The sequence below is a fragment of the Clostridium sediminicola genome, from assembly GCF_050402865.1.
Lineage (GTDB): Bacteria > Bacillota > Clostridia > Clostridiales > Clostridiaceae > Clostridium_AF > Clostridium_AF sediminicola.
The window spans coordinates 1-230,686 of the sequence record NZ_BAABMF010000003.1 but is presented as its reverse complement, the minus strand read 5'-3'; the positions used below and the strand labels follow the sequence as shown (position 1 = coordinate 230,686).

General features: G+C 29.6%; 237 protein-coding genes, 2 pseudogenes and 1 riboswitch (1 of these 240 cut by a window edge). Of the genes and pseudogenes, 190 read left to right on the top strand and 49 right to left on the bottom strand.

Annotated features, from left to right (window positions below; translation table 11 throughout):
• Both ACQ3F0_RS07885 and ACQ3F0_RS07880 read right to left on the bottom strand, forming a co-directional pair.
• A protein-coding gene (locus ACQ3F0_RS07885) for an NADH-ubiquinone oxidoreductase-F iron-sulfur binding region domain-containing protein (protein ID WP_428864628.1) crosses the window boundary here: on the bottom strand, positions 1-1,858 show its 5' portion. The gene continues 32 nt to the left of window position 1, outside the view; 1,858 of the gene's 1,890 nt are visible here — the first part of the coding sequence; it begins with the start codon at positions 1,856-1,858; its stop codon lies off the left edge, out of view.
• Positions 1,859-1,878: 20 nt separating this feature from the next.
• Positions 1,879-2,388 (bottom strand): NADH-quinone oxidoreductase subunit NuoE family protein, encoded by a 510-nt coding sequence (locus tag ACQ3F0_RS07880; protein WP_428864626.1) that lies wholly within the window; start codon positions 2,386-2,388, stop codon positions 1,879-1,881.
• Positions 2,389-3,256: 868 nt separating this feature from the next.
• On the opposite strand from ACQ3F0_RS07880, the gene ACQ3F0_RS07875 reads away from it, so the two are divergent.
• From ACQ3F0_RS07875 to ACQ3F0_RS07865, 3 genes are all read left to right on the top strand, one after another.
• Positions 3,257-6,187: an insulinase family protein gene (locus ACQ3F0_RS07875; RefSeq protein WP_428864625.1), complete on the top strand. Its 2,931-nt coding sequence runs from the start codon at positions 3,257-3,259 to the stop codon at positions 6,185-6,187.
• A 506-nt stretch (positions 6,188-6,693) separates the two neighbouring features.
• Complete coding sequence (gene argR, locus ACQ3F0_RS07870; protein WP_428864624.1) at positions 6,694-7,149, top strand: arginine repressor; 456 nt, start codon at positions 6,694-6,696, stop codon at positions 7,147-7,149.
• Between the two features lie 141 nt (positions 7,150-7,290).
• Positions 7,291-7,941, top strand: a complete 651-nt coding sequence (locus ACQ3F0_RS07865) for a lysoplasmalogenase (protein ID WP_428864623.1) — start codon at positions 7,291-7,293, stop codon at positions 7,939-7,941.
• 131 nt (positions 7,942-8,072) lie between these two features.
• Here ACQ3F0_RS07865 and ACQ3F0_RS07860 read toward each other — a convergent pair whose 3' ends face one another.
• Positions 8,073-9,056 carry an alpha/beta fold hydrolase gene (locus ACQ3F0_RS07860; RefSeq protein WP_428864622.1) on the bottom strand — a complete coding sequence of 328 codons (984 nt, stop codon included), beginning with the start codon at positions 9,054-9,056 and terminating at the stop codon, positions 8,073-8,075.
• 64 nt (positions 9,057-9,120) lie between these two features.
• A complete protein-coding gene (locus ACQ3F0_RS07855; RefSeq protein ID WP_428864621.1) occupies positions 9,121-9,588 on the bottom strand; it encodes a DUF4883 family protein in 468 nt (155 codons plus the stop codon).
• A 144-nt stretch (positions 9,589-9,732) separates the two neighbouring features.
• Between ACQ3F0_RS07855 and ACQ3F0_RS07850 the strand changes: the two genes are divergently transcribed.
• The 14 genes from ACQ3F0_RS07850 (at position 9,733) to ACQ3F0_RS07785 (ending at position 22,478) form a co-directional block, all read left to right on the top strand.
• Complete coding sequence (locus ACQ3F0_RS07850) at positions 9,733-10,527, top strand: N-acetylmuramoyl-L-alanine amidase (protein ID WP_428864620.1); 795 nt, start codon at positions 9,733-9,735, stop codon at positions 10,525-10,527.
• A gap of 138 nt (positions 10,528-10,665) precedes the next feature.
• Entirely contained in the window at positions 10,666-11,931 is a 1,266-nt protein-coding gene (locus tag ACQ3F0_RS07845; RefSeq protein ID WP_428864618.1) for a DNA polymerase Y family protein, read from the top strand.
• A 14-nt stretch (positions 11,932-11,945) separates the two neighbouring features.
• Positions 11,946-12,209, top strand: a complete 264-nt coding sequence (locus tag ACQ3F0_RS07840) for a hypothetical protein (protein WP_428864617.1) — start codon at positions 11,946-11,948, stop codon at positions 12,207-12,209.
• A 104-nt stretch (positions 12,210-12,313) separates the two neighbouring features.
• The gene (locus ACQ3F0_RS07835) at positions 12,314-13,090 is read left to right on the top strand and encodes a glycerophosphodiester phosphodiesterase (protein WP_428864616.1); all 777 of its coding nucleotides are present in this window, start codon (positions 12,314-12,316) and stop codon (positions 13,088-13,090) included.
• Positions 13,091-13,249: 159 nt separating this feature from the next.
• The gene (locus ACQ3F0_RS07830; RefSeq protein ID WP_428864615.1) at positions 13,250-13,570 is read left to right on the top strand and encodes a nucleoside triphosphate pyrophosphohydrolase family protein; all 321 of its coding nucleotides are present in this window, start codon (positions 13,250-13,252) and stop codon (positions 13,568-13,570) included.
• 118 nt (positions 13,571-13,688) lie between these two features.
• Positions 13,689-13,835, top strand: coding sequence for a hypothetical protein (locus ACQ3F0_RS07825; protein WP_428864613.1), 147 nt, complete (start codon positions 13,689-13,691; stop codon positions 13,833-13,835).
• Positions 13,836-14,055: 220 nt separating this feature from the next.
• Positions 14,056-15,543: a sulfatase-like hydrolase/transferase gene (locus tag ACQ3F0_RS07820; protein WP_428864612.1), complete on the top strand. Its 1,488-nt coding sequence runs from the start codon at positions 14,056-14,058 to the stop codon at positions 15,541-15,543.
• Between the two features lie 58 nt (positions 15,544-15,601).
• Positions 15,602-16,417, top strand: coding sequence for a purine-nucleoside phosphorylase (locus tag ACQ3F0_RS07815; protein ID WP_428864879.1), 816 nt, complete (start codon positions 15,602-15,604; stop codon positions 16,415-16,417).
• Positions 16,418-16,458: 41 nt separating this feature from the next.
• On the top strand, positions 16,459-18,030 hold the full coding sequence (locus ACQ3F0_RS07810; protein ID WP_428864611.1) for a sulfatase family protein: 1,572 nt from the start codon (positions 16,459-16,461) through the stop codon (positions 18,028-18,030).
• Between the two features lie 145 nt (positions 18,031-18,175).
• A complete protein-coding gene (locus tag ACQ3F0_RS07805) occupies positions 18,176-19,189 on the top strand; it encodes a tripartite tricarboxylate transporter substrate-binding protein (RefSeq protein ID WP_428864609.1) in 1,014 nt (337 codons plus the stop codon).
• 23 nt (positions 19,190-19,212) lie between these two features.
• Positions 19,213-19,647, top strand: coding sequence for a tripartite tricarboxylate transporter TctB family protein (locus ACQ3F0_RS07800; protein WP_428864607.1), 435 nt, complete (start codon positions 19,213-19,215; stop codon positions 19,645-19,647).
• A 39-nt stretch (positions 19,648-19,686) separates the two neighbouring features.
• The gene (locus ACQ3F0_RS07795; protein WP_428864606.1) at positions 19,687-21,192 is read left to right on the top strand and encodes a tripartite tricarboxylate transporter permease; all 1,506 of its coding nucleotides are present in this window, start codon (positions 19,687-19,689) and stop codon (positions 21,190-21,192) included.
• A gap of 174 nt (positions 21,193-21,366) precedes the next feature.
• Entirely contained in the window at positions 21,367-22,044 is a 678-nt protein-coding gene (locus ACQ3F0_RS07790; protein ID WP_428864605.1) for a Crp/Fnr family transcriptional regulator, read from the top strand.
• Between the two features lie 254 nt (positions 22,045-22,298).
• Positions 22,299-22,478, top strand: a complete 180-nt coding sequence (locus tag ACQ3F0_RS07785; protein ID WP_428864604.1) for a hypothetical protein — start codon at positions 22,299-22,301, stop codon at positions 22,476-22,478.
• Positions 22,479-22,572: 94 nt separating this feature from the next.
• Here ACQ3F0_RS07785 and ACQ3F0_RS07780 read toward each other — a convergent pair whose 3' ends face one another.
• The gene (locus ACQ3F0_RS07780; RefSeq protein ID WP_428864603.1) at positions 22,573-24,372 is read right to left on the bottom strand and encodes an LTA synthase family protein; all 1,800 of its coding nucleotides are present in this window, start codon (positions 24,370-24,372) and stop codon (positions 22,573-22,575) included.
• 231 nt (positions 24,373-24,603) lie between these two features.
• Between ACQ3F0_RS07780 and ACQ3F0_RS07775 the strand changes: the two genes are divergently transcribed.
• The 3 genes from ACQ3F0_RS07775 (at position 24,604) to ACQ3F0_RS07765 (ending at position 26,991) form a co-directional block, all read left to right on the top strand.
• Positions 24,604-25,257, top strand: a complete 654-nt coding sequence (locus tag ACQ3F0_RS07775) for a deoxynucleoside kinase (protein WP_428864602.1) — start codon at positions 24,604-24,606, stop codon at positions 25,255-25,257.
• Positions 25,258-25,378: 121 nt separating this feature from the next.
• The gene (locus ACQ3F0_RS07770) at positions 25,379-25,966 is read left to right on the top strand and encodes a hypothetical protein (protein WP_428864601.1); all 588 of its coding nucleotides are present in this window, start codon (positions 25,379-25,381) and stop codon (positions 25,964-25,966) included.
• Between the two features lie 113 nt (positions 25,967-26,079).
• Positions 26,080-26,991, top strand: coding sequence for a ribonuclease Z (locus ACQ3F0_RS07765; RefSeq protein WP_428864600.1), 912 nt, complete (start codon positions 26,080-26,082; stop codon positions 26,989-26,991).
• Between the two features lie 12 nt (positions 26,992-27,003).
• On the opposite strand, the gene ACQ3F0_RS07760 is transcribed toward ACQ3F0_RS07765, so the two are convergent.
• The gene (locus ACQ3F0_RS07760) at positions 27,004-27,309 is read right to left on the bottom strand and encodes an ArsR/SmtB family transcription factor (RefSeq protein ID WP_428864599.1); all 306 of its coding nucleotides are present in this window, start codon (positions 27,307-27,309) and stop codon (positions 27,004-27,006) included.
• 141 nt (positions 27,310-27,450) lie between these two features.
• On the bottom strand, positions 27,451-28,131 hold the full coding sequence (locus ACQ3F0_RS07755; protein WP_428864598.1) for a Crp/Fnr family transcriptional regulator: 681 nt from the start codon (positions 28,129-28,131) through the stop codon (positions 27,451-27,453).
• Between the two features lie 100 nt (positions 28,132-28,231).
• On the opposite strand from ACQ3F0_RS07755, the gene ACQ3F0_RS07750 reads away from it, so the two are divergent.
• From ACQ3F0_RS07750 to ACQ3F0_RS07740, 3 genes are all read left to right on the top strand, one after another.
• Positions 28,232-28,651, top strand: coding sequence for a DMT family transporter (locus tag ACQ3F0_RS07750; protein WP_428864597.1), 420 nt, complete (start codon positions 28,232-28,234; stop codon positions 28,649-28,651).
• Between the two features lie 10 nt (positions 28,652-28,661).
• Entirely contained in the window at positions 28,662-29,102 is a 441-nt protein-coding gene (locus tag ACQ3F0_RS07745; RefSeq protein WP_428864596.1) for a DMT family transporter, read from the top strand.
• Positions 29,103-29,205: 103 nt separating this feature from the next.
• Entirely contained in the window at positions 29,206-29,334 is a 129-nt protein-coding gene (locus tag ACQ3F0_RS07740) for a hypothetical protein (protein WP_428864595.1), read from the top strand.
• A gap of 387 nt (positions 29,335-29,721) precedes the next feature.
• Here ACQ3F0_RS07740 and ACQ3F0_RS26985 read toward each other — a convergent pair whose 3' ends face one another.
• On the bottom strand, positions 29,722-29,919 hold the full coding sequence (locus ACQ3F0_RS26985) for a DUF134 domain-containing protein (RefSeq protein ID WP_487250439.1): 198 nt from the start codon (positions 29,917-29,919) through the stop codon (positions 29,722-29,724).
• A 248-nt stretch (positions 29,920-30,167) separates the two neighbouring features.
• On the opposite strand from ACQ3F0_RS26985, the gene ACQ3F0_RS07730 reads away from it, so the two are divergent.
• The 25 genes and pseudogenes from ACQ3F0_RS07730 to ACQ3F0_RS07615 all read left to right on the top strand — a co-directional run bounded on the left by ACQ3F0_RS07730 (position 30,168) and on the right by ACQ3F0_RS07615 (position 51,305).
• Positions 30,168-30,632 carry a group II intron maturase-specific domain-containing protein gene (locus tag ACQ3F0_RS07730; RefSeq protein ID WP_428864594.1) on the top strand — a complete coding sequence of 155 codons (465 nt, stop codon included), beginning with the start codon at positions 30,168-30,170 and terminating at the stop codon, positions 30,630-30,632.
• Between the two features lie 150 nt (positions 30,633-30,782).
• On the top strand, positions 30,783-31,358 hold the full coding sequence (locus ACQ3F0_RS07725) for a hypothetical protein (protein ID WP_428864592.1): 576 nt from the start codon (positions 30,783-30,785) through the stop codon (positions 31,356-31,358).
• 2 nt (positions 31,359-31,360) lie between these two features.
• Positions 31,361-31,897 (top strand): hypothetical protein, encoded by a 537-nt coding sequence (locus ACQ3F0_RS07720; RefSeq protein WP_428864591.1) that lies wholly within the window; start codon positions 31,361-31,363, stop codon positions 31,895-31,897.
• 764 nt (positions 31,898-32,661) lie between these two features.
• Positions 32,662-32,838 (top strand): hypothetical protein, encoded by a 177-nt coding sequence (locus tag ACQ3F0_RS07715; RefSeq protein WP_428864590.1) that lies wholly within the window; start codon positions 32,662-32,664, stop codon positions 32,836-32,838.
• The gene (locus ACQ3F0_RS07710) at positions 32,831-35,302 is read left to right on the top strand and encodes an RHS repeat-associated core domain-containing protein (RefSeq protein ID WP_428864589.1); all 2,472 of its coding nucleotides are present in this window, start codon (positions 32,831-32,833) and stop codon (positions 35,300-35,302) included. Before ACQ3F0_RS07715 ends, ACQ3F0_RS07710 begins: the two co-directional genes overlap by 8 nt.
• On the top strand, positions 35,299-35,808 hold the full coding sequence (locus ACQ3F0_RS07705) for a hypothetical protein (protein ID WP_428864587.1): 510 nt from the start codon (positions 35,299-35,301) through the stop codon (positions 35,806-35,808). The genes ACQ3F0_RS07710 and ACQ3F0_RS07705 overlap by 4 nt, the downstream gene beginning before the upstream one ends.
• A gap of 1,083 nt (positions 35,809-36,891) precedes the next feature.
• Positions 36,892-37,806: a group II intron reverse transcriptase/maturase gene (ltrA, locus tag ACQ3F0_RS07700; RefSeq protein ID WP_428864586.1), complete on the top strand. Its 915-nt coding sequence runs from the start codon at positions 36,892-36,894 to the stop codon at positions 37,804-37,806.
• Between the two features lie 123 nt (positions 37,807-37,929).
• Positions 37,930-38,223: pseudogene (locus ACQ3F0_RS07695) on the top strand (group II intron maturase-specific domain-containing protein); the annotation flags it as partial.
• A 297-nt stretch (positions 38,224-38,520) separates the two neighbouring features.
• A complete protein-coding gene (locus ACQ3F0_RS07690) occupies positions 38,521-38,841 on the top strand; it encodes a hypothetical protein (RefSeq protein WP_428864584.1) in 321 nt (106 codons plus the stop codon).
• A gap of 157 nt (positions 38,842-38,998) precedes the next feature.
• A complete protein-coding gene (locus ACQ3F0_RS07685; protein ID WP_428864878.1) occupies positions 38,999-39,796 on the top strand; it encodes an RHS repeat-associated core domain-containing protein in 798 nt (265 codons plus the stop codon).
• A 72-nt stretch (positions 39,797-39,868) separates the two neighbouring features.
• The gene (locus tag ACQ3F0_RS07680) at positions 39,869-40,396 is read left to right on the top strand and encodes a polymorphic toxin-type HINT domain-containing protein (protein WP_428864877.1); all 528 of its coding nucleotides are present in this window, start codon (positions 39,869-39,871) and stop codon (positions 40,394-40,396) included.
• Between the two features lie 18 nt (positions 40,397-40,414).
• On the top strand, positions 40,415-41,113 hold the full coding sequence (locus ACQ3F0_RS07675; RefSeq protein ID WP_428864583.1) for a hypothetical protein: 699 nt from the start codon (positions 40,415-40,417) through the stop codon (positions 41,111-41,113).
• A gap of 249 nt (positions 41,114-41,362) precedes the next feature.
• Positions 41,363-42,058: pseudogene (locus tag ACQ3F0_RS07670) on the top strand (hypothetical protein); the annotation flags it as partial.
• Between the two features lie 19 nt (positions 42,059-42,077).
• Positions 42,078-42,524: an SUKH-3 domain-containing protein gene (locus ACQ3F0_RS07665; protein WP_428864582.1), complete on the top strand. Its 447-nt coding sequence runs from the start codon at positions 42,078-42,080 to the stop codon at positions 42,522-42,524.
• A 596-nt stretch (positions 42,525-43,120) separates the two neighbouring features.
• Positions 43,121-43,297: a hypothetical protein gene (locus ACQ3F0_RS07660; protein ID WP_428864581.1), complete on the top strand. Its 177-nt coding sequence runs from the start codon at positions 43,121-43,123 to the stop codon at positions 43,295-43,297.
• Between the two features lie 96 nt (positions 43,298-43,393).
• Complete coding sequence (locus ACQ3F0_RS07655; protein ID WP_428864580.1) at positions 43,394-44,089, top strand: RHS repeat-associated core domain-containing protein; 696 nt, start codon at positions 43,394-43,396, stop codon at positions 44,087-44,089.
• 66 nt (positions 44,090-44,155) lie between these two features.
• Positions 44,156-44,893 (top strand): Imm32 family immunity protein, encoded by a 738-nt coding sequence (locus ACQ3F0_RS07650; RefSeq protein ID WP_428864579.1) that lies wholly within the window; start codon positions 44,156-44,158, stop codon positions 44,891-44,893.
• Positions 44,894-44,937: 44 nt separating this feature from the next.
• Entirely contained in the window at positions 44,938-45,243 is a 306-nt protein-coding gene (locus tag ACQ3F0_RS26980; protein ID WP_487250440.1) for a hypothetical protein, read from the top strand.
• A 359-nt stretch (positions 45,244-45,602) separates the two neighbouring features.
• A complete protein-coding gene (locus ACQ3F0_RS07645; protein ID WP_428864578.1) occupies positions 45,603-46,868 on the top strand; it encodes a hypothetical protein in 1,266 nt (421 codons plus the stop codon).
• Positions 46,869-47,276: 408 nt separating this feature from the next.
• On the top strand, positions 47,277-47,900 hold the full coding sequence (locus tag ACQ3F0_RS07640) for a hypothetical protein (RefSeq protein WP_428864577.1): 624 nt from the start codon (positions 47,277-47,279) through the stop codon (positions 47,898-47,900).
• A 332-nt stretch (positions 47,901-48,232) separates the two neighbouring features.
• A complete protein-coding gene (locus tag ACQ3F0_RS07635; protein WP_428864576.1) occupies positions 48,233-48,484 on the top strand; it encodes a hypothetical protein in 252 nt (83 codons plus the stop codon).
• A 171-nt stretch (positions 48,485-48,655) separates the two neighbouring features.
• Positions 48,656-49,045 carry a hypothetical protein gene (locus ACQ3F0_RS07630; protein WP_428864574.1) on the top strand — a complete coding sequence of 130 codons (390 nt, stop codon included), beginning with the start codon at positions 48,656-48,658 and terminating at the stop codon, positions 49,043-49,045.
• Between the two features lie 495 nt (positions 49,046-49,540).
• Positions 49,541-50,287: a Fic family protein gene (locus ACQ3F0_RS07625; RefSeq protein WP_428864573.1), complete on the top strand. Its 747-nt coding sequence runs from the start codon at positions 49,541-49,543 to the stop codon at positions 50,285-50,287.
• 186 nt (positions 50,288-50,473) lie between these two features.
• Positions 50,474-51,073 carry a hypothetical protein gene (locus ACQ3F0_RS07620; RefSeq protein ID WP_428864572.1) on the top strand — a complete coding sequence of 200 codons (600 nt, stop codon included), beginning with the start codon at positions 50,474-50,476 and terminating at the stop codon, positions 51,071-51,073.
• Between the two features lie 70 nt (positions 51,074-51,143).
• A complete protein-coding gene (locus ACQ3F0_RS07615; RefSeq protein ID WP_428864570.1) occupies positions 51,144-51,305 on the top strand; it encodes a YvrJ family protein in 162 nt (53 codons plus the stop codon).
• Positions 51,306-51,328: 23 nt separating this feature from the next.
• On the opposite strand, the gene ACQ3F0_RS07610 is transcribed toward ACQ3F0_RS07615, so the two are convergent.
• Positions 51,329-51,721, bottom strand: coding sequence for a DUF134 domain-containing protein (locus ACQ3F0_RS07610; protein WP_428864569.1), 393 nt, complete (start codon positions 51,719-51,721; stop codon positions 51,329-51,331).
• Positions 51,722-51,800: 79 nt separating this feature from the next.
• Complete coding sequence (locus tag ACQ3F0_RS07605) at positions 51,801-52,133, bottom strand: DUF5320 domain-containing protein (protein WP_428864568.1); 333 nt, start codon at positions 52,131-52,133, stop codon at positions 51,801-51,803.
• 381 nt (positions 52,134-52,514) lie between these two features.
• Here ACQ3F0_RS07605 and ACQ3F0_RS07600 point away from each other — a divergent pair, with 381 nt between their 5' ends.
• The 3 genes from ACQ3F0_RS07600 (at position 52,515) to ACQ3F0_RS07590 (ending at position 53,816) form a co-directional block, all read left to right on the top strand.
• On the top strand, positions 52,515-52,742 hold the full coding sequence (locus tag ACQ3F0_RS07600) for a DUF1659 domain-containing protein (protein WP_428864567.1): 228 nt from the start codon (positions 52,515-52,517) through the stop codon (positions 52,740-52,742).
• Between the two features lie 261 nt (positions 52,743-53,003).
• A complete protein-coding gene (locus tag ACQ3F0_RS07595; protein WP_428863358.1) occupies positions 53,004-53,228 on the top strand; it encodes a DUF2922 domain-containing protein in 225 nt (74 codons plus the stop codon).
• Between the two features lie 282 nt (positions 53,229-53,510).
• Positions 53,511-53,816 carry a peptidoglycan-binding domain-containing protein gene (locus ACQ3F0_RS07590; protein ID WP_428864566.1) on the top strand — a complete coding sequence of 102 codons (306 nt, stop codon included), beginning with the start codon at positions 53,511-53,513 and terminating at the stop codon, positions 53,814-53,816.
• A gap of 88 nt (positions 53,817-53,904) precedes the next feature.
• On the opposite strand, the gene ACQ3F0_RS07585 is transcribed toward ACQ3F0_RS07590, so the two are convergent.
• Positions 53,905-54,477, bottom strand: coding sequence for a GNAT family N-acetyltransferase (locus tag ACQ3F0_RS07585; protein ID WP_428864565.1), 573 nt, complete (start codon positions 54,475-54,477; stop codon positions 53,905-53,907).
• Between the two features lie 671 nt (positions 54,478-55,148).
• On the opposite strand from ACQ3F0_RS07585, the gene ACQ3F0_RS07580 reads away from it, so the two are divergent.
• From ACQ3F0_RS07580 to ACQ3F0_RS07555, 6 genes are all read left to right on the top strand, one after another.
• The gene (locus ACQ3F0_RS07580; RefSeq protein ID WP_428864563.1) at positions 55,149-55,988 is read left to right on the top strand and encodes an ATP-binding cassette domain-containing protein; all 840 of its coding nucleotides are present in this window, start codon (positions 55,149-55,151) and stop codon (positions 55,986-55,988) included.
• Positions 55,975-56,703 carry a hypothetical protein gene (locus tag ACQ3F0_RS07575; RefSeq protein WP_428864562.1) on the top strand — a complete coding sequence of 243 codons (729 nt, stop codon included), beginning with the start codon at positions 55,975-55,977 and terminating at the stop codon, positions 56,701-56,703. Before ACQ3F0_RS07580 ends, ACQ3F0_RS07575 begins: the two co-directional genes overlap by 14 nt.
• A 570-nt stretch (positions 56,704-57,273) precedes the next feature.
• The gene (locus ACQ3F0_RS07570) at positions 57,274-57,498 is read left to right on the top strand and encodes a hypothetical protein (protein WP_428864561.1); all 225 of its coding nucleotides are present in this window, start codon (positions 57,274-57,276) and stop codon (positions 57,496-57,498) included.
• A gap of 178 nt (positions 57,499-57,676) precedes the next feature.
• Positions 57,677-58,399, top strand: coding sequence for a hypothetical protein (locus ACQ3F0_RS07565; protein WP_428864560.1), 723 nt, complete (start codon positions 57,677-57,679; stop codon positions 58,397-58,399).
• Between the two features lie 332 nt (positions 58,400-58,731).
• Entirely contained in the window at positions 58,732-59,268 is a 537-nt protein-coding gene (locus ACQ3F0_RS07560; protein WP_428864559.1) for a hypothetical protein, read from the top strand.
• 176 nt (positions 59,269-59,444) lie between these two features.
• A complete protein-coding gene (locus ACQ3F0_RS07555; RefSeq protein ID WP_428864558.1) occupies positions 59,445-60,158 on the top strand; it encodes a hypothetical protein in 714 nt (237 codons plus the stop codon).
• 340 nt (positions 60,159-60,498) lie between these two features.
• Here ACQ3F0_RS07555 and ACQ3F0_RS07550 read toward each other — a convergent pair whose 3' ends face one another.
• A complete protein-coding gene (locus ACQ3F0_RS07550; RefSeq protein ID WP_428864557.1) occupies positions 60,499-60,846 on the bottom strand; it encodes a TIGR04076 family protein in 348 nt (115 codons plus the stop codon).
• 587 nt (positions 60,847-61,433) lie between these two features.
• Between ACQ3F0_RS07550 and ACQ3F0_RS07545 the strand changes: the two genes are divergently transcribed.
• Positions 61,434-62,252: a CPBP family intramembrane glutamic endopeptidase gene (locus tag ACQ3F0_RS07545; protein WP_428864556.1), complete on the top strand. Its 819-nt coding sequence runs from the start codon at positions 61,434-61,436 to the stop codon at positions 62,250-62,252.
• Positions 62,253-62,367: 115 nt separating this feature from the next.
• Here the strand turns inward: ACQ3F0_RS07545 and ACQ3F0_RS07540 are convergent, their stop codons facing one another.
• Entirely contained in the window at positions 62,368-62,721 is a 354-nt protein-coding gene (locus ACQ3F0_RS07540; RefSeq protein ID WP_428864554.1) for a nuclear transport factor 2 family protein, read from the bottom strand.
• A gap of 194 nt (positions 62,722-62,915) precedes the next feature.
• On the opposite strand from ACQ3F0_RS07540, the gene ACQ3F0_RS07535 reads away from it, so the two are divergent.
• From ACQ3F0_RS07535 to ACQ3F0_RS07500, 8 genes are all read left to right on the top strand, one after another.
• The gene (locus ACQ3F0_RS07535; protein WP_428864552.1) at positions 62,916-64,748 is read left to right on the top strand and encodes a PocR ligand-binding domain-containing protein; all 1,833 of its coding nucleotides are present in this window, start codon (positions 62,916-62,918) and stop codon (positions 64,746-64,748) included.
• Positions 64,749-64,897: 149 nt separating this feature from the next.
• A complete protein-coding gene (locus ACQ3F0_RS07530; protein ID WP_428864550.1) occupies positions 64,898-66,085 on the top strand; it encodes a WG repeat-containing protein in 1,188 nt (395 codons plus the stop codon).
• A gap of 2 nt (positions 66,086-66,087) precedes the next feature.
• Positions 66,088-66,951, top strand: coding sequence for a hypothetical protein (locus tag ACQ3F0_RS07525; protein ID WP_428864548.1), 864 nt, complete (start codon positions 66,088-66,090; stop codon positions 66,949-66,951).
• The gene (locus tag ACQ3F0_RS07520) at positions 66,948-67,598 is read left to right on the top strand and encodes a hypothetical protein (RefSeq protein ID WP_428864547.1); all 651 of its coding nucleotides are present in this window, start codon (positions 66,948-66,950) and stop codon (positions 67,596-67,598) included. Before ACQ3F0_RS07525 ends, ACQ3F0_RS07520 begins: the two co-directional genes overlap by 4 nt.
• Before the next feature lie 99 nt (positions 67,599-67,697).
• A complete protein-coding gene (locus tag ACQ3F0_RS07515; protein WP_428864546.1) occupies positions 67,698-68,078 on the top strand; it encodes a GNAT family N-acetyltransferase in 381 nt (126 codons plus the stop codon).
• Positions 68,079-68,123: 45 nt separating this feature from the next.
• On the top strand, positions 68,124-68,969 hold the full coding sequence (locus tag ACQ3F0_RS07510) for a MerR family transcriptional regulator (protein ID WP_428864545.1): 846 nt from the start codon (positions 68,124-68,126) through the stop codon (positions 68,967-68,969).
• Positions 68,970-69,037: 68 nt separating this feature from the next.
• Positions 69,038-69,583 (top strand): GyrI-like domain-containing protein, encoded by a 546-nt coding sequence (locus ACQ3F0_RS07505; RefSeq protein ID WP_428864544.1) that lies wholly within the window; start codon positions 69,038-69,040, stop codon positions 69,581-69,583.
• 72 nt (positions 69,584-69,655) lie between these two features.
• Entirely contained in the window at positions 69,656-70,447 is a 792-nt protein-coding gene (locus ACQ3F0_RS07500) for an SDR family NAD(P)-dependent oxidoreductase (RefSeq protein ID WP_428864543.1), read from the top strand.
• A gap of 62 nt (positions 70,448-70,509) precedes the next feature.
• Here ACQ3F0_RS07500 and ACQ3F0_RS07495 read toward each other — a convergent pair whose 3' ends face one another.
• Complete coding sequence (locus ACQ3F0_RS07495; protein ID WP_428864542.1) at positions 70,510-71,706, bottom strand: hypothetical protein; 1,197 nt, start codon at positions 71,704-71,706, stop codon at positions 70,510-70,512.
• 131 nt (positions 71,707-71,837) lie between these two features.
• On the opposite strand from ACQ3F0_RS07495, the gene ACQ3F0_RS07490 reads away from it, so the two are divergent.
• Complete coding sequence (locus tag ACQ3F0_RS07490; RefSeq protein WP_428864541.1) at positions 71,838-71,981, top strand: hypothetical protein; 144 nt, start codon at positions 71,838-71,840, stop codon at positions 71,979-71,981.
• Between the two features lie 2 nt (positions 71,982-71,983).
• On the opposite strand, the gene rarD is transcribed toward ACQ3F0_RS07490, so the two are convergent.
• From rarD to ACQ3F0_RS07470, 4 genes are all read right to left on the bottom strand, one after another.
• On the bottom strand, positions 71,984-72,889 hold the full coding sequence (gene rarD, locus ACQ3F0_RS07485; RefSeq protein WP_428864540.1) for an EamA family transporter RarD: 906 nt from the start codon (positions 72,887-72,889) through the stop codon (positions 71,984-71,986).
• Between the two features lie 166 nt (positions 72,890-73,055).
• Positions 73,056-73,796 carry an amino acid ABC transporter ATP-binding protein gene (locus ACQ3F0_RS07480; protein WP_428864539.1) on the bottom strand — a complete coding sequence of 247 codons (741 nt, stop codon included), beginning with the start codon at positions 73,794-73,796 and terminating at the stop codon, positions 73,056-73,058.
• A gap of 17 nt (positions 73,797-73,813) precedes the next feature.
• The gene (locus tag ACQ3F0_RS07475; protein WP_428864537.1) at positions 73,814-74,596 is read right to left on the bottom strand and encodes an amino acid ABC transporter permease; all 783 of its coding nucleotides are present in this window, start codon (positions 74,594-74,596) and stop codon (positions 73,814-73,816) included.
• Between the two features lie 167 nt (positions 74,597-74,763).
• On the bottom strand, positions 74,764-75,609 hold the full coding sequence (locus tag ACQ3F0_RS07470) for a transporter substrate-binding domain-containing protein (protein WP_428864536.1): 846 nt from the start codon (positions 75,607-75,609) through the stop codon (positions 74,764-74,766).
• 109 nt (positions 75,610-75,718) lie between these two features.
• A riboswitch (Lysine riboswitch) is annotated at positions 75,719-75,900 on the bottom strand.
• Positions 75,901-76,148: 248 nt separating this feature from the next.
• On the opposite strand from ACQ3F0_RS07470, the gene ACQ3F0_RS07465 reads away from it, so the two are divergent.
• The 14 genes from ACQ3F0_RS07465 to ACQ3F0_RS07400 all read left to right on the top strand — a co-directional run bounded on the left by ACQ3F0_RS07465 (position 76,149) and on the right by ACQ3F0_RS07400 (position 95,401).
• Entirely contained in the window at positions 76,149-76,532 is a 384-nt protein-coding gene (locus ACQ3F0_RS07465) for a DUF2304 domain-containing protein (protein WP_428864534.1), read from the top strand.
• Positions 76,519-78,735, top strand: a complete 2,217-nt coding sequence (locus ACQ3F0_RS07460) for an NAD-dependent epimerase/dehydratase family protein (protein ID WP_428864533.1) — start codon at positions 76,519-76,521, stop codon at positions 78,733-78,735. Before ACQ3F0_RS07465 ends, ACQ3F0_RS07460 begins: the two co-directional genes overlap by 14 nt.
• Positions 78,710-79,636 carry a hypothetical protein gene (locus tag ACQ3F0_RS07455; RefSeq protein ID WP_428864531.1) on the top strand — a complete coding sequence of 309 codons (927 nt, stop codon included), beginning with the start codon at positions 78,710-78,712 and terminating at the stop codon, positions 79,634-79,636. Before ACQ3F0_RS07460 ends, ACQ3F0_RS07455 begins: the two co-directional genes overlap by 26 nt.
• A gap of 15 nt (positions 79,637-79,651) precedes the next feature.
• A complete protein-coding gene (locus ACQ3F0_RS07450; RefSeq protein ID WP_428864530.1) occupies positions 79,652-81,826 on the top strand; it encodes a hypothetical protein in 2,175 nt (724 codons plus the stop codon).
• 15 nt (positions 81,827-81,841) lie between these two features.
• Positions 81,842-82,618: a glycosyltransferase family 2 protein gene (locus ACQ3F0_RS07445; RefSeq protein WP_428864529.1), complete on the top strand. Its 777-nt coding sequence runs from the start codon at positions 81,842-81,844 to the stop codon at positions 82,616-82,618.
• Positions 82,615-84,345, top strand: coding sequence for a DUF2194 domain-containing protein (locus ACQ3F0_RS07440; protein WP_428864528.1), 1,731 nt, complete (start codon positions 82,615-82,617; stop codon positions 84,343-84,345). The genes ACQ3F0_RS07445 and ACQ3F0_RS07440 overlap by 4 nt, the downstream gene beginning before the upstream one ends.
• A gap of 9 nt (positions 84,346-84,354) precedes the next feature.
• The gene (pelF, locus tag ACQ3F0_RS07435) at positions 84,355-85,773 is read left to right on the top strand and encodes a GT4 family glycosyltransferase PelF (protein WP_428864527.1); all 1,419 of its coding nucleotides are present in this window, start codon (positions 84,355-84,357) and stop codon (positions 85,771-85,773) included.
• Between the two features lie 16 nt (positions 85,774-85,789).
• Positions 85,790-87,250 (top strand): exopolysaccharide Pel transporter PelG, encoded by a 1,461-nt coding sequence (gene pelG, locus ACQ3F0_RS07430; RefSeq protein ID WP_428864525.1) that lies wholly within the window; start codon positions 85,790-85,792, stop codon positions 87,248-87,250.
• Between the two features lie 68 nt (positions 87,251-87,318).
• Positions 87,319-88,380: a glycosyltransferase family 2 protein gene (locus ACQ3F0_RS07425; protein WP_428864524.1), complete on the top strand. Its 1,062-nt coding sequence runs from the start codon at positions 87,319-87,321 to the stop codon at positions 88,378-88,380.
• A gap of 42 nt (positions 88,381-88,422) precedes the next feature.
• Positions 88,423-89,961, top strand: coding sequence for a lipopolysaccharide biosynthesis protein (locus tag ACQ3F0_RS07420; protein WP_428864523.1), 1,539 nt, complete (start codon positions 88,423-88,425; stop codon positions 89,959-89,961).
• A 48-nt stretch (positions 89,962-90,009) separates the two neighbouring features.
• Complete coding sequence (locus ACQ3F0_RS07415) at positions 90,010-91,059, top strand: polysaccharide deacetylase family protein (protein ID WP_428864522.1); 1,050 nt, start codon at positions 90,010-90,012, stop codon at positions 91,057-91,059.
• A 47-nt stretch (positions 91,060-91,106) separates the two neighbouring features.
• On the top strand, positions 91,107-92,099 hold the full coding sequence (locus ACQ3F0_RS07410) for a glycosyltransferase family 2 protein (RefSeq protein ID WP_428864521.1): 993 nt from the start codon (positions 91,107-91,109) through the stop codon (positions 92,097-92,099).
• Position 92,100: 1 nt separating this feature from the next.
• The gene (locus ACQ3F0_RS07405; RefSeq protein WP_428864520.1) at positions 92,101-93,444 is read left to right on the top strand and encodes a DUF4874 domain-containing protein; all 1,344 of its coding nucleotides are present in this window, start codon (positions 92,101-92,103) and stop codon (positions 93,442-93,444) included.
• Between the two features lie 376 nt (positions 93,445-93,820).
• A complete protein-coding gene (locus tag ACQ3F0_RS07400) occupies positions 93,821-95,401 on the top strand; it encodes a methyl-accepting chemotaxis protein (RefSeq protein WP_428864519.1) in 1,581 nt (526 codons plus the stop codon).
• Positions 95,402-95,542: 141 nt separating this feature from the next.
• Here ACQ3F0_RS07400 and ACQ3F0_RS07395 read toward each other — a convergent pair whose 3' ends face one another.
• Together ACQ3F0_RS07395 and ACQ3F0_RS07390 are read right to left on the bottom strand one after the other, a co-directional pair.
• Entirely contained in the window at positions 95,543-96,169 is a 627-nt protein-coding gene (locus tag ACQ3F0_RS07395; protein ID WP_428864518.1) for an MBL fold metallo-hydrolase, read from the bottom strand.
• Positions 96,170-96,296: 127 nt separating this feature from the next.
• Entirely contained in the window at positions 96,297-96,971 is a 675-nt protein-coding gene (locus ACQ3F0_RS07390; RefSeq protein WP_428864516.1) for a DUF1638 domain-containing protein, read from the bottom strand.
• A 274-nt stretch (positions 96,972-97,245) separates the two neighbouring features.
• Here ACQ3F0_RS07390 and ACQ3F0_RS07385 point away from each other — a divergent pair, with 274 nt between their 5' ends.
• Both ACQ3F0_RS07385 and ACQ3F0_RS07380 read left to right on the top strand, forming a co-directional pair.
• Positions 97,246-97,656 (top strand): flavodoxin family protein, encoded by a 411-nt coding sequence (locus ACQ3F0_RS07385; RefSeq protein ID WP_428864515.1) that lies wholly within the window; start codon positions 97,246-97,248, stop codon positions 97,654-97,656.
• A 46-nt stretch (positions 97,657-97,702) separates the two neighbouring features.
• Complete coding sequence (locus ACQ3F0_RS07380; RefSeq protein WP_428864514.1) at positions 97,703-98,098, top strand: pyridoxamine 5'-phosphate oxidase family protein; 396 nt, start codon at positions 97,703-97,705, stop codon at positions 98,096-98,098.
• A gap of 107 nt (positions 98,099-98,205) precedes the next feature.
• Here the strand turns inward: ACQ3F0_RS07380 and ACQ3F0_RS07375 are convergent, their stop codons facing one another.
• Positions 98,206-98,574, bottom strand: coding sequence for a winged helix-turn-helix transcriptional regulator (locus ACQ3F0_RS07375; RefSeq protein WP_428864512.1), 369 nt, complete (start codon positions 98,572-98,574; stop codon positions 98,206-98,208).
• Between the two features lie 277 nt (positions 98,575-98,851).
• On the opposite strand from ACQ3F0_RS07375, the gene ACQ3F0_RS07370 reads away from it, so the two are divergent.
• The 13 genes from ACQ3F0_RS07370 (at position 98,852) to ACQ3F0_RS07310 (ending at position 114,747) form a co-directional block, all read left to right on the top strand.
• Positions 98,852-99,220, top strand: coding sequence for an exonuclease/endonuclease/phosphatase family protein (locus ACQ3F0_RS07370; RefSeq protein WP_428864511.1), 369 nt, complete (start codon positions 98,852-98,854; stop codon positions 99,218-99,220).
• A gap of 216 nt (positions 99,221-99,436) precedes the next feature.
• Positions 99,437-99,745 carry a DUF6897 domain-containing protein gene (locus ACQ3F0_RS07365; RefSeq protein WP_428864510.1) on the top strand — a complete coding sequence of 103 codons (309 nt, stop codon included), beginning with the start codon at positions 99,437-99,439 and terminating at the stop codon, positions 99,743-99,745.
• Positions 99,746-99,957: 212 nt separating this feature from the next.
• Positions 99,958-101,136, top strand: coding sequence for a CdaR family transcriptional regulator (locus tag ACQ3F0_RS07360; protein ID WP_428864509.1), 1,179 nt, complete (start codon positions 99,958-99,960; stop codon positions 101,134-101,136).
• Positions 101,137-101,336: 200 nt separating this feature from the next.
• Positions 101,337-102,377 (top strand): zinc-dependent alcohol dehydrogenase, encoded by a 1,041-nt coding sequence (locus ACQ3F0_RS07355; protein ID WP_428864508.1) that lies wholly within the window; start codon positions 101,337-101,339, stop codon positions 102,375-102,377.
• A 137-nt stretch (positions 102,378-102,514) separates the two neighbouring features.
• Positions 102,515-104,038 (top strand): BCCT family transporter, encoded by a 1,524-nt coding sequence (locus ACQ3F0_RS07350; RefSeq protein ID WP_428864507.1) that lies wholly within the window; start codon positions 102,515-102,517, stop codon positions 104,036-104,038.
• Between the two features lie 38 nt (positions 104,039-104,076).
• Positions 104,077-105,213, top strand: coding sequence for a glycerate kinase (locus tag ACQ3F0_RS07345; RefSeq protein ID WP_428864506.1), 1,137 nt, complete (start codon positions 104,077-104,079; stop codon positions 105,211-105,213).
• A 352-nt stretch (positions 105,214-105,565) separates the two neighbouring features.
• Positions 105,566-106,624 (top strand): threonine aldolase family protein, encoded by a 1,059-nt coding sequence (locus ACQ3F0_RS07340; protein ID WP_428864505.1) that lies wholly within the window; start codon positions 105,566-105,568, stop codon positions 106,622-106,624.
• A gap of 82 nt (positions 106,625-106,706) precedes the next feature.
• Positions 106,707-107,129 carry a hypothetical protein gene (locus tag ACQ3F0_RS07335; RefSeq protein WP_428864504.1) on the top strand — a complete coding sequence of 141 codons (423 nt, stop codon included), beginning with the start codon at positions 106,707-106,709 and terminating at the stop codon, positions 107,127-107,129.
• 43 nt (positions 107,130-107,172) lie between these two features.
• Positions 107,173-108,912, top strand: coding sequence for a sigma-54 interaction domain-containing protein (locus ACQ3F0_RS07330; protein ID WP_428864503.1), 1,740 nt, complete (start codon positions 107,173-107,175; stop codon positions 108,910-108,912).
• Between the two features lie 331 nt (positions 108,913-109,243).
• Positions 109,244-110,416, top strand: a complete 1,173-nt coding sequence (locus ACQ3F0_RS07325; protein WP_428864502.1) for a YgeY family selenium metabolism-linked hydrolase — start codon at positions 109,244-109,246, stop codon at positions 110,414-110,416.
• Positions 110,417-110,538: 122 nt separating this feature from the next.
• The gene (locus ACQ3F0_RS07320; RefSeq protein WP_428864501.1) at positions 110,539-112,056 is read left to right on the top strand and encodes a sodium-dependent transporter; all 1,518 of its coding nucleotides are present in this window, start codon (positions 110,539-110,541) and stop codon (positions 112,054-112,056) included.
• Between the two features lie 189 nt (positions 112,057-112,245).
• Positions 112,246-113,508, top strand: a complete 1,263-nt coding sequence (locus ACQ3F0_RS07315) for a M24 family metallopeptidase (protein ID WP_428864500.1) — start codon at positions 112,246-112,248, stop codon at positions 113,506-113,508.
• Positions 113,509-113,532: 24 nt separating this feature from the next.
• Complete coding sequence (locus ACQ3F0_RS07310; RefSeq protein WP_428864499.1) at positions 113,533-114,747, top strand: diaminopropionate ammonia-lyase; 1,215 nt, start codon at positions 113,533-113,535, stop codon at positions 114,745-114,747.
• A gap of 106 nt (positions 114,748-114,853) precedes the next feature.
• Here the strand turns inward: ACQ3F0_RS07310 and ACQ3F0_RS07305 are convergent, their stop codons facing one another.
• Both ACQ3F0_RS07305 and pdxR read right to left on the bottom strand, forming a co-directional pair.
• On the bottom strand, positions 114,854-116,329 hold the full coding sequence (locus tag ACQ3F0_RS07305) for a protein adenylyltransferase SelO (protein ID WP_428864497.1): 1,476 nt from the start codon (positions 116,327-116,329) through the stop codon (positions 114,854-114,856).
• Positions 116,330-116,864: 535 nt separating this feature from the next.
• Positions 116,865-118,253: a MocR-like pyridoxine biosynthesis transcription factor PdxR gene (pdxR, locus tag ACQ3F0_RS07300; RefSeq protein WP_428864496.1), complete on the bottom strand. Its 1,389-nt coding sequence runs from the start codon at positions 118,251-118,253 to the stop codon at positions 116,865-116,867.
• A 120-nt stretch (positions 118,254-118,373) separates the two neighbouring features.
• On the opposite strand from pdxR, the gene ACQ3F0_RS07295 reads away from it, so the two are divergent.
• The 10 genes from ACQ3F0_RS07295 to ACQ3F0_RS07250 all read left to right on the top strand — a co-directional run bounded on the left by ACQ3F0_RS07295 (position 118,374) and on the right by ACQ3F0_RS07250 (position 124,782).
• Positions 118,374-119,273 carry a DMT family transporter gene (locus tag ACQ3F0_RS07295; RefSeq protein ID WP_428864495.1) on the top strand — a complete coding sequence of 300 codons (900 nt, stop codon included), beginning with the start codon at positions 118,374-118,376 and terminating at the stop codon, positions 119,271-119,273.
• Positions 119,266-119,448: a DUF4867 family protein gene (locus ACQ3F0_RS07290; protein WP_428864876.1), complete on the top strand. Its 183-nt coding sequence runs from the start codon at positions 119,266-119,268 to the stop codon at positions 119,446-119,448. The genes ACQ3F0_RS07295 and ACQ3F0_RS07290 overlap by 8 nt, the downstream gene beginning before the upstream one ends.
• 140 nt (positions 119,449-119,588) lie before the next feature.
• Positions 119,589-119,756 carry a hypothetical protein gene (locus ACQ3F0_RS07285; protein ID WP_428864494.1) on the top strand — a complete coding sequence of 56 codons (168 nt, stop codon included), beginning with the start codon at positions 119,589-119,591 and terminating at the stop codon, positions 119,754-119,756.
• Positions 119,757-119,813: 57 nt separating this feature from the next.
• Positions 119,814-120,377 carry an ROK family protein gene (locus ACQ3F0_RS07280; protein ID WP_428864493.1) on the top strand — a complete coding sequence of 188 codons (564 nt, stop codon included), beginning with the start codon at positions 119,814-119,816 and terminating at the stop codon, positions 120,375-120,377.
• A 141-nt stretch (positions 120,378-120,518) separates the two neighbouring features.
• Positions 120,519-121,160 carry a helix-turn-helix transcriptional regulator gene (locus tag ACQ3F0_RS07275; protein ID WP_428864492.1) on the top strand — a complete coding sequence of 214 codons (642 nt, stop codon included), beginning with the start codon at positions 120,519-120,521 and terminating at the stop codon, positions 121,158-121,160.
• 195 nt (positions 121,161-121,355) lie between these two features.
• Positions 121,356-121,550, top strand: a complete 195-nt coding sequence (thiS, locus tag ACQ3F0_RS07270; RefSeq protein ID WP_428864491.1) for a sulfur carrier protein ThiS — start codon at positions 121,356-121,358, stop codon at positions 121,548-121,550.
• A 3-nt stretch (positions 121,551-121,553) separates the two neighbouring features.
• Complete coding sequence (gene thiF, locus ACQ3F0_RS07265; RefSeq protein ID WP_428864490.1) at positions 121,554-122,225, top strand: sulfur carrier protein ThiS adenylyltransferase ThiF; 672 nt, start codon at positions 121,554-121,556, stop codon at positions 122,223-122,225.
• A 41-nt stretch (positions 122,226-122,266) separates the two neighbouring features.
• Positions 122,267-123,034 (top strand): thiazole synthase, encoded by a 768-nt coding sequence (locus tag ACQ3F0_RS07260; protein WP_428864489.1) that lies wholly within the window; start codon positions 122,267-122,269, stop codon positions 123,032-123,034.
• Between the two features lie 2 nt (positions 123,035-123,036).
• Positions 123,037-124,191, top strand: a complete 1,155-nt coding sequence (gene thiH, locus ACQ3F0_RS07255) for a 2-iminoacetate synthase ThiH (RefSeq protein ID WP_428864488.1) — start codon at positions 123,037-123,039, stop codon at positions 124,189-124,191.
• A 9-nt stretch (positions 124,192-124,200) separates the two neighbouring features.
• The gene (locus ACQ3F0_RS07250) at positions 124,201-124,782 is read left to right on the top strand and encodes a thiamine phosphate synthase (RefSeq protein ID WP_428864487.1); all 582 of its coding nucleotides are present in this window, start codon (positions 124,201-124,203) and stop codon (positions 124,780-124,782) included.
• A 67-nt stretch (positions 124,783-124,849) separates the two neighbouring features.
• Here ACQ3F0_RS07250 and ACQ3F0_RS07245 read toward each other — a convergent pair whose 3' ends face one another.
• Genes ACQ3F0_RS07245 through ACQ3F0_RS07225 form a run of 5 tightly spaced genes read right to left on the bottom strand, consistent with a single transcriptional unit; the run spans position 124,850 to position 131,180 of the window.
• Positions 124,850-126,100 (bottom strand): MFS transporter, encoded by a 1,251-nt coding sequence (locus ACQ3F0_RS07245; RefSeq protein ID WP_428864486.1) that lies wholly within the window; start codon positions 126,098-126,100, stop codon positions 124,850-124,852.
• 18 nt (positions 126,101-126,118) lie between these two features.
• Positions 126,119-127,375 carry a sensor histidine kinase gene (locus ACQ3F0_RS07240; protein WP_428864485.1) on the bottom strand — a complete coding sequence of 419 codons (1,257 nt, stop codon included), beginning with the start codon at positions 127,373-127,375 and terminating at the stop codon, positions 126,119-126,121.
• Entirely contained in the window at positions 127,372-128,055 is a 684-nt protein-coding gene (locus ACQ3F0_RS07235; protein WP_428864484.1) for a response regulator transcription factor, read from the bottom strand. The genes ACQ3F0_RS07240 and ACQ3F0_RS07235 overlap by 4 nt, the downstream gene beginning before the upstream one ends.
• Positions 128,056-128,069: 14 nt before the next feature.
• Positions 128,070-128,834: an ABC transporter ATP-binding protein gene (locus tag ACQ3F0_RS07230; protein ID WP_428864483.1), complete on the bottom strand. Its 765-nt coding sequence runs from the start codon at positions 128,832-128,834 to the stop codon at positions 128,070-128,072.
• A gap of 12 nt (positions 128,835-128,846) precedes the next feature.
• Positions 128,847-131,180, bottom strand: coding sequence for an ABC transporter permease (locus ACQ3F0_RS07225; protein ID WP_428864482.1), 2,334 nt, complete (start codon positions 131,178-131,180; stop codon positions 128,847-128,849).
• Between the two features lie 709 nt (positions 131,181-131,889).
• On the opposite strand from ACQ3F0_RS07225, the gene ACQ3F0_RS07220 reads away from it, so the two are divergent.
• The 17 genes from ACQ3F0_RS07220 (at position 131,890) to ACQ3F0_RS07140 (ending at position 150,285) form a co-directional block, all read left to right on the top strand.
• Positions 131,890-132,327, top strand: a complete 438-nt coding sequence (locus tag ACQ3F0_RS07220; protein ID WP_428864481.1) for an NUDIX domain-containing protein — start codon at positions 131,890-131,892, stop codon at positions 132,325-132,327.
• 225 nt (positions 132,328-132,552) lie between these two features.
• The gene (locus ACQ3F0_RS07215; protein ID WP_428864480.1) at positions 132,553-133,722 is read left to right on the top strand and encodes a trans-sulfuration enzyme family protein; all 1,170 of its coding nucleotides are present in this window, start codon (positions 132,553-132,555) and stop codon (positions 133,720-133,722) included.
• A gap of 58 nt (positions 133,723-133,780) precedes the next feature.
• Positions 133,781-135,082 carry an ABC transporter substrate-binding protein gene (locus tag ACQ3F0_RS07210; RefSeq protein ID WP_428864479.1) on the top strand — a complete coding sequence of 434 codons (1,302 nt, stop codon included), beginning with the start codon at positions 133,781-133,783 and terminating at the stop codon, positions 135,080-135,082.
• Between the two features lie 91 nt (positions 135,083-135,173).
• Positions 135,174-136,070: a carbohydrate ABC transporter permease gene (locus ACQ3F0_RS07205; RefSeq protein ID WP_428864478.1), complete on the top strand. Its 897-nt coding sequence runs from the start codon at positions 135,174-135,176 to the stop codon at positions 136,068-136,070.
• A complete protein-coding gene (locus tag ACQ3F0_RS07200) occupies positions 136,070-136,900 on the top strand; it encodes a carbohydrate ABC transporter permease (RefSeq protein WP_428864477.1) in 831 nt (276 codons plus the stop codon). Before ACQ3F0_RS07205 ends, ACQ3F0_RS07200 begins: the two co-directional genes overlap by 1 nt.
• An 83-nt stretch (positions 136,901-136,983) precedes the next feature.
• Positions 136,984-137,661, top strand: coding sequence for a FadR/GntR family transcriptional regulator (locus ACQ3F0_RS07195; protein WP_428864476.1), 678 nt, complete (start codon positions 136,984-136,986; stop codon positions 137,659-137,661).
• 397 nt (positions 137,662-138,058) lie between these two features.
• Positions 138,059-140,392: a YcdB/YcdC domain-containing protein gene (locus tag ACQ3F0_RS07190; protein ID WP_428864475.1), complete on the top strand. Its 2,334-nt coding sequence runs from the start codon at positions 138,059-138,061 to the stop codon at positions 140,390-140,392.
• A gap of 132 nt (positions 140,393-140,524) precedes the next feature.
• The gene (locus tag ACQ3F0_RS07185) at positions 140,525-140,689 is read left to right on the top strand and encodes a hypothetical protein (RefSeq protein WP_428864474.1); all 165 of its coding nucleotides are present in this window, start codon (positions 140,525-140,527) and stop codon (positions 140,687-140,689) included.
• A 105-nt stretch (positions 140,690-140,794) separates the two neighbouring features.
• A complete protein-coding gene (locus ACQ3F0_RS07180; RefSeq protein ID WP_428864473.1) occupies positions 140,795-141,955 on the top strand; it encodes an ROK family transcriptional regulator in 1,161 nt (386 codons plus the stop codon).
• A gap of 262 nt (positions 141,956-142,217) precedes the next feature.
• Positions 142,218-143,189 (top strand): sugar ABC transporter substrate-binding protein, encoded by a 972-nt coding sequence (locus ACQ3F0_RS07175; RefSeq protein ID WP_428864472.1) that lies wholly within the window; start codon positions 142,218-142,220, stop codon positions 143,187-143,189.
• Between the two features lie 106 nt (positions 143,190-143,295).
• Positions 143,296-144,783, top strand: coding sequence for a sugar ABC transporter ATP-binding protein (locus ACQ3F0_RS07170; RefSeq protein ID WP_428864471.1), 1,488 nt, complete (start codon positions 143,296-143,298; stop codon positions 144,781-144,783).
• 18 nt (positions 144,784-144,801) lie between these two features.
• The gene (locus ACQ3F0_RS07165; protein WP_428864470.1) at positions 144,802-145,755 is read left to right on the top strand and encodes an ABC transporter permease; all 954 of its coding nucleotides are present in this window, start codon (positions 144,802-144,804) and stop codon (positions 145,753-145,755) included.
• 63 nt (positions 145,756-145,818) lie between these two features.
• Positions 145,819-146,865: an NAD(P)-dependent alcohol dehydrogenase gene (locus tag ACQ3F0_RS07160; protein WP_428864469.1), complete on the top strand. Its 1,047-nt coding sequence runs from the start codon at positions 145,819-145,821 to the stop codon at positions 146,863-146,865.
• A 36-nt stretch (positions 146,866-146,901) separates the two neighbouring features.
• Positions 146,902-147,900: a carbohydrate kinase family protein gene (locus ACQ3F0_RS07155; RefSeq protein WP_487250438.1), complete on the top strand. Its 999-nt coding sequence runs from the start codon at positions 146,902-146,904 to the stop codon at positions 147,898-147,900.
• 206 nt (positions 147,901-148,106) lie between these two features.
• Entirely contained in the window at positions 148,107-148,841 is a 735-nt protein-coding gene (locus tag ACQ3F0_RS07150; RefSeq protein ID WP_428864468.1) for a TatD family hydrolase, read from the top strand.
• Between the two features lie 35 nt (positions 148,842-148,876).
• The gene (locus ACQ3F0_RS07145; protein WP_428864467.1) at positions 148,877-149,404 is read left to right on the top strand and encodes a GNAT family N-acetyltransferase; all 528 of its coding nucleotides are present in this window, start codon (positions 148,877-148,879) and stop codon (positions 149,402-149,404) included.
• Between the two features lie 140 nt (positions 149,405-149,544).
• Positions 149,545-150,285 (top strand): MEDS domain-containing protein, encoded by a 741-nt coding sequence (locus ACQ3F0_RS07140; protein WP_428864466.1) that lies wholly within the window; start codon positions 149,545-149,547, stop codon positions 150,283-150,285.
• A 22-nt stretch (positions 150,286-150,307) separates the two neighbouring features.
• Here ACQ3F0_RS07140 and ACQ3F0_RS07135 read toward each other — a convergent pair whose 3' ends face one another.
• Positions 150,308-150,982 carry a PspA/IM30 family protein gene (locus ACQ3F0_RS07135; RefSeq protein ID WP_428864465.1) on the bottom strand — a complete coding sequence of 225 codons (675 nt, stop codon included), beginning with the start codon at positions 150,980-150,982 and terminating at the stop codon, positions 150,308-150,310.
• Positions 150,983-151,014: 32 nt separating this feature from the next.
• Complete coding sequence (locus ACQ3F0_RS07130) at positions 151,015-151,398, bottom strand: type III secretion system chaperone family protein (protein WP_428864464.1); 384 nt, start codon at positions 151,396-151,398, stop codon at positions 151,015-151,017.
• 178 nt (positions 151,399-151,576) lie between these two features.
• Between ACQ3F0_RS07130 and ACQ3F0_RS07125 the strand changes: the two genes are divergently transcribed.
• The 6 genes from ACQ3F0_RS07125 to ACQ3F0_RS07100 all read left to right on the top strand — a co-directional run bounded on the left by ACQ3F0_RS07125 (position 151,577) and on the right by ACQ3F0_RS07100 (position 156,167).
• Entirely contained in the window at positions 151,577-152,101 is a 525-nt protein-coding gene (locus ACQ3F0_RS07125) for a DUF4178 domain-containing protein (protein ID WP_428864463.1), read from the top strand.
• A gap of 35 nt (positions 152,102-152,136) precedes the next feature.
• Positions 152,137-152,964 (top strand): hypothetical protein, encoded by an 828-nt coding sequence (locus ACQ3F0_RS07120; protein WP_428864462.1) that lies wholly within the window; start codon positions 152,137-152,139, stop codon positions 152,962-152,964.
• Positions 152,965-153,003: 39 nt separating this feature from the next.
• Positions 153,004-153,210 carry a DUF350 domain-containing protein gene (locus ACQ3F0_RS07115; protein WP_428864461.1) on the top strand — a complete coding sequence of 69 codons (207 nt, stop codon included), beginning with the start codon at positions 153,004-153,006 and terminating at the stop codon, positions 153,208-153,210.
• A 143-nt stretch (positions 153,211-153,353) separates the two neighbouring features.
• Positions 153,354-153,548 carry a DUF350 domain-containing protein gene (locus ACQ3F0_RS07110; RefSeq protein ID WP_428864460.1) on the top strand — a complete coding sequence of 65 codons (195 nt, stop codon included), beginning with the start codon at positions 153,354-153,356 and terminating at the stop codon, positions 153,546-153,548.
• A 22-nt stretch (positions 153,549-153,570) separates the two neighbouring features.
• The gene (locus ACQ3F0_RS07105; RefSeq protein WP_428864459.1) at positions 153,571-155,118 is read left to right on the top strand and encodes a polyamine aminopropyltransferase; all 1,548 of its coding nucleotides are present in this window, start codon (positions 153,571-153,573) and stop codon (positions 155,116-155,118) included.
• Between the two features lie 20 nt (positions 155,119-155,138).
• Entirely contained in the window at positions 155,139-156,167 is a 1,029-nt protein-coding gene (locus ACQ3F0_RS07100; RefSeq protein WP_428864458.1) for a potassium channel family protein, read from the top strand.
• Positions 156,168-156,325: 158 nt separating this feature from the next.
• Here the strand turns inward: ACQ3F0_RS07100 and ACQ3F0_RS07095 are convergent, their stop codons facing one another.
• Entirely contained in the window at positions 156,326-157,249 is a 924-nt protein-coding gene (locus tag ACQ3F0_RS07095; RefSeq protein WP_428864457.1) for a hypothetical protein, read from the bottom strand.
• A 319-nt stretch (positions 157,250-157,568) separates the two neighbouring features.
• Between ACQ3F0_RS07095 and ACQ3F0_RS07090 the strand changes: the two genes are divergently transcribed.
• The 5 genes from ACQ3F0_RS07090 to ACQ3F0_RS07070 all read left to right on the top strand — a co-directional run bounded on the left by ACQ3F0_RS07090 (position 157,569) and on the right by ACQ3F0_RS07070 (position 163,382).
• Entirely contained in the window at positions 157,569-158,660 is a 1,092-nt protein-coding gene (locus ACQ3F0_RS07090) for an ABC transporter substrate-binding protein (RefSeq protein ID WP_428864456.1), read from the top strand.
• A gap of 60 nt (positions 158,661-158,720) precedes the next feature.
• Complete coding sequence (locus ACQ3F0_RS07085) at positions 158,721-160,406, top strand: ABC transporter permease (RefSeq protein WP_428864455.1); 1,686 nt, start codon at positions 158,721-158,723, stop codon at positions 160,404-160,406.
• Positions 160,390-161,439, top strand: a complete 1,050-nt coding sequence (locus ACQ3F0_RS07080) for an ABC transporter ATP-binding protein (RefSeq protein ID WP_428864454.1) — start codon at positions 160,390-160,392, stop codon at positions 161,437-161,439. Before ACQ3F0_RS07085 ends, ACQ3F0_RS07080 begins: the two co-directional genes overlap by 17 nt.
• A 26-nt stretch (positions 161,440-161,465) precedes the next feature.
• Positions 161,466-162,086 (top strand): PHP-associated domain-containing protein, encoded by a 621-nt coding sequence (locus ACQ3F0_RS07075; RefSeq protein ID WP_428864453.1) that lies wholly within the window; start codon positions 161,466-161,468, stop codon positions 162,084-162,086.
• A gap of 84 nt (positions 162,087-162,170) precedes the next feature.
• Positions 162,171-163,382 carry a glycosyltransferase family 4 protein gene (locus ACQ3F0_RS07070; RefSeq protein ID WP_428864452.1) on the top strand — a complete coding sequence of 404 codons (1,212 nt, stop codon included), beginning with the start codon at positions 162,171-162,173 and terminating at the stop codon, positions 163,380-163,382.
• Between the two features lie 156 nt (positions 163,383-163,538).
• Here ACQ3F0_RS07070 and ACQ3F0_RS07065 read toward each other — a convergent pair whose 3' ends face one another.
• From ACQ3F0_RS07065 to ACQ3F0_RS07055, 3 genes are all read right to left on the bottom strand, one after another.
• Positions 163,539-164,339, bottom strand: a complete 801-nt coding sequence (locus tag ACQ3F0_RS07065) for an ABC transporter permease subunit (protein ID WP_428864451.1) — start codon at positions 164,337-164,339, stop codon at positions 163,539-163,541.
• Positions 164,332-165,222: an ABC transporter ATP-binding protein gene (locus ACQ3F0_RS07060; RefSeq protein ID WP_428864450.1), complete on the bottom strand. Its 891-nt coding sequence runs from the start codon at positions 165,220-165,222 to the stop codon at positions 164,332-164,334. Before ACQ3F0_RS07060 ends, ACQ3F0_RS07065 begins: the two co-directional genes overlap by 8 nt.
• Positions 165,223-165,380: 158 nt before the next feature.
• Complete coding sequence (locus ACQ3F0_RS07055; protein WP_428864449.1) at positions 165,381-165,611, bottom strand: hypothetical protein; 231 nt, start codon at positions 165,609-165,611, stop codon at positions 165,381-165,383.
• A 189-nt stretch (positions 165,612-165,800) separates the two neighbouring features.
• On the opposite strand from ACQ3F0_RS07055, the gene ACQ3F0_RS07050 reads away from it, so the two are divergent.
• The 4 genes from ACQ3F0_RS07050 to ACQ3F0_RS07035 all read left to right on the top strand — a co-directional run bounded on the left by ACQ3F0_RS07050 (position 165,801) and on the right by ACQ3F0_RS07035 (position 169,784).
• On the top strand, positions 165,801-166,883 hold the full coding sequence (locus ACQ3F0_RS07050) for a Fe(3+) ABC transporter substrate-binding protein (RefSeq protein WP_428864448.1): 1,083 nt from the start codon (positions 165,801-165,803) through the stop codon (positions 166,881-166,883).
• 63 nt (positions 166,884-166,946) lie between these two features.
• Positions 166,947-168,590, top strand: a complete 1,644-nt coding sequence (locus ACQ3F0_RS07045) for an ABC transporter permease (RefSeq protein ID WP_428864447.1) — start codon at positions 166,947-166,949, stop codon at positions 168,588-168,590.
• A complete protein-coding gene (locus ACQ3F0_RS07040; protein WP_428864446.1) occupies positions 168,590-169,270 on the top strand; it encodes an ABC transporter ATP-binding protein in 681 nt (226 codons plus the stop codon). The genes ACQ3F0_RS07045 and ACQ3F0_RS07040 overlap by 1 nt, the downstream gene beginning before the upstream one ends.
• Positions 169,271-169,286: 16 nt before the next feature.
• Entirely contained in the window at positions 169,287-169,784 is a 498-nt protein-coding gene (locus tag ACQ3F0_RS07035; RefSeq protein WP_428864445.1) for an FMN-binding protein, read from the top strand.
• Positions 169,785-169,842: 58 nt separating this feature from the next.
• On the opposite strand, the gene ACQ3F0_RS07030 is transcribed toward ACQ3F0_RS07035, so the two are convergent.
• Positions 169,843-170,466: a 4Fe-4S binding protein gene (locus ACQ3F0_RS07030; RefSeq protein ID WP_428864444.1), complete on the bottom strand. Its 624-nt coding sequence runs from the start codon at positions 170,464-170,466 to the stop codon at positions 169,843-169,845.
• Positions 170,467-170,645: 179 nt separating this feature from the next.
• On the opposite strand from ACQ3F0_RS07030, the gene ACQ3F0_RS07025 reads away from it, so the two are divergent.
• Positions 170,646-171,209 (top strand): hypothetical protein, encoded by a 564-nt coding sequence (locus ACQ3F0_RS07025; RefSeq protein WP_428864443.1) that lies wholly within the window; start codon positions 170,646-170,648, stop codon positions 171,207-171,209.
• A 424-nt stretch (positions 171,210-171,633) separates the two neighbouring features.
• On the opposite strand, the gene ACQ3F0_RS07020 is transcribed toward ACQ3F0_RS07025, so the two are convergent.
• Positions 171,634-171,858 (bottom strand): four-helix bundle copper-binding protein, encoded by a 225-nt coding sequence (locus ACQ3F0_RS07020; RefSeq protein WP_428864442.1) that lies wholly within the window; start codon positions 171,856-171,858, stop codon positions 171,634-171,636.
• Positions 171,858-171,977 carry a four-helix bundle copper-binding protein gene (locus ACQ3F0_RS07015; RefSeq protein WP_428864441.1) on the bottom strand — a complete coding sequence of 40 codons (120 nt, stop codon included), beginning with the start codon at positions 171,975-171,977 and terminating at the stop codon, positions 171,858-171,860. The genes ACQ3F0_RS07020 and ACQ3F0_RS07015 overlap by 1 nt, the downstream gene beginning before the upstream one ends.
• 349 nt (positions 171,978-172,326) lie before the next feature.
• Here ACQ3F0_RS07015 and ACQ3F0_RS07010 point away from each other — a divergent pair, with 349 nt between their 5' ends.
• The 13 genes from ACQ3F0_RS07010 to ACQ3F0_RS06950 all read left to right on the top strand — a co-directional run bounded on the left by ACQ3F0_RS07010 (position 172,327) and on the right by ACQ3F0_RS06950 (position 182,001).
• Positions 172,327-173,454 (top strand): C40 family peptidase, encoded by a 1,128-nt coding sequence (locus tag ACQ3F0_RS07010; RefSeq protein WP_428864440.1) that lies wholly within the window; start codon positions 172,327-172,329, stop codon positions 173,452-173,454.
• 83 nt (positions 173,455-173,537) lie between these two features.
• Positions 173,538-173,999: a spore coat protein gene (locus ACQ3F0_RS07005; protein ID WP_428864439.1), complete on the top strand. Its 462-nt coding sequence runs from the start codon at positions 173,538-173,540 to the stop codon at positions 173,997-173,999.
• 73 nt (positions 174,000-174,072) lie between these two features.
• Positions 174,073-174,768, top strand: a complete 696-nt coding sequence (locus ACQ3F0_RS07000) for a DUF421 domain-containing protein (RefSeq protein ID WP_428864438.1) — start codon at positions 174,073-174,075, stop codon at positions 174,766-174,768.
• A 14-nt stretch (positions 174,769-174,782) separates the two neighbouring features.
• A complete protein-coding gene (locus ACQ3F0_RS06995; RefSeq protein WP_428864437.1) occupies positions 174,783-175,490 on the top strand; it encodes a YetF domain-containing protein in 708 nt (235 codons plus the stop codon).
• A gap of 322 nt (positions 175,491-175,812) precedes the next feature.
• A complete protein-coding gene (locus ACQ3F0_RS06990; RefSeq protein WP_428864436.1) occupies positions 175,813-176,820 on the top strand; it encodes a peptidoglycan-binding domain-containing protein in 1,008 nt (335 codons plus the stop codon).
• A 124-nt stretch (positions 176,821-176,944) separates the two neighbouring features.
• Positions 176,945-177,097: a hypothetical protein gene (locus ACQ3F0_RS06985; RefSeq protein WP_428864435.1), complete on the top strand. Its 153-nt coding sequence runs from the start codon at positions 176,945-176,947 to the stop codon at positions 177,095-177,097.
• A 277-nt stretch (positions 177,098-177,374) separates the two neighbouring features.
• Positions 177,375-177,620 carry a hypothetical protein gene (locus ACQ3F0_RS06980; RefSeq protein WP_428864434.1) on the top strand — a complete coding sequence of 82 codons (246 nt, stop codon included), beginning with the start codon at positions 177,375-177,377 and terminating at the stop codon, positions 177,618-177,620.
• Between the two features lie 192 nt (positions 177,621-177,812).
• On the top strand, positions 177,813-179,627 hold the full coding sequence (locus tag ACQ3F0_RS06975; protein WP_428864433.1) for a heavy metal translocating P-type ATPase: 1,815 nt from the start codon (positions 177,813-177,815) through the stop codon (positions 179,625-179,627).
• A gap of 53 nt (positions 179,628-179,680) precedes the next feature.
• Positions 179,681-179,872 carry a hypothetical protein gene (locus ACQ3F0_RS06970; RefSeq protein WP_428864432.1) on the top strand — a complete coding sequence of 64 codons (192 nt, stop codon included), beginning with the start codon at positions 179,681-179,683 and terminating at the stop codon, positions 179,870-179,872.
• A gap of 121 nt (positions 179,873-179,993) precedes the next feature.
• Positions 179,994-180,770, top strand: coding sequence for a PspA/IM30 family protein (locus tag ACQ3F0_RS06965; protein ID WP_428864874.1), 777 nt, complete (start codon positions 179,994-179,996; stop codon positions 180,768-180,770).
• A 2-nt stretch (positions 180,771-180,772) separates the two neighbouring features.
• On the top strand, positions 180,773-181,012 hold the full coding sequence (locus tag ACQ3F0_RS06960) for a hypothetical protein (protein ID WP_428864431.1): 240 nt from the start codon (positions 180,773-180,775) through the stop codon (positions 181,010-181,012).
• 165 nt (positions 181,013-181,177) lie between these two features.
• Positions 181,178-181,426: a hypothetical protein gene (locus ACQ3F0_RS06955; RefSeq protein ID WP_428864430.1), complete on the top strand. Its 249-nt coding sequence runs from the start codon at positions 181,178-181,180 to the stop codon at positions 181,424-181,426.
• Between the two features lie 20 nt (positions 181,427-181,446).
• Complete coding sequence (locus ACQ3F0_RS06950; protein WP_428864429.1) at positions 181,447-182,001, top strand: hypothetical protein; 555 nt, start codon at positions 181,447-181,449, stop codon at positions 181,999-182,001.
• Between the two features lie 221 nt (positions 182,002-182,222).
• On the opposite strand, the gene ACQ3F0_RS06945 is transcribed toward ACQ3F0_RS06950, so the two are convergent.
• Positions 182,223-182,672, bottom strand: coding sequence for a hypothetical protein (locus ACQ3F0_RS06945; protein ID WP_428864428.1), 450 nt, complete (start codon positions 182,670-182,672; stop codon positions 182,223-182,225).
• A 575-nt stretch (positions 182,673-183,247) separates the two neighbouring features.
• Between ACQ3F0_RS06945 and ACQ3F0_RS06940 the strand changes: the two genes are divergently transcribed.
• From ACQ3F0_RS06940 to ACQ3F0_RS06885, 12 genes are all read left to right on the top strand, one after another.
• The gene (locus ACQ3F0_RS06940) at positions 183,248-183,379 is read left to right on the top strand and encodes a hypothetical protein (RefSeq protein ID WP_428864427.1); all 132 of its coding nucleotides are present in this window, start codon (positions 183,248-183,250) and stop codon (positions 183,377-183,379) included.
• Between the two features lie 41 nt (positions 183,380-183,420).
• Entirely contained in the window at positions 183,421-183,939 is a 519-nt protein-coding gene (locus ACQ3F0_RS06935; RefSeq protein WP_428864426.1) for a Fe-S-containing protein, read from the top strand.
• 2 nt (positions 183,940-183,941) lie between these two features.
• Positions 183,942-185,222: an urease accessory protein UreH domain-containing protein gene (locus tag ACQ3F0_RS06930; RefSeq protein WP_428864425.1), complete on the top strand. Its 1,281-nt coding sequence runs from the start codon at positions 183,942-183,944 to the stop codon at positions 185,220-185,222.
• A gap of 626 nt (positions 185,223-185,848) precedes the next feature.
• Positions 185,849-187,270 (top strand): ATP-binding protein, encoded by a 1,422-nt coding sequence (locus ACQ3F0_RS06925; RefSeq protein ID WP_428864424.1) that lies wholly within the window; start codon positions 185,849-185,851, stop codon positions 187,268-187,270.
• Complete coding sequence (locus tag ACQ3F0_RS06920) at positions 187,263-188,612, top strand: sigma-54-dependent transcriptional regulator (RefSeq protein ID WP_428864423.1); 1,350 nt, start codon at positions 187,263-187,265, stop codon at positions 188,610-188,612. The genes ACQ3F0_RS06925 and ACQ3F0_RS06920 overlap by 8 nt, the downstream gene beginning before the upstream one ends.
• Positions 188,613-188,733: 121 nt before the next feature.
• Positions 188,734-188,916: an SHOCT domain-containing protein gene (locus ACQ3F0_RS06915; protein WP_428864422.1), complete on the top strand. Its 183-nt coding sequence runs from the start codon at positions 188,734-188,736 to the stop codon at positions 188,914-188,916.
• Between the two features lie 13 nt (positions 188,917-188,929).
• Entirely contained in the window at positions 188,930-189,175 is a 246-nt protein-coding gene (locus tag ACQ3F0_RS06910) for an SHOCT domain-containing protein (RefSeq protein WP_428864421.1), read from the top strand.
• An 8-nt stretch (positions 189,176-189,183) separates the two neighbouring features.
• Complete coding sequence (locus ACQ3F0_RS06905) at positions 189,184-189,960, top strand: hypothetical protein (protein ID WP_428864420.1); 777 nt, start codon at positions 189,184-189,186, stop codon at positions 189,958-189,960.
• Between the two features lie 40 nt (positions 189,961-190,000).
• Complete coding sequence (locus ACQ3F0_RS06900) at positions 190,001-190,687, top strand: response regulator transcription factor (protein ID WP_428864419.1); 687 nt, start codon at positions 190,001-190,003, stop codon at positions 190,685-190,687.
• Complete coding sequence (locus ACQ3F0_RS06895) at positions 190,684-192,045, top strand: sensor histidine kinase (RefSeq protein ID WP_428864418.1); 1,362 nt, start codon at positions 190,684-190,686, stop codon at positions 192,043-192,045. The genes ACQ3F0_RS06900 and ACQ3F0_RS06895 overlap by 4 nt, the downstream gene beginning before the upstream one ends.
• A gap of 97 nt (positions 192,046-192,142) precedes the next feature.
• Complete coding sequence (locus tag ACQ3F0_RS06890; protein ID WP_428864417.1) at positions 192,143-192,790, top strand: DUF6557 family protein; 648 nt, start codon at positions 192,143-192,145, stop codon at positions 192,788-192,790.
• Positions 192,791-193,315 carry a 2'-5' RNA ligase family protein gene (locus ACQ3F0_RS06885; RefSeq protein WP_428864416.1) on the top strand — a complete coding sequence of 175 codons (525 nt, stop codon included), beginning with the start codon at positions 192,791-192,793 and terminating at the stop codon, positions 193,313-193,315. It abuts the gene before it with no gap.
• A gap of 199 nt (positions 193,316-193,514) precedes the next feature.
• Here ACQ3F0_RS06885 and ACQ3F0_RS06880 read toward each other — a convergent pair whose 3' ends face one another.
• Together ACQ3F0_RS06880 and ACQ3F0_RS06875 are read right to left on the bottom strand one after the other, a co-directional pair.
• Positions 193,515-194,369, bottom strand: coding sequence for a pyridoxamine kinase (locus tag ACQ3F0_RS06880; RefSeq protein WP_428864415.1), 855 nt, complete (start codon positions 194,367-194,369; stop codon positions 193,515-193,517).
• Positions 194,356-194,928, bottom strand: coding sequence for an ECF transporter S component (locus ACQ3F0_RS06875; RefSeq protein ID WP_428864414.1), 573 nt, complete (start codon positions 194,926-194,928; stop codon positions 194,356-194,358). Before ACQ3F0_RS06875 ends, ACQ3F0_RS06880 begins: the two co-directional genes overlap by 14 nt.
• A gap of 450 nt (positions 194,929-195,378) precedes the next feature.
• Between ACQ3F0_RS06875 and ACQ3F0_RS06870 the strand changes: the two genes are divergently transcribed.
• The 15 genes from ACQ3F0_RS06870 (at position 195,379) to ACQ3F0_RS06800 (ending at position 208,607) form a co-directional block, all read left to right on the top strand.
• Complete coding sequence (locus tag ACQ3F0_RS06870) at positions 195,379-195,699, top strand: hypothetical protein (protein WP_428864413.1); 321 nt, start codon at positions 195,379-195,381, stop codon at positions 195,697-195,699.
• Positions 195,700-195,823: 124 nt separating this feature from the next.
• Positions 195,824-196,621 carry a YhfC family intramembrane metalloprotease gene (locus ACQ3F0_RS06865; protein WP_428864412.1) on the top strand — a complete coding sequence of 266 codons (798 nt, stop codon included), beginning with the start codon at positions 195,824-195,826 and terminating at the stop codon, positions 196,619-196,621.
• A 212-nt stretch (positions 196,622-196,833) separates the two neighbouring features.
• The gene (locus ACQ3F0_RS06860) at positions 196,834-198,837 is read left to right on the top strand and encodes a sigma-54-dependent Fis family transcriptional regulator (RefSeq protein WP_428864411.1); all 2,004 of its coding nucleotides are present in this window, start codon (positions 196,834-196,836) and stop codon (positions 198,835-198,837) included.
• Between the two features lie 306 nt (positions 198,838-199,143).
• Positions 199,144-199,620, top strand: a complete 477-nt coding sequence (locus ACQ3F0_RS06855) for a Na+/H+ antiporter subunit E (protein WP_428864410.1) — start codon at positions 199,144-199,146, stop codon at positions 199,618-199,620.
• Positions 199,617-199,883, top strand: coding sequence for an MrpF/PhaF family protein (locus tag ACQ3F0_RS06850; RefSeq protein WP_428864409.1), 267 nt, complete (start codon positions 199,617-199,619; stop codon positions 199,881-199,883). The genes ACQ3F0_RS06855 and ACQ3F0_RS06850 overlap by 4 nt, the downstream gene beginning before the upstream one ends.
• Positions 199,883-200,200 (top strand): monovalent cation/H(+) antiporter subunit G, encoded by a 318-nt coding sequence (gene mnhG / locus ACQ3F0_RS06845; RefSeq protein ID WP_428864408.1) that lies wholly within the window; start codon positions 199,883-199,885, stop codon positions 200,198-200,200. The genes ACQ3F0_RS06850 and mnhG overlap by 1 nt, the downstream gene beginning before the upstream one ends.
• The gene (locus ACQ3F0_RS06840; RefSeq protein ID WP_428864407.1) at positions 200,187-200,426 is read left to right on the top strand and encodes a hydrogenase subunit MbhD domain-containing protein; all 240 of its coding nucleotides are present in this window, start codon (positions 200,187-200,189) and stop codon (positions 200,424-200,426) included. The genes mnhG and ACQ3F0_RS06840 overlap by 14 nt, the downstream gene beginning before the upstream one ends.
• A complete protein-coding gene (gene mbhE, locus ACQ3F0_RS06835) occupies positions 200,423-200,704 on the top strand; it encodes a hydrogen gas-evolving membrane-bound hydrogenase subunit E (RefSeq protein WP_428864406.1) in 282 nt (93 codons plus the stop codon). The genes ACQ3F0_RS06840 and mbhE overlap by 4 nt, the downstream gene beginning before the upstream one ends.
• A gap of 1 nt (position 200,705) precedes the next feature.
• A complete protein-coding gene (locus tag ACQ3F0_RS06830) occupies positions 200,706-201,125 on the top strand; it encodes an MnhB domain-containing protein (RefSeq protein WP_428864405.1) in 420 nt (139 codons plus the stop codon).
• Between the two features lies 1 nt (position 201,126).
• The gene (locus ACQ3F0_RS06825) at positions 201,127-201,486 is read left to right on the top strand and encodes a sodium:proton antiporter (protein ID WP_428864404.1); all 360 of its coding nucleotides are present in this window, start codon (positions 201,127-201,129) and stop codon (positions 201,484-201,486) included.
• A gap of 5 nt (positions 201,487-201,491) precedes the next feature.
• Complete coding sequence (locus ACQ3F0_RS06820; protein WP_428864403.1) at positions 201,492-202,958, top strand: complex I subunit 5 family protein; 1,467 nt, start codon at positions 201,492-201,494, stop codon at positions 202,956-202,958.
• A gap of 12 nt (positions 202,959-202,970) precedes the next feature.
• Positions 202,971-204,419, top strand: coding sequence for a monovalent cation/H+ antiporter subunit D family protein (locus ACQ3F0_RS06815; protein WP_428864402.1), 1,449 nt, complete (start codon positions 202,971-202,973; stop codon positions 204,417-204,419).
• Between the two features lie 18 nt (positions 204,420-204,437).
• The gene (locus ACQ3F0_RS06810; RefSeq protein ID WP_428864401.1) at positions 204,438-206,492 is read left to right on the top strand and encodes a complex I subunit 5 family protein; all 2,055 of its coding nucleotides are present in this window, start codon (positions 204,438-204,440) and stop codon (positions 206,490-206,492) included.
• A gap of 154 nt (positions 206,493-206,646) precedes the next feature.
• On the top strand, positions 206,647-206,997 hold the full coding sequence (locus ACQ3F0_RS06805) for a Na-translocating system protein MpsC family protein (RefSeq protein ID WP_428864400.1): 351 nt from the start codon (positions 206,647-206,649) through the stop codon (positions 206,995-206,997).
• Between the two features lie 443 nt (positions 206,998-207,440).
• Positions 207,441-208,607: an OFA family MFS transporter gene (locus tag ACQ3F0_RS06800; RefSeq protein WP_428864399.1), complete on the top strand. Its 1,167-nt coding sequence runs from the start codon at positions 207,441-207,443 to the stop codon at positions 208,605-208,607.
• A 157-nt stretch (positions 208,608-208,764) separates the two neighbouring features.
• Here ACQ3F0_RS06800 and ACQ3F0_RS06795 read toward each other — a convergent pair whose 3' ends face one another.
• Positions 208,765-209,316 (bottom strand): GNAT family N-acetyltransferase, encoded by a 552-nt coding sequence (locus tag ACQ3F0_RS06795; protein WP_428864398.1) that lies wholly within the window; start codon positions 209,314-209,316, stop codon positions 208,765-208,767.
• 544 nt (positions 209,317-209,860) lie between these two features.
• Here ACQ3F0_RS06795 and hutP point away from each other — a divergent pair.
• The 6 genes from hutP (at position 209,861) to hutU (ending at position 216,945) form a co-directional block, all read left to right on the top strand.
• Positions 209,861-210,304, top strand: a complete 444-nt coding sequence (gene hutP / locus ACQ3F0_RS06790) for a histidine utilization transcription antiterminator HutP (protein WP_428864397.1) — start codon at positions 209,861-209,863, stop codon at positions 210,302-210,304.
• Positions 210,305-210,576: 272 nt separating this feature from the next.
• Entirely contained in the window at positions 210,577-212,100 is a 1,524-nt protein-coding gene (gene hutH / locus ACQ3F0_RS06785) for a histidine ammonia-lyase (protein ID WP_428864396.1), read from the top strand.
• 18 nt (positions 212,101-212,118) lie between these two features.
• Complete coding sequence (gene ftcD / locus ACQ3F0_RS06780; protein ID WP_428864395.1) at positions 212,119-213,009, top strand: glutamate formimidoyltransferase; 891 nt, start codon at positions 212,119-212,121, stop codon at positions 213,007-213,009.
• A 3-nt stretch (positions 213,010-213,012) separates the two neighbouring features.
• Entirely contained in the window at positions 213,013-214,275 is a 1,263-nt protein-coding gene (gene hutI / locus ACQ3F0_RS06775; protein ID WP_428864394.1) for an imidazolonepropionase, read from the top strand.
• Positions 214,268-214,915, top strand: a complete 648-nt coding sequence (locus ACQ3F0_RS06770; RefSeq protein ID WP_428864393.1) for a cyclodeaminase/cyclohydrolase family protein — start codon at positions 214,268-214,270, stop codon at positions 214,913-214,915. The genes hutI and ACQ3F0_RS06770 overlap by 8 nt, the downstream gene beginning before the upstream one ends.
• Positions 214,912-216,945, top strand: a complete 2,034-nt coding sequence (gene hutU, locus ACQ3F0_RS06765) for a urocanate hydratase (RefSeq protein ID WP_428864392.1) — start codon at positions 214,912-214,914, stop codon at positions 216,943-216,945. Before ACQ3F0_RS06770 ends, hutU begins: the two co-directional genes overlap by 4 nt.
• Before the next feature lie 82 nt (positions 216,946-217,027).
• On the opposite strand, the gene ACQ3F0_RS06760 is transcribed toward hutU, so the two are convergent.
• From ACQ3F0_RS06760 to ACQ3F0_RS06750, 3 genes are all read right to left on the bottom strand, one after another.
• A complete protein-coding gene (locus ACQ3F0_RS06760) occupies positions 217,028-218,395 on the bottom strand; it encodes a sodium-dependent transporter (protein WP_428864391.1) in 1,368 nt (455 codons plus the stop codon).
• A 202-nt stretch (positions 218,396-218,597) separates the two neighbouring features.
• A complete protein-coding gene (locus ACQ3F0_RS06755) occupies positions 218,598-219,482 on the bottom strand; it encodes a hypothetical protein (protein ID WP_428864390.1) in 885 nt (294 codons plus the stop codon).
• A gap of 261 nt (positions 219,483-219,743) precedes the next feature.
• Positions 219,744-220,901: an MFS transporter gene (locus ACQ3F0_RS06750; protein ID WP_428864389.1), complete on the bottom strand. Its 1,158-nt coding sequence runs from the start codon at positions 220,899-220,901 to the stop codon at positions 219,744-219,746.
• A 118-nt stretch (positions 220,902-221,019) separates the two neighbouring features.
• On the opposite strand from ACQ3F0_RS06750, the gene ACQ3F0_RS06745 reads away from it, so the two are divergent.
• From ACQ3F0_RS06745 to ACQ3F0_RS06730, 4 genes are read left to right on the top strand one after another with little or no spacing between them, the layout of a single operon-like run.
• The gene (locus ACQ3F0_RS06745; RefSeq protein WP_428864388.1) at positions 221,020-222,024 is read left to right on the top strand and encodes an ABC transporter ATP-binding protein; all 1,005 of its coding nucleotides are present in this window, start codon (positions 221,020-221,022) and stop codon (positions 222,022-222,024) included.
• A 16-nt stretch (positions 222,025-222,040) separates the two neighbouring features.
• On the top strand, positions 222,041-222,664 hold the full coding sequence (locus ACQ3F0_RS06740) for an ABC transporter permease (RefSeq protein ID WP_428864387.1): 624 nt from the start codon (positions 222,041-222,043) through the stop codon (positions 222,662-222,664).
• A 26-nt stretch (positions 222,665-222,690) separates the two neighbouring features.
• Positions 222,691-223,302, top strand: a complete 612-nt coding sequence (locus ACQ3F0_RS06735) for an ABC transporter permease (protein WP_428864386.1) — start codon at positions 222,691-222,693, stop codon at positions 223,300-223,302.
• On the top strand, positions 223,299-224,207 hold the full coding sequence (locus tag ACQ3F0_RS06730; protein ID WP_428864385.1) for an ABC transporter substrate-binding protein: 909 nt from the start codon (positions 223,299-223,301) through the stop codon (positions 224,205-224,207). The genes ACQ3F0_RS06735 and ACQ3F0_RS06730 overlap by 4 nt, the downstream gene beginning before the upstream one ends.
• Positions 224,208-224,258: 51 nt before the next feature.
• Here the strand turns inward: ACQ3F0_RS06730 and ACQ3F0_RS06725 are convergent, their stop codons facing one another.
• From ACQ3F0_RS06725 to ACQ3F0_RS06705, 5 genes are all read right to left on the bottom strand, one after another.
• Positions 224,259-225,089 carry a carbohydrate ABC transporter permease gene (locus ACQ3F0_RS06725; protein WP_428864384.1) on the bottom strand — a complete coding sequence of 277 codons (831 nt, stop codon included), beginning with the start codon at positions 225,087-225,089 and terminating at the stop codon, positions 224,259-224,261.
• The gene (locus ACQ3F0_RS06720) at positions 225,089-225,952 is read right to left on the bottom strand and encodes a carbohydrate ABC transporter permease (RefSeq protein WP_428864383.1); all 864 of its coding nucleotides are present in this window, start codon (positions 225,950-225,952) and stop codon (positions 225,089-225,091) included. Before ACQ3F0_RS06720 ends, ACQ3F0_RS06725 begins: the two co-directional genes overlap by 1 nt.
• Positions 225,953-226,055: 103 nt before the next feature.
• A complete protein-coding gene (locus tag ACQ3F0_RS06715) occupies positions 226,056-227,360 on the bottom strand; it encodes an ABC transporter substrate-binding protein (RefSeq protein ID WP_428864382.1) in 1,305 nt (434 codons plus the stop codon).
• Positions 227,361-227,641: 281 nt separating this feature from the next.
• The gene (locus ACQ3F0_RS06710; protein ID WP_428864381.1) at positions 227,642-227,842 is read right to left on the bottom strand and encodes a DUF1858 domain-containing protein; all 201 of its coding nucleotides are present in this window, start codon (positions 227,840-227,842) and stop codon (positions 227,642-227,644) included.
• Positions 227,843-228,246: 404 nt separating this feature from the next.
• Positions 228,247-229,650, bottom strand: coding sequence for a sigma 54-interacting transcriptional regulator (locus ACQ3F0_RS06705; protein WP_428864380.1), 1,404 nt, complete (start codon positions 229,648-229,650; stop codon positions 228,247-228,249).
• A 363-nt stretch (positions 229,651-230,013) separates the two neighbouring features.
• On the opposite strand from ACQ3F0_RS06705, the gene ACQ3F0_RS06700 reads away from it, so the two are divergent.
• Positions 230,014-230,586: a 2-oxoacid:acceptor oxidoreductase subunit gamma family protein gene (locus ACQ3F0_RS06700; protein WP_428864379.1), complete on the top strand. Its 573-nt coding sequence runs from the start codon at positions 230,014-230,016 to the stop codon at positions 230,584-230,586.
• The last annotated feature ends 100 nt before the right edge of the window (positions 230,587-230,686 follow it).

The following is a 230,686-nucleotide window of genomic DNA, read 5'->3' as shown; positions in this document are numbered from 1 at the left end:
TTTCAGCGCATGCACCACAACTTATACAGGTTTCTTTATCAATTATATGAGTTTTCTTTACTTCTCCTGAAATAGCATCTACTGGACAAACTTTAACACATGCTGTACAACCAACACATTTTTCGGGTAGTATGTAGTATTTTGCTAATTTTTCACATACTCCTGAAGGACAGGTTTTATCTTTTACATGTGCTACATATTCATCCCAAAAGAAGTTCATTGTACTTAAAATTGGGTTAGGGGAAGTTTGACCGAGCCCACATAGAGAAGTATCTTTAATTATTTCACCAAGTTCTTTTAAACTTTGGAGGTGTGCCATAGTTCCTTTTCCCTCAGTAATTTTTGTTAAAATCTCATATAGTCTTTTATTTCCAATTCTACAAGGGGTGCATCTACCACAGGATTCATCTACACTGAATTCAAGATAAAATTTAGCTATATTCACCATACAATTATCTTCATCCATAACTATCATACCTCCAGAACCCATCATAGAGCCTATAGCAGTTAGGCTTTCATAATCAATTGGAGTATCAAGGTATTCTTCAGGTATACAACCACCAGAAGGACCACCAGTTTGAACAGCTTTGAATTTTTTGTTGTTTTTAATTCCACCGCCTAGTTCAAATATAATTTCTCGTAATGTAATTCCCATAGGTACTTCTACCAAGCCTACGTTGTTTATTTTTCCAGCCAAAGCAAAAACTTTTGTACCTTTACTTTTTTCAGTTCCAATGGAACTAAACCAATCAGATCCTCTTAATAAAATGGGGCTAATATTAGCAAAGGTTTCAACGTTATTAATGTTTGTTGGTTTTTTCCATAGTCCTACTTTAGATGGAAATGGAGGTTTAACAGTTGGCTCACCTCTGCCTCCTTCTATTGAATTTATAAGAGCTGTTTCTTCACCACATATGAAGGCACCAGCTCCGTATTTTAAGTCTATATCAAAGGAAAAATCAGTACCTAAAATATTTTCACCAAGGAACCCAGCGTCATAAGCTTCTTTCATGGCGATTCTTAGTCTTTCTATAGCAAGAGGGTATTCAGCCCTTATATATATATATCCTTTTTGAGCGCCTATACAGTAACCAGTAATAGCCATAGCTTCTAATATAGAGTGTGGATCACCTTCTAGTATGCTTCTGTCCATAAATGCTCCAGGATCACCTTCGTCTGCATTACAGATAACATATTTAATATCAGATTTTTCTTTTTTAGTCATTTCCCATTTAACACCTGTAGGAAAACCACCGCCACCACGACCTCTTAAGCCACTTTGTTTTATTTCGTTAATAACATCATCAGCAGTCATTTCAGTTAATGCTTTACCCAAGGCCTTATATCCATCTACAGCTATATATTCTCTTATGTCTTCAGGATTAATTAGTCCACAATTTCTAAGAGAAATTCTCATTTGCTTTTTATAAAAAGGCAAGTCATTTTGTTTATGTAATGTTTCACCTGTATCAGGTTGTTTAAATAAGCAGTCTTCTACTATTTTTTTATTAATAATATGTTCTTTTACTATTCTCTTTGCTTTCTCAGCATTTATTTCAATATAAAATATATTATCAGGCATAATTTTTACAATTGGGCCTTTTTCGCAAAATCCAAAGCAACCTGTAGATATAACATTTACTCTGTCTTGGAGTCCTGCTTTTTGAAGCTCTTTTTCAAATATGTCTATTACCTCAATGCCTCCTGAAGCATGACATCCAGTACCTCCACATACAAGAATATCAATTTTATCACTAGTTTTTTTATTTTTTAAATCTTCTGTAGTACGGATTTCAATTAAATTTTTATATTTTTCTTTTAAAGATTTTAATTCCTCTAAGGAGTTTACTTTATCCATATTAATTCCTCCAATTAACCTTATTGAACTATCTTCTCAGGGGTATATTCTGCTATAATTCCTTTAACATCTTCAACTTTAACCCTTCCATACACTTTTCCATCTACTATTACAACAGGAGCAAGACCGCAAGCACCTACGCATCTTAATGAATCGATAGTAAATAAACCATCTTCTGTTGTACTAGAATCTTTAAGATTTAGTTGAGTTTTAAATTCATTTAGTATTTTATCTGCACCTTTTACAAAGCATGCGGTACCCATGCAAACACTTATAACATGCTTGCCTTGAGGTTCCATAGTGAAAAATGAATAGAAGGTAGCTACTCCATATACTTTTGCAGCAGTGATGTCAAGTTTCCTGGATATAAAAAGTTGTAGTTCGTGTGGGAGATATCCAAATAAATCCTGTGCTTCATGTAATACATTAATAAGACAGCCTTCTTTTTCTTTTAAATTATCAATATGCTCCTCAAGTTTTTTCAATTTGTCTTTGTCTAATTTACTCTCATCTATGTTTATTTTTGACATATATAGTTTCTCACCATCCTTTTATTAGTTAACAGTTTACAGTGAACAGTGGACAGTAAAGGGAACCTTTCAGTGGAACAAAAGCTTTTTTATTTAAATTAAAGACAAAAAACTTATTAAATAAGCGAAAGGGGGTCATTAACTGTGGACTGTACACTAACTTGCTTTGCAATTTATAATTGTTGCGTCTAACCATTAAAATCTCATTAACTTAAAACTTATAACTACTTTAGGATAGTTCTCATATATGAAAACTACCCTAAAATAGTATGCACATTAATTGGTAAAATTATTTACAAAAGGAAAGAGAGTTATAATTTTTTTGTTATATCTTTAAATAATCTTTTCCAGTTTCCAGTTTACAATGAACAGTTTACAGTAAAGGATACCTTTCACTAATAAAGTGAAAGCTTTTAATTAAAATTTCTTTCCTTTTGCGTTAGTAAAGCGAACAAAGTTTAGTTAAAGATTTTCTGAAAGAAAATCATCCTATACTGTCAACTGTACACCGTCAACTGTAAACTAAATATAACTTGCTGCTCAATTTATCTTTTTTCTGTATAATTGTGATGTTTTGAATAAAAATAAGTATAATATTAAAAATTTCGAGGTTATGTATATTATTATGGGTAAATTTTGGTACAATATAGTATATATATTATATATGGATAAACTTCTTCAAAAGTTTATCTATATTCAATACACAATTCACAATTAAGGGAACCTTTCGCAAGCCAAAGCTTTTAATTGAAGTAAAAAGATAAAATGATTCCTTTTGCTATAGCGAAAGTACATTCTTAATTGTGCACTGTGCATTGTGAATTATAAATTATATAGACATATTATTTAATAATCCGGGAGGGAATATATGAATTTTCAAATAGGCAATGTATATCATGGTTTTAAATTAATAGAAACAAAAGAAGTAAAGGAGATAAATTCGCTTTACAGACTTTTTGAGCATGAAAAGTCAGGTGCAAAACTTTTGAATTTTGAGAATGATGATGATAATAAAGTTTTTGCTATAGGTTTTAGAACACCTCCAAATGATGATACAGGGGTAGCACACATAATGGAACATTCAGTGTTATGTGGTTCTAGAAAATTTCCTATAAAAGATCCATTCGTAGAACTTGCTAAAGGATCATTAAATACTTTTTTAAATGCAATGACATATCCAGATAAAACTGTTTATCCAGTTGCTAGTAAAAATGAACAAGATTTCTTTAACTTGATGGATGTTTATCTTGATGCAGTTTTTTATCCGAACATATATAAATATCCAGAGATATTAATGCAAGAAGGATGGCATTATGAATTAAATTCTAAAGATGAAGAAATAACATATAAAGGTGTAGTTTATAATGAAATGAAAGGTGCATTTTCATCACCAGAGGACGTACTTTATAGAAATATTGAAAAATCTCTTTTTCCTGATACAGCATATGGATATGAGTCTGGTGGAGATCCAAAATATATTCCAGAGTTAACAAATGAAGATTTCTTGGATTTCCATAAAAAGTACTATCATCCTTCTAATAGTTATATTTATTTGTATGGTAATGGAGAACTTGAAAGTCAACTTCAATTTATAAATGAAGAATATTTGGATAATTTCAACAAAATAAATGTAGATTCAAATATAAAGTTCCAACAGCCTTTTAATGGTATGGAAGAAGTTGTGTCTGAGTATCCAATTTCAGATAAAGATGATTGTGTAGATAAAACATATTTGAATTTAAACTTTGTAGTAGGGGAAAACACTGAGCCAGAGAAATATCTTGCTTTTAATATTCTTGAGTACTTGCTATTAGAAACACCTGCAGCACCTCTTAAGAAAGCTCTAATTGATGCTAATTTAGGTAAAGATGTATTTGGATTTTATGATAGTGGAATAAGACAGCCAGTTTTCAGTATTGTTGTTAAAAATTCCAATGAAGAAGAAAAAGAAAGATTTAAAAATGTTGTATTTGATACTCTTAGGGATTTGGTTAAAAATGGTATAGATAAGAAACTTATTGAAGGTGGACTTAATGCTAAAGAATTCGTATTAAGAGAAGGGGATACACGAACATATCCTAAAGGGCTTGTATATTTCTCAAAAGTTATGAATAGTTGGTTATATGATACTCATCCATTAATTCATATAGAATACGAAAATACATTAAAGATTGTAAAAAAAGCACTTGATACAAATTATTTTGAAGAATTGATAGAAAAATACATTTTAAATAATAATCATTGTTCATTGATAATGTTAACTCCTAAAAAGGGTTTGTCAGAAAAGAAGACTCTGGAAATAAATAAAAAACTCAGCGAATATAAAAATTCCTTAAGTGATGAGGAAATAAATAAACTTATTATTCAAACTGAAGATTTAGTGAAGAGACAGCAAAGTGGAGAATCAGAAGAAAATCTTAAAAAGGTGCCTATGCTAGATCTTGAAGATATAAATCCAAAAGCAGAACTTATTGAAATAGAGGAGAAGGATGAAGAAGGAGTAAAGGTCATTTATAGAGAGGATTTCACAAATAAAATAGTATATTTAAGTATGCTTTTCAATACAAGAGCTGTTGAAAAAGAACTTATACCTTATGTGGGCCTTTTATCTAGTGTAATTGGTAGTATGGATACAGAAAGCTTTAATTATATGGATTTAGCAAATGAAGTAAATATATCTACTGGAGGAATTGGATTCGCACCAGTAACATATATAAAAAGTGGGGATGCAGATACGTATTATCCTAGGTTTAAAGTCAAAGCAAAAGTTTTATCAAGTAAAATTGAAAAACTTAAAGAACTTTTAGATGAAATAATAAATAAAACAAAGTTTGAAGATAAGAAAAGATTAAGGGAAATAATTCATCAAATGAAATCTAGATTAGAAATGGCAATTTTTGATTCTGGTCATCTTGTAGCAGCTAATAGAAATTTTGCTTATTTCTCAGAGGGAAGTAAGTATGATGATATTTTATCAGGACTAGAGTTTTATAAGTTTATAATTGATATAGATAAAAGCTTTGAGGAAAAATGGGAAGATATATGTAGAAAATTAACAGAAGTATCAAGCAAAATATTTAATAAAGAAAATTTACTACTTGCGGTTACTTGTGATGAAGAAGATTATGAAGAAGTCAGAAAAACTTTACCCCAACTTATTGGAAGTTTTAAAAATGAGAAGGTAAACTATAATGATTATGAAATAAAACTTTCTAAAGATAATGAGGGTCTTCTAACTCAGTCAGATGTACAATATGTTACTAAAGGATTTAATTTTGTGAAATTAGGATATAAATATAGTGGGAATTTACTAGTATTAAAGTCAATTGCTAGTCTTGATTATTTGTGGAATAAGGTAAGAGTTCTTGGAGGAGCTTATGGTGCTTTTGCTTCATTAGGAAGAAGTGGAAATATGGTTTTTGCATCATATAGAGATCCTAATTTGAAAGAAACTCTAAATGTATATGATAATGTACATGAGTATTTCAAAAATTTTGATGTTGATGATAGGGAAATGACTAAATATATAATTGGAACAATAAGTAATTTAGATACACCACTAACACCTTCGATTAAATTAGATAAAGGAGTATCTCTTTACATGAGTGGAGTTACAAATGATGAGATTCAAAAAGAACGAGATGAAGTATTATCTACTACTCCTGAAAAAATAAGAGAATTTTCAAAAATGTTAGAGGATCTAATGAATCAAAATTCAATTTGTGTATTAGGAAATGAGTCAAAATTAAAGGAAAATAAAGAACTATTTAAGGATTTAGTAGATATATTTAATTTTTAACTCTTAACTTTCTTATGATAGTTTCTTCTTAAATGTGAATATTTATAGAGTTTTTAATATGAAGAATTTTTATACAAGTACAAAACATTTGCTATAATGAGTTTGGTGCTTGTATAATTTTTTTGCTCAATACGTATATTTATAAGCAAAATTATTCTATTTAACGATTTATAGTAGTAAAGTGTTTTGTTATTTTGTTAAATATATTAGAAAAAAATTAGTATTTTTAAAATGAACATGAAATAAAATTAGTAAATGATTATGCAAAATTAGTGTATAATTATAGTATAACAATAGAAATAAAAAGCGAACTAAAACAGTGACAAGTGATAAGTTACAAGTGACAAGTTAAGGTTGATTTTCTTGCAGAAAATCTTAAACTAAGCCTTTATCATCTTCGATGATGGGATAATGTACTTTTGCTAACGCAAAAGGTATCTACAACTTGTCACTATAAATTGCAAACTTGTTCGCAATTTATAATTACATCGAAAGAGGAGCTATTGATGAAGAAAACAAGACATTCTAAGATATTCGAGATTATTGATTCAAAGGAAATACAAACTCAAGAAGAATTGATAGAAGAATTGCAGAAAGATGGAATAGAAGTTACCCAAGCTACAATATCAAGAGATATAAAAGAATTAAAACTTTACAAGGTTTTAGCATCCAATGGAAACTATATATATGCACATAATTTACCAAGAGGTGAAAAATCTACATATGATACATTGATTTACGTTTTTCAGAAATCTGTTTTAGATATTAAAGCAATAAATGAAATGGTTGTTATAAGAACTATGAGCGGATCTGCAGCTATTGCAGGTGAAATGGTTGATAAGCTATATGGAACAGAGGTTGTTGGTACAATTGCAGGAGATAATACCGTTTTCGTGTTATGTATTTGTAAACAAAAAGCTATAGAAGTTTATAAAAAATTAGAAACCCATCTAAAGAGTTAAAATGCGCACTTTCATGCGCATTTTTTTTATATAGAAATACTACTTCGGAGCTATATGTATATATGTTGTTATATAAGCATATATAGAATTAAGGTTATGCTTTATTGCAAAGCGTATCCAAAATAAAGGAGGGGGATTGACATGATGTGTAAAGTGTTGGTTTCTTTATTTATACTTTTTGCTGTGTTGTATGTTTATAGTGGATACAAAAGTATAAAAAAGATGGAGTATTTTTCTAAACCTTTTTTATTACCATTACTTGCTGTTGTTTATGGAATAGCTGTTACTGATATAAATATTTATATAATTATGGCTATTTTATTTGGATTTTTAGGAGATTTTCTTTTAATGTTTGAAGGCGATAAATTTTTTATAGGTGGATTACTATCATTTCTTTTAGGTCATATTTTTTATGCAATCGTTTTTATTACAGGGATTTATCATATTCAATCACTATCCTTAATTAACTACTTATTTATAATTCCATATATAATTTACGGTATTTTTATTTTTTCAATTTTAAAAAAGTATTTATTCAATATGAAAAAATTTGTTGTTGTATACATTTTTGCACTTATTATTATGAGCTTTTCAAGTTTACTATACGCTTTGGTAAGTAAAAGTTTGATTTGTTGGGTACCTTTCATGGGATCTTTATTTTTTATTTTATCAGATAGTATTTTATCTATAAAAGTTTTTAGAAAAGAAATAAACAAAGGAGATTTTTGGGTAGGGATAACTTATGTTATAGCACAAGCTTTAATAGTTATTGGATTCATTTATATCAGTTAAGAGTTAAGGAAACATTTAACCTTTTTTATTCAGGCTCTGTTAGACTAAAATGTTGATATGATATACTAAATAAGGTAGTCCATATATGAACTACCTTATTTTACGCAATTTAAGAAGAGTGTGTATTAATTTTAATTATCATTATGCTCATTTATATTTATAATATCTTTTATAAATTGCTTACTTTCGTCTGCAATTCTCTTATATTCAATACCGTGAATATAATGTCCACAGTCAAGTTTTATAAATTTATTTGAACCTGTAGTTTCTATATAGTGTGTTTGAAAGCCTATCCATTCATCTTTATTCCAACCAGTTCCATTGCCATTAGAAATGAAAAATAACATGGGAACATCAGGTACACCATTTTTCTTTACTTTTTCTGCACTTGTTTTAATCTCATTTACTTCTGAAATCATTGGTTTAGTTAGTGTCCTTCTATAAAAAATAGCCCTATAAAGATCTTTTTCTTCATCTGTTAACGTACCATATTTGATTGATGAAGAACTATTAACAACTGCTGGAAAAAATCTTGTGATACCAATCTTAGAAGTAAATGAACCAATATTTAACATAAAATGGTTGATTGAATAATTTTCATATGTTTGTGGTAAAGCCATGTCAAGCCCTACAATTCCTTTAATCTCCTTAGGATATTGTTGTGCCCAATATAATGCTTCTATTCCAGACATTGAATGAGGAAATAATATATATGGTGCTTGTAATCCTGATTTAGATAGTGCTATTCTGGTTTCCTCTAATATGGTATCAATGTCTCTATTAATATCAGAGATTTCACTAAAACCATACCCTGCTTTTTCTACGACAACAATTTTATATTTATCACTTAATAAAGAATATAGACTTTTAAAATCTAAAACTGGAGAACAAGTACCTCCTCCTGACATAAATACTAATGTATCCATACCATGTCCCTCGGTATATATATGAATTTTATGTCCATTTACTTCAACCAATTTACCATTAGGAACAAATATTCTATTTTCTTTAGACAGGTGTATTTTATGGTTAATAAAACTAATTGCAATAATAATTATTAATAATCCAACTATTACTCCTACAATAATCGCCATTTTTTTTATTCCTTTTTTCATACTTACCCCCTGGAAAGTTTTTGGAATTAGCATATTTTTAGCCTGATTTTAGTTTAAAGCTGATTTATCTAGATTCAAATATGTACTTGCATAAATTATAAATATTATATCTTGTAGGTACATTAGACATATTTGCATAGTCCATGGATAAATCTCCATCCCAAGGGAAAACGGATATATATTTTGAACTATAAACATTAATCACATATTTTTCTCCGTTATCAAAAGTAAAAAATAGCTTATAAACAGGAGATTCAGGTAAATCTACAGGTTTTTTAGAAAAACTATTCTGTGATATTTTTTTCATAAAATCTTTTATAGTATCTATATCATCTTCGCTTAGTTCTTTTGTTTTATAAAAATTAATATTTAATGCTTTTATATCAGCATCTTCATAAAAAGTAAGATTTTTTGCTAATAAATTTGTGTAGTAAAAATCATAAGTTTTTTTCTTGTGTAATTCTTTATTAACTAGAAAAAATATAAAAAATATGGAAATTGATATTAAAATTATTAAACTTCCTTTTTTCACAGTAAAAGCACCTCTAATCAAAAGTAATTGTCATATTAAAAATATGAGAGTAATAAAAATTTTATTACAAAATCTTATTCCCTAGCATATATTGAAATAGAGTAATGTTTTATATGTATTTTTACAAACCTAGGAGGGAAAAGGATGAAAATTTTTATAGATCCAGGTCATGGTGGATCAGATCCAGGTGCTGTAGGATATGGTCTACGTGAAAAAGATTTAACTCTTGATCTTTCATTAAGAGAGAAAGTCCTTTTCGAAAAATTAGGACATCAAGTTAAAATGTCTAGATATTCAGACAGAACTATAAGTTTAGGCACAAGAACAAGAGAAGCCAATAAATGGGGGGCTGATGTTTTTATTTCTAATCATATAAATGCTGGTGGAGGTACAGGTGAAGAAGTCTGGTGTTCTATATATGGTGGAAAAGGAAAAGAATATGCTTCTAGAGTTGAAAAATATTTAAGTCAAATATTTAAGTCTAGAGGAGTTAAAAGTAAAAAAGGTAAGTATGGAGATTATTTCTATGTAATTAGAGGCACTAATATGCCAGCTATTTTAGTTGAATTTGCATTTATTGATAGTGCAAGTGATACAAATAAATTAAAAAATAGCTATATAGTTCAAAAATGTGCAGAATCTGTTGTCTACGGGGTATTAAATCTACCATTAGATTATAATTCCAAGGAAGATGAAACAAAGCCAGTAGATACAACACCTGTGTTTAAGAAGTATTTAAGATATAAAAAACCTTATATTAGAGGTAATGATGTTAAAGCTGTTCAATCTAAATTAAAAGAATTAGGATTTGATGCAGGGGCAATTGATGGTATATTCGGAAGAAATACAGCCCGCGCAGTTAAATCATTCCAAAGTTCCAGAAGAATTACTGTGGATGGTATAGTAGGAAAGCAGACTTGGAAATATTTGTTTTCCTAAAATAATAAGCCAAGGTTTCTCAAATTTTTGAGAAACCTTAAATTTTACTTGATTAACAAACGTTTGTTCGGGTATAATAGATATGTAAATAAATTGCGAAGAAGCATAAGCAATATAAATTTCAAGGAGATGATAATAATGGAAAATAATTTAGAAAAAATTATTTTTCATGTAGATGTAAACTCAGCATATTTATCATGGGAAGCTGTAAATAGATTGCAGCATGGTACATTAGAAGATTTGAGAACAATACCTTCTGCCGTAGGTGGTGATCCTAAAAGCAGGCATGGAATTATACTTGCAAAATCTATTCCAGCTAAGAAATTTGGAATAAAAACAGGAGAAACTTTATATGCAGCATTAAAAAAATGTCCTAGTTTAAGAATTGTTCCGCCACATTACGATTTATATATAAAATGTAGTACTGCCATGGTAAACATATTAAAAGAGTATTCACCTATGGTGCAGAGATATTCTATAGACGAATGTTTTTTAGATTTTACTAATTTAGAAAAAGTATTTAGAAAACCTGTTTTAGATGTAGCCTATGAAATAAAAAATCGAATAAAAAAAGAATTAGGGTTTACGGTGAATATAGGAATATCATCAAATAAATTATTAGCAAAAATGGCATCTGATTTTAAAAAACCTGATAATGTGCATACATTATTTAAAAATGAGATACCAGATAAGATGTGGCCTCTTCCTGTAGAAGAACTTTTTATGGTTGGAAGAGCCACAGGCCCCAAACTTAGAAAATATAATATTAATACTATTGGAGATCTTGCAAATTATGATGTTGATCTTTTAAAAAATAAATTTAAAAGCTTTGGATTGCTTTTATGGAAATATGCTAATGGGATTGATGATTCATTTGTTAGAAAAAGTAATTATATAGAAATGAAAGGACTTGGTAATTCTACTACAATTGCATTTGATGTAACTGATTGTAGAACTGCCCATATGGTTATTTTATCTCTTACAGAGACGTTGGGCATGCGACTTAGAGATTCTAAGAATTTATGTTCATTGGTTTCTATTAGCATTAGAAATAGTGAATTTCAACATTATTCCCATCAAAAAAAACTGAGCTATTATACCAATTCAACAAAGAGAATCTATTCTGTGGCAAAAGAATTGTTTGATAATGTATGGAGAGGAGAGCCTATTAGACATATTGGTATTAGGGTTTCTAGTCTAAATACTGAACAACAAGTTCAAGTTTCTTTTTTTGATGAAGTAGATGTGAAAAAGAACATTGCTTTAGATAAAGCTATAGATAATATAAGACTTAAATATGGTAAAAAAGCTGTTGTACGTTCTAGTTTTCTTCATTCAGGAATAAAACCTATTAATGGAGGAGTTCAAGAAGAAGATTATCCTATAATGTCAAGTATTTTGTAAGGAAGGAATAGTAAATGAAAATAATTGCAAAACCTATTGAAATGGTAGTTTGGTATGATGAAGTGGGTATTCCACATCCAGTAAGATTTAGAATAAAAGCTGAAGATGATAGCAATGTAGTTGTAAAAATTGAAAAAGTAATAGAGCGAGAAGTAGAAAAATTAGCAGGAAACAAAATGATTGTGTTTATATGTCAGAGCACGATAAATGGTGTCCTGAAACTATATGAGATAAAATATGAGCTTAGCACTTGTAAGTGGACTTTGTTTAAGATCTAACTATTAACTTTTAACTCTTCACTCTTAACTGCTGTATAAATGTGTAGCAAAATCACAATCCTCTTTCATAAAATAAAGCATAATCAATTAATAAGGGTGAGAGTTTGTATAAATTTAGGAATATAGCTCATAGAGGTGCTAGTTATGCTGCACCAGAAAATACAATTGCAGCTATCAGAACAGCACAAGAGATGGGGGCTGATGCTATTGAGATTGATGTACATCTCTCTAAAGATGGTCATGTTGTAGTAATACATGATTTGGTTTTAGATAGAACAACTAATGGTAGTGGTCTTGTAGCTAACTATACTTTAGAAGAATTAAAAGAGCTTGATGCAGGTATAAAATTTTCAAAAGAATTCAAAGGTGAAAAAATTCCATTATTAAGTGAAGTTTTTGATTTTATAAAAAACTCTAATATGGGAATTTTAATAGAGTTAAAAGGATGGGCAAATCATTATGAGGGTATGGAAGATAAAGTTGTAGAGCTAATAAATAAATATAATTTTAAAGATAGGGCTATCGTAACTTCGTTTCAGAAAGATAAAATTTTGGAGATAAAAAAAATAGACCCCTCTATAAAAACAGGAATTAATTTCTTCTTTCTTGGTGCAAAGCCTGAACTTTATGTAAAAAAGGTAAAAGCTGACGCTGTATATATACCTAATTTTTGTTTCAATAAAGAAAAAACAAAAGGAAAAATAAAAGCTTTAAAAGACAGTGGATATATAGTAGGGACATTCACTCCTGATGATAAAAAAGCTATGATGAAAGTTATAAAGTTAGGCGTAGATGATATTTTGACAAACAGACCTGATATGTTAAACTCATTAAAGAAGAAAAAAAGAATAAGTAAGATAATTAAAGAACTGATAAAATGATAATTGACAATTTTCAGTTTCAGTTTTCAGTAAAGGATAATCTTCTGGGAAAATCCTAGAATTAAGTCAAGGGAACAAATTTAATTTAAATTTTTACGTAGTAAAAATATCCTTAACTGAAAACTGTACACTGTCAACTGATAAAAGGGGGATATAAAATTGACATTTGAAGAATATCAAGAAGAAATGAAAAGAACAGCTGGAGATATGAGTAATTTAAAAGAATGTTTAAGCCTTGGAGCTATGGGAATATCAGGAGAAGCAGGTGAAGTTACAGATTACATAAAAAAAGTTGTGTATCACTCACATGAAATGTCAAAAGAAAATTTAGTTAAAGAACTTGGTGATGTATTATGGTATATAACTTATCTGGCAGAAACAGTTGGGTACAAACTAGAAGATATTGCAGAAATAAATAAAAATAAATTGAGAAAAAGATATCCAGATGGATGGGATGAGGAGAGAAGTATAAATAGATGAACAAAGCCATATATAGCTAGAAAGTCACTGCACTTCGCCAAGAAAATCTAATTCATTTTCTTAAATCCGAATTGTGTACGGGAAATTGTGCATTATATAGATATAAGGAGGTGTTTTTTTGAGTAAAAAGAGCAAGGGAAATATTATGCAGGAAAAGGATAAAAAAGAACTTGACAAAGTGAATATGGAAGAGTATGGTTCGATTGCGTTGAAAGACCCAAAAAGAAACCATGGCAAAGGAAATCCTATTAATTTGAAAAGATAATAAGCGAATGGGGCTGTTTCAGAATATACTCTGAAACAGCCCTTTCTGATTTACATTCCTTTTAGAGTTTTGTTTTAAACAATTATTACAAAATGCCGAGTGGCATTTTTTTAGCAATATTATTTTGCTATACTCTTTAGGAAAGGCAAAATAATAAAATTTCGAAGTAAAATTCTTCTATGTGAATGAGTTAATTAAAATGAAAAAGGGATGATAAAATATGAAAAAGCCTAATATTGTTTTTATTTTAAATGATCATCAAGCATATTATCGACATGGGTGGGATGGAGGAGTAAAACCTAAAACACCTAATTTTGATCAATTGGCCAATGAAGGGGTAGAATTTACTAATTCTTATTGTGCAACTCCATTATGTGGGCCAGTAAGACGTACAATGATAAATGGTTTATTTGCACATACCCATAGACAATGCTTTAATGATTCTGAAATATCTTATGATGAAGAAAGTTATCTTAGAAAGTTAAGTGAAGCAGGGTATAAAAATTACTACTATGGAAAATGGCATGCAGGCCCTGGAACAGCAATTACTGAACATAATTGTAAAGGGTTTAGTTGTGAAGGATATGGAAATCCATACATAACTGAGGAGTACAAAGATTATTTAAAGAGAAAAAAACTTCCCCAAGCGATGCATAAGATTGAATATGATTTTACTCCTAAGGGAATGGCTGATCAAGGTACATTTAAGGGATTAAAGGAAGGGGCGGTTTACTCTTGTCAGGCAAATTGGTGCGGAGAACATGCTGTTGGTATAACTACAACACCAAAAGAAACACATGAAGCATTTTTCTTAGCAAATCTTGCTTGTGATAAATTAGAAGAAATTAAGAATAGTGCTAGTAAAGAGCCTTTTCATTTACGAGTTGATTTTTGGGGTCCTCATCAACCTTTCTTCCCAACTCAAGAATATTTAGATATGTATAATCCGGAAGATATACGGATTTATGGAAATCATTTTGATAATTTAGAAAATAGACCAGCAGTCCATAGAGTTGAGCGTAATACTCCATTGTGCGACGAGAATAATAAAATTATTATTCCTAGTGCATTGCAATGGGAAAAGTGGCAGCAGATATTAGCACGTGCATATGCTCACCAAACTATGATCGATGATGCAGGCGGAATGGTGCTAAACAAATTAAAAGAGCTTGGACTAGATGAAAATACTATAGTAATTTGGTCTACAGACCATGGAGATGCATTAGCAAGCCATGGAGGACATTTTGATAAATGTTCATATATGTCACAAGAAGTTATGAGAATTCCAATGGCTATTAAATGGCCTGGTAAAATAGAAACTAAACAAAAGTGTAATAAATTAGTTTCAAATATGGACATACCAACAACTATATTAGATGCAGCAGGTTTAGCTTTTGATAATAAGGTTCATGGTGAAAGTATTATAAAACTGTTCTCAGAAGATAAGGATTCTTGGAGAGAAGACTTAATGTGTGAAACAAGTGGACATGGATATGCAGAAAAAATTAATGGTCGCATGTATGTGAAAGGAGACTATAAATACGTATCATTTGAAGGCCAAATGAAAGAGTTATATAATTTAAAAGAAGATCCCTATGAGTTAAACAATTTAATTGGGAAAAAAGAGTACTCTTGTATTGAAAAAGAAATGATTAATGGTTTAAAAAGGTGGCAAAGAGAAACCAATGATCCACTTTTAATAGATTAGATTATGTTTATTTCACATAAAATAAAAATTAAAGTTAGGAGATTTTAAGATGAATAGAATGTATGATAAAGTTATGGAATCAGTAAAGTATATAGAAAGTAAAGTTGATTTTAAAAGTAAAGTTGCAGTTATCTTAGGCTCAGGATTAGGGGATTTAGTTGATGTAATAGAAGATAAAAAGTATATTGATTATAAGGATATACCTAATTTTCCACAATCTACAGTTGAAGGACATGAAGGACGATTAGTATTTGGAAAAATAAATGATGTCAATGTATTAGCTATGCAAGGAAGGTTTCACTATTATGAGGGATACACTATGAAAGAAGTTGTATATCCGGTATTCGTAATGAAGCAATTAGGGATTGAGAAGCTTTTAGTAACTAATGCTTGTGGCGGTATAAATACAAGCTTTAAACCTGGCACATTAATGCTAATAAATGATTTTATAAATTTGATGGGAGATAATCCTCTTATTGGAATTAATGATAAAAGATTCGGACCAAGATTTCCAGATATGTCTGAACCATATAAACTTGAATTGATAGATGAAGCTAAAAAAATAGCAAATGATTTAGGGGTTGAATATAAAGAAGGTGTTTATGCAGGATTTATGGGCCCTTATTATGAAACAGCAGCTGAGATAAGAGCTATAGGTGGACAAGGGGCAGATGCTGTTGGAATGTCTACAGTTCCTGAAACAATAGCGGCAAATTATCTAGGATTAGATGTATTGGGAATAGCTTGTATAACAAATATGGCTACAGGTATACAAAAACAAAAACACTCACATGCTAGAGTTGTAGAAACTGCAAAAAAAGCATCAGTTAATTTTTGTGATTGGGTAGCTAGAATAGTTACTAGCATTGGTTAATTTGTGAATTGTTCCTGAAATAATTTGAGAAGGAGTATTTTATGATGAAGAAAGATTATGATAAACCTAATATTGTATTTATTTTATCTGATGATCATGGATATTGGGCAATGGGATGTTACGGGAATAATGAAGTTAGAACACCTAATTTAGATAAATTAGCTGAGGAAGGGATGTTATTTACAAATTATTTTTGTACATCTCCAGTGTGCTCAGCAGCACGAGCGTCAATTTTGACAGGAAAAATTCCATCACAACATGGAGTACATGATTGGCTAGGTAAAGGATGTATAAATAAAGAAGAATATGAAGGTCAAAAGGTTAGTAAAAAACGATATATAGCTTCGTTAGGGGAGAATACTGATATTGATTATAATACAGTACCAGAAGAAGAAAAAGTTGATATAGCTGAAACATCACAGTACAGATTTATTAAACATGAAAGTGATGAAACAATAGAATATTTAAAAGGTCAAGTAGGGTATAGTAATCTATTAAATAATAATGGATATGATTGTGGAATAGTTGGCAAATGGCATCTAGGCGATAGTCCTAATCCTCAAAAAGGATTTTCGTATTGGTCTGTTATAGGTAAAGGAGGATGTATTTATCATTTACCTGATTTTCATAGAAATGGGCAATTAACAATTGAAGATAGATATATTACTGATGTTATTACAGAGGAAGGTAAAAAATATATAGAGCAGTGTAGTGAAAATAATCAGCCATTTTACTTGAGTCTCCATTATACAGCACCTCATTCTCCATGGATAAAAGAGGATCAACCAAAAGAAATTTGGGATTCATATAATGGTTGTGCCTTTGAATCTGCACAAAATGAAGAAATTCATCCTTGGCAAGTATACAAAAGACATCCAGGAATAGAAGATAAAGAAAAAAGAGAATACATGGTACAGGGCTATTATACAGCTATAACTGCTATGGATAAGAGTATAGGAGAGCTTATTGATAAACTTGATGAATTAGGAATTAGGGACAATACTATTGTAGTTTTTACTTCTGATAATGGAATGAATATGGGTCAGCACGGTATTTGGGGAAAAGGGAATGGTACTTTTCCACAAAATATGTTTGATACTTCAGTAAAAGTTCCAATGATTATATCTAGACCTGGTTATATTCCACAAGGAAGAAAGTGTGATGAGCTTTTGAGTCACTATGATTTTATGCCTACACTGCTTGAGTATGTTGGTGTTGATAATCCAGAAGCTGAAAAGTTACCAGGAATAAGTTTTGCCAATCTACTCAGAGGAACTTCTATGAAAGAAAGAGAAAATGTAGTTGTATTTGATGAATATGGCCCAGTAAGAATGGTTCGCACAAGTGAGTGGAAATATGTGCATAGATATCCATATGGTCCACATGAACTTTATGATGTTATAAATGATCCTGATGAAAAAATTAATTTGATTGATGAGGAAAAGAAAAAAGAAACGATAATGGCACTTAGGGGAATGCTTGAAGAATGGTTTGTAAAATATGTTAATCCAGAAATAGATGGAGCACGTTTACCAGTTACAGGAGATGGACAGATTAATTTAGCAGGAACTTTAAGTAATGGTGAAATAGCTTTTAATGGGAAGTATAGATAATATAATATTAAGATATACTTGTTCATAAAATCTATAATTACAACTTTTTAAAATCCGCCATGTGGCATATTATTGTTTGGATATTTAGGATATAATTTTGGCATAAATCAAATTAGCTATTATATTAAATGATGGAGGGATAAAGATGAAAATGAAAACGATAAGAATTGGATTAGTAATGATGTTAGTAATAAGTTTTTTAGTTGGGTGTTCAAGTGGAACAGAAAAAAATTCTGTTGATCAAGGAAATGGCAAATCAAATAGTGAGCAATTAGTTCAGAAATTTTTAAGTGAACCTGTTAATATTATTGTGCCTTATGCTCCAGGTGGTGGTGCAGATGTTGCTAATAGAATTATTGCAAAATATCTAGCTGATGAATTGGGTACAGATGTAGTTGTTAATAATAAACCAGGTGCAGGTGGAGTAGTAGCTGCAACTGAATATCTTGCAGAAGAAGCAAATACAAACACTATTATTTATACAAACAGTTCAATTATGTCCTATGTTCCAAAGGCACAAACTACTGCGTTTAAGAGAACGGATTTTGAGCCTATTATTAGTTTTCAAAGTCTCAAGTTTGGTTTATATGTAAGCCCTGAAAACACAGGTATTAAAACTGTTGAAGATCTTGAAAATTATGCAAAAGAAAATAGAATTGTTTTTGGTAGTCCTGGAATAGGAAAACCATTACATGGCACACAAAAAGAAATTTATACTGGTATGGGAGCCGAAAGTGAAACTGTAACTTATGAAAACGGAAATCAAGGTATAGTAAATCTTATAAGTAATGATACAATAGTTATGGCTACAACTCTTAATGCTGCTGATCAGTTTGTTCAAGAAGGAAGTATTGTTCCACTAGCTGTATTATCAGATGAAGACTATGATGGAACTTATGGTAAAATAGATAGTATTTATGATTATGGTTATGAAATGTCTAATGATATGTTGACTATGTTTGCAATTCGTAGTGGTACAGATGATGCAATTAAAGAGTTGCTTTATAGTGCATTATTGAATGTAACGAAAAATGAAGAGTTTAAAAAAGAGATGGAAAAAGCTCAAAACGTTGAATATAAAATTATGGATAGCGACGGAATTAAAGTGTTCCTAGATAATATGGACAAGATTTCTGAACAGTTACTAAATGAAGAATAAAATGATAAGAGGTGCCATGTACGATGAAGATTAAAGTTAGAAGAGATTTGACAAGTGGAATAGTTCTCATGATTTTATGCATAGTATTATGGAGTATGATACCATACCAAATTATTGCAACTAAGGGAGGAAACAATGCCCAAATGTTTCCTAGGATTATCTTGGGAACAATGTTTGTTCTAGCTTTTTTCATCACTATCAAATCTATTATTACAAAAAATGATTTGGTATTAGAATTTGATTTGAAAAAAGAAGGTAAAATTTTGTTGTATATAATATCATTGGTCCTTTATGTATTCTTGATTGATAAAGTTGGCTATTTAATAGCAACATTTGTTATTAGTGGAATAACATTGGCTATATATAGAGCAAAAAGAATTATCTATGTCTCAATGGCTGTGTTTATTGTGGTTGTTTATTTCCTATTTAAACTTGCACTTAATGTTCCATTGCCATAGTTATTATTAGAACATTACTAAAGTAAGGAGACGTATTAGATGGAAAATATTATTACAGGTTTAATTGCTGTTATGACGATAGAGCATTTATTGTTGATTTGCATTGGTATTTTACTTGGTATGATTTTTGGAGCAATTCCAGGGTTAACTCCAGTACTTGGTATGACTTTATGTTTGCCACTCTCTTTTTCTATGAACCCTATTGCAGCAATGCTATTTTTGTTAGGTATCTATTGTGGTGGTGGCTTTGGAGGGTCAATTACAGCTATTCTTATTGGAACACCAGGTACAGCCCAAGCTGCTGCAACATTATTAGATGGATTTCCTCTAGCGAGAAAGGGAAAAGCTTACAAAGTGTTAATGATGGCTTTAACAGCTTCGTGTATTGGTGGTTTAATCAGTGCAGTTAGTTTGTTGGTGTTTGCACCTATTATAGCCGAGGTCGCTATGAAATTTGGTCCTCCTGAGTATTTTGTTATGGCAGTTTTTGGTTTGACAATTATTGCAGCTATCAGTGCAGATAGTATAGCAAAAGGTATATTTATGGGATGTTTTGGATTTTTACTTGCCATGGTAGGTATTGATAATATTTCAGGTGTATTTAGATTTACTTTTGGATCAGTTTATTTATACAATGGGTTTTCATTTGTTAGTATACTAATGGGTGTTTTTGCCATGAGTAAGGTGTTGACTGGAGTTTTCGAGTATTTTTACAAGTCAGAAAAAAATAATCTGATACAAGAGAAAGAATTCATTACACTTGAGTCAAATGATAATCTTACAGGTAAAGAGGTAAGAAAAAATCTAAAAACAATACTAAAAGGATCTGGGATTGGTGTTTTGATTGGAGCTATACCAGCTGCTGGAGCAGAGATTGCTTCATTTATGAGTTATAACGAAGCAAAGCGCTCGTCAAAAGCCCCTGAGTCATTTGGTAAAGGAAATATAGTTGGTGTTGCTGCTGCAGAGTCTGCTAACAATGCTGTAACTGGTTCAGCTCTTATACCTATGTTGACTGTTGGGATTCCAGGTAGTGGCGGAGCGGCTGCTTTAATGGGAGCTTTAACAATACAAGGTTTAGCGCCTGGTCCACTATTGTTTAGAGATTATGCTTTTGAAATGTATGCTATTATGGTAGGGTTGTTAATAATCAATATTATTATGTATTTTGAAGGTAGGTTATTAATGAAATACTTTGCCAAGGTGACAAAAGTTCCTAATGAATTTATTATAGCATCACTTATATTTCTTTGTGCAGCAGGTACATATTCAGTTGGTAGAAATATATTTAATATATATGTATTAGTAGGTGCAGGAATTGTATTCTATATATTTAAAAGATTTGGCTATCCAGTTATGCCTATAGTACTAGGATTGATTTTAGGATCTGTTGCGGAAGATAATTTAAGACGTTCTCTTGTCATTTCTAAAGGTGCATGGACCATTTTTTTCACAAGACCAATATGTATAGTGTTTATCTTGTTAACTGTCGTTGTTGTCTTTGGTGTTATCAGGCAAAATAAAAAAGCTAAATCTAATATTTAAAAGATTATAAAAGAGCGGTTTTCGGACCGGTCTTTTATTGTTATAGAAAGAAGAAAATAATAGCATTATATTTAGTGGATATAAATATAATAATTCAAGTTTAATTTGCTAGTCTTTTGTATGTTATAATATTTTTACAATATTATAGAAAACAACGAAAGTAGGTAGAACAAAATGTATTTAGATGAACTTCTTAAGGAATCTGATGAATTAAGAGAGCTTATTAAAGATATGCCAATAAATATAAAAAATCGTTGTATTGTAAAAGTTTTTCCACCAGAAACCATAGTATTTCGAAAAATGGATGAAATTAAGTACGTTTATATATTATGCAAAGGTGAATGTAGCATTATAAATGAATTTAGAGAAGGGTATCTTTATGTTTTTAGTAAAGCAAAAGGAATAAATATTTTAGGAGAGCAGGCAGTTCTTGCAGATCAAAATGAAGCTGCTGTTACCATTCAAACAGTTACAGAATGCGTTTTACTACAACTATCTAGAAAAGATTTTTGTGAATGGGTATATAATGACCAAACATGTGCCATTATTTTATTGAAGAAATTAGCTAAAAGATTATATCCAGTATCAAAAGATAGAGGCACACAATTATATTATCCTAGCATATATATATTGAAAAGATTTCTTATAAAAGAATTTAATGATAATAATGGGGATAACATATGTATTAGAAAAACACGACAACAAATTTCGGATGAAATAGGCGTAAGTTTGAGAAGTGTTGAAAGAGGGATAAATAATTTAAGAAAGAAAAATTTTGTTCAAATTGTAAAAGGGAAAATTTATATTGATAAATCTATGTATGAAAGATTATTGAATACATTTGATGAGTAAATCTTTATTTTGATAATGTTAGTTTATTACATACTTGATTAATAGCTATATCTATTTTTGTTGATTTAGTTATTGCCAAGTGTCATTTTTTTTGCTTTAATATTCTCATAATTAAAGAGTAAAGAATAATTTGCTGTAAATCAGTAGTTTATTTTGAATATAAAAGAAATGAGGGATATTAATGAAAGCAAATATACTTTTTATTACAGTGGATGATATGAATTATAATTCTATTGGTTGACCAAAGAGTAAATATGTTTTTACATAGAGAAAAAGAAGAATTCTATGATTTTGAAAATGATCCAAATGCATTAGTTAATTTAATTGATAATAAGGAATATAAGGATTTAATAGATAAGCATAAAAAATATTTATTTGAGGATATGAAACGTTCAAATGATCCTAAACTTAAGGAGTTTGAAAACATATTATAATATTTTTTGAAAGTTTAGATGAGTAGAAATTAAAAGTATTCAAGATTCAAAAATAATGACACTAAAATACATTAGAAGATGTATTTTAGTGTCATTAAATTGTTTCTAAGTGCTTTAAAGCATTGGCATACATATAATTTTCACCAAACAATTGGTCATATTGAAGAATTTTATATTCTGATACAAGTTCATCAAAAGTCTCTTTTTCAAGAGTGCTTTCGAAAACATTAGGAACTCTACTAGATAGCATAGTGGAAGTTTTAGCAAAACTAGATAGAAAATCAAAGTAAAGAGGCTTTTCAAGTCCAGCATAATCAAGTATTTTAGGTCCTAAAAATGAAGGAGTAATATTACCTAAATCAACATTACTGTTTTTATAATTAGACCATACTATAAGTGGAGTGCATGCCATTTTCAATTTTTCCTCCATAGACCAATCAACTGGACGTTCTTCATTGATATAGCCTGATTGGACAAAGGTTGAAAAATTCTTGCCAAGCATAGGTAAGTGATCTCCAAAGAAAACAATAATAGTAGGATCATCTATGTTGTCAAAATAATCAATTAGATGTTTTAGTGCCTTGTCTCCGTCGTGGACACCTTGAGCATAGGTTTTAAGTTCATCTAAAGCAGAATTATCTAGAGGTGATTCTAAGTCAATATCCATCTTAGTATATCTTGAATGTTGATAAGGGCCATGATTTTGCATAGTGATACCATATAAAAAAAGAGGTTCCTCAGTATTTTCGTATACATTAATTACTTTTTTTGAAAATTCCATATCAGATATAAAACACCCCTTAATTTCTGGGTTAGTAAAGCTCTCACAACTTATAAAATCATCAAAACCCATATACTTATAGGCAGATTCTCTTTGCCAAAACCATCTTTCATAAGAATGTAAGCCAATAGTTTTGTAACCATTTCTTTTTAAATGATGAGGTAGTGCTTCAATAGGTTTATTTAAATAACTTTGATATGCCATTGAGCCTGTAGGAAGAAAATACATGCTGTGGCCAGTTAAAAATTCAAATTCAATGTTACTTGTTCCACCTCCAAATTCAGGAGAAATCAAAGCACCAAAGCCAGAACTCTTTTTTAGGCTATTGATAGTTGGCGTTAGTTCATTGAAAAAATGTAATTTATCTATAGAACTTGGGTCCCAAAAGGATTCGTTCATAATGACAATAATATTAGGTTGTTTTTCACTTATTGAATTAGTAAAAGATTTATTTTTTTTATCAATGGAGTTCTTCAAGATGTTTTGTATTTTTTCAGAACTATATTCTTTGATAATAGGATTGAACAAATTTTTTATATTTAAAATAAATGCTAATACAAAACCATTTTTATCATAGAACTCAGATTGTTGTTCAGGATAGTTGCTCCCCTTAAATTTACTAAACAAAGGATACGATAATAAAAAGTCTCTAAATGATATTAAAAGTATAAATAAAATAGATATAGATAAAGTTAATATTCTAATAGTAAATGTTAAATGAGTTCTTGGAAACAAAATTAAAACTAAAATAGAGAATACAAGGATAAAAAGTCCATTAATAATAGTTTCCATATTTATAAAGTAGCTTTTCATTCCTGAACATTCTTTTTTTAAGGCTAAATCCCAAGGAAAAAGAGGGTCACCCCTAAAACGAATTTTATATTTATTTATTAAAGAAAATAGTAATACTAAAAATGATACTATTGCTAAACTAATATTTTCTGTATTAAAAATTGCCATAGTTATACTGAAAATTAACCAAAGCATAAAAATATTTAATATAAAAGATGAAGGTTTATTTTTTAGCCACTTCAAGGCATTTTTAAAGCTGGGGCGATGAAGGGATTCAACAAATAATATTATAAATATAAATATTGGAAAAATAAATAACATAAATATTACCACCTTTTATAAAATTTGAACATTATAATATTCTTAATTCTAGCATATTTTATGGAATGTATGGTTTTATTAAATAAAATTAACAAAATATTTTCATTTATATTTATTATAAGATAAAGGTAATCTTTATAATTTTCTTGTAAAGTAAAACGAATTATGTAATAATAAAGCGTAATTTAGTGATAAACTACTTATATAGATATTATATAAAGGGGATTTTATATGTTTTATACTGAAATACTTAATAAAATTAACAGAAAGGAATGTTGGCCGATGGTAGTAGTAGATGGAGTTGTAGGAGTAGGTAAAACTACATTGATGAATATTTTATGTGAGGAGTTTGGATATAAACCCTTTTTAGAACCAGTAGTAGACAACCCTATATTGGATAAATTTTATTATGATAGGCAAAGATATAGTTTTTCATTACAAATTTTCTTTTTAAATAATAGATTTAGAATGATAAAAGAGGCTGCAAGTATTGAAAATGCTATATTAGATAGAAGTATATATGGAGATTTGATTTTTGCAAAAATGTTGATGGAAAGTAATGAAATGAGTATTGAAGAATATGATTTATATATAGACTTATTTGAGAATATGATAGAACATTGTCATCCGCCAAAGCTTATGATTTATTTAGAAACGTCAGTGGATTGCGCTATTAATAAAATAAATAGAAGAGGTAGAGATTACGAAAAGATTGTTGAAAAAAGTTATTGGCAAAGATTAAATAATCATTATAGTAATTATTTTGACAGCTATAATATTTCTCCTCTATTAAGGATAAATGTAGATAATTTGGATTTTGAAAATAGAGAAGAAGATAGAAAATACGTTATTGATCTTATAAAAAGTAAATTAGCACAAATTTAATATTTATATATTTTTACTTTCTGGAGAGCTATTTTTGTGTTTTTGTAACATGATTTAGTAGACAAGCATACATTAATATTGGAACCGATGAGAATGAAATGATTGATTGGTGGTGAAATTAGTGTATTGTGATGAAGGTAAAAATAATCTTTGTAAATTTCCAGTTCTAATAATTGTAATACTTTTACTATTATTCTGTAAAGATAAAGAGGGGTTTAGAGATTGCTTTAAAGAAGATGAATGTAAGCCTGACTATTGTAGAATAAAACCAGTAAAAAAACATTTTGAAGATGATGAAGATGAAGATGAAGATGATGAAGATGATTATGATGATTGCGAATCATGTGAACCATGCGGAACATGTAAAATATGCGAAATATGTGATCCATGCGAACCATGTAAACCATGTAAACCATGTAAGTCTTATGAAAAAGTATATGACACAGAAGAAGATTATGGAAGCTGTATAGAAGATATGGCATACTATGATTCATGTGATGAATATTGTTCAAATAAATACAAAGAGTGCAATCATAAAAAAGTTCCTCATAAAGTAGTTCATAAAGAAGCTCATAAAGTAGCTCATAAAGTAGCTCATAAAGAAAAAGAACTGAATAACTTTATTGATGGTCTTTCATTAGATGATCTTGATATAGATGAAAAAACAATTGAACAAGCAAATCAATTAATGAAACAATTCTTGAAGTAAACCAAGGGATATATCCTTGGTTCTTTTTTATTGTCTTTGTTCTTAGTTGACCAATTTAGAATACAGTGTCATAATCAAAACATAAGTATAGTTTAAAAGTTAGGAGAAAAAATATGCTAAGAGTATGTTTATTGGCACCAGGTGGAATGATGCCTTTACCGGATAGATTTTTAAGTTCGGCTATTATAAGTTGCAACGGAAGCAACTTATTAATAGATTGCGGAGAAGGGACACAGATATTATTAAAAAAACTTAAATGGGGATTAAAAAAAATAGATGGGATTTTAATTACTCATTTTCATGCAGATCATATAGCGGGGCTTCCAGGTCTTTTAAGTACAATATCAAATAGCGGAAGAAAAGAACCTATCACAATTATTGGACCTGAGGGGCTTGAAGAGGTAGTGAAGGGGTTAACAATTATAGTTCCAGATATAGAATTTGAATTAAACTTAGTTACTATGGGAGAAAAAGGAATCAAAGAATTTAGAATAAATAATTATAGTATTAACTCTGTAAAAGCGGATCATTGGGTTGATTGTTATTCATATAGTATAGAATTTAAGAGAAAAAGAAAATTCAGCATAGAAAATGCCAAGAAAAACAATGTACCTAAAACTATGTGGAATAACTTACAAAAGGGTAATATAATAAAGACTAAAAAGAAAATCTATACACCTGATATGGTTCTCGGTAATGAAAGGAAGGGTATCAAGGTAAGTTATTGTACTGATACAAGGCCAACTACAAATATCCTTAAGTTGGTAAAGGATTCATCTTTATTTATAGGAGAAGGTATGTATGGAGATGATAGTTTTTTAGAAAAAGCAGAAGCAAATAAGCACATGCTATTTTCTGAATGTGCTAAGATTGCAAGTGATGCAGATGTGAAAGAATTATGGCTTACACATTTTAGTCCATCATTGTTGAAACCAGAGGATTATTTGGATATTGCAAAAAAGTATTTTGAAAACACCCAAATAGGAAAAGAATTAATGTGTACAGAAATCAATTTTGATGAGTAAATATATACTTTATTAAGGAATTTCAGTTTCTTTAAAAAGAACTTCCACAATACGTTTGACATCGTCATTTACAAGGGAATATATAATTTCTACACCATTTCTTGTGCCTTCAATAATCTTTTTTGATTTAAGAATAGCTAAATGTTGAGAAACTGTAGATTGAGGAACATTTAAGCAATCTTGTAAGTTTGAAACATTTAAGCTTTTTCCACATAGCTTGCAACATATACAAAGGCGTATAGGATGACCAACAGCTTTTAAAATTTCGGCTTCACTAATAATTTTTTCCTTATAAATTTGCTCTTTATTATTATTCAAAATAATCACCTTTTAATTCAGTTTATTCAAATATACGAATGAATTAATTTTATGATATAAGTTAAAATATGTCAAGCATGTAGATAAACTAGGTCGTAGTTTATCTACATGCTAAAATGAGTATGAAACCAAAAAAAGAATTTACTTATAAAGTTCTCCAGCAAGTTCTACTAGGGTGTCATTATCGATTATTTCAATTTTCTTATTATTAGATTTGATAATATTCTTTTGATTTAATGATTTTAATGTTCTAGATAAATGCCTATAACTCGTTCCTAAAAGTTCTGCAATATCTGAGAAAGATGAAGTAAGTGTAAAAGCTCTTTCTCCAGCTGAAATATGAGTGAGATAACTTGCTAACCTATTTTCAAGTGGATATAAAATATTGATGGAGCTAACATAGGAAAGATTATTTAACTTGTTACTTAAATTTGTACATAAATATTTAAGAAAAGTAGGATCATTAATACAATATTTTCTGATTATATCAGTGGGGATACCTACACAAAATGTATCTGTTAGAACTTCAACATTTGTGTTATAGTATTCTTTTTCTAATATTTCTAAGTCTCCAAAGTTGTTAAAGGGTTCATAAAATTTTAAAAGAAAAGATTTTCCATTTTCTAACAATATATATACTTTTGCATTTCCACAAACTAAAAAATAAAAGTTTAATATCTTCGCTCCGTCTCTACAAATAAAATCTCCTTTTTCAAAGTAATAAAGTTCAGCTTTTTTTAGAGCTATTTCAGGGACAATTTTGTCAATACTATATTGTATTATGTAATTATTTAACAGCTTATCATCTTTAAGTATTTTCATATTTATTTTCCTCTTATTAAACAGGACAAAAGTCCTAATAATCTTTTTGAAACTATGTTAACTTATTATTGGGAAAAAGTAAAGTAGGGGGAGAAAGTTTATGTTTAAAGGGTTAGCTATTTTTGATGGAATGTTGATATCGCTAATGGTTATGGTGAATGGATTATTGGCAATGTCATTAGGCGATTATGCTGCACTAATAGTTATTCATATCACTGGGCTTATAGCTATTACGATAATTATAATAATGAAAAAACAAAAAATAAGTATAGCAAAAGTACCATTCATATTATTTATGGGAGGAGCTCTTGGCGTTTTCACAGTGTTTTCAAATAGTGTATGCGTTAGTGAATTAGGGGTAACTTTGACTTTAGGTATCGGATTAGTAGGTCAAATAATTGCTTCTTGCGTAATTGATCACTTTGGATTATTGGGAGTTAAGAAATATGAATTTATACCTAAAAAAATTATTGGTATTATATTAATGTGCATTGGTATCTTTGCAATGTTGAGATTCTAGGGGGAATTGTATGTATATACTATTAGCTTTAATTACAGGTGGTATCGTAATATTAGGAATTATTTTGAATGCTAAATTAGCCCAAAAAATTAGTTTAACTGGAGGAACATTTATAAATTATGTCGTAGGATTGCTGTGTTCCACAATACTATATTTACTAATTTATAAAGGGTTTGATTTGCAACTATCGGTTATAAGGAATATTCCATTAGTATATTTAATAGGTGGATTGCTAGGTGTAGGTGCTGTAATGATGAATAATGTAATTATACCTAAAATTCCAGTATTCTATACAACCATTTTGATATTTTCGGGACAACTTCTTGCAGGGATTTTACTAGATTATTTTTATTTAAAGCAACTGCCTACTGGTAAGGTTATTGGAGGCGTATTTATTATATTAGGTATTGTTTATAATATGAAGATTGATAAAGAAAAGGTAGCAGCTTAACTTATGCTACCTTTTCTTTTTTTTATAAAAAAAATTATTTTTGGGAAAGCTAAGTAAAAGAAAAAAGTTAGTACAAAAATTCTAAAGAAAAGGTGATGAATATATGGAATTTAAAGGTCAAACTCATAAGAAAAGTAAGAAAAATGATGGTATAAAACCTACAGATAAAAACAGAAAAGGTAAAAAGAACAAACCACAATATGAGAATTTTAATGGAGAGGACGTTTATTAGTTAAGAGTTCAGAGTAGTTATAACGACGGTGATGGGAAAGAACAAATGCATATATAGCTACAAAGACACTCCACTTCACTAAGAAAATCTAATTCATTTTCTTAAATATATGCTAAAAAATTATAACTCGCAAGCTCAAACAATAATTTTTCTTAACGCATATATTACAAAAATGAATAAGAATTTCTAAAGCTTGTTACGATGCCTTTTACGCTATATATGCTTCTTCTACTCACTAAAGGATGGAATTTATAAATTAGTTTAAAAATTTTACATAATACTGCAATGTATTGAAATAACTGCATTTGACAAGTATGAAATTCCTGGAAAAATTTATAAATTCCTATACAATGAAAAAAGATGAGAGTGCTGTCTCTCATCTTTAATTTATAGGTCTACTGCTGGTGAGTTTTTTCTGCCATGACGATGTCCGTGTCCATGCCTATTTCCTTTACAGACATTGCAATTTCTTTTGTTATCAAAATCACTACAAAGTCTATAGTTACCACCTTCGATTATTAAAACCTTACCATTCACTAAACTATCTGCTAATTTTTTACGAGCATCATTATAAATTCTTTGCACAGTAGAGCGTGCTACTTGCATAGTATCAGCAGTATAGTTTCATATTCTTCTACAGTCATTATTATAGATTCATTAACATTTTCAGATATATCTATAGGACCGAATTTATTAATTTTATCTAAAAAAGACTTTAACATATGAAACATATTTATATATGTGTAAATATTGGTAATATTCAAATATGTGTATAAAATTCGATGAAATCTTTGTATAATTTAAATATAATTAAAACAAAGGGGAGAAAATTGTTGAGAAACTTTAGGAAGAATATGGCTATAACCATATTCAGTGTTTTCTTGTGCAATATTTTACCGGTTACGGTAATAGCAGAAAATTTTGAATTTCTTGGATTTCAATATAGAATGGTAAGACATAAGGAAAAGAAGATGGTATTACTAAGACCAAAGAAAGCAAAACTAAAATCACTAGTAGATAAAGTCAGAACTCACATAAAAAGTAGTAGGGATAAAACAGTTGAAGATATGATAAAAGGACTTAATCCAATACTACGAGGATGGGTAAATTATTATAGAATAGGACATTCAACAAGAGTATTTCAATTTATAAAAGGCTGGGTGGAAAAGAAAGTACGAAGATTCGCAAGAAGAGCTCAAGGAAAGATGGGCTTTGGCTGGAAGAAATGGAGTAGCGAAATAATATATAATGTGTGGGGTCTATACAATGACTACCAAGTTAGATATTATAATATGTGAAAGTAGAAACCAGTACATAGGAATCATAAACTGTTAGACGAATTCATCAATTGAGCCGTATGAGGGAAAACTTCACGTACGGTTCTTTGTGGAGGGTAATGGAAACAGGCTTTTATAGTACTGCGCCATTACTCTACCCGACCAGTTAATATGGATGATCCTAATGGATATTTTGGAGGGGTACTAACATCAATATTTTCTGTTGTAGGAGGAATGCTATCTATACCTTTGACTATAGGTATTGTAGCAACCGTTGGTGTAACAGTATTAGTATATTATACTATTATAAGGCCTGTAGTTTCACATTACAAAGATCATATTACTCACTCGAACAGTTCTGGAGGAGATGCGTCAGTTGCAAATGGCGATAATAGTAAAGCACCCAAAGGAGGGGGACGTGATGTTACAGGACTACCAAGCCAAGGACCTGTATGTGGTGATGTTCCAGGAGCACCACCAGTTGATGCAGGAAGTCAGAAAAAGCATGTTCCAACGCACAAAGGAAGTATTCCAACAAAAACACAATGGCCAGTAGGTGAAAATGGAGTTGATTTAACCCAAGAAGGTTGGCAGAACGGAGAAATTGTAAAAGATACACCAGGTGATCAAGTTAGAGTTTGGGATACTGGAAGAGTTATTGGGGCAAATGGGGAAACAAGGGTAAAAGTTCATCAGAAGAAAAAGACAGGCATGATACATGGTTATCCAGTTCCTAGGAGGGAATAATATTGAGCAGTAATGTGTTTAATGACATTAATAGAGTATATAAAAAAGGAGATATAAAATATTTATTGAGTAAATATATTGATATCAATTATTGGGAAAATGAACTAAGTACATTTTTCCCGAATAAGGGTATAGAGAATTTTACTGATTTTAATTATAGTACATGTTTTACTATGTACATTAATATTTCAGATACATCAGCAAAAATTGGGACGCAAGAATTTGATGATTTTATAATTGGTAATGGGTGTGCATATAGAGTGCAAGTTCAAATATCAGTTATAGCACCATATGCAACAGTTAAGTTTATAAAATATGAATATGATGGAAAAAGAATTAAATTCACCAGTAAAAATTCACCTTTTTTAGAGGAGCATTTAATAATATCAAATAAAGTCAACCAATTTCTTTATAAGTTCAATTTAGAATTGTTAGGTGATGAAGTATTATCTTTACAAGTCGCTGATGTATCGCTTGAGTTGAGACAGGAAAATGTAACTGTATATAACTGTCTTTTTGAAGATGAATATGACTACTAAAGTACTTTGTACACAAGCTAATATACGTTAGAGAATGCTAAATTATGACGATATACGTGTAATAAGTGTTATATGCAGGCAAAGCTTCTTGAGGATTGTGAGCTAATTGTAAGAAGAGAGAGCGGAAATCCGATGCGAAGTAGGGGCAATGAAGTAGTATGAGAAATAAAAAAATGATGGTTACAATTTTTGTGAAGTAACTGCAAAATACAGTTGAAACTCGCTTCGTAAAAAAGATATGTCAAAGAATTTCTTATAATTACAGTAAATTGTTGGAAAGTAGGAAGAAATCTTAACAGCATAATTCAAATAATGCAGTGAGTACAAGCAAATAAAAATAGCTCAACAGGTCATAGTACTTGTTGAGCTTGTTTTTTAGGTGAATCAAAAGGAAAATCAAATATATATTATTATATTGAATACAAAAAGTGTAATTATAGGAGCTAACGTCAGCGATACTGGCAGCGTTAGCTCTATTTCTTTGCCTAAAAATAGAAAACAAGCTCAGCCTAAAGGTCTCGCCACAGCCTGCTGGGGTGTAAAATTTACCAGATTCAAGTCGTTGTGAACGAAGTGTAACAACATTGAGCGAATAGCGATGCGAGGATGGAAATCCGATGCGAAGGAGTGATAGGTTAGTATTGCTTATAAAGAAAAAGTAATGTTTAACATACTTTATGGAATTATAGATATAACAGTGCAGGTATAGATAAAAAGAATTAAAGTAAATAGGTGACCCGAAGGGTACGAAAAAAGCATGTTTCTTGAGAAGAGGAGCATGCTTTTTTACATTAAATGCAGAAGCAAAATCAACAACTACAAGAGTAAGTACTATAACTAACAATGGCAGCTCAATAAGCTATACAGAAAATAAACCTTACGTAAACTTAATCTATACATGTCAAAAATCTCAGGCACCAATGAGTTTTGGACATGCATAGATTTATAGTTGAAGTGGTTTATCTTAATGATGCAAATGGAAATATTGAAACTATAACTGAAAATGGTAAACAGATAAAATATTATTATAATGAACTAAACGAGCTTATTAGAGAAGATAATGAAGTCTTAGGAAATACAATTACTTATACCTATGATGGTGGCGGTAATATAACGAAAAGGACAGTTTATCCATTTACTAATGGTACATTATTACAAAATAATTTCTTGGATATTCAAAATAATAATTTATATGTTGATGGAAGCTTTGAGCTTGGAATAAATGAGATTGAATCAAGATACGGAACAGGAAGTACATTAATCACTGATACAAGTAATGCAGGAATTGCAATAGCAGGAGATAAATACTTCTATATGCAGGGATATTCAGGAGATAATTATGCATATATTAATCAAAGTATGCAAGTAACTCCAGGAAAAACATATAAAATAAGTTTTTATCATAAAGAATATACACAAGGTAATCTAACAGGTGATTCAAGCTATATAAAATTAAGTGATGGAAGTCATGTTTCTTTTGATACGACCTTAATAGGTGATTCTCAGTGGAGAAAAATGGATAAGATGTGGACTTGTTCAGAAGGAATAACATCAATACAATTAAGGTTTGGCTTTGGAGCAGATGACTATAGCTGGCTTGCAGTAGATGATATTCGAGTTCAAGATATGGGAGATAATAACTTAAATTCAGATGGAAGTTTTGAGCTTGGAATTAATTATATTGACTCACGATATGGAATAGGAGCCACAAAAATCATTAATACCAGCAATGCAGGAACAGCAAGAACAGGAGATAAATACTTCTATATGGATGGGGATGAAGGAGATAATTATGTATATATCAATCGTCCTATGCAAGTAACTCCAGGGAAAACATACAATATAAGTTTTTATCATAAAGAAGCTACAACAGGTACCTTATTATCAAATTCAAGTTATATGAGGTTAAGTGATGGTAATCATGTTTATCTTGATACAACTCTAGTAGGAGATCAAGAATGGCATAGAATGGAGAAAACGTGGACTTGTCCTGAAGGGATAACATCAATACAATTAAGGTTTGACTTTGGAACAGATAACTATAGCTGGCTAGCAGTAGATGATGTTGAAATTATTGAAAATAACACATATGAACCTATTGAAACAATAGAATATAGCTATGATGACTCTACTTGGAAAGATAAACTAACAAGCTTTAATGGAAAAGATATAACTTATGATGCTATAGGTAATCCATTAACTTATGATGGTTGGACATTTGATTGGGAACATGGAAGACAGTTAAATTCCATGAATGGAAATGGACAATCAATAAGCTTTAAATATAATTCATCAGGTATAAGAACAGAAAAAACAGTTGGTAGTGTTACAACAAAATATCATCTTGAAGGTGACAAAGTAACCTTTGAGTCAGATGGGACAGATTCAATTTACTATACTTATGATAGTAATGGTAAATTGGTTAGTATGGACTTAAATGGAACTGAATATTACTACATTAGAAATGCTCAAGGAGATATTACTGGGTTATTTGATGAGAATGGTATACAGGTGGTAAAATATAATTATGATTCATGGGGGAAACTAACTCCATCCCAAGATGAGTTAGATGACGCTACAGATACGGACAAAAATGGAATAACTGGTTCTTTAAGAGATAGCATTGGAGTTAAGAATCCATATAGATATCGTGGATATAGATATGATTCAGAGACTGAGTTGTATTATCTGCAATCAAGGTACTATAACCCAAGTTGGGGTAGGTTTATTAATGTGGATGATATTGATGTTCTCGATGGAGGAAATGATCACATTCTTGAAAATAACCTTTTCGCTTACTGCTTTAACAATCCAGTTAATATGAGCGATGAAGATGGACATTGGCCATCTTGGGCGACAAAAGTATTAATTGGTGCTGCGGCAATCGGTGTTGGTGTTGCAGTAACAGCATTAACCGGTGGTGCAGTTTTGCCAGCTCTGATAGCAGGTGTTAAAGCGGCTGCTACAGCAGGTTTGATTGGTGGAGCAGTAGGTTCAGCTGCGGGAGCAGTAAGTCATAGGATAAGTACTGGAAGTTGGGAAGGTGCAGGCAAAGCAGCATTAACAGGAGCAATAAATGGCGCAGCAGATGGATTCATGACTGGAGGGATAATGGCAGGCGCCTCACAAGTTGCGAGTGCAGGATTTAAAGTCGCTGCGAAGGCAACTGTGAATGCGGGAAAAAATGTAAGTGGTATAAAATTAACAAAAAACATCAAAGTTCTATCTCCAGACAAACTATACCTTAAAAACAATGGGGGAACATTTTTAAAAGTAGGAAAGACTTTCAGAATTGATGTAGGTTCAAACACCCTTTTTCATATGCATTTCCCGGGTGCATATCCATCTACTCATTTTCAGATTGGAACAATAGGCGCTGGTCTATACGGAGGATTTAAAAGATGAAGGTCAAGGTAGAAAAGTATGTATACAAAAGAATAGCAGACATATTTGTTAAGAGAATTGATTGCACGGCACAAAATATCTTGCAGCTAATTAGTGTTTTCAATTTTGGCAATATATTGGCAATAATTGACTCCGAAGATGACTTGAGTCCGATTCTTTTAGAGATGAAACAAATGGGAATAAAATATACGACAGCTTTTTCTGTGAACAATTCTCCAATTACAAATGTGGTACTGCTTTGTGATCCTGATAAGTTCAAAAAAATTATTACAGATGCATTCCAATACAATCTAGAGGGGATTTTTCTTACTAACGTTAATGATCAAAATCAATGGGAGCAATACCTATACAATAGCAACTACATTCAAAGCAGAAAGTTGGTAAAGAATAAGTATTCGGATTTAAGTATAGGTGTATCTATCCTTGAGTATGAGATAGGCATATCTCTTGATAACAAAGTTTATGATGCGTCCCTAATAGTTTCAAAGATCAAAGAATTGTTTTAAGCATAAGCGGGATACTACGTGCCCAGAAAGCCCCCCCCCGTTCCAAGAAAACATTTTGTAAATATTTATATTAATATTAATAAATATCTAATTAATGGATTTTTGTTTTGGGGTTAGAAAGTAAAAGTTTCGGTTCTACTTTTACTATAAATATTGTATCTATTAAAAATATAAGGCTGTAAATAGATTTGAAAATCAAATTTATTTACAGCTCTTTTGAGTTTGATGTGAAATAAGACCGTACAGATTTAGAGTTACTAAGGATTATGGAGAATACGAAATGATTAAGATAAAGCGGATCATACAGAAAGATTTTTATAATGCAAAAAATTACCATAACTACTACAACTACAATTCCAGGTACTTCACGCTTTATTTAGAAATTACGGAACTCCTACTTAAAACCAATTAGATAGGTCACAAGATAGTTTAATTCTTGAAGGATTTGATATTAATGATTTAAGTGAAGAGAGAAAAAACAGCTTTACAAATAGATTAAGTGCTGTTAGCAAGCTCAACCTGGAGGTTTCGCAAACACCTCAGGGTACGCCAAGAAAGGGCGTAAAGAGAAAAGAATAACACACGAAGTGTGATGTTCTTTTCTGCTATATAGCAGGCGCGAATCCTGCATGGCAAAGGTTAGCAACCAGTCATTAGTTAGCCTTGGGTTTATTACGGTGACGTAATAGATTAAGTGTAGGCAAACGAACTATCAGGCCGTAATCTGTATGATGAAGCTACTAGCTCCGAAATGTTTGGCAAATTTGAAAAGGATGATGCTATCCTGGGAGCAGAAATCAGCACTTGTATTTTTGATATTGCGAGGAAATACAAGCTTTTCCGGAGTTCTAAGGCACAGCATGATAGATATTGGTATAGCACGTCAACTTGGGAGGACTTAGTTATCTTTATGAAAATAAAGTATGGAGGTACAAGTGTAAAAGCAAGGAATCCAAATGTAACTAAGTAGTCGGATTACATCATAGTACTAATGAAGCAGGGTAATTCTTGTGGAGGGAAGGGTGTAACACATTATTGCCCTTGAAAAGAGAAACATTACCTTACACAGAGGAGGAATAAATAATGTCAACGAAACTCGATAGGATAGCAGAAATAGCTGAAGAAAGACCAAACGAGAAATTTACTTCATTAATGCATCTTATAAATAAGGAAATGCTTATTGAATGTCACAAAGAACTAAAAGCTAAGAAGGCTTCTGGAATAGACAACATGACAAAATGGGAATATGAAGGAAATTTAGAAGCAAATATTGAAGACCTACTTAAAAGAATGAAATCACTTAAGTACAGACCTAAACCTGTTAAAAGAGTATATATACCGAAAGCAGGGTCAAGTAAGAAAAGACCTTTAGGTATACCATCTTATGAAGATAAGATAGTACAATTAGCCATTAACAAAATTCTGCAAGCAATATATGAACAAGATTATCTAGATAGCTCATTTGGATTCAGACCAAACAGAAGTTGTCATGATGCAATTAAGATACTAGATGTATACCTTAGTAGAAAGAATATAAACTATGTGGTAGATGCTGATATTAAAGGGTTCTTTGACAATGTAGATCACAAATGGATGATGGAATTTTTAGAACATAGAATATCTGATAGCACACTACTAAGATATATCAGCAGATTCTTAAATGCAGGGATAATGGAAAACGGTCGTTTCTATAAGGCATATGAAGGTGCTCCGCAAGGTGGCATAATATCACCTAGCCTGGCTAATATATACTTACACTACGTGCTTGATTTATGGTTTGAAAAAGTAGTACGTAAATGGTGCAAAGGGGAAGCATATATAGTCCGCTACGCTGATGATTTTGCATGCTGTTTTCAATATGAAAGTGATGCGAAAGCATTTTATGAAACATTAAAGAAGAGATTAGCAAAATTTAGTCTTGAAATTGCAGAAGATAAAACTAATATAATTAACTTCGGTAAGAAAGCATATTATGACCACAAATTTGGGAGGGCTTGAAAGAAACCGGTAACATTTGATTTCTTAGGATTTACTCATTATTGTAGTTGTAGAAAGAATGGTTCTTACAGAGTTAAGAGAAAGACAAGTAACAAGAAGTTTAGAGCTAGTCTAAGAAGGTTAAAAGTTTGGCTACAAAGAAATAGAGTACTACCAATAGGCCTTATAATGAAGAAATTAAGACAGAAACTAATAGGATATTATAGATACTATGGTATAACAGATAATAGTCGTGCATTACAGAAATTTAGGTATTTAGTAAGACGACTAGTCTATAAGTGGCTAAATAGAAGGAGTCAAAGGAAAAGCTATAACTGGCAGACTTTTAGTATGATGTTTAAAAGTTATAAAATTCCGTATCCTAAGATTTATGTTAATATATTTGAACGTAAATCTACAATCAGCTATATTTTGTAAATGATAATGTGAGGAGCCGTATGCGGGAAATCCGCACGTACGGTTCTGAGAGGGTTTCAGCGAGGAGACTTGCTGATTCTACTCGACGGTGTAAAATTTACCAGACACAAGTCGTTGTGAACGAAGTGAAACAACAGAGAGCGGAGAGCGGTGCGAGGATGGAAATCCGATGCGAATGGTTGAGTAGGCAGTAGTTGTAGAAAGGGAAAAAGTAATGTTTAGCATAGTTTACGGAATTAAAGATATAACAGTACAGGTATAGATAAAAAGAATTAAAGTAAATAAGTGACCCGTAGGGTGAGAAAAAAAGTATGTTTCTTGAGAAGAGGAACATGCTTTTTTGCATTAAATGCAGAAGCAAATTCAACTACTACAAGAGTAAGTACTATAACTAATGATGATAATCCAATTAGCTACACTTATGATGATATGGAGTTTTCTTGGGAGCATGGCAGACAGTTTAAATCCATGGGTGATGGAACTAAATCATTAAGCTTTAAATATAATTCATCAGGTATAAGAACAGAAAAAATAGTTGGTGCTGTTACAACAAAATATCATCTTGAAGGTGACAAAGTAACCTTTGAATCTAATGATTATTCCACAAAAATAATTTAGTTGAACTTCATATAGAATATTTAGCGTCAGAAATCTTTAATCTGCGGTAAATATTCTATATGAAATAGTTCAACTTATTTTTGTGGGAAAATCATAAAATAAAAATGGAACAGATTCAATTCATTATACCTACGATAGTAATGGTAAATTAGTGAGCATGAATTTAAATGGAACTGAATACTACTACATCAGAAATGCTCAAGGAGATATTACTGGTTTATTTGATGAGAGTGGTATACAAGTGGTAAAATATAATTATGATTCATGGGGTAAACTAACTCCATCTCAAGATGAGTTAGATGACGCTACAGATACGGACAAAGATGGAATAACGGGTTCTTTAAGAGATAGCATTGGGGTTAAGAATCCATATAGATATCGAGGATATAGGTATGATTCTGAGACAAATTTATACTATCTACAAAGTAGGTACTATAACCCTGAGTTTTGTCGCATGTTGAATGCGGATGCAATCGGAGGAAAGATAGGAACTATGCTATCCCATAATGCATTTGCGTATGTAATGAATAACCCTGTGAATATGGAGGACGCAAACGGATATTGGCCTAAATGGACAAAGGGATTAGCAATCGCGGCAGTAACAGTAGTTGCAGTAGCAGCTGTTGTGATAGCTGCTCCAGTAGCTGCATGTGCAATTGGAACGGGGATAGATATGGCGACAGGAGCGTCCGCATCTACTGCAATGGCTTTGACTTCAGTAGCAACAGTAGGGGCATATGCGGTAGCAGCTGGAGTTGGTGTATTTGGAGCAAATCGAGCTTATGAAGCGGTTAGTGATAATAACGTTTTGCGAGATACAGTATTTCGAGGGAATGAAAGTGCATATAATACTGCTGAGAATTTTGTAAACATAGCAGGTGCTATGGTTGTAACTACAGCAGCTTTAGCACCTAATGGAACTTGTTTCGTTGCAGGGACATTAGTAGCAACATAAAAAAGGTTATATTTCAATAGAACTAGTAGAAGCTGGAGATTTAGTTTACGCTGAGAACCCGGAAAAGGTGAAATAGCATTAAAAACAGTAGTAGAAACGTATGTTAAAGAAACTAAACAACTTATATATGTTTATATTGGTGATAAAAAAATTGAAACTACGGCAGAACACCCATTTTATTTTAAAGGAAAAGGATGGGTAAAAGCGCTTAATCTTAAAATCGGCAATGAATTAGCTTCAAAAAATGGTGAACGAAAGATAGTTAATAAAATTGAAGTAAAAGAATTTGATGCGCCAATAACAGTTTATAATTTTCAAGTAACAGATTTTCACACTTATTATGTAACTAGTGATGCAATATTAGTTCATAATGCGAATTGTGGTGACGCAGATGTTGGAAAGTTAAAAAGATTATCCAAAAGAGAAATAAAGGCTATAGGTGGCGAAGAAGTAACTAGAAATATAAAGAGAACTCATGGTGGCAGTTTATCAAATTTGTATATAGACCGAAAAACAAATGAAGTATTTGCAATTGGAAATGGTTCTAAAATGGGTTCATACATTGGACTATTTGAAAATTTAAAAGACTCGTATAAGTAATAATAAAGGTGGGTTACTATGTTTAATAATGATTTAGCAATAGAAGAAGGGAATGCAAAAACTGTAAAAAGTTTATGCAAACCAACCATTAATCTAAAGCTTTTACAGTTTGAACAATTAGCGAATATTTTTACAAAGGAACCATATATTATTTATATTAAAAAGACAAAAAAATCATACCCAAAAACAGGAACAGTTATGTTTTATTATCGTGAAGCCAGGCTTAACCATTCCATGTCTTCTTGGACTATTTATAAAATTGATGATGATAAAGGGGATTTACTTATTAGATACTCATACTGGGATAAGAAAAATGATATGGAGTTATTATATAAGGAAAAAGGTGATAAAATAAACAAGGATAGCTGCACTCCTACATTAAAATCACAGAACTTTTATATAAAATATAATGATACAAATAGGCTTAATGAACTGTTATGCCTTATGGAAAATTCATTATGTAAAGGTATTAATTTTTTTAGAGACAGTAGTGAGGATGAGTTAATTGACCAAGAATTATTAATGTGCATAGATGGGTATAGTATGGCATATACATGGTCATATCCATTACATAATCCTGGTATAAATAATTACTTGCAAAAAATTATAGAAGAATTTAATAGACTTATAAGCAGTTGTAAGTATAATATTGAGGAAATACAATTAGATTATATATGTCCTCTAGATACGTATTACAAATATATTTTAGGGAAATAGTACATTTGAAGTAAAGTAGAACCGTGTAGTATGTCAAGAAAACAACATTAACCCAGTAAACTGATATAATTTACTGGGTTTTTATATGATTATAGTTAGTTTATATTGTATATATTATTATGCTCTATTTTTAAATAATGATTCAAACTGAATGAATGGTTTACAATTTTTGAATAGAATAAACTTATTAGTATAATTAAGTCATATTTTATAATAAATATGCGATAACATACATCGTACTATAACCCGAGTTGGGGAAGGTTTATTAATGCGGATGCTTTAGGTGGAGAAGTTGGAAAACTCTTATCCCATAATGTATTTGCGTACTGTCTTAATAATCCAGTGAATATGGAAGATCCATCTGGATATATTGCTTGGTGGATTGTAGGAGCAGGAATTGGTGCTGTAGCTGGTGCAATAGCAGGAGCAGTATATTCATATAAAACTAAAGGTTCAGTAGATTGGAGATATGTTGCAGGAGGAGCGCTCGCAGGAGCTTTAGTTGGTGCAGGATTAGGATATGCTGCCGAAACAGCATATGCAGCTATGACTGCAAGCGGAGCAGTAGCAAGTAAAATCGCCGATGCTAAGGAAATGGCTGTACAACGAGCCGCACAGTTAAGGGATATTCTCTCAAAGCGTAAGTTACCAATGGGAACTTCTGCAGCAGTCGATAGAACAACTGGAAATGTATACTATGGCAATAGTGGAACAATTTCAAATAATATAAATAAAGTTTTACAAGCTCGAATGCCAAATCCAAGTTTACAAAAGTGGCCAGTAGCAAATTGTGCAGAATTTAATGCAGTCAATAATGCTTTAAATAGTGGAGCGAAAATTACAAACCTTGATGTTGCAACTGTTGTTGTAAAGACAGGACAAGCGTTTCCGATGTGTAAAAACTGTCAGATAACAATTTTTGGAGCAAATGTACTAACTAAATAAAATTAATAAGGAGGAGAATATGGAACTGTCACAAGCAACAAAAAATATATTAGAAAAGGCAGGGTGGACTTCTTGTCGTAAAATCGATATACAATCTTATATAGACGCTTTGATTGAAGATGAGTATGAAATAAATGATAAAGCTAAAATATTTCTTGCAGAGTTTGGTGGATTAGAGCTTATTCATCCAGCATATAGAGTTCCAAATGAAATGGATAAGTCTCATTTTGACCCTATATGTGCAATAAGTGTTATATATCGTGAGCGAGTTGAGACATATGAGGAAAGAATCGGAGAAAAGCTAATTGTAATCGGTCAAGGATATAATGAGTATTTAGTTCTTTTAATCTCTGAATCAGGTAAGATATTTGGTGCGTATGATGATTTTCTAACTTGTTTAGGAAATAATCATTTTGAAGCACTTGAAGCAATATGTTTGCAAAAGGAGACACCTGAAATTAAATAGATTAAGTGGATAAATCATGTTTTGGTAACTAAGGTATTGCTCACTTCTCTAAAAATATCATTATGTCTGAAGTTCCACAAAACAAAATCAAACAATTTAACTCAGTAGATTTTCAACAGCACCCTGTCAAGTAGACAGAGGAAATAATTAAAATTCATAGCGACAATCATTTGATTGATTGTCGTTATATTTATGCAACTAATTTTAATAGATAATTTAGCAGTGTGAAAAAATTTGTGCAAACTGTAAGGTTAGTTATAGTACATTTTATGGGAATGGAGGACCAAATAACCTAGAAGAGATACTTATGATTTTCCAGAATTGGGTGGGAGAAATAACAAAATGATTGTTACAATTTTACGGAAGTAACTGCAAAATACAGTTGAAACTCGCTTCATAAAAAGATATGTCTAAGAATATCTGACAATTGCAGTAATTACTAGAAAGTAGCAAGATACCTTAACCGCATAATTCAAATAATGTAGTGTATATCAGATTGAAAATAACATTTATGAGTCAACAGGTATAAACAATACTTGTTGGCTTTTTTCATAAGATAATTAACGTGCTAATGATATCTTATGGTAAAATTGAATATGAAAAAGACTATTAACTCATCATTTACAAAACAAATGAAAAATATGGTGAGCATATCTCAAACCGTTGAAAACACTATAAGGAATCTAAAACTAATGACTCTACAAGCTTTGCAAATCATTGTAGAAACTATACTTAGATGGCAAAAGCTTTTGAAACGGACAGTTCTAAGTTGATGATTTGAAACAATGGGGTACTGTATCCAGTTCTGATAGACCAGTGATACCAATGAGTTTAGAGTTTGAGAAAATTGGATATATACCAAGACAGCATTGTATTATCTGCAATCAAGATACTATAACCCTGAGTTTTGTCGCATGTTGAATACGGATGCTTATGGCGGAAGTAAAGGTGAATTATTATCACATAATTTATTTGCGTATTGCAAAAATAACCCTATTAAGTATTATGACCCAAGTGGATATGATGCAGCATTAGCAATGCAAACAGCTACATTCTTTAGCTGGCTACCTGCAGTTGATTTAGTTCTTCCAATAGGTGATATAGTATATGCAGCCCTAGTTGTAGGCGCATTATATATAGATAAAATACCAGCAGTAGCAGATTTAATTAGTAATAATGCTGATAAAGTTGCTAATGATGGTAATACAAGTATGGATACGAATGGGAGTAGCCCTAGCAATCCAAATGAACCTGGGAAGAAACCAGATAAGAATAGCTTATACGATAAGATTAAAAATGGGATTAAAGATGGCACTAAAATTTATAAAGAAAATTCTAGTGGTGAAAAAGTAGAATATGGTATTGAAGTTAAAATTAATGAAACATATAAAATTGTTTTAAGGAAAGATGTTGGAGAGTTTGCTCACGATCTATTAGATCATTACAATCTTGATCTTGCAACAAATATAGCAGGGAATGTAAAATTTAGGTTGCACATGTTTGTAGACGATGCTTTTGTAGTTTTTGAAAAATCTATAAAAATCCTACAACGTCATCGATTATAGGTTAAATTATATAAATGAATTAGTTCTTGTTGTCAATAATTGTTTTATTTAAAGGAGAGTTATAGTTTGAGCAAAAATAAATATAGTAAGATACCTTTATATTGTAATGAAGTTGAAGAGTATGAAATCAATAATAAGAATATAGCCAGATTACGAGTTTTTGAATGGAACATTGATGTATCAAATCAATGTAAGGTTATATTCAACTTTAGTAAAGAAGGATTAGTCGGGCTAGGGAATTATGCTATGAGATTAGCAAATGAATATATTGAGTATGATCATTCTCATATTGAACCACTAGGATATTCATATTCAACTCAAGCAATGGGATTCTTTTTAACTCCTGGTAGCCCAGAATTGATTTTTGGTTGTGAGGATTTTGGTACATTAAATGATAATGGAATTAATAATGCGAAAAAATTAAATAAAAGCGTAAATTTTAATGAACTTAAGTTAGAGTACTTGGTAGATTTGAATTTTGATAATGATTTTTTAGAAAGTCACGAAATTGGATTTTGTAATGTTGCAGAAATAAAAGTTATTAAAAATAATATTGATATTTCAAAGAAGTGTAGAGTAACCCTTATGTTAAGTAAAGATGCTTTAATAGGTATAGGGACACAAGCCTTAAGATTAGCGCATAATTATGATAAGAGAATAAAGTACTCTATAATTCCTAGCAATGAAGAAAATTCCAATAGTAGTTTTGGATTTTATTTAACATCTGATAGTAGTTCTATGATTGTGGGTTGTAAAGATAATAAAAATGTTTTCTATCATGATAAGAACTTTGGTAAGTGGTAATAAAGATATTGGATATATAAAATCATTTAATTTTACCCCAGTAGATTTGTTCTATTGGGGTTATAACTAACAATGGTAGCCCAATAACTTATACTTACGATGCAAATGGAAATATTGAAACTATAACTGAAAATGGTAAACAGATAAAATACTATTATAATGAACTAAATGAGCTTATTAGAGAGGATAATGAAGTCTTAGGAAATACAATTACTTATACCTATGATGGTGACGGTAATATAACGAAAAGGACAGTTTATCCATTTACTAATGGTACATTATTACAAAATAATTTCTTAGACATTAAAATAATAATTTATATGTTGATGGAAGCTTTGAGCTTGGAATAAAATGAGATTGAATCAAGAAATGGAGTAGGAACTACAATAATCACTGATACCAGCAATTCTGGAATAGCAATAGCAGGAAGTAAATATTTCTATATGGATGGAGATTCAGGTGATAATTATGCATATATCAATCAAAATATCCAATACACAATTCAATGCTGGAAGGTTAGCTTTATCAACTGGTGGTTCAATAAAAAAATTTGATAATCATATAATTAGTCCTAGAAGTAGACCCGGTTTGTATTTTGATCATTACCATGGTGTAGGGCTTAATGGAGAAAGAGTTCTATATTTTTTAGAGCTTATAATGTACTTTATTAATACAAGAAAAAATATTTTAGTGAGTGGAGGAATATATTATGAATATTATAGAATTGAGTTTAAAAAATACTGCTTATATAAATTATGTACCTCTTTTTTTATATGAAAATTATATATATTTTATTAGGCAGAATTTTAAACTAAATAATGTAGAAAGTGAAAATGTTAAATGTGATACAGTTCATGATGGTTTCTTCAAGTACAATTTATCAGATCATTCCGTTGAATCAATTTATACAACTAAAAAAATAATGAATTATTTTTTTAATAATGATTATTTAAAATTATATTATGTTGAGATACAAGAAAGAAATACAGAATACTTTGCAACCTTTTTCAAAATTAATAATAATACACAAGTTGAAAAAGAACAATTTTGTGTAAAGTTGCAAAGTTATGTAGAAAATAATTTTGCCAATGATTCTAATATAAAAATTTCTCCTTTAGATGTTATGGGGAACTTTGATCCCTTTGTATTAAAGGAGGATATTTTGGGTTATAAAGTTGATAAAATCAATGTTTACGATAGATTCTATAATAGTTTAGATGATAAGAATGAATTCCAAATTTTTATCTATGATGTGTTCGAAGGAAATAGTTATCAGGTATTAGATGATTTTTTTGGCAAGCATGGATTTGATAATATAGAGGTATGTACAATTAAAGAAAAAGAATATATTATTTTTAATACAGCGATGTATAATGAGCTGGATAAATATGAATATGTATATGATCCTGATGTCAAAAGCACTAGTTCTTTTAGAGGAACTATGGATGCAATTTATCTTATTCCATTAGAAACCTTTATAAATGAGGTAAAGCAAGGTAATAGAAGTATTCCGTATGAGAAAGTTGAGCTTATAGGACAAGAGGGCACAGTAAGACTGATTCATATAAATGATTGTAAAATATATTATAAAGTAACATATTTTGATAAGAACTTTTCCGAGATTGTCATTTATGATATTAGTTCAAAAAAATATCAGAGAAAAAGAGTAGAAGGTTTAAATAATCTGAGAGAACTAACCTTAGATGGTGAAATGGCATATTTCTATAATAATAAATTAAAATGTACTATTGAGTTAAGTGGTGAAAATTGGGAGAATAAAAGAGAAATAAGGATTGCGGGTGGATTTATAGGGGTTTTAGAATCAAAATATTTAATTTCAGAAGAAATTGAAATTTTAAATGATAAGTTGGTTTATTATTGTAACGTATATGATATTAATACATTAAAGTTGATTAAGAGAATTGAAGGGCAACCATTTATGTTAAAAAAACATGATATGGTTATTGTATGTTGATATATGAATAATACCTATTTTGTTACTTGAGATGATACGGGTACAATTCTTATTAATGCAAGCAATAAAACAAAACAAATTTTTCAAAATGATGATGAATTTTTTTCTAAAGCATTGAGTAATTCCAAAAGAATATTTCAAATATGAGATGATATCAGTGTACATACAATTTATTAAATGTTCACAAGAAGTAAGGATAAATTTATTTCACTATAGTACTATCGATTTTCTTAAAAATCCTACTTCTAAGTTTCATGGAAGCTATCAGGAAATGAAACGTGAAAAATATGGGATACCTGGACATTATCCTCACTTTCATATCGATCCTACGTATCAAAATATACATGGAGATCCTCACATATGGTATTATCCATCATTTTATTAAGCATTTAAAAGGAGTTGAGTAAAATGTATATTGTAAATATTGATGAAGAATTAGAACTTGATACTTATAAAAAGTTAATTGGTTTTGCTTTTCAAAAATCAGATACATTTATGTTAGTAACATATAGGAATAATAAAGATATTGAATCAAGATTTGCTTTAGCAGATAAGAGTTTATATGATAGCAAAGAAGAGTATTTGGTGTTCTTAGATATTGTTGAACAAAGGAAAAAAGAGGCGTATGAATATCAGCGTATTTTTAAAAATAATACAGAGGTATTTTTAGAAAAGTTGAAACCTTATTTGATAAAAATTAGAAATCATCCAACTGAATGGCCAAGTTCAAAAATAGCTTTTCTTAGTAATGATAGTAGTGTAGATATATGTACTTATAAAATTTGTAGTGAAGTAAAGAGTTATCTGCTAGATGTAAAAGGATTATTTAATTGGAGACATCCATATTTTCCGAATGATTTATGTTTTTTTTCTAAGGGATATTGTTGGTTTTATACTGTAGCTCATGATAGAGATGCTACGATGTATATATCAGATTTTAATGATGTTGTAAAGTTAAGAAAGCTTGGTCTGAAATTTAAATTATCTGAATGTAAAGATGAGGAAGTAATACTATTTCATGAAGACTATTAGAAACTATAGTAAATATATATAATATTTTGAGAGAGGGATAAATAAAGGCGATAAATAGGTTATTAAATCTTTAAAATCTAATGCTTGGGATATGAAAGAATAATTCAAAAATATTAACATTTTAATCTAGGCATTTTTAATCGATTATATAGCTTAGCGAGTAATAGTGAAATAAATTTGTAATTTTCATAAAGTGTTTTTAACCCAGGAGCAACTTAGGTCATTGCATGAACTCAGAAAGACGTCGAAAGGTTGTTGACAGAAGGTTAACAACGAAGAGCGTATAGCGATGCGAGGATGGAAATCCGTCAGGAGAATTATTATCTTGTAATATGTTTGCGTATTGTGGTAATAAACCTGTAAATAGAGTTGACCTAAATGGATATTTTTGGGGATCGCTATTAGCTGGAGTAGGAGCTGTAATAACTGTAGCTGTAGCAGCGGTAGCGATATTAACAGTTGTAGCAATTGTAGATGTGGCGATACAAGAATATAGAAATCATCATGTCACATATGCAGATAGTTCAAGTGATGCGGAAGATATAAATGACAGTACAGGTACAATAACAATAACAAAGGAATAACAGCAATAATAGATATTGATTTTACTGACAATGGTGATTCGCAACATCATACAAATCCACATCAACATTAACTTACACCAAATAACCCTAATAAAGCACCTAGAGGGGGATATAGGAAAGGTGACCCTTTGCCGTGGGACCATATTGCCGAGTAAATGGAGGGATTAATTAGTGAAAGAGCTGCGAATATTCGACAAAGTAGATAATAATAAGTATATTTTAGAATTAGGTTATTTAGTAAAAATAGTAAATAGTATCGATGGTGTTGTCTTAAAAGGTGAATGGGAAATTGTGCGAGGAGCTTATGGCTATGGGGAAGCAATTTGCCAAATAGAAGATAAGCTCAATAATGGAGAGCGATGTTTTGTAAGTGATAACGAAATATTCCCATTACTATTGGAAGATGAACAATACTTTTATCATGTAACAATGATGAAAGTTGGTTCGGACATATCAATAGGGGTATTTGATAGCACTTTTCTGTTTATAAAATCCGATGATGAAAGGTTGATTTGTGAGATAATGAATCATTTTAAAAATATACAGTTACTAAATTTGTAATGTTAATTTAGTTATTGAATTAAGCAAGTGACCCAAATAAGTATGAGTCACTATAGTACTGCTGACTTATCAAATTTTGTAATTACTTCACAAGTTAGCTATATCTAATTAAATAACATTAACCCAGTAGAATTTTAAGTAATAGATTTTCTGCTGGGTTTACTAATATGCACAATAAACAAGTATTGTATTAAGAATATGGAGAACCTGATAGCATTATTATTTCAAAACTACTTTGGTAGATTATGTTACAAATGTGACTTATAATAATTAAATGGGAAATAATTAGAAATATAGATAGGACTTATATTATGTAGAACATGCAACAAGTTACACCGTACTATAATCCAAATTGGGGTAGGAATATAAGTCTAGGACTAATAATTGTATATATACAATTATTTTAAAGTTTATATAGTTGAAATTTATGGATATGTAATGAAAATTAAGATATAATAGTATAAAAGCAATTGTAGCAGAAATGAGGTCTATAAAATGAGTAATATAATATTCCGAAAAATAGATGATTTATTATTACAGTTAAATAAATGTCGTCCACTTACAGAAGGTGAAGTAGAGCGATTAAGGGATGAATTCTTAATTGATTTCACATACAACTCTAATGCTATCGAAGGGAATACTCTAACTTTACAGGAAACGGCACTTATTATTAATGAGGGTATTACTATTTCTAAGAAACCATTAAAAGATCATTTAGAAGTAATGGGGCATAAAGATGCATATTTTTATGTAGAAGATCTTGTCAAACAGAAAATCCCACTTTCAGAAAAAGTGGTAAAAGATATTCATAGCTTGGTGTTGATTGATAAGCAACAGGATAAAGGTGTATATAGACGATTACCAGTTAGAATTATGGGAGCTGTTCATGAACCACCACAACCTTACCTTGTACCTGTTCAAATGAATGAGTTGATTTTAGAATATGAAGAAATGATAAAAAAAATGCATCCGGTAGAGCGTGTAGCATTATTTCATTTAAAATTTGAGGGTATTCACCCATTTATTGATGGTAATGGACGTACGGGTAGATTGTTACTAAATTTAGAACTTATGAAGGAAGGTTATCCTGCTATCAATGTGAAGTTCGGAGATAGAAGCAGATATTATGATTGCTTTACAGCATATCATGAATCAAATGGTAATCCAGAAGCTATGGTTCAAATGGTTGCAGAGTATGTGAAAGAGACACTAGAGAGGTATTTAGAGATAGTGAGTTTTTAACTATAAAGTAAATATCTTAATGAAGAAAAATGAATATTTATATTTTAAATGTTAAAAAATGAGGAAGGTATACTTGACTTTAAGTATTATCTTCCTTATTTAATATGAAATAAGATACAATATTCTTATGTGTTTTAATAGTAGCATTATCTACAATCATGGTACTATAACCCTGAGTTTTGTCGCATGTTGAATGCAGATGGCTTAGTTGGTAGTACAGGGGATTTATTATCACATAATATATTTATGTATTGCAAAAATAATGCTGTTAATATGAGTGACCCTTCAGGATTTAGAGAAATTCAAACTGCTACTCTTGCTGAAGAGACTGAAGAGATGAGGAAAGTTTCTCTTGCGGCAATGAGCAATATCTCACATAAGGGTAAATCAATCAAAAATCAGATATCTACCTTGAATTCTATGAGTAATGATTTGATGAATAATGCACAAAAGTATGGTAAGGAAGCATCTGAGAATGAAGATATTGTACTTGGTGTTAGTATTTTGAAATGGGGTGTAATAACATATACAGGTACTTTTGGACGTATTGGAGCACGTATAGCAGGAACCATGGGTTTAGGAAATGAAATTTATGATAATCGTTCAGATACAAGTATAAATGAACATATTACGCAAGGACTAATTACATCGGGAAACTTTAGGGCGGCTGCTGAGTTATCAGAGTCACATGCAATTCTTAGGGCATGGGATTCTATTAAGAGTGTATTTAAGCTACGGCCACTTAGAACTATCCCATATACGAGAATGAAAGAAAAACTTAATTAATTTAATGAAAGAGATCGTTTAAGAATAACTTCTACTAATTCTTAAGCCGACTCTGAGGAGGCGGAGGATAGTGTATGAGGAGTTTGTTAACATGGTATCATCCGTTGGATTTCCGATAGCTGTGAGTGTATACCTTCTTGTTCGATTTGAAAAGAAGATTGAAATTCTCAATAAATCTATTCAAGATTTAACAGTAGTTATAACGACGGTGATGGGAAATGAAAAAAGATGAGAGTGTTGTCTCTCATCTTTACTTTATAGGTCTACTGCTGGTGAGTTTTTTCTGCCATGACGATGTCCGTGTCCATGCCTATTTCCTTTACAGACATTGCAATTTCTTTTGTTATCAAAATCACTACAAAGTCTATAGTTACCACCTTCGATTATTAAAACCTTACCATTCACTAAACTATCTGCTAATTTTTTACGAGCATCATTATAAATTCTTTGCACAGTAGAGCGTGCCACTTGCATAGTATCAGCAGTTTCTACTTGATTTAATCCCTCCAAATCCATTAGTCTAATAGTTTCATATTCTTCTACAGTCATTATTATAGATTCATTAACATTTTCAGATATATCTATAGGACCGAATTTATTAATTTCTGGTAATGAACAAACATTTCTCCATTTTTTTGGTCTCACCATTGCACTAAACCTCCTTAGAATAATTATTACAGAAATCTTCACCTTCTATAATAACATTCATTTTAATTCATGGAAATCTTTACTCATTATTGTCAACAGTATCTAAATTGTTAGTAGAGTCTAATTGATTATTTATTTCATTAAGTCTTTGCTCTAGAGTAGCTTTTTCCTCAATAAGTAAATCTTTTTCAGTTTGTTGATTGGCTGAAGAATCAAAATTATTTGCTCTAAATCTTCTACCTAGTCCTCTTCCACTAAATCCTCTTCTACCAAATCCTCTTCTACAACCAAAACCAAGTCCAAGACCCAAACCACCAATTGCACCTACTACTTTAGTTGCATTACAAAGTCCCATTCCTCTTCCTGTTCTTTCACCTTGGCCCATAGGACCAGTACCATCTCTTCTTGGCATAAAATTACCTCCTTTAAGTTTTGGGCATATACCCTATACATTCATTATAATCTATTATGGGTATATGTCAATAACCGATTTGAATATTCTAATAAAAATTTAGATAAATTTTGTAAAAATAGGTTTATAACTTGTATGTACTTAATGAAAGACAATAAAGAAAGAGATCGTTTAAGAATAAGGTCTACTAATTGCTTTCAAAAAACATATAAAGTTTTTAATTCAACTAATTATTTATACAAGTCCAAAACTCATTAATGCCTGAGATTTTGTACATATATAAATATAGTTTCATAATAAAACTTTTAATTGAAGATTCGATATTTTTGAAAACAAAGTAGAACTAATCCTTAAGCCGACTCTGAGAAAGGGGGTTTTTACATGGCAGTTCAAGTAACAAAATTGAAATCTGATTTAGTTTTCAGAGTAATCACTGGTCAAAATGAAGAAGGTGAAGATGTTTTAAGAACTAAAAGTTTTTCTAAGGTAAAAACTGATGCAGCAGATCAAGCTGTTTTTGATGTTGCAAATGCTATCAAAGAAGTTCTTGCACATCCAGTCTTTGAAATCAGAAGAGTAGATGCTGAACTACTTGAAGAGGGAATGTAATTATTTTAGTGACAAGTGATAAGTTACAAGTGACAAGTTAATGATGATTTTCTTACAGAAAATCTTTGATTAAGCCTCTGCTAGCTTCGCTTACTGGTGAAATGAACATTTGATATGGGAAAAGGTTTTTTTATCTTTAGTTAATTAAAAGCTTTCACTTGTGAAAGGTGTCTATAACTTGTCACTTATCACTTGTAACTTGTCACTACGTTTGTTAAAAGTGCAATACATATTAAACTAAAACTATTGGGGGTATATAAGATGAGTAAAAAACTAGTTATGAAATTCAAAGATGCTGCTGGGGAGTCAAAATCTATGACTGTTACTGATGTTAAGGATGGTATTACAAAAGCTGATGCTGAGGCGCTTATGGATACTATTATTGCAAAAGATATATTTGCTTTTGGTCCAGATGTTTTATCCGCAAAAGATGCAGCGAGTATAGTTGAAACAACTGAAACTGATTTGTTTGATAATGAACTATAGATAAGAAATATATAGCTAGAAAGGTAGTTCACTTCACTAAGAATTTCTAAAGTTTGTTTAAATACCTTTTACGCAATATATTCTTTCTGTTGCTAAAATGATTATAAAACATAAATATATAATTAGCATAATGCACTCACTAATGGTGGGTGTTTTTCAATGATTAGATGAACAACGTCAACTGTATATCTATCCAAGGCCATAACTCATTAATGCCTGAGATTTTGTACATGTATAGATTAAGTTTACGTAATATTTATCTTTATATAGGAGGGGAAATGAATGGATGTTATAGATTCTAATTTGGTGTTTATGAGTAATATGAGTTATGGAAATAAGCCGGATAAAATAATACTACATCATGCAGCAAAAGGATATTTAATAAAGAAGAATAGCAGTAAATATGATAGAGTTGTTGTGAAGATTCAGCAGATGTTAACGAAGCTTGGATATGATGTTGGAGAGTGTGGAGTTGATGGGTATTTTGGGGAAGATACTGAGAAAGCTATTAGGGAGTTTCAGAGAGAGGGTGGGATTATGGTTGATGGACTTGTAGGAGAGGTTAGCTGGGGGAAATTGTTTGGGTGAGATTGTGTTAGAAAAATGTTGATTATTTAATGATTAAATAGGACAACTTTGAAATTTGAGTTGTCCTATTGTTGGGTACTATAAGATATTATGAGTTAAGTTTTGTTTTGAGAATTGATAGTATATATGGGGATTTAAATTCATTAGCTAGTATATCCATATAAATTTCGTCATATTTTTGCCCGGCAATTAATTTAGCTTCTCTTAGTTTACCTGCTTCTTTAAATCCTATTTTTTTATAGCAGCTTATTGCTGGATTATTGTATGAATATACTTTAAGATGGATGTTGTTCAAATTAAGTAAGTTAAATCCAAAGTCAAGAAGTAATTCCAATGCTTGTTGACCATAACCATTTCCCCAATAATTTTTAGCTCCAATAAATATTCCTACTTCTCCAGTGCGATTTATATAATCTATGTTTGGAAAACCAACATTTCCGATAACTGCATTGGTTTCATTGTCTATAACCGCAAAATTGAAATCGCTTTTTGCTAACCGCTCTAATGTATTTTTTTCAGATTCTTCATCAATTAACATGGTTGAAAATATCATTCCCATAGCGACTTCCATATCATTTACCCATTCAGTATATTTAACATAATCATTTTTATCAATTGGAGATAGATAAACTTTATCACCAATTAGCTTTTTAAAATACATAGTTAGCCTCCTTATAATCGTTTAAGTATACTTTACAAATACCTATAATATACTAATTTCTGTTTTTAAAATTATACACAATATAGATAATATTATCAATGAAATATCTATAAATAATTTATACAAGAGGTGTGCAGAAACTAAAATAGTTTTGTATATAAGAGTGTAGGAAATATTAAGATCCATTTAATTAACGATGTTTTTTTTGAAAGTAAAATTTGAAGGAAACAATAATGAAATTAATTGTAATGCTAAATTTTCAATCCATAAATGGTAAATTATATAGTGTGTGCTATTATTTGTGATATAATAGTTCGTGGATTACGTCATAATTTAGACTAATTTAAAGTAATTGGTTTAAAGTTAATATTTTAGGTTTAAGTGTATAGTAGTTTTAAAAGAGTATTTTTTTTGAAACTGGACTAGTTATGTTTATAATGGGCAGCTAAAATATTACTAAATGAAGCTATAATTTTAAAATTATAGCTAAAAATTTGTGGTGATATATTTTGGGAATAGATTTTAAATTTTTGACATAATGTGAGAAATGACTGGTACCATAGTGAGACAAACTTGTTTAACTCACTTGCTAATTCAAGGTTGAGTGAATCTCACAATCAAAATTTTAATATTATGTATGAATATATAATCATATAAAGGAGAATATGGTATTGGGTGATAAGTTAATTGTAATAAATAATGTATCAAAAAGCTTTGGTAAAAAAAAAGTTTTAAATGATATTAATATTGTAGTAGAAAAAGGACAGTCAATTGCTTTGCTAGGTCACAATGGAAGTGGAAAGAGTACTTTTCTTAAGATTATATGTGGATTATCAAGAATAAATTCAGGACAAATAAGTTATAGTGCTGATTTAAAATTTAATTATGTTCCTGAACGTTTCCCAAAGATGAATATTACTGCAAAACAATATATAAAACATATGGGATTAATAGACGGATTGTCTCCTCAAGTAATAGAACAAAAAAGCGAAGAATTATTTAGTAAATTTTTTATGAAGGAAATGATAGATATTTCGTTAAAGCATTTATCAAAAGGAACATTACAAAAAGTGAGTGTTATTCAAGCCATTATGACAAAGCCGGACGTTTTATTATTAGACGAACCATTATCTGGGCAAGATATGGAATCACAAAATGTATTTATTGAATTAATAAATGAATTAAATAAACATGGAGTTACAATCATTATGTCTTGCCATGAGAGGTTTTTAGTAAAAAAAATATCTGATGTTGTATATGAAATAAAGAATGGAAAATTAGAATATAAGGAGTTAAGCGAATTATATAAAACAGAATATGATATTTTAAATTTTTTAAAATCAAATGAGCATAAAATTATTAGCTCTGATATAGAGGATATGGTTGAAAAGATAGAAAATTATGATGGAAAAATCAAAATGGTCGTTCAAAGAGAAAAAAGTAATGAATTAATTATAAAAATGATAGAAGAAGGTTATCTATTAAGGGGGATGTACAGTGAATATGCTTAAGAACTTATTAATATATCATTATAAAATTTATATAAAATCGAATAAGTTTATAATCCCTTTTTTAGTATGGCTAATATGGATTTATTCAATTTATTCCACTACTCATGTATCTGTAGTGTCAAACTTTCTTTTATCAATGGGATGTTTGTTTTACTTAATGGTTTGGATAGGGTTAACTTATATGGAAATAGAGGATTCAATATCTGAACAATTATTGATATTAAAGGCTAGAAGTGAAAATATATATTATGTTAGCAAAATTTTATTTCTTGTGTTCATTGGAATGACAATGAGTCTTATTGGAGTTATATTTCCAATAATTAAAAACATAATTGGAAAATCTCAACTTTATAGTACGGATATTACTATAAGTGATTTAGGTATCGCTTTGATTTTCCATTCTTTTGTATCAATATTAGGAGTAACAACAGGAACTTTATTACATCCAAGAATTATGAAGGAAAGAAAAATGGCTATTATGCTAACCGTTGCAATTGCATTAATGAGCATAATAAAAATACCAATGAATATAGAAATACCTTTTACTCGTTTTCTAACATGGATTTTTCCGCCTTTGTTCAATACTTTTGAGTGGTTTACCGGAAAAGAACATTTTATTATTAAAGATGTAGGAGTTGCAATACTTTATATAAGTGTTTATAGTGGTATATTTATTTTTTTTCAGTTGAATTTTCTAAAAAGAAATAAGTTTTAAACATATAGTTTAATCCTAAAGAGTTATCATAAACTGTAAAAAAGAACGTGTATGATAAAAGTAGAAGAAGCATTGATGGATACTATAAAATAGGACTAAATAGGTTTAAAAAATACACTCATTTGATTGAGTGTATTTTTGTGTTCTTGAAGTTTATGAATAGGTTCAAAACGAAATAATACCTGATATTTTGGCCTTGCATAGATTAAGTTTTGTTAATATATATAATACTCGCTAACTAAATTGATTTGGCTATATTTATTTGTTAACCAATTAAGTAGATAATATTGAAGAAATATGCTTGGGAATTATCATATTTTTATACTTAATATGGTATAATTTACATTGGTATCGTCATTATCAAATGGAGAATGTTTACAAAACATTTCCCGTTTAGTAGGAGTAGCAGTTGTGATATGGACATGCTACAAATGTTTAAAATGGCAATTTTAAATAATACTAAATCAATCAAGCTATAATCATAAATAGTGATTATAAGGCAATTGTTTTTTTGATAGATGCTCAAATGTTATTAAAATAAATATTAATTCTGCATATGCTAAAACAGATATGTTAAGTTGGACTGAAGTAGAAGAAGTTTTCATTTATAATGACAATGGAAATAAAATAATTGGAATATATCCATCAAATATGAAAGAAGTTTTAAACAAAATGAGTTTATTAAGAAGAGTTATGTTAGGAAGTCCTAAAATAATAAGTATTCCTAAGAATGCAATTTCCGTGGATATTGATGACTTATATATTGAAATCATGATTCGTATGAATAACAAATAGCAAGCACGAGCAACTACCTATTAATGCTAATAATCTATAGTTGAATTAGTGCAATAATTGGTCAAATTCTAATGCTTTAATAAGAGCTGAAAAATCAACACTTTATTCATTAGTATTGGGAAATTCCATAAATATTTGAGAGTTAACTTGATAATTATAGTTTTAAAGGAGCAAAAATATGAAGAAACAATTACTGATTATAGGAATATTAATATGTTTAGTACTGTTTAGTTGTTATGGTATGAACCAAAAATATGTAAGTAACCTAAATAAACAAATACTACAATTAAAACAAGAAAAAATAGAATTAAATAATCGGTTGAAAGAAATCGAAAGAGAAAATTTGGATTCTAGTATAAGTGAAGAGATAAATTATTTAGATACACTGATAGAGGGAAAAGAAACGTTTACTTCATATGAAAATATTATCAAAAACTTTGGACAACCAAAGAAAGTAAAGAATATTATTAATAAAAATGGTGTGTATATTCATGGACATTTTGCAATTTTAATTTACGATGGCATTGAATTTGTTTTAGGATGTAGTGGAGATTCGGATAATCCGTTTTCTATTAATGAAAAAGATGAAGTCTTTAGAGTAGATATAACAACCAATAATTATAAACTAAATAGGAATTTCCTTAATAATCTAAAAGTTGGTGATTCACCAGAAAAAATAGCTAAATATTATAATAAAAAAATAACAGAAATTAATTATGATAGTCATAGTCACATGGAAGTAGTAGTCAAATCATTACGTAATGATATTGAAACATATCAATACCAGAAAGGAATTTATTTTGAAGGTGAAAATGATAATGGACTCTGTTTAGGAATAGTATTATTAATAGATGATGATAAAATTGCTAGGATAGTTTTGGGATTACCAACTGCTGGATAAGAAAAATCTATGCTTCTAATTATCATAGTTTTGTTCAGTTTAAGATATTACAGATTAAAAGCAAGTTCGTCAGCAAAGTTTTTCGCAAATAGTACCATTGCTAGTTAACAAACATCAAAAAAGTGAATAATTGTTAGTTAGTGCGCTCATAATCAGGAGGGTATTATTTTACTGGTGAGGATAAACAAATTCTTTAGCATTTACTTATCTTGGGATTTGTATAAATAATGAATTACAAGATAATGAAATTTTTATGGAATTATATATATAATTAAGAATAATGTCTGTTTTGAAAATATAATATTTATGATAAATATTAGGAGAAAATTTATATGAAAAAAATAATTTATATTATTTGTATTTTAACTATCTTAGTTGGATGCTATAAAAAAGATGTTTTCACCCTTCCGTCAAAAGAAGAAGTTGAAAAATATTTAATTGAAAACAATATGACACCAATAACATTTAAGAATGAGGATAGTTCAACTCTAGTTTTATATGAAAAAATAAATGTTACAGGTCTTGTTATTTTATCTGTTTATAAAGATAGTGATATACTTAATGCAATAAAAAGTACTAATGTTGAAAGTGGAAATGAAGATCCCATTTCAACTAGCCTTGTTTCATTGGGAAGTGATAATAGGGTTACTATTGGCACGATAATAATTAAAAGTAGTGATATATTACATAAAGCATATAAAGTAAAAATAGAAATAAAAACTAGAAATGGACTCGTTGAAGGAAGTGAATTTTTTAATAATAAAAAAGGTGCTATTATTTATTTTAAAAGAGATGATATGGTTGATGCAAAAATACAGAGATTTATTATTTTCGATAAAGATGGTAAAGAAATATATGTGAGTAACTAATAGAAATCAACTTTGGGAAATACATATTCTCAGAAAATGCATCGGGTGGGATATTGCTAGAAAGAAACTTATATAGTAGGTGAACGTAATGAGTTTTAATATATAGTTATAGGCTTAGTTTTATCTTTTTTTAATAACAAGAAAAAATAGCAATTGCCATTTGAAAGGATAATTTTATGGAAAATAAGATTTTACCAAAAACCAAAAAAATACAAGGTGTTATTTTAATTATAGTTGCTTTCATTTCAATTTATAATACAAATAACAATCCAACTATCTTAATTGAAAGAATATTAAAGCCTATTAAAATAGGAGGGGGAACTTTATTTTATGCAGGGTTAGTCCCTATACTATTAATCTATTATGGACTTAAAAGCATTAATAAAAATGGAGATTATAGACTTTTAAAAACGAGAATAAGAAGAATTATTATAACGTTAATAATTTTGAATATTGGTCTTCATTTATCTACTAATACAGTGAAATTCATAAAAGGGATGTCAAAAGACTTAAATGCAATATATTGTTATCGTGACAATGATTTTAATAGTTTGAGTGTTGGACAAGATCAAGATAATAATTTAATAGTTACTAGTAGTATAGAGTTGGAAAATTGTAGTAATGAATCACAAGAGTTTAATATTGCTATAGTAATACCCGAGAATTTTAAAAAGTTTATACATGAAAATATCCAACTAAAAGATAATGAGTTTCAGACTAGTAAAAAGTTTGTTTTACATGGTAAAGAGAGAAAGACTATTACAGCAGAATTTTTTGTAGAAGAAATGGATGAAGATTTAAGCTTTGTTTCAAGTACATGGCCTTTTGAATTTACTTTATTTAATGATAATCAAAAGGTGCAATTTATCAATAAGGTAAATCAATTTTAGGTTTCATTAAAACTATTATTATCCATATGAGTATAGAAATTAAGGAGAATGAAATGAGTTTACCTGTTTTTAAGCTTGTCTGATTATATTTATAATAGCTCATGGTATTGAGATTAAGAAAAGAATGAAAAATAGTATAGATTATAAATGTGTAAAAGTTTTTATAATTAGGCTCTGTTTTAAAGCAGTGTTGATAATAGAACGTATAAAAGTGGACAGATTAATTTGTCCACTTTACTTCTTAATCCTAATAATTTAAGGTTGTTCATAAATTCTAATTGATAAATTGGAATTTATATATTTCGGCTTATCTTCAAACTGAGCACAATAAAAATCAAAACTAATCAAAAAACTTCCCCTTAAAAAAATTCTCATTGTCAAGTTTCTTTGCCGTCAGCCTGAACATGACGCAGCCATCTGGGCATACAATGTCCTTGCTATATTTACTATTGCCGCCAATGTTCTCTAAATCTCCGCCACTTCTGACCGACTCCATGATTGGGAACATAATCATCATAACCTTGGAACAGATACCCTGTCCATCCGAATTTACGGGACAGCCATAGGTGCAGGTATACTTATCCCCCACTTCCTCGCCGTTTCGGCAGTACCGCTCTGTATGGTCACTGCGAAGAAATCCAGTTACCTCAATTTCAAATTCGTACTCTTCATCATACCATTTTTTCATGATTAACCTCCAATGTCTAATTTATCACGCAGTTTAATAAACAACTCACTCGCATAATAATACGATTGTTCAATACTTTATATTCTTATTATACATAATTTATGGATTATAATTCCAGTAATTATGTAAATAAAATTGAATTTATACTAGCAAGCTCGCTATCAAGTTCTCTCGCAAGAGGGTTTAACCCTAACCGACTTTTGTAGAAATATCAGAAGTTGTCCATGAGCAACTTAGGGCATTATATATCCTTAATATGGTCTCTAGGAGTAAGGAGCTTTTTATAAACTTTGTATAAATAGTGAATATGAAATAATTATTTTAGTTCCTATTATACATATAATGGACAAGTAATAATGTTACTAAATTAGCAACTAAACCTGAGAAATAAATCGATAAGTAGCCAACATAAATGATATATACATCAATTAATCTTACAATGACTAATTTGGTTTTATTTCCACATGGTGGTATTTTGTGGGGATATATGCATTTGTATTTCTTAAGGAATTTGTAAGATTTTCGTAAGTAAAAAGAGAACTCCAATATGTATAATAGAAGTATAAGGATTAAATGAAAGGAGAAATATGGATATTATAAAGAAATTTAATAAAAAAGTAATTGTTTTTATATTGTTGGTATTTGTGTTAACATCTTTTTCATATTATAAGATAATTAGTACCGGTACACTTGAAGGAAATGAACAATATGTATTTATTGCAATGTGGATGCCAGCAATATCAGCATTTATTACAAAAATCATATTTGATAGAAATTTAAAAGGATTAGGGTGGAAAATAGGAAAACTGAAATATCAAGGTATAAGCTATGCTATTCCTTTATTTTCAGGATTAGTAGTATATTCAATAGCATGGATAAGTGGAATTGGAGGACTTGATTTAACTACAATTGGAATCAATAATGTGCCTACGGGTATAACTAAATTTTTACTATTTGCAACTCTAGGGGTCATGGGAAGTGCAATTTCGGCTGTAGGAGAAGAGATAGGATGGAGAGGTTTTCTTGTACCTGAGCTGCTAAAAAAATATTCATATACAAAAACTTCTATAATAGTTGCTGTAATTTGGAACTTATATCATTATCCTTTTTTACTTTTTAGTGATTATAATAATGGAGTATCAATAGGTTTATCATTGGTTGCCTTTACAATATCTATTTTTGCAGTATGTTTTATTACAACATGGTTAAGAATTAAATCCGGAAGTTTATGGACTGGAGTTATAATCCATGCATCTCATAATCTTTTTATTCAAGCAGTATTTGATCCTATAACAATAGATAAAGGATATACAAAGATGTTTACAACAGAATTTGGAATAGGATTAGCTATAGTATATGCAATAATCGCATTCTATTTTTGGAAAAGAAGAGGGCTAGTGTGTTAGCCTCTTTAATTATATATAATTGTTCTTTGCAAAAGCACTTCATATAAATAACCCTCCTATTGATGAAATAATATAAGAAGAATGTATATTACTCCAAATAAGAATAGCCCTCGTTCTATTCAATAGGTAAATTGTGCTGTTTCAAGAAAGAAAGTTTATCCCAGTAACCTCTTTGAAATAAAATCTTATCATTCACTATTTGAAAAAAACCGCACCCCCTCAAACCTAATGGGTCACGCCATTCCAAAATTGCCCACTGCCCATCTTCAAAAATATTTTCAACGATACAAACCATTTTTGCTTGAGAAAACTCTTGTTCAAACATTTTTCTTATAGCATCTTTCCCTGTAACGGGCTCATTGGCAACCTGATGGTTTATTGCATTATCATCATATAATTCTGAAATAATTTCTGTATCTGCATTGTTAAATGCGTCAACCCATTGACAAAGTATTTCTTTTGGCTTCATATAATTCACCTCCTAGTAAATGAAATAATCTTTAATTCACTTCATTATATATTACAATTGTTCATTATTTAAGTCAAGCTTACGCGTGTATCACTATCTAAATATACAATTTTATCTATAATATGTTTATATATACAAATAAATGTGACATTTACCCAACTATTTTGATATAATATTCTTAAGATGGTAAAATTATGTATAAAAATAGAGTATGTGGTGATAAAATGTATAAACTTGAGGAACTTATTGATAGTAATGATATAAAACCTTTAATACAAGACTTTGGCGATATGAACAATACAACAATTATGATTATTGATAGTGAAGGGAAGATTCTATTAAGGTCAAAAAGTAGTGCTTTATGTGAAAAATTTCATGGAGCTAACAAAGATCTTAGTATTAAATGTACAACAGATAAACACTTACTGGTATGTCCCAATAAAGAATTGACAAAATGCCATTTTGGTATGGGAATATTATCAGTACCAATAAAAATTTTCGGTGAAATAATTGGATATATTCAAATGGGGCAATTTTTTACTAGAGAAGCGGATTTAGAATATTATATTAATAAGGCAGAATTATACGGATTTAATACAGAAGAGTATTTAGAGGCATTAAGTCAAATACCTATTATACCCATAGAAAAATTAGGAAGTTATAAAAATTTTCTTGCTAGGGCCAGTTCTACTATAGTAAAGGGAAGTTATAAAGAATTAATAGTAAAAGAACAAGGAGATATTATAAAATCTAGCAACCAATTGCTTGAAAAAGAGATTAATAAAAGAACTATGGAGTTAATTAAAACTAGCTTTATGTATAGAGAGAGCAGAGAGAAATATAGAAGTCTTATAGATTTTCTTCCGGATGTGATATATGTAGTAGTTGACGGTAAGATACAATTTGCAAACGAAGCAGCTCAAAATTTCTTTGGTGTAAGTAAAATAACTGATATGATAGGAGTACATGAAAAAGAATACTTAAAGATTCACCATACTTATGAAGAAAAGATAAAACATGTTATGGAAAAAGTAAATAAAGGACATGATTTACCTTTTGTTGAACTAAAAGTGATAAGAAAAAAGGATAATAAAGCAATAGATGTTAACGTAGGAGTGAGCAAATATACCTATGACGAATTGAATGGATATTTAATTATTATTAGAAAATTTAGCTATAAAAAAGAAGCAGAAGAATTTAGTAGATTATTTGACGAAGCTGTGTCGTATGATAAACTAAAAACAGAATTCTTTTCAAATATATCTCATGAATTTAGAACTCCTTTAAATGTTATTATAAGCGCTTTACAGGTTTTGGAAATGTATTCTGAAGGTGACAATATAAATACTTATATTGATAAAAACAATAAATATAGAAAGATAATGAGACAAAACTGCTATAGACTATTAAAACTAGTGAATAATCTTATTGATATAACGAAAATTGATTCAGGATATATGGACGTAAAATTAGAAAATCAAAACATAGTTAGCTTAGTAGAAGAGATATCTTTTACAGTTAAGGACTATATAGAAAGTAATCAATTGATTTTTAGTTTTAAAAAGGAGATTTCTGAAAGAGTAATAGCATGTGACAGTGAAAAGATTGAAAGAATTTTATTGAACATATTATCTAATGCAGTTAAATTTACACCTTCAGGTGGAAAAATAACTGTGAGCATTACCGAAGAAGCTGATAATGTTTGTATAATTATTAAAGATACAGGAATAGGTATAGCAAAAGAAAAGCAAGAAATAATCTTTGAGAGGTTTAGACAAGTGGATAAATCTTTTGCTAGAACAAACGAAGGTAGTGGTATAGGACTTTCACTTGTAAAATCATTGGTGGAAATTCAAAATGGCAGAATTGAATTGGAAAGTGAATTAGGAAAGGGGAGTGAGTATAAGATATTCTTCCCAATAGTTAAGGACAAGCCTTTAAAATCTACTAAGGTAAATAAACCATTTAATAATAATAGAGTAGAAGTATTTAATATTGAATTTTCCGATATTTATGAGAAGAATTAGAGTAGTATAACACTCACTCTTATATTATATGAAGAAAATTTTATTTAACATTAGGGTTCCTAGTGAGGAGGACAAGGTGACGAACTTGTTTAAGAGTCTTTTGAATTAAAACAAAATAAGAGCTAGCAATGATAAGGGGATTCGTTAAAATGACAATCAGTAAAAGAGATAAAAGAACAATAATATTTATACTAATACTTATTATATTTGGTATCGTAACATTAAACTTTATTTCAAACTTAGATAAAGATGAAATAAATGTCGTTGAAGGTATTGATGATACTGAAAATAGCGAATTATATATAATACGTAAATATGAGGATAATAAATATGATAGAAATAATGTCATTTATGGTTTTATGGATAAAAATGGACAAACAGTAATAGAACCAAAATATAAAGCAGTTACTCCATTCTATGAGGGAATAGCTTGTGTAAAAGATATTAATGATTATGAATATTTGATTGATAAAAATGATAATAAAATATGTGATATTGATGGATTCTATACTGGAACTTATGATGGTTTGTGGCATATACAAAAGGAGAATAAAAACGGTTGTATAGATAAAAATGGTGAATGGATTATAGAACCGAAATTTAATAATAGGTTAGATTTTTCCGAAGAGTTAGCGGCAGCAGAATTAAATAATAAATGGGGATACATAGATAGATTTGGGGAATGGGTTATAGAGCCTAAATTTGATAGTGGATTTGAATTTGCTGAAAACTTATCTGCAGTAGAAATTAAGGGAAAATGGGGATACATAGATAAAAATAGAGATTGGGCTATAGAACCGAAATTTGATAAAGCGTTTGGTTTTTCAGAAGGTATAGCTCATGTAGAATTAGATGGGAAAAGAGGGTATATAGATAATAAAGGAGAATGGGTTATTAACCCCCAATCTATGCCTATGCGAGAATTTAAAAATGGATACGCTCAAATATATGAAAACAATAAGGTAGGAATTATTAATTCAAAAGGAGAGGTTATTGTAGAGACTAAATATGATGATATATATATTTCTGCAGAAGATAATGGGTGGTTTATTTTTAAACAAAATGATTTATATGGAGTTTTTAGTGTTACAGGAGAAGAGGTTATAAAACCTATTTACGAGATGTGTTATAGGATGGACAAAACTATAATATTAAAGGATAGAGATACTATTTATTTTTTTGATGAAAATTTGAATGTAAAAAATGAACATAAAATAGGTATTGGCCTAATATTTGAATATAACCAAGATAAGGATGTAATAAATTTAATTACAGAAGTTAAACAGTTTTATTTCAATAGTGATGGTCAATTATTAAGGGAAGGGGACATTTTATAGAAATGTATGAAAAAATTTTGGCATTTCACGATTTATCAAGGAAATATTTTATCGATATACAGGAAAATTTTAAAAATGAGCTCACAAAGTTATGGAAAATAATTGAGGAAAGCCATAATGAAACAGATAATAATATAAATAAAGAAATTGAGATATATGAGGATTTTAATAAAAAACATCCTTATTGGATTATTAGAAAAGATATAGTACGTGTTATTTTAAATAGCATAGAAAGTATATTTCCAGAAGATTTTCATTCATTAGACGAAATAAAGAAATCAATAATGTTGGCATGTGAAACAGCTAATATAAGTGAAAGAATTTATTATAGTGATATATCCAATGAATTGAGAATTGAAATTTGTAATAAAGAAAAACAAAAATTTTTTAACTATATTGAAAACAGTGATGAAATATGCCTAAAAAATTTAGAATTAATATTTTCTAGAAGGGTAATATCAAAAGAAAAAATAAATGGAGTGAAGCATAAAATAGATTTAAAAAGAGATAATCTAACATTAAAAAACATAAATATTATATGTTTTGATAAAGAGGATTTTTTAGAGGAAATTAAAACTAATAATTTACTTGAAATCTTTAGTCGTAATAAAATTGAAAAGATATATGAAATAAATAATGGAGGTATAGATTCAGCATCATACTACATGGATATATTAGCAATGGATATATCTAGAGTAGGGTTATTTTTTGCAGATGGATTTAATAAATATTGGTGTTCAGATGAAATGGACTGGATGATAGAAGAAAATCATGAAGGATATTATTTTGTTTATGGTGAATGGTTAATTAAAGAAATAAAAAAAATATGGCCAACTTGGGAAGAGAGAGTGGTTGAATTTTCATGATATTTATACATAAATATAAAAAGATAGGAACTAAGAGAGATAAGGCTAAAAGGAAAAATTGGATTAGTTTGTTAGTAATCTTGATATTTATTGGGTTTATATTAATTTTCAAAGCAGGATTTAGAATAAGTCCGCTTGCAGCTTCTAGAGTGAGTGGTTTCATCCAAAAAGAGTTTGAATTATTAGATGAAATAGATTTAGATTGGGCATATATTCATTTTTATTATGATGAAGATAATGACATGTATTATACCACAATCTCAGAAAAAAAGTTTTTTATGTATGTTAGTCATTTGTATGTAAGGCTTTATGGAAATAAAAATGATCCAATTAAAACAATAGGAAGTATGTTTTACAGTAATGGAAAGGGAAAAACAGTTAATTTATTTATGGTTAAATCTGATGATGAGAATATAGATTCAATTATTATTAGGCAAGAATCTAAAATAATTGAAAGAAAAATCCAGGTTGATAATCCTGAAATAATAGTAATAGATAATTCTATAAACTGGGATTTAGTTGATGTAGTTGCAGTAGATAAGTTTGGAAAAGAGAAATACTATTATGGAGTTCCAAAAGGTACAGGTTTTTTAAATGGAAAAGATATTAAATGGCATAAAGTTAAAGTGTTATCAAATGATCAATAGTTAGATTATGAGGTTAGACAGCAATTAATAAATGGATACTATTTAATAGCAAACTTACTCTAAGACAATAACTAATATAAAAAAGAGAGGATAAAGACTATGGAATATGAAATTATAACCTTTGGACCTCTTTGCGTAGAGTCTAAATGGCAAGGATGTGGAGTTGGTGAGCTGTTACTAAGAGAAACGATGAACTTAGCTGTAAATAAAGGGTATAAAGGTATTGTAATTTTTGGAGAACCAGATTATTATCCTAGAATAGGATTTAAAACATGTGATGATTTTAATATTACAACTGCTGATGGTAAAAACTTTGCTGCATTTATGGGAATTGAATTAGCAGAAAATAGCATGAAAGGAATAAAAGGAAAATTCTATGAAGCAGAAGTTTTTGAAAATCTTCCAAAGGAAGAAGTAGAAGAATATAATAAAAAATTTCCACAACTACAAAAATTAAGATTTCCAGGACAATGGGATTAATTGTACAAAAGAATGAGCGAGAATACTGAAATTGGGGGATTTAGTATGAAGAAAGAAGCAGAAGTTAAATATTATAAAATTGGAAAGATATCTAAGATTTGCAATATACCTATCAGAACTTTACATCATTATGATGATATTGGTTTATTAAAACCAGCAAAAGTTGATTCCATAAATAATTATCGTTACTATTCTCATGAACAATTACTTGAGATAAATACCATTAAATATTTTAAGGTGGCTGGTTTCTCGCTTAACCAAATTAAAAAGCTTCTAGAAAGAAATGATTTGGAATATAGTCAGCAAATGATTAAATGTAAAAGCCAAGAAATTGAAACAAATATATTGAAACTCACATCATTAAAGAATAAACTAAACCTTTATCTTCAGAAGATGACAAGTAATGACCAAAACTTGACTAATTCTATTGATATTCATGTAAAAGACATTCCTGTTTCATATGTTGCATATTCAAGATATACTGGATTATGCAACCAAGATGAATTTTATTTAAGATTTACAAAGTTAAATAATATAGTAGAAAAGAATGGTTTTCAAATGGCTGGTACAATGATGGCTATTTATTATGATGATTATAGAAATTTTGATTACACTCAAGCAGATATAGAAGTGTGTGTTAAAGTTGGTGAGAATAGAGAACATGATAATGCTGTCAGGAAGTTTGGAGGTTTTCTTGGCGCAGTAGCTTATCATTATGGAAGTTATCAAACAATGAGTCAAACCTATAAGAAAATGTTAGATTGGCTAGAGAAGAATAACTTAGTTTTTGTAGGAGAAGCTGTTGAAAATTATATTATTGATGCTATAACTACTAGTTGTGAGGATGAGTACATAACTGAAGTAATATTACCGGTAAAAAAGATATATTAATTTCTTGACTCTACAGTATCTGTAGAGTTTATAATTTTATTATGAAATATTTTGAGGAGGAGATATAAATGAATGCTATAAAAATTACTTTAGGAGTGCTTTTATTAATTATAGTAGCAATAGTTTTATTTTTAAATTATGTTGGGTTCTTTTCTAAAATTGTTGTTGAAGAAAAAGAAATGGGACCATACGTTTTAGTATACGATGACCATAAAGGAGACTATAAGGGAACACGAAAGATACAAGACAATATTTACGATTCGCTTTTAAATGAATATGGCATTGAAACTTTTAAGGGCTTTGGAGTGTATTATGATGATCCCAAAAAGGTTTCCAGGGAAGAATTAAGAAGTATAGCTGGTTGCATTTTGGAGAAATCGGATTATAATAACATTGAAAAACTGAAAGAAAATAATTTTAAAGTTACAGAAACACCAAAACAAAAATCTATAGTTGTAGAGTTTCCATTTAAAAATGCGTTTTCAGTTTTTGTTGGGATTATGAAGGTTTATCCTGAAATTAATAAGTATGTAGAAAAGAATGGGTTAAAACAGAAGGAAATAATGGAAGTTTATGATGTTCCAGCTAAAAAGATTATTTATATAATGAACTAGTCTTTTCTATTATTAAATCTTGTAAATATGGGTATAATATTACTAAAATAAATCTAGTGGTGGTAATAATCTATGAAAAAAGTTTTAATTACAGGTTCTGGTACAGGTCTTGGAAAAGATGCAGCTATTGCATTGAGTTCTAGAGGGCATTATGTATATGCAACTACTCACTCAATAGAGCAAGCAGATTTGTTAAATAAAATAGCAAAGGATAACCATCTTCCACTTAAAAGTTTTAAGTTGGATATTTTATCTGCTAATGATAGATCTTTAGTTGATGATTTATCTATAGATGTATTGATAAATAATGCAGCCATTGGAGACTCGGGTTCTGTAAGTGAAATAGATGTTGATAGATATAGACAAACCTTTGAAACTAATGTATTTTCAAGTATTGAATTAACAAAAAGAGTTCTTAAGGATATGATAAAAAAAGGCTCTGGTCGTATTGTTTTTGTATCATCATTAGGTGGAAGAGTGACTATACCCTTTTTATCACCTTATACAGCTACAAAATTTGCTATTGAAGCAATTGCTACATCTTTAAAGCAAGAACTAAAGGAGTTAAAATCTACTGAAATAGATGTATCTATAATAGAACCTGGGGCTTATGCCACTGGATTTAATCAAAAGAATATAGCAAAACAATTTACTTGGATGAAGAAAAGTTCTTATTTTAAGCAAAATATTCATTCACTCCAAAAAAAGCAATATAGATACTTTAAATTAACTGAAGTAAAAAACACTAAATCCATTGTTAATGAATATATAAAAGCGGTTGAAGATGTTAAAGTTAAAGATAGATATGTTGCCCCTTGCCTTCACGGTACATTTATTCAAATTAAAAGGATTTTTGGTAAATAAGCAAGGTGTGCTGTCATAGATGCAATACATTTGCTCATACATAATAGGAAAACCCCGAAATTCTATTCAAAAGAATTTCGGGTTTTTATAGTGAAATTAAAATTATTAACCACAAAATTTTTAATTTGAATTCTTTTTACAATCTTATTAGTAAAGGTCCCTGTACAATTAAAATAAGTGATGTTTTCATATGAATGATCTGTACCGCCTTCATAAGGACCAAAGTGACCGCTTTTTGATAGAATATTTTTTGCTATGTGACCTATACCTGACAATGATAATCCTTTATCAATTTTAGCATTTAAAAATGTGAAATTCATGCAATTACCATGTGTGTCAAGGGAGTGCGATTGAGAATGGTCTATAAATAATCTATCCGCTATTAGGTCCATAGGATTTGCATAACCTGTACCACCACCAGCAATGCCGTGCCTGCAATTAGTAGTGTGAATGTTGTAAAGATTCACATGTTTACTGCCATCGATAATAACTACACCATAGTTTAATCCTAATTTTTTAGATCCTCCAGCTATATAACAATTTTCTACTAGAACATTTCTGCTTTTAGAAATTTTTATACCAGAATCATTTGTATTTATAGATTCAATGTTTTTAACATAAGCTCTATCACAATATTGTATCAATACAGAGACTCCATATGATTTTGAATCTTTATTTCTGCCAATAGTTAAATCACTGATACCAATGTTTTTTGTTGGTGTAAAGGCTTCGGTACCTTTGCTATTAATATGCGGAAAATCTAAGTGGCAGGCTTCTGAAAATGTTAATTGTGTAGGTGCTGTTTCTACGATTTTCATTATTTCACCTTTTGTATAGTAATCACGAATAGAAACCCCATTATCCCATTCTTCAGTAAATCTGTTTGTAGAGCGGTAAGTAATGTGGTCACCTTCATGCAAATCATTATTAATGATATTTTTGGTATCACCAATAAGTAAGTTATTAGTTTGTGTAAGTACTTTTAGTGCAGGTTTAGGGGTAGTAAATGGAATTACAGATTTATTTAATCCTAAATCAATAATTGTCCTACCTATTCCACTTCCCATCACAAAAACATTTTCTTTCAGGGTTACACTTCCATCAAAATATAGAGTGGTAGGTGGTAAAAATAATGTTCCTTTGGATATGCTATCTATTGCTCTTTGTACTCGGGGATTGTCTACAGTTTCCACTCCTAGTTTGGGAAATTTATCTAAAGTAACAATGGGAGTTGTTTTTAGAATCTTTCTTTTACTCATTTAAAATTCTCCTTAAAGTATAAATTAATATTTTTTACCTATATAGTATTCTATTCATACTTCGTGGAGTAATTGCAAAATCTTAATTAAGTTCTAGTATACTGATTTTTATCGCCTTTATTGAGCATATTATGTTGACAGCAAAGTTAGACTTTACAATTAATAATATTATAGAAATAACTTTAGAGTATTTAAAATATTTAATAAATAACCCGTTTGAACAGATATTTGTATTAATTGGTGCCGTTATATGCTTTGGAATGGGAGCATTTTAAGTTTACAATGATTTTTTTACTGTTTTAGTAGATTCTATGGACAAGTATTGGGTAAAGTTGCTGACAGAATATATAATTAGTCCCAACCATATGAATCCAAAGCTTATCCCATGTTGTAAAGTAAACGCTTCGCCATATAAAAGTACACCAATGGTGAGCATAAGTGTTGGTTCAATATATTGTAAGAAACCAACAGCTGATAAGGGAATCCTTTTTGCTCCTTCAGAAAAAAGATATAATGGAACAATGGTAACAACACCGGCCAATAGAATAAAAATCCACTCATACAAACTGGAGGATAATACCCATTGTCCTCTTTCATCGCCAAAAGCTAAGGCAAATATCATAAAGGGTAGTAAAAATATTATCTCAGCTAGTAAGCTATTTAATGAATCTAATTGATATAACTTTTTCAATAGACCATATAAAGCAAAACTAAAAGCCAATAATAGTGATATCCATGGAAATTGTCCATGACTGATGGCCATATATAAAACACCAATGAGAGCTAAAAATATAGCAAAGTATTGAATTTTTGATAATTTTTCTTTCAGTATAAAAATCCCTAAAAACACACTGACTAGAGGATTAATATAATAACCAAGACTAGCTTGTACAACGTACCCTGAATTTACTGCATAAATAAACACTCCCCAATTAATTGCTATAAAAAATGATGATAACAATAACTGAAGGCGTGTCTTCTTATTCTTTAAATAATCGATAAAATGAATATTTTTAGTAATGTAAACAATGGCTATGAATGAAACAGTTGCCATAATAATTCTTATAGCCAATAATTCTACAGAGCTTAAAATCGACAATTGTTTCCAATAAATCGGCAATATACCCCATATTAAATAAGAAGTGAACACATAAATATATCCAGATAATTTTTTTTTGTCCATTTAATATTGTACCTCCTTTTAGCAGTTAAAGACATTATAGCTAGACCTTCTGGGCTTTTATACCATTATGAAGTAGAGTGATAGTTTGTAATAGAGAATTGTCTATTGTTTCCAATCCCTGTTTAGGTATAGAAAAAAGAAGAACTTTTAAATAAAGTCCTTCTTTTTAAACTTGATCTAAAGTACGTTTTAAGAATTCTTTAGTACGTTCTTGAGTTGGATTGTTAAAGATTGTGTTGGCATCGCCTTCTTCAGCGATAACCCCTTTATCCATAAATACTACACGATCAGCAACTTCTTTAGCAAATTCCATTTCATGAGTTACTATTAACATAGTAAGTCCTAATTCTGCAAGTTCCTTCATAACTTTAAGAACTTCTCCTACCATTTCAGGGTCAAGAGCTGATGTTGGCTCATCAAACAACATAACATCCGGCTCCATAGAAAGTGCTCTAGCAATAGCTACACGTTGTTTTTGACCACCAGATAATTGTTTTGGTTTTGCATTAACAAATTGCTCCATTCCAACGACTCTTAAATATTTCATTGCTACTTTTTCCGCTTCTTCTTTAGAACGTTTCAAAACTTTTATTTGTCCTACTATGCAATTATTTAAAACATTGTGATTATTAAATAAGTTAAATTGTTGAAATACCATACCTAGCTTTGTACGATATTCATATATATTATGGTTATCATCTAAAATATTTTCACCATGATAGATGATTTGACCACCATTTGGCTTTTCCAAAAGATTAACACAACGAAGAAGGGTTGATTTACCAGAGCCAGAAGAACCAATGATACAAACCACTTCTCCCTTATTTACTGAAAAATCAATATCCTTTAATACTTCATGAGTTCCAAAGGATTTACTTAAATGTTGAATATCAATCACTTTTTCCATATTTTCTCCTCCTTCGGCTAATATTTATTTTCATCATTACCTTTTGTTCTATGCAACATATCCTCTGGTGTTTCTACTTGCATTTGATTAGCATACATAATGTAATCTTCCGGACCATCTAATTTTCTTTCGAAATAACGTAAAATTCTTGTTACTGTAAAGGTCATTATAAAATAAAGTACACATGCAACAAAGAATGATTCGAAAAATCTAAAATTGTTTCCAGCAATTGATTTTGTTTGGAAATATAATTCCGATACTGCAATTACATTTAATACAGAAGTATCTTTTATATTAATTACAAATTCATTTCCGGTAGCAGGTAGAATATTTCGAATTACTTGTGGTAGAACAACGTTTAACATAGTTTGAATATGATTCATACCTATAGCATGAGCTGCTTCAAATTGTCCTTTATCTATAGAAACAATACCTCCACGGACGATTTCTGACATATAAGCACCTGTGTTAATAGTAACAATGAAAATTGCGGCATACAGCTTATTCATATTTATTCCAAAGGCTATGGCAGATCCATAATAAATTACCATCGCTTGTACAATCATAGGTGTTCCACGGAAAACTTCTATATAAATAGAAAGTAAAATATTAATAAATTTAAGAATGATTTTTTTTAGTCCTCGTTCAGGCATTGGGATAGTACGTATAACCCCTACTAATAAACCTATGATAGAACCTAAAATAGTACCAGTCATAGAAATTAAAAGTGTTACACCAGCTCCACGAAGAAACATTGGCCAGTTTTCTGAAACAATTTTTACTATCCAATCAATAGTCATTTTATTCCTCCTTGAAAATATAATAAAACCCGCTACATAATAGATAAACCTTACGTAAACTCAATTTATACATGTTCCAAAATCTCTAGTAATTGGGAGTTATGGTACATGTATAAATTATTAGTTGAAGTGGTTTGTCTAAAAATGCAGCTGGGTTAAAATGATCTTTAGTTAGATGCTGGTTGATTTTTTATAGCATTATCCATGATGCTTGTTCTATCTTCTTCAGATATACCAGCTAAAGCTTCATTTATTTTTTCAGTTAATTCACTATCTTTTACAACACCTACAGCTACTGCTGTATCATCATCAGATGTTTCGAATTTATCAGTGAATTCTACCATTTTAAAGTTTTCATTTGCAGCTGCAGCACTAACGCCTTCTGGACGCTCAGACACATATCCATCAATCATGCCAGCTTCAAGAGCAACTCTCATTGCAGGGAAGTTGTCCATAGCTTGTTCTTTAACAACACCTTCAATTTGATCAATTACAGTATAGTGAAATGTATTTAATTGAGCTGTTATTTTAGCTCCTTTAAAATCTTGAATAGAAGTAGCAGCATCATATGCTCCACCATTTTTAACAACCATAACTAAATCTGATTTGTAATAATTGTCTGAGAAATCTATTGTTTCTTTACGCTCAGCAGTTGGTGACATACCTGCAACAATTACATCTATTTTTTCAGAAAGTAATGCTGGTACAAGTCCATCCCATTCTGTTTTAACTATAACTAACTCTTTTCCAAGACTGTCAGCTATTTTTTTAGCTATTTCTACATCATATCCGCCTGCAAATTCTGAACTTTCATCAATTTTAACAGCACCATTTGAATCATCCATTTGAGTCCAGTTAAATGGTGCATATCCAGCTTCAAGACCTACCTTTAAAGTTTCTTTTTGTGTTTCCTCAGATGCTTTTGTATCTGTTGTATTTCCTTTTGATCCACATGCTGTTAATAACATAAATACTGATAACCCCATTGCTAATAGTGATAGCTTTTTTTTCATAATTTTTTCCCCCTTGATATTTTGTTTAAGTTTTGTAAAATAAAAAACGACCTGAGATGAACTCAGGTCGCAAAATACTAAATTTGCTTTTTAGTCCTCATCTTTCCCTAATGGAGATAGCACACCTTAATAAAACGGGTAGTTTATTAAGACAGTCCTGCAGTTCTTAACTACAGACCCAGCAAATAACATTGAGAGTATTATTTGCTTCGGCGACATTTCCTTCTCCTTAGTATCAATGCTCCTCAAGCTCCACTAGGGACTGTTAAATATCGCGCCTCTACCTCACCTGAAAAGTGAGGTCATATTAAATTGATATACATATATTATAACACTTTTATGAACATGTCAATAAAAATTGCACTTTCTTCATAAAACTCTAGTTTTTATTACATTTATTAGATTTTATGTAAATGATTCAATACTTCGTATCTATAATCCATATTTTAAATGAACTAAAATTTATGATACAATGTAATTAAGTAATTTGTAAAATTATACTGGAATATGATGTAAAAATTAGAAATGAGATGATACTTATGAGTATTTTGGTTAATATCGGTGCTGTACTAACAGGAATCATATTAATTATTTTTGTTTTAAAATTAATGGTAAATAAAAATATGACTGAATCTCAGTCAGTATTATGGTTAATTATTGGCGTTGCAGCAATAATACTAGGTTTTTTTCCTTCAATAATTACAGTTATAGCAGACTCGTTAGGAATATGGTATCCTCCTTCTATTATTTTCTTGATTGGATATATAGGATTATTATTTATTGTTTTAAAAAACACCGTTGTTATATCCATTCAAAGTAATCAAATCAGAGAATTATTTATGCAGGTTGCTTTGTTAAATACTGAAAATGAAAAGTTAAAAGAAAAATTGAAGTTAAATAGTGAGGAGGTTGATTCTCATTAAAATACTAATTTTCGGAGATTATAATGTATTTACTTTAAATTTAATTTCAAGATTGAAAAAAGAAGATCATCAGATTTTTGTTGTAACTGGTAATGTTAGAAAGGGTAGGGCAAAACCGGTAGAGGTTTTTCAAGAGTACAATTTTGCCTATGACAATGATAGTATCTCATATATATTGATGAGTGTTGAGCCTGATACTGTGATATTTGCTGGTGCATTAGATAAGGGGTTTGATTGGAAAAATGAATCTAAACAAGCTTCAAAGTATATAGCAGGTATAACTAATGTTATGGTTTATTGTAAAGACTTAAATCTAGAACAATTTATATATATTTCTTCATGCTCTATATTCTCTGGCAATTCAGAAAATATAATTACAGAAGATACGGAGCCAATTGCTGTAAATAATCGTGATAAAGCAATTTTAATGGGTGAAAAAATCTGCATGACTTATCATAAAGAATTCAATTTCGCTGTAAGTATTGCTCGAGTTAGTGAAGTATATGGAAAATTTAAAGATGAAGTTTTAGAAGATAATATATGTACAAGCATATGTAAAGATGTTATAAAGGGCGGAACTGTTAGAGTTTATAATATTCAACATAACTTAATTTATGTTGATAGTGTTGTGGAATATATAAATAGAATTATAGACAAAGATTCAATGGAAAATACAATATACCACATAACAGCTCAAGATACTTCCACTTTTACAGAAAAGCAGTTGGTGGAGATATTAGAAGAAATAACAGGTGGAAAAATTGAAATTGATATAATGCAGTTTTCAAATAATAAATATAACCATAAGTACCAATCAGAAAACACTAAAAAACTAGGGAAAGTTGAAAATTATGATATAAAAAATGGAATAAAAAATGTATTTAGAGTTATAGAAAAGAAATGGACTGATGTAACGGACGAAAATAAAAAAAATAAAGGAAAACTATCTTTGGCAAACAATTTGTTTAAATTTAGTGATAGAACAAGGAGTAAAATTTTCCCATTAATTGAAAACGCACTCTTTTTTTTAATACTGCAATTATTTATTATTCTTACTAAAGGGTTAAGCTTTCATGAGATAATTGATGTTTATTTATTATATGTGATAATTATTGCCATAATCTATGGATATGTACAAGCTATATTTTCTGTTTTACTTAGTATTATAGGGAAAATATATATTGTATTGTCATGGAATAGTCAATATTTTGGTTTTGATGGAGATAATATCATTCTTTGGATTCTTGAAATATTCACTATAGGTATTTTAGTAGGATATTTAAAGGATAAATACAAGAGGAAAGATGAAGATTTAAATGACGAAATAGAAGATTTACTATTAGAACTTGAAAATATTAAAGATATAAATAATAGTAATGTTGAAGTTAAGAGTTTATACGAAAAAAGGCTTATAAATTATAAAGATAGTTTTGCTAAGATATACAATATTGTATCACAATTAGATGCGATAGAGCCAGAAGGTGTTGTATTTAAATCTGTTGGAGTTATAGGCGAAATAATGAATAGTCGTGATGTAACTATCTACACATGTGACAAAAATACTGAATTTTGTAGATTAATGGCGGCATCTTCTGAGAAAGCAAAGAAAATGAAAAAGTCAGTAAAAATAACTTCACATATGGATATGTATGCAAAACTAAAGAGGAGAGAAATATACGTAAACAATGATATGAATCCTGATTACCCTATGATGGCTGGAGGAACTTATAAGGATGGACAATTACAGACAATTATTATGATTTGGTCAATACCTTTTGAAAATAATAACCTTTATGAATTAAACATTTTTGGTGTGCTATGTAAACTTGTTGAGCGAACAATGGGTAAAGCATATGAGTATATGGAAAATATAAATAAATCTTATAACAGGAAATTCGGCGATGTTATGGATACTGAATCATTTAGAAAAATACTTAATTTATATATGTATGGTAAAAAAGAGAATTTAGTTGATTTCACATTAGTAAAGGTAAAAGCTAATGAGCATTTATCCGAAGAAGCATTTTACTCTTTGTTGAAACAACAAGTTAGGGATACGGATTATATAGGTTTAAATAGTGATAATGAAACATATATTCTTTTGACTAATGCAAATCAAGAAGAGGCTTCATTTGTTATTGATAGATTAAAGAAAATTTTAGGAATTGGTGGTAGCGATGTTGGACAATTACCCAATAGATAAAATTGATATAATTATTTATATTTTGTTGATTAATTTTATTATTGCACTTGTATATTTGTTTTTTAAATGGATGATAAAAGATTTACCTGGTGGAATCATGATGAGTCTTTTTATCATCATATGTCCATTAGTAGGGCCTTTATATTTATTCTTTTCATGGATTGTATATGAAATATACTTTAAAAGAAAAAAAAGTAAAATTAACTTAAAAGAATTAAGTTTTAGTAAGGAAAAAATAAAAGTAATATCAAAAGCGAATATGGAAAGTGCATTAAACAAAGTTGCGCTTGAAGATGCTTTAATAGTTTCTGATAAAAATAGTGTAAGAAAATTACTTCTTGATGTAGTAAGGGAAGATAGTAGTGGCTCTGAAAAAGCATTATTGAAAGCTTTAGAACACAGAGATAGTGAAGTATCCCATTATGCAGCATCAGCAATTTCTGATATTATTAATGAATTCAAGATAAATGAAAAAGAATTAAGAGATAACTACTATAAGGATATGGAAAATAGTGAACTATGCAATAAATATATAGATTTTCTAGATAACTTTTTATCACAAAATATATTATCATCAGCAGAGCAAAGGATTTATTGTAGTTTATTTGAAAAATTGGTATTAACAATGGAAAAACACTTACCATCTGAAGTTTCGGGAGAATTATATAATAAATTAGTTTGTATTTTGCTTCAAGTGCGTGATGAGAAAAAAGCTGAAGTTTGGGTTGAAAAAGCACTTGTTAACAATGAAGATGAATTAGCAAGTTACAAAGCTGGATTAAGATATTATTACACCACAGAGAATAGAAATAAATTTTTATTACTATTGGAAAAATTGAAAAAATCTGATGTGCATTTAGATCATGAAATGTTTGAAATGGTACGTTTTTTTAGTCATTAGGAAAGAGGTGTCCTATTGCATATTCAAAGTATAATTGACTTAGTTAATGTTTTTATAGCTTATTTTATTTTAATAATACTAGTTACGTCCTTTATGATAAAGCCTATTGCAAAAGATGAAAACATATTTAAAAGATTTGTAATGTATTTAGTGGTAGGAAATTTTTATGTAATAAATATTGTTTTCATACTGGCTTACTTAAATATATTTAATAAGTTAGTTTTAATAATTACTTTATTATGTATGACTCTTTTTATTAGAATTATTTTAGATAAAAAAAATGCTAAAAAGATATATGAAGAAAGCAGAGATACAATCAAACACTTATTGGATGGAGAGTACGGAGTAAAATTATTTTTACAAAGAAAATTAGTTAACATCAGATTAAGCTTAAAATCTTTTGGAAAAGAACTATTCAGTAGTAAAAAACTTGAGTGGATTATTTTTTTATCAATAATGTGCTACAACTTATACTACTATAGTTACAATAGCATCAATTTTGTGAGTTTGGCAGCTCCTGATGAGGAAGTTCATCTGTACTGGATTCAATCTCTTATAGGCGGTAATATATTTCCATCAGGTGTTTACCCACATGGATTTCACAATATTATATCTGCAATTTCAGTGATTTTTGGATTTAAAGCTGTTAGAGTTATAAATTCTTTCGGAATTGTATCAATGATACTGATTATGACAATGCTATATTTTGGACTTAGGAAAATATTGGAATCTAAATATGCAGCACTACTTGCTTTAATGGTATATTCATTAGCTAATATTTATGTTGTTGAGTCAATTTATCGATACCAATTCTCTATTCCACAAGAATATGGAATGATTTTGTTAATGCCTATGGCGATATTTCTATTAGATTACTTAAAAGATAAAAAAATGAGAAACTTGATATTATTTGGTATGTGTTTGTCAATGACAATAAGTATACATTTTTATATATCGATTATTGCACTAGTTTTATGCGTATCCATAGGTATTGCGTATTTATACAGAATTATTAAGAGAAAATTATTAATAAAGTTAATATTATGTGGTGTTTTAAGTGCGGTGGTAGCTATAGCCCCTCTAGCAACTGGACTTGCTATGGGGCATAAAATGGAACAATCAATGAATTGGGCAGTTAGTGTAATACAAGGAAATGAGTACGAAGATAGTGATGAAAACACTGATGAAATAATAGATTATAATTTAGAAGAAATGTATATTTATTCTGATTGGCATAATTTTAAAAGAGAAGCAAGGAAGGAAATTACTAAGTATGCATTCTTAGATACTAGGATAATGAACACTCTTTTGATTTTAATAGCTTTAACTATATTTCACAGTATATTTCTTATAGCATTAAGAAACAACAATGAAGAAAATCTAAATCAGTTGTCTTTTGGAATTTTTGGATTATTATTGATATTTTTAATGCTGTGCAGACCATTAAATATTCCTACAGTGATGGAACCTAAGAGAGTGGCTATTTTTTTAAATTATTTCTCAACAATATTTATAGCAATACCATTTGAAATATTATATAGGGTATTAGCTAAAATAAAAAAAATAGGATCAGTGGTAACTTTTATTGCAATTCCAGTTTTTCTTTTGTTTATTGTAAAGTTTGGGCTTGTACGTCCTTTACTTCCTTTTTACTATTTTCAGACCAAAGGTGCAATGTTAGTTGATTGTGAGATTATGGAAAAATATAATGATTTTAAATGGACAATAGTTTCTCCAGTAAATGATACGAGCGTAATACAGAATAACGGATATCACTATGAATTAAGTGATTTTATTATGCAACAAGAGAACTGGAATGAAGATATAGAAATAAAAATTCCTACAAAATATGTGTTTATCTATATAGAGAAAAGACCTATAAATTTGTATGGATATATATTCTATCAAAATGATAAAGAAATAGTTAATAGAGATATGGTTACTTACGAGGATGCAAAAAAACCTCTTGAAAAGGGTAAAAAAGACAATGCTTATTATAAAGAGGATAGAAGAATCCTTATGTCAAAAATATATTATTGGGCTGAAGAATATAAGAAATATTTTCCTAAAGAGATGAGTGTTTACTATGAGGATGATGAATTTCTAGTATATAGAATTGAACAAAACGAGTATGCACTTAACAATTTTTCAATAAATTACGGAGCAAATGCAAATAGTGATGATAGATAGGTAAGGGTGATTAAGATGAAAAAAGAATTGTTAATTATGATACCTGCGTATAATGAAGAGGAAAGTATTGAGATTGTGTTAAATAAAATTCATAGAGCTGGGATAAATGAAATTGCTGATATTCTAGTTATTAATGATGGTTCAAAAGACAATACAGAAAAAGTAGTAAGAAGCTTTAATGTAAATATTATAAATCAAGTATGTAATTTGGGATATGGTTCAGCTTTACAAGTGGGGTATAAATATGCTGATAAAGAAGAATATAAATATGTTATACAGTTAGATGCAGATGGACAACATGATATTTGTAATATAAAGACAATCTATGATTGTCTTATGGACAAAGACCTTAACTCCTACGAAGTTCCTGATATTGTGATTGGGTCAAGGTTCTTGAAAGATAGCGTTACCTTTAAGATATCTAAAATAAAATATTTTGCGATTTCTTTGTTCAGATTAGTGATAAAGATCATCACTAAAAATGATATAACAGATCCTACATCAGGGCTACAAGGGTTGAATAGAAGGGCATTTAAGTATTATGCAGGTTACGGGAATTTTGATTATATGTATCCAGATATAAATATGATAATCCAAATGATTATGAAGGGGTATAAAATTAAAGAAATTCCTGCAGTAATGTATGAGAGAAAAACAGGCGAAGCAATGCATTCAGGTATAATAAAACCTATTAAATATATGGTGCTAATTACTTTAAGTACACTTAGTATTATCTTAAGGAATAGAAAAAATTCTTATGTTATTAATAAAGAGAGAGAGATAGAGCAATGAATAATAAAAAGAGAGATATTGAGGTGAAAAATGAAAATTACTTCGCCATTGCATCAATTATATTTTTATTATTTGTTCTGATGATGACAATAACTAACTTAAACTATTATATAAGAAAAAGCAAAGAAAATTTGAATATGGAAGCAAAGAATACTATACCTGTGTTGGAAGAAGGAAAAAAGGTTGAACTTAACCAAACTTGTCTAATTGTAGCAGGGGAAGATAAAAATAATAGTCTTGGAATTGTTGAAGAAAGCTTAGAAAAAGCTAAAATTGGATACAATTCAAAAACAAAATTTGAAGATATTACTGATAAAGAATTGAATTCTGCAGAAATTATAATTATTAATGGAAGTGAATTTAGTAGTCTAGGAAATGTGGAGATGGTTTATGAATACTTGAAAAAAGATAAACATATAATCTTTACTTCAATGCCAGATGCTCATTTTGTCGAAACAAGTAAGTTACATGAGATCATGGGGATAAAGAATATAACAAAGTTTAAGAATCAAGAAGGGGTAAAATTTTTATCAGGTTTTATGCTTGGTGGATTATTAGAATTCCCGGAATTATCCTATGATGCACCGAATATTGAACTATTATCTACAACTAAAATATATGCTACTGGTTTTAAAGATTCACCATTAATATGGCGAAATATTTTTGATGAAAGCGAGATATATGTAGTGAATGGACAATTCTTTGAAACTAATGCAGGATTCGGTATTCTATCAGCCATTATGGCTCAGATTTATCCTGATTATATTTATCCTGTTGTAAATGCAAAAGTTTTTACGTACATGGGCCTTCCTTATGTGAGCGATGAGAACACTAGTGAAATAGAGGAAATATACAGTAGAAATACCATGCAGCTTCAACAAGATATATTAATCCCAGATATATTGAGTATTAATAAGAGTAGAAAATTTATACCTAATGGTTTTTTTACAGATAGTTTCAACAAAGATAATAGGAAAAAAATTGATGGGTTTAATGCAAATCAAATTAATAATTATGGTAAAGATATTTATAAATTAAACGGAGAAGTAGGAATGGTATATTCAGGGGATTTAGAAAAAGACATAGAGATATATCATAATTTATTCAGTAAAAATTTTGAATCTTTATACTTAAATGAAGAAGATGTTGAGACTCTAAATGAGGCAATAAGCAAAGATAAATTTAGCTTTATAGAATCAGTTTTTGGACCGTGGACATCTAAAAATAAAAGTTTCGGATATCTTAACAAAAGCTCAGTATATATTCCTTTTACTATAGATGGAGTACCTAATGCTGACTCTCAAAAACTAGAATTCTATGCTGGTGTTACAGCATTTGGAACAATAATACAAAATCTTAACTTCAAACAGATAATATATCCTGAAGATGATAGGGATAATTGGATGAATGTATCCCGTGAATATATTAAATTTATAGATTCCTATAGAGAAAAATTCCAAATGATAGAAGAGAGGAATATTTCAGATACAGCTCAAGTAGTTAAAAAATTTGAGATTAATTCTCCTTCAATAGAGTACTTTAATAATAAAATTGAAATAAGATTAGAAGAATGGTATGGAGAAGCTTACTTTATTTTGCGAACCAATAAAGCTATAACTAGTATAAATGAAGGGACTATAGAGAAGATAGAAGAAGGAGCATATTTAGTTACAGCAAAAAATAAAAAAGTGGATATAAATCTAGGCCAAATTGATAGATATAAGTAGGTGGAAAGTATGAAAGTATGCTTGATTGTAGAGGGCGCATATCCTTATATTACTGGTGGGGTTTCAAGTTGGGTGCAACAGATGTTATTAAATTTTAAAGACATTGAATTTGTGATTCAAACACTAGTTGTTGATAGAGAGTCAAAGAGAGAATTCAAATACAAAATACCAGATAACGTAAGTGAAATCCATGAGATCTATTTACTTGATGATGATTATATAAAAAAAGATAAAAAGAGATTTACCCTAAAAAAGGATGAGTACAATGATTTGAAAAAGTTAATTTTTGGTGATGAAGTAAATTGGGAAGGTGTATTTAAATTTTTTCAAAATTCATCAGTGTCTTTAGATAAATTATTGACAAGTAAAGAATTTTTAGAGATGACAAAAGAGTATTATAACCAAAACTTTGAAAATGAAGTATTTACTGATTTCTTATGGACTATGAGGTCTATATATGTACCTTTGTTTTTGCTTTTAAAAAATAAGCCTATAGAGGCAGACTTATATCACTCATTATCTACAGGGTATTCTGGAGTATTTGCTAGTATGTCAAAGTTTATATATAATAAACCACTATTAATATCAGAGCATGGTATATACACTAGAGAAAGAGAAGAAGAGATTATAAAGGCTAACTGGGTAAAAGGACTTTATAAGGATTTATGGATACAACAATTTTATAAAATGTCAAATTGCTGTTATAATTTTGCAGATGAAGTAACAGCATTATTTGAAGGGGCTAGAGAGTTTCAAGTTGATTTAGGATGTTCAAGAAGCAAAACCAATGTTATCCCAAATGGGGTAAGGGTATCTGACTTTGAAGTTCTACCTCAAAAAAATACTCTGGATAATTATATAAACATTGGGGCTATTTTAAGGGTTACTCCTATTAAGGATGTAAAAACTATGATTAATGCTTTTTACTTGGCAAAAAAACAAGTTCCAAACTTAAAGCTGTGGATAATGGGACCATTAGATGAAAAACCAAAGTATGTGAAGGAATGTATACATTTGGTAAATGATTTAGGTATTGATGATATAGTATTTACTGGTAAAGTAAATGTAAAAGAGTACTTAGGCAAAATGGATTTTATGGTATTGAGTAGTTTAAGTGAAGGCCAACCTTTAGTTATATTAGAAGGATTTTCTGCAAAGAAGCCTTGTATATCAACAAATGTAGGGGATTGTATAGAATTGATTTATGGAGAAAATGATCAATTTGGAGATGCAGGTATTGTTGTACCTGTGATGAACATAGAAAAAATGTCTAAAGCAATGGTTTATCTTGCAAAGGAAAAAAATATCAGATTAGATATGGGATTAAATGGATATCGAAGAGTGAAAAAATACTATCAAAATGAAGATGTTTTTAGAAAATATCATGAAATTTATAATAAATTAAAAAGAAAAACTAAAATGATTTGAAGTCGAGGTGATATAGATGGCAGGGATAGGTTATGAATTGAAAAATATCTTCAAAGAAGGAAGTTTATCTAGAATTGTAGGAGGTATTACCTATAGTAGTCTTGTTACAGTAGGACCAACTATAATGGTAATAGTTACAATTGTGGTACTTTATTTAACATTAGGGTTAATGTCGGTATCATATACTGAAAGGGAATTATTATCATCAACAATTCTTTATGTATTTATCTTCTCACTGCTAACTACATCTATATTTAATGGAGTAATATCACGATATATTGCCGATAAGATATATGAAGAAAAATACGAAGACATTTTACCATCTTTTTATACAGGTATTTTTTTAAATACGCTATTAGGATCATTATTTGGTGTACCTTTTATCCTAAGGGTAATTTTTGTAGGAAAAGTAGATCCAATGTTTGCTTTTGTTTCTTACTGTTTTTTCGTAATTATGATTATAACTTTTTATTCTATGATCTATTTATCAGCTACAAAAGACTACAAGATAATTGCACTATACTATGCTTTTGGTATGGGAGTAGCCTTTATTTCAGCAAATTTGTTATATAGATTTGGATTCACTACAATAAAATCTATCCTTTATGGAGTTACTTTAGGATTTTTAATTATTGCTTTTTTAGAATTTTCTTATATGAGAAAGTTTTTTAAGAGTAATAGTAAAAATTATAAGGAGTGTCTATATTATTTTAAAAATCATAAAGGCATATGTCTTTGTAATTTTTTATATATACTAGGAATCTATATACATAACTTTGTTTTTTGGACTCACCCATCACATATTATTGTTGCTAAAAGTTATGTTAGTATGCAAAGTTATGATATGGCATCTTGTCTTGCTATGTTTACAAATATATCAACAATTATAATATTTACTGTTATGGCTGAAACAAAATTCCATGATAAATATCAGAAATATAATGAAGCAGTTATTGGTAAAAAACTGAACGATATTAATAGAACTAAAAAAAGTATGTTTAGACTACTAATACAACAAATTCGGTATTTGGTTGCAATACAGGCTTTAATAACTGCTATAATATTCCTAATTGCAATTATAATATTGCCCAATTTAGGGTTTGGCGGTAGTGTAATAAGTATATATCCATCTTTAGTATGTGCATTTTTCACAATATTTCTAATGTATTGTAATATAATCTTTATGTTTTATTTTAATGATAGTAAAGGTGCAATGTTAACTAGTATAGTATTTTGTATATCTGTATTGGTAGGTAGTATTTTTTCAATAAGGTTTACAGAATCTCTATATGGTTTAGGAGCTTTTTTCGGAGCTTTCATAGGTTGGACATTTAGTTTCTTTAGAATACAATATGTAGAAAAACATTTTGAAGAGCATATTTTCTGTAGAACTACTATTCTTAATAAAAGGGTAGAAAAAATGCCTGAATCTAGAGTGTATATCAGAAAAGAAGAGATATCTGAGAGCGGTGAATAAAATGAATTATCCATTGAATAAACTCCATAAGTATTTTTTTAGTTATAATAAAATAGAAAGGAAAAGCTATGAAGGTAAGTATTATAATACCAATATATAAAGCAGAAAAATATTTGCAGCGTTGCTTAGATAGTATATTAAAGCAGACGTATAAAGATTTAGAAATCATTTTAGTAGATGATGGATCACCAGATAGTTGTCCTGTAATATGTGATAATTACAAGAAAAAAGATGATAGAATAAAAGTAATACATAGTGAAAACTATGGACAAAGCATAGCAAGAAATAAGGGTATTGAATTGGTATCAGGTAAATATATTTGTTTTGTTGATGCTGATGATGTTTTAGTAGAAGATTCAATAGAAAGATTAATATCTATAGCAGAAAAAGGTAGGTATGATATTGTTAGCGGTAATTACTTTAGGGTTGATAAAGAAATTAAAGTTTCACGGAATTCCTATACATCTGGTGAAATAGATAGATATGGATGTAAAGAGTTTAAGAGAAGATATAATTTATTTAAGACATCCAGCTCTTTTGGTTATGTATGGGGAAAGTTGTATAGAACCTCATTTATAAATAAACATAAATTAAGGTTCGACTCAGCAAAAAATGTATTTATGGAAGATTCCTTGTTCAATTTAAAAGCTTTTTCATTTAATCCTAAGTATTATGTTTTAAATGAACCTGTCTATTACTACTATATTTATGATTTATCTACATCCAACAAAAATGAAGATATAACAATAAAGGTATTAGATATGATATATGACTATGAATGTTTCCTAAATGTTGAGGATAAGTACGAAGAAAATATAGATTTATTTGTGCCATTGGTTGCTCGTGTATTTTGTTGGGCTGTAATAAAGAAAATACATACAGATGGGATATCTTTAAAGAATATACATAAGACAATCACAGAGTTTGCTAATTATGAACCTATAAAGAAGTTATTTTCTCATAGAAGGACACTTAAGGTATTATTAAAACTACCGAGTTTTTTAGAAATAATCTTTTATACAATGTGTATTTTATCTATAAGATTAAAGTTATATAAGATGTTAGCATTAATATTTTTTTGTATATACCCTTTAGCTGAAGTATATATAAAGAAAAATGTAAAAAGTTAGATATATTATGTAAGGACTATCTTTAGAAAGTTGGTTTAGCATATGAATACTGAGTCAAGAGAAGTTAATTCTATAAGAAATTTCATAGTGGGAGTTATTAGCCAAGTTTTTTTTCTATTCTTAAATCTAGTGGCAAAGACAGTTTTTATTAAGATATTAGGAACTGAATTTTTGGGGATTAATGGATTATTTACTAATATATTTTTACTATTATCTTTTGCAGAATTCGGTATAGGATCAGTTATGGTATATAGCTTATATGAGCCCATAACAAAACATGATACAAATAAAATAACTTCTATCTATCAATATTTCAAGAAGATATATATGATTATGTCTATAATTATAACAATTATTGGTGTAGGAATAATTCCTATGCTTAAATTCATTGTAAATACACAAGAAGAAGTACCTTTTTTAGCTTTGTATTATATATTGTTTTTGATTAGTTTAGTTATTTCTAATATGTATATATACAAATCACACCTAATAATTGCTGATCAAAAAAAATATATAATTTGGCTATATGAGTTTATTTTTGATGGCTTGGCTCTTATACTCCAAATTATTTTTCTATTACTTACAGGAGATTATATTCTATATTTAATAATTGTTCTTGTAAAAAAAATAATATTTAACTTTTCTGTAGCAAGAAAGGTTAAAAGACTATATCCATTTGTAGACAGTAAAGAAACCTATAAAAAAATAAGTATCAAAGAAAAAAAGAAAATTTTAAATAAAATAAATGATGTTTTTGTTTATAAATTAGCACGTGCACTACTTACTGGAACAGATAATATCTTGATTTCAATATTGGTTGGAACAGTGTGGGTGGGGTATTATTCCAATTATGACTTAATTATTGTTGGAGTTTTAAGCCTAGTTACTACTTTTTATTCGGCTATTTCAGCTAGTGTTGGAAATCTAATTGTCAAAGAAAATATTGAAAATCAGTTTAAGATATTTAATATTACAATGGTAATAAATTTTTGGATTACAGGATTCACAACAACTTGTTTATATGTTTTATTCCAGGATTTTATAACTTTATGGATTGGCAGTGAGTATTTGCTCCACTGGAATATAGTGATTGTAATTGTATTTAACTATTATTTAGTTTGTACTAGAAACTCTATAAAAATATTTAGAGAAGCTGCAGGAATGTTTGAAAAAGTAAAACATGTTATGAGTATTGCAGCACTTATAAATATAATTTTGTCCATATTAATGGGTAAAACATTTGGCGTTATTGGTATTTTGCTGGCTACTTCCATTACTACTTTATCAACTTATTATTGGTATGAGGCAAAATTATTGATGGAAAGTAAATTTGGATGTTCAGTAAAAGTATATTTCAAAAGTCAAATAGAAGGGTTGTTTTTGACTATTATTAGTGCTTTTATTACATCAATATGTGTTAGCATGATAAATGAAGTTACAATAGGTACCTTAATAATCAAAGGATGCATATGTTTAGTCATTCCAAATATATTTTATTTTATTGTTTTGAAGAGAAAAGAAGAAATTCAAATGGTATTTACGATGATTAGTAGGAATTATAAAAACTTTATAAATAGATAAATAATGTAACCGTTGTTTTATGGAACCTAAAGGAAAGGGGGAGCTAGTATGAATAAGTATATAAAGAGGCAAGCTCAGAAAGTCCTATCAAAACCTTGTTTATTGCCAATTTCTGCTTTGTTTTCTCCTAGATATTCAGGAATTGGATCTATTGCTATGCTTCACAGAGTGATTCCAAACAATGATAAAATTTTATGTGAAGATCTAGAGATTAAAGCAGATTATTTAGAAAAGACAATCAAATATTTCCTGGAAAATAATTATGAGGTGGTGTCTTTAGACACAGTACATGAAATATTGATAAATAAGATTAAAATCGATAAAAAATTTGTGGTTTTTACTTTCGATGATGGATATATTGATACATATGATGTAGCATATCCAATATTCAAGAAATACAAAATCCCATTTACCATATATGTTACAACAAGTTTTCCAGATAAAGCAGCAATTTTATGGTGGTATGCATTAAAAGATTTAGTTATAAATAATAAGGTTGTGAACTTCAATTATAATGGTGGCAAGTATTCATTTATTACCGAAACACAGAAACAAAAAAATGATATCTATTTAAAAATTAAAGAACTAATCATGAGTGAAAATTACTTTGATTCGAAAAAATTGATAGATAATATTTTTGAGGAAAATAGGATTAGTCTGCAGGAGTATGCTGACAAGTTGACTTTAAATTGGACGCAAATAAAAGAGTTGTCAAAAGATAATCTTGTCACTATAGGAGCTCATACAACTAACCATTATAATCTCAGAAAATTAGATAAGGAAAGTGTAAAAAAAGAGATAATTGACTCAAAGAACCAACTTCAGATGATTACAGGAAAAAAGGTAGAACACTTTGCTTTTCCTTTTGGTTCAAAAAATGAAGCTAGCAAAAGAGAATTTCAGATAGTTAGTGAGTTAGGATTTAAAACTGTTACTACCACACGATGCGGAAATATATTTTTAAATCACAAAGAGCATACTAACTGCTTACCAAGGATTTCAATCAGTCCTTATACAGAATCTCCATATACACAATTTTATACAAATGGCTTTATTCCTGCTATTGCAAATAAATTTAAAAGGATAGTAACAGATTGATTTTTGTTGTCTAGAAATCATAAAAAACTTATAAACAGGTGAAGAGAATGAGTGAAATAAGTATTGTTGTTCCAGTATATAATGTAGAAATGTATTTGAAGAAATGTATATCTTCCATATTAGAACAATCATTTACTGATTTTGAATTGATTTTAGTAGATGATGGGTCAAAAGATAAAAGTGGAAGGATATGTGATGAATATAAAGAAAAAGATTCTAGAATAAAAGTAATACATCAACAAAACGCAGGCTTATCTGCTGCTAGAAATATAGGAATCGAAACTTCAGAAGGTAAGTATATAACATTTATAGATAGTGATGACTTTATACATGGAAATATGTTAGAAATATTGTATAACAATTTGTTGGATAATAACTCAGATATATCAATATGCGACTATGAATTAGTATATGAAGGCATGGAATTACCAGATGAATATTGTAATAATCATACATTATACACTAATATCCAAGGGGTAAAAAAAATTATTGAGAATAGTGAGACAAAGATGATAGTTGCTTGCTGCAAATTATATAAACGAAGCTTATTCAGAGGTATACGGTACCCAGCCCAAAAATATCATGAAGATGAGTTTGTTACTTATAAGTTATTGTATAAATCAAATAAAATAGTGGTAACAGATGCAAAGTTATATTATTATCGTAAAAGAGATAATAGTATTACTGGTAGTACATATAGCATCAAAAGGCTAGAAAAATTGGAAGCATTAGAAGAAACTATTATGTTTTTTCAAAAGGAAAATAATAAAATGCTTACTATTCTAGCAGAATTTAGATATTTATTAAATATACAAATTGCCTATTATAGAGTTAAATATGAAATGAACTCTAATAAACGAATTATGAATAAATTAAAAATACAGTATAATCAAAAATTTTGCGAATTTTCAAGAGAAAATATAAAAAGTATTCCCATAATAAAAAGGATGATATTAAGAGTTTTTTATATTTTTCCTAATATATATTGTGGTTTAGTTAGATTATGTTTAGTTTTTGGTTTAAAGTTCGGAGGAGAATAGGATGAGGAAAAGTATGGTTTTATTTTTAGCTTTATTATTGATAATAATTATAGCAGTAGGAACTGTTATATATTTATACATACCAAAAATTACTCTAAATTTTAAAGAGAGCAATAAAGAAGTGATAAATCCAGGACGAGGTTTTTATGTTCAAATTAATAGTAATGAAGAAGAGAGGTTTGAAGAATTAAATGATGAAAATATTAAAATAGCGCTTGTTGCATATGATATAGAAGATTATTTAAATACCAAAATTCCTGAAGAAAAATTAAAGGAATTAGAAATACTGTTAAATAAAGCGCGAGAGTATGAGATGCAAATTGTATTTAGGGCTGCATATGGATTTGATCCAAAATATGAAGACCCTGAAACTATAGATACTATTTATACACATATAAAGCAAATAGCCCCTATCTTAAATAAAAATAAAGATGTTATCTTAAGTGTTCAAGCTGGATTTATAGGACCGTGGGGAGAATGGCATAGTAGTAAGTTTTTTAAGGGTGATAAGGATGAAGTGAGGTATAGGAATAGAATATTAACAGTAATGCTTGAAAATTTGAATAAGGATATAGTTATCAATGTGAGACGACCAAGATTTATTAGAGATGCAATAGATGAGGGTATTGATAATTCTAGATTAGGCCTACATAATGATGCATTATTGTCTACAGAAAACGATATGGGAACATATGATGATTCAGAATACACAAGAGAAAAAGAGTTAGAATGGGCAAAATCTAATGTTGCACATGGAGTAAATGGTGGGGAAATGCCAGCTGTCAGCGAGTTCTCAGCAATCGAAAATGCAGTAAAAGAGATGGAAAGTCTTCAAATAACATACTTAAATAGAAGATATAATAAGGAAGTACTAGATGAATGGAAAACTAAAGAATACCAAGGTCAAAATGGTTTTGAATATATAAAGAATCATCTGGGCTATAGATTATGGTTAGGTGAAGTTAAATTGTCTAAATACATAAAAAATAATAGAAAGTATAGTATAAAACTAGCTATCCATAATTCTGGATTTGCACCTATTGATAAAGGTAATAAATTATTTTTAGTAATGAAGAGAGGAAAAGAAATTATATATGACTCCATATTAGAAGGCGAGCTTTCTTCAATAAATGGCGGTATGGAAAAAGAATTCAAAATTAATACTACTATAGATAATTTATTTAGAGAGGATAACGAAGAAGATATACAAGTAGGGATTTATATAGCAGATTCTGATAATGAAACTGGTGAAATAGAATTTGTAAATTCAGATTTGGTATATGAAGAGGGAGTAAACTTTTTTGCAAAGTATAAAGTGCATAATAAGCATTATGTATTAGAGTAGATAGTTGCTGAATGTATGTCGAGGTTTGGGAACTTTTCAGATAGATATTCTAAGTACTGGTATGGCTTTAAATTATTAGTTAGTGCGGTCTGTATTATGAAATATACAACTGTACTAGCTTTTGTTCTTTTTAGAGTTTTGGAAAACAGAAGATTATTTTTTTGCATTATGAAAGAGTGAATACATCACATAATATAAAAATATTTTTAATTATACTATATATATTATTAAATAATACGCTTGAACAACTTGGAAGCGTAGAGAATATAGGATAATTATGGTACAATGATAAAGTATTGTGAAAAAAAGACTAATAATAGCTGATGACAAAATAACTTTAAAAAATATGATGAAAGAACTTTTAGGAGGAAAATAATTGTTTAAAAAATGGTCACTAACTACAAAAGTTGTAAGTATTACAGTTGTAATACTAATTGTAATTAATATTATTACAGGATTGTTTATTTTAAATCTTTCTATGAACGTTACAAAGAGTGAAACGGACAAGCAAATAATCAATTCCTTAAATGGAATAAGTGCCAATATTGATGGCGACAAATTAGAACAATTAATTAATAATGGAGTGGATAACAACGAGTACTATGATGAACTGTATAATTACTTAAATAAAGTCTATAAAAAGTGTGATTTTAAATATCTTTATACTATAGGACAGTTTAAAGATGGTAAGTTCTACTACTTAGTAGACTCATTAAAAAAAGATAACGAAGATTTTTCAAATTTCGGAGATGCTCTGGAAACTAATAGTTCAGCTGAAATTGAGTATGAAGATGAGAAGAAAACTTTTGAAACTGGAAGTTTTATTACAAAAATTGAGTTTTATGAAGATTGGGGATGGCTTAAAACTGGATATGTTACTATTTATAATAGTAGTAATGAGCCTGTAGCAATTTTAGCGGCAGATTTTAACGCAGATTTTCTTACAAAAAACTTGAGTCTTGATTTAAATAGACTATCTAATATTATTTGGTTTATTTTATCAATATCAATACTTATAACAGCAACAATTTTAACATTTTATTTGAGAAAATCTCTAAAACCTATAAAGTATATTGAAGAGGCTGCAATAAGCATTGCAGATGGAAATCTTAATGTAAACTTAAATCTTAAGTCTGAGGACGAAATAGGAAAAATATCTAGAGCGTTTATGATTATGGCAGATAATATAAATAATGTAATTTCTAATATAAATTCAGCTTCAGAACAAGTTGCAGCAGGAGCAGATCAAGTATCTGATTCTAGTACAATCATTTCACAAGGGGTAACAGAACAAGCGAGTTCAGTTGAACAATTAACAGCTTCAATTGATGAAATTTCTTCACAGACTAAACAAAATGCTCAAAATGCCAATGAAGCTAAGGAGATTGCAACAAAGGCTAAAGACTTTGCAACTGAAGGTAATCAACAAATGAATGAAATGTTAACTGCAATGGCTGAAATTAATGATTCTTCAAATAATATTTTTAAGATTATTAAAGTAATTGATGAAATAGCTTTTCAAACCAATATATTAGCTTTAAATGCTGCGATTGAAGCAGCAAGAGCAGGACAACATGGTAAAGGTTTTGCAGTAGTTGCTGAAGAAGTAAGAAGTCTAGCAGCTCGTTCTGCAAACGCAGCTAAAGAAACAACCACTATGATTGAAGAATCTATTAAGAATGTAGAAGTTGGAAACAGAATTGCTAATAAAACAGCAGGAGCTTTAGATAAAATTGTGGATGGAATTTCCTATGCAGCTACTTTAGTTGGAGATATTGCAGTAGCGTCTAACGAACAAGCAATTGGAGTTGCTCAAGTTAGTGAAGGTATTACTCAAATAGCTGCAGTTGTGCAAACAACTTCTGCTATATCAGAAGAGACAGCGGCTGCTAGTGAAGAGTTATCTAGCCAAGCTGAAATATTGAAAAATCAAGTAGGAGTATTTAAGTTAAAATAATTATATTAAATTTTGGCTTTGGGTGTAAGTAATGAAAATACTAAATACCTGTTATTATGAGAGAAAAAAATTCTGAAAACTCAAAATTGAGTTTTCAGAATTTAAAGGTAATTATAAAACAATAAGTAATATTTTTTCTTATTACAAAGATACTTTCCATTCAAGATAGTAATCATTATTTTCTTTTTCATATTTAATAGTTGAGCTATCCATATGGCCAGGGTGAACATTTACATCATCATCAAGACTATCAATTAAATTAACTACAGATTTTTTTAGTGCATTTAAATCACCAGTTGGGAAATCAAATCTTCCAACAGCTTCTTTAAATAACGTATCTCCAGAAAATAAATCATTCTCAAATTTATAGCATACACATCCAGCTGTATGTCCAGGGGTATGAATCACTTCGATTTTTTTATCGTCAAATTCTATAACATCTGAATCTTCAATTTTAACAATATTTAAATCATCTACAGAATATGGTTTTAACTTATTGTGTGATTTGAATCCATTAATCTCGTCAGTTTTTAGAAAACTGTATTCAGTCTTATGAATATATACGGGTACATCAAAACAATCAATCGCTCCTACATGATCATAATGACCATGAGTTAACAAAATTCCCATTACTTCTAGATTATTGTCTTCAACATATTTAATAATTCTTTCCCTTTCATAGCCTGGGTCAACTATATAACATTTTTTATTATGCTCAATAAAATAGCAGTTTACATCTATTTCTCCTCTAAGTAATAATTTGTGCATTTTTTCTCCTCCATTTTGCTTTAGTATTTGCTTTAGTAAATATAGTTCAAATATTTTTTCTCTTATATATTATAATAATAAATATTAATAGCCGCAATAAGTAAAAATGGATAAGATAATTGTATATTTAGATATTTTGTAAGTTATCAAAATCACTTTTTTTAATAAGGTCTCCAGGGGATTTTATGATAAAGCCTTTATCCCATACTTTAGTTAAAAAGTTTACTATAATAGATAAATCACCTTTAACAACTTTTTCACTTAAATTTATAATAGTTTTAAATTCATTTATTTCATTTTTGATTTCATTCAAATCATAGGCATCAGTATCTATAATATCAATAGAGCGATAATTAACATACATATCTTTAAAAATCTCTTCAGCAAGTTCGTCGCCATATTTTTCTCTTAAATATTGTAAACTAGTGTTTTTCATTTCTCTTCTACATCTTACCCAACCTTTTGTCATGAAAAAGGCACAATCATCTTCAGCAATTTTATTACGTCTACAGTTACCACCTAATACTAAGGAAAGACAATCATCAGCAACTGGTATAATTAATTTAGACATTTCAGTTTTTAATCCTATAGTACCACCCCCACATGAACCGTAAGCTAATAAAAGATTCTCATAATGACCATCATATTTATTAATTTCCTCCTGTAATTGATTACATAGATTTTCAGGTATTTCATGTAGTCCACTATTCACCCAAGTAAAATTGATATCAATGTTATTTTTCTCAGCTATATGTAAAAGCTCTTCTTTTAAGGTTTCACAAGCAATAACTAGCATATTCATAAGCACACCTCTTTAAATATTAAATTAGGTTATTCTAAATTATAATTAACTTTTCAATAATTAAATTATAAACATATTAGATTGTAGCAACAAGTAGAAAGATTAAATATACTTGGTATCTAAAACTATATTTAGTATAGAAATCCTTATATAAAGTATGAAATATATACTAAGTATTATTTTCAATACTAAGTATTAAAAATATTTGTACTTGTGATTTTAATATCTTGAGTTTATAATTTAATTATTCGAAGCAATGAAAGGAGATTTTAATATGAAAATAGCTGTTAGATACTATACCAAAAGCGGAAACACCAAGAAACTTGCAGAGGGCATTGCAAAAGCAATAGGTGTTAAAGCACTTCCAATTAGTGAACCACTTAGCGAGGATGTTGATATTCTTTTCCTTGGAAGTTCTGTATATGCCGGAGGGGTTGTAAGCGATGTTAAAAACTTTATTTCTTCAATAGATGTATCAGTTGGAAAAATAGTGAATTTTAGTACCGCTGCTTTGATAGAGTCTACATATAAACAGGTAAAAAAGCTTATTGAAAAAAAGGGAATTCAAATGTCTGATAAAGAATTTCATTGTCGTGGTTCATTTACATTGATGCACAGAGGAAAGCCAGATAAAAAGGATATTCAAAATGCAGCTAATTTTGCAAAAGAAATTGTGGGACGCTAATAAAAATAATTATAAAATAAAAATAAATTAATGAAGGAGAATTATTATGACTATAACAGAAAAAGTTTCAACTTTACTAAATGATCAAGAGGCATCAAAAGTACTAACAACCGTTTCTAGTGATGGAGTACCACACTCAATTGTAGTAGGCAGTATAATGGCACCTAATGCAGAAACAATATGCGCAGCAGAAATACTTATGAAAAAAACAGCAAAAAATTTAGAAAGCAACAAGAACATTGCAGTATTAGCTGTTAAAGGTATGGAATCATATCTTGTAAATGCAACAGTTGTAGAAAGACAAACAGAAGGCGATTTATTTGATACAGTAGCAAAAGAATTAGAGAAGATTGGTATGGCTATGTCAGGATTATGGATATTTAAGCCAACAGCTATATATGACCAAAGTGCTGGACCAAATGCAGGAACTCAAATCCTTTAATAGGAGTTATCTATAATCGTCAGGAGAGCTAGAAAGTATTAAAATCCTAAATTTCATTATGTGAAATTTAGGATTTTAAGTTCTTGTTTGTTATTAGCAAATATTGATTACATACCCAATTTGGTATGCATATAATTTACTCCACATGAGTGCATACTATCAATTACTTTGATAAAAGATTTACCTTCTTCTGTTAAATAATATTCAACTCTTGGAGGTACTTCATTGTAAGAATGTCTAACAATCAATCCAGCAGCTTCAAGCTCTTTTAGTTGACTGCTTAGATATGCTTGAGTCACTTTTGGTATAGATTTTTTGATTTGTGAAAATCTTAATGTTTTATTTTTTAATAAGAAAATTATTACAATTTTCCACTTGCCTCTAATTAATCTCTGCGCTAAGCACACTGGACATAGTGCGCTTTTCATATCATCTTCTACTTTACATTCTTTACATTCTAATAATAATTTATCCATATCGGTTTATCTCCTTTTGTGATAAGTATATTTATAAATTAAGTATATTTTGTAATACTAAGTATTATTAATATATGTACTTATGCTTCTTATATCATAAGTTTATAATTTAATTATTTAAAAGTCAATGTATATAGAAATTCTACTGTGAAATTTGAAACATAAAAGAGAAAATAAATAGAATTTGAAGAATTATTTAATTAGCTAATGAACAAGGGTAACCACAAGTTCTAACGAGTTTGGGTAAGAACTACTTATGATTAATGGGGGGATAATTATGAAAAGAATTTTATATATATTGGAAGAGTATAATAAAGGGAATTATGTTGTGTTAGGTGGAGATTGGAATCAAACATTTGATATTATTGATGCAAATCAGTTCCCACTCTTTGAAAACGGTTCATTTTATACACCATATAGTATTCCAAATGATTGGGTTGAAGAAGGATGGAATTGGGGGGTGAATGATAATGCTCCTACTTATAGATTATTAAATGAAGCATATAAAGAAGGAAAAACTCAAACAGGAGTAATCGATGGGTTTCTTGTGTCACCAAATGTTGCAATAAGTCAGACAAAAGTTATAGATTTAGAGTTTACTAACTCTGATCATAACCCTGTAGTAATGAAATTTATGTTAGAATAAATAGATAAAATGACAAAGTTACTCACATTTTCAGAATCGTGTCTAGAATATTTTATAATTTCGCTTTATCACGAGTCTCACAACATGATAATGTTTTTTGCCACCAATAATAAATGAATTATTATATGTTATAATATTTATAATATCTAGAAATACATGAATTAAATTAAGTGACGGTTATTATATAATATAACATATAAGGATGGTGAATTTTGTTTGAACGGAGCTACATGGATTAGTATATATTTACCTATATTTATTTTATTATTTGTTATATTACCACAGCAACGGAATATGCATAAGTCAGCAATAATAAAAATGAAGAAAAGGAAGGGTGAAAGAATTTTGGTGAATGAGATAATTAAAAAATATATAGGTCAAAATTGTCAAGTTAGTACTGGGTCATTTGGTATAAGTGTAGTTGGGAAAATAATTAATGTAGATGAGAATTGGATTGAGATAGAAACAAAAAAAGGTAATGAAATTATAAATTCTGAATTTATACAGAGTATTAAAATAAAATAGAAACGTTTTTAATTTATAACCAGTAGATGATAAAATCTACTGGTTAATTTTATATATGGTTGCAATGTAAATATTTGTTTAAATAACTAATATATAGTACAATGAAAAGTGATAATAACATAATATTTTAAAATTACTAAGCAAGTTTTTAGCTTGTACTGACTTTTTAAAAGATACTGAAAGTGTAAAGGTTTACGAGAGGGGCGATATAATTGATTCTTCGGGGTGAAATGTTGCAAAGATTAGCAGATGAAATCATTAAGGATATTGGGTATAATGTTAATATTATTGATGAAAAAGGAATTATCGTGGCTAGTGGCTCTAAAGACAGAGTAGGTACTTTTCATAAAATTGGAAAACAAGCAGCAGAGTTAGAAAAGCGTATTGATATTGAAATAGAAGATGAAGAAATTCTTAAAGGTGTAAAAACCGGAATTAATCAGCCTTTTTATTATAATGGTAAAGTAATAGGTGTAATTGGTATAACAGGAGATCCAGATCAAATTGATGATTTTGTAAAGTTAGTTAAATCTATGATTGAATTAATGTTTGAACAAGAAATGTTGAAACAAAAAATGTATTATAGGCAAAGTAATAAAGTATTTTTTATGAATATGCTCATGAATATTAAAACCAATGAAGATTATTTGTCTGTTTTAAGGTGGGGGACTAAGTTAGGTTATGATTTAAATAAACCTAGAATAGCTATAGTTCTGTCTCTAAAGGAAATTATGAAGAATAAACGTAACACTAAGATGTTTGAACAAAAAAATATTATTGAGGACAATATTTTAAATCTAATAAAAAAAACAAAATGCTACAGGAGAGAAGATATTCTGTCTTATGCTTCCATGGATGAAATTATTCTTTTGAAAACCATTAAAAATCTCCATGGAATGGATATCGCTGAAGAAGTTATGCAGTATGCTAAAGATATAAAGAAAAATGTTGAGGAAAAATTTAAAGGGAATATTTATATTGGAATAGGAAGTTATTATAAGGAAATTAAAAAAATTAGTAAAAGCTATTCAGAAGCTGAGTTTGTTTTAAATGAAATATTGAAGTATAAGCAAGAGGGAATTGGACATATTCATGATTACGTATTTGATTATTTTTATTCTAAAATTTCCAAAGAAAGTATGGAACATTTTTTCGAGAATTATTACTTAAAAGTAAAAGATAGACAAGCTCTAATAAAAACTATTATTGTTTTAACAAAGAGTAATATGAATATAGTTAGCGCTTCTAAGGCGTTATTTGTACATAGAAATACAGTTATTTTTAGGTTGAACAAGCTAAAAGAATTACTTAATTTAGATCCAATAAACAATCATAAAGACCGAAAATTTTGGGATATGTTAGCTATTTATATAGATACAAAAGTAGGTTAATTATATTTAGGAGTTAATAATTTCAAATTAAAAATAAAAGATATAAAAATGGTAAGCTAAGAATTTTGTACTGAGAGTACAATAATTCTTAGTTTTTTTATTGACTATACTATTTTTATTTTATAAAAATCCTTATATAATAAAGACAAGATATGAAAGAAAAAGAAAATAAAACCAAAAAAAATAAGGGAGGAAAATCAATGAAATCAAGACAAGTAGTTTTAACAGCACCAAGAAAAATCGAGGTTATAGAGGTAGACCTTAAGCCGGGTCCAAATGAGGTATTGGTAAAAACGTATATGTCATCTATATGTGGAACTGATAAAAATTATTTTAGAGGTCAGATGCCGAACAAAACTATTGTAAAGGATCCATCTGGTGGTAATGATGAAGCGTTCTTTGAATTTCCTTTACCTATGGGACATGAAGGGGCTGGAGTTGTTGTAGAAGTTGGTGAAGGAGTAACTGAGTTTAAAGTAGGAGATAAAGTTACATCATTTGCTTGGTTTAATACAATGGCTGATTATTTTATTGCTCCAGTAAAATATGATGGGGCATATAGTGGGACAGGTCTTATGAAGGTTCCAGATGGAATGGATATGACAGATGCTGCTATGGCAGAAACAACATGCTGTCCTATATATGCTGGGATGGAATCAGGAGTTGAAGTAGGGGACGACGTATTAATTGTAGGTACTGGTTTTGCAGGACAGATTATTGCTCAGATGGCAAGAAGAATGGGTGCTGGTAAAATAATCTGTGTAGATCCTATATCACGTAAACGTAAACTAGCTAAGGATTTAGGTGCAGATATTGTTCTTAATAATACTGATGATGTTGAAAAAATTGTTCTTGAAGAAACTAATGGATATGGTGTTGATGTTGCATTTGAAGTTGCAGGATATACAGAAGAATGGGGTAGTGAAAGTTTAGTAAGAGTAACAAACTTAGTAAAACATGGAGGTATTATTGGACTATATAGCTGGATTCTAGATGATGTTACTTTTAATATGGATAGATGGCATAATGATGGCCTTGATATTAGAACATTAGCATTGATGCATTCAGTACGACACAACCGTTTTTGGTACAATGAAAAGACTATGAAGATTTTGAAGGATGGATATGTAAAAGTTAAACCGTTAATCACTGATGTATTTAATCTTGATGATGCTCAAAAGGCTTTTGAAGCAGCTTGTGATACAGATGAAACATGTAAGGTTGCTTTTAAGTTTGAATAGGTTGATTTGAATAGGCAAAAGAGAATATAGTGTTGATTAGTTTATATAGAATACAACTAAAGTAATAACTTTAGTTGTATTCTATATAAAGCATAAAATATTCTTGAAAAAGTTAAAAGTAAAAAAGGAGGGCAAGAATGTTTAAAAATTTAAACCATCGCATGTTTTGGCCGGCAATTTTATTACTTTTGGGAATAGTAGTTTTGAACTTTGCAAATATTGACATGTTTACTGCTGTTGTGAATGGTGTAAACGACTGGATTTTAGATTACTTTGGAGGAACGTTTAGTTTAGTAGGACTTACAGCTGTTATCATGTGTATTATAATTTATTTTTCACCTTTTGGTAATGTAGTAATTGGAGGTAAAAATGCAAAACCAATGATGTCAAAATGGAATTGGTTTGCAATTACTTTATGCACTACTATTGCAACAGGTTGTGTATTTTGGGGGTTTGTACAACCAGTAGTGCATATTGTTCAACCACCAGTATCTATGGGACTTGAGCCAGGAAGTCCGCAATCTGCAGTGTTTGCACTATCTACTATATTTATGCAATGGAGTTTTCATCCTTATGCATTGTATTGTTTGCCTGGTTTAATGTTTGCATTTGTTTATTATAATATGAAAAAGCCTTATGGTATAACATCTACACTAATACCCGCATTAGGAGAAAAGATACCTAATAAACTTTTTGTACCTCTTAATTCGATATTTTTAGTTTCAGTAATTTTAGGGCTTTCTGCTTCAACTGGAGCTGGAATACTAAATTTATCGGGAGGGCTTAACTATTTATTAGGAATAGAAAGCAAACCAAGTCTTTGGTTAATTGTGGGCTTTTCATTTGTATCTATAGCGGTTATTTCAGCTATTACAGGTATTATGAAAGGTATTAGAGTATTATCTGATTTGAATGTAAAAGCATATTTTATTATAGCAGCTTTTCTACTTTTAACAGGACCTTTGGCATATGTGGTTAATATTGCAATTGAAGCTTTTGGACAGTACCTTGATACTTTTTTCTCACAAAGTTTGTTTACAGGAACAGCTGCTGGGGATACTTGGCCTCGTGGGTGGATAAATTACAACTGGGCAATTTGGCTTTCAACTATACCAATGGCACCATTGTTTTTAGGAAGAATATCAGTTGGACGTAAAGTAAAGGAATATATTTCAATGAATTTTATAATCCCAGGTTGCTTTGGAATATTGTGGATGAGTGTGCTCAGTGGTAATTCTATTTATCAAGAAATGACTACTGGTTCTTTATCGACTGTTATGGCAGCAAAAGGGCAGGAATTTATAATTTATGAATTCTTTACTAAATATCCATTGAGTACAATAGTTATTCCATTTTATATGATTGCAATATTTATTTCTTTTGTAACTTGTGTGGATTCAAACGTAACTGCTATGAGTTCATTGGCTTCTACTAATTTTACTCCAGATCATTCTGTTTCACCACATGGGGTTAAGATTATTTTGGGAGGACTTTTACTTGCTATTACATGGATTATGCTTACTTTTGCAAATCTTCAAGGGGTAAAAATATTAGCTAATCTAGGAGGTTTCCCAGCACTGTTTATTGAAATTATCATAATTGTTGGTCTAGTTAAAATTCTAAAAAATCCTGAAAAATATAATGAGATTGATAAGAATTAATATAATTCTAATGAAACTATTTTAAGGTGGCGAAAGTGATGAAAATAATTATTGCGGTGGATTCTTTTAAAGGAAGCATTTCAACTGTGATAGCAGCTGAGACAATAAAAAAAGGAATAGAAAAAGTTTTTCCACAAGCAGATATTGTGAAAATTCCTATGGCAGACGGTGGTGAGGGAACTGTTGATGCTTTGGTAATTGGGACGGGTGGAATAAAAAAACAAGTAGAAGTTACGGGTCCTTTAGGTGAAAAAATAATTTCAGAATATGGAATAATAAATAAAGATGTAGCAGTTATAGAAATGGCTGCTGCCTCAGGGTTACCGTTGGTTCCTGAGAATAGAAGGAATCCTCTCGTGACTACATCGTATGGGACTGGAGAGCTTATAAAAGCTGCGCTTGAAGAAGGGTGCAGGAAAATCATAATGGGAGTTGGGGGGAGCGCTACGAATGATGGTGGTGTTGGCATGGCTCAAGCTCTTGGAATGTCTTTTAAAGATAATAGTAATTGTGAAATAGCATACGGAGGAGGAGCTTTATCTAACATTGATTCAATTGATTCAAAAGCTTTGGATGAAAGACTTAAAGAGTGTGAATTAATTATAGCTTCTGATGTTACTAATACCTTATGCGGAGATGAAGGTGCATCTGCTATTTACGGACCTCAAAAGGGTGCAACGAAAGAAATGATAATAATTCTTGATAATAATTTAAGACATTTAGCTCAAAAAATTAAGGATGATTGTAATAAAGATGTACTTAATATACAAGGTTGTGGTGCAGCTGGCGGTTTACCAACTTTACTTCTTTCATATGCTAATGTTACATTGAAAGCTGGTATAGAAATTGTTCTAGATACAATAAATTTTGAAGAGTATTTACTTAATGCTGACTTAGTTATAACTGGAGAAGGGAGAATTGACAAACAGTCAGTATACGGTAAAGTTCCTGTAGGTGTTGCTAAAAAAGCAAAAAAATATAATATTCCTGTATTAGCTATCGTAGGAGGAATTGGAGAAGGGGCTTCAGCTGTATATGAACATGGAGTAGATAGCATAATGAGCATTGTAAACAGGCCTATGTCGCTTTCAGAAGCGATGGAAAATTCCACTGAACTTTTAGAAGATGTAACTGAACGAATTATGAGAAACATTAAAATTAATGTGAGTTATTAAGAATTTTTGTGGATATATATTTTTATAAGGTAATGAAATTATAAATTCTGAATTTATACAGAGTATTAAAATAAAATAGAAACGTATTTAACTTATAACCAGTAGATGATAAAATCTACTGGTTAATTTTTAGACTATAAAAAAGGAAAAGTATACACATCAATATTTATAAACATTGTAGCAATGGGTTGGGAAGCTTTAGAAAATATGTTAAAATAATATGTCGAAGATAAAATTAAGATTTTAGTATAAATTAATCTAAAGACCTGTCATAATGATAAACAGATATTTCTGAAAACTCAAAATTGAGTTTTCAGAAAAGAGTAGATAAAATTTTCTATGGGGGTAAAATATGAAATTAATTGAGCAGCATAAAAAAGCAAAATACAGATTTCAAGGAAGCGGTCCTAGAAATATTAATATTTTAAAAGAGGCATTCCAGCACATATCAGAATGCGAATTAGCAGATACTTATGGTAATGGAGAAATAATTGAAAAATTTGAGAAAAAATTTGCGAAAATTCTTGGAAAAGAGGCTGCTGTATTTATGCCTAGTGGAACTATGGCACAACAAATCGCTCTTAGAATTTACGCTGATGAAAAAAACTGTAATAAAATCGCTTATCACCCACTATCACATTTAGAAATTCATGAGCAAGATGCAGTAAAAACAATGCATCATTTAGAAACGATTCTCATAGGTGAGTCTAATCGCTTATTTACTTTAGAGGATTTAATGTCAATTAAAGAAGAAATAAGTACATTGCTTATTGAATTACCTCAACGGGAAATTGGAGGAAGTTTGCCAACCTTTGAAGAGCTACAATCAATTGTTAAATATGCAAGGTTAAAGGGGATACATTTGCATCTTGATGGTGCACGTTTATTTGAAGCACTCCCATTTTATCAGAAATCACCTAGTGAAATTTCAGCATGTTTTGATAGTGTATATATTTCATTTTATAAAGGAATTGGCGCTATTGCTGGAGCCATTTTAGCTGGAGAAAAAGAGTTTATAGACAAAGCTAAAATTTGGAAACGTAGACATGGTGGTGATTTAATAAGTTTGTATCCTTACATCATTACAGCTGATTATTTTTATGAAAAAAGAAAAGATAAAATGCAAGAGTTTTATTTGAAGGCTAAGGAATTAGCAAAGTATTTTAATGATTTATCCTTTGCTTATACTTTACCTAAAATACCAATGACTAATATGTTTCATGTATATGTGGAAAAAAGTCGTGATGAATTAGAAAAAATCATTGCAAAAGTCTTTGATGATTTTGATGTTTCAATAACTAATCATATTATAGAAATAAATGAAACAACATCAAAATTTGAAATATCAATAGGCGAGGATTTTTCGAAAATTCCAAAGGATTTACTAAAACAGATATTTTCAGATATATAAAATCTAATAATTAGTAAAATAAAAAAATGAAAATTGATAAAATAAAACAATAAATATTAAAATAAAATAAGATGGTGAACACATGATTAAAGTTAGATTAGAGAAAAACAAAAGGGGGAAAATAATCTTTAAATTAAAAATTGATGATATTGATAAAAAAAACTTTATGTTCAAGAGAGTACTTATGGACTCAAAAGTAATTAAAGAAAAATCACAGTTTGATTATATAGTACCTTTGAGATTTTTTATCCCAATATGTAATAATATAGATAAAAAAGATTTAACAATATGTAAAAAAAGTATAATGTCTTATCTGGAATTTTCTGATTGTTATGATGAGAAATATTATACCGATACAGATGCTAATGCAAAGTATATGAAAAAGTGGATAGAAGAAGGGTGTCCTTATATTTATAGAATCACAATAGATAGAGATAATTATGATATAAAAAAAGAAGTGGCTTTTCAGAAACCTAAGATAAAAATTAAAAATTTGAATCTTTAGTGAAAAGATTTATTTTAAAATAATATCATGTAGGGGTGTTTATATGGATGATATATTGTTGAAAATACAGTCCACAGTACAAAGATATACAGATGTAGTTTCAAATATACTTGGTATCGATGTTGAGGTTATGTCAAAAAATATGATACGTGTTGCGGGGACAGGGTTGTTTCGTTCAAGAGTAGGCGAAAAGATGGATAATGATAGCTATGTTTATTCTCAAGTAATTTTGAATAAAGAAAAAATAGTAATTCAAAATCCTGGTACAAGTCCTATATGTAAAAATTGTCCACAATATAATAACTGTCCTGAAACCTTTGAAATATCAATGCCTATTATTGCAAATAAGGAGGCTATTGGAGTTATTGGTTTACTTGGTACTACAAATGAACAAAGAGATATAATTGTCAAAAACCTTCATGCATATCTTGATTTTATAGAACATATTGCATATTTTATAGGCTTACAGGTTACGGAACGGCTTCAAAGTGATAGATTTCATGAAATAAATAAGCTCCTTTACAGAATAACAGATAGTATAGATCAAGGAATTTTGATTTTAAATACATCAAAAAAGCTTGTTTATGCAAATAACTCTGCTAAAGAACAGCTTTCGCTTAAGGATAGCTTACCCAAAAGTTTCAAGATTGAAAATAATGATATTAAAGCAGAGAACTATTTTGAATACTCCTGTTATGTAGAAGATAGAAAATATACTCTTGTTGGTGAGGAATTTGTTAATAGAAATATTGATGAACTTAATCATATAATTATGTTTAATGAAAAATCCATGGTTAAGCAAAAGATAAATGCCCTTTCAAAAATGATGTTTAGTCTTAATAGAGATTTAATTTTAGGAGCATCAAAAAATATAATTGATATTAAGTCCAAAATTGAGCGTTTAGCCGATGTTTCCTCAACTATTTTGATAGTAGGTGAAAGCGGAGTGGGTAAAGAAGTTGTTGCAAAAGCTTTATGGGAAAGAAGTAATAGAAAAAATAAGAGATTTGTTGCTATAAATTGTGCAACAATTCCTGAAGCACTTATGGAAAGCGAGTTATTTGGTTATGCAAAAGGAAGTTTTACAGGAGCTAATTCTTCAGGTCAAATGGGTAAATTTGAATATGCTGATAAGGGAACTCTATTTTTGGATGAAATGGGAGATTTGCCCTTGTTTTTGCAAGCTAAGCTTCTAAGAGTTCTTCAAGAGAAAAAAATTACGAGAGTTGGATCTAACACGGAAATTTCTGTAGATGTTAGAGTGATTGCAGCAACGAACAAAAACCTAAAGGATATGGTTGAAAATGGTACTTTCAGAAAGGATTTATATTATCGTTTAAATGTAATTCCAATAGAAATTGAACCATTACGGCGAAGAAGGGTAGATATAGAAATTTTAACCAGATATTTTCTTGAAAAATATTCTAAAAATTTCGATAAGCAGTTACCAGAAATAGACGAATCGGTTATGGGAATTTTAAAAAGCTATAGCTGGCCAGGTAATGTTCGAGAACTTCAAAATGTTGTTGAGTATATGGTTGCGATGTCAGAGAATGAACTTTTGATAAATATTCAACATCTCCCTAAGTATATAGCAAGTATTGAAAACATTCCTAAAACCACAAGTGGAGTTATTCCATTAAACGAATTGGAAAAAAGAGAAATTTCAAAAGCTTTAGATTTATATGGAAATTCTACAGAATCAAAAAAGAAAATTGCAGAAGAACTTGGAATAGGACTTTCAACTTTATACAGAAAAATGGCTCAATATAAATTGTCATAATGAGAATTGTATTTGTTTATGTTCTAGGAAAAGACACTAAGAATAAAGGGGATTATGGCATTTGTCATTTTGGGAAACGAATTATCATTTTGACAATTTGTTTTCTTTTAATAATAACCATATAATTACATATTGTTGATATTAAGCTTAGTTTCATTATTTGATGGTATATTTGATGGTATAAAAGTTTATATATTAATCGGTTAATAGTATATAATTCTAAAAATTTTTTATAAAACGTAGAATTATATATATTTTTTTGAAAACGTTAACGTTGGCATAAATTTTGCTTATTAAAATATCAAGAAATAATAGGGAGGTGAAAAAAATAATGGCAGAAATACAAAATGAATGCCTAAAAATCAAAGATGAGATGCTTAGTTTTTTACAACAACTTATAAGAATTAAAAGCTTTACAGGAGCAGAAAAAGAAATTGCAGAATGTGTAAAGAAAAAGATGATTGAGCTTGGATATGACAGAGTTATTGAAACTGAACTTGGCGATGTTGTAGGAGTAATGGGAAGTGGTCCAATAAAGATATTGTTTGATTCACATATGGATACAGTAGAAGTGAATGACGAAGAAAATTGGACATATCCACCCTTTGGTGGAGAGATTGCTGACGGGAGAATCTATGGTCGTGGCACTGTTGATATGAAAAGCGCAATCGCTTCAAGTGTGTATGCAGGGTATTTGGCAAAGAAGTTGGGTTTTGATAAAGGAAGAACCATTTATGTAAGTGCTTCTGTTATGGAAGAAGACTTTGATGGTAACGCACTTGGTGGCATTATAGATGAACTTAATTTGAAACTTGACTACGTTGTGATTTGCGAGCCTAGTGAAAATAAAATTGCTATTGGTCATAGAGGTAGAGCTCTTTTTGAAGTTCATACACATGGAGTTTCGTGTCATGGAAGTGCTCCGGAAAATGGTGAAAATGCAGTATACATAATGAATGAAGTAATCTCAAGAGTAAAAGAAGTAAATAGAAAATTATATAAGAAAAGTGGAGAGCATGGCTCAGTTGCACTAAGCAAAATAGAAAGTTCTTCAGTTTCCCTTAATGCTGTGCCAGATGAATGTACTATTTATTTAGACAGAAGATTAACTATAGGGGAAACATACGATGTTCTAGGAACTGAGATGGATTTGCTTGTTGAAGGTCTCAATTCTGATTGGAATGTTTATGTTGCCAAAGGAAAAAGTTTTACAGGAAAAGATGTTAGAATGAATAGTTTTATGGAAGCATGGAGTACGGCGGAGAATCATCCTTTACCTAAGGCAATGGCAGAGGCATATTTAGAGCAAACAGGTAAAAAACCTGAATTTTTTAAATGGAATTTCAGTACTAATGGTTTTGCATCTACCGCTAGAAAAATACCGACCATAGGAATAGGTCCTGGTGAAATTAAATATTGTCATATGAGAGATGAAAATTGCAAGGTGGATGATATTATAGAAGCTTGTGCAATATATACTGGATGTATAGAAAGGTTGGTTTAAAAAGTAAGTGACATTAGCTACTTTAACGGTTCTAAATTAATTGTTCTAATCTAATTTAATTGTTGAGAAAACGATTAAATTAGCAATACTGTAAATAAATCTTACATGAAAAGGAGATTATTATGAAGAGCACAAAAAAAACACTTAATAAACCTAAAGGATTTACTTCACGCTATGGGCTTATCGTAAGTATGATAGCTGGTAGTGCTGGGCTTGGAAATGTATGGCGTTTTCCACGTATGGCAGCACTTCACGGAGGTGGCGCATTCGTATTATTATGGACATTATTTTTAGTTCTTTTATGCTTACCTGCGACAATTTCAGAAGTAGTATTGGGACGAGCTACAAGACACGCTCCACCTGGAGCATTTAAAGATTTTGTTAGCAAAAAATTTACTTGGATGGGTGGTTGGCTTGTTTTCTCACTAACTGCAATAACAGCATATTATTGTGCAATTATGGGTTGGGTATTATTCTATTTTATTAAGGCAATTAGTGGACAGCTTATTGGAAGTGACTCGGCAGCGATGTTTGAAAGTGTTTCAAATGGTAATATATACACAGTTATATTCTTTGCATTTAGCGTAATTATAACTGCAGTTGTTATTTACAGAGGTGTGAGCAAGGGTATTGAAAGAGCAAATAAAATCCTTCTCCCTACAATCGTAATAATATTAGCATTTCTTGCTATTAAATGTATTATGCTTCCTGGCGGTATGTCAGGATTAAATAGATTGTTTTCAATTGATCCAAGTTATTATGCAAAATCTGAAACATGGCTTGCTGCTTTGTCACAAGCTGCATGGTCAGTAGGTCCTGGGTGGGGATTCATACTTACATATGCTATCTATTCTCCTAAAAAACAAGACGTTGCATTAACACAAACAGCACAAGGTTTTGGTGATAATAGTATCGCACTTTTAGCTGGATGTATGGTTCTTCCTGCACTATTTGCTAGTGTTCCAACTACAGAAGCAGCTTTAGAAATTTGTGCTTCAGGAAACTATGGGTTAACTTTTATATCAATGATTGAAATTGCTTCAAAAATTCCTGGTGGTGCAGTATTACTTGCTCTTTTCTTCTTTGCACTTTACGCAGCAGCATTGTCATCATGTATTTCTATGTTAATAGGACCAATTCAAGCTTTAATGGATTTTGGATGGTCAAAGAAAAAATCTGTTATAGTTGCTACAGTTATTACACTAGCTTTAGGCTTACCTTCTGCATGGAGTATTAACTTCCTAGGAAATCAAGACTGGGTTTGTGGTATAGCAATATTAATTGGATCATTAATTACATGCTTTATTGTATATAAATTTGGCGTGGAAAAATTCCGTCAAAAATATCTCAATATACCAACAAGAGATATCACTATCGGTAAATATTTTAATTATGGCGTAAAATATACTTCACCAATATTAGTTTTTGTAATGATGTCTTGGTATATTATAGATGCAGTTAAGGCAGACCCTAGCGGTTGGTGGAATCCCTTCAGTGTTTACAGTGTTGGTACAGTAGTATTTCAATTAGGTTTGTGGTTTATTATATTGAAGTTGTTTAATAATAAAATGGCTGACAGCATCAAGATAAAATATTTTGAGGATAACGGTTACCCTGATATTCCGGATAATCTTTTGTAAAGTATAATTATAAACTTAAGGAGAGGATTAATAATATGACAGTGAATGGTACTATATCTATGATACTTATAATGGCAATTAACTGGGGAGTAATGGGTTTAATTATTTGGAAAATGACTAAGAGTAAATATAATGGTGATGAATAAATTTTAATTTTAAAACTAATATAGACTATACAGGAGGCTTATTATGAAAGTTATGGTTAACGGAACAGAAAGAAATGTTCCATTTTCAATCGAAGAATACGACAATAGATTGAAAAAGGCAAAAGCAATTATGAGAGCTAATGGAGTAGAAACACTTTATTTAACTTCACCAGAAAGCTTATATTATTTTTCGGGATATAAGCTCTGCTGGTATCGTGTAAATTCCAAAAAACAATGGAATTACTATGTTCCGGCAAGTATCGCAATACATGTTGATAAAGAAGATTTTATTTTCTTTGATGTAGCAGGTGAAGAAGCTGATGTACGTGAAGATACTATTTCAAGAGATATAAGAATCTTTACTCATGCAGGTAGACCTACTTATGGAATTAACGGTAATGCAGGTACTATACCTCATGGAGGTCAACTTATTGATTCTATCGTTGGAAATCTGAAAGAATCCGGTTTGCTTACTAGTAAAGTCGGCATAGAAACAGAAAAACATGGCTTCCATATCGGTAAAATGATAAAAGATAGTTTTGCAAAGGTTAGCTGTGAAACATTTAATGCTTCAGACCTTGTAGATAGTGTAAGACAAGTTAAATCAAAAGCAGAATTAGACTACATTGTAAAATCAGCACATATAATAGATGTTGGCATGGAGGCAGTAAGAGAATACCTTAAGCCAGGAGTTACAGAAAATGAATTATTTGCCTACGCTAATTATAAAATGGCATGTGCAGGTGGAGAAAAAGAAGGTGTTTCCTTTATTCATGGTGGTTCAAGAGCTGCTAGAGGACATAATTTTCCATCCCATGAAAAACTCGAAAAAGGTGATGCTGTAATCGTTGATCTTTTTGGTTCGCATCAAAGATATTCTGCAGATTTGAGTCGTATTTTTACAATTGGTGATCCAGATTATAATAAGTACAAAGATGGTATGCTTGATTTCTGTAAAATTGCACAGCAATACCACCCAATCATTAGAGAAAAAGTTACAAGTATTTTGAAACCTAATATGTTGATAAATGACTTTACTGGTGAGCTAAGAGAATTTTATCAAGAGTTAGGTATTTGGGGTAAGCAATTCTGGCTTGGTGGTTACGATATGGGAATTTTATGGCCTGGCGATTGTTGTGGCGGTACAACTGTATATGATTCTGATATGGATAAAAAAGATATGAGATTTGTTCCGGGAACAGCGGTTAATTTTGAAACAGGTTTTTGGGTAATTGATACACTTGTATTTTATGAGGATAAAGCTATAATCGCAGGGCAGACTCCTTGGGATATCATAAAAATTTAGCATATAAATTGACAGGAGGATCTTATGAATACAAACAATGCGAATAGTTGCAAATTTATAGATGTGAAGTTAGGGGATTACAATTTTTGTGATTTTTTAACTAAAGAAAATGCTGAAAAAGCTCTAAGATTTGTACAGACACAAGAAGATTATAAACCTACTCCATTGGTGAGTCTTAATTGTCTTGCAAAACGATTTGGAGTTAGTAAAATTTATGTAAAAGATGAATCAAAACGTATGGGGTTAAATGCTTTCAAAGGTGTTGGTGTATTCTACGGTGTGGCACGCTTGATATGCGAAAAGTTTGATTTAGATATTGAAAAAATTAGCTTTGATGATTTGATGGAGCCAAAGTTAAATAGTAAAATTCAAGAGCTTGTGTTTGTTGCTGCTACTGACGGGAATCATGGTAAAGGGCTTGCATGGATATTAAGTAAACTTGGCTGTGAATGTAATATTTATATGCCTAAAAACACTACTGATGCACGAGTGAAAGCTATCGAAAATTTAGGAGCAAATGTAACAGTTACAGACGGCAACTATGACGAAACCCTACGCGTTGTTATTGAAAAAGCCGCTGAAAATGACTGGATACACGTTCAAGATCAAGCGTGGGAAGGTTATACAAAGGTTACGAATCTTATTTCTGAAGGTTACACTATTATCGCAGATGAAACTTTAAAGCAAATGAATGAAGATGGTACAAAACAACCAACACATATTATTCTTCAAGCAGGAGCTGGATCTTTTGCATTTGGTATTATGGGATACTATGCGAATGCTTTAAAAAACAGCAAGCCATATATGTGTCTAGCAGAACCTGAAAATGCTGCTTGCTATTATGATTCTGTAATTAATGGTAAATACAGCATAGTTCCTGGAGAGCTAAAAACAGTTATGGCAGGATTATCAGTTGGTGAAGCTAACATAGTTGCATGGGAATATTTACGAACTATTGTTGAAGGATATGCAAGTTGTTCAGATGTAATAACAGCAAGAGGGATGAGGATTCTTTCAAGCCCTATAGAAAATGATCAAAGAATAATTTCTGGAGAATCAGGAGCCTTAGGACTTGGATTACTATCAATGATTTGTCAATCAGCAGAATACAAAGACATACAGAATAAAATGGGCATTGATGAAAACAGTGTAATTTTAGTTATCAGTACTGAAGGTGATACAGATCCAGGAGTTTACGAAGATATTGTATGGAATGGTGCGTTAAGTACAGTTCTATAATAGAAATAGTTTTTGTTTTTTATATAAGATAACTCCGGTTGAAAATACATTCAACTGGAGTTATCTTATTATTTGACCGTAAATTAAACTTTACAAAAATTTTATATTAAGTACCACAAAAAGTTTGATAAGGACGATCTGACTGTGGAGGTGGTGTGGTATATTTAGCTTGTTCTGGAGTATGAGCATAAGGGTTAGAAAGAACAGCTAGAAGTCGTTCCATCACGCTATAATCACCGTTTTTCACCGCTGCTTCTAATGCTTCTTCTACTCTGTGATTTCTAGGGATTACTCCAGGATTACTTTTTCTCATTAACTGGAGACAGGAGTCCTTTGATTCCTGTTGTCTACCTAGTCGCACTTGCCACATTTCGTACCAATTACTAAATTCCGTAGTACCAAATACACCAAAATTCTCAAGATTATCAAAAGTTAGTGCTCGGAAGGTATTAGTATAGTCAGCATTATATTTTTTCATTATACTGAGGAGCCCTTCAATAAGGACCTCATCTTGAGACTCTTCATTAAATAATCCTAGTTTTACTCTCATTCCATTGATAAAATTACAACGATACAACTCAGTAAAATGTGATACTGCATCTTCAGCAAGTATCATAGCCTGATCCTGGTTATCATGGAGTAGTGGCAATAAGGTTTCAGCAAATCTTGCTAGATTCCATGCACCAATTGGGGGTTGATTGCCATATGCATAGCGGCCATGAGTATCGATGGAACTGAATACTGTTGTGGGATCGTATTTATCCATGAAAGCGCAGGGACCATAATCAATAGTTTCTCCACTAATTGTCATGTTATCAGTATTCATTACGCCATGAATAAAACCAACCAGCTGCCATTTAGCAATGAGACTTGCCTGACGTTTAATCACTTCTTTTAGTAAGAGAAGATATTTATCCTCATCACTTTTAACTTCAGGAAAGTGTCTTTGCAATGTGTAATCAGCAAGGACTTGAAGTTCGTCAATAGTGCCCCAATGTGAAGCATATTCAAAAGTACCCACTCGTAAATGACTATCAGCTACACGGGTTAGAATTGCACCAGGTAGAAGAGTTTCACGAATTATTGACTCACCTGTTGTCACTACTGCTAGACTCCGGGTAGTAGGAATACCAAGTCCATGCATAGCTTCACTGATGATATATTCTCGTAACATTGGTCCAAGTGATGCACGACCATCACCTCTTCGTGAATAAGGGGTTCTACCAGACCCTTTTAGTTGAATATCAAAACGTCTGTTTTGAGGAGTGATTTGTTCACCAATGAGCAAGGCTCTTCCATCTCCTAGCATAGTAAAATATCCGAATTGATGTCCTGCATAAGCTTGAGCGATAGGTAAAGATTCTTCAGGAAGTTCATTACCACTAAATACTGCTACGCCATCATTACTTTTCAAAGCTTGAACATTTAAACCTAAAGATGATGCTAAAGGGTCATTGAGAATGATTAACTTTGGTGAAGATACAGGATTTAGATTAATAGTACTAAATAACGGTTTAGGGAGGCGAGCATAACTATTATCGAAATTCCATCCTAGTTCAAGCACTCTTTTTCTATCTTTCATAATATCTCCTTCTCAAATTTTATTTAATATAATACTATCATTTTTATATAGTATTAAATATTTTATTATATTATTTAGTTATGGAGTTTTTCACAAAAATAATGTTTTTTTTAGTATATACTTTTGTCCATTTAAATATACTCCTGATTTTGGGGTAAATAATAATTGTTTTTCTTTAGATTTTTTCTACAGATATTTTATTTGTAATCTTTATAAAAAATGTTAAAATTAAGAGGTTCAAAAAAATAATAAATTCCCAGCATATTTCAATGATAAGTTGTTAGATGAATTAAAAATTTAATTACAAATCAGATATAATTGAGGATTTAGTTGTGAATTATTAAAAAAACTCCTAAATATAGTGAAATTATCATGAGTTCTACTGGGGGCTTAACTATAATCATAACAATTGATTTTCTTAAGTAAATTTATTAATAAAATTTCTATTTATTAATAACAAAGTTAGGATTTGTGTATTTAGTGCTTGCTGTAACTTCAGAGAACTCAAAATTGAGTTCTCTGAAAAATTGTTTCACTAATTTTTAACACACTTATAAAGAATATTAATACCTTTCAATATATCATCTTCTGTAAGATTTCCATATCCAAAAATAAGTTGAGAATCATGCTTTTCAGGAATGACGGCATGGTAACTAACAGGCATAATATATACACCTGCGTCCATTATTCTATTCATAAGTTCCTTAGTAAAAGTAATATTACTAAATTCAGCAACTAGATGTATACCTGTTTCCTTTCCTAAGATGGTAACATTTTTCCCGAATGTATCTATTAAAGCGTTAATTAATATCAAACGACGCTTCTTATAGATTTTTTTTGTTTTTGCTATATGTTGTTCTAGGTATCCATATGCAATAAATTTATCCATAGTAGCTTGATTAAGAGTTGGGCAATGAATGTCAATCAAACTTTTAATTTGATAAATTGGCTCAATAAGATTCACAGGTAAAACCATATAACCAATACGAATACTTGGCAATAAGATTTTGCTGAATGATCCTATGTAAATAACATGGTCAGAATCCAGTTCATATAAAGATTCAACAGGTGAATTACCATAGCGATATTCACTGTCGTAATCATCTTCAACTACATAGCAATTATTGTCACGGGCATATCGAATAAGCTCCACTCGTTTTGAAATAGAAAGTGATCCTCCTAGAGGATATTGATGAGATGGCGTTGTTATAATACATGTTAAATCTATTTCTTTTGGAAGTGTAGATGCATCTATTCCTTTATGATTAATTGAGTGATAAATTACATTTGAATGATTTGATGTAACTATATTTCTAATGCCTTTTGCGGTAGGTTCTTCCAAAAGTATAGAGCCAGATAATTGACTAAAATACTTAGATATTAGATAAAGCGCTTGAACAGCTCCAGATGTAATAATGATTTGATCTTCATGACATCGGATACCATGAGATCTAAAAAGATATTCTGATAGAGTCTTTCGAAAAGGCAAATAGCCGTTTGGAAGATCGTACCCCAGTTCTTTATCAGGTATATTAAAAATAGATTCCCGGTAACATTGTAGCCACTTACTTCGTGGGAACTTATCTAAAGCAGGAAGTCCTGATTTGAAACTAATGCAATTGTTTGAGTCTTTCATTCCTGAGAGTTTAAGTTTGGGACCTTTTATTGTTGGACGAGATATAGATATTGCCTCATTCACATATATTCCGGAACCTTGAACACTTTTGGTGTATCCTTCAGAAGTTAACATTTCATATGCTTCTATAACAACATTACGAGAAACTTGTAAGGTTTCAGCTAGCCTTCTTGATGAAGGAAGACGGTGATTTGATTCAAGATCACCTTTTAAAATCATGTCTTTTAATTGAGTATAGATTTGTTTAATCATTGGTATAAAACTATTACGGTCTATTTGTAAATACATATAATCACCTCGATTGGTACTATAAAAAACAGTGTAAATTGGTACTTAATAGAACCACATTATCAGACTATAATTATAACATACTTTAAACTTAAAACTAAATTTTATGGAGGTGTTCTTATGTCTAGATTTCAAGCGTTGATATCCTTAACTGGCGCATCGATAATTGTTGGCAGCACATTAGTAGTAAGTCGTATTATATCAGGTGGCGAATCTATATATTGCATTCAGTTATTCAGTATGTTTATTGCTAGCATAATTTTATTCTTTTTAATTGGAAAAGATAATATAAAAAAAGAACTAAAAAATACAACACGAAAGGATTTTATAATTTTTTTTCTTCAAACTTTATCAGGAGTAGTTTTGTTTCGTATTTTTATTGTTTATGGAGTAGGATTGACGAAGGCTATGGATGCAGGAGTAATTTTGAGCTTAACCCCTGTGACGACAGTTATATTATCAGTTATATTTCTTAAAGACAAATTGGGAAAACGAGAAATAATAGCGTTACTTTGTGCTTTTGTTGGAGTGCTTATTATTAATTTAAATGGAATTCAAGAATCTACTGAAGGAAACATGAGACTTCTTGGTAATGCTATGATTCTGATGGCTGTATTAGGTGAATCATCATTTGTGATTTTTAGTAAAAAAGCTTCTGTTAAGATTTCACCTTTAACTAGAAGTTTAATGATTTGTATTTGTGGAATTTTTTTATTCTTTCCTTTGAGCATATATGAACTAACGCAAGGATACTCATTTTTGATGAATTTAAATTTCTGGATATTAACGCTGTATACAGGCGTGGTATTAACAGTGATGGCATATGTTTTATGGTTTAGAGGAATTTCTCATGTGAGTGGAACTACAGCTGGCGTTTTTAACAGTCTAATTCCTGTGAGCGCAATTGCATTAGTTTTTATTTTTCTTGGAGAAGCAATGACTAAAATGCAATTGGCAGGACTTATATTTATTTTAGCTGGGGTCGGTCTTATAATTTTCGAAGGTAATCTAGATATATAATTATACTAATTCTACTTTAATTGGCCTTGAATATCATAAATGCAATGAAATTGATGTAGCTACAACAGACTTGATACTTTTGCTTGGAAAGGTTCAAGATATACAAAGTAATACTTATTATTTTGATAAAGGTGCATATGTTGGTATAGTAGGTGATAATATAATGATATATTGATTTTAGACTTTAATTAATTAAAAGGTTTAATAAATGAGGGGGAGACGTATGAATAAACAAGAACAGGAATTTCTAATTGAAAAAAGTCTAAAATTCGTCGACTCATAGTTGATGAAATAGGAACTTTGGGAGTAGGGCATATGGGAGGGTGTTTAACTCTAGTAAAAGCTGTAGGAGTTCAAGATCATTTTGGGGAAGTTGCAAAAATGCCATATTTGAAACAAAAATATCATATGACAACAGTTAAGATTAGAAACCGAAGCTTAATTCTAAATACATTGAGAAAAAATGGTGCACTTTCTAGATAGGACATTGCTAAAATTCTTCAACTTACTTCAGTTGCAATAACTATTATTGTAAATGAAATGGTTAAAGAAGGTATTGTTAAAGAAGTTGGTCAATTTGAAGAAGAGGATACAAGGTCAGGAAGAAAAAAAGTTCTTAATGATATTGATTATAATTATAAATATGTTATTGGAATAAATATAGAAGCATTTTCAATAAATATTGGTGTTTCAAATATAGATAGGGAAATTGTATCTTTTAGTAATATGGAAACGGATAAAGGTGTGCAACCCAAAGAATTGCTTATGAAAATTGCTAATGAGTGCATGAGTATTTTATGGAAAGCAAATATTTTTAAACAAGATATTATTGGAGTTGGAATTATCGGCACAGTTGATGCATCAGCAGGTATAAGCAAACATGCATATGGGTTAGGGCAAGAGAAAGTCAATGTAAAAAAGATACTAGAGGACGCTTTAGATCTTGAAGTTATTGTTGATAATAATGTTAGAACCATGGCATTGAGAGAAATTGATTATAACACCCAGGAAGATATGAGTAATGTGATTTATATTAAATATGGCCCTGAAATTGGTTCATCTGTAATAATAAACAATGATATATATTATGGAAGTAAGACCTAAGTAAAAATCCAATATGTTATAACGGAGACATTTTTTTTTATAGTTTTTATAATTTTCTCGAAATTATGATATAATTAATTTGGGATGAAAATAAATAACTTAAAATAAGTTTTTATTAAATATAGAATAGAGAGGTTTATTATGGGGGATATATCTAATTTAGAATTTTTGAAAAGATTGGCAAAAGGTATTTCATCACAATTTGGGCGTAATTGCGAAGTTGTTATTCATGATTTATCTTCTGGTTATGTAGATTACCCAATAATCTTTATCGAAAATGGACATGTTACACATAGAACAAACAGTGACGGACCTTCTCGTGTTGTTTTAGATGCGTTGCAACATGCTTCAAGCGGAGTTGAAGATAAGTTGAGCTATATAACCAAGACGCAAGATGGTAAAATTTTAAAATCCAGTACTATATACATTCGTGATGACGATGACAAGCCTATAGGAATATTTAGTATTAACTATGATATTACTGAACTTACTATAGCTAGCAATTGTATAGAATCATTAATTAGTCATAAAGATGGAGTTCAAGCTGCAAGTAAAATTCCACAGAATGTAAATCAATTGCTTGATGATTTATTAGAGGAGTCTGTAAAAAAAATAGGAAAGCCTGTTCAACTAATGAATAAAGAAGAAAAAATTCAAGCTATTGAGTTTCTTAATGATGCTGGCGCTTTTTTAATTACTAAGGCTGGCGATAGAATAGCAAATTTCTTTGGTATTTCAAAGTATTCTATTTACAATTATGTGGAGATAAAGAATAAGCTTTAGAAGAAATGTTAGAGCATTTACTGATATACTTGACAAGAATAATAAAACAATGTACAATTGCTTTATCAAAAGTGAATATCATTAATATAGTTTTGTTTTGACGTGCTAAGCACAAAATGGGGTACACCACCGCGGGTGTAGATTCATTTTGTGCTTTTTTTGTTTATTTAAATAAAATGGTAAAGGAGTGAAAATATGAAAGTAAATGGATCTATTATTACCTTAGGTGAAAGCAAAAGTTTATATGATTTTTTAAAAGATCAAAACTATGACATTACTAGAATTGCAGTAGAACGCAATGGTGAAATTGTTCCAAAATTAATGTATAAAAGTATTATGCTTAATTATGATGACACGATAGAAGTTGTTACTTTTGTGGGAGGCGGTTGATTTATGAAAATAACTTTGAACGAAAAAGAGATTAAAGATTCTATGCCTAGTGAGGATGAGCTTGAGAGTATGATGATGGCAAGGCATACTCCTAATGTACATAATAAAATAAAAAAAAGTAAAGTAGCCGTTGCTGGTCTAGGTGGACTTGGGTCTAATATTGCAGTTATGCTTGCAAGAATAGGTGTCGGAGAATTACTTCTTGTAGATTTTGATGTTGTTGAACTGAGCAATTTAAATAGGCAATGCTACAACATTAGCCATATAGGTATGCCAAAAACATTAGCACTAAAAAAACAGATAGAAGAAATTAACCCTTTTATTAATGTGTATACTCATAATATAAAAGTAACTAAGGAGAATGTTAGTACATTACTTAATGGTTATCACATTATTTGTGAGGCTTTTGATAATCCTGAGGCAAAATCAATGCTTGTCAATGTAGCATTAGAAGAACTTACTGGTACTAAAATTGTAGCAGCATCTGGTATGGCTGGCTATGGTAGTTCAAATTTAATCAAAACCACAAAACCAATGAAAGGTTTATATGTGTGTGGAGATATGAAAAATGAAGCGAAAATTGGACAAGGGCTAATGGCTCCAAGAGTACAAATTTGTGCAGGCCATCAAGCAAATATGGTCTTACGATTATTACTTGGAATAGAAGAAGTATAGAAATTAAACAAATTTTAAAATACATAAAAAGGATGAGTAAAATGAATGATAATTTGATAATTAAAGGACATAAGTTTAAATCAAGATTTATATTAGGTTCAGGTAAGTTTTCTTTGGATTTGATAAAAGCAGTTATTGAAAATGGAGAAACAGAAATCATAACCCTTGCATTACGTCGTGCAAATGTTGGTGGAGAGGAAAATATTTTAGATTTTATACCAAAAGGAATTACATTATTGCCAAACACTTCTGGTGCAAGGACTGCAGAAGAAGCTGTAAGAATAGCACGACTATCAAGAGAAATTGGATGTGGAGATTTTGTAAAAGTTGAGGTCATTAAAGATTCTAAATATTTATTTCCAGATAATTACGAAACAATAAAAGCTACAGAAATACTTGCAAAAGAAGGCTTTGTGGTTATGCCATACATGTATCCTGATTTAAATGTAGCAAGAGCATTAGTTAGTGCTGGTGCTGCAACAATAATGCCTCTAGGCTCACCTATTGGTAGCAATAAAGGTCTTTGTACAAAAGATTTTATAAAAATATTAATAGATGAAATAGATTTGCCTATTATTGTAGATGCTGGTATCGGTCGTCCATCTCAAGCCTGTGAAGCAATGGAAATGGGTGCTGCTGCTGTTATGTGTAATACAGCAATTGCAACAGCAAATGATATTGCAATGATGTCAAAAGCATTCAAACATGCTGTTGAAGCGGGACGTTCAGCTTACCTTGCTGGACTTGGAAGAGTATTAAATAATGTGGCAGAAGCATCTAGTCCTTTGACTGGATTTTTGGAGGATTAATTATGGATTCTAGTAAAACAAATCATATGGAATATTTAAATGATATGGATATTATTCATTCTGAAATTATGGACAAGGTATTAGAACTAGTAGAAAAATATGATTATAAAAACTATAACAGTAATGATGTAAAAAAAGCTCTGGCAAAAGACTATCTTTCAATAGAGGATTATGCCGCTATCTTGTCTCCAGCAGCTCTTCCACATTTAGAAGAAATGGCAAGAATCGCTAAGTTAAAAACTAGAAAGCAATTTGGTAATTCAATTACTATGTTTACTCCATTATATATTTCTAACTACTGCGAAAACCATTGCACTTATTGTGGTTTTAATTGCAAAAATAAGATTCACCGTGGAAAACTTTCTTTAGAGGAAATGGATAAAGAAATGAAAGAGATTGCAGCAACAGGTTTAAAAGAAATATTAATTTTGACTGGTGAATCACGTAATGCCTCTGGAGTAGAATATATCGGAGAAGCAGTTAAACTAGCTACAAAATATTTTTCTACAATTGGAATTGAAATTTATCCGCTAAACACAGAAGAATACACTTACTTAAATAAATGTGGTGCAGATTTTGTTTCTGTTTATCAAGAAACTTATAATAGTGACAAGTATGAAACAGTTCATTTATCTGGTCCTAAAAGAGTTTTCCCATACCGTTTTTATTCTCAAGAACGTGCTATATTAGGAGGCTTACGTGGTGTATCTTTTGGAGCACTTTTAGGATTAGACGATTTCCGAAAGGATGCCTTGGCAGCAGGTTTACATGCATTTTTTATACAGCAGAAGTATCCTCACGCTGAAATCTCATTCTCAACACCACGGTTAAGACCTTTCATCAACAATAAAGATAATAACCCAAACGATGTTCACGAAAAGCAACTATTACAAGTAATGCTTGCTTATCGATTGTTTATGCCATTTGCTGGAATAACAATTTCAACAAGAGAGAGAGCGGGATTTCGTAATAATGTAGTAGGAATGGTAGCAACAAAAATTTCAGCAGGTGTTAAAGTGGGCGTTGGTGGTCATAGCGAAGAAGGAAAAGGCGATGAACAATTTGAAATTTCCGATCCTAGAAGTGTTGATGAAGTACACCAAATGATTCTAGATAGAGGGTTACAGCCCGTTTATACAGATTATATTAATGTTTAGGAGAAAAGTATGTTAATTTGTGTAACTAACCGAAAACTTTGTGAAGATGATTTTTTTAATAGAGTAAAGGAAATATCTAAAGCTAAACCTTATGCTATTATGTTAAGAGAAAAAGATTTAAATATAAGTGAATATGAAGATTTGGCCTTAAAAATAAAAGAAATCACCCAAATAAATGGTGTACCACTTATTATCAATCAAAACATTGAAGTAGCCTTAAAACTTAAGATTTCTAATATTCACTTATCAATGTCAAACCTAAGAAAACATAAGAATAAGCTAAATGAATTTGTTAATGTTGGTGCTTCAGTCCACTCAATTATTGAAGCAAAGGAAGCAGAAGAATTGGGAGCATCATATGTAATAGCTGGACATATATTTACAACAGATTGTAAAAAAGGAGTTCCACCTAGAGGACTAGGATTCTTAAAAGAAATTTGTGAATCTATATCAATTCCCGTATTTGCTATAGGTGGCATAACTAATGATAAAATAGATGATATAAAAAATACAGGGGCAAGTGGGGTATGTATAATGTCAGAAGCAATGACTTGCCTAAATCCATCTAAACTTACAGATAGATTTTTCTAAAGAAAAAAGACCGTTCAGCAAAAACTGCACGATCTTTTTTGCTTTTTTAAGTAAATAGTAATGAGAATTACTGAAATTCACTTACATTTATATATAATTCTTTGAACACAGCCCTAGAATATACACTTACTAGAGTACTAAAAAATGCTGTCACAAAGATAATAGTACTAATAGAATTCATACCTACCTCAAAAATGTATCCATAGGCAGCCTGCCCAATTGGTAGGGTGCATTGGGCCAACACAAGAATATATGAAATGATTTTACCAATAAGGTGACTTGGAGTTTCTCTTTGAGCGAATGACATCATTGTAATATTGAACATAGTAATAATTATCATCATTAAAAAGCAACTTAGAGATATAATAATATAAGTAAGCATTACATCTAGGGACAAGCTAAAAGCAAAACCTATTGGTAACAAAGACAAAGAGGCTAAGAACAAAAATATATATGCACAATTAGCACTTACTTTTTTACCTAATATACTAATAAGTATGCCTCCAGTAATCATGCCAGCTGCCATAGCACCTTGAGTAAATCCATATAATTGACTGCTTAATCCTAGTTTAACTTTAATCATAGCGGGCAATCCAATTAAAATCATAGAGGTTAAAAATAAATTTATACAGGATATAATAATCATTACTTTTAACATAATTGGATTATCTTTAACTATAAAATGAATACTCTCTTTAAAATCAGCTTTAATCATATCTAAAGGTGAATTATGTCGTGTTTGTTTTACAAATGCCATCTTTATAAACATCTCCATAATTGAAGCAAGAAAAAAGCAAATGCTACTAGTTATCATAATTGGCCATATACCATATAAGCCATATAAAATTCCAGCAAGCAATGGACCAATTAAATTTGATAAGGCATTAACTAGGCTTACAATTCCATTAGCTTTTTCCAAATTATCCTTTGCAGTAATTGCTGGCATACTGGCTTGCACCACCGGTTGGTAAAAAGATTGTATAAGAGAAAATATTATCATTAGTATAGCTATCAAAATAACTTCAAGCCCTATAGTAAGTAGTAAACAAAAAACAATAATAATAACTGCAGTTATCATATCTAAAATGACCATCATATTTTTTTTGTTCACTCTATCTGCTAATATACCTCCAAGAGGAGAAAATAAAATAGTCGGAATAGTAGATACAGCAAGTATAGTTCCAAAAATTGTAGTAGATCCTGTTTTATCTAGTATATATAATGGCAGAGCAAATCTTAAAATTGCATTACCAAAGATAGAAATCATCTGTCCAATTACAACCATAATGAAATTTCTATTAAATAATTTTAATTCCACGTTGTTTACCTTTCCTTTCTAGCCAGCATGTTTTATAACAACAACAGCACTAACTCCCGTATTAGTATTTTTTATATAAATATCTCCATCCATTAATTTCATTATTTGTTTTGAAATATATAAACCTAGCCCATAACCTGGTTTATCTCCTGTATTTGATCCTCTATAATAGCTTGTGAAAACATGTTTTATTTCCGGGTCTGGAATAAGCTTACCACTATTATAAATTTCAATAAGTGAATAATTTTCTTCTGTTGAAAATTTAACTGTTAAGGTTTTTAAATCCCCATATTTTAAGGCGTTATTCAATAAGTTTTCAAATACTTCTAGTAGTCGTTCAATATCTGCTATAACCATTAAGTTCTTATCCAAATTAAGTTCCACATATTCCATATGAAGAAGCTCAATTTTATGATAAATAAGCTTATTTAATCTTTTATGAATTTCTTCTAAATAAACCTCTTTTGATTGAACATTAATTTCTTTCATAGTACGGCTTGAGCACTGGAGTAATTCTTTAGTTAATCTATCTATCACATCTGTGTTTTCTAAAATAATATTTAGTGCCATATTCTTTTCATTTTCTGTTTCATATACATTTTCAAGCATAGCAATAGAATAATTTTTAATAGAGGAGAGAGGGGTTTTTATATCATGAGATAAACTTGCTACTAAGGTTTTTCTTTGCATTTCTAGCTCATCATTTTTATTACGTTCATAAGATAGTTTCTCTTTTAACATATCCAATCCCCAAATAAAATCTTTAAAGTAAGTATTTTTGTATAAATAATTATTTTCAACAACGTTACCTGCTGCAAGGGCTTTTGTAATTCTAGAAAGTTTTTTCATAGGTTTTATAATGTTCCTGTGCAAAATATATAAGTAAGTCATTATAAAGAGATAGGCAAGAGTAATTATGAACGCAACAATTACCTTCTCTTCATTTTGTCTATATTTCATTGGAAAGATGCTGTATTTTACGATATATTTACTGCCTTCAATTGGCATATAAACAACAGGACTTTGCCAAATATCTTCTATATCACTAGAAATTTTTTGAACTATTTCAATGCTTTGGATTGCCATTGATTCCTCAGTATTTAAAGAATTTATTATTAGTAAATTTTTTTGAATATCTTTAGTAAACCGACTATGAATCCTATTAATAGTAACTTTATAAGATTTGTCGTAATAAGCATGATTAGGATTAATAAATTTAATAGCTACTAATGATATAAGCCAAACTAATGTAAGAATACGAATCCATTTTTTCATATCATACCCTCAAATCTGTAACCCACTCCCCATACTGTGACAATTGATTTAGGCTTTTTAGGGTTCTTTTCTATCTTCTCTCTTAATTTGTTTATATGAACAGTTAGGGTAGAGAATTCGCTAAAACTCTCTTCACCCCATACCATATTAAAAAGTTTTTCTTTACTCATTGCACGTCCTTTGTTCTGAACTAATATCTTTAATAATTCAAATTCTTTTAAGGCTAATGACAATGGTTTATCATTTATATAAGCTTTCCTTGCAATTGTATCGATAGTTAATGCACCATCTACAAGCTTTTCAGTTTCAATATTCAATTCATAACTGCGACGAAGTTGAGACTTCACACGTACAAATAATTCTCTTATAGAATAAGGCTTTTCTAAATAATCATCTGCCCCTAGTTCAATCCCAATAATTCTTGCATCCTCACCAGTCTTTGCACTAATTATTATAATTGGTATATTGGATTTTTTTCTAACCTCCTCACAAATAGTAAGCCCATCAATACCAGGTAGCATAATATCTAATACTAATAATTTTACCTTATTAATCATCAAGTAATTCAAAGCTTCTTTTCCATCATTAATAATTTTTATTTCATAGCCCTTTTTATTAAAATAGTCTTTAGTTACTTTAGCTAGTTCTTTCTCATCTTCCACTAATAAGATTTGATTCATACTATGCCTCCTTATTACCAACCCATATCAAATAACCACTTTGATAACGCTAACTCTCTTTTTTTGTTATCATCCTTATTAGGTATGAATTTACCCAATTGGTATTCTCCTTCAATTTTACCATCAATCATAAACAATACACGTTCAGTTTTTGCAGCAACCTTAACATCGTGGGTAACCAACATTATTGAAGTACCTCTATTATTTATATCGTAAAAAATTTCCATAATTTCATCTGCAGATTTTGAATTTAAGGCACCTGTAGGCTCGTCACCAAAAATCATTTTAGGATTATTTATTAATGCTCTGCATATTGCGACTCTTTGCAATTGGCCTCCTGAGGCTTGAGTAATTTCATTATCTGCTAATTCGATAATTCCTGTCCGTTTCATCAATTCAATAGCTTGATTATTTATATCTTTTTTGTTTCTATCACGTGCCATATATGCTGACACTATGATGTTATCCATAATGCCAAGATTTTTTAATAGGTTAATTTGTTGAAATACAAAACCCATTTTTCTTAAACGTAATTTTGAAAGTTCTTTTTCGTCTAAATCAGAAATTTCTTCATTATCAAAAATTACACTTCCTGCGGTCATCTTATCCATACCACTTACATTATATAAAAGGGTTGATTTTCCGGAGCCTGATGGACCCATAATTGACACAAATTCCCTTTCTTTAATTTCCAAATTTATATTTTTAAGAACATGATTTTGTCTTTTATTTACTACATAAGTTTTACATAAATTCTTTACTTCTAAAATATTATTCATTCTATACCTCCACTATTCTACATTAATATCTGATATATTAAACTTATTGATAGATCTAATACTTGCAAATGTTGTGATAGTTACAACCACTATTAATAGCAATGGACATAAAACATATGCTTGGATTGGATTAATAATAAACTGAATTCTTGAAGCACCTAAATTAGACAATACTATACTTAAAATGCTTTGTCCAAAAGTATTTGAAATTACAGTTCCTAAAATGATTCCACCATTTAATATGATTAAGGATCTTGTCATATATTGTTTTTGAATATCTATTAATCCTATACCAATACTTCTCATGATGGCTATTTGTGATGAATCTTTTGTAATTAACATTTTTATGAACAATGAAGTGATTAGTATTGCTATTAGAATAGAGATACTAATTGCTATAATTAACAATAACCACAATTGATCGATGATATTTCCAAATGTCTGTTGAAAATATCCTTTTATATCAGTAATTTTGGCATCATTAAAAATCTTTTCATATTCCTTGATTTTTAAAGAAATATTGCTATCTACATCAAGACACACATTGTACCATAAAGCTGTACTATGATTTGGAGCTATATTGGCTTTAGCAGTGCGTCCACCATTAGTTATATCTTGATAAATTCCACTAATAATCATGGTCCTAAACTCATCATTAATTTTTAGTTCTACTGTATCTCCAACTTCTTTTTGAAGCTCTTTTGCACGCAGATATGACAGTGCTATCTCATTATCTAAAATTGGAGAAACTCCATCTAAATACTCTAAAGATAGAATTGAAAAATCTCCAGTTTGAACCGCAATACCTTCCTCATAACCTTCATTGTTTAAAATTTCATATTTGCATGTTATAAGTGGAGAATATCTTTCTACATTGGGGTCGTTTTTTATATACTGAATCATTTCATTATATCGTTCTACTGTATTACTTGATTGCCTTAGATCAATAAAAATATCACTTCTAGCCATACCCATATAGGAAACAAAACCAGGAGATTGAATAGTATTGAAAAAGTTAATTGGTACAATCATTATAAAGGTACAAACTATAAAAACAATAAACAAAAGAGCATATAATTTAAATCTTAAAAATACATCTCGAATACCTATAAAAACATTTGAACAAATTCCTATACTTTTATATAATGCTAAACCATTTGTATTTTTGTAAGTTACACCAGTATTGCCTAATCGTATAGCTTCAATAGCTGAAATTTTATTCAATTTCCTTAAAACCAAGCTACAAAATGCTATTACGACTACAAAAATTAATAAAGTCATAAAAAACGGTAATAACCGTTGAATTATATTTTTAGGAGCAAGACCTACATAAAGTAAAATATTATTCGAAACTATATTGTTAAAGAAAATAGATATTATATAACCAATAATGCTTGCTAAGGAAGCAATAAAAAAGTATTTAGCTATATGAATTGTCCTAATATCTTTCGGCCGTATTCCAATAGCTTTCATTATTCCGATTTCTCTATAATCCTCTTCAATAGTTGCAATAATGGTAAATCTCAAACATAATAATGCAATCATATTAATCAATAATGCAATTAATATAATAACTGCTGCTATTAAACCATCTGTAACACTATTCAATAATTTTAGCAATTCATATTGGATTGCTGGACCTTTTTTTGGTAGATCTGAAAAACTATATTGGTTACTAAACTCTGTAATTTTGTCAATATTATTGAGTTTGAAGCTAATAATATATTCAATCTCTCCAACTCCATTGCTTAAACTATTATAATCAGTTTCATTTACAACAAATCTTTTAGAATTAACGATAGAAGGATTCATTTGAGCATCTCTAATAAAATCACTAATAATAAAAATAAACTCTCTATTTCCATGTTTTATAACAACTTTATCGCCTATCTTCAAATTTTCTTTTTCCATAAAAAATATAGGAACAGCAATTTCACCTTTTTTTACAACTATCTTTTCATTTTGAAGGTTTAGCAAAAAGTCGAAGGATTGACTTTGTTTAACAAATCCCATTTCCATTACTGTATCAACCTGTGATTTTTCACTATCTCCAAAATATATTTTAGAGCCCTCAATATTTATCATCTTGTCTATTTGATACTGTTTCACCAATTCATTGTCTTTTGACCACTTATCAATAACCTCTTCATCAATTTCTCCAGAGTGATATTGGACAAAATGCGGTGCATCAGCTTTTTCAAATAAATAATCTAACGAATTAGTCAAATCAATAATCATATTCGTTCCGCTTGCAAGAAGCATAGATGATAACATAATAAATATAAAAACAGCAACTGTAATAATTTTCTTACGAGTAATATCTTTTTTTAATATTTTAAATATCATAATTTCACCTCAATATTATCTGTTGTACTTATAATAGCATAGCAAATATTAAGAAATCCTAAAGTTTGAAATATTTATCATTTTATTTTATGTTCTTCATAAAGACTTAAGATTAGACTTTTCCAGATATATATGCTAAAATTACTAAATAATATAATTGTTTCAATTGAACTGGGATTAGGTAGCTAGGGTTCCTCTTTAAATTATTAAAGGCTGTGACCAAGCGCTACATCTCTTGTTTTACAAGAGGCACCTACTGGAATAAAATGCCCGAGGGGGAAGGTTCAGTGTATTTTTTATACGCTGAATTCTTATCTACTCGGGCTTATTTTTATATTTTTTTAGCTTTGTTTTAAGATGTTGTTGATTTTGTAGGCAATAATTATAAATTGCGAACAAGCTTCGCAATTTATAGTGACAAGTTATGGATACCTTTCGCAAGCGAAAGCTTTTAATTATACAAAAGATAAAATGACTTCCTTTTGCGTAGCAAAAGTTCCTTATTCCAGTTAGCGAAGCTAACAAAGGCTTAGTTAAAGATTTTCTAAAAGAAAATCAACCTTAACTTGTCACTTGTAACTTATCACTTGTCACTTTTTTAGTTCGTAATTTATTTCAATTGTGAACTTTTAAATTAGTATCAACATTATTTTTAAAACACAGTTATTTTTTTATTACTAAAAATTGAGATTCTTAAGGAGGAGATATTATGGAAAAAGTTAAAGAAATTTGTCCAGGTGTAGCTATTATAATTTTTGATAATGGAAACAATATTTTATTACAAAAAAGAGCTGATGTTAATCTTTGGGGTATACCTTCAGGTCATGTTGAACCAGGTGAAACAGTAACTGAAGCAGCGAAAAGAGAAGTATTTGAAGAGACAGGCCTTCAGGTTGAAATAATGCGTTTAATAGGAGTGTATTCTGATCCAAAGTCTCAAATTTTTGAATATCCAGACGGACGAATAACACATTTTGTGACTTGTTGTTTTCAAGGTAAAATAACTGGAGGAAAAATTTCTACTAGTTCTCCAGAAACTTTAGAAGTTAAATTTTTCCCTATAAACAAATTACCATCAAATATATTAAAAATGCATCCTAATTGGTTGGATGATGCATTATCTAATAAGGGGACTTATGTTAGATAATAACTAAATAGATCTGGATACCTTTTAAAAGAAAGCTCTTTTGTAGAGCTTTCTTTAGGTTAAGAAAATAAAAGTCTTCAAAACTTCTATTAGATAAAACAATATACAAAATATACCTGTATTACAGGTAGACAACAATACAGTATTATGATATTATATAAATTGTAAAGCAACTGTAATTATATTAGAATTTTTAGAAATCGAAACGAAAGGAGACTTTATGTTATGAAATACAACTTTGAGGAAGAAAAAAATATTTCTACACATCTAGGAGATGACTATGATAGATTTTATGGGGCTGTAGTTCCACCAATATTTCAAAATTCATTATTTATATTTAATAATTATGACGAGTTATGTAAAGCTTTTCGTAACGAAAAAGAAAGTTATTTATATACAAGAGGGACAAACCCAACAGTTGAAATTTTAGAGAAAAAATTAGCAGCACTTGAACATGGAGAATCAGCAAAGTGTTTCAGCTCAGGAATGGCAGCAATATCTGCATCTATAGATGCTTTTACAGGTAATGGAGATCACATTTTATTTGTAAATAATGTTTATGGACCTGCACTTAAATATGCTAAATACATAGAGAAGTATGGAATTGAGCACGACATATTAGTAAATGGTGATCTAGAAAGTGTAGCAGCGGCAATAAAACCTAATACAAAAATTATATATGTTGAAAGTCCAGGAACAATGACTTTTAACATGTTAAATTTAAAAGAAATTGCTGACTTAGCAAAATCAAAAGGAATAAAAACAATAATTGATAATACATGGGCAACACCTATTTTTCAAAAACCTCTTGATATGGATATAGATGTATCAGTTCATTCATGTACAAAATATATTGGAGGGCATAGTGATGTAGTTGCTGGAGTTATAATATCTTCAAAAGAGATAATAGATAAAATATTTTATAACGAATTTCAACTTCATGGTGGATGTCTAGGACCTTTTGAGGCATGGCTTTTAACTAGGGGAATAAGAACACTTTCTACAAGAATGAAACAACATCAAGAAAATGCAATAAAAATAGCTGAGTATCTTGAAAAGAATGAAAACGTTTCTAAAGTGAATTATCCTGCTTTAAAATCTAATCAATATTTTGAACTTGGTGTAGAGCAACTAAAAGGTTACTCAGGATTATTCAGTTTTGAATTAAAATCCAAAAAATTTGAAAGTGTTAAAAAAGTAGTTGATGCATGTAAAATATTTAAATTAGGAGTTAGTTGGGGAGGATATGAAAGTCTGATTTTACCTGCTAATCATGGAGATAATGTAGATGAGCTTCAAAAACAATGTATTGATCCAGGGCTGATTAGAATTTCTGTTGGACTTGAAGATGTAGATTCATTAATTGATGATTTGAAAAATGCTCTAAAAGGTTAATAAGTATAAGAACCATTCAATTGGTTTTAAATAATTATTATTTAGGGGAGGAATTATTATGAAAAAGTCAAGAATTATTTCATTACTAACAGGAATGACATTAACTGTAGGTTTACTCGCAGGATGCGGTGGTCAAAAAACAACGGATGTGGACAAAAAAGGAGAAGCAGTAACGATTCAGTTTATGGAAACTCTAACTAGTCCTGAAAGAACCGAATATGTAAAAGAACTTATATCTGACTTTGAAAGCAAAAACCCTGACATAAAAGTTGAACTTATATCTGCTCCATGGGAACAAGCTCACGATAAGATTATTACTCAAATAGCTAGTAAGAAATTGCCTGATGTTGTTGAAATGGCAGATAACTGGTTAGCTGAAATGGGGGCTACTGGTGCTATCGAAGACCTTGGTCCATATGTTGATAAATGGGAACATAAAGATGATATTACACCATCTTCTTTAAAATTAGGCAGACAGTATAAGGATACTCAATATATTTTACCATACGGGTTATTTATAAGAGGAATGTTCTATAGAGCAGACTGGTTAGAAGAAAGTAATCTCCCAGTTCCAAAAACATATGATGAATTATTCCAAACTGCAAAGAAAATTACTGACTCATCAAGTAATAAATATGGTTACTCATTTAGGGGTGGAAAAGGAGCATGGACACAACTCATTAATATTTTAATGTCACAGGCTGGAAAAGACAATTACTTTGATGAAAACGGAAAGTCAGTATTAAGAGATCCTAAAGCTATTCAGGCATTTAAAGATTACTGTGAACTATATACAGATGCAGCGCCAAAAGATGCTCTTAACTGGGGTTATAATGAAAAAGTTAATGCCTTTACTTCAAATGTAACTGGATTCTTGATGCAAGATTCAGAGGTTATTGGTTCTTGTCAAAAAACTATGGATGAAGGAACATATAAAACAGCACCTCTACCATATGGAAAAGATGGAAACAGATATTTAATATCTGGTAATATAGGTTTCTCAATGTTCTCAACATCAAAAAACAAGGAAGCTTCATGGAAGTTTATATCATATATGATGAACCCAGAAATAAATGCTGATTGGAATATAAGAACAAATACTATGCCTGTTATGAAAGCAGCATTAGAAAATGAATACTTCTCAAAAGGTGATATAAAAGCATGGACAGATACAGCAGCTGATCCTAAAACAGTATTTTTTACTCACCCTCAATTTTTGCCAGAATGGGGAGAATTCTTTGCAAATGAAAGTGTTGCAGGGCTTCAAAATTATCTTTTAGGTAAGAAGACAGCTGAAGAGACTATGAATGAATGGGCAGATTCTCTTGAAGATGCTTATGAAAAATATAATTCTAAATAATAAAGTGAAATATTAAAAACCACTCAAGGATTATCAGTTAGTTTCTATCAATCCTTGAGTGCTATTTTATAATTGAAGGAAGGTGTTTCTATTGAAGAAAAAAACAAATAATAGAATGAAAAAACTTGAACCATACATGTATATCATTCCAGCACTTGTACTTATAATTATTTTTATTGGTGTACCAATGATTATTGGTATTAAAACATCTTTTTATCACTATAAATTAAATGAAATAGAACAATACTTCTGTGGCTTTGAAAACTATATAAATGTCATAAAAAATAAAATCTTTCTAATAGCTCTAAAGAATTCTTTTTGGTGGGTAGCGATATCTTTAGTATTTCAGGTTATTCTTGGAGTAACACTAGCTCTTTGTTTAAATAAACCCTTTAAGGGTAGAGCCATATACCAAGCTGTAGTTCTTGCTCCTTGGGCGGTATCTGGTTTTTTAATAGGATTAATATGGAAATGGTTATTAAATGGTCAGTATGGTTTAGTTAATGATATTTTTATGAAACTACATATTATAAAAGAACCTATTGCTTTTCTTTCAACTGAAGGACTTGCTTTGGTATCAACAATAATTGCAAATGTATGGTATGGAATACCTTTCTTTGCAATTATGACTTTAGCCGCATTACAATCAATACCAGCAGAAGTTTATGAAGCTGGTAGCATAGATGGAGCATCATCTGTACAGACTCTATTCAATATAACTCTGCCCTATATAAAGCCAACTTTATTAGTAACTATATTACTTAGAGTTATATGGATATTTAATTTTGCAGATATTATATATACAATAACAAACGGAGGACCAGCCAATTCATCACAGATACTTTCAACATTTATAATTTTCAAGGCATATACAGGACTTGACTTTGGGCAAGCATCAGCTTTAGGTGTTATTTTTATGTTGATATTGCTCGTATATGTAGCATTTTATACAGTAATGACCAAATTTGATAAGGCAGGTGATTTTTAATGAAGAAAAATTCAAAGATATCTATTTTAAGAGTTGTGTTATTGATTATGTTTTTTATATTTATGTTTACTCCAATTCTCTGGATGTTTTTGACCTCATTAAAACCTGTTGATGAGATAGTAACAGTACCATTAAAATATTTGCCAACCAAAATTACATTTAGTAATTATCAAAAGTTGTGGAAAGCAACTGATTTTCCAATTTATTTTAAAAATAGTATGGTCGTTTCCATGAGTTGTGCTTTTTTCACTACAATGGTTTCAATTTTTGCAGGATATTCTATGTCCAGATTTAAATTTAAAGGTAAACAAATTACTTTACTTGTTTTTTTAGCTACACAAATGATTCCTATAGTGGTAATAATAATACCGTTGTTCATAGTATTTGCTAAAATCAATTTATTTGATACGCTTATTGGGCTAATACTAATTTATATAGTATTAAATATTCCATTTTGTACTATGCTCATAAAAGGATTTTTTGAGAGAATTCCCATTGCCCTTGAAGAATCAGCAATGATTGACGGATGCTCAAGGGTGGAATCATTATTCAAAATAATACTTCCAGTTATGCTGCCAGGCATGGTTGCAGCTTTTGTATTTGCTTTTATAGGTGCATGGAATGATCTGTTCTTTAGTATTATGTTTATAAATTCAGAAGCTATTAAAACAATACCAGTAGGAATAAACACATTTATTGGAAAGTACGAAATAGACTGGGGAACTATGTCTGCTGCTACAATATTAGCCTTGATACCAGTATTTATAATGTTCGCAATGATTCAAAAATATTTGGTTCAAGGGTTAACAAGTGGAGCAGTAAAGGGATAGGATTTAACTGTGGAATCTGTATACTATATGTTGTAGAATATATTATATAGTAATTTACGATTTTGAGGAAAAGTGAGGGTATTATGATTAAGAGAGTTGAGTTACACGAATCTATAGTAAATGAAGTGAAAAAATATATAAAAACAAATAATCTAGAACCAGGAGATAAGCTTCCCAATCAATTAAAATTATCTGAATTATTCGGTGTAAGTAGAACATCTCTTAGAGAAGCTTTAAGAACCTTACAAGCTTTAAATGTAGTAGAAATAATTAACGGTCGAGGAATATTTGTTAAAGAAAAAGAAAATCATATTCCTATTTTGAATTTAGAAAATAAAAAACAATCTTTATTTCATATTATGGAAGTTAGAAGAGCAATTGAAAGTCTAGCTGTTAAATTGGCTGCTGAAAGAGCTGAAGAGGATGATTTAAAAGAAATGGAAAAAAATTTAGTTGTTATGCTTGAAAAAGCTAATAATGGTGAAAATTGTCCCGAAGAAGATAAGGCTTTTCATTTTGCAATTTACAAAGCAACAAAAAATCCATTATTAATGAATGTTGTTAATGATATAAATGATGCTATTACAGTGTTCTGGGAAAATCCTCTCGGTATAGGGTTAGCATTTAATGAGCGAATAAATTTACATAAAGAACTCTATGAATGTATCAAGAAAAAGGAAGTAAAGAAAGCAGAAAGAGTTTTTGAAAGAATCATGGACGGATATGAAGTTATTATTAAAAGTGTTGAAGAAGAATTGTAAAATTCGTAGATAGAAACAACAAAAAATTTAAATGGTTGCCGTATTCTCGGCAGCCATTTATTTTTGTAAAGGAATTTATAAATTATTTCAGGAATTTCATATATGTTAAATGCAGTTATATCAATACATTGCGACATTATGTAAAATATTCACATCGATTTATAAATTCCATCCTTCAGTGGTGAGAAGAAGAATATATAGCGTAAAAGTCATCGTAACAAACTTTAGAATTTCTTAGTGAATTGGAGTGATTTTCTAGCTATATATGCATTGGTTTTGAGTAAAATTTATAAATTTCAGATAAATCAACTAAAAATTTCTTCTAAAGGTAACTTTTTTATTATTTTGTCGTATATAAAGTAAAAGCAAAATAATTTTGGTGGAAGGAAGAGATAGTATGAATAAAAATAAAATAGTTTCAATGTTATTATGTACTTCGATTATATTAGGAAGTAGCACATTTGCTTTAGCTGGTACTCTAAAAGGGGAAACTCCGGTGGCAATATCTATTGAATCAGGAAAGGCAAATATAAAAATTAGTAAAGAAAAAGCAAAAACAATTGCAAAAGATGCTATAAAGAAGTATTTTGGAACAGAAATAAATGAAAATTTTAAATGTAATATAACTCAGGACAATTATGAAAGATATGGAAAAACAAATGTTTATTGGAATGTAAATTGGAATTTAAATACCTATGACTCAAATATTTATTTACATGCATCCATAAATGCTGAAGACGGTACAATAAAATCCATTTCAATGAATGATCAAAATGCAGAGGGAAAATCAAAAGTTCCCACTATTACCTTTGATGAGGCAAAAGAAATTAGTGGAAAATTTGCAAATAAGATTAATTCCAAGAAGATTAAAGAAAGTAAATTAGATAATGATAATTGGTCAAAAAGTACTCAATATTCAAATAGCTATGAGTTCACATATTCTAGAATAGTAAATGGAATAAAGTTTGAGGACAATAATATAAAAATCACAGTGGATGGAGTATCAGGAAAAGTAGTTAACTATAATTTTACATGGGATGATGATTTACAATTTCCATCATCAACGAATAATGTGATAAGCAAAACTAAAGCTAATAATATTTTTAAGAATGATTTAACATCTCAAATAGTATATGAACGTTTTAGAAATAAATATCAATATCAGGATAATGAAAATAAGAAAAATGTTAAATTAGTATTTGATAATAGCTTTGAAAAGGGGACTATTATTAATGGAGCAGGGAAATACCTAAATGAAGATAATAAGGATAACGTAAAAACAGAAACAGCACAATTAAACGAGAATGAACAAAAGGAATTTTATAAAAAAGCTAAAACGATAAGTAAAAGATCAAAACCTTTGGAAAAAAGTGAAGTTAAAGTAATAATGGAGAATATTATTATAGGGATGTTTGGTAAAGGATATATTATTGAAGAGTACCAATATAATGATAATGAATTCCAAGAAAAAAGTAGCTGGAGGGCTTATTTTAAAAAAGAAGGTAAAGATAAGAAGGTAGTAGAATCAGGTAGTATAAGTATCGATGCTTTAACCGGACAAATAATTTCTATTTACAAAGATTATAATGATTATAGATATGATGAAAAATTTAAACCTGCAATGAATTGGAAAGAAGGATATTATGAAGCAATAACTGCATTAGCAGAATATTTACCAGACAAGATAAAAAACATAGAACTAAAGCAAAATCATGAAATAAACATAGATATAGAAAAAGATGATATACCTGAGAGAAGATATAACTATTCATTTACTAGGATTGAAAATGATATTCCTTATAATAACAACAATATAAGAGTACAGATTGATGCTAAAACAGGAGAAATTTGCAACATAAATGTTAACTGGGAAGAAGATGTTGTTTTTCAAAATCCAAAAGGAAATATAGGAAAAGATAAGACAAAGGAAATATTATTCGGTAAATACAGTGCAGACCTTGGATATAAGATTATGAATCTTAGTAATGATAAGGATAAGCCACAGTGGAAAGTAGAACTTGTTTATCAGTTAAAAGGGGAAAAACCATATTACAGTTTTAATAATATTGATGCTTTTACAGGTGATTTTTTAAATTATGATGGAGAAGAAATTAATGATAATATTGAAGATTTTAAGAAAGAAATTAAAGGAAGTAAAGCTGAAAAGGAATTAAGTATATTAGCCTATAACGGCATAATAGATACAAAAGATTTTGTTCTTAAAAAAGATGTTCAAAAGATGGATTTGATAAAGGTATTAGTTGATGCTTTAGGATATAGACCATATGTAGTTGAAGAGAAAAGTAGTTTTAGAGCAGATAATTTGAATGAAGCAAAAGAAGATAGCAGTGAAAATACAGGAGAAAAGAAATTATCAAAAGATGACTACTTAAAGATGGCAAAGTACTATGGATTCTTCGATGGTGATACAAAGAATTTTAATGAAAAGGAAGCTGTTACTAGAGAGGAAATGGCGAAAGCTTTTATTAAATTCTTAAATTATGATAACATTGCAGAATGTAAAGGTATATTTGCTGTGAATTATAAAGATTCAAAAAAGATTAACAAAGATCTTATTGGTTATGTTGCTTTAGCAGATGGACTAGGACTGATTCAAGTAAATAATAAATTAGTAAGAGCAAAGGATACGGCTTCAAATGAAGAATTATATCTTGGTTTATATAATGTTTTATTGAATAATAAAGAGTCATCTTTAGGTATATATAGATAATTACCGTTATAGAAATTATGATAAAATTATAATGGATGCTTTAAATATAAACTCGTTATAAATATTTGCTTTATAAACCCTTATTTTGCAAATAATTTATAATGAGTTTATTATGTTTTAAAAGAAAATCCTATGAAAGCTTATTTTAATACTCATACAGATATTATATTTCCCTATGAAGAAATTGAATATGTAAAAATTGTGAAAAAGGATAAAAGTGAAGTGGATTTAATAAGAAATGGTAGGTTTGTCCTATATGGAACGGAAATATTAAACAAGTACTTTGATGATTTTTAGTAAGACTGGATTTGTCTATAAAAAGTTCCTTCTTGTATATGATTTAACAAAGTGATATAATAATACTAATGTAAACACTTTAATAAAGTTAGAAAGAGGACTGATATGGAGAGAAAAGGAGCAAGTAATATACACGTAAAAAAAATAAATAGAAATCGAATTTTTAGATATGTCAACAAACACAAAAGGGTATCAAAGCCAGATATATCATTGGAGTTAGGTATCAGTATGCCAACAGTTTTACAAAATATAAATGAACTATTAAAACAGGGATTAGTGCATGAAGTTGGTGAGTTTAAATCTACTGGTGGTAGGAAGGCAACAGCAATTGCACCTGTTAGAAACACATATCATGCCTTGGGAATTGATATTACTCAAAACCATATTGGTCTTGTACTTACAGATTTATCAGGTGATGTACTTAAACATAAAAGAGTTTATAAGCCATTTTCAAATAATAGAGAATACTATAAAGAAATGGCCGATATAGCACTTGAATTTAAAAGTAATATAATAGATTCAGATAAAGAATTTCTGGGAGTAGGTATTTCAATTCCTGGTATTGTTGATACGATGAATAATAAAATATTATATTCTCATGCACTTAATTTAACAAATATTCAGAGTGAAAGAATTACAGAATTTATACCTTATCAATGTATTTTTATGAATGATGCTAATGCTGCTGGGGTGGCTGAAGTGTATCATTTTGAAAAATGTGATAATGCAGTATATCTTTCTCTAAGTAATAGTGTAGGTGGAGCTATTTTAGAGGATAGAAAGTCATATTTATGTGATAGTTCTATTACTGATAAATTGTATTTAGGAGATAATTTAAGAGGCGGAGAGTTTGGTCACATGACACTTATACCTGATGGAGATAAGTGCTATTGTGGTAAAAACGGTTGTGTTGATGCTTATTGCTCAGCTAAAATATTAGCAAAACATACAGATGGAAAATTAGAAAAGTTTTTTAAAGAAATGGAAAATGGAAATGAAGAATTTAGAGAAATCTGGAATAGGTATATTTCTCACTTAGCAATTGAAGTTAATAATTTACGTATGATATTTGATTGCTCTATAATAATAGGTGGTTATGTAGGTGGTTATATTGAACCTTATTTATCAAGATTGAAAGAAGAAGTGGAAGTATTAAATACCTTTGAAGTTGATGCGTCATATATTCAATCATGTCGATATAGAGTAGAAGCATCTGCACTTGGAGCTGCACTACAACATATTGAAAGATTTATAGCTACAATATAATGAAAATAATTATGGAAAAGCGACAATCCTATGAGATGTTTGCTTTTTTATTTGTTTAATTTATCAATTTAAAGAAAAAATATGAAATCGTTTAAAAAAATACATTTTAAGTATTGACATGCATTCATTAGGGTGATATTATTAATGCAAATACTTTATTAAAGAGTTTAATAAAGAAAAAACAAATGTACTTTTTGAATTTTAATAAACTGGTATATAGCTGGTTTGTTATAAGGATAAAGTACAAGCCAGGGGGAGTAAAATGAAAAAGTTTTTAAGTATGTTATTAATTGTAGTACTAGCGCTACCAATGATGGTTGGGTGTAGTGAGAAAGAAAAGAATACTGCTGCAAGTACTGATGGCGGCGAAAAAGCTGGTATGGTAGTAGGAATGACAGTTCAAGACCTTAGTAATCAAATTTGGTCAAGCTCTTGTGAAGAATTAAAAGGTTTAGTTGAAGCAGATGGCGGTAGCATGACATATTTAGATTGTAAAAACAATGCAGCAAAACAAATTGAACAAGTTGAAAATTTTATAGCAAGTGGTGTTGATGCAATTGTTATTCATCCTGTTGATGCAAATGCAGTTGAGCAAGTTCTTGGTGAAGCTAGAAAAGCTGGTATCAAAGTATATAGCTGGGATGAAAACTTAGAAAATGCAGATATAGTTTGGTTGATTGACAACTATGAATTAGGAAAAATTATTGGTGAGCAAGCTGCTAATTGGATTAATGAAAAGCATGATGGATCTTGTGAGGTTGCAGTATTAGACTATCCTCAAATTCCAATTCTTTTGGAAAGAGGAAATGGTATTGTTGATGCAATTAAAGAAAAAGCACCTAATGCAACAATTGTTGCACAAACAAGTGCAATTAATCCAACTGAAGGTATGACAAAAATGGAAACTGTTTTCCAAGCTAACCCAGATGTACAAGTAATTGCTTGTATCGGTGGTGGTGGAGCAGTTGGTGCCAATGAAGCAATCAAGGCTGCAGGTAAACTAACAGATAATATTGGTGTTTTTGCTGCGGATGCTACAGAACAAGAACTAGAAGCTATTAAGAACAACGAAGCAAACAGAATGTCTGTACTTATTACAGGTGATGCAAATGCAATTGCTACAGAAATATATGGATGGTTAGAAAAACTTGTTGCAGGGGAATCAGTAGAGAAAGAAGTATATCGTACTACTATTCCAGTAACAGCTGAAAATCTTGACCAATATTATAAATAAACCATAAGCAGATTTAATTAAGAATTTATACAATGACTTGTGATGGAGAGCATATCTAACTATCACAAGTCAATTAAATATTAAGAGGCTACGTGAGGTAGATATTATGGATATTTCAAATACGATTTTAGAACTTAATAATATTATAAAAACATATCCTGGAGTAGTGGCATTAAACGATGTTACAATCAAGGTTGCAAAAGGCGAAACACATGCGTTAGTAGGGGAAAATGGTGCAGGAAAATCAACGTTAATTAAAACATGTACAGGAGCAGTTGTTCCTGATAGTGGAAAAATTATTGTTGATGGAAAAGAATTTACATCTATGACACCAAAAGTATCTGAAGAAAATGGAATTGCTGTTATATATCAGGAGTTTAATCTTGTTGGAGAATTATCAGTAGCTGAAAACATTTTTTTAGGCAGAGCCATAAGAAAAGGAATGGTTATTGATAGAAAGGCAATGGTTGAACAGTCAAAGGAGATATTTAAACAATTCGATATTAATATTAATCCTAATGAACTGGTAAGTAATTTAACCGTAGGCTATCAACAAATTGTTGAAATAGCTAAGGCTATATCACAAAAAGCTAAGATACTTATTATGGACGAACCTTCAGCACCTTTAACAAAGTCAGAAGTTGAGTCTATGTTCTCCATTGTTGATAAATTGAAAGAAGCTGGAGTAACCATTATTTATATATCCCATAGATTAGATGAAATTTTTAGATTGACTGATAGGATTACTATTATGCGAGATGGTGAAAAAGTAAAGACATTGAATACAAATGAAACAAACATTGATGAAATTGTAAAATTAATGGTTGGACGTGAATTGAAAGAAACATATCCTTCTCGTGAATCATCAGTTTCTAATGAGACATTATTAGAGGTAAAGAATTTATGTGGTAATGGTCTTACTGATATTTCTTTTAAAATTAGAAGAGGAGAGGTTTTGGGATTTGCAGGTCTAATTGGTTCGGGAAGAACAGAGCTTGCTGAGTTAATATTTGGTGCTAAACCTAAAACTAGTGGTCAAATTATTTTTAAAGGAGTAGAAATATCTCCAAGAACACCAAGACAAGCTATTGATCATGGGATAGCACTAGTTCCAGAAGATAGAAAAAAACAAGGTGCATTACTCCATATTGATATTAGAAGTAATATTAGTATGGCAATTCTTAACAGGATTTCAAAGGCATCTGTTGTAAATAAAAAAGAAGAAAACAGGATAGCGAAGGATTACAAAGAGAAATTGAAAATTAAAACACCTAATTTAGAACAATTAGTGAAAAATCTAAGTGGTGGTAACCAACAAAAGGTTATTATTGGGAAATGGCTTGCTTCTAATCCTGATTTAATCATATTGGATGAACCTACTAGAGGTATTGATGTAGGAGCAAAATATGAAATTTATAAATTGATTAATACATTAGTTGAGTCAGGAAAAACTATTTTAATGATTTCATCAGAAATGGAAGAAATTATGGGAATGTCAGATAGAATCATTGTTTTATCTGAAGGTAAAATAAGTGGCATGCTCAAAAAAAATGATTTTGATCAAGAAACTATTATGAGCTTTGCGTCATTGTAAAAGGAAAGGGATAATGTTATGAATTTTATAGCTGGATTTAAGAAATATGGAATCTTTGTCGTACTATTATTGTTGATTATTTTTTTCTCAATAACATCAAAGGTTTTCCTTGCTCCATCAAATTTATTTAATATTGCACGACAAGTGTCTATGTTAGGTATTGCTGCAGTTGGTATGGCTTTTGTATTATTACTTGGAGGTATAGACCTTTCAATAGGATCTCAAATAACATTAGTAAACATTGTTACTGCATGGTTAATGGTTAATGCAGGTGTAAATCCTGTTATAGCAAGTATAATAGCGATTATTATGAGTACATCTATTGGTTTTATAAATGGATGGATCATTGCTAATATAAAAATGCCACCACTGATTGTAACATTGGCTACAATGACAGTAATTGAAGGGCTTGCTTACATTATATGTAAGGGGATGCCGATCTTTGGTTTTCCAAAAGCTTTTACTGTGTTAGGTCAAGGTTATATAGGACCTATACCTATACCAGTTATCATCATGATTGTAATCTTAGCAATCGGTGCATTTATATTGAACAAAACGTATTTTGGAAGGTACTTTTATGCTGTTGGAGGCAATGAAGAAGCTGCAAAGTTGTCTGGTATTAATGTAAATAGAGTTAAATATTTAGTGTATACACTTTCAGGATTTTTTGCAGGTATTGCAGGTATTGTAATGCTTTCAAGAACCAATTCTGGTCAAGTTCTTGCAGGTAAAGGTTTTGAATTTGATGTATTAACAGCGGTTGTTCTTGGTGGTGTTAGTGTTAATGGTGGATATGGAAAGATTTCGAATGTTGTTGCGGGTGTTCTAATAATTGGAGTACTTAGTAATGGATTGGTTCTTCTTGACGTAAGCCAATACGTACAAATGTTAACTAAAGGTTTAGTGTTATTATTAGCAGTAGCTTTTGATTGTCTGCAGAAAAATCGTAAATTTAAAGGTATTAAGGCGTAAATATATTTTGAAGAGAGTAAGATGAGGAGTATTAAAAATATAGAAAGTTGAAGAGGTTTGAATATGGAAGGAAAAATGAAAGTAGCTGTAATGAATGGGATAGGAAAGATGGGATATGAAGAACGTGAAATTCCTAAAGTAAGCGAAAAAGAAGTATTAGTTAAATTAGAGTATGTAGGAATATGCGGTTCTGATTTACATTATTATGAAACTGGTCGTATTGGGAATTATATTGTAGAGCCACCTTTTGTACTAGGACATGAACCAGGTGGTGTTGTTATTGAAGTAGGTTCAGAAGTGACAGATTTAAAAGTTGGAGATCGTGTTGCATTAGAACCAGGGAAGACATGTGGAAAATGTGAATTTTGCAAAACAGGGAGATATAATTTGTGTCCTGACGTAGTTTTTTTTGCAACACCACCATATGATGGAGTATTTCAAGAATATGTTGCCCATGATGCTGACTTATGCTTCAAATTACCTGAAAATGTTAGTACATTGGCAGGAGCGTTAATTGAGCCTTTAGCTGTTGGAGTACATGCAGCTAATCAAGGAGAAGCACATGCAGGTCAAACAGCTGTTGTTACAGGTGCTGGGGCTATAGGTTTGGTTACTATTTTAGCTCTTAAAGTTCAAGGTGTATCAAATATTATTGTTGTAGATATAATGCAAAAACGCTTAGATAAAGCTCTTAAGTTAGGAGCTACACACGTAATTAATGCTAATGAGACAAATCCGATTGAAAAAGTAATGGAGATTACAAATGGAAAAGGCTGTGATTTAGCAATAGAAACAGCGGGAACTGAAATTACTACAAATCAGATAATACATATGGTGAAAAAAGGTTCAAATATAGTTTTAGTTGGATATGGTAAAACAGGGATGATGAATTTAGAAATGAGTTTGGCATTGGATAAAGAAGTGACATTTAAGACTGTGTTCCGTTATAGACATATTTACCCTATGGCAATTGATGCTGTTGCAAGTGGAAACATTGATCTTGAAGATATTGTTACAGATATTTTTGAATTTGATGATATCCAAAATGCGATGGATAGTAGTGTAAAGAATAAGGCTGATATTGTTAAGGCAGTTGTTCATATTAGTTAAACTGTAATTTGTGTAGGAAATAATTAAGAAAGGAAAATGTATGATGAGTCTTTAGAGATTTCATTATACGATGGATATGTTATGTATGATGTAGTTGCAATTGGAGAACTTCTTATAGACTTTACTCCTGTTAAGTGTAATAATGTGCAAAATCCTATGTTTGAACAAAATCCAGGAGGAGCACCTGCTAATGTATTAGCAATGCATTCTAAACTTGGTGGTAAAACGGCATTCATTGGAAAAGTGGGCCATGATAAATTTGGATATTTTTTGAAGAGTGTTATCGAAGAAAGCAATATAGATTCTAAAGGCCTTGTTATGGCAAAAGATGTACATACAACATTGGCATTTGTACACTTAAGTGAGCAAGGAGAACGATCTTTTAGTTTTTATCGAAAACCAGGTGCGGATATGATGCTTACAAAGGAAGAAATCAATAAGGATTTAATAGAAAATTGTAAAGTATTCCATTTCGGTTCAGTATCATTAACAGATGAACCTTGCAAAAGTGCTACAATTGATGCAGTGATATATGCTAAAGATAATGACAGAATCATTAGTTATGATCCAAATTATCGTCCAGCTCTTTGGAAGGATTCTTCAGTAGCAAAAGAAGAAATTTTGAAAATAATGCCTTTGGCGGATATTGTGAAAATATCTGAAGAGGAAATGGAATTCCTTTTTGATGAAACTGATGTAGAGAAATGTGTTAAGTTTATTAAGAATATGGGTGCTTCACTTGTTTTGATCTCTATGGGAGATAAAGGTTCATATTATTCAAATGAAAAAGGGTCTGGATTCATAGATGCATTTAAAATGAATTCAATTGATACAACTGGAGCAGGAGATGCTTTTTTAGGAGCTATACTTTATAGATTAAGATGTAAAACATTAAAAGAAATAAAAACTATGAAAAAAGATGAGTTAGATGATATTCTATTATTTGCTAATGCAGCAGGAGGAATTACAACTACAAAAAAAGGTGCAATTCCTGCTATGCCCAATGAGGAGACAATTAGAAATATTATAAAATAAGGTTTTCTAACCATAAATTTAAGAAGTAAATGATTATACATAAAAGCAAATGAGGTATGCACAATTTTGAGCATACCTCATTTGCTTTTGTTGTAAGTGGTATTTATTATGAAACTTGCTATAATTCATGGTATAATTGTGAAAAAACACAGATATATAATTTATAAGTAACCAATTATTTTAATAAAGAAACAAGGAGTTTTTAAATGTATATTGATGCACATACTCATTTGGATTTTTTTGATGATAAGATTGATAATGCTATAAATGAAATAAATAGATATAAAATTCTAAGTATTTCTTCTGCTATGGATGTAGAAAGTTACAAAAAGAATAAAGAATTTAGTCAAAAGAGTCAATATATCAAAGCTACTTTTGGAATTCATCCGTGGAAGGCTGCTGAATATAAGGGGAATCTTGAAGAGTTAATTCCATATATCCAAGAAAGTGAGCTTATAGGAGAAATTGGATTAGATTTTTTTTGGGTAGAGGATAAAAGTACATATGAGACGCAAAGAAAGATTTTCAATTTTATATTAGAAGAGAGTATTAAAAGAAACAAAGTTGTAACAATACATACAAAAGGTGCAGAGGAAGAAATCTACAATATTTTAAAGAGTCATAACTATAATAAAGTAATTATTCATTGGTTTAGTGGTGAAATCAAAACCTTAGAAAAATTTATAGAGTTGGGCTGTTATTTTACTATAAGTGTTGATATAGGATATTCTAAACTAACAGAAGAAATATTGTCTAGAATTCCTATCGATAGACTACTAGTGGAAACTGATGGACCAACAGCTTTAAAATGGGTAAATGGAAAATGGGGTTATCCAAGATCAATAATTGATGTAATCAAAAAAGTAGCGGAGATAAAAGAACTTTCTACTAATGAAATATTAAAAGTTATTGAAAATAATTTTAATAGATTAATAATTTAATATATTTTGTATTAGTTTTGTTGGGAGATGGATTTATGGAAATTATTTTTGAATTAGGAAAAGAGGATAATATTGATGAACTGGAGCAGCTTTATAACGATCTAAATGACTATTTAGAAAAAGGAGTAAATTATCCAGGATGGAAAAAAGGAATTTATCCTATTCGTCAAAATGCAATTGATGGAATAAATAATAACAATCTCTATGTTGCAAAATATAATGAGAAAATCATAGGATCTATTATTTTAAGTAATGAACCTGAACCTGCATATTATAAAGCAAAATGGGGAATTGAAAGTGACTATTCAGATGTGTTTGTAGTATATACATTTGTAGTCCATCCAGAATCTTTGAAATGTGGTGTAGGTAAGGCATTGATAGACTTTTCAATTGAACATGCTATTAACTCACAAGTAAAAGCAATTAGATTGGATGTATATGAAGAAAATATACCTGCTATTAGATTGTATGAAAAATGTGGTTTTAAGTATATTGGTACAGTTGACTTAGGACTTGGAAACTATGGTTTAAATTGGTTTAAACTATATGAGAAATTATTATAAGTTATTGGCTCTAATTTTATTTTGATGGATTGTTGTATAAAAAATATTGCCTTACAAAATAATACATATTTCTACATATAACGTATGATATAATTCAGATAAAAGAAATTTACTAAAGCTAAAAATAAGGATGTGAGATGATGAGTTTTTTATGTAACAATTGTGATTTGAATTGTAATATACAAGAGTGTAAGGAACAATTAAACAATATAATAGTAGAAAAAAATCATAATTTAGTAAATGATGAAGTAGTTAAATTAAGTCAGCAATTAGATGATTTAGTGTACAAGTGTGTTGTTTGTAAAAGGAGTTTGAATGCTATATCAAATTCTAAATTAAATTTAAAAGATTTATTTGGAACACACTCTACTTTTTATTACTATGGAAAGCAACACCTTTTTACTAGTATGTATTTTTACATTAATGAAGGTATAAAGAATAATGAACTTATTTATATTTCTATGGAGGAAAAACTTTATAATCCATTATTGACTTTTCTAAAAGCTAATAATGTTTCTATTGAAATGATTAGATTTAGACCTGTAAAAGAATTGATTATGAGCAATAAACATGGTGGTTTAGATGGTCTAAAAGAGAAGATTGGTAATATTTGTTTAGAGAATGATGTTATAAAATATAGTGGTGTTCGATGGATTGGGCAACCTACCTATGCTATTCAAACTACTTCACAAAAAGATTTTTTAGATTGGGAAATTAATTTAAGTGAAGCTTTAAAAAACACAAATGTATCTTTAATTTGCATATATGACGCTTATGACTATATACATAAGGGTGAATTTATAAATGAAGAAGTTATTAATAAATCTTTAAATACTCATTCATATATTTTAAAAGACCGAATTCTAAAGGGGCTGCTTTAATGCAGCCTCTTATCATTTTGTTTTATTTACCAAGTTTTGCCTTGAGAGCTGCTAATTCATCCATTACAACATCATCACCATTTTCTAATTTTTCGAATTGACTATTCAAATCATCATTAGCAATATATCCATTTAATTCAGCTTCGGCATCAGCTTCACTTTCAAGGGTATCTACTTTTTCACTTATTCTTGAGAATGAATCAAATACACTATTATCATTTAAACTAGCCATAGTTTCTTGAATAGATTTCTGTGCTTCAGCCCTTTTAGCTCTTGCAATTAATAAGGATTTCTTACGTTTAGCTTCTTCAATTTTATTATTTAAGTCTCTAAGACTTGCTTTTAAATTATCAGAGGCTTGTTTTTGTCCCTGCCATTGTTTTGTATATTGTTCCACAAGTTCATCATATTCTTTCTTTCTATTTAGAGCTTGTAGTGCGAGACTATCATTACCACTGGTTACTGCTAATTCTGCTTTTCTAGCCCATTGAGCTGACTTTGCGGCTTGCTCATCTAATGATTTTTTTAATCTCTTTTCGTCGGCAATTGATTTGGCAACTGCACCTTTTGATTTATTGTATTGCTCACTCATATCAATAATAAGTTGGTTTAACATTTTTTCAGGATCTTCTGCTTTTGAAATAAGATCATTCACATTTGATTTAAAAACTGTACTTATACGACTAAATATACCCATACTTATTTACCTCCTAGTTTTTTTATATATAATTAATTTGCAAATTTAGCTAATATATCATAATGTTGCGAAAGAGCAAATCCGATACTGTCAACAGTTGATTGAAATTCATTCATATCTAGATTTTCTCCTTGTAAAGTATCAATAATAACTAAACTATTATTTTCAATAGCATATGCACCATGCACTAAGTCATTAGCATTTAGTTCTAATACTGTTCTATATAATGATTCTCTATTCTCATTAGGTAATGTCATTATTTTCACTCTAAATAAAACAATAGGATCGATAACTTTTACCACAATATTATCTATATGTGTTAAGTCATCTTCTATTCTCCATGTACCTTCTCCTATTTCTTCAAACAACAAGTTCATATCAATCATAAATCCTTCTATTTTTCGCTTAATATCCATAGTGAACCTCCTCTAAATTATATACATCAATTTACCCAAATTTATTTTAGTCAATCAACTTTATCTTTATTATACACATCATGTGGTATAGAATCCACTTTTTTCATAGAACAACTTTAATATTGCTAAATTATATGATAATATTAAAAAAGATAGTAAGGGAAGGGAGGTACAATTAATGGGTTTTATTGATAGAATCAAGAAAATATCTAGAGCTAATAAAACAGCTAAAATGGAACAGCAAGATAATTCTATAACTGTATTAAACATGCGTATAGGTGATATTATTTCTATTGAAGAGGTTGATTATGAAGTACAAGCCATATTAACGTTTAACGACCATGGCTGGAAATGGATAGAATATAAAATAAAAGATGCACGAAAAACCTATTGGTTAAGCGTGGAGCAAGATGATGACATCGAAATAAGTTTATACGAAGAAGTAGTAGCTATTACAACTGAAGCTCCTAGAACCTATGAATATAAGGGTATAACTTATTATATGCAAGAAGGTAGTGATGCTATCGTTGAGAGAGTTCAAGGAAAAATTAATGTAGTTAAAGGAGAAGAAGTTGATTACTATGAATATGCCGATGAAGATGGAGAACATCTATTATCCATAGAAATCTGGAATGGTGAAGTTGAGATGAGCGTGGGTAGACCAATAGAAGATTTTAATATAGAAATCTATCCTAAGGGTTAATCTACTATAGTTTATTTAGAAAGGAGGTTAAAGATATGAAAAAGAAGTTTACAGTTATCTTGGGTATAATTATTATTTTATCGTTATTAGGAAGTTTTGGTTCAATTTTTTCAAAGAAATCATTTGCAAAAGAGCTTGATAATAACTCTAATTTTAAATATACAACCAGTCTTACAAGTAATTATGATCACTCTGATAAGGCGAAAGTTTATTCTACAACAATGAGTGTAGAAGAAGCAGCAAGATATTTGATTGACCAAGAAAGACCTTTGGAATATACAGATCTTAATAATGATGATGCTATTCAGTTAACATATGATGATTATTATGTATTAATATATGAAAGTGAAGATGGGAATACTTATATCCAAATTTCTTCTAGAAAATATGTACATAATAATGGATATCATGGTTTATATCGTCCTTATAGAAGCAATATTGGTACTTTCTATACTGCTCACTATTTAGCAAGTAGATATTATAATCGAGATGTTAAACGATATGGAAAAAGCAACGTACGTCCTGTAAAAACAGTAAAAACTACTACATCAAATACAAATACAAATACAAAAACAGATACAAAAACAGATACAAAAACAAGTGATTCTTCTAAAATTAAAACAGATAAAAATGCATCAACTAAGATAAGAACTGAAAATCAGAAGGCCAGTGACAAAACAACTGATACTAAATCAACCACAAAATCAACTACTAAGACAACTACAAAACCTACTACTAAATCAACTCAGTCATCTAAAAGTACAACAACTACAAGCTCATCTAGTACACAGAGTAATTCTATTAGAATGGGTAGCACAGGCTCAAAATCAAGAGTTGGTGGAGGAACAAGTTTTGGGAAATAATAATGTTTTGTTAAGTATATCATAGAAGGGAGAAACTATATGGAATTTTTAAACAATGAGTTTATTGCAACTATTATATATGCTCTTTTAGCATTAGTATTAATGTTTGTTGGTTATAAGATATTTGATATAATTACACCATATAATTTTGCAGAAGAAATAAAAGAAAAAAATCCAGCTGTTGGTGCAGTGATTGCAGCTATATTTATTTCAGTTGCCATCATCATCAAAGCAGCTATCGTATAATAACATTATTAGAAATAAGCAATAAAAGATAAACAACTTCAACAATAAATCTATACAAGTCCATAACTCATTAATACCTGAGATTTTGTACATGTATAGATTAAGTTTCAGTATGGTTTATCTATAATAAAGGAGGTTATTCAATGAATCCTATTCTTTCAAGTATTATCTATTTTGCAATTGGTATGTTTTTTTGTGCTTTAGGTTATAAGGTATTTGATATTATCACGCCTTTTGATTTAAGCAAAGAAATTGATGAACATAATGTAGCTGCTGGACTAGCTGTTGCTGGAATTTTTATTGGTGTAGCTATTGTTGTAAGTGCAGCGATAATATAATTTATATATTAAGGGGATCAATATGACGGATATTAGCATTAATAAAGAAAAAAATACAAAAAAAATTAATGCTACGCCCCTGCTTTTTGCCGTTTTTATTATTGCAATATGCGGTATTATTTATGAACTGATTATTGGAGCAATCAGTTCATATTTATTAGGGGATAGTGTTAAACAATACTCTATAACCATTGGGCTTTTTATGAGTGCTATGGGAATTGGATCTTACATCACAAAAAGGTTTCAACGTCATTTATTTGATACTTTTGTCATGATTGAACTGTTAATTGGTCTTGTGGGTGGTATCTCAGCTGTATTTTTATTTGCTTCCTATGGATATTACAATACATACTATATAGTAATGTATATGACAATTATCATTATAGGTATCTTAGTAGGACTAGAAATTCCTATATTAACGCGAATTATTGAGGAAAATGAAAATAATCTTAGGATTACAATTGCCAATGTATTAAGTTTTGATTATATTGGTGCTTTGATTGGTTCCGTAGCTTTTCCACTTATATTATTACCAAATTTGGGACATATTAAAACGTCTTTTTTTGTTGGTTTTATTAATATAATGGTTGCCAATATTATCATTTATAAATATACAGACTATATCAAACGTATAAAGCTATTAAAATTGCTAGCTTTTTTATTTACATTTCTTATTTTAGTAGGCTTTTTTACAGCTGATCAAACAGCTAATCGAATTGAAGACAACTTGTATAGAGATCAGATTATATATCGTAAGCAAACTAATTATCAAAAAATGGTTGTCACAAAACATCGTGATGACATGCGCTTATTTTTAAATGGTAATATACAATTTAGTTCACAGGATGAATACAGATATCATGAGGCTCTGATTCATCCGGCCATGTCACTAGCTGAGAATCGTAGTAACATACTCATTCTTGGTGGTGGGGATGGATTAGCAGCTAGAGAAATATTAAAATACGGAGATGTAGAGAGAATAACTTTGGTAGATTTAGATCCTGAAGTTATTAAATTTTGTAGATCAAATCCACTTATACAAGATTTAAATCAAGGGGCATTAGATAATGAAAAGGTTTCTGTTGTTAATCAAGATGCTTATAAATTCTTAGAAGAAACTCATGAAGAATATGATGTAATTATAGTAGATTTACCAGATCCTAATAATGAATCATTGAATAAACTCTATACCAATTTATTCTATCGCTTGATTTATGCAAGACTTTCTGATGGAGGTATGGTCTCTATACAATCAACAAGTCCGTATTATGCTGAAGAAGCTTATTGGTGTATTCGAAAAACTGTTGAATCTGAAGGATTTAATGTCTCAGGTCATCACGTATATGTTCCTGCATTTGGAGATTGGGGATTTACATTAGCTTCTAAACGTGAGTTTAAAGAAAAAGATATTGATATCACTGTACCAACAAAATATTTAAACAACGATATGGTTCAAGCTTTATTTGTATTTGGTAGTGATGAAGAGGAAAAAAAGGATCTTGTTGAGGTCAACAGTCTAACTAATCCAGTTCTTATCAGCTATTATCAAAAAGCTTGGAGTAGTTATTAATCATTAAGGGAGAAGAAAACATGATAACCGTACTATTAAATGCAATTAAAGCACTTCATATTTCTATGGAAAAAGAAAAAATATATAAGTTGCTCCTTATTGGACTTAGTTCTTTATTCCTATGTTCTATTATGTTTTATTATGTTGAAGGTGCAGTAAACACTGAATTATCATTAGGTGATGCTTTCTGGTGGGGATTTGTTACGGTGACAACTGTTGGTTATGGTGATTACTTTCCTTTAACCTTAGGTGGTCGATTAATAGCAGGCCTTCTTATGTTAATTGGTATTAGTACCTTTGGTTTTCTTACAGCTGCTGTTGCATCATTTTTGGTTGAAAATAAATTGAAAGAAGGCATGGGGCTTATGGACTTAAAATTTAAGAATCATATAGTTATAATTGGCTGGAATAAAAAAAGTGAAATCATGTTAAAGGAATTAGTAGGTGATAATCCTGATCGTAAAGTTATTATAGTATCAGAAATTGAACGTTTAACATTTGAGACAAAAAACACATATTTTGTACATGGTGACCCTACTCTTGACGAAACATTAATCAGAGCTAATATATCTGAGGCGGATATTGCTTTGATTGTTGCCGATGATAAATTGAAAGATAATAACGGAATGGCTGATGCAAGATCTGTACTGATATGTTTAGCAATTGATAAATTAAATCCAACAATTCATATCATTGCAGAAGTATTAAATGAAGAGAATGTTCCTCATTTCGAAAGAGCTAATGTTAACGACATTATAATTAGCAATCAAATGAGCAGTCGAGTTATGGTGAGAAGCGCAGTTTATAGAAATGTTAGTGTTGTTTTAAAAGAGTTGTTAACAAATTCATATGGAAATGAACTTTATGAATCCGCTGTAAGAGATGATGATATAGGACTTACGTTTAAGGAGTTGTCAAGTAAATATATATCCTATCATCATGCAGTCATTCTAGGAATTGCTGATGAAAAAGTTCATTTAAATCCTACCAATGATCGCAAAATTAAGAAGGACGATGTTATTATCTATATTTCTAACGTTAAGTTATAAAACATAGACAAACAATTCAAAACATAATTATATAAGTCACAACTTATTTGTACTTCAGATTTTGTATATGTATATATTAAGTTTATCAAAAAAATTATTGACACAAATATAGTCAAGAAAATATTAGTGCCAATAATTTTATTTATTTCTATTAGTTTTTATATATGATTTATTGCAATAATTTTATATTGTTGAGGAGATGAGTTATTAGCTGATATAGCACCAAACCATATCTCACCATTTTTCACCATAACACCTTGGTAATTAACGAATGTTTCTTCAACTTTTTGATTAGCAAGTGCCGTTTTGACTTGTTCATTAAAGATTTTATCATAGTTTTTTATGAATTCTTCTTTATTTTCAATTTTTAATGTAGGTTTATCCGCAGAAGCATATACATTTAAAGGATATAATATATATTCAGCTACCCTTTCTTTATCTCCGTTTGACACAAGTTCTTTTACAGTATTAAAAACTTTTTGGAACTCAATAGGATCATTGATTCCTGCAACTTCATATCTATTATCTTTATATTCAATATAGCTACTTTCAATCTTAGATTTTTCCATAACATATACACCATAAGTCTCTTCTGTTTTTATATTATAGTATACCGATATAAGTTTATTTTTATATTCGAAGTTCGCATATGGTGAATTTTCAGCTGATGGTAATGACTTTTCAAATGCTTTTTTAAACTTGCTTATCTTATTTCCAATTTTCACTCCATTTATATCAATATTTTTATTATATATGTATACTTGGTCTACGGGTCCATCACCAAAATTCTCAAACCATACGCTTACTTGTAATTCTGGAAATCCTAACCCAAAAGTTTCCCTGGAAAAGCTTTGGAAATTTTCATCAAGGGATATGGGTGTTTCATCTATTTTAGCTAATAGATTTTCTTTGTTTAGACCTATCAGATCAAAATAGTCTTCAAAATCGTATTGAGTTTTTTCTGATGTTGTGGCAATAGACACATTTTTTGAACTAATAGTATTTTTAGATTTCAGATTGATATAACAAATAGTCATAACTGAAATTGCAAGTACAGCAATTAGTATTTTTATTTTTTTCATATTTAACAGCTCCTATACTTATAGTATTTATACTGAAATTATTCAATTTAAGTATATTATATGGATGAAAATTACATCACCAAATATAATATATACTAGAATGTAAAAGTAAAAGTTACAAATAGCTAACAAATAGGTTACAAAACGATTACAATTTATGTATTTGTGAATTCAAATTAGACAAAATGGAAATATGAATAGAAAATATTAATAATTACCATATGACCTATTAAATATATTTATAATTGTATTTTATAATATTTGATTGTGTTATAATCTAACAAGCAAATAATAGAGAGAGAGTTTAGGAGGATTACAAATGAAAAGAATTATTACTACATTAATGATCGGGCTCATGATTTTTTCTTTTGCAGGATGTGGACAAAAGAAAGATAATTTTACAGAAAAACAAGATAATTCATCTGGAACAAGCGCAAATGAGGATTTAGGATGGTCTTCAGAATACTATGATGCTGAAGCAATGAAGGATGTAACTTTGAACATGTATGGTGTAACCGATAGTATTCGTCCTGTTTTAGACAAGTTCCAAGAGGATACTGGAATAAAAATAGAAAATTTAACTATGAAAAATGGTGAGATACTGCAAAGATTACAAAATGAAAAGGAAGCAGGAGTAGCTATTGCAGACATATGGTTTACTGGAGGAGCGGATACATTTATCAATGCAGCGCAAAATGGTCTGTTAGTTGCATATAAATCTCCACAAGGTGAAATTTTAGAAGATGTTATGAAAGATAAAGATGGTTATTGGCACGGAACATCTTTAACATTAGTTAACTGGGTAGTAAATAAACAATTAATTGAAGAAAAAGGATTGAAAATGCCAGAGAAATGGGAAGATCTTTTACAAGAAGGTCTTAAAGGACAAGTATCAATGTCAAATCCAGCATCTTCTGGAACTGCTTATAATGTAGTAAGTTCTGTATTAGAAACAAAAGGGGACGAAGAAGGTTGGAAATATTTAGACAGTCTTATAGAGCAAGTTCCTTTCTTTACTGCAAGAGGAAGTGATCCAGCACGTTTAGTTGTTAATGGAGAAGCTATTGTTGGTATTAATGCAAGTAATGGTGATAGAGAATTAGAAGAGAATAATGCTCATATTAAATTAGTTTATCCTAAGGATGGAACAGGTTGGTGGCCACAACCCGTAGCAATAGTAGAAGGGACAAAGAATCTGGATGCTGCTAAAGTTTTTGTGGATTGGTTACTATCAAAAACAGGTATGGAAACTATAGCAAATGTTCGTAATGCAGCTGTAGCACGTACTGATATAGAAAAACCTGAAGGTATAGTAGATATCAAGGAGATAGAATTATTCATGTCTGATTTCCAAGCAAATGCTGAAAAACGTGATGCAACTATAGAAGAATGGAAAAAACATGTAGAGTAATTTATATAAGAGCTGGTAGAGTTATTTGCCAGCTTTATTCTACTTTAGGAGAGAATAAAATTGAAAAAAAACAATCTATTTATTAATGTAATATACTCTTTGTTGATTGTATTTATAGTTTATTTTGCATTTTTGCCAATAATAAGTGTGATATGGCAAGGGATTACCTCTGGTAACAGTATAGGGATTACTTATAATGATTTTATAAGATCAATGTCATATCTTAAAGATAGTTTAGCAGTTTCACTTTTAACAACTATATTGGCTATTACTTTCGGACTTATTGTATCCTTTACTTTAAATCGTATAAAATTTAAAGGGCGTAGAATTCTAAAAGTTTTAGCATTGCTTCCGCTTATCAATCCTCCATTTGTAGGGAGTATTGCATTTATAATGCTTTTTGGTAGGAATGGACTTATAACTCATAAATTTTTAGGATTAAATATTAGCCCCTATGGATGGCAGGGAATAGTTTTTATACAAACATTAGGATTGGGTTCATTGGCATACATATTAATTTCTAGCTCAATCAAAAAAATAGATATATCTTTAGAAGAAGCTGCACGTAATTTAGGAGCGTCTGAGTCAAGTATACTTTACACAGTTACATTACCTTTAATGATTCCGGAAATTTCTAGTGCAGCTCTATTAGTATTTTTGGCTTCTATGGCTGATTTTAGTACTCCGTTAATTATTGGAGGAAATTTTCAGACCTTAGCATCAGATTTATATATCCAAATTACCGGGTTGTATGACATGGAAACCGCTACTATATCAGGAGTATTTCTTCTGATTCCATGTATTTTTGCATTTATTATACAGAGATACTATGTTCAAAGAAAAGTTTATTTTACTGATAATTTAAGTTTAGATGACATTGAGTACAACGAGATAAAACCTTTTACTAAATATAGTTTAGTTTTTATAACAGCAATTTTTATAGGATTTGTATTCTTAAAATATATATTTATAATAATTGGTGCATTTACAAAGCAATGGGGATATAATTATACTTTTACACTTTCGCATTTTATATCAATTTTCAATAGAAATCTATATCCTTTTGTAAACAGCGTGAAATTAGCTTTTTTTGTTGCATTAATTGCCTCATTTATGGGAGTTTTACTATCTTATTTATTACATAGCAAAAACCTTTTTATGAAATCCTTGGTGGATTTTATGGCAGTTATACCTGCTGCAGTTCCAGGAATATTATTTGGCATAGGATATCTAGTTACTTTTAAGTATCCTATTTTAGGAGTTGGACGATTTATCTTTAAGGACTCTAGGCCATTAATTTTACTTGGAACTGGAATTATTATTTATTTAATTTGTATAGCAAGGTACTTAAATATTGGATTGCGAGCAGGATATGCTTTGCTTAAACATTTGAATCTTGATATTGAAAAAGCTTCTTATAATTTAGGTGCAGGTGAAATTAGAACTTTTTTTACTATAATGATGCCTTTAATGAAGGATGCATTTTTCACTGCATTCTTTAAGAATTTTGCTACTACCATGACTACGCTTGGGGCTATAATATTTCTACTATTGCCAAAGAACAAGGTAGCTGTTCAGCAAATATTTCAAATAATAACTAGTAGTGTAATGGGGGAAGCAGCAGCAATGTCCCTATTATTATCATTTTTAAGTTTAATACTGCTTGGATTTTTCTATTTAATTATAAATGGTAGTTCCATATGGCGTAAATTAAGGAGAGTAGATAAAGTTGGATATAATTCTTAAAAATATAACTAAGAAATATAAAGATTCAGTAGCTGTAGATAATGTTTCTTTGGATTTAAAGCAAGGAGAGTTAATTGCATTACTTGGACCATCAGGATGTGGGAAAACAACTTTACTTCGTATTATTGCTGGTCTTATTTCTAATGATGATGGAGAAATATATTTTAATGGAGAAGATATAAGTAATTGGTCTGCTCAAAAAAGAAATACAGCAATGGTTTTTCAAAACTATGCATTATTTCCACATCTAAATGTAGAGCAGAATATTGGGTATGGTCTTAAAGTTAGGAAGTTACCAAAAACTAAAATAACGGATAAGGTAAGATTAGCACTAAAACGAGTTGAGCTAGATGGTTTTGAAAAAAGGTCTATAAATCAATTAAGTGGAGGTCAAAAACAAAGAGTAGCTCTAGCTAGGGCATTAGTTGTAGAACCTAATGTATTATTGTTTGATGAACCTCTTAGTAATTTAGATGAAAAATTAAGGGTTACTATGAGAGAAGAGATTAAAAAGATTCAAAAAGAAATTGGAATTACAAGTGTGTATGTTACTCATGACCAAGGCGAGGCTTTAGCAATAGCTGATAGAATAATAGTTATGAATAAAGGAAGAATTCAGCAGATTGCAAAACCAGATGATTTATATTATAGTCCTGCCAACTCTTTTGTTGCAAATTTTGTTGGAAAGGCAAATTTATTTTCTTGTAATTTACAAAACAGAAATAATAGTAAAGCAATGATAGATTTGTTAGGAAGAAAGTTAGAAATTGAAATCCCTAAGGAATTTAAAAAGGATAAGGTAACTGTTTTATTAAGACCTGAAGAATTTATAATAAGTGACAGTGAAAAAAGTGTTAAAGCTCTTGTTAAATGGAAAGAAAATCTTGGAATAATTAGTAGATGTAAAATGGGAATTTTAGGACAAGAAGTAGTAGTAGATATTTTTAATAAGCGAAATAGAAAATCATTAGAGATAGATGATATTGTTTATGTTGATTTTGATGAGGAATCAGTTTATATAATGTATAATTAATGATTAATTTAAGAAAGAGGGATTTTGTGATTATAGATATTCATTTTCATACAAAAGAATATTCACCCTGCAGTCATATTAATATGGAAGAAGGTATAAAAAAAGCTAAAGAAATTGGTTTAGATGGAATTTGTATTACTGATCATGATAATAGAAATGCAGCAAGTTTTGCAAAAGAACTAGAAGAAAAATATGGAATTTTAGTTATAGTTGGAGTAGAAGTGTATACTTATGAAGGTGATATCCTTTGTTTTGGATTAGATAAAGTGCCAGAAAAAAGGATTCATGCTCAGGAATTGATTGATTTAGTTAATGAGAAAGGTGGAGTTACAATAGCAGCCCATCCTTTTAGAAACAATGGAAGAGGTCTTGGAAATGAAATCAAAAATTTAAAAGGCTTATCAGCCATAGAAGTACTTAATGGGAATACAACTTATGAAAATAACTCAAGGGCTTATGAATTAGCAAAAGAATTAAATATCTCTTGTGCTGGGGGGAGTGATTCACACAAGGTTGAAAATATAGGGAAATATTCAACAAAGTTCATTGACTACATTACTAATGAGAAGGAATTAATAAAGGCTATAAAACTGGGGAGAGTAGAACTAAAGAATATGGAAGGATTAAAACAAGCGATGGTAAAGTAGCATTAACTGCTAGTACCATTGCTTTTTTCTTATTAGGTTGTTACAATTATTAAAAGTAATAATACATATGAGGTGATACAAAAGATGAAAATTCTTCATATTACTGCTCAAAAACCTTTTCAAACTGGAAGTGGCATATATGCAAGAAATATTATAAAAGAGTTTGATGAAAAAGGATATAAACAAGCTATTGTCTCAGGAATTTCTAAGAATGAAAAAGTAGATGTTGATACTAAAATGCCTTTGGAAGAATATACAGTATATTTTAATTCAAAACAGGTAACTTTTCCTGTTGTTGGAATGAGTGATGTAATGCCCTATGAAAGTACTAGATATAGGGATTTAGATGAAAATATGTTAGAATGCTTTATTAGAGAATTTAGAGTGAGAATAATGGAAGCTGTGAGAAAATTTGATCCAGATATAATAATAAGTCATCACCTTTATCTTGTAACAGCACTTGCTGCTTCAATTATTAAAGATAAAAAGATTATTGGTGTATGTCATGGTACAGATTTAAGACAAATAAAATCTATAAATTTGAAGAAAGATTTTATAAAAGATAATATTAAAAAGTTAGATGCTATCTTTGCTCTTCATGATGAGCAAAAAAATGATATTAAAGAATGTTTTGATATAGATGAAAAGAGTATTCATGTTATGGGTAGTGGATATGATAATTCGATTTTTTATAGTAATAATTGTTCTAATAAGAGAGGTTTAATAAAGATAATATATGCTGGTAAAATATCTTATGCAAAAGGATTGATTCCTTTTATTAATGCATATTCTTCTCTAGAAATTCCAAAGAACAAAATAAAATTGAGCTTAGCGGGTATGGGTAGTGGTGAGGAATATAAAGAGATACATAATATTTCAAAAAAATCACCTTTTGATATTGAGTTTATGGGAAATTTACCGCAAAAAAAGTTGGCTGAAGAGTTTAGAAAATCAGATATATTTATACTTCCTTCCTTTTACGAGGGATTACCACTTGTTCTAATAGAAGCTTTAGCATCAGGTTTATATGTTATAACTACTGATATACCCGGTGTAAGACAATGGCTAGGAGATAAAATAAATACTTCAGGTAGAATAAAGTATCTATCCTTACCTAGATTAAAAAAGGTTGATGTTCCATTGGAAAAAGATCTGCCAAATTTTCAAAACAGCATTAAGAAAGAAATTGAAGAATATATAAATCATATTAATAATAGAAAATATTATGAGGAAATTGACTTAACACACCTTACATGGAATGGATTATCTAAAAAAATGGAAGAGGTTTTTTTATAGCCTATTCCATTTTTTGATAACAATTTTTATTATATGGTTAAACCACAAAAAGTAAATTGAACTAAAATCGACCATAATATCTACCGTAGATTGGTGGGTTCTGACGCTATATATTGTGGTTGAAGTTCAACTAAATTACTTTTTATGGAATAACCATTATATAGCTAAACTTTTTTTATTAAAAATATAAATTGAACTTCCATATAGAATAACTGCTGAACTTATAAGGATTAAGCACACAATTGTAGTATAAAAACCGTCATTCATAACTTTATTTGGATCAACAAGAGTGTAAATACTAAAATACTTTAGAAATTTAATTTTATCACTGATTTCACTTAACATTTTTATAAGAAAGAAAACTATAGGTATACCTGTTCCAAAGGCAATTGAATTTTTTGTTTCGTTAAATATACAAGAAAATAAGAAGCTAATACCTCCAACTACTACTAACACTAAAAAGTTTAGAATATTAAGGGATAAAAATTTACCTATTTTTAAATGACCTGGAAACATAACTTCTGCCGTTGAAATAAGGATTGCTAATTCAACAAATATCATTACAAATAAGCTTGAAATTAAGTATAATGCTTGTGTTAAAATAATCTCTACTCTTGAATTTGGAGTTGCTAATAAATATGCCATTGAGCCGCTATCAACGTGTTTTGCCACAAGCTTGTTTGCTAAGTATGAGGTATATATTAATGGAAATACAAGAAATATAAAACCATAAAGATAACCTGCTAAATAGGAAGTTAAATCGGTACCAAGTCCATCAAATCCAAAAGCTTTCATCATGCCTTCTGGCAACATTTCCATCATAGCTTGCATTGATTCAGCACTTTTAGGATCAAACATACCAATACTTGTTGTAACGTATATTAATAGCATACCTGCAACAAATACAAAAATACCCCAATTTGATTTAATATTTGTTTTGAATAAGGTTTTATTCATCTGTATCACCATCCTTACCATAGTATTTCATAAATACATCCTCTAAGGATTCATGTTTTAGTTCCAGTTCTTTAACATCACATTTAGATAACAAACTAAAGAAATCTTGGAATGGGTATTTAACTGATACTTGAACTTTATTATTTGATATTTTTTGAGTATCATAAGCACTATTAAGAAGTATTTTTGTATCAGTTTCAGTTCCAAAAGAAATAATATAGGATTTAGTTTTCATCTTATGGAGAGCATTCATGTCTTCAATAGCTACTAATCTACCATCTCTAATAATTCCAGCGCGGTCACAACTTTTTTGAACCTCTTCTAGTAAATGCGAAGACATAAGTATAGTTTTTCCTCTTTTCTTCTCTTCTTGTATTAGATCCATAAAAATATTTTGCATAAATGGATCTAAACCACTTGTAGGCTCATCTAAAATGTATACTTTTGGGTCATGCATAAAAGCGGTGATAATGCCAACCTTTTGTTTCATTCCTTTAGACATTCTTTTGATTTTAACATGTGTATCTAATTCAAATTTTTCTATTAATTTTCCCCTTCTCAATGTATCTTTTGTTTTTCTCATATTAGTCATAAACTTCAAAAATTCCATACCTGTCATGTTTTCAAATAAAGCCATTTCACCTGGTAAATATCCAATTATATTCTGTAGTTCTTTAGCTACTTTGCGACAATCAAGACCGTTTATTGCCGCTTGACCTTCAGTGGCATTAGCAAAACCAAGTAAATTTCTAATTGTAGTAGTTTTTCCAGCACCATTAGGACCAAGATAACCAAAGACTTCGCCTTCTTTTACACTAAAATTAATATTAAATATTCCTTTACCACTTGGATAAACTTGAGTTAGGTTATTTATATCAATCATTTTTGTACCTCCTATCCTTAACTAAACCTTCCGTAATTAAATTATACTTATATAGATTTTTTTTGTAAAATGAAAATATAATGTAATAAATGAAATTAGTTATCTATAAATACAAATTTGGAATAATATAGGATGTTTGTGCATTGATTTTCAATAAATTATTTCTTGTTTTCTACAGCTTTAAATCTTGATAATTTTAATAGTAGTAAAATAGTTGGAATTAAATGAAAAAATACATCAAATATATCGATTCCTTTTGTCAAATTTCCATTTTTCAACATAATCATTTTTTCTACTATATGAGGCATAGGTGTGAATGGAGTTAAAAGCATAAAAAGAGCCAGTATAACTAGGGTTGATGTAGGAATTTGGTTTATAAATTTTATCATGGAATTCTCCTTTTGAAATATATTTGTTTATATCATACCATAGAGGGGTATAATAAGAAAGGTTTATGATTAATTTACTAATATAAATCTTTGTTAAAGTATTGACATGATAATGATTTTCAATTACAATAATAATTGTTAATGAGATTCATTATCAAACACACAAAGTAAAAAATGGGAGGAACACAAATGAAGAAAATATTATCAAAGGTATCAATAAGTTTAGTTTTAGTTTTATCAATTTTATTAATAGCAGGATGTACGAAAAATACTCCTACTAATAAGAAAGAAGAAAGTGATGAAAAAGTAACTAAAAAAGAAGGACAAGTAAATTTATATACAGACAGGCATTATGATACAGACCAAGAGTTATTTGATTTATTCGAAAAAGAAACAGGAATCAAAGTTAATGTGGTTACTGGTAAGTCAGATGAGTTGATTGAAAGACTTGCAAGAGAAGGTGCTGATACTGAAGCAGACCTATTAATTACTGCTGATGCTGGAAGATTGTTTAGAGCTAAAGATTCAGGTTTACTTCAATCATCTACAAGTGAAGTTTTAGAAAAAAATGTACCTGAGAATCTACGAGATGAAGATAAAGAATGGTATGGGTTAACAGTAAGAGGTAGAGTAATTGTTTACTCAAAAGATAGAGTAAACCCTTCAGAATTATCTACTTATGAAGATTTAACAAGCGAAAAATGGAATGGAAAAATTTTAGTAAGAGCATCAAATAATATTTATAACCAATCTCTTTTAGCATCTTTCATTGCAATAAATGGTGAAGAGTCTGCTAAAACATGGGCTAAAGGAGTGGTTAATAATATGGCAAGAGATCCTCAAGGAAACGATAGAGCTCAGGCAACAGCAGTTGTTGCAGGAGAAGGGGATTTAGCTATAATGAACACTTACTATGTAGGCAAAATGCTTAATTCTTCAGAGCCAGAAGAAGTTAAAGTTGCAGAAAATGTTGGAGTTTTCTTCCCAGATCAAGAGGGAAATGGTACTCATATAAATGTAAGTGGTATTGGTGTTACTAAACATGCAAATAATACAGAGAATGCAATAGCATTAATGGAGTATTTAACGAGTGCAGAAGCTCAAAAAGTATTCGCTGAAGCAAATTACGAATATCCGGTAAACCCAGAAGTTGAACCATCTGAATTATTAAAATCTTGGGGTGAATTTAAAACTCAAAATATAGATTTATCTTTACTTGGGAAGTATAATACAGAAGCTGTAAAAATATTTAATGAAGTAGGTTGGAAATAATATAGTAATGCAGCCCAAATGGGCTGCTGTTTTGATATTAGAGTTACAAAGGGAGTGTGAACCGTGATAAAAGTTAGAGGGTTAAGAAAAAAGATAAATCTATGGAGTGTAGGGAGTTTTATCTTTATTTTGCTTATTCTCATCCCTAATATTAATGTTTTTATAAACATATTTACTCCTCAAAATGAAAATTGGGTGCATATACAGCAGTATTTATTGAAAGACTATGTTATAAACTCTCTTATATTAATAGTATTTACTGCCTTTTTTACAATACTTATTGGAACGAGCTTAGCTTGGATAATATCTGTTTATGATTTTCCGCTTAGAAAATTTTATAGATGGGCATTGGTATTACCTATGGCGATACCTGCTTACATTGGTGCCTATACTTATCATGGTTTATTAAACTATACAGGAGTTATTCAAAGCTTTTTCAGAAATAATTTTGGGATATTAGTTAATCAAAAGTATTTTAATATTATGAATGCTAAGGGAGCTATATTTATATTTACAGTTTTTCTATTCCCTTATGTTTATATAATTACAAAATCATTTTTAGAAAAACAGTCTTCTTCCTTAATTGATAATGCAAGAGTTCTTGGAAGAAGTTACACTGAAATTTTCTTTATGGTTGTTTTACCTATTTCTAGAGTATCAATAATTGGTGGAGCTAGTCTAGTGATACTTGAAGTATTGAATGATTATGGAGTAGTAAAATATTTTGGAGTACCCACTTTTAGTACTGCTATATTTCAAACATGGTTTGCCATGGGTGATCTCCAATCTGCTGTAAAATTATCAGCAATTTTAATGATTTTAGTATTTAGTTTATTGGCACTGGAAAAGTTTCTAAGAGGAAGAAGAAAATATAGTTTTACAACGGCCAAGGTAAAACCTATTACACGGATTAAATTGAAAGGAACAAAGGGTATGATTCTTTCAATTTATGCTTTTACTATTTTTGCCTTAGGTTTTTTAATTCCTCTTTTACAATTAATTTATTGGGCTTCATTAACCTATAGAAAAATATTGAATACGAGATTCTTAACTCTTTTAGCCAATTCAATAGGGATTGCATTTGTTTCATCAGTACTTATAATATTTATGGCAATAGTAATTTCAAATTATTGTCGCATTAAGGATACTGTCATTACAAAAATTTATTCTAAAATTACTGTTATTGGATATTCTATTCCAGGTGCTGTTATAGCAATAGGAGTTATAGTTTTCTTTGTGGCATTGGATAACAAACTTTATTCTTTGTACAAAATGATTAATGTCAATACGGGTAAATTAGTATTGAGTACAAGTATTGTGATGCTGATTTTTGCATATATCATAAGATTTTTAGCAATTGGTTATAATTCCATAGAAGCTGGATATGCTAAAATAGGGAATAAATTTTTTGAAGCATCTAGAACTTTGGGTATGAATATAACTGAAACTTTCTTTAAAGTTGATTTGAAGATGATTAAGCCAGCAGTAATAAGTGCTTTTCTTTTGGTTTTTGTTGATGTGCTTAAAGAATTACCATTAACTCTTATACTTAGACCTTTTAACTTTAATACTTTGGCAACTAAGTCTTTTGAGTATGCAAATGATGAAATGATTCATGAAGCAGCAATATCTTCATTAATAATAATTATTGTAAGTACAATATTGATATATTTCTTTTATAAAGCTGGAGATAAGGGGGAAAAGTAATGTCTGTTGTTATAGATAATTTGCGGTTTAGGTATAGGAATGCAAAAGTAGATACTATAAAAGATTTTAGCATAGAGATAGAAACAGGAAAAATTCTTTCAATACTTGGACAAAGTGGAAGTGGAAAAAGCACTGTACTTAGATTAGTATCAGGATTAGAGGAACCAATTGAAGGAAAAATTCAGATTGATAATAAAATTATAGTTGATGACAAGGAATTCATTTTACCTGAAAACAGAGGAATTGGAATGGTTTTTCAAGATTATGCGCTGTTTCCACATATGACTGTTTCTCAAAATATAAAATTTGGCTTAAAAAAATTAAACAAAAAAGAAAAAGAAAATAGAGTGAAAGAATTTTTAAAGCTTGTAAATCTTAAAGAGTATGGCGATAGATATCCATATGAATTAAGTGGAGGACAACAACAAAGAGTTGCTTTAGCTAGAGCCTTAGCTCCAAAACCATCTTTACTATTATTAGATGAACCTTTTAGTAATTTAGATGCTGATTTGCAAATAAAGATAAGAGACGAATTAAAGAGTATTATCAAAAAAACAGGCACAACATCAATTTTTGTTACTCATGATAAAGAGGATTCTTTAGCTATTGCTGATAAAGTAATAGTGTTGAAAGATGGAGTGATTGAGAAAGAGGGAGAACCTGATCAAATATTACTGTAGAGGAGTGTTTTACATAATGACAAAGGAAAAGTTAAAAAGAATAGGTCTTTTAATTTCCTTTCTTATATTACTGAGCGCTGGATGTACATCACAACAAAATACAGTGGAAAAAGCTGAGAATAAAGAAGAACCAGTAAATGAAACAGTTCTCCAAGAAGAAAATAAAACTATTGAATCAGGAGAATCTACTGATGAAGAAATCTCTTCAGATAGTGAAGATTCTATTGATGATGTGGAAAAGGGTATCTATAAAGATGGTGTATATGAAGGAGTGCATAAATCAATCGGAGTAAATGTTACAATTGAAAAAAGTAAAATATCCAACATTGAAATCACTAAGAACAAACAAACTAAAGGGTATTACGAAGAAGTTTTTAGAAGACTTCCAAAAGAAATAATTGAAAAGCAATCAATAGATGTTGAAGGAGTTTCAGGTTCAACTAGCACAAGCAAGAATCTAAAAGAAGCAATAAATATTGCTCTGTCTAAGGCAAAAGGTGAAAAATATAATTAAGTGCAAGTGACAAGTTTTGAATAGGAGCAACTTGTCACTTGTTACTAAAATATCTTCTCTATAATTTTGAGTATTTTATAGTATTAACAGGACATGAATTAGTACATTCAAAACATAACAAGCAATTTGCTTTATCAACTTTGACACCAGTTTGGTCGACAGAAATTACATCTGTAGGACAACTCTTAACACAAGAGATACAGCTAGTACACTTTTCCGCTTTCATGCCATATTTTGAAAATCTTGAAGTAAAGCTAAATAAAGTGCCCCAAGGACATAAATATCTATGCCATGTCTGTTCATTGATAAATAGTGTAGCTAATATACCCATAGGAATTATTATCAAAGGTAACGGGAACTTTCTGCCTTGAGTAATTGTGTGGATTGTATAAGCTAAGCCTATTATAAATGCTATAAAAGTAACTGTTCTAGGTTTTTGAGACTTAAAGAAAGTAGGTATATTTGATTTGCCTATATTCATTTTTTTCTTTAAGAATGAAACAGGTCTTATAAATGTATTTATAGGACATGCCCATCCACAATAAAATCTTCCGAAAAATCCAGCTAAAACAATTGATAAAAATATAAAGGCCATCCAAATTTGTGCTTTGCCGCTAAGCATTGATAAAAGAAATAATAACAAGAAACTGATTTGAACAAATGGTTTAATTTTTTTAATCATAAAATCCTCCTCTTCTGTTGACACACATTACCCTAGTGGGGTACTATAATATTAATTATAACTTTTTTATCCTTGGTGTCAATAGATTAGTTTTGATTTTTAAAATTAATCTTATGCGATTTTGTCACTTAACTTTTTCAAAAGAGCATTATATTCTTTCAATGGAGGTTGAAGCAACTATGACTAGAAAATTTACTAACTATCAAAATTCTTTATTTGTAATAACGATTTTATTTTTTATACTTGGAATATTTCATATTTCTTTTTCAATTTTAGGATTTTTATGTTTTATAATACCGTTTATTATATTTGGTATATATAAAGATAAGATTTGGTGTAAATATTATTGTCCAAGAGCAGGTTTTTTTATGAGATTTTTAAGTAAAATAAGTTTAAAGAAAAAATTACCTAAATTTTTTAAAACTAAAGGATTCAAAAGAGGGGTAGTTATATACTTTTCAATCAATATATTTTTTGTTATCATGTCTACTATTATGGTTTCAAAGGGTAGGGTGGCACCTATGGATAAAATTCGATTTATGATTTTATTTACTATACCTTTTGATTTACCACAATTCTTAAATCTTAGTGTTCCAAATGGACTGATTCACCTAGGATACAGAGCTTATTCTATGATGTTTACATCTACAATTGTAGGGCTAATTCTTGGTATCTTATATGCACCTAGAACTTGGTGTAAAATTTGTCCTGTACAAACATTGACAACTGTTAAGAAGAAATAAAACAAGCTCCCTTAATTTTTAAAGGGAGCTTGTTTTATTTCTTTATATTTTTACTTAGGGACATATTTATTTCTAATCTCTTCAGTATCCTGATTTTTTAAATCATCTACAATTTCAATAATACCAGCTAAATTATTATATATTAAAATTGCATACCCACTAGATTTGTCAAATTTCAAATCTAAATATAGGTCTTTATCATCAACAGGAATACTATTAATGGTTTTAATTCAAATTTAATTCCTCTAAATTTTTTTTATTATACTCACAAGAATCGTCCTTCTATATAAAAATTGTTAAATTATTAATTGTGATTCAATTTTACAATAAAACATTAAGTTTTAAAAGAAAAATATTTTGAAAAATTTCAAAAAATAAAAAAGGCTGAGAAATCAAACATTCTACAGCCTTTAAAACTAGAGAACTATCTTGACATAGTTTCACATTCTGATGCACAGCGATTACAGATATCTGCACAATTCTTACAATGATCTTGTGAGAAATTAGCACATGCTTCACCGCAAGCCTTGCAAATTTGAGCGCATAAAGAACAAAGTTGTTTTGAAAATTCACTATCCCTACCCATAAATTGAGCAGCAAGAACGCATATATTTGCACAATCTCTATCTAGTTTTATGCAACGAGTCATCATTTTGGGTCTGGTTCATTAAGACAAGAAGTTACACACCAGTCACATACTTGAGCACATTCTAAACAAATATCGATACATTTTTGATACTTTTGGTTTGATGTTATTGTTGTCATCATAGGAAATCACTCCTTTTAATAGATATCATTCCGATAGTATTATGGTTATATATTGGGAAATTATTCTTTTATTTATATGGGTATATATGGGATGAATTTATGAAAGACATTTTTGTGATATGCTACAGTAAATGTAGGATTTCACACACTAAAATAATTTATTATGAAAATGAACTCAAAAAACACTAAGGTGTAAGTTTATTTAAACAAGTATTAAGATTGGTATGCAAATTGCATTAAAAGGATTTGAATGTTATTTTGCGAGGAGGGAGTAGTTTTCAAGAATAGACAATAATAAAAAAAGTATAATTAAAATTACTAAAACTTTACGGTATGGAAGGAGATATTAATGCATAAAAAAATTACAGCAATGGTTTTAACAGCTACTATTTTAATTTCATCAAGTTCTTCTATAGTTGTATTTGCTGATACTTTACAACAAAAGTTAGAAAAACAAAATAAAGAATTAAAGTTGAGTCAAAGTAAGTTAGCTGAATCGCAGAAGATAGTTGAAGAATTCAATTCGAAAATAGAGGAATTTGACTATAACATTGAAAATACCATGTATGAGATTGATGAATTAAATAATCAAATAGATGGCATTGAGGAAAAAATAGAGCAAACTCAAAAAGAAATAGAACAAATCAAACTAGATATGAAAGATGAAAAAGATTTATATAATAAGAGAATGTCTGCTATGTACATAAGTGGAAAATCTAGTTTTATTGAAGTTCTTTTAGGGTCAAGAAGTTTAAGTGATTTATTTACTAGGATTCAGACAATAAAGAAATTAACAGACCTTGATAACAAATTGATGGCATCTTTACAAGAAAAACAAAATGAATTAGAAAATAGTAATATTGAAATGGAGAAAGAAACAGAAAAATTAACAAACACCATAAAAATTCTTGACAAAAAAATGTCCAAGCTCCAGAAAGATAAAGAAGAACAAAAGAAATATATAGATGCTGCTAAGAAAGAAATGACGGCATATGCAAATGTGGTGAAAGCTGATAAAAAGCAGATAGATAAGACTAAAAGGCTTATTGCAGAAGCAAAAGCCAAGGAAGCTAGTGCTAACAAAAATAGTAATCCAGTATCTAGAGGAAATTCAAATGTTTCTTCAAATGCAATTATTGCTTACGCTTCAAATTTTTTAGGGACACCGTATAAATGGGGTGGCAATGGACCAAATTCTTTTGATTGCTCCGGTTTCACAAAATATGTTTTTGCTCATTTTGGTATAAAAATACCTAGAGTATCAAGAGATCAAGCAAGAGCAGGTAAATATGTACCAAAATCTCAGTTAAAACCAGGTGATTTGGTGTTTTTTAAAAAGCCAGGAAAACCGGTTCATCATGTTGGTATATATGTAGGAAATAATTCAATGATTCATGCACCGCAAACTGGAGATGTAGTTAAGATATCTTCTTTATCAAGAAGATCAGATTATTATACTGCTAGAAGGTTTAAATAGAAAAAGCTTCCATTAAAATGGAGGCTTTTTTAGTTACATATTATTAGTTTATTTGTTAATAATAGTTTTAGGAGGTGTATTAAATGCAACTACAACTTAGTCAAAAAGAAAAAATGTTTTTAGAAGATGCAAAGGTTCAAGAAGAGGTTTGTATACAAAAATATAATAATTATTCAGAGCAAGCTCAAGAACAAGAATTGAAACAATTATTTACACAACTAGCTGGCGAAGAGCATCATCATTACACCATGCTTGATGAAATGCTACAGGGAAAAGAACCCAATATGGAACATGGAAACCAACCTCAGCAAGCTTCAACTCAGAATAATTTCAACGGTGCAATGAATAATCAAAAAGATAAAGTTCTTTGTACAGACTTACTTGCTACAGAAAAGTACGTTTCAGGTACTTATGATATAGATATATTCGAGTCTGCTAATCCTACAGTTAGGCAGGCAATGCAACATATTCAACAAGATGAACAAAGACATGGCGAAGAACTTTTCAATTATATGAATAGTCATGGAATGTATAATGTAAAATAAAAATATTCAAAAAAGATAAGTTTGATATAAGAAATTGAACTTATCTTTTTAATAATTAAAACAAGGTGATGTTATGGATATAAATGCTATTTTTTTTGAAGCTGAAGAACTTGGAATTCTAGAATTGGTTTTAAGGACAACTATATTACATTTTATCTTATATGCTTCGGCAAAACTAATGGGATTTAGGCAACCAGGAATTACGACACCTTATAACTTTCTTATGGCTGCAGGCATAAGTCATATAGCTGCATCAAGAATGATAAATCCTCATGGTAGAGTAGTAGATGCTGCTGCTATTATTGCGGTATATACATTACTCAATTTAGTGATTTCATATATGTATTTTAAGTTGCCTACTATTGTTTCACAGAAGCCTATCATAATTGTAAAAAATGGAAAATTAATAAAAGAAAATTTATCAAAAGTTCAACTAACAATAGATAATTTGTTTTCTATTCTAAGACAAAATAATTCTCCCAATATTGATAAAGTAGAGTACTTAATTGCTGAAGCTACAGGCGACTATAGTGTGGCTATAGATAATAACAGCTTGCCAATAACTAAACAAGAAATGGGGATTGAAACACAACAAGATATTTTACCACAAATTCTTATATATGAGGGGAAAGTTGATAAAAAAATTCTTAAAGAGAATGGATTAAATCAGAATTGGATTGATAAAGAATTGAAATTAAGAGAAATAAATAACATGAATGATGTTTTCCTAGGAATTTTAACATCTGATAAAAAATTATTTATAAACTAGTAGGAGATGTTTAAATGACAGATATTTTTGGTGTTGTAGAAGACATTTCATTATTTGCATATGTTATAAGAACTTTAGTAGTGGGGATAATAGTTTTTGTGGTTGGAAGATTTATTTCAAAAAGGACTAAAAATCAACTTACTGCTTATGATTTTGTATTAGCTTGGATAATGGGAGCTTTAACTGTTGCCCCTTTATTAGATGGGACGATATCTTTTACTTACATTTTAGTTCCTTTAATTACTCTATTTGCATGGAATTACATATTTAATTTAATATCAAAGAAAAATAGAAATATATCATTATTCTTAAATGGAAAACCAGTAATATTGATTCATAATGGCAAAATTATAAGAAAGAATATGAAGAAACACTTTATAAATGTGGATCTTCTTATGAGTCAATTAAGACTTAAGAATATTTATGACATATCAGAAGTTAAATACACAGTATTGGAGCCAAATGGACATTTTAGTGTTATAAAAAAAGAAAAAAATAGACCTGTTACTCCAAAGGATTTAAACAAAAGTGTAAAAAAAGTAGAATTACCTTTAGTAATTATTAATGATGGTAAACTATTTGAAGAAAATTTACAAAAATTAGGAATAAATGAAGAGTGGCTTCTAGAAAACTTAAAACGATTCAACGTTAATGATATAAAGAGTGTTTATATTGCCACTATTGACAATGCTAAAAATCTATATGTTGCTAAGATACAATAAAGCAAATGATACAGCGATTGTGTTATATAACACAGTTGCTGTGATTTTTTTTGAAGAGTTTCTTAAAAATATAGATTTTTCAGGGTATTTTATTATATTTTATTTGGCACAAATGTTGCTTTATATAAATACAAATATAACTTTTGAAGGTGGTGGAGTGTATGAATAAAAGCTAGTAATTTTATTTGAAGAATTATCAGATGAATTAGATATAGTCTCATACTAGAAGATATGAATGAAAAGATTAAAAATAGAAAAAAGAGTCTTAATATATTAGATATTTATATTTGAAGATAAGACTTAAAAAAACTAGGAGGGAAAAATGAACAAGAGAAGAATAATTGCATTAACTTTAGGTTTGAGTATAATAATGCAACCGGTTTTGGGTAACAAAGTTTCTGCTCATAATGTTAATGGGACAAGTATTTTAAAGAATGGTACGAGAAATAGTATTGTTAGAGATGTACAAAACAGATTAAAAGAATTAGGTTATTTCAATGTTAAACCTACAGGTTATTTTGGCAATATAACTGAATCATCAGTAAAGAGATTTCAAAAAGATAATGGTAGTATAGTGGATGGTATAGTAGGACCTATTACATTAAAAAAAATGAATATCCAAAAGATAGCTAAAAAATCGAATAATATTGTAACATCAAATAGCAAGAATAAAATAAAATCTATTGCTAGAGGCTCTAAAGGGAAGAGTGTTTCACAAATTCAAAATAAGTTAAAAGATATGGGATATTTTAATGCAAATATAACTGGTTATTTCGGAAGAATCACAGAATCATCAGTAAAGAAATTTCAGAAAAATAATAAACTTAAAGTAGACGGAATTGTAGGAAAGAATACCTTGAACAAGTTAAAAGCTAGTAATAGTAAAGCATATGTTCCTTCAAGAGGAACAACTAATATAGGGAAGTCCGATTTAACTTGGTTTGGTTATATAACAAAGGTCATACCTCGAGGTACTGTTTATAAAATTTTTGATATTGATACAGGAAAAGAGTTTAATGTAAAAAGAACATATGGCACAAATCATGCGGACTCAGAAACATTAACAAAAAAAGACACTGAAATCATGAAATCAATATATGGAGGTACTTGGTCATGGAAGAGAAGAGCGATTATTGTTGAAGTTAATGGTATGAAATTCTCAGGTTCCATGGCAGGAATGCCCCATGGTTCTGATTTTATAGGTGGTAATAATATGAAAGGTCACTTTGATGTGCATTTTTTGCTTAGTAAAACGCATGGAACCAATAGAGTTGATCCTAATCACCAAAAGGCTGTAAAGAAGGCTAAGTCGTATTTGGAAAAACAATAATCTTGAGGAGGCCTCAATTGAAGCTGCATTATATCCAGAGAAAAATTTAGAAGTAAATATAGCTTATTAAAAAAATTTAAATAAATCAAAAACTAAAAAAATCATATTAAGGAGATGGTAATTAATGTGCTGTAGTGGAGGAAATTATAAACATGTAAGAAGAAATAAAAATGGAGGGACTGTAAGTGTAGATAGTAGAAGCGATAAGATTATGAGTGTTTTATCAATTTTAATACTAGTTGCTGTTGTAGCTGGAGTTTTTTATTTCTTCATGTAGTAGTTAGAGCTGACTTGGTTAGTCAGCTCTTTAACTTGTAATTATAAATACGAAAAGATAGTGTCTGAAAGGATACTATCTTTATTTTATTAGTGAATAAAGGGTTATAAATACAATTGGATTAAATGCTACAGAAATTGTGTTATATGATACAGCTAAACAAAAAAACTAAAGAGATTAGCGAAAATGAGTTGGATTTATCTAAGTTATATGAATTTTGATTTTTGGCATAGTTTTTGCTTATATGTATTGTAAAAACCATAAGGAGGAAAATATAATGAAAAATTTTAACGATTATAAAGAAGTTGGAGTAAATGAAAATTCTAAAGGAAATGAAAATAAGATGAATCACAAGAAACATGGAGTACTAATGATGCTATGTTGTTTATTACCTATATTATTAATTATGGGATTACCTTTATTCGGTTTTAAAGGAGTATCTTTTTCATATTTGATATTCTTATTATGTCCTCTCATGCATGTTGGAATGATGCTATTTATGTTTAAATCAAAAGAAAGGTAATTAATATGGTGAAACGAGGAGGTTGTTGTGGAGGTCATAGGAGACATAATATAGACGAATCTGAAAATAATAAAAAAGGGAAGATTTATTAAGAGAGATAAACCACTAATTTAAACAACTCCAAAACACATTGATACCTATGAATAGGTCAATAATAAAAGGTGTTAATTTAAACACGAAAGAGGTGTAATGATGGCTGTTAAAACAGAAGTACTCAATATTAGAGGTATGACATGTGCTTCTTGTGCAGCAAATATTGAAAAATTTTTAGGGAAGCGCCAAGGGGTTAGCAAAATAAATGTTAACTTAGCAACGGAAAAAGCAAGTGTAACATACAATGCTAATTTAGTTAGAATCTCAGATATAAAAGAAACTATTCTAAAGTCAGGATATAAGCCATTAGAGATTGAATATGGAGAAAAAGTTGATGAGGAAAAAGACAGAAGAAATAAAGAAATAAAAACACTTTGGAGAAAATTTGTTTTATCCAAAGTGTTTTCGGTTCCCCTATTGTATATCGCAATGGGGCATATGTTAAATCTATATTTACCAAAGATAATAAGTCCAGAATTCTATCCTCTAAATTTTGCTCTTATACAGCTAGCATTAACAATACCAGTTGTTATAGCAGGTAATAAATTTTATTCTGTAGGATTTAAAGCTTTATTTAGAAAAAATCCCAATATGGATTCACTTATTGCAATCGGAACTAGTGCAGCAATTCTATATGGGTTATATGCTGTGAAAGAAATAGCCTCTGGTAATGTTGAATTTGCTAAAGATTTATATTTTGAGACTGCAGGAGTTATAATTACCCTAATTCTTTTAGGAAAATATTTAGAAGCAGTGTCCAAAGGTAATACATCTGTAGATGAGTCAATGTTAACAGGTGAAAGTTTACCTGTTGAAAAGAGTAAAGGATCTAATGTAACAGGAGCAAGCTTAAATAAGAATGGAATGATAAAATTTAAAGCCACTAGAGTTGGAAAGGATATAGCTTTAGCTCAAATAATAGAGTTAGTAGAACGAGCTCAAGGCTCAAAGGCACCAATTGCTAAAATGGCAGATGTTATATCCGGTTATTATGTTCCTATAGTAATAGGAGTTGCTTTATTAGCAACACCAACTGCTATTATGGTTGGTACAGGGAAAGGTGCAGAATATGGTGTTTTAATTAAAGGGGGAGTTTCTTTGGAAACAGCCCATAAAATTAAAACTATTGTTTTTGACAAAACAGGAACTATTACAGAAGGAAAACCTGTTGTTACAGACGTTGTTAATGTAAAAGATTTTGAAAAAGAAAAAATATTACAATTAGCTGCATCTGCAGAAAAAGGATCAGAACATCCATTAGGTGAAGCTATTGTTTTAGCTGCGGAAGAAAAAAAACTTAGTTTCATGAAAATAGAAAAATTCAGTGCAGTTCCTGGGCATGGAATAGAAGTTGTAATTAATAAAAAGAACATACTTCTAGGAAATAGAAGATTTATGGATTTAAAAAATATAAATATTTCATTACAAGAGGAATCGGATAGATTGGCAAATAAAGGAAAGACACTAATATTTATAGCCATAGATAATATGCTAGCAGGAATAATAGCTGTAGCTGATGTAACTAAAAGAAATAGTATGGCAGCAATAGAGAAACTTCATGGTATGGGTATAAAGGTTGCTATGATCACAGGTGATAATAGAAGAACTGCTGAAGCAATAGCAAAACAAGTAGGAATTGATATAGTTCTTGCTGAGGTTTTACCAGAAGATAAAGCTAATGAAGTTAAAAAACTTCAAGAAGGTGGAGATATAGTTGCAATGGTTGGTGATGGTATAAATGCTGCACCTGCATTAGCTACTGCAGGTATTCCATTGGCGGCAGGAATTTTCTATATATTTGGAGGACCTAGATTAAATCCTATGTTTGCAGCAGCAGCTATGTCATTCAGTTCAGTATCAGTACTATTGAATGCTCTTAGGTTAAAAGGGTTTAAACCTGTTATAAAAGTTTAATGCTTTAATATAATAAGAATTTACAAAATAAAAACAATTTAGGAGGAATTAATATGAAAAAATACTTACTTATTGCAGTGTTTGGAATGGCTTTATTAGCATCTTCAAAGCCAGTATATGCAGCAAATCACATTTCTAAAATAGCAACTACAAAAGGTGGAAGACATGTAGCACGATGTGCTCAAAAAATGGATAAAGGGGTATCTCTGTGTGTTCAATTGACACAATGTATAAAAGAAATGTAATATTGCTTAATATCAGTTAAATGAAAAACTAATGAATGAACCTTCTATGTAAATGGGAGGTTCATTTTTGATAAAAATTACTTTGAATTGTGGGTTATGAGAGTAAATTATTTGAACTTGAATAAAAAGTCATATTTCTACCACAATTCATTTATATAATATTTTTAAAGTTAATCAAAAGGAGAAGATAGAAATTAACATACTAAGGAGATTTAAAAGTATTTTTGAAGCAAAAGCAAACACAATATTAAGTGAAATTGAAAACCCTCAGGAAGCTTTGGAACTTTCCTTAGCTGAAATGAAGGAAAAAGTAAGTCAGGTTAAGAAAGCATTATTAGAAGTTACAACGATTAAGAAAAAAATCGAAAAAGAAGCTGAAGTAATTGAAGATAAAATAAAACTATTACAAAAGCAAGCTGAATTATCTTTGGAAGAAGAAAGAGAAGATTTAGCGCAAGGGGCGTTAGAAAAGAAAGAGATACTGATTCAACAAAAAGATAGAAAAAGATTAGAAATTGAAGAGTTACAGGAAAAAATAATGGTTATAAATGAAAATAAAGAAAAATTAGAAATTAGTATTAATGATTTCAAGATTAAAAAAGAAGAGTTGATTGCTATTGATAAAGCAGCAGATGCACAAATGGTAGCAAAAGAAATCTTAACTGGTATTTCTAAAGATTTTAATGATATAACTGAGAGGATTGAGAGAGCAGAGACTAAAATAAAAGAAAAAAATGCTAGGTTAGCTGCAATGGACGAGCTTATAGAAATAAGTGAATTAGATAACTTAGATAGTATGAATACTTTAGAAATTGAATTAAAAAACATCCAAAGAAGAGAAAAAATCAAGAATGAATTGAAAGCTTTAAAAGAAAAATCTAAAAAGGAGGTAAATTAATAATGGGTTGTGGAGGTGGATTTCATAATTTATTTAGGATTTTAGATGATTATGGAAGTAATAGGAATTATTACTATGAATATAATACACCTAATGACATAAATGAAAAACTCATGCTATTAAAACATATGTATGAAGATGGTTTAATCAATGATAGGGAGTATGAAAAGTATAGTGAATATATCTATACCAGAAGAATCTCATTTGATGAATTAGTAAATATTAAAATAAATAAATCCTAAAGTTCTTCAAAGAATAATACTAAAGCTGCTTATTCAGAATATGAAGAAACAAGTAGTAGAAACAAAAACTATAATAATAAATACAATATAAAAATAAAGAAATTAAAAGAATCTAAAGAAAAGATTATAAATTTAACTTCTAAAATTGTAAATAGTATAGAAGAATTGGAAAAAGAAAAAGCAAAAATGGAAAGTATGGCTGAAGTAATGTTAAAATCAAATGAAGAAACAGCTGAAAGATATATAATAAAAAAGCTGGATTTAGAGGAAAATATCCAAAATATAAATAGACGAAAAAAAGAGCTTCAAAATCAATTAGAAGAAATTGAGCGAAGTATAAAAGAATTAGAAGCAAAGGATTTAGAATTAGAAGCACAAAAGTTACAAGAAGAAATGTCAAAATTTAAATTATAAAACAACTTAGGAGGATAAAAATGAAAAATAAAATCATACCTATTTTAGGAGCAGCGGTAATTACAGTTGGAACAATTGGTGGAGTTGTATTTGCTACTAATACAAACAATGCAACTAAAAGTAAAAACAAACAATCAATAAATAGAATTAGCAATGTAAATGATATTCAAACTTTTGAAGATAGAGAAAACAATGATGAGCTTTTAAAAACAGTAGTCAGTATGGGAGAATTAGACAAAAAAGAAATGGATAAACATACCAATTATTTGAATAATGTTTACGAAGATATGGTAAACATGATGACTGAAGGCAATTTTGATGATATGGTAACATACATGGAAGACGGTAACTATGAAGCTATGGATGATTACATGAATAATATATCAGACGAGGACTATCAAGGGATGATTGATTCTATGAAGGAATACGGATATGGTAATATGGCAGAGATGATGGAATCTATAGATAGAGAGGAAATGATAGAAATGCATAACTCAATGGGGAGTATGCATGGTGGAACTTTCAATAATGGATTTAACATGATGAATGGTTTTGGATCAGATAGATTAGATTAAAATCTTAAGCAAACTAATAGTAGGGCTGTATACAATTTTGTATATAGCCCTACTATTTCTATAAAGGCTTTGCAGTTCCTGCATTAATTATGTTAAATGACACGATTTGGAAGTGTTGAAACAGAAAATAATTAAACCGACATAAATAAAACAAGGGGGTTAAAACAATCATGGTGTTATAAATTATTGGCATGACTTTTGCTGACTTTATGGAGTGTTACTTATTCAGCATTACTCAATAATTTTAAGGCTATTAATTTGGTAATGTATAAGGTTAATGGTAATAAGATTAAAAATTGTATCACAGGAATTATACCTATATTTGTACTTGGAAGTAAAGGCATGTTATTAGAATAAGACCATCTACCAGTATAGAGGGCACTTATTTCAAAATAAAAGCTTAAGAATAAAGAATACAAAATTATAATTATATACTCTTTTAACTGCCATTTATTTATTATCCAATTGAAGCTTTTGTTGGTTAATGAGAGTAATAAATATAATATGATAGTTGTCATAATATCACCAAATATGGCGCTCCACATTAGTGGAGAAGTTAAAACTGTTGTATCCATTCCGTAGAAAATTGTACAAGCCCAATACTCCCATATAGAATGAAAGATGAAAGATATAATTGTAATGATGATTAGTTTTTTTAATAACTTATTCATTTTAAACATCCTTTGTCAATTCTATTTTCCAAATTGGATAAACTATATATATTTTATAGTTTCCGACTAAACTATAGATTTATACAAAAAAAGAAGTTACACATTAGATTATTTAATGTAATTAAATTTTCAGTATAATTTAATACTTTTGGTTCGAAGTTATTGTTGCCATCATAGTAATACACTCTTTCTATATATTATTTTGAGAGTATTATGGTTATATATTGATAAAAATATTCTTTCATTTAAGTGGGTATATCTAGGAATAAATTCATGGAAGAGATTTTTGTGATATGCCTCAGTAAATGTAGGTTTCACACACTAAATAATTTATTATGAAAATAAACTCGAAAAACATTAAGATATTAATGTATTTAAATAAGGAGAAAAATTGTTATGCAAATTGCAATAAAAGAACTAAATGCTACAGTAAATGTGTTATATGATACAGCTAAACCAAAAAGTAAAAAAGTTTACTGAAAATAAGTAGGATTTAACTAGGCTATATGAGGTCTTTATTTTTGGCATAGCTATTGCTAATAAGTATTTTAACAAACCATAAGGAGGAAAATATATTGAAAAATTTTAACGATTATAAAAAAGTTGGAGTAAATGAAAATTCTAAAGGAAATAAAAATAAGATGAATCACAAGAAATATGGATTGTTTATTATGTCTGCTTATACATGTTGGAATGATGCTATTTAAGTTTAAATCAAAAAAAGGTAATTAAAATGGAAAAGAATAATTTGGAGGTCATTATGATGAAAAAATCAAAACTTAAAAATCAAAAGAAAAAGTGGATATTGTTCGGAACAAGTGCAGTGGTTATAGTCATCATTGCTGTACTAACATTGGCTACAGGTAACAACTCAGAACCTACAGCTGTGGAAACCAATGCTACAGGACAACTGGTTATCAACAAAGCAGATATAACCAAAACAGCTTCCTTCTATCCTTATGAGTCTAATGGTACTTATATGGAAATCATTGCTGTAAGAGCTAATGATGATACCGTAAGAACAGCCTTAAATACTTGTCAGGTATGTTATAACTCTGGTAGAGGCTACTATGAACAATTAGGTGATAAACTTATCTGTAATAATTGTGGTAATCAATTCACTATCGACCAGATTGAACGTATTAAAGGCGGATGTAACCCTGTGCCAATTCTTGATGAAATGAAAACGGAGGATATAGAGACAATTACTATTGATCCCGAATACCTTGTAGCTTTTGAACCACTTTTTACTAATTGGAAGAGATAATGATGGAAACTAAACTATATGTTGAGGGAATGACGTGCTCTCATTGTGAAAACAAAATTATAAAAAATCTTCTTTTAATAGAAGGTGTTATTTCCGCAAAAGCCATAGCATCCCAAAATCGGGTATCTTTGGTATATGATCATTCAATGGTAACGATTGAAGAAATCATACAAATCATTGAAAATACAGGGTATTCAGTTGTAAATAACAAAAGCAATCCCTTTTTGTCTAGTCTTGCTATGGTATTTTTTCTGTTGTTGGTTGCCATTGTCGTATTGAAATACGGCAATAGTATATCATATGATTTCTTACCTAATATCAGGCAAAATATGGGCTACGGTACACTCTTACTAATGGGGTTACTTACTTCCGTTCATTGTATAGCAATGTGTGGTGGTATCAACATTAGTCAATGCAATAAATATGAAGAGACCAGTACTTCTTTTCCTAGCCTCCTATATAATCTTGGTAGAGTAACTTCCTATACAATTATTGGTGGCATCATAGGTGGCATAGGCACTGTCCTAAGTTTCGCTGGTCAAACAAGAGGTTATGTAACTATCTTTGTCAGCGCAATTATGATGTTAATGGCTGTAAAAATGTTAAAGATTTTTCAAGTACAGTTGCCGAAATTCAAACTACCAAAAGCTTTTCGAAAATTACTACTTAAACTGTCTGCAAAGGGACCTTTCTTTGTAGGTTTTGCTAATGGCTTTATGCCATGCGGACCACTTCAGTCCATGCAGCTTTATGCTCTTGGAACCGGTAGTATTATAAGAGGTGCACTATCCATGTTCTATTTTAGTATAGGAACTTTCCCCCTGATGTTTGGTCTTGGGTTTGTCAGCACACTGCTTAATCACAAATTTTCAAAAAATATCATGAAATATAGTGGTTTACTGATTTTTATTTTAAGCCTTACCATGTTCACAAGAGGTGCTGCTTTAGCTGGTATTATTTTACCATTTCAAAACAATGGAAATGTCGTTGAATCTCAGGTTACAGATAATCAACTTCAGGAGGTGGTCATACATTTAAGCTCTAACAGTTATGAACCCATCCGAGTAAAAAAGAATATCCCTGTTAGGTTTATCATTAACGCCAAACAAGAGGATTTAAATGGATGTAATAATCCTGTGACAATTCCTTCAATGAATATAGAGAAGACCCTAAACCCAGGTAAAAATGAAATTATATTTACACCGAATGAAACAGGCAAAATTGCCTATACCTGCTGGATGGGTATGATCACTAGTTACATTGAAGTTTTTGAAGACAGATAATACTTAAAGTGCGAAGGGGCAGTAGATAAAGTTTTTTACATAAATTATCTACTGTCCCGATTTCTATTTTTTATTTTTCATGAAAAAATAATTTTAATTTGAGAGTTTTGCGAGTCAATTATTTAAATTTCAATAAAAAATCATATTTCTAACTCAATTCATTTAGAAACTATTAGTTTATTCAGATATAAGGTAAATGGCAATAAGATTAAAAATTTTATATTTAAACATATTATATAAATATTATACTGATATCTATAATATTATGGTTAAAATTGATAAATACTATTAGAGGTGGTTTAGACATGGAGCATAAGAATTTTAATAGGTATTGTTGAGTAAGGGAGTCAAATTCTACTGGGTCAGTAGAAAAGCAAATTCTATGTCCTGTTTGCAAGGGAAGAGCAGAAGTTATAAAAACCATAACAGTGAAACATTTTGTTCTTAATAAGCGTATAGTCCAGTTATAGAAAGCACCATAAAAAAGCACTAAACATAGAAGAATGAGTATAGTTTACTGAGAGTAGAATTGTGAAGAATTCATTTTTTTTTTTTATGTATTCTTCACAATTTTTAGTTATTAAGAAATAACATAAAGATACCAATTTTTAGAGAGTAGGTATAAAATGAAAACTATTTTGAAAAATAAGAACTTCATATTTATTGTAAGTAGTATATTAATAATTACAATAATCCATTACACCATAGTTGGAACAAAATTTGATGTTCATGATTTCTATAGAAGATTATATTACATACCTATCATATGGGCAGCATTTAAATTTAGATTTAAAGGTGGAGTGATTGCAGCGTACATTGTATCAATGTTATATGCGCCTCACTTATTAGAATACTTTGGTGAGATTAATATAGAAGTTGTCAATCAGTTTTTTGAAATCGGAATGTTTTTAATTGTTGGGACTATAACAGGGTATATAGTAGAGTCTGATTATAAAAAGAAAAATATGTTAGAAAATCAAATAAAAAAGCTTACAGAGCTAGAAAATTATACTCAATCAATATTAGATAGTATTACTAATGTATTTATTGCATTTGATAAGAATTTAAAGGTGCAGGCTATTAACTCTGAAGGGGAAAAGATTTTAAATTTAGACAAAGCTAATACTAATAAAGAATTAAATTCTTTTTTTGTGGATCATGAGTATGTTGAATCAATTCTTATGGATACACTTAAGTATAACAAAAGAATATTAAATATTGAAACTAAGTGTATTTCTAAAGATGGGACTATTGTTTATGTTAAACTTTTTGCATATCCGATGAGAAGTAGTCCCAAAAATATTAATGGAGTAGTAATTGTACTTGAAGATATATCAAAGATTAGAAAATTGGAAAATCAAGTTAGAAGAGCTGAAAAGTTATCTGCTGCTGGGGAATTAGCTTCCGGGGTTGCACACGAGATAAGAAATCCACTAGGAATTATCAAAACAATTACTCAAACTATAAATGAAGATACAGAGGATGAAGAAGTAAAAGAAGCATTAGATATTGTAATCCAAGAAGTGGATAGAGCTAATGCAGTAATCAGAAGTTTATTGGATTTTGCTAAACCTAATGTTTATAAGAGGAAAATGGATTATCTTGATAAGTTACTTAATGATATTCGTTTAATAACTAATAAATATGCCCAGAAGAATAATGTTGATATAAATTATGAATCTGAAAAAAGTATAAGATTATATATGGATTCAGAAGCATTAAAACAAGCATTTGTTAATATTATATTTAACTCAGTACAGGCAATGCCCAATGGAGGAAATTTGAATATTAATATTTTTGATGAAGAGAATTGGGCAAAAGTATCTTTTGTAGATAATGGCATAGGAATTTCTAAAGAAAAAATCGAGAAGATATTTGAACCTTTTTATACGACAAAAGATACAGGTACAGGACTTGGATTAGCAATAACTCATAGGATAATAGAAGAGCATAAGGGTTATATAGAAATAGATAGTGAAGTTGGAAAAGGAACAAAGTTAGATGTTTATCTTCCGATGATTTCTATGGAAGGAGAAAATAATGAATAAAAAAATATTAATTGCTGATGATGAAAAGAACATGGTTTGGGCAATAAAAAAGGCATTAAAGAATGAACAATATACAATTATCACAGCAGCTAATGGTGAAGAGGCTGTAGAAAAAGTCAAATCAGAGGAACCAAATCTCGTATTATTAGATTTAAGAATGCCAAAAAAAGATGGAATGACAGCTTTAAAAGAAATTAAAGACATAAATCAAAACATACCAGTTATTATGATTACTGCTCATGGAACAATGGAATCTGCTATCGAAGCTATGAAAATTGGTGCTTTGGATTATATTTCTAAACCATTTGATGTTGAAGAATTAAAAATTTATATTAGAAAAGCTCTTGATATAGAAGGAATGAAAAAAAAGATAGAATATTTAACTGAGGAATTGAAAAACAATACTGGAAAAGTAATTATAGGGGATAGTCCTAAAATGAAAGAAGTATTACAAATCGTAGATAGAGTAGCAAAAAGTAATGCAAGTATTTTGATTACAGGTGAGAGTGGAACAGGTAAAGAACTGATTGCTAATGCAGTTCATTATAATAGTGATAGGAGTGAAAATCCTTATATAAAAGTTAATTGTGGTGTTATTCCAGAAAACTTAATAGAAAGTGAACTTTTTGGTCATGAAAAAGGAGCCTTTACTGGTGCTATTAGTAAAAAGCTTGGAAAGTTTGAGAGGGCAGATGGAGGAACAATACTTCTTGATGAAGTAGGTGAGCTTAGTTTAGCTACTCAAGTAAAACTTTTAAGAGTTCTACAGGAAAAAGAAATTGAAAGAGTTGGCGGATCAGAAGTTTTAAAAATTGATGTGCGAGTTCTTGCTGCTACCAATAGAAATTTAGAAAAAATGATTGAGGAAGGAACTTTTAGAGAAGATCTATATTATAGATTAAATGTAATTCCTTTAGAGTTGCCGCCTTTAAGAGAAAGAAAAGATGATATACCATTTTTAGTCCAGTATTTTATAGCTAAATATTGCAAAGAAATGGGTAGGGATTTAATTGAACTAAATGAAGAAGCTATGCATATTCTTATTCAGTATACATGGAAAGGCAATATTAGAGAACTGGAAAATGTTATTGAAAGGCTTGTAATTTTATCAAAAGGCAGTTGCATAATGAAAGAAGATCTTCCAAAGGATATGTATTTAAAAGAAGTAGAGAGTCAAGACTTTATACTTACTGACGACGGAATAAATTTAGAAGAAGTTGAAAAAAGTTTAATAACGCAAGCTTTAGTTAAAACAGATAATAATAGAACTAAAGCAGCAAAATTGTTAGGAATTACTAGACATACACTTCTTTATAGAATGGAAAAGTATAATATAAAATAAGTTAAATAAAGTGATTTCTAAGAAAGAATCTTTCTTAGAAATAACTTTATTTATGATAGTCATATTTGTGCCATATTTTAAGTTCATAATAATAGTAACAAATAGTTAAGGAGGCGTTAATATGATGATATTCATTTGGTTAGCAGTAGGTTTTCTAGTATATTCTTTGGTTACAAACAATGACTCAAAAAATTTGTACAGGTCAGATAGCAAATCTCCTGAAGATATTTTACGTGAACGATTTGTAAAAGGTGAGATTGACGAAGAGACTTATAAAAAAATGATGCAAACTTTAAAACGATAGGAGGTAAAAAGATATGATGTGGAATAGAGGATTTTATGGAAATGGTGGTTGTTTTGGATACGGAAATTTTGGTGTTTGGCATTACTTAATGATGGGAGGTGTTATACTTTTAATTGTGGCATTATTTATATGGGCATTGAGTAAAAAGAAATCATCCACTAGTAATCAGGCTCTATATTTACTTAATATTAAATATGCACAAGGAGAGGTATCAGAAGAAGAATATTTAAATAGAAAAAGAGTTTTAAATAGAAAGTAGGTGTTTTTTTGAAAGTATTTGTTCGAATTATAACTGGTATGGGTATCATTCTAATTGCTACTGGAATTTTTGGAGTAATAACAAAAAATAATGATAGTAGTAAAAAAATTTATAACGGTGAAAGAAGTATATCGAATACTAATAATAAAGCCTATAGAAATGGAAATACTTATAGAGGAATGATGAGTGGAGAATTTAGAAGTAATTATTATAATGAAGTTGATTATGATGGAGAAAAACTCACACTTAAGGATTTGGAAGAAAATATTAATCGATATGTTTCTCAATATAATACTAAACTTAAAATCAGTGATGTTTTTGTATATGAAAATAGTGACTATTATTACTCAATTATTGAAGAGAAAACAGGTAGAGGTGCTATGGAATTACTAGTTAATCCTTATACAGGCGTGGTTTATCCAGAATTTGGACCTAATATGATGTGGAACTTAAAATATGGTATGCATTATAATAGTGGTAGAGGTATGATGGGTCATGGAGGTATGAGGAGAGGCAACTATAATTACGGATACTATAATAATGATTTTGATGAAAATAATGACATAACTAAAGAAGATGCCTATACTATAGGTAATAAGTATGTTGATAAAATTTTTGAAAATATAACTATTTCAAAAGATAGTCATGAGTTCTATGGTTATTACACATTCCATCTTGAAAAGGATGGAGTTACAGTAGGGATGTTAAGCGTAAATGGATTTACTGGAGATGTGTGGTATCATGATTGGCATGGAGAATTAAAAGAGATTTTAAACGAACATTAACTGTGAACTGTGGACTAAATTGATGTATGAGGTGAAAAGGATGGAGTTTAATGTATTAGTAGTTGAAGATCAAAAAGACATAAGTAGTATAGTTATTAAATATCTTCAAAATGAAGGTTATAATTCCACTTTAGCGCAAAATGGTTTTGAAGCTCTAGAAGCATTTAATAAAAAATCCTTTCACCTCGTTTTGCTTGACATAATGATGCCTGGAATTGATGGATTTGAAGTATTAAGTGAAATAAGAAAGATATCAGATATACCTGTAATTATGTTAACTGCAAAAGGAGAAGAGATGGATAGGTTAAAAGGTTTTGACATTGGCGCAGATGATTATGTTATAAAACCTTTTAGTCCAAGAGAATTAATGCGTAGGGTTAAAGTTATTTTTAGAAGATTATATAATGAAAATAGTGAAATAATATTGCAGGTTGAGGGATTAAAATTATATGTAAAAAGTATGAGATTTTTCAAATATGATGAGGAAATCACTATAACATCTACAGAATTTCATTTGTTACACACATTCATGAAAAATAAAGGGATGGTGTTAACAAGAGAACAACTAATTTATTTGTCATTTGGAAATGAATATGAGGGAATTGATCGTAATATTGATAGTTATATAAAAAGAATAAGACAAAAGATTGAAGATAATCCGAAGAAACCTACTTTACTTGTTACCAAATATGGAGCTGGGTATGTCTTTGGAGGTGAGAAAAATTGACAATAAGGAAAGTATGGCTATATGTTATTATCCTAGTTGTAATTATATCTGTTGGAGTTAATGCTACTATATTAACTTCATTGACAGATAGATATTTTAAAGATTACATGACAGAAAGTTATAAAGACCATATATCTCAGATTGTTCAATACACTGAAAAAGCTTTGAATGAAAAAGATATATCTTATAATCAAATGATGATAGAGTTGGAAACTCATTTAGTAGATCCTATAATCCGAATTAGGGTATATAATCCTGAGGGAGAATTACTTATGGATGTAGATGATGATAATTATATGGGTGACATGATGATGCATGGGAAAATGATGAGAGAGATGATGAACTCCTTCCAGAATGAAGTAGAACAATATACAGTAAAAAGTGGAAACGAAATAGTTGGGATATTAAATATTACAAAATATAGTTCAGCTGAGAACTCTTTTGTTGCCCGTATGTTTAAGTCATCACTTTTGATGAATAGTTTACTTGCTGCACTAGTTGCAATAATACTTTCTATAATAATTGGTTATTTTGTAAGTAAAAAAATGAGTATGGCATTAAAAGATACTGCTGATATGGCACAGGATATTCAGTTTGGCTGTGGAAATAGACCTAAGGGAACTACTATTACGGAAATTAATACAATAAGAGAAAGTTTAGAATCCTTAAATACACGTCTTAAACTAAAACAAAAAAGTAGGAAAGCTCTTATTGATGAATTAGTACATCAATCTAGAACCCCATTAACTGTATTGAAGACTCATTTAGAAGCAATTGAAGATGGGATTGTTGAAATGAATGATGAAGAAATTAGAATATGTCAAAATCAGATAAGTAATATTTCTTCAATTATTTCAAATATGAGCGGCATGATTGATGCTGCTAGTGATATTGATGAGTTAAGGATTGAATCTTTTGAATTAAATCAACTAATAATACAAATCACTTCTGGATTAAAAGCACAATTTAATAAAAAAAATATAAATTTAGAAGTGACTTCTAATAAAAAAATAATTATGGAAACTGATAAATATAAATTAAGTCAAGTAATATATAATATATTAACCAATGCTTATAAATACACTAATAATGGTGGTAGTGTAGAAGTTAATTATAAATTAAATAATGAAATGATGACAATAATAATTAGAGATACTGGAATAGGCATTGATAAAAAGGATATTGAAAAAATATTTAATGCTTATTATAGAAGTAATTTAGTTAAGAACACAACTGGAGAAGGTATTGGATTATATATTGTGAAAAAGAATTTAGAAAGAATTAATGCTACAATAATAGTAGAATCTAAAAAAAATATTGGTAGTAATTTTGTTATTAGAGTACCAATCAAATTGTAGAAAATAAAATGGAATGTATTGAGAGTATTTAATGTGACTTAATTCTTATAATGAAGTATAATAATTTTACAACATTACAAGAATAAAGGTGATAAATATGTTATTTAATGAAGTTTTTAATAAATCAAATTTTGATGAAGTGTATAGATGTTTAATTGATAATTATGATGATGTTAAACCATCTGCAATGGAAAAAATAAAAAAAGGGTATGAGGATGTTAGTGGCTTGATACCTTCTGATAATAAAGAAGAAATGACTATACTAATAAGAGCATTTGAAGAAGAAGGGGAGAAAAGCTATGATGTTTCAGGCGTTGAAATAGGGAAAGAAGAGTTGTATAGTCTTGTTTTTGATGAATGGGAAAATTGGCTTGGATATAAAATAGATAATAAAAATTTAGAAGATATGACATATTCAGAAATTACAGCCCATTGTTTTTGGGAAATGACTTTTAATGGATGGACAATAGAGGAACGAAAAAATACAATCAATGAAATGTGTATGGGTGAAGAAATAAAAGAGTTATCAGAGGATTTAAAAAAAGAAAATAAAATGATATCAGATAAATTTTTATATGAAATCTTAGAAAAGTATAAAAATGCGAAAACTGATAGTCTAAAAACAGATATAGAAATAGAGATAGAGGAATTAATAGATGCAAAATTGGTTACTGAAAAACAGGTACAAGAAATAAAGGACAATTTTGACGATGAGGATGTATTGTCTGCAGTGGAGAGATTTTAAATGAATAGATATGTGATTGTATGCTTATTTAAAAATGAAGTTAAAGAATTTCATAGCAAGTTAGTGGGGGAAGTATGTAATAAATTCAATGTAAGGCCGCAAAAATTAGGAGCACATTTTACGATAAAAGCACCTTTTGAAATAGAAGATATATCTAATATAGAGGATTTAACTTTTTCATTTTGTAGAAAAATATCTAGTGAAAAAATTATACTAAAAGGATATGGCCATTTTAGAGATAATGTGATTTTTATGGATGTAAAACCTTCTTTAGAAGCCAGATTAATTAATGATAGATACATTGAAGAACTAAAAAAGATTAACAATTTGACTTGGCAAAACAATGAATTAAAAAATAAAAATTATCATTGTACTATAGTATCAAGGAGAATAAGTACAAAATTTATCGGAATTTGGGAATATGTTAGTAAACAAGACTATTGTTTTGAAACAAAATTTGATAATATAACCATTATGAGATGGAATGATAATGGCTGGAAAATTTATAGAGAATTCGATCTATAATTATAATTTTGTTAAAGCATAGTAATCCATTATGGTTTAATAAAAGCATTTTTATTACATGATTTTTTATTAAATTCTTCAATAATATTTTGGGGTAATTTATATATTTATCTTAGTATATATTTTTATGATAACTAATATAACAAAAAATAATAATGTAAGAGTTGTTATTTTTTGTTATATTATGTTTTTAGAAAAATCATTGGATTTTTTCATTTAACTCAGGCAAATATTTTTCGATTAGAATTCCTTCTTTTGTAGGTAAATTAGCTTTATAACTTTCTTTTATTACCTTAGATAGAAAATCAGAACTAATAATAATAGCTTCTTTAAAGTTAATACCTCTTAAAATACAACCTATAAGAATAGAGGTGAATGCATCTCCGGTACCTGGAAAGCTAATAGGGATTTTTTTGATTCTTTTATTGTAAAATTCATTGCTGATTTTATTATACAAAACTATATTTGTGTAGTTATTGTTGTTATCTGGAACTGAGGTTATTACTACATATTTTGGACCTAACTCCGATAGAGCAATTGTCCATTTTTTTATTTCTTCCAATGAAATATCTTTATTGTATTCCTTGTTTAGTAGAAAAGCCGCTTCTGTATAATTTGGTGTGATTATATCAGCTAACTTTATATAATTTTTCATGTTTTCTAACAATTTTTCATTTATAGTTCTATAAAGGTTACCTGAATCGCCCATTACAGGATCTATAACTATTAAAGTATTGTCATTTTTTATATGATTTATATAATGAGATATTGCATCTATTTGTTTGGATGAAGAGAGAAATCCACTATATAAACAATTAAATTCTAAATTTAAGTTCTTCCATTGTTCGAAATATTCCTTTAAAGTTTCTGTTAAGTCCACAAAACTCACATTTTCGAACCCTGTATGAGAAGAAAGAACTGATGTAGGTACAGGACATACTTGTACACCCATGGAAGATAAAATTGGGGTGACGATACCTAAAGAAGCTCTTCCGTAACCACATGAAGCGTGTATAGCTGCAACTTTTTTGATTTTTTCACTAGTGATTCTCATAAAATCCTCTTTTCATATTAAAACCCTCTTGAATTTTTGCATTAATGCTTCTAGGAACAAGATTTTTAATGATTTTAGAAATTGGTATAGTAATTATAATTCCAATACTTGTGGAAATAACTGATGTTGATGTATGAGCGAATGAGACTGCAACACTTTGATATATGAATATCCCGGCTAAAAAATATCCAACCAAAGAAATTAGTCCCCCTGCAATAAAAGCAATCACATTTTTTAATAAATTATTACCATTGCTATCATTGGAAAAAGCAATCAAGCCAACAAAATATCCAGTCAGTCCTTTTATAATAAATGTAAATGGTGCCCAATATGCAAAGGCAGGATCCATAATATCAAATAAACTCATTCCAATTGCAGCGGCAATACCTGCGTCTTTTCCAACGATTATTGCAAGTATAAATATGGCAGTGGTTCCTAAATGTATCATACTGTTAAAGCCTCCAATTGAAATTGGAATATGAATCCAAGTACATACAAAACAAATAGCTGCCATTAATCCAATAATAACAAGTCTAAAAACATTAAAATTTTTTTTCATAATAAAACTCCTTTTCAAATATAATCTAAGTTTTGGTGATACTGTAATTATATTCTTATAAATGAAAAAGTCAATTGTATGGGTACAATGATAGAAAAGGATTTAATTTAAGATACCTATAGAAATTCGATATAATTAAAAAAGAAAAAAGCACCAGCATAAAGCCGGTACTCTTAGCTAAAGTATATGTGAAGTTATTTAAATTATTGACAAAATATTTTAGTTTTATACTTTTATTATTTCATAAAAATAAAATATTTTGAATTTATGAGTAAATTAAAAATAAGAGTTATTTAGTTTATGGATGCTTAAGAGAATAAAATCATGTATTTGTTAATAATATATATTATTAGGTTTTGTGGGGTTGTTATTATATGAGTATTGAAGATGATATGCGAAAAAGTATTGAAAAAGGTGTAGAAAAAGGGGTTAGTTAAGGCAGTAGAAAAATTGCTTGATGAAGGTTTGGTAAAAGAAGTAACTCAGGATATAATTGATGTAATAATATGTAATATACTGAAAGGTATTGAATCTACTATTTTGATAGAAGCAATTCTGAAAATTGTTTTAACAGAAAAGTTAAAATCGACCCCTATTATAGTAAGAAAAGCAATTGAAAGTAAGTTCGGTACCATTAAAGATAATGAGTTAGTTAATGAAATAAATAGAATTAAGGATTTTGACGATATTGATGTTATTGTAAAGAAGGTAACCCAACTTAATTCATTGGAAGCTACAAAAAAATATATTAAGAAATTAAATTCAGTTTGATTTATAGCCAGAATGTAATACTTCAGGATTTTAGTGATAAGAAATTTTCATAGATTTGTATTGCAATATCAAAATATCTGTTATATCATATATATAACAGATGAAATGGATGGGGGTTGATATTATGGTGTCAAATGTAAAAATAATGTTTATGGTAATTTCTTTGATTATTGCGTTAGTAGGCCCTATTGTCTTGTCAATAATAATTACAAAAAAATATAAAGCATCGTTCTTACCAATTCTTGTAGGAGCTGGGGTGTTTATTGTGTTTCAAGTACTTTTTAGAATACCTTTGCTTGCTAAGTTTGGGAAGATGGATTGGTATCAAAAACTATATGAAAACAAAATACTTATAAGTTTATTTCTAGGTTTAACAGCTGGAATAGTTGAAGAAATTGGAAGATTTATTGGTTTTAAGCTTTTGCGTAAAAATAAATTTTATGATTATAAAAATGGTATAGCTTTTGGAATTGGACATGGAGGAATAGAAGCAATCATTTTAGTTGGCTTAACCTACATTAATAATATAGTTATGTCTGTTATGATAAATGCAGGAATATTTGATGAAATGATTGGGGCAAATTTAGCGCCGGAAACAGCAGCTTTTGTAAAATCTCAATTAATTGATACGGAAACCTACGTTTTTTTAGTTGGTGGGATAGAAAGAATATTTGCTGTTATTATACAAATAGCATTAACACTAGTGGTTTTATACGGTGTTAAAAATAAAAAGAATATTTGGGTATTGGTAGCTATATTATTACATGCAGTTATTGATACACCTATAGCACTATTGTCATTAAACGGTGCAAGCATATTTATTTCTGAAGCCTATACTATGGTATGTGCTGCTGTGGCTCTTATATTTATAATTAAAAGTAAAAAAATCTTTTCTAAAGAAAATGAAATAAAAAGATATTAGGGGATTTTCCTTAATATCTTTTCATTTATTGTTCAATTTTTAATATTTATTATATATAATTAAGGGGATAATGATTTTGTTATATAATAAATTCAGGGGGAAATAAATTGACAAGAGAAATATTAAAGTATATTGGTTCTATTGATTCTAAAGGTAACATGAAAAATAAAGTGTATATGGGAGATGTTAATTAAAAAAGAAAGGAGGACAAAATGCCGGTTCAAGCTTTATTGTATAATAACGAAATTATATATAAAAAATGGTATAAGTTTATAAATGAAGGTTTTCTAGAAAAAGAAGGTCTGAGAGCAGAAATATATGAATCTTGGAAAAGATGCAAGGAATTTGGGATAGATCCTTTTGGGGAGGAATCAAAAGATCACCTAACTCAAAAAGAATTAAACAAGAAGTATAGGGATCTTATGCCTCTATTGAAAATGGCAAAGCCCTTTATGGATAGTTTATATAAATTTTTAAAAGATACAGAATTCATCATTAGATTAACAGATAAAGATGGTTATGTTCTTATGCACATTGGGACTGAAAATGTAATACAACATTATGTCGATAAAGGGTATAGTGATGGATACAATGTAAAAGAAGAGTATATTGGCACAAATGCTATTGGGATAACATTGAGAACGGGTAATCCTATACAAGTACTAGGTGCTGAACATTACACAAGATACAATCATAGATGGACCTCTTCAGCTGCACCTATAAAAGATGATAACAATAGAGTAATGGCTGTATTAAGTATTACAGGGTGTTGTGAATTAGTTCATCCACATACTTTAGGTATGGTAGTTGCTGCAGCTGAAGCTATTGAAAAAGAAATTAGCATAGAAAAATCCAATGAAAAATTAAAAACAATAAATGATGGTTTTCAACAAATAACAGAAGCAATTAATGAGGGGATTATAAGAGTAGACAATAATGAAAAAATAATCAGTGTTAATAGATTTGCAAGAAGACTCCTTTCATATAAAGAAAATGATTTACTTGGAAAAGATTTCAAAACAATCCTAAGCCATGATAATAGGTTAGAACTTATTAGAGGTATTTTCAAAGGAAGAAGTTTTGAAGAAGAAGAAATAAGATTTAGAACTCGCACAGGAAGAAAAAAAATGTGTAATATAAATGTATTTCCAATAAAAACTATAGATAGAAGAAGTAGTGGGGGATCTGTTTTAACTTTTAGAGAAAATAAAGTTGTTCATAATTTGGTAAATAAAATTGTTGGTGCAAATGCAAGATTTACTTTTGATGATATATTAGGAGAAAGTGAGGCTATTAAGAAAGCTATAAAGCTAGCTACTATTTCAGCGGATATTAATACTACGGTATTTCTTAATGGTGAGAGTGGTACGGGTAAAGAGATGTTTGCGCAAGCTATACATAATAAGAGTGATAGAAGAGACTATCCTTTTGTTTTTCTTAATTGTGGTGCTATACCTAGAGAACTAGTATCCTCTGAACTTTTTGGATATATTGAAGGTGCCTTTACTGGTGCAAAACGAGGTGGTCATCCTGGAAAATTTGAGTTGGCTGATGGAGGTACTATATTTCTTGATGAGATAGGAGATATGCCATTAGATACTCAAGCTAACTTACTTAGAGTTTTAGAGGAAAGGAATATAGTAAGAGTTGGTGGTCATGATGTTATTCCAATTGATGTAAGAGTTATAGCAGCTACTAACAAAGACTTAAAAAAAGAAGTTGAGCTTGGAAATTTCAGAGACGATCTTTTTTATAGGATAAATGTAATGCCAATTCATACACCAGCTCTCAGAGAAAGAAGAGAGGATATAAAAATTTTGATAGATTTTTTCTTGAAAAAGTTTTCTTCAAGCTCTGGAAAAATAATTGCGGGGGTAGACGATAGTTTTAGTAGAGCAATGATTTCATACAATTGGCCTGGAAATGTTAGGGAGTTGCAAAATGTAATGCAAAGAGTTGTTAATGTAGTGGATGATGAATCTGTATTATCTTATAAAGATCTTCCTTTAAATCTTAGTGCTGGGGATTCTTCTATAAAAAATACTAAAGGAGCTCCTTTGATTACTTTAGATGAATTGGAGAAAAATGCTATAAAGCGAACTTTAAAAGAAATGAAGGGAAATGTAGCTGCTACAGCTAAGATTTTAGGCATTGGAAGAAGTACATTATATAGAAAAATGAGTAAATTTAATATAAATGAAGATAATTTTAATTGAATTTCAATTTTATAATGGATTAAGTTGAATACGTGTGTATCAAAATGGGACCAATGATTCAAAATGGAACATATAATATGTCGCATTATAGAATAGATGTACCATAATGATACAAATCAAAAAAGATTGCTAAATGTTTAGCAATCTTTTTTGGATATTTGCAATAGTTTTTCACAATAATATGGTTAGAATGGCTTTATTACTTAATTAAAATTTATTGATAAGAATAATGTAAACGATATAAGTATTGGCATGAAAATTGCATATAGATAAAGTGAATTATAATAATGCTACGGAGGTGTTAAAATGACATATTTACTTATATTACTTTATTCATTATTTTGGTTAATTTTGTCACAAAGGTTAACCATTGAAGTAATATTCTTGGGACTTCTAATAGGTATATTGGTGTTTTGGTTTAATAAAGAACTAATAAATAATGAAAATATTCCAGTGCTAAAAACTTTTAAAAAGATAAAAATTTTGAGTTTATATATCCTTGTTTTATTGAAGGAAATTGTAATAGCAAATATAGAAGTAGCTGCAATTGTTTTGAATCCAAAAAGTAAGATTAATCCTTGTATAACAACATATGAGACAAAATTGTCAAATGAGTTTTGGCGAACTATTTTGGCAAATTCAATAACGTTAACACCAGGAACTTTGACTGTCAGTATGGTAGGCAATAAGTTAACAATACACTGTTTGAAACAAGAGTATGTTTCTGGAATTATTGATTCGAAGTTTGAAAAAATATTGTTGAAAGTTGAGGAAGTAAAATGATTAGAATATTAGTAGTTTCAACCATATTTTTATCAATAACAATCTTAATGTGCATGTATAGAGCAATAAAAGGACCATCAGCGGAAGATAGGTTAATTGCAATAAATGTTGTTGGAACAAAAACAATAGTTTTGATATTAATAGTATCTTTTATAATGCATGAAACATATTTTGTAGATGTTGCATTAGTTTATGCGCTTATAAGTTTTATAGCATCTGTAATTATTGCAAAATCTATAGAAAATTCAGGAGGAGAAGATTAATGAGAATAGTTTTATCATCCTTATTCCTTGCAGGTGGATTATTTTTCTTCTTTGTAGGTACAGTAGGAATTTTAAGATTCAAAGATATTTTCACAAGAGCACATAGTGCTGCTAAGTGCGACACTTTAGGTGCTGTCCTCTCGTTAACGGCGTTAATTATATACAATGGATTTAATTGGGTAAGCTTTAAATTAATTCTAATTATAGTGTTTGTTTGGATTACAAATCCTACAGCTACTCATCTTATTGCAAAAGCTGCATTAAAAGGGGATAAAAAAAAGAAAATAAAAGAGGTGAAGTCTAATGAAAATGTTTAGTATAATAATGCTTTTATTTTTAATTGCATTTTCAATAGCAGTTTCATCAATAAAAAATATATTAGGATCAATAATAGTTTTTATGGTATATAGTTTAATTATGGCTATACTATGGCAGCAACTAAATGCCCCTGATTTAGCTATTACTGAGGCGGCAGTAGGTGCAGGAATTACCACGTTACTATTTGTGTTAACACTAAAAAGAATTAGAGGGATAAAGAAATGAAGAAAATAGCTTCAATTATTATAACGTTGAGTTTAATATCTGTTTTATTGATTGGTGTAATGGATATGCCAGAGTTTGGTAAGAAGGATAATCCAGCTAATAATGAAGTATACGAATACTATATTCAAAATACTATGAAAGATACTGGAGCAACTAATATTGTTACAGGTATTATTTTGGACTATAGAGCTTTCGATACATTTGTAGAAGCTACTGTTTTATTTTCAGCAGTGATTACTGTGATTATTGTACTAAAAAAGGATGAAAAGGAGAATTGATATGAAAGATACAATTTTAAGAGAAACTAGTAAGATGATAATTCCTTTCATTCAAATATTCGGAATCTATATTATTTTTCATGGTCATTTGAGCCCTGGAGGAGGCTTCGCTGGAGGTACGGTAATAGGTGCAAGCTTTATATTATATAGAGTTGTCTTTGGAAAAGAGGCTGCAAGTAATAAATTATCCTATAAACGATTGATGAGAACTATATGTTTTTCAATAATGCTGTATGGAATAATTAAAGGTTATAGTTTCATTGTTGGAGGAAGTCATTTAGATTTACCTGAATTACCAATAGGGACCATAGGAAACATTATCAGTGGAAAATATTTATTGCCGCTAAATATTTTAGTTGGAATAATAGTAGCTATAACAATGTATGTTATTTATGCACTTTTCAGTGAAGGAGATATTTAGAATGGATAGATTGATAACAAACTATTATGAAGTTGGAGCAGTAATACTATTTGGGGTAGGTTTTGCAACTTTGCTACTTCATAATAATTTAATAAAAAAAATAATCGGTATGAACATAATGGATACAGCAGTATTTTTATTTTTTATAGCAAAGGGATATATAAAAGGAATGGAAGCACCAATTATTGTTAATGTAAATGAAGGTGTGAAATCTTATGTAAATCCTATACCAACGGCACTAATGCTTACTGGTATTGTAGTTGCAGTGAGCGTAACAGCATTTGCCCTTGCAATTACTATTAAAATTTATGAAAAATATGGCACCATAGAATTAGATGAAATAATGAAAATGGGAGGATAATATATATGATGAAGAGTTTACCACTTGTATCAATATTAATATTATTTTTAGCGTCTTTTCCAATGCCTCTTTTTAAGAAGAAAGGGACTGTAAAAGCGATAAGTGTTTTTTCAATGGCATCAGCATTTATAGTTTCACTTGTGGCATTAATATACGTACAAAAAAATGGAGCATATATATATAGTGTTGGTCATTTTGAAGGGCCTATAGGAATAGAATTCTTTGTTGGGAATATTGAAACTTTACTATCTACAGTATTTACCTTTGTAGCTTTAATGATAACTTGGTTTTCAGTGTATAGTATAGATGGTGATATAAAGGAAAAGAGAATTCCACTATATTTTTTGCTGGTAAATATCTTAATAGCATCAATACTGGGTTTATTGTATACAAATGATTTGTTTAATGCTTTTGTATTTATTGAAATAGGAACGATTACGTCTTGTGGAATAATAATTGTAAAAGATAAAAAGGAAAATATTAAGGCTACCTTGAAATATTTAATAATGAGTACGTTAGGGTCAGGTCTTGTGTTAATGGGAATTGCTTTTATATTTTCAATTACTGGACAATTAAATATAAGCTATATTCATGAAGCTATAGCTCCAATTTATAGCGATTATGAAAATGCTATTTTAATAGCCTTAGGACTTTTTACAATTGGTATAGGAGTAAAATCAGCTATGTTTCCGCTACATTCATGGTTACCGGATGCTCATTCGTCTGCACCGACTTCATCATCAGCAATATTATCATCTTTAGTTTTGAAAGGCTATGTATATCTATTGATTAAGATATTGTATAGAGCTTTTGGACTGCAAATAGTTAATGCTTTTCCTATACTTAGAATTATTCTGATTTTAGGTAGTTTAGGAATGATAATGGGATCAGTATTTGCCATTTTCCAAAAGGAATTAAAAAGAGTTATTGCTTACTCAAGTGTAGCTCAAATGGGTTATATTTTCTTTGGTATTGGTCTAGGTACAGAATTAGGTTTTACTATAGCAATATTCCATATGATAGGGCATGCTGTAACAAAATCAGCATTATTCTTGATATCAGGAACGATGATTCATAAAACAGGAAGCAAAAAAGTTGAAGATTTAAAAGGTATAGGAAAAGAAATGCCTTTAACACTTACATTGTTTTTATTTGGAGCACTTTCAATGGTGGGAATCCCTGTACTTCCAGGTTTTGTTAGTAAATGGTATTTATCCCTGGCAACTATAGAGGCAGGAGATTTGATTTTGATTGCAGTAATTTTGTTATCAAGTTTGCTAAATGCTGTTTATTATTTTCCAATAGTTATAAATGGATTTTTTGGTGAAGATAATCTAAAAGATAAAGTGTATAAATCGAAAATGGTGGAAATTAGAGAGATGATGCCTGTAATCATATTGATTATTTCTATGATTCTTGTAGGGTTAGTTTCTAAGAATTTAATTGACTTAATCAGTGTAGGGCTCTTATAGGAGGAAAAAAGATTGAAAAATTTATGGATTATGCTTCCAGTGCTATTCCCTGTAGCATTAGCAATGCTAGTGTTTTATTTAAAACCGGAAAGAAAAAAAAGAAATATCATTATGGGAACGGGTATTTCTGTAAATTTATTATTTGTAGTGTATGTTATAAAGTTTTTAAAAGTAAGAGAACTACACATTTTTAAATTTAATGATTTTCTTCATATTTACTTTAATATTGATGAATTAGGGATTGTATTTGCTTTACTTGTTTCTATTCTTTGGATATTTACAACTATATACTCTATGGAATATATGAAACATGAAGGAAAAGAAACTCGATTTTTTATGTTTTTTTCTATAACATTAGGAGTTACTTTAGGAATTGCATTCTCAGGAAATTTAATTACATTATATTTCTTTTATGAATTTTTAACACTTTGCACATTTCCTTTAGTAATTCATAAAGGGAATAAAAAGGCACTTAAATCAGGAAAGAAATATTTAATATATTCGTTTGGAGGAGCTACATTAGTTTTATTAGGAATGATGCTTTTATATAGCATGACTCAGAATATGAACTTTGTACCTGGTGGGATACTAACTGATTTAGCTGCTTACAATACTAATCTGGTTCTAGTAGCTTTTATTGTAATGTTTATGGGGTTTGGCGTAAAAGCTGCAATTGTACCATTTCATTCATGGCTACCTTCAGCAATGGTTGCTCCAACACCTGTAAGTTCGTTACTTCATGCAGTTGCGGTTGTAAAATCCGGAGTTTTTGCGTTAACAAGAATTTGTTATTTTATTTTTGGTGCTAATGCTATTGAAAGCACTGGAGGCCAATTTTATATGAGTATATTTATAACACTTACAATCTTGATGGGGTCCTTCTTGGCACTACATCAGGATAATTTAAAGAAAAGATTAGCATACTCAACTATTTCACAATTAGGATATATATTATTGGGTCTTGTCTTATTAAATGAAGATGCTTTAGTAGGTGGACTTTTACATTTGGTAAATCATGCTGTAATTAAGATAACATTATTTTTCTGTGCTGGTGCAATAATGTATACTACACATAAAACAAAGATAAGTGAAATAAATGGTATAGGAAAGAGAATGCCAATTACTATGTGGTGCTTTGGGATTTCATCGATATCACTTATAGGGATACCGCCAACAAACGGTTTTGTTTCAAAATGGTTTTTAGCAATAGGTGGTTTATCTGTAGGCAAAGTTATCTTCCCAATCATACTATTAATTAGTGCACTACTTACAGCGTTATATTTAATGCCAGTCGTGGCAGCTGCTTTTTTTAAAAAAGGTGATTTTGAAGAAGGAGTTGAAGAAGCTCCAATAAAAATGCTAATACCAATCGTTTCGATAACTGCAATTACAGTTTTATTAGGAATTTTCCCTAATGTGCTTATTAATTATTTTATTAAAATAGCGGAAATGGTAATGTAAATAAAAGGAGGTATTTATTTGAGTTCGATTTTCTTGATTTATTTTATTCTAATATTTCCATTTCTGGGTTCATTAGTATCGTTTATTATTGGATTTAAGAGTGAAAAATATAGAGATATGTTTAATGTAATAATGACAGGAATAACTTTTTTAGCGGTTATTTTTTTATGGAAATTTGTTTCTTTGGAACCTGTTGAACTGAAAGTTGATAGTATAATGGGTACTGGATTATATTTAAAAATTGATGTTTTTAGATATATTTTTGTATGGCTAACAAGTTTTATATGGTTTTTGGTTACTATCTATTCTACACAATACTTGATTAGCTATAAGAATAGAAATAGATACTATTTGTTTTTTATGTTGACACTATGGAGTACAATGGGTATTTTTATGTCAGAAAACCTTTTGAATCTATTTACTTTCTTTGAAATAATGTCCCTTACGTCCTATCCGTTGATTATTCATGATGAGGATAGATATGCACATAAGGCAGGAGATACTTATATTACAATGGCTGTTACTGGTGGTTTGATTTTATTAATGGGATTATTTTTGCTGTACGATTATACAGGAACATTAATCTTGAGCGAAATGCATCATGAATTTGAGCATTTAGGGAGCGTAAAATATGTTATAACAGGATTAATAATTACAGGATTTGGAGTTAAAGCAGGAATGTTTCCACTTCATGTGTGGTTACCAAAAGCTCATCCAGCAGCTCCAGCTCCAGCATCGGCAATATTATCAGGAATACTATTAAAAACAGGTATTTTTGGTATACTTATTACAACTGAGTTTATGCTTGAAGGAGATATATATGTTTCTACAGTTCTTTTAGTATTAGGATTCATTACGATGTTTATGGGTGGATTTTTGGCAATGTTTCAGAGAAATATTAAGAGAATACTTGCATATAGTTCTATGAGTCAAATGGGATATATACTAGTGGGAATAGCTCTTATGGGATTCTTAGGAGAGCATAAAACAATTGCTTTATATGGAACTATTTATCATATAATTAATCACGTCATTTTTAAAGTGCTTTTATTTATGGGAGCAGGATTGGTTTATATGGTACTTCATGAATTAAGTATCAATAAAATAGGTGGTTTTGGAAGAAAAGAAAAGGTACTAAAAACTGTTTTCTTTGTGGGATTATGTGCTATAATCGGTTTGCCTGGATTTTCTGGCTTTGCAAGTAAGACTTTGCTTCATCATGCATTGACAGAAGGACTTCACAATTATAATGGATGGGCGACTGTAGCAGAAATAATATTTACATTGAGTTCTGCATTTACAGTAGCGTATCTTTTGAAAATATTTATTGCAGTATTTGTTGAAAAAAGCGACCATAATATCCATATGGTTAAAGCTAAAATTACTAAAAGGGCATTACTGCCAATGATGATTTTAGGAGTTATGATAGTTTATATTGGAGTATTTCCAGAATCAATGATGGGTATATTGGAAAAAGCTATAAAATCTTTTCCACATACACATCCTTTAGAGGGAACTCACTTCTTTACTAGTGGGAATATAGTAACTTCTTTATATACAATTGCTTTGGGAATATTAATTTACTTAGGATTTATCAGAAAATTCCTCAGAAAAGGAGAAGGAATTCATTGGCGCTATGAGAACATTGCATTGAACTGGTTTAATATTAACAGACACATATATAGACCAGTTGGAAAAGCTTTAATACATGGCTCATCAAAATTGCTAAAGGTAGTTGATGAAAGCTTGACGACTTTAGTTTTATTAGTTTCAACTGCCGTTGAGATGCTTGGTAAAAAAGAAATTGAAGTGGGTAAATTTGCTTATACTAGAACTCGAAGAAAAGTAAAAAAAGCACTTGATGTAAAAATAAATCTTTCGGATATGACGAAGAATCTTTATAACGAAAAAGATATAGAAACTGTAACACATTTAATTGAAGAAGAAGAAAAGTTAATAACTAATGTTAAAGAAGGGTTTAATAAACTTCGAGTAACTTTTAATAGTGTAACATATTCGATATTTGTATTTGCTGTTGTGCTAGTAGTGATTCTTATTGTGCTTGTTTTTTAAAACATGAGTAAGGGTAAAGACAACTTAAACTTGACATTTTTGTTTGTTACTATTATAATTTCAATAAATAATTCATTTTGGTAAGAGATAGAATAGATTTTATTAGATTTTTTATTATAATGATAAAGTTTTTGTTCAATGACAGGTGATAATGATGAAAAAGAATAGTAAAGAGGTTGCTTCGGATGTAAGTACAGCTATCAAAAGTTTTGAGAAAGATTACATGGGAAGAGGCCCTCAAGATATAAAGACATTTGTTTTAGAAGATATGATATTAGTTAGACTTAGAGGAATACTTACTCCGGCAGAACAAAATTTAGCTTCCCATGAAGATGGAATTAGTTTAATTAAGCAAACGAGAATGAAGTTACTTGAGAATGCTAGGGATATTTTAACCAATATTGTTTTTGAAATAGTTGGAGAACAGGTTTTAAGCTTGCATACTGACATCGATGTTGAGAAAGATGAAAGAATTATAATATTTACCTTAAATAATAAATTATAATCTATATATTTGACAGATTTTATAAAGGAAATGTATACTTCAGTTATAAATAGGTCATTATAAAGCATAGTTGCTTTGTAATGACCTTTTTTATATTTGTTTTAAGATTATGTTGATTTAATACGTTAGGCAGGTTATTTATAAATTGCGAACAAGTTCGAAATTTATAGTGACAAGTTTAGGATACCTTTCTCAAGCGAAAGCTTTTAACTAAATAAAAGATAAAAAAATTCCTTTTGCGTAGCAAAAGCTCATTGTTGCATCATCGAAGATGATAAAGGCTTAGTTAAAGATTTTCTGCAAGAAAATCATAATTAATTTGTCACTTGTAACTTATCACTTGTCACTAATTCACTTCGTCTTTTATTTCTATCACGAATGTATTTTTAGTACCACAAGTTATTAAACAAAAATTTATATACAAAGATAATGGGGGACATAATATGAAGAAATACTTAATTTTACTTTTTTCTACTTTTATTTTATTAGTTTTGGGGGCTACTTATACTTATAGTGTATTTTTAGAATCTTTTACTGGGGCTTTTGGAATCTCTAAATCTGTAGCATCTATTCCATTTTCAATATTTCTATTTTGTTATGCAATGGGCATGGGGGTAGCTGGAAAACTTTATTCAAAATACTCGCCAAGAATATTGACTTTTTTAGGTGGAGGATGTTTTGCCTTAGGATTTATATTATCAAGTTTTACACAAAATATTTTTCAACTATCAATTACTTATGGATTATTAAGCGGGTTTGGATTAGCATTTGCTTATGTAACACCAATTACACTCGTTTCACAATGGTTTGTTGATAAAAAAGGATTAACTTCAGGAATAGTAATTAGTGCTTTTGGTCTAGGATCATTTTTTCTATCACCATTGTCAAATAACTTACTGAATAAAATTGGTTGGAGAAATACCTTAAGATACGAAGGAATAATATTCTTATTAATAATTGTTCTTAGTTCATTGATATTAGAAAGACCTAAAGAGGAGAACAATAAGGTTTTAAATAAGGAAAATAAAATTACTGTAACATATCTATTTAAGAATAAAACTTTTATTAGAATATGGGTATCTTATGTAGTTGCGCTAACTACAGGATTAATGATTATGGGGCATATCATACCAATAGCTAAGGAGATAGGCTTCAATCCATCAAAAGGCGCTGTACTTATTAGTATAATTGCTATTTTCAATGCGCTAGGAAGAATAACTATTGGTGTATTAGGAGATCGTTTTTCAGGAACTAAAATGCTCAGTATATTATATTTTTTACAGGGAGTAGTGTTTGTTTTATTTTTATTAGCTTACAAACTACCAATACTTTTATACATTAGTGTGATTCTATTTGGGTTTAATTTTGGAGGATGGCTTGTATTATATCCTATAGTATCTAGTGAGTATTTTGGGATAGAATCCTTGAGTGCCGTTTATGGAATTTTATTTTCAAGTTATGGTATAGCTGGTTTACTGGGACCTATTTGTATTAGTTTTTTACAAAGTATTTTTGGTAGTTATATAATTCCATTTCAGATATCATCTGCATTGTGTATATTTGCGTTTATTATATTGTTGCCACTAAAAAATAAAGGATTATACAGTTAGAAAGGCGCTCTATACCACTAAGAAATTCTAATTATTTTTTGAAATCAAAGGTATGTTTTAAAATAGTGTTGTTTATTTGTATGATAAAATGGTACAGCTTTATATATGAAAGTTGTACCATTAATTCGTATTTTAAGGGTAAGAAGAAGAGGCTTAATTACACCTTATCGTTTAATAAAACCATGTGTATATGGTCTTCCCATTTTCCATTTATCTTTAAATATTTATATGCCAATCCTTCGTTATAAAAACCTAACTTTTTGGCTATTCGTAATGAACGTTTATTTTTAGGCATGATATTGGCTTCAATTCTATGTAGTCCAAATTCATTAAACATAATGTCAATTCCTTTCTGAATTGTTTCAGTTATATAACCCTTATTAATTTCATCTTTATCTAATTTGTAACCAAGATGACAGGATAGAAATGAACCTCTTACAATGTTGTTAAAGACAACGGAACCTATTATTCTGCGTGCATCTTGCTTTTTGAAAATCCATAATCTGAACGAATTATTATTTTCAATATTAGATAACTCTTTATCTAATTGTTCTTGTTGATACTTCTTTGTATAAAATTCTTCGTACTTTATAGATTCCCACTCTTCTAAAAAAATTCTATTTCTTAAATAGTAATCTAAAACTAATTCTGCATAAGATTGGTCCAATATTTTTAATAAAAGTCTTTCTGTTTCATAAATTTTTTGCATTAAAATCACTCTCCAAAATTATATATGATTAGTGTAAAGACGCCTCTAACAAAGGATATTATAGCATTATTTATGAATAAGACAAAACTTTATATAAAATGATATTACCATTTCTAATATATCGCCATTGATTGCTATGAATATAGCAAATATATGCTTAGATTTACTTATTAAATCTTGTATATTTGCTACTTTAAAGTTAGAATAATGTTAGAAGATAGAGAGTGATATCTAAAAGAATTTAACTTTTTATTATATATTAAATATTGTAGATTGTAAATACAGAAATTAAAAATGTTTTTGTTCAACTAGAAAGTTATACAAATAATATTTTGAATTTTCAAAATTAATTGACACTAAATAAGATATATGTTAATTTTATACTATAGGATGTTTAAACCATAAAAAATAAGTTGAACTAACATCAAACTCAATATTTACCGCAGATTGAACATTTCTGACGCTATATATTGTGATTGAAGTTCAACTATAGTACTTTTGTGGAATAAACATAGGATATTTTTTAGTTGAAGGAGGCAGAACCTTGATTGAATCTTTAAGCATTGGTAAAACAGCTTTATTGCTTAGTATGGCATCAGGTAGAGATGAAGAGATGATTAGGACAGGTGCTGAGGAGCATGGGTATAAAGTGCTTAAAGGAAGAGTAGGTTCTATGGATTCAGCAAAGATTTTTGCGGCAATTGAGACTGCAGCAAAAAAAGAAGGGCTTATAAAAAAAGAATACAGAGAAGAACATTCGATTTATCATTCTGTTTTAGAAGCATATACGGGTATATGTAGAGGCCAAGTTGGTTTGGGTAATGTCTTACGTACTGCGGGATTGGTATTTAGCATTGTCAGGGGACCGAGGATTTCAGGAGATAATTCAGATGGAGAATGGGTAGCAATTGTTCTGTACGGAAATATGGGTGCACCTATAAAAGGTTTTGAGCATGAAGTTATAGGATTAGGTATAAACCCAGTATAAAATACAAAGCAGTTTACAGTTGAAATTTAACAGTATACAGTTAAAGAAAGCTTTTGATGATACTAAAGCTTTTTATTGAAGTAAAAGATTTAAAATCAATATAATGTGGTTTATAACCATATATTAAGAAATTTGAAATTTAGCCTAAAGAAATTAGAAAATAGGGGGCAAAACTCAAGTGTTATTTGAGTTTTGTCCTTTTTGCTTTTGTATCTTAGCACGATCTACCATGAACTGTGTACTAAAATAAGAAGGGAGATTGATTATATTATATGAATATGGTTTTTATTGATGGGGAAAGTTTAACATTGGAGAAATTAATAAATGTATGTAGAAATAATTATAAAGTTGTATTAGATAAGGAAGCTAAAAAGAAAGTGATGAAATCAAGAGAGATTGTAGATAAAATTGTAGAAGATAATAAAGTGGTATATGGGATAACTACAGGTTTTGGAAAATTTTCTAATGTCAGTATATCTAAAGAGGATAGTAAAACCTTACAGAGGAATTTAATTTTATCACATGCATGTGGTGCTGGTAATAATCTAACTACAGAAGCTGTAAGAGCAACTATGTTACTTAGAGTTAATGCTTTAGCAAAAGGATTTTCAGGAATAAGACTTAGTACTTTAGAGACACTAATAGAAATGTTAAACAAAGGAGTGCATCCTATTATACCTGAAAAAGGTTCTTTGGGAGCATCAGGGGATTTGGCGCCATTAGCTCATATGGTACTTCCTATGATTGGAGAGGGAAAAGCAGAATATAAAGGGAAAGTATTGAATGGCAGCGAAACTATGAATCTAGCAAAAATACCAACTATAAAATTAGTTGCAAAGGAAGGGTTAGCACTTATTAATGGAACACAAGTGATGACTGCAGTAGGAGCTTTGGCAATATATGATAGTGTACAATTAATAAAAATAAGTGATATTGCATCTGCTCTTACAATAGAAGCATTAAGAGGTATAAGGGATGCTTTTGATGTTAGAACTCATATTATTAGACCGCATAAAGGTCAAATAACTACTGCAGAGAATGTTTTAGCTTTGATTCAAGGAAGTACATTTGTTACAAATCAAGGGGAACTTAGAGTGCAAGATGCTTATTCACTAAGATGTGTTCCTCAGGTACATGGAGCAAGTAAAGATGCGGTTAGGTATGTGGAGGAAAAAGTTATCATAGAAATGAATTCTGTTACAGATAACCCCACAATTCTTGAAAGTGGTGATGTAATTTCAGGAGGAAATTTCCATGGCCAACCAATGGCTTTAAGTTTTGATTTTTTGGGTATTGCTTTGGCGGAGTTAGCGAATATATCTGAAAGAAGATTGGAGAGGCTTGTAAATAATCAATTAAATGATTTACCAGCTTTTCTTGTTAAAAATGGAGGGTTGAATTCTGGTTTTATGATTACTCAGTATGCAGCAGCTTCTTTAGTATCAGAAAATAAAGTTATTGCTCATCCTGCATCTGTTGATTCTATTCCTTCATCTGGTAATCAAGAGGATCATGTAAGTATGGGCACTATTGCAGCAAGAAAAAGTAGAGAAATTCTTGAGAATTCTAAAAGAGTTTTAGCAACAGAATTAATGGCAGCTTGTCAAGCAATAGATTTTAGAAATGGTTTAACATTAGGAAAAGGAACCTCAAATGCATATAAAACCATTAGGGAAACTGTGAAATTTATTACTGAAGATAAGGTTATGTATGAGGATTTAGAAAATATTACACAGCTTATTACAAATGAGAAACTATTAAAATCAGTTGAAAAAGATGTTAAATTGAATTATTAAAAAAGGAGATGATTTATTATGTCAAAAGTAGTTGAATGTATTCCTAACTTTAGTGAAGGAAGAGATAAAAAAGTTATTGAAAAAATTATTGATGCTGTGAGGAATAGAGAAGGTATCAAACTATTAGATTATTCTTCTGATAAAGATCACAATAGAACTGTAGTTACTTTTGTTGGTGAACCTGAATTAGTAAAAGAAGCGATTTTAGATATGGCTAATAAAGTATATGAAAATATTGATATGACAAAGCATGAGGGAGAACATCCTAGAATGGGAGCTTTGGATGTAGTTCCTTTTGTGCCTGTTAGCGAAGTTACCATGGAAGAATGTATTGATATTGCTAATAGAGTAGGAAAGGTTATTGGAGAAAAATACAATGTACCAGTTTATTTGTATGAAGAAGCAGCAAGTTCCCCTGAAAGACAAAATTTAGCTAAAGTTAGAAAAGGCCAATATGAAGGATTTTTTGAAAAGATTAAAGAAAAGAAATGGATACCGGATTATGGTCCAGTAAACATGAATAGCAAAAGTGGGTGTGTGGCTATAGGGGCTAGAGTTCCATTAGTAGCTTTCAATATAAATTTGGGAACGGATAACGTTGAGATAGCTACTAAAATTGCCAAGATAGTAAGACATATTGGTGGTGGACTTAGATATGTAAAAGCTATGGGAGTAACATTACAAGATAGGAATATAGTTCAAGTTTCTATGAATTTGGTGAATTATGAAAAAACTGCAGTTTACAGAGCTTTTGAAATGGTAAAGATGGAAGCAAAACGATATGGAGTACCTGTTATTGGTAGTGAAGTAATTGGATTAGTTCCTATGGCTGCATTAATTGGAGCTGCGGAGTATTATTTACAGATAGAAGAGTTTTCTACTGATCAAATCTTAGAAAAGAGACTTTAGCCTATGAAATTGATAATTAAAAATATAAGTTGCTTAGTAACCTGTAAAGGAAGTTTTCCTAAGAAAAAAGATGATATGAAAAATGCAGGAATAATTGAAAATGGCTATGTTATTGTTGAGAAGGATAAAATAAAAGCCATAGGACAAGGAAGTGGATATAAGCTATTTTTAGAAGAAGGAGATAAGATTATAGATGGTAACGGAAAAACTTTAACTCCTGGACTTGTAGATTGCCATACCCATATTGTTTATAGTGGGTCTAGGGAAAAAGAATTGTCTATGAAACTCAATAAAGTGAGTTACTTAGAAATATTGAGCAAAGGTGGCGGAATCTTAAATACGGTTAGAAATACTAGAGATGCATCTTTTGATGAATTAGTCCGGGAAAGCACGGAGCGTTTGGATTTAATGTTACTTCATGGAACGACAACAATTGAAAGTAAATCAGGATATGGATTAGACCGTCAAAGCGAAATAAAGATATTAGAGGTAAATAGAGAATTAGATTCAAAACACCCAATTGATATTGTTTCAACTTATTTAGGAGCTCATGCAATGCCAATGGAATATAAAGATAATAGAGAAGCGTATCTAGAGAGTATTATTGAAAAAGATATACCGTGGGTTGTAGAAAACAATCTGGCAGAATTTATTGATGTATTTTGTGAAGAAGGAGTATTTACCGTTGAAGAATCACGTAGAGTTTTATTAGCTGGTAAAAGAGCAGGCTTAAAATCAAAAATTCATGCAGATGAAATAAAATCTATAGGTGGAGCGGAGTTATCAGGTGAATTAAAAGCAATATCTGCAGAACATTTGGTTGCTGCTTCAGATAAAGGTATTAAAGCTATGGCAGATAATAATGTAGTTGCAGTATTACTTCCTTCAACTTCATTTTATCTAATGCTTAATCACTATGCTAATGCGAGAAAAATGATAAATAATGGAGTAATTGTAGCATTGGCCACAGATTGTAATCCAGGAACATCTCCTAATGAATCTCTTCAGCTTACTATGATGTTTGGCTGTTTTGGTATGAAAATGATGCCTGAAGAAATAATAAATGCTGTGACTATAAATGCTGCCTGTGCTATAGGAAGAGAAAAATCAATTGGAAGTATTGAAGTAGGTAAAAAAGCGGATTTAGTATTATTTGATAGTAAAAATCTTGACTATTTAATTTATCATATTGGTAGCAATTCGGTAAATATTGTAATAAAAGATGGAAATATAGTTGTTGAAAAAGGGAGTGGCATGAATGTTTAATAATTGTACTATTAAGGAATTTTTAGATGAATTGGCGTCTAAATCCCCAGCTCCAGGTGGTGGGAGTACAGCTGCATTAGCAGCTTCTTTAGGAAGTTCCCTTAGTTCTATGGTTTTTAATTTAACTATTGGCAAGAAGATGTTTGATGAGTATAGTGATGAAATTCAAGAATCTATTCATGATGCATTAAAAAAAGCAGAAGAGAGTAAAGAAGAGTTTTTAAAATTAATGGATAAAGATACTGAAGCATTTATGGGACTTATGGATGCTTTTAAGTTACCGAAAGAAAGTGAAGAAGAAAAAGTAATTCGTTCAGCAAAAATCCAGAAAGGACTAATAGATGCACTAGAGGTCCCTTTAGAGATGGCAGAAAAAGCTTTTGAACTTTATGATGTTATAAAAATTGCCTGTAAATATGGAAATAAAAATGCTATTTCTGATGCAGGAGTTGCCGCTCTTATGATTCAATCAGGAATTGAAAGCGCAGTTTTGAATACTCGTATAAATGTTGCAAGTATAAAAGATAAAGAATACAAAGGAAAAACTGAAGAGCGATGTAACGTTTTAGTTAACGAGGGTAGAATTTTTAGAGATAATGTATTAGAAGTTGTTTATGATGAAATAGGGGGGATTCAATGATAAGTAATAAAGAAATTTCAGAGGTTATGACAATCAAACTAGATAGGATATTGCCTGAAATGCCAGCATTTGAGACCGGCATAAGAAGAGCACCTGATAGAGGGTTTACATTAACTAAAGAACAAACAGAGCTAGCACTTAAAAATGCATTGAGATATATACCAGAAGAATTTCATGAAACACTGGCACCAGAATTTTTAGATGAACTTATGACAAGAGGACGAATATATGGTTATCGTTTTAGACCAAATAAAAAAATTTATGGAAAACCAATTGATGAGTATAAAGGAAATTGTATAGAAGGTAAAGCTTTTCAAGTAATGATAGATAATAATTTAAGTTTTGAAATAGCGCTATATCCTTATGAACTCGTGACCTACGGTGAAACAGGGCAAGTATTTCAGAATTGGATGCAATATAGACTAATAAAAAAATATTTAGAAATTATGAAAAATGATCAAACATTAGTAATAGAATCAGGTCATCCAGTAGGATTATTCAAATCAAGGGAAAGTGCACCGAGAGTTATTATAACGAATGCTTTAATGGTTGGAATGTTTGATAATCAAAAGGATTGGCACTATGCCATGCAGCTTGGAGTTGCTAACTATGGACAAATGACAGCGGGAGGATGGATGTATATAGGGCCTCAAGGAATTGTACATGGAACTTTCAATACTATTCTAAATGCTGGCAGATTAAAACTTGGAATTGGGCAAAATGAAGATTTATCAGGACATATTTTTGTATCATCTGGACTTGGAGGAATGAGTGGAGCACAAGCAAAAGCTGCTGAAATTGCAGGTGCAGTTGGAATAATTGCAGAAGTTGATTATTCAAGAATTCAGACTAGATATGAACAAGGTTGGGTTAAGGTGATATCAGCAGATCTAGATGAAATTTTCGGAATTTCTGATGAATATATAAGTAAGAAAGAACCAATTTCTATTGCATATCATGGAAATATTGTAGATTTATTAGAGTATGCAGTTAAAGAAAATAAAACGATTGAATTACTATCAGACCAAACATCTTGCCATGCGCCTTATGATGGAGGGTATTGTCCACAAGGCATAAGTTTTAAAGAAAGAACTGAAAAATTAAAAGAAGATAGAGAAGGATTTAAAACTTTAGTGGATAAAAGTTTACAAAAACATTTTGAGCTTATAGAAATTCTTGTAAGGAAAGGAACGTATTTTTTTGACTATGGGAATTCTTTTATGAAGGCTGTTTATGATGCTGGTGTAAAAGAAATTGGGAAAAATGGAGTAGATGAAAAAGATGGTTTTATTTTCCCTTCATATGTTGAAGATATTATGGGACCAGAGTTATTCGACTATGGTTATGGGCCTTTTAGATGGGTATGCTTAAGTGGTAAAAAGGAAGACTTAGTAAAAACTGATGCTGCGGCCATGGAATGTATTGACCCTAATAGAAGAGCACAAGATAGAGATAATTATGTTTGGATAAGAGATGCAGAAAAGAATAAATTGGTAGTTGGAACTCAAGCAAGAATACTGTATCAAGATGCTTATGGTAGAATGAATATTGCTTTAAAGTTTAATGAGATGGTTCACAAAAGAGAAATTGGACCTATAATGATTGGAAGAGACCATCATGATGTAAGTGGTACTGATTCTCCTTTTAGAGAAACTTCAAATATAAAAGATGGAAGTAATATAATGGCGGATATGGCTATTCAATGCTTCGCTGGAAATGCAGCAAGAGGTATGAGTTTACTTGCTCTCCATAATGGCGGTGGAGTTGGTATAGGAAAGGCTATCAATGGAGGTTTTGGATTAGTTCTTGATGGAAGTGAACGAATTGATGATGTTATAAAATCTGCTATGCTTTGGGATGTAATGGGTGGAGTTGCTAGACGAGCATGGGCAAGAAATGAAAATTCCATCACTACAAGCATGGAATACAATAAAATAAATAAAGGCAAAGACCATATCACAATACCTATGGTAGCCGATGATGATTTGGTAAAAAATGCTGTTAAGAAGGCATTTGAATCTAAATATTAATAGAAGTAATCTTAAGAATTTTTAGCGACAATGATAAGCTGCAAGTGACAAGCTAAGGAAAAAGAGTGTCACTTGCAAAATATTATTTAATTAGATTAGCTATAAATGTGAATAGACCTAATTTACTTAAGAAAATCAAAAATATTGATACAGGTGCTAGGAATCTAATAGCAAAAGTGAATAAACCTTCCCATCTGAAGTCATATAATCCATCACTAGTGATTTCTTTTATAGCATTTTTAACACCCCAAACTTTTGAAGTGAATAAACAAATTAATATTCCTCCTAATGGTAAGAAAATATTAGCAGTCAATTTATCAAGGAAATCAAAGAAATTATATCCGAAAAATATAGTTGTATCACTCATAGGTCCACATGCTAAATTACTTGGAATTGATAATAAGAATAATGCTGCAGCTATCAATACAGTAGCCTTTTTTCTCTCCATATTGAATTGTTCTGTAACGAATGCCACCACAACTTCCATTAAAGATATTGTAGATGTAATAGCCGCTATACCAATCAATAAAAAGAATAAAGTTTCAAAGAATGCACCGAATGGCATAGATTTAAATACAGCTGGTAAAGTAATAAATATTAATCCTGGTCCTTGGTCAGGTTTAAATCCATACGCAAATACAGCTGGGAAGATAACAACTCCTGCCATAAGTGCAATTAAAGTATCTGCAATAGTAACTTGTATAGCAAGTGAAAGTATATTTTCTTTTTTATTAACGTAACTACCATATGTCAAAATAATACCCATTGCTAAGCTTAATGAATAAAAAGCATGTCCCAAAGCTTCTAAAATTCCATCTCTGCTTAGTTGAGAAAAATCAGGTTTGAATAAAAATTCTAATCCTTTAGATGATCCCTCAAGAGTTACAGATCTAATCATAAGTGCGATAAGTAATAATAATAATAATGGCATTAATATTTTACTATATTTCTCAATACCAGTTTTAACACCTGAAATTACAATAAATGAAGTTACAGTAATAACTAATAGTGTAAAAAGCATAGGCTCGTATACACTTGACGTTAAAGTACTAAAACTGCTTTCCATTTCATTTATTGGAATATTAACTAGCTTGCCAAGAGCTGATCTGCCAATGTAAGAAAATACCCAACCAGCTATTATTGCATAGAATGATAGAATAATAAAAGCAGTTGTTACTGATACACCTCCCACTAAATTCCAAGATGTATTTGGTGCTAATTCTTTAAATGATCCAACTGCATTTTTTTGTGTTTTTCTTCCTATTACAAACTCTGCTAGCATTACGGGAAGACCAACTAATAATATGCATGCTAAATAAACTAAAATGAATGCTGCGCCTCCATTTTCGCCAGTAATATAAGGAAATTTCCATATGTTACCTAATCCTATAGCTGAGCCAGCAGCAGCAGCTAAAACTCCTACCTTTGACCCAAAATTTTCTCTTTTCATTTTTTTGCCCCCTCAATTTTGTCAAATATTACAAAATAACCATGACAATATAAAACTTCCATATTTATGAAATTTGAATTTCATAAAGACGGAAGTTAAATATGATTCAAAGGTATTATATCTTTATCGCTTTAAATTGTCAATATAGGATTCATTTGCTATGTAGCTATACATAAATAGCAATATAGTAATAATACTATTTTTAAAGCATAACACTTAAGGTTTTATTGCTAAGTATTTCTTTGTAAAGCCTATCAGACTCTTTTTTATATTTTTCTTTTTCAGTATTTATCATTTTAATAAATTTATTTTTATCATCAATTATTTTGGTTACAGTAGGTTGCAATTTCTCATATTTAGCAAAAGAAGGTTTTAAAGAATCATAGAAAGATTTGTTGCTTTTATTTAACACAATTTTTTCATATAGAGATAATGCTGGCATTACACTATTGTTGACTATATTTTTAATTGATTCATATTCGTTATATTGGAACAAAGTATATTTAATATCTGTAGCTTCTAAACTAGAGATTTCTAAAACCATATCTTTATAATAATATAAGTTTGAATCGATAAGGGTTAAGAGTTTAGCAAGTGAAGATTTATTATTCTTATAAACTATGTCTTTAGATAAAATATAGAGTTCATTAGAGTCATAAAGATAGGTTTGTAAAGTTTCTATAACATCTTCATTAGCTTCAAGGTAGTTATTTAAAGTATTTAATTCAGTTATTTTAATATTCACTTCACTGTACTCTTCTATAAGATTCAATATAGAATTAACCTTATCCAAATTTTCCGTATATGGGTGAGCTTTTTTGTAATTAATAAAAAATGTTTCTGTATCAACAAAATTATTAGATCTGTCATTTTTGAGAATTTCAATGCCTTCTAAAAATTGGGAATTGGATAAGGTAATTAGTTCATTAATTCGCTTTTCAGCTTTTTCTTCTAGATGTTTATATTTGTTTTCTTTTTTAAAATCAATGAGCTGAGTATAGGCAGTAGAGTAATCACATACTTTTATTAATTTTTCAGCATTATATAAGGCCATTCTAGATTTATTGTACATTAATAACTGAAACAAAATAAAAACACTTAAAATAGTTATTACTATTGAAGTACATAGTTTCAATGGGTTAGTAACAAATAGAATAATCGACTTTTTTGTTTTATACATTTTCTGTTGGTTTTTGAAATTTAACTTGGTACTACAATTTGGGCAAATATGTAAACTATAGTTGGGGAGCTTGTACTTACATTTAGGACATCTCATCTTATCATTCCTTTCTATTAATATACTTAATGTATATTTTTTTAAAATAATAATATGAATAAATTGTTTATTTTAATTTACTTTTTCTGAGTAAATGTAAAGAGTAGAACAAAGACTAATAATTAGGCAAAGAGGGATTATATAAAAAGATTTAAAAACACCAAAATGGTCGCTAATGAAACCTATTATAAAATTTATAGCAATGCAGCAAAGAGAGCCAAATGAAAATACTAAGCTAGTAATATATGTATAGTTTTCCTTAAAGTTATCTTTAATAGTTAAAAGCATTGTAGGATAATAAATTGAAAAAAACAAACCTGATAGCGATATTAATAAGAAGCCTGAAAGACCCAAAATATATCCAAAAGTAAATAAAATTGTTGAAGTCAAAAGTGCATATAAAGAAGACTTTAGATAACCTACTTTTTCTACTATGAATCCTCCAAGAACTCTGCCAATGGCAATAAAAATAAAGAATAGAGATAAATATTTTGAACTGAAAGACTCATTGTATCCGTAGGTCTCTCCAATGAAGTTAGTAAACCAATTAGCTGTACTAACCTCAGCAGAAAGATATAGTCCTAAAGCTAGTAAATAACTTAATAATAATTTTTTATTTGTAGGTAAAATATTTTGACTTGTTTTATTTTTAGAAGGTATTGGACTTAAATTTATATTAAAGAGCTGGAACAACCAAATTATAAATATAATACCTAGTACAAAATGAACATGAATAAAATCAAAGTTGTGCTTTATCATAAAAGCTGACTTTTTTTGAATAAAAGCAGCTCCAATTCCGTAAGAAAAGTGTAGTAAATTCATTACTATAGCTTTATACTTTATATTCATTGTAGGAATAATTGTATTTATGCCCACTAAGATTAATGCTTCGCCAGCATTGGTAATAAAAAGTCCAATTAAAAAATCACTATAACAAAGACTTAGTAATATTTTTACAATGGATAAAATTATAAGTACAAAACCTATACAAATAGAGTTTTTGTGACCTATTCTACGACAAAGAAATCCACTGAACATTGAAAAAAACATATAGGATAGAGAACTTACAATAAATATCAAGCTTAATTGAGTATTATTTATTTGAAAATAATTTTTTATTTGAATTGAATATGGTCCTCGCAAGTTATCGCAAACAGAAATTAGAAACATAGTTGTTAAAATAAAAAGAATGATATGTATATTATTAAGAAATCTCAATTTTTTTTTCATAGTATCACCTAATATCCCTTTTTTACTATATTTATATGATTGTAAGAAATTTAGAATTAAATTTTTTAACAAGGTTAAAATATATTCATGAAACATCTAACCATTAAAGGAGAAAGACATGGAAAAATTAAAATTTGATAATGTGACCATGTATTATAAAGGAAGTAAAGGTAAACCAGCATTAAAAAATATAAATATACAATTAGATATGAGAAAATATATAGCATTTTTAGGGCCATCTGGTTGTGGTAAATCTACTCTCTTAAAATTAATAAATAGATTGTATTTACCAACAGAAGGTGAAATATATATTGATAATGAAAATATTCAAAAGGTACCTGTAAATAAGTTAAGACAAAAAATGGGGTATGCAATTCAACAAACAGGTTTGTTTCCACATATGAATGTATTTGAAAATATAGCTGTTGTTCCTAAGCTTCTTAATTGGGAAGATAAAAAAATAAAATGTAGAATTGAAGAACTTTTGAATCTAGTAGGACTTGAATACGATGAGTATTCAGAAAAATATCCTTCAGAATTATCAGGTGGACAAAAACAGAGAGTAGGCATTGCAAGGGCTTTGGCGGGAAATCCAGAAGTTCTATTAATGGATGAACCTTTTTCTGCTTTAGACATAATTACTAAGAGAAAAATGAAAGATGAGTTAGCTAAGATTCAAAATGAGGGGAATAAAACTTTATTCATGGTTACTCATGATGTTGAGGAGGCCATGCGGTATGCAGATACTATAGTTTTAGTTAAAGATGGAGAAATAGTTCAATGTGGCTCTCCGTTAGAGTTTGTTCAAAGCCCAAAAGATGAATTTGTTAGAAATTTTATTGGATGTACTGACATTATAAAAAAGATGAGTATTGTAAAAGTTGCAGATTTACTTTCAATTGGAAGTGATGGGTTAACAAAAAACGAATGTGATGATAAGAATAACATAAAAAATATAACAGAAGAATTTGTAGATACGGGAGATAAATTACGAGATGTATTATCAATAATGTTAGAGAAAAATTTACGTGAAGTTAAAGTGAAAGAAAATAAAAGGAGTATGAACAAAACAATAACGTGGGATGAGATTATAAAATTTTCAAAGAAGAATATTGTTGATTAGTAAAAGAGGAGATACTATGAAATATTTACTTAGTCATTTTGATAAATTAAAAGTGCTTTTTTTACAACACATGATACTAACATATTTTTCGGTTTTTGTAGCAATAGCTTTAGCATTACCAGTAAGTCTGTTAATTCTAAAAAATAAAAAAGTTAAAATAATAGTCTTAAATGGATTAAACATAATATATACTATTCCTGCTATAGCAATGCTTTCAATACTAGTACCGTATTTTGGGTTAGGTTTTAAATCTTCACTGATAGCTTTAGTGTTTTACGCACAAATGATACTTGTAAGAAATATTACAACTGCCATTGATGATATTAAACCTGAAATTATTGAAGCAGCAAAAGGTATGGGCATGAGTAAATGGCAAAGAATGTATAAAGTTATGATTCCAATAGCTTTACCTGTTATTCTTGCAGGAATTAGAATTGCTACTGTAACTTTGATTAGCTTAGCTTCTATAGCAGCTTTTATAAATGGCGGGGGCTTGGGCGAAATAATTTTAGAAGGTATCAGAACTGATAACAGTGGGAAAATTGCTGCCGGTTCAATTGCTTTAATTGCACTGATGTTGATAAATGAAGGTGGATATAGAATTTTGGAATACTTTTACAACAAAGTAAACCATAGTTGATATTCGACTAAAAAGGAGTGTATAGAATGTACACAGATTTTGTTAGCTCTGTTTTAATTCACATAAAACTTAGTTTCTCTTCTTTAATAATTGCGATTTTTATTGGAGGGGTTCTAGGTATATTGGCATATAAAAGTGAAATATTATCTGCTGTTTTAATAACTATGATGAATTTTCTTAGAATGATACCTACTCTTTTAGTTTTGGCATTGATGTTGCCATACATTGGAATTGGATTTTTCCCAGCTTTTATAGCTTTAGTTATTTTAGCGGTTCCACCTATTTTAATAAATTTCTATACTGGATTTAAAAATATTGATGAAGCAATTATTGAGGCGGCTAAAGGGATGGGGATGGATGAGAAAAACTTATTTTTTAAAGTTGAATTGCCACAAGCTGCACCAATTATCTTAGGAGGAATAAAAACAGCTTCCATAGAGATTGTATCTGCAGCAGCTTTGAGTGCTGTAATTGGAGCAGGTGGATTAGGGGATTACATACTTACAGGACTTAGTATTGCTGACCCTAAGTACCTATTACTAGGTGCTGTTCCTATAAGTATAATTGCAATTATTACTACTTTATTATTTGATTTAGTCCATAAAAAGGTGGTAAAAACCGGAAGTGATAGTAAATGAAAAAAATTCTTATAATATTTTTTTCAGTAATGATTAGCACTAGTTTTATTAGTTGTTCCACTTTTAGAGATATGATTGAAAAGAAAGATGTTGTGAAAATTGGTTCTAAAGGATTTACAGAACAATATATACTTGGAGAATTGATGGCACAGGTTGTTGAGAATGAAGGGATAAGTGTAGAAAGAGTTTTTGGAATGAACGGAATTAAACTCATTCACGATTCTCTTGTTAATGGACGAATTGATACATATCCGGAGTACACTGGATCAGCGTTGATGTATATTTTGAAAAAAGATATTTTAGAAGATGGGGAGGACGTTTATAATACTGTAAAAGAATCATATAAAGAATTTGAATTGGTTTGGCTTGAACCATCAAAGGCTGATAATAAAAGCGTGTTAGTTACTACCATTGAAAATAGCAAAAGATATAACCTTAAAAATTTTTCGGATATATCAGCGAAGAGTAAAGATTTAGTTTTTTGCGCTCCAGGGGAGTTTTGGGAAAGAAAAGATGGAATTGAGTATTTAAATGAAAATTACGGAGGTTTTAAAGATTTTAGAGAAACCGTTAAAATGGATATGGGGTTGCAGTATAAAGCTTTAATTGATGGAGCTTTTGATGTTTGTCTTGGAAATAATACTGATGGACAGATAGAAAAGTATAATTTGATTATACTGGAAGATGATAAAAATATTTGGCCCTCTTATTATGCAGCACCTGTGGTAAGAAATGAACTTTTAGAAAAGTATCCTCAGTTAGAAAAAAAATTCAATGCTCTTTTTAGTTTGCTAACAACTGAAGTTATGAAGGAACTTAATAAAAAAGTAGATGGTGATGAAAATATGGATGCTGAGGATGTAGCAAAAGAGTTTTTAAAAGCTAATGGTTTGTTAGGACGATAGTATAAATGAATTTATGATGTGAAAAAATAAGCATTTTGCTATGCAAAATGCTTATTTTATACTTCCTGCCGTTATTGATTTTATAATATGTTTTTGTGCGAGGAAATAGAAGATTATTACAGGAATTATAGCTAAAATTAATCCCGCTAAAGCTAAATGCCATTGCTTTGTATATTCTCCAAAGAAAAAGAATGTTCTCAATGGAATAGTTTGAGTTGCAGGTTTATTTATAACTAATGAAGGTAATAAGAAATCATTCCAAATCCAAACAGTATTTAAAATAGCAACTGTGATAGAAATAGGTTTTAATAATGGGAAAATTATTTTCCAATAAGTCTGAAATTTATTACATCCATCTATCATTGCAGCTTCATCAAGCTCTTTAGGAATTCCTTTCAAAAATCCATGATATAAGAAAACAGAAAGAGATGTACCGAAGCCTAAATACATAAAAATTATTCCACCAAGATTTAATAAATGAAGTTTTCCCATAACTCTAACTAATGGTAGCATTACAGCTTGAAAAGGTATCAACATTGCAGAAATAAAAAGGTAAAAAATAATTGTACTTGCCTTTGATTTAGTACGTTCTAACATCCATGCAGCCATTGATGTGAATATTATAATAACTATAACACTTGTAATTGTCACAAAAAGAGAATTACCTAAGGCTTTTAGAAAATTAAGTCTTTCAAAAGCTTCTGTAAAATTATTAAATGCCCATTTGGTTGGCAATGCAAGAGTGCTCTGGAATAGTTCTTTTTTTGTTTTGAAAGCATTTATAATAATAATATAAAAAGGTGATAAGTATAACAGTCCTAAGGCTAGACTTATAATAATAACAGGTAATTTTGATAAACTAAATTTTTTAGATGTATTCATTACATTTCCACCTCACCTTTTTTAGAAAAGTATACTTGAGTAATTGTTATTAACCCGATAATTAAAAAGAATATAACTGCTTTTGCTTGTGCGACACCCATAGAGTTAAACTTGAACGCAGTATTATATATATTCATTGCTAACATCTGAGTCTTGTTTGAAGGACCACCACCTGTTAAAGATAAGTTTTGGTCGTAAAGTTTAAATGAATTTGATAATGTTAAAAATAAGCTTACTGTAAATGCTGGGCGAACTAATGGCATAACAATGTGTTTTATTCTTTCAAATATATTTGCACCGTCTATTTGTGATGCTTCGATTAATTCTTGAGGTATGTTTTGAAGTGCTGCGATGTAAATAATCATTAAATAACCAGCCATTTGCCAAGACATTAATATAACAAGACCGTAAAATCCAGTTTTTTCATTTGATAACCAGCCTAATAACCAAGATTGGCCTGTTACGGAACCTAATGTTGCAAACACTTGTGTAAAGATAAATTGCCAGATAAAACCTAAAATAAGACCACCAATTAAGTTTGGCATAAAAAATACAGTTCTTAGAATATTGCTAAGCTTAGATTCTCTAGTTACTATAAGTGCTAGTGTGAAACCTATAACATTTAGAACAATAACTGAAGCAATAGTAAATTTGAAAGTAAACATAAATGAATTCCCAAATGTAGGATCAGTAAATGCAGTAATATAGTTTTGGATACCTATCCAACTTATTTTTGAGCTTATTCCATTCCAGTCTGTAAATGAATAATATATACCAAATAGTAATGGTATCAGTTGAACTATAGTAAATGCAAACAAAACAGGTCCAACAAATAGCCAAAACGATAGTTTGTTTTTCCTCATTTAACCCCGCTCCTTTAAAATAAAATTTTTAAGAAAAATCCTGGACTAGCTACAAATAAACTCATCCAGGATTATTAACTTTTATTATAAAATAATTATTGAATTATTTTCTAGCTGCAGACCATTCTGATTTAGCGTTATTTACTAAATCATCCCAAGAAAGGTCACCAGAGATATAACTTTGAATATCAGAGCCTAATTTATCCATTCCCCATCCAGTTGGGTAACCCATGAATACCCATGGCATAGTTTTACCTTCGTTTGAGTATCTTAAAACTTCTTGAGCTAAAGGATCTGCTGGTTTTAAGTTATCGCCTTCATAACCTTTGAAAGCAGGTATGAATTTAAAGTCATTAATAATCATATCTTTTCCAGTATCAGAAGTATATAACCAATTTAAAAAATCTTTAGCAGCTGTTATTTTTGCTTCATCAGAATTACTATTAATTGCCCAGTACATTGGAATGCCTACTGGAATAGAACCTTCAGACACACCATCTAGAGGCATTGGAAGTATACCTATGTTTTGAGATAAATCACTGTCTACACTATCAATTGAACCGAAAGCCCAGTTACCTTGTTGAATTATTGCAACAGCACCTAAGGAAAATTTTTGTTCAACTTGAGTAGAGTAATCTACACTATTGATTGAACCGTTTTTTCCATCTGGTTTGAAACCATATTCGATTTGTAAATCTAATAATTTTTGTAGTCCTTCATTATGTTTAAATTCTATTTCTTTTGAATTAAACGCATCAACAACTGTATCAAATTCATTTGCAAATGCAACATTTGATAGATGTAAACCTGTAACCCAAGTTTCTTTTCCCGGAAGTGCAAATACTGCTTCTAGTCCTAAAGAATCTTTTTGGGAATCTAGTTCTTTTGCAGTAGCTTCTAAATCAGAAAATGTTTTGATTGAAGTAGGGTCAATACCAGCTTTTTCAAAAATAGCTTTATTGTAAATAAATCCATAACCTTCTTGGTTAAATGGTAAACCATATATTTTACCATCTAATGTTACAGCATCTAAAGAGCCATCAAATGCTTGAGAAACCCATGGTTCTGAAGATAAATCTTGGAGTTTTTCTTTCCAATCCAAAGCATCTTGAGTTCCACCTATGTTATAAATAGTAGGTTCTTGTCCTGAAGCGAATTTTGATTTTAGTGCTGCGCCGTAATCATCGCCTCCACCAACAGTTTGTACATTAATGGTAACATTTTCATTTTCGGCAGTATAAGCTTTTACAGCTGATTCTAAAGCGTCTTTAGCTTCAACTTTAAATTGAAAAATATCAACTTCAACTTTTTCTGATGTATTACTGTCAGTTTTGTTTCCACACCCCGCTAAAACACCAATAGATAGTACTAGAGTAGTTACTAATGCAATAAGTTTTTTATTTTTCATAATATCCCTCCATATAAAGTTTATCATAATAATTAAAATACATCTTTATGCGCAAACGTTTGCGCATCTTTATTATATCTCTTTTAATATGGGGTGTCAATGTTATTTTGAATAATATAGCAAATAAAATTTATAAATTTATATCTTAAATGGAATATTTATGAAATAATTTTTTAATATCATAAGATTAAACAATAAAAAGTCAGTTTAAATAAAATTAACCACAATATCAACCTTAGATCGATATTGTGGCTATATATTGTTGTTGAAGATTAACTAAATCACTTTTTTTGAATTGAATTATTTAAAGCATCTAGTAATGAATTTACATCTAATCCATGAACTCCAGCTGCTTCTTCAATAGATTCTGCTTGAGCTGAAGGACACCCAACGCAACCCATTCCAAAGCTCATTAAAATTTCTATTGTTTCAGGATAGTTTCTTACTACATCCCCGATTGTATTAGTCTTAGTTATTTTCATTTATAAAACCTCCTGTAATGTAAGTTTATTTTTTAATTCACAATAAGTTATTGTGTTTTGTGAGTTAAATATATCATTAATCTTTATTAAATAATGTGATATATGTTACAGGATTGAATTTTTTTGAAAGTTCATTCATATTAAGTATTTTTATATGATTAAAACTATAAGAATGATATTATGAGATTTATAACAAAATATTTATAACATTATAACAAAATTATAACGATTTAAATTACAAGGTTATCTTACATTGGGATGAATACAAGATATCAGAGGTATTGATTATTTGGCATATGAATTGCTTAATAATTTAGTGTATACTAACTTTCTAAAAATTTAAGAATAATTTGGAGAGTGAGGTTTAGCAATCACTCTCTAGAGAATTCTATTTGTTCTTGATATTATTTATGCCTTTTTTTTAAGTAGTATGCAATTTGATAATATTCAATTGAATACCCTTTATCCTTTAATTTGTTGGAAATTTTACGTGGTCCTAAACCTTGTTCGTGAAGAGAATCAATAATTTTTTCAATATTTTCTTTTATCTTACTATTATTGTCTGCGTATTTATTTTCTGAATCCTCATTAAATATTTCAAATGGTAAATGTTCTACATTTACAGAGGTGTTAATTTCTTTGTTGTCGCCAATATCAGATATTAGTGGAGAAGCAGCATCAATACTAAAATTAATAATATCTCTAAATTGACGAATATTTCTTGGATAAATTGCTTGAAGGAGGGCTGTTTTAGCTTCTTTGGAAAAATGAACGTGGTATTTGATACCTTGAAGGCTTTCAACAGCATTCTCGTATTTGGTAACAAAATGATTTAATAATGAAGATTTTTCCTCTAAACTTCTTTCTGATAATGACGGCAGGTATAGTTCATACTGCGCTAAACGTTGATATAGTTCAGGTAACAATTCCTCTTTTAAATTTTTTGTAGATGCAGCTACAATAATAACATCTATACTAATGTCTTTTCCGCCACCAACTCGTCTTATTCTACCTGATTCTATGGCTTTTAATAGTAGAGTTTGATAATGCTCTAGAGCATGAGCTTCATCTAAAAATAAAATACCACCATTTGCACTTTCAAACAAGCCTTTTTTTTCAGTTGAGCCTGTAAAAGCACCTTTTTCTGAACCGAATATTTCTACTGCTGCTATGTCTGGATTTGTAAATTGGGCACAATTCACTTCTATAAAAGGAGCATTTTGGTCAATAACACCGACTTTTTTAGCATATGTATATATAAGATTAGCTAACATTGTTTTGCCAGTTCCAGATTGTCCTGTGATAATTGAGTGTCTAGGTCCACCTAAAGCCCCTACCGTTCGTCTAGCTTGAATTAAAGTGTTTTTTAAACTTCCGTTATTTCCTATAATAGAAGAAATACTTTCTTCTGTTTTATTTAAATCCAAATGTAGTTGTAGATACTTAATTTTTTTATTTAATTCATCGATTTCTTTAATATCTTTGAAAATAGAGAATGCTCCTGAAAATTTATTGTTAATGTAAAGAGGATAAGAACTTACTACATATTTTTTGCCAGCAACATAATGAATTTTTTTATCTAGTAATGCTTTTTTAGTTTCTAATACTTTTAAGAGAACAGCATCTGGATAAAAATCAGAAATATGTTTTCCTATCATATCATCAACAGCTGTATTTGCATAATCGGCTGAAACTTTATTTATATATAGTAGATTACCTTGAAGGTCAACTACGTTAAGCCCATCATTTGATTTATCCCAAAAACATTCAAACAATTTATTTTTATAAAAATCTTCATAAGATATCAATTTATAACACTCCTTAGTTTTAAGTAAGAATTTTGTTTGTTTCTATTTTAATACACAATAATTATAAATTGCGAACAAGTTCGAAATTTATAGTGGCAAGTTACAAGTGATAAGTGACAAGTTGTGGATACCTTTCGCAATCTATTTCAGTTGTCATTACTAAGTATAATCTAAGAATAAGAATTCTACATAACAGTTGTACTAATTACAACACTTTCTTTCTAACATTATAACAAAATTGCAACATAAAAGATATGGATATTTTCAAAAACCTAAGTTAAATACATGCTTTACAAATGGAATTATAATTGGTATGCTAATTGCTATAAGTATAAATAGAAAAGATAACAGGAGGGAAAAAATATGTCTAAAGTAACAGAGATAAGATGGCATGGTCGTGGCGGTCAGGGAGCAAAAACTGCATCTTTATTATTAGCAGATGTAGCTTTTAGTACTGGTAAATATGTTCAAGGTTTTCCTGAGTATGGCCCAGAAAGAATGGGAGCGCCTATTACAGCTTATAACAGAATAGGTGATACAAAAATCAGAGTACACTCTAATATATATGAGCCTGATTTCGTAGTAGTTGTAGATCAAACTTTAATAGCTTCAATCGATGTAGCAAAAGGATTGAAAAGCAATGGAGCAATTGTAGTAAATACAGAAAAATCTCCAGAAGAAATTCGTGAAAGTTTAAAAGGGTATGAAGGAAGAATTTATACTATTGATGCTAAAAAAGTTTCAGAAGCAACATTAGGAAGATATTTCCCTAACACTCCAATGCTAGCAGCAATTGCTAAAATTAGTGAAGTTATGCCTGAAGACGTATTCTTAAAAGAAATGCAACATTCTTTTGAACATAAATTTGCATCAAAACCTGAAGTAATTGAAGGTAACATGGCAGCATTAAAAATGGCCCTTCAGGAGGTGAAATAAATGAGTAAAATAAACATTAACGAGAGTATAAAGTGGACTGAAATCACTCCAGGTGGAGACATTTATGAGAGAGGTAATTCTAGTGAATTCAAAACTGGAG

What these genes read in the sequence shown, in the direction of transcription:
- ACQ3F0_RS07880 (WP_428864626.1), bottom strand. Translation starts at nt 2,388, where the DNA reads ATGTCAAAAATAAACATAGATGAGAGTAAATTAGACAAAGACAAATTG.
- ACQ3F0_RS07875 (WP_428864625.1), top strand. Translation starts at nt 3,257, where the DNA reads ATGAATTTTCAAATAGGCAATGTATATCATGGTTTTAAATTAATAGAA.
- argR (WP_428864624.1), top strand. Translation starts at nt 6,694, where the DNA reads ATGAAGAAAACAAGACATTCTAAGATATTCGAGATTATTGATTCAAAG.
- ACQ3F0_RS07865 (WP_428864623.1), top strand. Translation starts at nt 7,291, where the DNA reads ATGATGTGTAAAGTGTTGGTTTCTTTATTTATACTTTTTGCTGTGTTG.
- ACQ3F0_RS07860 (WP_428864622.1), bottom strand. Translation starts at nt 9,056, where the DNA reads ATGAAAAAAGGAATAAAAAAAATGGCGATTATTGTAGGAGTAATAGTT.
- ACQ3F0_RS07850 (WP_428864620.1), top strand. Translation starts at nt 9,733, where the DNA reads ATGAAAATTTTTATAGATCCAGGTCATGGTGGATCAGATCCAGGTGCT.
- ACQ3F0_RS07845 (WP_428864618.1), top strand. Translation starts at nt 10,666, where the DNA reads ATGGAAAATAATTTAGAAAAAATTATTTTTCATGTAGATGTAAACTCA.
- ACQ3F0_RS07840 (WP_428864617.1), top strand. Translation starts at nt 11,946, where the DNA reads ATGAAAATAATTGCAAAACCTATTGAAATGGTAGTTTGGTATGATGAA.
- ACQ3F0_RS07820 (WP_428864612.1), top strand. Translation starts at nt 14,056, where the DNA reads ATGAAAAAGCCTAATATTGTTTTTATTTTAAATGATCATCAAGCATAT.
- ACQ3F0_RS07815 (WP_428864879.1), top strand. Translation starts at nt 15,602, where the DNA reads ATGTATGATAAAGTTATGGAATCAGTAAAGTATATAGAAAGTAAAGTT.
- ACQ3F0_RS07810 (WP_428864611.1), top strand. Translation starts at nt 16,459, where the DNA reads ATGATGAAGAAAGATTATGATAAACCTAATATTGTATTTATTTTATCT.
- ACQ3F0_RS07805 (WP_428864609.1), top strand. Translation starts at nt 18,176, where the DNA reads ATGAAAATGAAAACGATAAGAATTGGATTAGTAATGATGTTAGTAATA.
- ACQ3F0_RS07800 (WP_428864607.1), top strand. Translation starts at nt 19,213, where the DNA reads ATGAAGATTAAAGTTAGAAGAGATTTGACAAGTGGAATAGTTCTCATG.
- ACQ3F0_RS07795 (WP_428864606.1), top strand. Translation starts at nt 19,687, where the DNA reads ATGGAAAATATTATTACAGGTTTAATTGCTGTTATGACGATAGAGCAT.
- ACQ3F0_RS07790 (WP_428864605.1), top strand. Translation starts at nt 21,367, where the DNA reads ATGTATTTAGATGAACTTCTTAAGGAATCTGATGAATTAAGAGAGCTT.
- ACQ3F0_RS07785 (WP_428864604.1), top strand. Translation starts at nt 22,299, where the DNA reads ATGTTTTTACATAGAGAAAAAGAAGAATTCTATGATTTTGAAAATGAT.
- ACQ3F0_RS07780 (WP_428864603.1), bottom strand. Translation starts at nt 24,372, where the DNA reads ATGTTATTTATTTTTCCAATATTTATATTTATAATATTATTTGTTGAA.
- ACQ3F0_RS07775 (WP_428864602.1), top strand. Translation starts at nt 24,604, where the DNA reads ATGTTTTATACTGAAATACTTAATAAAATTAACAGAAAGGAATGTTGG.
- ACQ3F0_RS07765 (WP_428864600.1), top strand. Translation starts at nt 26,080, where the DNA reads ATGCTAAGAGTATGTTTATTGGCACCAGGTGGAATGATGCCTTTACCG.
- ACQ3F0_RS07755 (WP_428864598.1), bottom strand. Translation starts at nt 28,131, where the DNA reads ATGAAAATACTTAAAGATGATAAGCTGTTAAATAATTACATAATACAA.
- ACQ3F0_RS07750 (WP_428864597.1), top strand. Translation starts at nt 28,232, where the DNA reads ATGTTTAAAGGGTTAGCTATTTTTGATGGAATGTTGATATCGCTAATG.
- ACQ3F0_RS07745 (WP_428864596.1), top strand. Translation starts at nt 28,662, where the DNA reads ATGTATATACTATTAGCTTTAATTACAGGTGGTATCGTAATATTAGGA.
- ACQ3F0_RS07740 (WP_428864595.1), top strand. Translation starts at nt 29,206, where the DNA reads ATGGAATTTAAAGGTCAAACTCATAAGAAAAGTAAGAAAAATGATGGT.
- ACQ3F0_RS07725 (WP_428864592.1), top strand. Translation starts at nt 30,783, where the DNA reads ATGGATGATCCTAATGGATATTTTGGAGGGGTACTAACATCAATATTT.
- ACQ3F0_RS07710 (WP_428864589.1), top strand. Translation starts at nt 32,831, where the DNA reads ATGCATAGATTTATAGTTGAAGTGGTTTATCTTAATGATGCAAATGGA.
- ACQ3F0_RS07705 (WP_428864587.1), top strand. Translation starts at nt 35,299, where the DNA reads ATGAAGGTCAAGGTAGAAAAGTATGTATACAAAAGAATAGCAGACATA.
- ltrA (WP_428864586.1), top strand. Translation starts at nt 36,892, where the DNA reads ATGTCAACGAAACTCGATAGGATAGCAGAAATAGCTGAAGAAAGACCA.
- ACQ3F0_RS07685 (WP_428864878.1), top strand. Translation starts at nt 38,999, where the DNA reads ATGAATTTAAATGGAACTGAATACTACTACATCAGAAATGCTCAAGGA.
- ACQ3F0_RS07675 (WP_428864583.1), top strand. Translation starts at nt 40,415, where the DNA reads ATGTTTAATAATGATTTAGCAATAGAAGAAGGGAATGCAAAAACTGTA.
- ACQ3F0_RS07665 (WP_428864582.1), top strand. Translation starts at nt 42,078, where the DNA reads ATGGAACTGTCACAAGCAACAAAAAATATATTAGAAAAGGCAGGGTGG.
- ACQ3F0_RS07660 (WP_428864581.1), top strand. Translation starts at nt 43,121, where the DNA reads ATGAAAAAGACTATTAACTCATCATTTACAAAACAAATGAAAAATATG.
- ACQ3F0_RS07645 (WP_428864578.1), top strand. Translation starts at nt 45,603, where the DNA reads ATGAATATTATAGAATTGAGTTTAAAAAATACTGCTTATATAAATTAT.
- ACQ3F0_RS07640 (WP_428864577.1), top strand. Translation starts at nt 47,277, where the DNA reads ATGTATATTGTAAATATTGATGAAGAATTAGAACTTGATACTTATAAA.
- ACQ3F0_RS07635 (WP_428864576.1), top strand. Translation starts at nt 48,233, where the DNA reads ATGTTTGCGTATTGTGGTAATAAACCTGTAAATAGAGTTGACCTAAAT.
- ACQ3F0_RS07625 (WP_428864573.1), top strand. Translation starts at nt 49,541, where the DNA reads ATGAGTAATATAATATTCCGAAAAATAGATGATTTATTATTACAGTTA.
- ACQ3F0_RS07620 (WP_428864572.1), top strand. Translation starts at nt 50,474, where the DNA reads ATGTTGAATGCAGATGGCTTAGTTGGTAGTACAGGGGATTTATTATCA.
- ACQ3F0_RS07610 (WP_428864569.1), bottom strand. Translation starts at nt 51,721, where the DNA reads ATGGTGAGACCAAAAAAATGGAGAAATGTTTGTTCATTACCAGAAATT.
- ACQ3F0_RS07605 (WP_428864568.1), bottom strand. Translation starts at nt 52,133, where the DNA reads ATGCCAAGAAGAGATGGTACTGGTCCTATGGGCCAAGGTGAAAGAACA.
- ACQ3F0_RS07600 (WP_428864567.1), top strand. Translation starts at nt 52,515, where the DNA reads ATGGCAGTTCAAGTAACAAAATTGAAATCTGATTTAGTTTTCAGAGTA.
- ACQ3F0_RS07595 (WP_428863358.1), top strand. Translation starts at nt 53,004, where the DNA reads ATGAGTAAAAAACTAGTTATGAAATTCAAAGATGCTGCTGGGGAGTCA.
- ACQ3F0_RS07590 (WP_428864566.1), top strand. Translation starts at nt 53,511, where the DNA reads ATGGATGTTATAGATTCTAATTTGGTGTTTATGAGTAATATGAGTTAT.
- ACQ3F0_RS07585 (WP_428864565.1), bottom strand. Translation starts at nt 54,477, where the DNA reads ATGTATTTTAAAAAGCTAATTGGTGATAAAGTTTATCTATCTCCAATT.
- ACQ3F0_RS07570 (WP_428864561.1), top strand. Translation starts at nt 57,274, where the DNA reads ATGTTAAGTTGGACTGAAGTAGAAGAAGTTTTCATTTATAATGACAAT.
- ACQ3F0_RS07565 (WP_428864560.1), top strand. Translation starts at nt 57,677, where the DNA reads ATGAAGAAACAATTACTGATTATAGGAATATTAATATGTTTAGTACTG.
- ACQ3F0_RS07560 (WP_428864559.1), top strand. Translation starts at nt 58,732, where the DNA reads ATGAAAAAAATAATTTATATTATTTGTATTTTAACTATCTTAGTTGGA.
- ACQ3F0_RS07555 (WP_428864558.1), top strand. Translation starts at nt 59,445, where the DNA reads ATGGAAAATAAGATTTTACCAAAAACCAAAAAAATACAAGGTGTTATT.
- ACQ3F0_RS07550 (WP_428864557.1), bottom strand. Translation starts at nt 60,846, where the DNA reads ATGAAAAAATGGTATGATGAAGAGTACGAATTTGAAATTGAGGTAACT.
- ACQ3F0_RS07545 (WP_428864556.1), top strand. Translation starts at nt 61,434, where the DNA reads ATGGATATTATAAAGAAATTTAATAAAAAAGTAATTGTTTTTATATTG.
- ACQ3F0_RS07540 (WP_428864554.1), bottom strand. Translation starts at nt 62,721, where the DNA reads ATGAAGCCAAAAGAAATACTTTGTCAATGGGTTGACGCATTTAACAAT.
- ACQ3F0_RS07535 (WP_428864552.1), top strand. Translation starts at nt 62,916, where the DNA reads ATGTATAAAAATAGAGTATGTGGTGATAAAATGTATAAACTTGAGGAA.
- ACQ3F0_RS07530 (WP_428864550.1), top strand. Translation starts at nt 64,898, where the DNA reads ATGACAATCAGTAAAAGAGATAAAAGAACAATAATATTTATACTAATA.
- ACQ3F0_RS07525 (WP_428864548.1), top strand. Translation starts at nt 66,088, where the DNA reads ATGTATGAAAAAATTTTGGCATTTCACGATTTATCAAGGAAATATTTT.
- ACQ3F0_RS07520 (WP_428864547.1), top strand. Translation starts at nt 66,948, where the DNA reads ATGATATTTATACATAAATATAAAAAGATAGGAACTAAGAGAGATAAG.
- ACQ3F0_RS07515 (WP_428864546.1), top strand. Translation starts at nt 67,698, where the DNA reads ATGGAATATGAAATTATAACCTTTGGACCTCTTTGCGTAGAGTCTAAA.
- ACQ3F0_RS07510 (WP_428864545.1), top strand. Translation starts at nt 68,124, where the DNA reads ATGAAGAAAGAAGCAGAAGTTAAATATTATAAAATTGGAAAGATATCT.
- ACQ3F0_RS07505 (WP_428864544.1), top strand. Translation starts at nt 69,038, where the DNA reads ATGAATGCTATAAAAATTACTTTAGGAGTGCTTTTATTAATTATAGTA.
- ACQ3F0_RS07500 (WP_428864543.1), top strand. Translation starts at nt 69,656, where the DNA reads ATGAAAAAAGTTTTAATTACAGGTTCTGGTACAGGTCTTGGAAAAGAT.
- ACQ3F0_RS07495 (WP_428864542.1), bottom strand. Translation starts at nt 71,706, where the DNA reads ATGAGTAAAAGAAAGATTCTAAAAACAACTCCCATTGTTACTTTAGAT.
- ACQ3F0_RS07490 (WP_428864541.1), top strand. Translation starts at nt 71,838, where the DNA reads ATGTTGACAGCAAAGTTAGACTTTACAATTAATAATATTATAGAAATA.
- rarD (WP_428864540.1), bottom strand. Translation starts at nt 72,889, where the DNA reads ATGGACAAAAAAAAATTATCTGGATATATTTATGTGTTCACTTCTTAT.
- ACQ3F0_RS07480 (WP_428864539.1), bottom strand. Translation starts at nt 73,796, where the DNA reads ATGGAAAAAGTGATTGATATTCAACATTTAAGTAAATCCTTTGGAACT.
- ACQ3F0_RS07475 (WP_428864537.1), bottom strand. Translation starts at nt 74,596, where the DNA reads ATGACTATTGATTGGATAGTAAAAATTGTTTCAGAAAACTGGCCAATG.
- ACQ3F0_RS07470 (WP_428864536.1), bottom strand. Translation starts at nt 75,609, where the DNA reads ATGAAAAAAAAGCTATCACTATTAGCAATGGGGTTATCAGTATTTATG.
- ACQ3F0_RS07465 (WP_428864534.1), top strand. Translation starts at nt 76,149, where the DNA reads ATGAGTATTTTGGTTAATATCGGTGCTGTACTAACAGGAATCATATTA.
- ACQ3F0_RS07455 (WP_428864531.1), top strand. Translation starts at nt 78,710, where the DNA reads ATGTTGGACAATTACCCAATAGATAAAATTGATATAATTATTTATATT.
- ACQ3F0_RS07445 (WP_428864529.1), top strand. Translation starts at nt 81,842, where the DNA reads ATGAAAAAAGAATTGTTAATTATGATACCTGCGTATAATGAAGAGGAA.
- ACQ3F0_RS07440 (WP_428864528.1), top strand. Translation starts at nt 82,615, where the DNA reads ATGAATAATAAAAAGAGAGATATTGAGGTGAAAAATGAAAATTACTTC.
- pelF (WP_428864527.1), top strand. Translation starts at nt 84,355, where the DNA reads ATGAAAGTATGCTTGATTGTAGAGGGCGCATATCCTTATATTACTGGT.
- pelG (WP_428864525.1), top strand. Translation starts at nt 85,790, where the DNA reads ATGGCAGGGATAGGTTATGAATTGAAAAATATCTTCAAAGAAGGAAGT.
- ACQ3F0_RS07425 (WP_428864524.1), top strand. Translation starts at nt 87,319, where the DNA reads ATGAAGGTAAGTATTATAATACCAATATATAAAGCAGAAAAATATTTG.
- ACQ3F0_RS07420 (WP_428864523.1), top strand. Translation starts at nt 88,423, where the DNA reads ATGAATACTGAGTCAAGAGAAGTTAATTCTATAAGAAATTTCATAGTG.
- ACQ3F0_RS07415 (WP_428864522.1), top strand. Translation starts at nt 90,010, where the DNA reads ATGAATAAGTATATAAAGAGGCAAGCTCAGAAAGTCCTATCAAAACCT.
- ACQ3F0_RS07410 (WP_428864521.1), top strand. Translation starts at nt 91,107, where the DNA reads ATGAGTGAAATAAGTATTGTTGTTCCAGTATATAATGTAGAAATGTAT.
- ACQ3F0_RS07405 (WP_428864520.1), top strand. Translation starts at nt 92,101, where the DNA reads ATGAGGAAAAGTATGGTTTTATTTTTAGCTTTATTATTGATAATAATT.
- ACQ3F0_RS07395 (WP_428864518.1), bottom strand. Translation starts at nt 96,169, where the DNA reads ATGCACAAATTATTACTTAGAGGAGAAATAGATGTAAACTGCTATTTT.
- ACQ3F0_RS07390 (WP_428864516.1), bottom strand. Translation starts at nt 96,971, where the DNA reads ATGAATATGCTAGTTATTGCTTGTGAAACCTTAAAAGAAGAGCTTTTA.
- ACQ3F0_RS07385 (WP_428864515.1), top strand. Translation starts at nt 97,246, where the DNA reads ATGAAAATAGCTGTTAGATACTATACCAAAAGCGGAAACACCAAGAAA.
- ACQ3F0_RS07380 (WP_428864514.1), top strand. Translation starts at nt 97,703, where the DNA reads ATGACTATAACAGAAAAAGTTTCAACTTTACTAAATGATCAAGAGGCA.
- ACQ3F0_RS07375 (WP_428864512.1), bottom strand. Translation starts at nt 98,574, where the DNA reads ATGGATAAATTATTATTAGAATGTAAAGAATGTAAAGTAGAAGATGAT.
- ACQ3F0_RS07370 (WP_428864511.1), top strand. Translation starts at nt 98,852, where the DNA reads ATGAAAAGAATTTTATATATATTGGAAGAGTATAATAAAGGGAATTAT.
- ACQ3F0_RS07355 (WP_428864508.1), top strand. Translation starts at nt 101,337, where the DNA reads ATGAAATCAAGACAAGTAGTTTTAACAGCACCAAGAAAAATCGAGGTT.
- ACQ3F0_RS07350 (WP_428864507.1), top strand. Translation starts at nt 102,515, where the DNA reads ATGTTTAAAAATTTAAACCATCGCATGTTTTGGCCGGCAATTTTATTA.
- ACQ3F0_RS07345 (WP_428864506.1), top strand. Translation starts at nt 104,077, where the DNA reads ATGAAAATAATTATTGCGGTGGATTCTTTTAAAGGAAGCATTTCAACT.
- ACQ3F0_RS07340 (WP_428864505.1), top strand. Translation starts at nt 105,566, where the DNA reads ATGAAATTAATTGAGCAGCATAAAAAAGCAAAATACAGATTTCAAGGA.
- ACQ3F0_RS07335 (WP_428864504.1), top strand. Translation starts at nt 106,707, where the DNA reads ATGATTAAAGTTAGATTAGAGAAAAACAAAAGGGGGAAAATAATCTTT.
- ACQ3F0_RS07330 (WP_428864503.1), top strand. Translation starts at nt 107,173, where the DNA reads ATGGATGATATATTGTTGAAAATACAGTCCACAGTACAAAGATATACA.
- ACQ3F0_RS07325 (WP_428864502.1), top strand. Translation starts at nt 109,244, where the DNA reads ATGGCAGAAATACAAAATGAATGCCTAAAAATCAAAGATGAGATGCTT.
- ACQ3F0_RS07320 (WP_428864501.1), top strand. Translation starts at nt 110,539, where the DNA reads ATGAAGAGCACAAAAAAAACACTTAATAAACCTAAAGGATTTACTTCA.
- ACQ3F0_RS07315 (WP_428864500.1), top strand. Translation starts at nt 112,246, where the DNA reads ATGAAAGTTATGGTTAACGGAACAGAAAGAAATGTTCCATTTTCAATC.
- ACQ3F0_RS07310 (WP_428864499.1), top strand. Translation starts at nt 113,533, where the DNA reads ATGAATACAAACAATGCGAATAGTTGCAAATTTATAGATGTGAAGTTA.
- ACQ3F0_RS07305 (WP_428864497.1), bottom strand. Translation starts at nt 116,329, where the DNA reads ATGAAAGATAGAAAAAGAGTGCTTGAACTAGGATGGAATTTCGATAAT.
- pdxR (WP_428864496.1), bottom strand. Translation starts at nt 118,253, where the DNA reads ATGTATTTACAAATAGACCGTAATAGTTTTATACCAATGATTAAACAA.
- ACQ3F0_RS07295 (WP_428864495.1), top strand. Translation starts at nt 118,374, where the DNA reads ATGTCTAGATTTCAAGCGTTGATATCCTTAACTGGCGCATCGATAATT.
- ACQ3F0_RS07285 (WP_428864494.1), top strand. Translation starts at nt 119,589, where the DNA reads ATGGGAGGGTGTTTAACTCTAGTAAAAGCTGTAGGAGTTCAAGATCAT.
- ACQ3F0_RS07280 (WP_428864493.1), top strand. Translation starts at nt 119,814, where the DNA reads ATGGTTAAAGAAGGTATTGTTAAAGAAGTTGGTCAATTTGAAGAAGAG.
- ACQ3F0_RS07275 (WP_428864492.1), top strand. Translation starts at nt 120,519, where the DNA reads ATGGGGGATATATCTAATTTAGAATTTTTGAAAAGATTGGCAAAAGGT.
- thiS (WP_428864491.1), top strand. Translation starts at nt 121,356, where the DNA reads ATGAAAGTAAATGGATCTATTATTACCTTAGGTGAAAGCAAAAGTTTA.
- thiF (WP_428864490.1), top strand. Translation starts at nt 121,554, where the DNA reads ATGAAAATAACTTTGAACGAAAAAGAGATTAAAGATTCTATGCCTAGT.
- ACQ3F0_RS07260 (WP_428864489.1), top strand. Translation starts at nt 122,267, where the DNA reads ATGAATGATAATTTGATAATTAAAGGACATAAGTTTAAATCAAGATTT.
- thiH (WP_428864488.1), top strand. Translation starts at nt 123,037, where the DNA reads ATGGATTCTAGTAAAACAAATCATATGGAATATTTAAATGATATGGAT.
- ACQ3F0_RS07250 (WP_428864487.1), top strand. Translation starts at nt 124,201, where the DNA reads ATGTTAATTTGTGTAACTAACCGAAAACTTTGTGAAGATGATTTTTTT.
- ACQ3F0_RS07240 (WP_428864485.1), bottom strand. Translation starts at nt 127,375, where the DNA reads ATGAAAAAATGGATTCGTATTCTTACATTAGTTTGGCTTATATCATTA.
- ACQ3F0_RS07235 (WP_428864484.1), bottom strand. Translation starts at nt 128,055, where the DNA reads ATGAATCAAATCTTATTAGTGGAAGATGAGAAAGAACTAGCTAAAGTA.
- ACQ3F0_RS07230 (WP_428864483.1), bottom strand. Translation starts at nt 128,834, where the DNA reads ATGAATAATATTTTAGAAGTAAAGAATTTATGTAAAACTTATGTAGTA.
- ACQ3F0_RS07225 (WP_428864482.1), bottom strand. Translation starts at nt 131,180, where the DNA reads ATGATATTTAAAATATTAAAAAAAGATATTACTCGTAAGAAAATTATT.
- ACQ3F0_RS07220 (WP_428864481.1), top strand. Translation starts at nt 131,890, where the DNA reads ATGGAAAAAGTTAAAGAAATTTGTCCAGGTGTAGCTATTATAATTTTT.
- ACQ3F0_RS07215 (WP_428864480.1), top strand. Translation starts at nt 132,553, where the DNA reads ATGAAATACAACTTTGAGGAAGAAAAAAATATTTCTACACATCTAGGA.
- ACQ3F0_RS07210 (WP_428864479.1), top strand. Translation starts at nt 133,781, where the DNA reads ATGAAAAAGTCAAGAATTATTTCATTACTAACAGGAATGACATTAACT.
- ACQ3F0_RS07200 (WP_428864477.1), top strand. Translation starts at nt 136,070, where the DNA reads ATGAAGAAAAATTCAAAGATATCTATTTTAAGAGTTGTGTTATTGATT.
- ACQ3F0_RS07195 (WP_428864476.1), top strand. Translation starts at nt 136,984, where the DNA reads ATGATTAAGAGAGTTGAGTTACACGAATCTATAGTAAATGAAGTGAAA.
- ACQ3F0_RS07190 (WP_428864475.1), top strand. Translation starts at nt 138,059, where the DNA reads ATGAATAAAAATAAAATAGTTTCAATGTTATTATGTACTTCGATTATA.
- ACQ3F0_RS07185 (WP_428864474.1), top strand. Translation starts at nt 140,525, where the DNA reads ATGAAAGCTTATTTTAATACTCATACAGATATTATATTTCCCTATGAA.
- ACQ3F0_RS07180 (WP_428864473.1), top strand. Translation starts at nt 140,795, where the DNA reads ATGGAGAGAAAAGGAGCAAGTAATATACACGTAAAAAAAATAAATAGA.
- ACQ3F0_RS07175 (WP_428864472.1), top strand. Translation starts at nt 142,218, where the DNA reads ATGAAAAAGTTTTTAAGTATGTTATTAATTGTAGTACTAGCGCTACCA.
- ACQ3F0_RS07170 (WP_428864471.1), top strand. Translation starts at nt 143,296, where the DNA reads ATGGATATTTCAAATACGATTTTAGAACTTAATAATATTATAAAAACA.
- ACQ3F0_RS07165 (WP_428864470.1), top strand. Translation starts at nt 144,802, where the DNA reads ATGAATTTTATAGCTGGATTTAAGAAATATGGAATCTTTGTCGTACTA.
- ACQ3F0_RS07160 (WP_428864469.1), top strand. Translation starts at nt 145,819, where the DNA reads ATGGAAGGAAAAATGAAAGTAGCTGTAATGAATGGGATAGGAAAGATG.
- ACQ3F0_RS07155 (WP_487250438.1), top strand. Translation starts at nt 146,902, where the DNA reads ATGTATGATGAGTCTTTAGAGATTTCATTATACGATGGATATGTTATG.
- ACQ3F0_RS07150 (WP_428864468.1), top strand. Translation starts at nt 148,107, where the DNA reads ATGTATATTGATGCACATACTCATTTGGATTTTTTTGATGATAAGATT.
- ACQ3F0_RS07145 (WP_428864467.1), top strand. Translation starts at nt 148,877, where the DNA reads ATGGAAATTATTTTTGAATTAGGAAAAGAGGATAATATTGATGAACTG.
- ACQ3F0_RS07140 (WP_428864466.1), top strand. Translation starts at nt 149,545, where the DNA reads ATGAGTTTTTTATGTAACAATTGTGATTTGAATTGTAATATACAAGAG.
- ACQ3F0_RS07135 (WP_428864465.1), bottom strand. Translation starts at nt 150,982, where the DNA reads ATGGGTATATTTAGTCGTATAAGTACAGTTTTTAAATCAAATGTGAAT.
- ACQ3F0_RS07130 (WP_428864464.1), bottom strand. Translation starts at nt 151,398, where the DNA reads ATGGATATTAAGCGAAAAATAGAAGGATTTATGATTGATATGAACTTG.
- ACQ3F0_RS07125 (WP_428864463.1), top strand. Translation starts at nt 151,577, where the DNA reads ATGGGTTTTATTGATAGAATCAAGAAAATATCTAGAGCTAATAAAACA.
- ACQ3F0_RS07120 (WP_428864462.1), top strand. Translation starts at nt 152,137, where the DNA reads ATGAAAAAGAAGTTTACAGTTATCTTGGGTATAATTATTATTTTATCG.
- ACQ3F0_RS07115 (WP_428864461.1), top strand. Translation starts at nt 153,004, where the DNA reads ATGGAATTTTTAAACAATGAGTTTATTGCAACTATTATATATGCTCTT.
- ACQ3F0_RS07110 (WP_428864460.1), top strand. Translation starts at nt 153,354, where the DNA reads ATGAATCCTATTCTTTCAAGTATTATCTATTTTGCAATTGGTATGTTT.
- ACQ3F0_RS07105 (WP_428864459.1), top strand. Translation starts at nt 153,571, where the DNA reads ATGACGGATATTAGCATTAATAAAGAAAAAAATACAAAAAAAATTAAT.
- ACQ3F0_RS07100 (WP_428864458.1), top strand. Translation starts at nt 155,139, where the DNA reads ATGATAACCGTACTATTAAATGCAATTAAAGCACTTCATATTTCTATG.
- ACQ3F0_RS07095 (WP_428864457.1), bottom strand. Translation starts at nt 157,249, where the DNA reads ATGAAAAAAATAAAAATACTAATTGCTGTACTTGCAATTTCAGTTATG.
- ACQ3F0_RS07090 (WP_428864456.1), top strand. Translation starts at nt 157,569, where the DNA reads ATGAAAAGAATTATTACTACATTAATGATCGGGCTCATGATTTTTTCT.
- ACQ3F0_RS07070 (WP_428864452.1), top strand. Translation starts at nt 162,171, where the DNA reads ATGAAAATTCTTCATATTACTGCTCAAAAACCTTTTCAAACTGGAAGT.
- ACQ3F0_RS07065 (WP_428864451.1), bottom strand. Translation starts at nt 164,339, where the DNA reads ATGAATAAAACCTTATTCAAAACAAATATTAAATCAAATTGGGGTATT.
- ACQ3F0_RS07060 (WP_428864450.1), bottom strand. Translation starts at nt 165,222, where the DNA reads ATGATTGATATAAATAACCTAACTCAAGTTTATCCAAGTGGTAAAGGA.
- ACQ3F0_RS07055 (WP_428864449.1), bottom strand. Translation starts at nt 165,611, where the DNA reads ATGATAAAATTTATAAACCAAATTCCTACATCAACCCTAGTTATACTG.
- ACQ3F0_RS07050 (WP_428864448.1), top strand. Translation starts at nt 165,801, where the DNA reads ATGAAGAAAATATTATCAAAGGTATCAATAAGTTTAGTTTTAGTTTTA.
- ACQ3F0_RS07040 (WP_428864446.1), top strand. Translation starts at nt 168,590, where the DNA reads ATGTCTGTTGTTATAGATAATTTGCGGTTTAGGTATAGGAATGCAAAA.
- ACQ3F0_RS07035 (WP_428864445.1), top strand. Translation starts at nt 169,287, where the DNA reads ATGACAAAGGAAAAGTTAAAAAGAATAGGTCTTTTAATTTCCTTTCTT.
- ACQ3F0_RS07030 (WP_428864444.1), bottom strand. Translation starts at nt 170,466, where the DNA reads ATGATTAAAAAAATTAAACCATTTGTTCAAATCAGTTTCTTGTTATTA.
- ACQ3F0_RS07025 (WP_428864443.1), top strand. Translation starts at nt 170,646, where the DNA reads ATGACTAGAAAATTTACTAACTATCAAAATTCTTTATTTGTAATAACG.
- ACQ3F0_RS07020 (WP_428864442.1), bottom strand. Translation starts at nt 171,858, where the DNA reads ATGACTCGTTGCATAAAACTAGATAGAGATTGTGCAAATATATGCGTT.
- ACQ3F0_RS07015 (WP_428864441.1), bottom strand. Translation starts at nt 171,977, where the DNA reads ATGATGACAACAATAACATCAAACCAAAAGTATCAAAAATGTATCGAT.
- ACQ3F0_RS07010 (WP_428864440.1), top strand. Translation starts at nt 172,327, where the DNA reads ATGCATAAAAAAATTACAGCAATGGTTTTAACAGCTACTATTTTAATT.
- ACQ3F0_RS07005 (WP_428864439.1), top strand. Translation starts at nt 173,538, where the DNA reads ATGCAACTACAACTTAGTCAAAAAGAAAAAATGTTTTTAGAAGATGCA.
- ACQ3F0_RS07000 (WP_428864438.1), top strand. Translation starts at nt 174,073, where the DNA reads ATGGATATAAATGCTATTTTTTTTGAAGCTGAAGAACTTGGAATTCTA.
- ACQ3F0_RS06995 (WP_428864437.1), top strand. Translation starts at nt 174,783, where the DNA reads ATGACAGATATTTTTGGTGTTGTAGAAGACATTTCATTATTTGCATAT.
- ACQ3F0_RS06990 (WP_428864436.1), top strand. Translation starts at nt 175,813, where the DNA reads ATGAACAAGAGAAGAATAATTGCATTAACTTTAGGTTTGAGTATAATA.
- ACQ3F0_RS06985 (WP_428864435.1), top strand. Translation starts at nt 176,945, where the DNA reads ATGTGCTGTAGTGGAGGAAATTATAAACATGTAAGAAGAAATAAAAAT.
- ACQ3F0_RS06980 (WP_428864434.1), top strand. Translation starts at nt 177,375, where the DNA reads ATGAAAAATTTTAACGATTATAAAGAAGTTGGAGTAAATGAAAATTCT.
- ACQ3F0_RS06975 (WP_428864433.1), top strand. Translation starts at nt 177,813, where the DNA reads ATGGCTGTTAAAACAGAAGTACTCAATATTAGAGGTATGACATGTGCT.
- ACQ3F0_RS06970 (WP_428864432.1), top strand. Translation starts at nt 179,681, where the DNA reads ATGAAAAAATACTTACTTATTGCAGTGTTTGGAATGGCTTTATTAGCA.
- ACQ3F0_RS06960 (WP_428864431.1), top strand. Translation starts at nt 180,773, where the DNA reads ATGGGTTGTGGAGGTGGATTTCATAATTTATTTAGGATTTTAGATGAT.
- ACQ3F0_RS06950 (WP_428864429.1), top strand. Translation starts at nt 181,447, where the DNA reads ATGAAAAATAAAATCATACCTATTTTAGGAGCAGCGGTAATTACAGTT.
- ACQ3F0_RS06945 (WP_428864428.1), bottom strand. Translation starts at nt 182,672, where the DNA reads ATGAATAAGTTATTAAAAAAACTAATCATCATTACAATTATATCTTTC.
- ACQ3F0_RS06930 (WP_428864425.1), top strand. Translation starts at nt 183,942, where the DNA reads ATGGAAACTAAACTATATGTTGAGGGAATGACGTGCTCTCATTGTGAA.
- ACQ3F0_RS06925 (WP_428864424.1), top strand. Translation starts at nt 185,849, where the DNA reads ATGAAAACTATTTTGAAAAATAAGAACTTCATATTTATTGTAAGTAGT.
- ACQ3F0_RS06920 (WP_428864423.1), top strand. Translation starts at nt 187,263, where the DNA reads ATGAATAAAAAAATATTAATTGCTGATGATGAAAAGAACATGGTTTGG.
- ACQ3F0_RS06915 (WP_428864422.1), top strand. Translation starts at nt 188,734, where the DNA reads ATGATGATATTCATTTGGTTAGCAGTAGGTTTTCTAGTATATTCTTTG.
- ACQ3F0_RS06910 (WP_428864421.1), top strand. Translation starts at nt 188,930, where the DNA reads ATGATGTGGAATAGAGGATTTTATGGAAATGGTGGTTGTTTTGGATAC.
- ACQ3F0_RS06900 (WP_428864419.1), top strand. Translation starts at nt 190,001, where the DNA reads ATGGAGTTTAATGTATTAGTAGTTGAAGATCAAAAAGACATAAGTAGT.
- ACQ3F0_RS06890 (WP_428864417.1), top strand. Translation starts at nt 192,143, where the DNA reads ATGTTATTTAATGAAGTTTTTAATAAATCAAATTTTGATGAAGTGTAT.
- ACQ3F0_RS06885 (WP_428864416.1), top strand. Translation starts at nt 192,791, where the DNA reads ATGAATAGATATGTGATTGTATGCTTATTTAAAAATGAAGTTAAAGAA.
- ACQ3F0_RS06880 (WP_428864415.1), bottom strand. Translation starts at nt 194,369, where the DNA reads ATGAGAATCACTAGTGAAAAAATCAAAAAAGTTGCAGCTATACACGCT.
- ACQ3F0_RS06875 (WP_428864414.1), bottom strand. Translation starts at nt 194,928, where the DNA reads ATGAAAAAAAATTTTAATGTTTTTAGACTTGTTATTATTGGATTAATG.
- ACQ3F0_RS06865 (WP_428864412.1), top strand. Translation starts at nt 195,824, where the DNA reads ATGGTGTCAAATGTAAAAATAATGTTTATGGTAATTTCTTTGATTATT.
- ACQ3F0_RS06860 (WP_428864411.1), top strand. Translation starts at nt 196,834, where the DNA reads ATGCCGGTTCAAGCTTTATTGTATAATAACGAAATTATATATAAAAAA.
- ACQ3F0_RS06855 (WP_428864410.1), top strand. Translation starts at nt 199,144, where the DNA reads ATGACATATTTACTTATATTACTTTATTCATTATTTTGGTTAATTTTG.
- ACQ3F0_RS06850 (WP_428864409.1), top strand. Translation starts at nt 199,617, where the DNA reads ATGATTAGAATATTAGTAGTTTCAACCATATTTTTATCAATAACAATC.
- mnhG (WP_428864408.1), top strand. Translation starts at nt 199,883, where the DNA reads ATGAGAATAGTTTTATCATCCTTATTCCTTGCAGGTGGATTATTTTTC.
- ACQ3F0_RS06840 (WP_428864407.1), top strand. Translation starts at nt 200,187, where the DNA reads ATGAAAATGTTTAGTATAATAATGCTTTTATTTTTAATTGCATTTTCA.
- mbhE (WP_428864406.1), top strand. Translation starts at nt 200,423, where the DNA reads ATGAAGAAAATAGCTTCAATTATTATAACGTTGAGTTTAATATCTGTT.
- ACQ3F0_RS06830 (WP_428864405.1), top strand. Translation starts at nt 200,706, where the DNA reads ATGAAAGATACAATTTTAAGAGAAACTAGTAAGATGATAATTCCTTTC.
- ACQ3F0_RS06825 (WP_428864404.1), top strand. Translation starts at nt 201,127, where the DNA reads ATGGATAGATTGATAACAAACTATTATGAAGTTGGAGCAGTAATACTA.
- ACQ3F0_RS06820 (WP_428864403.1), top strand. Translation starts at nt 201,492, where the DNA reads ATGATGAAGAGTTTACCACTTGTATCAATATTAATATTATTTTTAGCG.
- ACQ3F0_RS06805 (WP_428864400.1), top strand. Translation starts at nt 206,647, where the DNA reads ATGAAAAAGAATAGTAAAGAGGTTGCTTCGGATGTAAGTACAGCTATC.
- ACQ3F0_RS06800 (WP_428864399.1), top strand. Translation starts at nt 207,441, where the DNA reads ATGAAGAAATACTTAATTTTACTTTTTTCTACTTTTATTTTATTAGTT.
- ACQ3F0_RS06795 (WP_428864398.1), bottom strand. Translation starts at nt 209,316, where the DNA reads ATGCAAAAAATTTATGAAACAGAAAGACTTTTATTAAAAATATTGGAC.
- hutH (WP_428864396.1), top strand. Translation starts at nt 210,577, where the DNA reads ATGAATATGGTTTTTATTGATGGGGAAAGTTTAACATTGGAGAAATTA.
- ftcD (WP_428864395.1), top strand. Translation starts at nt 212,119, where the DNA reads ATGTCAAAAGTAGTTGAATGTATTCCTAACTTTAGTGAAGGAAGAGAT.
- hutI (WP_428864394.1), top strand. Translation starts at nt 213,013, where the DNA reads ATGAAATTGATAATTAAAAATATAAGTTGCTTAGTAACCTGTAAAGGA.
- ACQ3F0_RS06770 (WP_428864393.1), top strand. Translation starts at nt 214,268, where the DNA reads ATGTTTAATAATTGTACTATTAAGGAATTTTTAGATGAATTGGCGTCT.
- hutU (WP_428864392.1), top strand. Translation starts at nt 214,912, where the DNA reads ATGATAAGTAATAAAGAAATTTCAGAGGTTATGACAATCAAACTAGAT.
- ACQ3F0_RS06760 (WP_428864391.1), bottom strand. Translation starts at nt 218,395, where the DNA reads ATGAAAAGAGAAAATTTTGGGTCAAAGGTAGGAGTTTTAGCTGCTGCT.
- ACQ3F0_RS06750 (WP_428864389.1), bottom strand. Translation starts at nt 220,901, where the DNA reads ATGAAAAAAAAATTGAGATTTCTTAATAATATACATATCATTCTTTTT.
- ACQ3F0_RS06745 (WP_428864388.1), top strand. Translation starts at nt 221,020, where the DNA reads ATGGAAAAATTAAAATTTGATAATGTGACCATGTATTATAAAGGAAGT.
- ACQ3F0_RS06740 (WP_428864387.1), top strand. Translation starts at nt 222,041, where the DNA reads ATGAAATATTTACTTAGTCATTTTGATAAATTAAAAGTGCTTTTTTTA.
- ACQ3F0_RS06735 (WP_428864386.1), top strand. Translation starts at nt 222,691, where the DNA reads ATGTACACAGATTTTGTTAGCTCTGTTTTAATTCACATAAAACTTAGT.
- ACQ3F0_RS06730 (WP_428864385.1), top strand. Translation starts at nt 223,299, where the DNA reads ATGAAAAAAATTCTTATAATATTTTTTTCAGTAATGATTAGCACTAGT.
- ACQ3F0_RS06725 (WP_428864384.1), bottom strand. Translation starts at nt 225,089, where the DNA reads ATGAATACATCTAAAAAATTTAGTTTATCAAAATTACCTGTTATTATT.
- ACQ3F0_RS06720 (WP_428864383.1), bottom strand. Translation starts at nt 225,952, where the DNA reads ATGAGGAAAAACAAACTATCGTTTTGGCTATTTGTTGGACCTGTTTTG.
- ACQ3F0_RS06715 (WP_428864382.1), bottom strand. Translation starts at nt 227,360, where the DNA reads ATGAAAAATAAAAAACTTATTGCATTAGTAACTACTCTAGTACTATCT.
- ACQ3F0_RS06710 (WP_428864381.1), bottom strand. Translation starts at nt 227,842, where the DNA reads ATGAAAATAACTAAGACTAATACAATCGGGGATGTAGTAAGAAACTAT.
- ACQ3F0_RS06700 (WP_428864379.1), top strand. Translation starts at nt 230,014, where the DNA reads ATGTCTAAAGTAACAGAGATAAGATGGCATGGTCGTGGCGGTCAGGGA.